This is a genomic window from Pedobacter frigidisoli, assembly GCF_004331675.1.
GTDB classification, from domain to species: domain Bacteria; phylum Bacteroidota; class Bacteroidia; order Sphingobacteriales; family Sphingobacteriaceae; genus Pedobacter; species Pedobacter frigidisoli.
Genome location: NZ_SJSN01000001.1, coordinates 288,358 through 519,043, shown reverse-complemented (window position 1 = coordinate 519,043; position 230,686 = coordinate 288,358). Strand labels below are relative to the sequence as shown.

Annotated in this window: 211 protein-coding genes, 2 pseudogenes and 1 riboswitch (2 of these 214 running past the window's edge); of the genes and pseudogenes, 85 read left to right on the top strand and 128 right to left on the bottom strand. The window is 36.7% G+C overall.

Annotated features, from left to right (window positions below; all coding sequences use genetic code 11):
• Positions 1 to 503 carry the 5' portion of a pyruvate dehydrogenase (acetyl-transferring) E1 component subunit alpha gene (gene pdhA / locus EZ449_RS02230; protein ID WP_131556317.1) on the bottom strand. 493 nt of this gene lie to the left of the window's left edge, so only the first 503 of its 996 coding nucleotides appear in the window; it begins with the start codon at positions 501 to 503; the stop codon falls past the left edge of the window.
• 1,116 nt (positions 504 to 1,619) lie between these two features.
• Here pdhA and EZ449_RS02225 point away from each other — a divergent pair.
• The 3 genes from EZ449_RS02225 to EZ449_RS02215 all read left to right on the top strand — a co-directional run bounded on the left by EZ449_RS02225 (position 1,620) and on the right by EZ449_RS02215 (position 3,604).
• Positions 1,620 to 2,177 carry a C40 family peptidase gene (locus tag EZ449_RS02225; RefSeq protein WP_131556316.1) on the top strand — a complete coding sequence of 186 codons (558 nt, stop codon included), beginning with the start codon at positions 1,620 to 1,622 and terminating at the stop codon, positions 2,175 to 2,177.
• Positions 2,178 to 2,276: 99 nt separating this feature from the next.
• The gene (locus tag EZ449_RS02220) at positions 2,277 to 3,374 is read left to right on the top strand and encodes a CapA family protein (protein WP_131556315.1); all 1,098 of its coding nucleotides are present in this window, start codon (positions 2,277 to 2,279) and stop codon (positions 3,372 to 3,374) included.
• Between the two features lie 44 nt (positions 3,375 to 3,418).
• Positions 3,419 to 3,604: a hypothetical protein gene (locus tag EZ449_RS02215; protein WP_131556314.1), complete on the top strand. Its 186-nt coding sequence runs from the start codon at positions 3,419 to 3,421 to the stop codon at positions 3,602 to 3,604.
• Positions 3,605 to 3,706: 102 nt separating this feature from the next.
• On the opposite strand, the gene EZ449_RS02210 is transcribed toward EZ449_RS02215, so the two are convergent.
• Positions 3,707 to 3,892, bottom strand: coding sequence for a hypothetical protein (locus EZ449_RS02210; protein WP_131556313.1), 186 nt, complete (start codon positions 3,890 to 3,892; stop codon positions 3,707 to 3,709).
• Between the two features lie 114 nt (positions 3,893 to 4,006).
• Here EZ449_RS02210 and EZ449_RS02205 point away from each other — a divergent pair, with 114 nt between their 5' ends.
• Positions 4,007 to 4,939: an SPFH domain-containing protein gene (locus EZ449_RS02205; protein WP_131556312.1), complete on the top strand. Its 933-nt coding sequence runs from the start codon at positions 4,007 to 4,009 to the stop codon at positions 4,937 to 4,939.
• A 204-nt stretch (positions 4,940 to 5,143) separates the two neighbouring features.
• Here EZ449_RS02205 and EZ449_RS02200 read toward each other — a convergent pair whose 3' ends face one another.
• The 4 genes from EZ449_RS02200 to EZ449_RS02185 all read right to left on the bottom strand — a co-directional run bounded on the left by EZ449_RS02200 (position 5,144) and on the right by EZ449_RS02185 (position 10,052).
• On the bottom strand, positions 5,144 to 7,309 hold the full coding sequence (locus EZ449_RS02200) for a carboxy terminal-processing peptidase (protein ID WP_225872203.1): 2,166 nt from the start codon (positions 7,307 to 7,309) through the stop codon (positions 5,144 to 5,146).
• 238 nt (positions 7,310 to 7,547) lie between these two features.
• The gene (locus EZ449_RS02195) at positions 7,548 to 8,234 is read right to left on the bottom strand and encodes a hypothetical protein (RefSeq protein WP_131556310.1); all 687 of its coding nucleotides are present in this window, start codon (positions 8,232 to 8,234) and stop codon (positions 7,548 to 7,550) included.
• Between the two features lie 29 nt (positions 8,235 to 8,263).
• Entirely contained in the window at positions 8,264 to 9,106 is an 843-nt protein-coding gene (locus EZ449_RS02190; protein ID WP_131556309.1) for an isoaspartyl peptidase/L-asparaginase, read from the bottom strand.
• 70 nt (positions 9,107 to 9,176) lie between these two features.
• Positions 9,177 to 10,052 carry a cyanophycinase gene (locus EZ449_RS02185; RefSeq protein WP_131556308.1) on the bottom strand — a complete coding sequence of 292 codons (876 nt, stop codon included), beginning with the start codon at positions 10,050 to 10,052 and terminating at the stop codon, positions 9,177 to 9,179.
• A gap of 294 nt (positions 10,053 to 10,346) precedes the next feature.
• Between EZ449_RS02185 and cphA the strand changes: the two genes are divergently transcribed.
• Entirely contained in the window at positions 10,347 to 12,962 is a 2,616-nt protein-coding gene (gene cphA, locus EZ449_RS02180) for a cyanophycin synthetase (protein WP_131556307.1), read from the top strand.
• A gap of 77 nt (positions 12,963 to 13,039) precedes the next feature.
• Here cphA and EZ449_RS02175 read toward each other — a convergent pair whose 3' ends face one another.
• Both EZ449_RS02175 and EZ449_RS02170 read right to left on the bottom strand, forming a co-directional pair.
• Positions 13,040 to 13,495 (bottom strand): PA2169 family four-helix-bundle protein, encoded by a 456-nt coding sequence (locus tag EZ449_RS02175; protein ID WP_131556306.1) that lies wholly within the window; start codon positions 13,493 to 13,495, stop codon positions 13,040 to 13,042.
• Between the two features lie 109 nt (positions 13,496 to 13,604).
• The gene (locus EZ449_RS02170) at positions 13,605 to 14,165 is read right to left on the bottom strand and encodes a DUF1543 domain-containing protein (protein ID WP_131556305.1); all 561 of its coding nucleotides are present in this window, start codon (positions 14,163 to 14,165) and stop codon (positions 13,605 to 13,607) included.
• Between the two features lie 123 nt (positions 14,166 to 14,288).
• Here EZ449_RS02170 and EZ449_RS02165 point away from each other — a divergent pair, with 123 nt between their 5' ends.
• Both EZ449_RS02165 and EZ449_RS02160 read left to right on the top strand, forming a co-directional pair.
• Positions 14,289 to 14,963 carry a hypothetical protein gene (locus EZ449_RS02165; protein ID WP_131556304.1) on the top strand — a complete coding sequence of 225 codons (675 nt, stop codon included), beginning with the start codon at positions 14,289 to 14,291 and terminating at the stop codon, positions 14,961 to 14,963.
• Between the two features lie 58 nt (positions 14,964 to 15,021).
• The gene (locus tag EZ449_RS02160; protein ID WP_131556303.1) at positions 15,022 to 15,426 is read left to right on the top strand and encodes a hypothetical protein; all 405 of its coding nucleotides are present in this window, start codon (positions 15,022 to 15,024) and stop codon (positions 15,424 to 15,426) included.
• Positions 15,427 to 15,488: 62 nt separating this feature from the next.
• Here EZ449_RS02160 and EZ449_RS02155 read toward each other — a convergent pair whose 3' ends face one another.
• The 9 genes from EZ449_RS02155 to EZ449_RS02115 form a co-directional block, all read right to left on the bottom strand.
• Positions 15,489 to 16,259 carry a ThuA domain-containing protein gene (locus EZ449_RS02155; RefSeq protein WP_131556302.1) on the bottom strand — a complete coding sequence of 257 codons (771 nt, stop codon included), beginning with the start codon at positions 16,257 to 16,259 and terminating at the stop codon, positions 15,489 to 15,491.
• Positions 16,260 to 16,316: 57 nt separating this feature from the next.
• The gene (locus EZ449_RS02150) at positions 16,317 to 16,751 is read right to left on the bottom strand and encodes a low molecular weight protein-tyrosine-phosphatase (RefSeq protein ID WP_131556301.1); all 435 of its coding nucleotides are present in this window, start codon (positions 16,749 to 16,751) and stop codon (positions 16,317 to 16,319) included.
• Positions 16,752 to 16,753: 2 nt separating this feature from the next.
• Entirely contained in the window at positions 16,754 to 17,188 is a 435-nt protein-coding gene (locus EZ449_RS02145) for a hypothetical protein (RefSeq protein WP_131556300.1), read from the bottom strand.
• A 92-nt stretch (positions 17,189 to 17,280) separates the two neighbouring features.
• On the bottom strand, positions 17,281 to 18,087 hold the full coding sequence (locus tag EZ449_RS02140) for a S1/P1 nuclease (protein WP_131556299.1): 807 nt from the start codon (positions 18,085 to 18,087) through the stop codon (positions 17,281 to 17,283).
• A gap of 1 nt (position 18,088) precedes the next feature.
• A complete protein-coding gene (locus tag EZ449_RS02135; protein ID WP_225872202.1) occupies positions 18,089 to 18,643 on the bottom strand; it encodes a fumarate hydratase in 555 nt (184 codons plus the stop codon).
• A 1-nt stretch (position 18,644) separates the two neighbouring features.
• Complete coding sequence (locus EZ449_RS02130) at positions 18,645 to 18,998, bottom strand: hypothetical protein (RefSeq protein WP_131556298.1); 354 nt, start codon at positions 18,996 to 18,998, stop codon at positions 18,645 to 18,647.
• A 327-nt stretch (positions 18,999 to 19,325) separates the two neighbouring features.
• A complete protein-coding gene (gene fumC, locus EZ449_RS02125; RefSeq protein WP_131556297.1) occupies positions 19,326 to 20,723 on the bottom strand; it encodes a class II fumarate hydratase in 1,398 nt (465 codons plus the stop codon).
• Positions 20,724 to 21,073: 350 nt separating this feature from the next.
• Positions 21,074 to 21,322: a DUF6814 family protein gene (locus EZ449_RS02120; RefSeq protein WP_131556296.1), complete on the bottom strand. Its 249-nt coding sequence runs from the start codon at positions 21,320 to 21,322 to the stop codon at positions 21,074 to 21,076.
• A gap of 11 nt (positions 21,323 to 21,333) precedes the next feature.
• Positions 21,334 to 22,857, bottom strand: coding sequence for an MFS transporter (locus EZ449_RS02115; RefSeq protein ID WP_131556295.1), 1,524 nt, complete (start codon positions 22,855 to 22,857; stop codon positions 21,334 to 21,336).
• A 135-nt stretch (positions 22,858 to 22,992) separates the two neighbouring features.
• Between EZ449_RS02115 and EZ449_RS02110 the strand changes: the two genes are divergently transcribed.
• Positions 22,993 to 23,883 (top strand): bestrophin family protein, encoded by an 891-nt coding sequence (locus tag EZ449_RS02110; protein ID WP_131556294.1) that lies wholly within the window; start codon positions 22,993 to 22,995, stop codon positions 23,881 to 23,883.
• 181 nt (positions 23,884 to 24,064) lie between these two features.
• Here the strand turns inward: EZ449_RS02110 and EZ449_RS22555 are convergent, their stop codons facing one another.
• The 5 genes from EZ449_RS22555 to EZ449_RS02090 all read right to left on the bottom strand — a co-directional run bounded on the left by EZ449_RS22555 (position 24,065) and on the right by EZ449_RS02090 (position 27,269).
• Positions 24,065 to 24,241, bottom strand: coding sequence for a hypothetical protein (locus tag EZ449_RS22555; protein WP_165499671.1), 177 nt, complete (start codon positions 24,239 to 24,241; stop codon positions 24,065 to 24,067).
• A gap of 21 nt (positions 24,242 to 24,262) precedes the next feature.
• Positions 24,263 to 24,613, bottom strand: a complete 351-nt coding sequence (locus tag EZ449_RS02105; protein ID WP_131556293.1) for a peroxiredoxin family protein — start codon at positions 24,611 to 24,613, stop codon at positions 24,263 to 24,265.
• A gap of 118 nt (positions 24,614 to 24,731) precedes the next feature.
• Positions 24,732 to 26,018, bottom strand: coding sequence for a hypothetical protein (locus tag EZ449_RS02100; protein ID WP_225872201.1), 1,287 nt, complete (start codon positions 26,016 to 26,018; stop codon positions 24,732 to 24,734).
• 155 nt (positions 26,019 to 26,173) lie between these two features.
• The gene (locus EZ449_RS02095) at positions 26,174 to 26,719 is read right to left on the bottom strand and encodes a hypothetical protein (protein ID WP_225872200.1); all 546 of its coding nucleotides are present in this window, start codon (positions 26,717 to 26,719) and stop codon (positions 26,174 to 26,176) included.
• Complete coding sequence (locus EZ449_RS02090) at positions 26,712 to 27,269, bottom strand: RNA polymerase sigma factor (protein WP_205942920.1); 558 nt, start codon at positions 27,267 to 27,269, stop codon at positions 26,712 to 26,714. The genes EZ449_RS02095 and EZ449_RS02090 overlap by 8 nt, the downstream gene beginning before the upstream one ends.
• 388 nt (positions 27,270 to 27,657) lie before the next feature.
• Here EZ449_RS02090 and EZ449_RS02085 point away from each other — a divergent pair, with 388 nt between their 5' ends.
• Positions 27,658 to 28,062, top strand: a complete 405-nt coding sequence (locus EZ449_RS02085; protein ID WP_131556291.1) for a hypothetical protein — start codon at positions 27,658 to 27,660, stop codon at positions 28,060 to 28,062.
• Between the two features lie 2 nt (positions 28,063 to 28,064).
• Here the strand turns inward: EZ449_RS02085 and EZ449_RS02080 are convergent, their stop codons facing one another.
• Together EZ449_RS02080 and EZ449_RS02075 are read right to left on the bottom strand one after the other, a co-directional pair.
• Positions 28,065 to 28,421, bottom strand: coding sequence for a helix-turn-helix domain-containing protein (locus EZ449_RS02080; protein WP_131556290.1), 357 nt, complete (start codon positions 28,419 to 28,421; stop codon positions 28,065 to 28,067).
• A 2-nt stretch (positions 28,422 to 28,423) separates the two neighbouring features.
• Positions 28,424 to 28,753: a type II toxin-antitoxin system HigB family toxin gene (locus EZ449_RS02075; protein ID WP_131556289.1), complete on the bottom strand. Its 330-nt coding sequence runs from the start codon at positions 28,751 to 28,753 to the stop codon at positions 28,424 to 28,426.
• A gap of 132 nt (positions 28,754 to 28,885) precedes the next feature.
• On the opposite strand from EZ449_RS02075, the gene aspS reads away from it, so the two are divergent.
• Positions 28,886 to 30,631 (top strand): aspartate--tRNA ligase, encoded by a 1,746-nt coding sequence (gene aspS / locus EZ449_RS02070; RefSeq protein ID WP_131556288.1) that lies wholly within the window; start codon positions 28,886 to 28,888, stop codon positions 30,629 to 30,631.
• 132 nt (positions 30,632 to 30,763) lie between these two features.
• Here aspS and EZ449_RS02065 read toward each other — a convergent pair whose 3' ends face one another.
• The 7 genes from EZ449_RS02065 to EZ449_RS02035 all read right to left on the bottom strand — a co-directional run bounded on the left by EZ449_RS02065 (position 30,764) and on the right by EZ449_RS02035 (position 35,854).
• The gene (locus EZ449_RS02065; RefSeq protein WP_131556287.1) at positions 30,764 to 31,198 is read right to left on the bottom strand and encodes a hypothetical protein; all 435 of its coding nucleotides are present in this window, start codon (positions 31,196 to 31,198) and stop codon (positions 30,764 to 30,766) included.
• A complete protein-coding gene (locus tag EZ449_RS02060; RefSeq protein ID WP_131556286.1) occupies positions 31,185 to 31,562 on the bottom strand; it encodes a phage holin family protein in 378 nt (125 codons plus the stop codon). Before EZ449_RS02060 ends, EZ449_RS02065 begins: the two co-directional genes overlap by 14 nt.
• 54 nt (positions 31,563 to 31,616) lie before the next feature.
• On the bottom strand, positions 31,617 to 31,883 hold the full coding sequence (locus EZ449_RS02055; RefSeq protein ID WP_131556285.1) for a YtxH domain-containing protein: 267 nt from the start codon (positions 31,881 to 31,883) through the stop codon (positions 31,617 to 31,619).
• A 73-nt stretch (positions 31,884 to 31,956) separates the two neighbouring features.
• A complete protein-coding gene (locus EZ449_RS02050) occupies positions 31,957 to 33,006 on the bottom strand; it encodes an AI-2E family transporter (RefSeq protein ID WP_131556466.1) in 1,050 nt (349 codons plus the stop codon).
• Between the two features lie 63 nt (positions 33,007 to 33,069).
• Positions 33,070 to 34,488 carry a sigma-54-dependent transcriptional regulator gene (locus EZ449_RS02045; RefSeq protein ID WP_131556284.1) on the bottom strand — a complete coding sequence of 473 codons (1,419 nt, stop codon included), beginning with the start codon at positions 34,486 to 34,488 and terminating at the stop codon, positions 33,070 to 33,072.
• A 164-nt stretch (positions 34,489 to 34,652) separates the two neighbouring features.
• Positions 34,653 to 35,432, bottom strand: a complete 780-nt coding sequence (locus EZ449_RS02040; protein ID WP_131556283.1) for an enoyl-CoA hydratase/isomerase family protein — start codon at positions 35,430 to 35,432, stop codon at positions 34,653 to 34,655.
• 2 nt (positions 35,433 to 35,434) lie between these two features.
• Positions 35,435 to 35,854 carry a cobalamin B12-binding domain-containing protein gene (locus EZ449_RS02035; protein WP_131556282.1) on the bottom strand — a complete coding sequence of 140 codons (420 nt, stop codon included), beginning with the start codon at positions 35,852 to 35,854 and terminating at the stop codon, positions 35,435 to 35,437.
• A 214-nt stretch (positions 35,855 to 36,068) separates the two neighbouring features.
• Between EZ449_RS02035 and EZ449_RS02030 the strand changes: the two genes are divergently transcribed.
• Both EZ449_RS02030 and EZ449_RS02025 read left to right on the top strand, forming a co-directional pair.
• Positions 36,069 to 37,724, top strand: a complete 1,656-nt coding sequence (locus EZ449_RS02030) for a glutamine--tRNA ligase/YqeY domain fusion protein (protein ID WP_131556281.1) — start codon at positions 36,069 to 36,071, stop codon at positions 37,722 to 37,724.
• Between the two features lie 177 nt (positions 37,725 to 37,901).
• On the top strand, positions 37,902 to 40,160 hold the full coding sequence (locus EZ449_RS02025) for a S41 family peptidase (protein WP_131556280.1): 2,259 nt from the start codon (positions 37,902 to 37,904) through the stop codon (positions 40,158 to 40,160).
• Positions 40,161 to 40,200: 40 nt separating this feature from the next.
• Here EZ449_RS02025 and EZ449_RS02020 read toward each other — a convergent pair whose 3' ends face one another.
• The gene (locus tag EZ449_RS02020) at positions 40,201 to 41,037 is read right to left on the bottom strand and encodes an N-acetylmuramoyl-L-alanine amidase (RefSeq protein WP_131556279.1); all 837 of its coding nucleotides are present in this window, start codon (positions 41,035 to 41,037) and stop codon (positions 40,201 to 40,203) included.
• A gap of 113 nt (positions 41,038 to 41,150) precedes the next feature.
• Here EZ449_RS02020 and EZ449_RS02015 point away from each other — a divergent pair, with 113 nt between their 5' ends.
• Positions 41,151 to 42,830 (top strand): dipeptidyl-peptidase 3 family protein, encoded by a 1,680-nt coding sequence (locus EZ449_RS02015; protein WP_131556278.1) that lies wholly within the window; start codon positions 41,151 to 41,153, stop codon positions 42,828 to 42,830.
• 435 nt (positions 42,831 to 43,265) lie between these two features.
• Positions 43,266 to 45,707, top strand: a complete 2,442-nt coding sequence (locus EZ449_RS02010) for a TonB-dependent receptor domain-containing protein (RefSeq protein WP_131556277.1) — start codon at positions 43,266 to 43,268, stop codon at positions 45,705 to 45,707.
• 211 nt (positions 45,708 to 45,918) lie between these two features.
• Here EZ449_RS02010 and EZ449_RS02005 read toward each other — a convergent pair whose 3' ends face one another.
• The 5 genes from EZ449_RS02005 to EZ449_RS01985 all read right to left on the bottom strand — a co-directional run bounded on the left by EZ449_RS02005 (position 45,919) and on the right by EZ449_RS01985 (position 51,280).
• Entirely contained in the window at positions 45,919 to 46,413 is a 495-nt protein-coding gene (locus EZ449_RS02005; RefSeq protein WP_131556276.1) for a GNAT family N-acetyltransferase, read from the bottom strand.
• Positions 46,410 to 46,973, bottom strand: a complete 564-nt coding sequence (locus EZ449_RS02000) for a thiamine pyrophosphokinase (protein ID WP_131556275.1) — start codon at positions 46,971 to 46,973, stop codon at positions 46,410 to 46,412. Before EZ449_RS02000 ends, EZ449_RS02005 begins: the two co-directional genes overlap by 4 nt.
• Positions 46,974 to 47,017: 44 nt before the next feature.
• Positions 47,018 to 47,650: a thiamine phosphate synthase gene (locus tag EZ449_RS01995; protein WP_131556274.1), complete on the bottom strand. Its 633-nt coding sequence runs from the start codon at positions 47,648 to 47,650 to the stop codon at positions 47,018 to 47,020.
• Between the two features lie 126 nt (positions 47,651 to 47,776).
• Entirely contained in the window at positions 47,777 to 50,125 is a 2,349-nt protein-coding gene (locus EZ449_RS01990; protein WP_165499678.1) for a TonB-dependent receptor, read from the bottom strand.
• A 624-nt stretch (positions 50,126 to 50,749) separates the two neighbouring features.
• Positions 50,750 to 51,280, bottom strand: coding sequence for an AAA family ATPase (locus EZ449_RS01985; RefSeq protein ID WP_131556272.1), 531 nt, complete (start codon positions 51,278 to 51,280; stop codon positions 50,750 to 50,752).
• 437 nt (positions 51,281 to 51,717) lie between these two features.
• On the opposite strand from EZ449_RS01985, the gene EZ449_RS01980 reads away from it, so the two are divergent.
• Together EZ449_RS01980 and carB are read left to right on the top strand one after the other, a co-directional pair.
• Positions 51,718 to 52,035 carry a carboxypeptidase regulatory-like domain-containing protein gene (locus EZ449_RS01980; protein ID WP_131556271.1) on the top strand — a complete coding sequence of 106 codons (318 nt, stop codon included), beginning with the start codon at positions 51,718 to 51,720 and terminating at the stop codon, positions 52,033 to 52,035.
• 211 nt (positions 52,036 to 52,246) lie between these two features.
• Entirely contained in the window at positions 52,247 to 55,084 is a 2,838-nt protein-coding gene (gene carB, locus EZ449_RS01975) for a carbamoyl-phosphate synthase large subunit (RefSeq protein WP_131556270.1), read from the top strand.
• Positions 55,085 to 55,264: 180 nt separating this feature from the next.
• On the opposite strand, the gene EZ449_RS01970 is transcribed toward carB, so the two are convergent.
• The 3 genes from EZ449_RS01970 to EZ449_RS01960 form a co-directional block, all read right to left on the bottom strand.
• On the bottom strand, positions 55,265 to 56,572 hold the full coding sequence (locus tag EZ449_RS01970; protein ID WP_131556269.1) for a M20/M25/M40 family metallo-hydrolase: 1,308 nt from the start codon (positions 56,570 to 56,572) through the stop codon (positions 55,265 to 55,267).
• A 30-nt stretch (positions 56,573 to 56,602) separates the two neighbouring features.
• The gene (locus tag EZ449_RS01965; RefSeq protein WP_131556268.1) at positions 56,603 to 58,432 is read right to left on the bottom strand and encodes a M61 family metallopeptidase; all 1,830 of its coding nucleotides are present in this window, start codon (positions 58,430 to 58,432) and stop codon (positions 56,603 to 56,605) included.
• A gap of 93 nt (positions 58,433 to 58,525) precedes the next feature.
• Positions 58,526 to 59,650, bottom strand: a complete 1,125-nt coding sequence (locus tag EZ449_RS01960; protein ID WP_131556267.1) for a DUF4407 domain-containing protein — start codon at positions 59,648 to 59,650, stop codon at positions 58,526 to 58,528.
• Between the two features lie 229 nt (positions 59,651 to 59,879).
• On the opposite strand from EZ449_RS01960, the gene EZ449_RS01955 reads away from it, so the two are divergent.
• Both EZ449_RS01955 and EZ449_RS01950 read left to right on the top strand, forming a co-directional pair.
• Complete coding sequence (locus tag EZ449_RS01955; RefSeq protein WP_131556266.1) at positions 59,880 to 60,197, top strand: rhodanese-like domain-containing protein; 318 nt, start codon at positions 59,880 to 59,882, stop codon at positions 60,195 to 60,197.
• 176 nt (positions 60,198 to 60,373) lie between these two features.
• On the top strand, positions 60,374 to 60,571 hold the full coding sequence (locus EZ449_RS01950) for a DUF6358 family protein (protein ID WP_131556265.1): 198 nt from the start codon (positions 60,374 to 60,376) through the stop codon (positions 60,569 to 60,571).
• Here EZ449_RS01950 and EZ449_RS01945 read toward each other — a convergent pair.
• Complete coding sequence (locus EZ449_RS01945; RefSeq protein ID WP_131556465.1) at positions 60,549 to 61,580, bottom strand: dipeptide epimerase; 1,032 nt, start codon at positions 61,578 to 61,580, stop codon at positions 60,549 to 60,551. The genes EZ449_RS01950 and EZ449_RS01945 overlap by 23 nt on opposite strands.
• Positions 61,581 to 61,690: 110 nt before the next feature.
• Between EZ449_RS01945 and EZ449_RS01940 the strand changes: the two genes are divergently transcribed.
• Both EZ449_RS01940 and EZ449_RS01935 read left to right on the top strand, forming a co-directional pair.
• Positions 61,691 to 62,827: a hypothetical protein gene (locus tag EZ449_RS01940; protein WP_131556264.1), complete on the top strand. Its 1,137-nt coding sequence runs from the start codon at positions 61,691 to 61,693 to the stop codon at positions 62,825 to 62,827.
• A gap of 388 nt (positions 62,828 to 63,215) precedes the next feature.
• Positions 63,216 to 64,181 (top strand): hypothetical protein, encoded by a 966-nt coding sequence (locus tag EZ449_RS01935; protein ID WP_131556263.1) that lies wholly within the window; start codon positions 63,216 to 63,218, stop codon positions 64,179 to 64,181.
• 1 nt (position 64,182) lies between these two features.
• Here EZ449_RS01935 and EZ449_RS01930 read toward each other — a convergent pair whose 3' ends face one another.
• From EZ449_RS01930 to EZ449_RS01920, 3 genes are read right to left on the bottom strand one after another with little or no spacing between them, the layout of a single operon-like run.
• On the bottom strand, positions 64,183 to 64,797 hold the full coding sequence (locus EZ449_RS01930; protein ID WP_131556262.1) for a rhomboid family intramembrane serine protease: 615 nt from the start codon (positions 64,795 to 64,797) through the stop codon (positions 64,183 to 64,185).
• Between the two features lie 4 nt (positions 64,798 to 64,801).
• Positions 64,802 to 66,541: a M14 family metallopeptidase gene (locus tag EZ449_RS01925; protein WP_165499670.1), complete on the bottom strand. Its 1,740-nt coding sequence runs from the start codon at positions 66,539 to 66,541 to the stop codon at positions 64,802 to 64,804.
• Between the two features lie 27 nt (positions 66,542 to 66,568).
• Complete coding sequence (locus tag EZ449_RS01920; RefSeq protein ID WP_131556261.1) at positions 66,569 to 67,294, bottom strand: hypothetical protein; 726 nt, start codon at positions 67,292 to 67,294, stop codon at positions 66,569 to 66,571.
• A 59-nt stretch (positions 67,295 to 67,353) separates the two neighbouring features.
• Between EZ449_RS01920 and pepT the strand changes: the two genes are divergently transcribed.
• Entirely contained in the window at positions 67,354 to 68,607 is a 1,254-nt protein-coding gene (gene pepT / locus EZ449_RS01915; protein WP_131556260.1) for a peptidase T, read from the top strand.
• A gap of 117 nt (positions 68,608 to 68,724) precedes the next feature.
• Here the strand turns inward: pepT and EZ449_RS01910 are convergent, their stop codons facing one another.
• On the bottom strand, positions 68,725 to 69,129 hold the full coding sequence (locus EZ449_RS01910) for a hypothetical protein (protein WP_225872199.1): 405 nt from the start codon (positions 69,127 to 69,129) through the stop codon (positions 68,725 to 68,727).
• Entirely contained in the window at positions 69,129 to 69,503 is a 375-nt protein-coding gene (locus EZ449_RS01905) for a hypothetical protein (protein WP_131556259.1), read from the bottom strand. Before EZ449_RS01905 ends, EZ449_RS01910 begins: the two co-directional genes overlap by 1 nt.
• Positions 69,504 to 69,605: 102 nt before the next feature.
• On the opposite strand from EZ449_RS01905, the gene EZ449_RS01900 reads away from it, so the two are divergent.
• The 3 genes from EZ449_RS01900 to EZ449_RS01890 all read left to right on the top strand — a co-directional run bounded on the left by EZ449_RS01900 (position 69,606) and on the right by EZ449_RS01890 (position 73,390).
• Positions 69,606 to 70,472, top strand: a complete 867-nt coding sequence (locus EZ449_RS01900) for an aldose 1-epimerase family protein (RefSeq protein WP_131556258.1) — start codon at positions 69,606 to 69,608, stop codon at positions 70,470 to 70,472.
• Positions 70,473 to 70,533: 61 nt separating this feature from the next.
• A complete protein-coding gene (locus tag EZ449_RS01895) occupies positions 70,534 to 70,953 on the top strand; it encodes a DoxX family protein (protein ID WP_131556257.1) in 420 nt (139 codons plus the stop codon).
• A gap of 208 nt (positions 70,954 to 71,161) precedes the next feature.
• Positions 71,162 to 73,390 (top strand): glycoside hydrolase family 2 protein, encoded by a 2,229-nt coding sequence (locus tag EZ449_RS01890; protein ID WP_131556256.1) that lies wholly within the window; start codon positions 71,162 to 71,164, stop codon positions 73,388 to 73,390.
• Positions 73,391 to 74,186: 796 nt separating this feature from the next.
• On the opposite strand, the gene EZ449_RS01885 is transcribed toward EZ449_RS01890, so the two are convergent.
• The gene (locus EZ449_RS01885; RefSeq protein WP_131556255.1) at positions 74,187 to 74,717 is read right to left on the bottom strand and encodes an OmpA family protein; all 531 of its coding nucleotides are present in this window, start codon (positions 74,715 to 74,717) and stop codon (positions 74,187 to 74,189) included.
• Positions 74,718 to 75,121: 404 nt separating this feature from the next.
• On the opposite strand from EZ449_RS01885, the gene EZ449_RS01880 reads away from it, so the two are divergent.
• Positions 75,122 to 76,123 carry a 2-hydroxyacid dehydrogenase gene (locus EZ449_RS01880; RefSeq protein ID WP_131556254.1) on the top strand — a complete coding sequence of 334 codons (1,002 nt, stop codon included), beginning with the start codon at positions 75,122 to 75,124 and terminating at the stop codon, positions 76,121 to 76,123.
• Between the two features lie 26 nt (positions 76,124 to 76,149).
• Here the strand turns inward: EZ449_RS01880 and EZ449_RS01875 are convergent, their stop codons facing one another.
• The 5 genes from EZ449_RS01875 to EZ449_RS01855 form a co-directional block, all read right to left on the bottom strand.
• Positions 76,150 to 77,136, bottom strand: a complete 987-nt coding sequence (locus EZ449_RS01875) for an alpha/beta fold hydrolase (protein ID WP_131556253.1) — start codon at positions 77,134 to 77,136, stop codon at positions 76,150 to 76,152.
• Between the two features lie 129 nt (positions 77,137 to 77,265).
• Positions 77,266 to 78,114 (bottom strand): hypothetical protein, encoded by an 849-nt coding sequence (locus EZ449_RS01870; protein WP_131556252.1) that lies wholly within the window; start codon positions 78,112 to 78,114, stop codon positions 77,266 to 77,268.
• 3 nt (positions 78,115 to 78,117) lie between these two features.
• Positions 78,118 to 78,492 carry a GntR family transcriptional regulator gene (locus tag EZ449_RS01865; protein ID WP_131556251.1) on the bottom strand — a complete coding sequence of 125 codons (375 nt, stop codon included), beginning with the start codon at positions 78,490 to 78,492 and terminating at the stop codon, positions 78,118 to 78,120.
• Positions 78,493 to 78,508: 16 nt separating this feature from the next.
• A complete protein-coding gene (locus EZ449_RS01860) occupies positions 78,509 to 79,318 on the bottom strand; it encodes a hypothetical protein (protein ID WP_131556250.1) in 810 nt (269 codons plus the stop codon).
• Between the two features lie 4 nt (positions 79,319 to 79,322).
• Positions 79,323 to 80,150 (bottom strand): ABC transporter ATP-binding protein, encoded by an 828-nt coding sequence (locus tag EZ449_RS01855; RefSeq protein ID WP_131556249.1) that lies wholly within the window; start codon positions 80,148 to 80,150, stop codon positions 79,323 to 79,325.
• A 375-nt stretch (positions 80,151 to 80,525) separates the two neighbouring features.
• Between EZ449_RS01855 and EZ449_RS01850 the strand changes: the two genes are divergently transcribed.
• The 3 genes from EZ449_RS01850 to namA all read left to right on the top strand — a co-directional run bounded on the left by EZ449_RS01850 (position 80,526) and on the right by namA (position 83,096).
• Positions 80,526 to 80,924 carry a DoxX family protein gene (locus tag EZ449_RS01850; protein WP_131556248.1) on the top strand — a complete coding sequence of 133 codons (399 nt, stop codon included), beginning with the start codon at positions 80,526 to 80,528 and terminating at the stop codon, positions 80,922 to 80,924.
• Positions 80,925 to 80,926: 2 nt separating this feature from the next.
• Positions 80,927 to 81,916, top strand: coding sequence for an aldo/keto reductase (locus EZ449_RS01845; RefSeq protein ID WP_131556247.1), 990 nt, complete (start codon positions 80,927 to 80,929; stop codon positions 81,914 to 81,916).
• Between the two features lie 100 nt (positions 81,917 to 82,016).
• Positions 82,017 to 83,096 carry an NADPH dehydrogenase NamA gene (namA, locus tag EZ449_RS01840; RefSeq protein WP_131556246.1) on the top strand — a complete coding sequence of 360 codons (1,080 nt, stop codon included), beginning with the start codon at positions 82,017 to 82,019 and terminating at the stop codon, positions 83,094 to 83,096.
• A 405-nt stretch (positions 83,097 to 83,501) separates the two neighbouring features.
• Here the strand turns inward: namA and EZ449_RS01835 are convergent, their stop codons facing one another.
• The 4 genes from EZ449_RS01835 to EZ449_RS01820 all read right to left on the bottom strand — a co-directional run bounded on the left by EZ449_RS01835 (position 83,502) and on the right by EZ449_RS01820 (position 87,361).
• Entirely contained in the window at positions 83,502 to 83,921 is a 420-nt protein-coding gene (locus EZ449_RS01835) for a zinc metalloprotease (RefSeq protein ID WP_165499669.1), read from the bottom strand.
• A gap of 84 nt (positions 83,922 to 84,005) precedes the next feature.
• Positions 84,006 to 84,218, bottom strand: a complete 213-nt coding sequence (locus tag EZ449_RS01830; protein ID WP_131556244.1) for a hypothetical protein — start codon at positions 84,216 to 84,218, stop codon at positions 84,006 to 84,008.
• Between the two features lie 364 nt (positions 84,219 to 84,582).
• Complete coding sequence (locus tag EZ449_RS01825) at positions 84,583 to 86,901, bottom strand: TonB-dependent receptor (RefSeq protein WP_131556243.1); 2,319 nt, start codon at positions 86,899 to 86,901, stop codon at positions 84,583 to 84,585.
• Positions 86,902 to 87,028: 127 nt separating this feature from the next.
• Entirely contained in the window at positions 87,029 to 87,361 is a 333-nt protein-coding gene (locus EZ449_RS01820) for a hypothetical protein (protein WP_131556242.1), read from the bottom strand.
• Positions 87,362 to 87,560: 199 nt separating this feature from the next.
• Between EZ449_RS01820 and EZ449_RS01815 the strand changes: the two genes are divergently transcribed.
• A complete protein-coding gene (locus EZ449_RS01815) occupies positions 87,561 to 88,031 on the top strand; it encodes a TlpA family protein disulfide reductase (RefSeq protein WP_225872198.1) in 471 nt (156 codons plus the stop codon).
• Here EZ449_RS01815 and EZ449_RS01810 read toward each other — a convergent pair.
• Complete coding sequence (locus EZ449_RS01810) at positions 88,021 to 88,422, bottom strand: hypothetical protein (protein ID WP_131556240.1); 402 nt, start codon at positions 88,420 to 88,422, stop codon at positions 88,021 to 88,023. The genes EZ449_RS01815 and EZ449_RS01810 overlap by 11 nt on opposite strands.
• A 221-nt stretch (positions 88,423 to 88,643) precedes the next feature.
• Here EZ449_RS01810 and EZ449_RS01805 point away from each other — a divergent pair, with 221 nt between their 5' ends.
• A complete protein-coding gene (locus EZ449_RS01805; RefSeq protein WP_131556239.1) occupies positions 88,644 to 89,702 on the top strand; it encodes a nucleoid-associated protein in 1,059 nt (352 codons plus the stop codon).
• A 72-nt stretch (positions 89,703 to 89,774) separates the two neighbouring features.
• On the opposite strand, the gene EZ449_RS01800 is transcribed toward EZ449_RS01805, so the two are convergent.
• From EZ449_RS01800 to EZ449_RS01775, 6 genes are all read right to left on the bottom strand, one after another.
• Complete coding sequence (locus tag EZ449_RS01800; protein WP_131556238.1) at positions 89,775 to 91,121, bottom strand: DUF58 domain-containing protein; 1,347 nt, start codon at positions 91,119 to 91,121, stop codon at positions 89,775 to 89,777.
• 79 nt (positions 91,122 to 91,200) lie between these two features.
• Positions 91,201 to 92,178, bottom strand: coding sequence for an AAA family ATPase (locus EZ449_RS01795; protein WP_131556237.1), 978 nt, complete (start codon positions 92,176 to 92,178; stop codon positions 91,201 to 91,203).
• Positions 92,159 to 93,349 carry a DUF4350 domain-containing protein gene (locus EZ449_RS01790; RefSeq protein ID WP_131556236.1) on the bottom strand — a complete coding sequence of 397 codons (1,191 nt, stop codon included), beginning with the start codon at positions 93,347 to 93,349 and terminating at the stop codon, positions 92,159 to 92,161. Before EZ449_RS01790 ends, EZ449_RS01795 begins: the two co-directional genes overlap by 20 nt.
• The gene (locus EZ449_RS01785) at positions 93,346 to 94,074 is read right to left on the bottom strand and encodes a DUF4129 domain-containing protein (RefSeq protein WP_131556235.1); all 729 of its coding nucleotides are present in this window, start codon (positions 94,072 to 94,074) and stop codon (positions 93,346 to 93,348) included. The genes EZ449_RS01790 and EZ449_RS01785 overlap by 4 nt, the downstream gene beginning before the upstream one ends.
• A 1-nt stretch (position 94,075) precedes the next feature.
• Entirely contained in the window at positions 94,076 to 94,960 is an 885-nt protein-coding gene (locus EZ449_RS01780) for a hypothetical protein (RefSeq protein WP_131556234.1), read from the bottom strand.
• Between the two features lies 1 nt (position 94,961).
• The gene (locus EZ449_RS01775; RefSeq protein ID WP_131556233.1) at positions 94,962 to 95,915 is read right to left on the bottom strand and encodes a stage II sporulation protein M; all 954 of its coding nucleotides are present in this window, start codon (positions 95,913 to 95,915) and stop codon (positions 94,962 to 94,964) included.
• Between the two features lie 143 nt (positions 95,916 to 96,058).
• Between EZ449_RS01775 and EZ449_RS01770 the strand changes: the two genes are divergently transcribed.
• Positions 96,059 to 96,799, top strand: coding sequence for an RDD family protein (locus EZ449_RS01770; RefSeq protein WP_131556232.1), 741 nt, complete (start codon positions 96,059 to 96,061; stop codon positions 96,797 to 96,799).
• A gap of 24 nt (positions 96,800 to 96,823) precedes the next feature.
• Here EZ449_RS01770 and EZ449_RS01765 read toward each other — a convergent pair whose 3' ends face one another.
• From EZ449_RS01765 to EZ449_RS01730, 8 genes are all read right to left on the bottom strand, one after another.
• Positions 96,824 to 97,078 (bottom strand): hypothetical protein, encoded by a 255-nt coding sequence (locus EZ449_RS01765; RefSeq protein ID WP_131556231.1) that lies wholly within the window; start codon positions 97,076 to 97,078, stop codon positions 96,824 to 96,826.
• Complete coding sequence (locus EZ449_RS23435) at positions 97,075 to 97,413, bottom strand: DUF2752 domain-containing protein (protein WP_165499668.1); 339 nt, start codon at positions 97,411 to 97,413, stop codon at positions 97,075 to 97,077. Before EZ449_RS23435 ends, EZ449_RS01765 begins: the two co-directional genes overlap by 4 nt.
• 156 nt (positions 97,414 to 97,569) lie before the next feature.
• A complete protein-coding gene (locus EZ449_RS01755) occupies positions 97,570 to 97,965 on the bottom strand; it encodes a DUF2752 domain-containing protein (protein ID WP_131556229.1) in 396 nt (131 codons plus the stop codon).
• A complete protein-coding gene (locus EZ449_RS01750; RefSeq protein ID WP_131556228.1) occupies positions 97,965 to 98,309 on the bottom strand; it encodes a CD225/dispanin family protein in 345 nt (114 codons plus the stop codon). The genes EZ449_RS01755 and EZ449_RS01750 overlap by 1 nt, the downstream gene beginning before the upstream one ends.
• Before the next feature lie 82 nt (positions 98,310 to 98,391).
• A complete protein-coding gene (locus tag EZ449_RS01745) occupies positions 98,392 to 99,117 on the bottom strand; it encodes an SGNH/GDSL hydrolase family protein (protein ID WP_131556227.1) in 726 nt (241 codons plus the stop codon).
• A 33-nt stretch (positions 99,118 to 99,150) separates the two neighbouring features.
• Entirely contained in the window at positions 99,151 to 100,209 is a 1,059-nt protein-coding gene (locus tag EZ449_RS01740) for a serine hydrolase (RefSeq protein ID WP_131556226.1), read from the bottom strand.
• A complete protein-coding gene (gene lipB, locus EZ449_RS01735) occupies positions 100,209 to 100,982 on the bottom strand; it encodes a lipoyl(octanoyl) transferase LipB (RefSeq protein ID WP_225872197.1) in 774 nt (257 codons plus the stop codon). The genes EZ449_RS01740 and lipB overlap by 1 nt, the downstream gene beginning before the upstream one ends.
• Before the next feature lie 73 nt (positions 100,983 to 101,055).
• Positions 101,056 to 101,697: a 4'-phosphopantetheinyl transferase family protein gene (locus EZ449_RS01730; RefSeq protein ID WP_131556225.1), complete on the bottom strand. Its 642-nt coding sequence runs from the start codon at positions 101,695 to 101,697 to the stop codon at positions 101,056 to 101,058.
• Between the two features lie 71 nt (positions 101,698 to 101,768).
• On the opposite strand from EZ449_RS01730, the gene dcd reads away from it, so the two are divergent.
• The 7 genes from dcd to purD all read left to right on the top strand — a co-directional run bounded on the left by dcd (position 101,769) and on the right by purD (position 111,539).
• Positions 101,769 to 102,305 (top strand): dCTP deaminase, encoded by a 537-nt coding sequence (gene dcd / locus EZ449_RS01725; RefSeq protein ID WP_131556224.1) that lies wholly within the window; start codon positions 101,769 to 101,771, stop codon positions 102,303 to 102,305.
• 42 nt (positions 102,306 to 102,347) lie between these two features.
• Complete coding sequence (locus tag EZ449_RS01720; protein ID WP_131556223.1) at positions 102,348 to 105,107, top strand: carboxypeptidase-like regulatory domain-containing protein; 2,760 nt, start codon at positions 102,348 to 102,350, stop codon at positions 105,105 to 105,107.
• Between the two features lie 112 nt (positions 105,108 to 105,219).
• The gene (locus EZ449_RS01715) at positions 105,220 to 107,910 is read left to right on the top strand and encodes a TonB-dependent receptor plug domain-containing protein (RefSeq protein ID WP_225872196.1); all 2,691 of its coding nucleotides are present in this window, start codon (positions 105,220 to 105,222) and stop codon (positions 107,908 to 107,910) included.
• Positions 107,911 to 107,985: 75 nt separating this feature from the next.
• Positions 107,986 to 108,747, top strand: coding sequence for an enoyl-CoA hydratase/isomerase family protein (locus EZ449_RS01710; protein ID WP_131556222.1), 762 nt, complete (start codon positions 107,986 to 107,988; stop codon positions 108,745 to 108,747).
• Positions 108,748 to 108,753: 6 nt separating this feature from the next.
• The gene (locus EZ449_RS01705; protein WP_131556221.1) at positions 108,754 to 108,981 is read left to right on the top strand and encodes a hypothetical protein; all 228 of its coding nucleotides are present in this window, start codon (positions 108,754 to 108,756) and stop codon (positions 108,979 to 108,981) included.
• Positions 108,982 to 109,105: 124 nt separating this feature from the next.
• Positions 109,106 to 109,981, top strand: coding sequence for an SDR family oxidoreductase (locus EZ449_RS01700; protein ID WP_131556220.1), 876 nt, complete (start codon positions 109,106 to 109,108; stop codon positions 109,979 to 109,981).
• A 286-nt stretch (positions 109,982 to 110,267) separates the two neighbouring features.
• Positions 110,268 to 111,539 carry a phosphoribosylamine--glycine ligase gene (gene purD / locus EZ449_RS01695; protein ID WP_131556219.1) on the top strand — a complete coding sequence of 424 codons (1,272 nt, stop codon included), beginning with the start codon at positions 110,268 to 110,270 and terminating at the stop codon, positions 111,537 to 111,539.
• 407 nt (positions 111,540 to 111,946) lie between these two features.
• Here purD and EZ449_RS01690 read toward each other — a convergent pair whose 3' ends face one another.
• On the bottom strand, positions 111,947 to 113,101 hold the full coding sequence (locus EZ449_RS01690; protein ID WP_131556218.1) for a TlpA disulfide reductase family protein: 1,155 nt from the start codon (positions 113,099 to 113,101) through the stop codon (positions 111,947 to 111,949).
• Between the two features lie 67 nt (positions 113,102 to 113,168).
• On the bottom strand, positions 113,169 to 114,350 hold the full coding sequence (locus EZ449_RS01685; RefSeq protein ID WP_131556217.1) for a formimidoylglutamase: 1,182 nt from the start codon (positions 114,348 to 114,350) through the stop codon (positions 113,169 to 113,171).
• 71 nt (positions 114,351 to 114,421) lie between these two features.
• Here EZ449_RS01685 and EZ449_RS01680 point away from each other — a divergent pair, with 71 nt between their 5' ends.
• Positions 114,422 to 115,384 (top strand): SDR family NAD(P)-dependent oxidoreductase, encoded by a 963-nt coding sequence (locus tag EZ449_RS01680; protein WP_131556216.1) that lies wholly within the window; start codon positions 114,422 to 114,424, stop codon positions 115,382 to 115,384.
• On the top strand, positions 115,384 to 116,685 hold the full coding sequence (locus tag EZ449_RS01675) for an HAD-IB family phosphatase (RefSeq protein ID WP_131556215.1): 1,302 nt from the start codon (positions 115,384 to 115,386) through the stop codon (positions 116,683 to 116,685). The genes EZ449_RS01680 and EZ449_RS01675 overlap by 1 nt, the downstream gene beginning before the upstream one ends.
• 125 nt (positions 116,686 to 116,810) lie before the next feature.
• On the opposite strand, the gene EZ449_RS01670 is transcribed toward EZ449_RS01675, so the two are convergent.
• Positions 116,811 to 118,100 (bottom strand): voltage-gated chloride channel family protein, encoded by a 1,290-nt coding sequence (locus tag EZ449_RS01670; protein WP_131556214.1) that lies wholly within the window; start codon positions 118,098 to 118,100, stop codon positions 116,811 to 116,813.
• Between the two features lie 17 nt (positions 118,101 to 118,117).
• Positions 118,118 to 118,179: riboswitch (Fluoride riboswitch) on the bottom strand.
• Between the two features lie 63 nt (positions 118,180 to 118,242).
• Here EZ449_RS01670 and EZ449_RS01665 point away from each other — a divergent pair.
• Both EZ449_RS01665 and EZ449_RS01660 read left to right on the top strand, forming a co-directional pair.
• Positions 118,243 to 119,208, top strand: a complete 966-nt coding sequence (locus EZ449_RS01665) for a tryptophan 2,3-dioxygenase family protein (RefSeq protein ID WP_131556213.1) — start codon at positions 118,243 to 118,245, stop codon at positions 119,206 to 119,208.
• A 145-nt stretch (positions 119,209 to 119,353) separates the two neighbouring features.
• The gene (locus EZ449_RS01660; RefSeq protein WP_131556212.1) at positions 119,354 to 120,418 is read left to right on the top strand and encodes a branched-chain amino acid aminotransferase; all 1,065 of its coding nucleotides are present in this window, start codon (positions 119,354 to 119,356) and stop codon (positions 120,416 to 120,418) included.
• Positions 120,419 to 120,558: 140 nt separating this feature from the next.
• On the opposite strand, the gene EZ449_RS01655 is transcribed toward EZ449_RS01660, so the two are convergent.
• The 5 genes from EZ449_RS01655 to EZ449_RS01635 form a co-directional block, all read right to left on the bottom strand.
• The gene (locus EZ449_RS01655; RefSeq protein WP_131556211.1) at positions 120,559 to 121,023 is read right to left on the bottom strand and encodes a DUF4920 domain-containing protein; all 465 of its coding nucleotides are present in this window, start codon (positions 121,021 to 121,023) and stop codon (positions 120,559 to 120,561) included.
• A gap of 337 nt (positions 121,024 to 121,360) precedes the next feature.
• Positions 121,361 to 122,737 carry a DNA repair protein RadA gene (radA, locus tag EZ449_RS01650; RefSeq protein ID WP_131556210.1) on the bottom strand — a complete coding sequence of 459 codons (1,377 nt, stop codon included), beginning with the start codon at positions 122,735 to 122,737 and terminating at the stop codon, positions 121,361 to 121,363.
• Positions 122,738 to 123,104: 367 nt separating this feature from the next.
• Positions 123,105 to 124,655 carry an Rne/Rng family ribonuclease gene (locus EZ449_RS01645; RefSeq protein ID WP_131556209.1) on the bottom strand — a complete coding sequence of 517 codons (1,551 nt, stop codon included), beginning with the start codon at positions 124,653 to 124,655 and terminating at the stop codon, positions 123,105 to 123,107.
• A gap of 283 nt (positions 124,656 to 124,938) precedes the next feature.
• On the bottom strand, positions 124,939 to 125,817 hold the full coding sequence (locus EZ449_RS01640; protein ID WP_131556208.1) for a tetratricopeptide repeat protein: 879 nt from the start codon (positions 125,815 to 125,817) through the stop codon (positions 124,939 to 124,941).
• 10 nt (positions 125,818 to 125,827) lie between these two features.
• Positions 125,828 to 126,130 (bottom strand): HU family DNA-binding protein, encoded by a 303-nt coding sequence (locus tag EZ449_RS01635; protein ID WP_131556207.1) that lies wholly within the window; start codon positions 126,128 to 126,130, stop codon positions 125,828 to 125,830.
• A gap of 168 nt (positions 126,131 to 126,298) precedes the next feature.
• Between EZ449_RS01635 and mutY the strand changes: the two genes are divergently transcribed.
• Together mutY and EZ449_RS01625 are read left to right on the top strand one after the other, a co-directional pair.
• Positions 126,299 to 127,360 (top strand): A/G-specific adenine glycosylase, encoded by a 1,062-nt coding sequence (gene mutY / locus EZ449_RS01630; RefSeq protein ID WP_131556206.1) that lies wholly within the window; start codon positions 126,299 to 126,301, stop codon positions 127,358 to 127,360.
• Positions 127,361 to 127,415: 55 nt separating this feature from the next.
• A complete protein-coding gene (locus EZ449_RS01625) occupies positions 127,416 to 127,859 on the top strand; it encodes a single-stranded DNA-binding protein (protein ID WP_131556205.1) in 444 nt (147 codons plus the stop codon).
• Positions 127,860 to 128,000: 141 nt separating this feature from the next.
• Here the strand turns inward: EZ449_RS01625 and glmS are convergent, their stop codons facing one another.
• From glmS to EZ449_RS01610, 3 genes are all read right to left on the bottom strand, one after another.
• Positions 128,001 to 129,839, bottom strand: coding sequence for a glutamine--fructose-6-phosphate transaminase (isomerizing) (gene glmS, locus EZ449_RS01620; protein WP_131556204.1), 1,839 nt, complete (start codon positions 129,837 to 129,839; stop codon positions 128,001 to 128,003).
• A gap of 144 nt (positions 129,840 to 129,983) precedes the next feature.
• Positions 129,984 to 131,405 carry a DUF4270 domain-containing protein gene (locus EZ449_RS01615; RefSeq protein WP_131556203.1) on the bottom strand — a complete coding sequence of 474 codons (1,422 nt, stop codon included), beginning with the start codon at positions 131,403 to 131,405 and terminating at the stop codon, positions 129,984 to 129,986.
• Between the two features lie 22 nt (positions 131,406 to 131,427).
• Positions 131,428 to 132,252: a glycogen/starch synthase gene (locus EZ449_RS01610; protein WP_225872195.1), complete on the bottom strand. Its 825-nt coding sequence runs from the start codon at positions 132,250 to 132,252 to the stop codon at positions 131,428 to 131,430.
• A gap of 149 nt (positions 132,253 to 132,401) precedes the next feature.
• Here EZ449_RS01610 and panC point away from each other — a divergent pair, with 149 nt between their 5' ends.
• The 4 genes from panC (at position 132,402) to EZ449_RS01590 (ending at position 136,016) form a co-directional block, all read left to right on the top strand.
• On the top strand, positions 132,402 to 133,247 hold the full coding sequence (panC, locus tag EZ449_RS01605) for a pantoate--beta-alanine ligase (protein ID WP_131556201.1): 846 nt from the start codon (positions 132,402 to 132,404) through the stop codon (positions 133,245 to 133,247).
• A 108-nt stretch (positions 133,248 to 133,355) separates the two neighbouring features.
• Positions 133,356 to 133,706, top strand: coding sequence for an aspartate 1-decarboxylase (gene panD / locus EZ449_RS01600; protein ID WP_131556200.1), 351 nt, complete (start codon positions 133,356 to 133,358; stop codon positions 133,704 to 133,706).
• A 4-nt stretch (positions 133,707 to 133,710) separates the two neighbouring features.
• Positions 133,711 to 134,691: a lysylphosphatidylglycerol synthase transmembrane domain-containing protein gene (locus tag EZ449_RS01595; RefSeq protein WP_131556199.1), complete on the top strand. Its 981-nt coding sequence runs from the start codon at positions 133,711 to 133,713 to the stop codon at positions 134,689 to 134,691.
• Positions 134,692 to 134,876: 185 nt separating this feature from the next.
• Positions 134,877 to 136,016, top strand: a complete 1,140-nt coding sequence (locus EZ449_RS01590; RefSeq protein ID WP_131556198.1) for an acyl-CoA dehydrogenase — start codon at positions 134,877 to 134,879, stop codon at positions 136,014 to 136,016.
• A 74-nt stretch (positions 136,017 to 136,090) separates the two neighbouring features.
• Here the strand turns inward: EZ449_RS01590 and EZ449_RS01585 are convergent, their stop codons facing one another.
• Positions 136,091 to 136,435 carry a phage holin family protein gene (locus EZ449_RS01585; RefSeq protein WP_131556197.1) on the bottom strand — a complete coding sequence of 115 codons (345 nt, stop codon included), beginning with the start codon at positions 136,433 to 136,435 and terminating at the stop codon, positions 136,091 to 136,093.
• A gap of 17 nt (positions 136,436 to 136,452) precedes the next feature.
• On the opposite strand from EZ449_RS01585, the gene EZ449_RS01580 reads away from it, so the two are divergent.
• The 5 genes from EZ449_RS01580 to EZ449_RS01560 all read left to right on the top strand — a co-directional run bounded on the left by EZ449_RS01580 (position 136,453) and on the right by EZ449_RS01560 (position 143,326).
• Positions 136,453 to 136,884, top strand: coding sequence for a hypothetical protein (locus tag EZ449_RS01580; protein WP_131556196.1), 432 nt, complete (start codon positions 136,453 to 136,455; stop codon positions 136,882 to 136,884).
• 121 nt (positions 136,885 to 137,005) lie between these two features.
• Complete coding sequence (gene rimP, locus EZ449_RS01575) at positions 137,006 to 137,470, top strand: ribosome assembly cofactor RimP (RefSeq protein WP_131556195.1); 465 nt, start codon at positions 137,006 to 137,008, stop codon at positions 137,468 to 137,470.
• Positions 137,471 to 137,534: 64 nt separating this feature from the next.
• Positions 137,535 to 138,779 (top strand): transcription termination factor NusA, encoded by a 1,245-nt coding sequence (gene nusA, locus EZ449_RS01570; RefSeq protein ID WP_131556194.1) that lies wholly within the window; start codon positions 137,535 to 137,537, stop codon positions 138,777 to 138,779.
• Positions 138,780 to 138,840: 61 nt separating this feature from the next.
• Positions 138,841 to 141,921: a translation initiation factor IF-2 gene (infB, locus tag EZ449_RS01565; protein WP_131556193.1), complete on the top strand. Its 3,081-nt coding sequence runs from the start codon at positions 138,841 to 138,843 to the stop codon at positions 141,919 to 141,921.
• Positions 141,922 to 142,093: 172 nt separating this feature from the next.
• The gene (locus EZ449_RS01560) at positions 142,094 to 143,326 is read left to right on the top strand and encodes an ATP-binding protein (RefSeq protein WP_131556192.1); all 1,233 of its coding nucleotides are present in this window, start codon (positions 142,094 to 142,096) and stop codon (positions 143,324 to 143,326) included.
• A gap of 79 nt (positions 143,327 to 143,405) precedes the next feature.
• Here the strand turns inward: EZ449_RS01560 and EZ449_RS01555 are convergent, their stop codons facing one another.
• Complete coding sequence (locus EZ449_RS01555) at positions 143,406 to 144,149, bottom strand: DUF268 domain-containing protein (RefSeq protein ID WP_131556191.1); 744 nt, start codon at positions 144,147 to 144,149, stop codon at positions 143,406 to 143,408.
• Positions 144,150 to 144,333: 184 nt separating this feature from the next.
• On the opposite strand from EZ449_RS01555, the gene EZ449_RS01550 reads away from it, so the two are divergent.
• Positions 144,334 to 145,425 (top strand): acyltransferase family protein, encoded by a 1,092-nt coding sequence (locus EZ449_RS01550; RefSeq protein WP_131556190.1) that lies wholly within the window; start codon positions 144,334 to 144,336, stop codon positions 145,423 to 145,425.
• On the opposite strand, the gene EZ449_RS01545 is transcribed toward EZ449_RS01550, so the two are convergent.
• Both EZ449_RS01545 and EZ449_RS01540 read right to left on the bottom strand, forming a co-directional pair.
• Positions 145,422 to 146,426, bottom strand: a complete 1,005-nt coding sequence (locus EZ449_RS01545) for a glycosyltransferase family 2 protein (RefSeq protein ID WP_131556189.1) — start codon at positions 146,424 to 146,426, stop codon at positions 145,422 to 145,424. The two genes, EZ449_RS01550 and EZ449_RS01545, sit on opposite strands and share 4 nt — an antisense overlap.
• Positions 146,426 to 147,283 carry an alpha-1,2-fucosyltransferase gene (locus tag EZ449_RS01540; protein WP_131556188.1) on the bottom strand — a complete coding sequence of 286 codons (858 nt, stop codon included), beginning with the start codon at positions 147,281 to 147,283 and terminating at the stop codon, positions 146,426 to 146,428. Before EZ449_RS01540 ends, EZ449_RS01545 begins: the two co-directional genes overlap by 1 nt.
• A gap of 276 nt (positions 147,284 to 147,559) precedes the next feature.
• Between EZ449_RS01540 and EZ449_RS01535 the strand changes: the two genes are divergently transcribed.
• Complete coding sequence (locus EZ449_RS01535; RefSeq protein WP_165499667.1) at positions 147,560 to 148,579, top strand: glycosyltransferase family 4 protein; 1,020 nt, start codon at positions 147,560 to 147,562, stop codon at positions 148,577 to 148,579.
• A gap of 35 nt (positions 148,580 to 148,614) precedes the next feature.
• Here the strand turns inward: EZ449_RS01535 and EZ449_RS01530 are convergent, their stop codons facing one another.
• The 5 genes from EZ449_RS01530 to EZ449_RS01510 all read right to left on the bottom strand — a co-directional run bounded on the left by EZ449_RS01530 (position 148,615) and on the right by EZ449_RS01510 (position 154,209).
• The gene (locus tag EZ449_RS01530; protein WP_131556186.1) at positions 148,615 to 149,547 is read right to left on the bottom strand and encodes a glycosyltransferase; all 933 of its coding nucleotides are present in this window, start codon (positions 149,545 to 149,547) and stop codon (positions 148,615 to 148,617) included.
• Positions 149,544 to 150,374: a hypothetical protein gene (locus tag EZ449_RS01525; RefSeq protein WP_131556185.1), complete on the bottom strand. Its 831-nt coding sequence runs from the start codon at positions 150,372 to 150,374 to the stop codon at positions 149,544 to 149,546. The genes EZ449_RS01530 and EZ449_RS01525 overlap by 4 nt, the downstream gene beginning before the upstream one ends.
• A 3-nt stretch (positions 150,375 to 150,377) precedes the next feature.
• Positions 150,378 to 152,213 carry an ABC transporter ATP-binding protein gene (locus EZ449_RS01520; RefSeq protein WP_131556184.1) on the bottom strand — a complete coding sequence of 612 codons (1,836 nt, stop codon included), beginning with the start codon at positions 152,211 to 152,213 and terminating at the stop codon, positions 150,378 to 150,380.
• A 130-nt stretch (positions 152,214 to 152,343) separates the two neighbouring features.
• Positions 152,344 to 153,330, bottom strand: coding sequence for a glycosyltransferase family 2 protein (locus EZ449_RS01515; RefSeq protein WP_131556183.1), 987 nt, complete (start codon positions 153,328 to 153,330; stop codon positions 152,344 to 152,346).
• Positions 153,331 to 154,209, bottom strand: coding sequence for a glycosyltransferase family protein (locus tag EZ449_RS01510; RefSeq protein ID WP_131556182.1), 879 nt, complete (start codon positions 154,207 to 154,209; stop codon positions 153,331 to 153,333).
• Between the two features lie 65 nt (positions 154,210 to 154,274).
• Here EZ449_RS01510 and meaB point away from each other — a divergent pair, with 65 nt between their 5' ends.
• Complete coding sequence (gene meaB, locus EZ449_RS01505; RefSeq protein WP_225872194.1) at positions 154,275 to 155,195, top strand: methylmalonyl Co-A mutase-associated GTPase MeaB; 921 nt, start codon at positions 154,275 to 154,277, stop codon at positions 155,193 to 155,195.
• Between the two features lie 58 nt (positions 155,196 to 155,253).
• On the opposite strand, the gene EZ449_RS01500 is transcribed toward meaB, so the two are convergent.
• Complete coding sequence (locus EZ449_RS01500) at positions 155,254 to 156,543, bottom strand: aminopeptidase P family protein (RefSeq protein WP_131556181.1); 1,290 nt, start codon at positions 156,541 to 156,543, stop codon at positions 155,254 to 155,256.
• 172 nt (positions 156,544 to 156,715) lie between these two features.
• On the opposite strand from EZ449_RS01500, the gene EZ449_RS01495 reads away from it, so the two are divergent.
• The 6 genes from EZ449_RS01495 to EZ449_RS01475 all read left to right on the top strand — a co-directional run bounded on the left by EZ449_RS01495 (position 156,716) and on the right by EZ449_RS01475 (position 163,084).
• The gene (locus EZ449_RS01495) at positions 156,716 to 158,062 is read left to right on the top strand and encodes an OmpA family protein (RefSeq protein ID WP_131556180.1); all 1,347 of its coding nucleotides are present in this window, start codon (positions 156,716 to 156,718) and stop codon (positions 158,060 to 158,062) included.
• Positions 158,063 to 158,160: 98 nt separating this feature from the next.
• Entirely contained in the window at positions 158,161 to 158,298 is a 138-nt protein-coding gene (locus EZ449_RS23375) for a DUF6728 family protein (RefSeq protein WP_317130421.1), read from the top strand.
• 13 nt (positions 158,299 to 158,311) lie between these two features.
• Positions 158,312 to 158,692, top strand: a complete 381-nt coding sequence (locus tag EZ449_RS01490) for a RidA family protein (RefSeq protein WP_131556179.1) — start codon at positions 158,312 to 158,314, stop codon at positions 158,690 to 158,692.
• Between the two features lie 2 nt (positions 158,693 to 158,694).
• A complete protein-coding gene (locus tag EZ449_RS01485; protein ID WP_131556178.1) occupies positions 158,695 to 159,597 on the top strand; it encodes an EamA family transporter in 903 nt (300 codons plus the stop codon).
• Between the two features lie 5 nt (positions 159,598 to 159,602).
• A complete protein-coding gene (recG, locus tag EZ449_RS01480; protein WP_131556177.1) occupies positions 159,603 to 161,708 on the top strand; it encodes an ATP-dependent DNA helicase RecG in 2,106 nt (701 codons plus the stop codon).
• 89 nt (positions 161,709 to 161,797) lie between these two features.
• Entirely contained in the window at positions 161,798 to 163,084 is a 1,287-nt protein-coding gene (locus tag EZ449_RS01475; protein ID WP_225872193.1) for an MFS transporter, read from the top strand.
• Positions 163,085 to 163,756: 672 nt separating this feature from the next.
• Here the strand turns inward: EZ449_RS01475 and EZ449_RS01470 are convergent.
• The 5 genes from EZ449_RS01470 to EZ449_RS01450 all read right to left on the bottom strand — a co-directional run bounded on the left by EZ449_RS01470 (position 163,757) and on the right by EZ449_RS01450 (position 174,363).
• A complete protein-coding gene (locus EZ449_RS01470; RefSeq protein ID WP_131556175.1) occupies positions 163,757 to 163,972 on the bottom strand; it encodes a PLDc N-terminal domain-containing protein in 216 nt (71 codons plus the stop codon).
• 15 nt (positions 163,973 to 163,987) lie between these two features.
• A complete protein-coding gene (locus tag EZ449_RS01465) occupies positions 163,988 to 165,742 on the bottom strand; it encodes an ABC transporter ATP-binding protein (protein ID WP_131556174.1) in 1,755 nt (584 codons plus the stop codon).
• Positions 165,743 to 165,846: 104 nt separating this feature from the next.
• Positions 165,847 to 169,011, bottom strand: a complete 3,165-nt coding sequence (locus EZ449_RS01460) for a TonB-dependent receptor (protein WP_131556173.1) — start codon at positions 169,009 to 169,011, stop codon at positions 165,847 to 165,849.
• A 1,022-nt stretch (positions 169,012 to 170,033) separates the two neighbouring features.
• A complete protein-coding gene (locus tag EZ449_RS01455; RefSeq protein ID WP_165499666.1) occupies positions 170,034 to 171,344 on the bottom strand; it encodes an amidohydrolase family protein in 1,311 nt (436 codons plus the stop codon).
• Between the two features lies 1 nt (position 171,345).
• Complete coding sequence (locus tag EZ449_RS01450) at positions 171,346 to 174,363, bottom strand: amidohydrolase family protein (RefSeq protein ID WP_131556172.1); 3,018 nt, start codon at positions 174,361 to 174,363, stop codon at positions 171,346 to 171,348.
• A 113-nt stretch (positions 174,364 to 174,476) separates the two neighbouring features.
• Between EZ449_RS01450 and EZ449_RS01445 the strand changes: the two genes are divergently transcribed.
• The 9 genes from EZ449_RS01445 (at position 174,477) to EZ449_RS01405 (ending at position 182,001) form a co-directional block, all read left to right on the top strand.
• The gene (locus tag EZ449_RS01445; RefSeq protein ID WP_131556171.1) at positions 174,477 to 174,923 is read left to right on the top strand and encodes a cytochrome B; all 447 of its coding nucleotides are present in this window, start codon (positions 174,477 to 174,479) and stop codon (positions 174,921 to 174,923) included.
• A 327-nt stretch (positions 174,924 to 175,250) separates the two neighbouring features.
• Positions 175,251 to 176,648, top strand: coding sequence for an anthranilate synthase component I family protein (locus EZ449_RS01440; protein ID WP_205942929.1), 1,398 nt, complete (start codon positions 175,251 to 175,253; stop codon positions 176,646 to 176,648).
• A 53-nt stretch (positions 176,649 to 176,701) separates the two neighbouring features.
• A complete protein-coding gene (locus tag EZ449_RS01435; RefSeq protein WP_131556169.1) occupies positions 176,702 to 177,286 on the top strand; it encodes an anthranilate synthase component II in 585 nt (194 codons plus the stop codon).
• 86 nt (positions 177,287 to 177,372) lie between these two features.
• Positions 177,373 to 178,194, top strand: a complete 822-nt coding sequence (gene trpC / locus EZ449_RS01430) for an indole-3-glycerol phosphate synthase TrpC (RefSeq protein ID WP_131556168.1) — start codon at positions 177,373 to 177,375, stop codon at positions 178,192 to 178,194.
• A gap of 337 nt (positions 178,195 to 178,531) precedes the next feature.
• On the top strand, positions 178,532 to 179,728 hold the full coding sequence (gene hflX, locus EZ449_RS01425) for a GTPase HflX (protein WP_131556167.1): 1,197 nt from the start codon (positions 178,532 to 178,534) through the stop codon (positions 179,726 to 179,728).
• 101 nt (positions 179,729 to 179,829) lie between these two features.
• Positions 179,830 to 180,216 carry a 30S ribosome-binding factor RbfA gene (gene rbfA / locus EZ449_RS01420; RefSeq protein WP_131556166.1) on the top strand — a complete coding sequence of 129 codons (387 nt, stop codon included), beginning with the start codon at positions 179,830 to 179,832 and terminating at the stop codon, positions 180,214 to 180,216.
• Positions 180,217 to 180,903, top strand: a complete 687-nt coding sequence (locus tag EZ449_RS01415; protein WP_131556165.1) for a peptidoglycan DD-metalloendopeptidase family protein — start codon at positions 180,217 to 180,219, stop codon at positions 180,901 to 180,903. It begins immediately after the preceding gene.
• 54 nt (positions 180,904 to 180,957) lie between these two features.
• Entirely contained in the window at positions 180,958 to 181,611 is a 654-nt protein-coding gene (locus EZ449_RS01410) for an energy transducer TonB (RefSeq protein WP_131556164.1), read from the top strand.
• Positions 181,612 to 182,001 carry a hypothetical protein gene (locus EZ449_RS01405; protein ID WP_131556163.1) on the top strand — a complete coding sequence of 130 codons (390 nt, stop codon included), beginning with the start codon at positions 181,612 to 181,614 and terminating at the stop codon, positions 181,999 to 182,001.
• Between the two features lie 209 nt (positions 182,002 to 182,210).
• Here the strand turns inward: EZ449_RS01405 and EZ449_RS01400 are convergent, their stop codons facing one another.
• The gene (locus EZ449_RS01400) at positions 182,211 to 183,065 is read right to left on the bottom strand and encodes a diacylglycerol/lipid kinase family protein (RefSeq protein ID WP_131556162.1); all 855 of its coding nucleotides are present in this window, start codon (positions 183,063 to 183,065) and stop codon (positions 182,211 to 182,213) included.
• A 57-nt stretch (positions 183,066 to 183,122) separates the two neighbouring features.
• Between EZ449_RS01400 and EZ449_RS01395 the strand changes: the two genes are divergently transcribed.
• Complete coding sequence (locus EZ449_RS01395; RefSeq protein WP_131556161.1) at positions 183,123 to 184,097, top strand: App1 family protein; 975 nt, start codon at positions 183,123 to 183,125, stop codon at positions 184,095 to 184,097.
• 174 nt (positions 184,098 to 184,271) lie between these two features.
• Here EZ449_RS01395 and EZ449_RS01390 read toward each other — a convergent pair whose 3' ends face one another.
• On the bottom strand, positions 184,272 to 184,640 hold the full coding sequence (locus EZ449_RS01390; RefSeq protein ID WP_131556160.1) for a YccF domain-containing protein: 369 nt from the start codon (positions 184,638 to 184,640) through the stop codon (positions 184,272 to 184,274).
• Between the two features lie 117 nt (positions 184,641 to 184,757).
• Between EZ449_RS01390 and EZ449_RS01385 the strand changes: the two genes are divergently transcribed.
• Entirely contained in the window at positions 184,758 to 185,111 is a 354-nt protein-coding gene (locus EZ449_RS01385) for a hypothetical protein (RefSeq protein WP_131556159.1), read from the top strand.
• Positions 185,112 to 185,236: 125 nt separating this feature from the next.
• Here the strand turns inward: EZ449_RS01385 and EZ449_RS01380 are convergent, their stop codons facing one another.
• Both EZ449_RS01380 and EZ449_RS01375 read right to left on the bottom strand, forming a co-directional pair.
• Positions 185,237 to 186,436, bottom strand: coding sequence for a DUF1501 domain-containing protein (locus tag EZ449_RS01380; protein ID WP_131556158.1), 1,200 nt, complete (start codon positions 186,434 to 186,436; stop codon positions 185,237 to 185,239).
• A 72-nt stretch (positions 186,437 to 186,508) separates the two neighbouring features.
• Entirely contained in the window at positions 186,509 to 187,951 is a 1,443-nt protein-coding gene (locus tag EZ449_RS01375; protein WP_131556157.1) for a DUF1800 domain-containing protein, read from the bottom strand.
• A 73-nt stretch (positions 187,952 to 188,024) separates the two neighbouring features.
• Between EZ449_RS01375 and aat the strand changes: the two genes are divergently transcribed.
• Positions 188,025 to 188,660 (top strand): leucyl/phenylalanyl-tRNA--protein transferase, encoded by a 636-nt coding sequence (aat, locus tag EZ449_RS01370; RefSeq protein WP_131556156.1) that lies wholly within the window; start codon positions 188,025 to 188,027, stop codon positions 188,658 to 188,660.
• Here aat and EZ449_RS01365 read toward each other — a convergent pair.
• The 4 genes from EZ449_RS01365 to EZ449_RS01350 form a co-directional block, all read right to left on the bottom strand.
• The gene (locus EZ449_RS01365; RefSeq protein WP_131556155.1) at positions 188,657 to 189,256 is read right to left on the bottom strand and encodes a TMEM175 family protein; all 600 of its coding nucleotides are present in this window, start codon (positions 189,254 to 189,256) and stop codon (positions 188,657 to 188,659) included. The genes aat and EZ449_RS01365 overlap by 4 nt on opposite strands.
• A gap of 108 nt (positions 189,257 to 189,364) precedes the next feature.
• Positions 189,365 to 190,147 (bottom strand): 3-keto-disaccharide hydrolase, encoded by a 783-nt coding sequence (locus tag EZ449_RS01360; RefSeq protein WP_131556154.1) that lies wholly within the window; start codon positions 190,145 to 190,147, stop codon positions 189,365 to 189,367.
• 68 nt (positions 190,148 to 190,215) lie between these two features.
• Complete coding sequence (locus tag EZ449_RS01355; protein WP_131556153.1) at positions 190,216 to 190,530, bottom strand: YgaP family membrane protein; 315 nt, start codon at positions 190,528 to 190,530, stop codon at positions 190,216 to 190,218.
• 519 nt (positions 190,531 to 191,049) lie between these two features.
• Entirely contained in the window at positions 191,050 to 193,941 is a 2,892-nt protein-coding gene (locus EZ449_RS01350; protein ID WP_131556152.1) for a DEAD/DEAH box helicase, read from the bottom strand.
• A gap of 288 nt (positions 193,942 to 194,229) precedes the next feature.
• On the opposite strand from EZ449_RS01350, the gene EZ449_RS01345 reads away from it, so the two are divergent.
• A complete protein-coding gene (locus EZ449_RS01345) occupies positions 194,230 to 195,240 on the top strand; it encodes a PorP/SprF family type IX secretion system membrane protein (RefSeq protein WP_131556151.1) in 1,011 nt (336 codons plus the stop codon).
• On the opposite strand, the gene EZ449_RS01340 is transcribed toward EZ449_RS01345, so the two are convergent.
• The 5 genes from EZ449_RS01340 to dapF form a co-directional block, all read right to left on the bottom strand.
• Entirely contained in the window at positions 195,237 to 198,767 is a 3,531-nt protein-coding gene (locus EZ449_RS01340) for a gliding motility-associated C-terminal domain-containing protein (protein ID WP_131556150.1), read from the bottom strand. The two genes, EZ449_RS01345 and EZ449_RS01340, sit on opposite strands and share 4 nt — an antisense overlap.
• Positions 198,768 to 199,091: 324 nt before the next feature.
• Entirely contained in the window at positions 199,092 to 200,492 is a 1,401-nt protein-coding gene (locus EZ449_RS01335) for an efflux transporter outer membrane subunit (protein ID WP_131556149.1), read from the bottom strand.
• An 11-nt stretch (positions 200,493 to 200,503) separates the two neighbouring features.
• The gene (locus EZ449_RS01330) at positions 200,504 to 203,683 is read right to left on the bottom strand and encodes an efflux RND transporter permease subunit (protein WP_131556148.1); all 3,180 of its coding nucleotides are present in this window, start codon (positions 203,681 to 203,683) and stop codon (positions 200,504 to 200,506) included.
• A gap of 48 nt (positions 203,684 to 203,731) precedes the next feature.
• Positions 203,732 to 204,901 carry an efflux RND transporter periplasmic adaptor subunit gene (locus EZ449_RS01325; protein WP_131556147.1) on the bottom strand — a complete coding sequence of 390 codons (1,170 nt, stop codon included), beginning with the start codon at positions 204,899 to 204,901 and terminating at the stop codon, positions 203,732 to 203,734.
• A 566-nt stretch (positions 204,902 to 205,467) separates the two neighbouring features.
• A complete protein-coding gene (gene dapF, locus EZ449_RS01320) occupies positions 205,468 to 206,250 on the bottom strand; it encodes a diaminopimelate epimerase (RefSeq protein WP_131556146.1) in 783 nt (260 codons plus the stop codon).
• Between the two features lie 477 nt (positions 206,251 to 206,727).
• Between dapF and EZ449_RS01315 the strand changes: the two genes are divergently transcribed.
• From EZ449_RS01315 to EZ449_RS01305, 3 genes are all read left to right on the top strand, one after another.
• Entirely contained in the window at positions 206,728 to 208,272 is a 1,545-nt protein-coding gene (locus EZ449_RS01315; protein WP_205942918.1) for a trypsin-like peptidase domain-containing protein, read from the top strand.
• A gap of 675 nt (positions 208,273 to 208,947) precedes the next feature.
• The gene (locus EZ449_RS01310) at positions 208,948 to 209,511 is read left to right on the top strand and encodes a hypothetical protein (RefSeq protein WP_131556144.1); all 564 of its coding nucleotides are present in this window, start codon (positions 208,948 to 208,950) and stop codon (positions 209,509 to 209,511) included.
• A gap of 205 nt (positions 209,512 to 209,716) precedes the next feature.
• Positions 209,717 to 209,908, top strand: a complete 192-nt coding sequence (locus EZ449_RS01305; RefSeq protein WP_010599638.1) for a cold-shock protein — start codon at positions 209,717 to 209,719, stop codon at positions 209,906 to 209,908.
• Positions 209,909 to 210,009: 101 nt separating this feature from the next.
• On the opposite strand, the gene EZ449_RS01300 is transcribed toward EZ449_RS01305, so the two are convergent.
• The 3 genes from EZ449_RS01300 to EZ449_RS01290 all read right to left on the bottom strand — a co-directional run bounded on the left by EZ449_RS01300 (position 210,010) and on the right by EZ449_RS01290 (position 211,431).
• Positions 210,010 to 210,240, bottom strand: a complete 231-nt coding sequence (locus EZ449_RS01300) for a hypothetical protein (protein ID WP_131556143.1) — start codon at positions 210,238 to 210,240, stop codon at positions 210,010 to 210,012.
• A gap of 159 nt (positions 210,241 to 210,399) precedes the next feature.
• Positions 210,400 to 211,209, bottom strand: a complete 810-nt coding sequence (locus tag EZ449_RS01295; protein ID WP_131556142.1) for a DUF695 domain-containing protein — start codon at positions 211,207 to 211,209, stop codon at positions 210,400 to 210,402.
• 27 nt (positions 211,210 to 211,236) lie between these two features.
• Positions 211,237 to 211,431 (bottom strand): hypothetical protein, encoded by a 195-nt coding sequence (locus tag EZ449_RS01290; RefSeq protein ID WP_131556141.1) that lies wholly within the window; start codon positions 211,429 to 211,431, stop codon positions 211,237 to 211,239.
• 397 nt (positions 211,432 to 211,828) lie between these two features.
• Between EZ449_RS01290 and EZ449_RS01285 the strand changes: the two genes are divergently transcribed.
• The 3 genes from EZ449_RS01285 to EZ449_RS01275 all read left to right on the top strand — a co-directional run bounded on the left by EZ449_RS01285 (position 211,829) and on the right by EZ449_RS01275 (position 215,385).
• Positions 211,829 to 212,509: a succinate dehydrogenase cytochrome b subunit gene (locus EZ449_RS01285; RefSeq protein WP_131556140.1), complete on the top strand. Its 681-nt coding sequence runs from the start codon at positions 211,829 to 211,831 to the stop codon at positions 212,507 to 212,509.
• A 17-nt stretch (positions 212,510 to 212,526) separates the two neighbouring features.
• The gene (locus EZ449_RS01280; RefSeq protein ID WP_131556139.1) at positions 212,527 to 214,506 is read left to right on the top strand and encodes a fumarate reductase/succinate dehydrogenase flavoprotein subunit; all 1,980 of its coding nucleotides are present in this window, start codon (positions 212,527 to 212,529) and stop codon (positions 214,504 to 214,506) included.
• 108 nt (positions 214,507 to 214,614) lie between these two features.
• A complete protein-coding gene (locus EZ449_RS01275) occupies positions 214,615 to 215,385 on the top strand; it encodes a succinate dehydrogenase/fumarate reductase iron-sulfur subunit (protein WP_131556138.1) in 771 nt (256 codons plus the stop codon).
• 400 nt (positions 215,386 to 215,785) lie between these two features.
• On the opposite strand, the gene EZ449_RS01270 is transcribed toward EZ449_RS01275, so the two are convergent.
• The 6 genes and pseudogenes from EZ449_RS01270 to EZ449_RS01245 all read right to left on the bottom strand — a co-directional run bounded on the left by EZ449_RS01270 (position 215,786) and on the right by EZ449_RS01245 (position 220,193).
• A complete protein-coding gene (locus EZ449_RS01270; RefSeq protein WP_131556137.1) occupies positions 215,786 to 216,211 on the bottom strand; it encodes an energy transducer TonB in 426 nt (141 codons plus the stop codon).
• 158 nt (positions 216,212 to 216,369) lie between these two features.
• Positions 216,370 to 216,558: pseudogene (locus EZ449_RS23430) on the bottom strand (TonB family protein); the annotation flags it as partial.
• A gap of 12 nt (positions 216,559 to 216,570) precedes the next feature.
• Complete coding sequence (locus EZ449_RS01260; RefSeq protein WP_131556136.1) at positions 216,571 to 217,104, bottom strand: energy transducer TonB; 534 nt, start codon at positions 217,102 to 217,104, stop codon at positions 216,571 to 216,573.
• A gap of 27 nt (positions 217,105 to 217,131) precedes the next feature.
• Complete coding sequence (locus tag EZ449_RS01255; protein WP_131556135.1) at positions 217,132 to 217,785, bottom strand: TonB-dependent receptor plug domain-containing protein; 654 nt, start codon at positions 217,783 to 217,785, stop codon at positions 217,132 to 217,134.
• A 12-nt stretch (positions 217,786 to 217,797) separates the two neighbouring features.
• The gene (locus EZ449_RS01250; protein WP_131556134.1) at positions 217,798 to 219,819 is read right to left on the bottom strand and encodes a M56 family metallopeptidase; all 2,022 of its coding nucleotides are present in this window, start codon (positions 219,817 to 219,819) and stop codon (positions 217,798 to 217,800) included.
• Positions 219,816 to 220,193, bottom strand: a complete 378-nt coding sequence (locus EZ449_RS01245) for a BlaI/MecI/CopY family transcriptional regulator (protein WP_131556133.1) — start codon at positions 220,191 to 220,193, stop codon at positions 219,816 to 219,818. The genes EZ449_RS01250 and EZ449_RS01245 overlap by 4 nt, the downstream gene beginning before the upstream one ends.
• Positions 220,194 to 220,431: 238 nt before the next feature.
• Here EZ449_RS01245 and EZ449_RS01240 point away from each other — a divergent pair, with 238 nt between their 5' ends.
• The gene (locus tag EZ449_RS01240; RefSeq protein WP_131556132.1) at positions 220,432 to 221,112 is read left to right on the top strand and encodes a helix-turn-helix transcriptional regulator; all 681 of its coding nucleotides are present in this window, start codon (positions 220,432 to 220,434) and stop codon (positions 221,110 to 221,112) included.
• A 69-nt stretch (positions 221,113 to 221,181) separates the two neighbouring features.
• Here the strand turns inward: EZ449_RS01240 and EZ449_RS01235 are convergent, their stop codons facing one another.
• From EZ449_RS01235 to EZ449_RS01220, 4 genes are all read right to left on the bottom strand, one after another.
• Positions 221,182 to 221,823 carry a response regulator transcription factor gene (locus EZ449_RS01235; RefSeq protein WP_131556131.1) on the bottom strand — a complete coding sequence of 214 codons (642 nt, stop codon included), beginning with the start codon at positions 221,821 to 221,823 and terminating at the stop codon, positions 221,182 to 221,184.
• Positions 221,824 to 221,828: 5 nt separating this feature from the next.
• A complete protein-coding gene (locus EZ449_RS01230) occupies positions 221,829 to 222,482 on the bottom strand; it encodes a sensor histidine kinase (RefSeq protein WP_165499665.1) in 654 nt (217 codons plus the stop codon).
• A gap of 104 nt (positions 222,483 to 222,586) precedes the next feature.
• Entirely contained in the window at positions 222,587 to 223,234 is a 648-nt protein-coding gene (locus tag EZ449_RS01225) for a hypothetical protein (protein ID WP_131556129.1), read from the bottom strand.
• A gap of 3 nt (positions 223,235 to 223,237) precedes the next feature.
• Positions 223,238 to 223,624, bottom strand: a complete 387-nt coding sequence (locus EZ449_RS01220; protein ID WP_131556128.1) for a hypothetical protein — start codon at positions 223,622 to 223,624, stop codon at positions 223,238 to 223,240.
• A gap of 296 nt (positions 223,625 to 223,920) precedes the next feature.
• On the opposite strand from EZ449_RS01220, the gene EZ449_RS01215 reads away from it, so the two are divergent.
• A complete protein-coding gene (locus tag EZ449_RS01215) occupies positions 223,921 to 224,151 on the top strand; it encodes a response regulator transcription factor (RefSeq protein ID WP_131556127.1) in 231 nt (76 codons plus the stop codon).
• A gap of 104 nt (positions 224,152 to 224,255) precedes the next feature.
• On the opposite strand, the gene EZ449_RS01210 is transcribed toward EZ449_RS01215, so the two are convergent.
• The 4 genes from EZ449_RS01210 to EZ449_RS01195 form a co-directional block, all read right to left on the bottom strand.
• Positions 224,256 to 225,824: a M28 family metallopeptidase gene (locus EZ449_RS01210; protein ID WP_225872192.1), complete on the bottom strand. Its 1,569-nt coding sequence runs from the start codon at positions 225,822 to 225,824 to the stop codon at positions 224,256 to 224,258.
• Between the two features lie 549 nt (positions 225,825 to 226,373).
• Positions 226,374 to 227,171 carry an ABC transporter permease gene (locus tag EZ449_RS01205; protein WP_131556126.1) on the bottom strand — a complete coding sequence of 266 codons (798 nt, stop codon included), beginning with the start codon at positions 227,169 to 227,171 and terminating at the stop codon, positions 226,374 to 226,376.
• A gap of 1 nt (position 227,172) precedes the next feature.
• Positions 227,173 to 228,081, bottom strand: coding sequence for an ABC transporter ATP-binding protein (locus EZ449_RS01200; RefSeq protein WP_131556125.1), 909 nt, complete (start codon positions 228,079 to 228,081; stop codon positions 227,173 to 227,175).
• Between the two features lie 5 nt (positions 228,082 to 228,086).
• On the bottom strand, positions 228,087 to 228,344 hold the full coding sequence (locus EZ449_RS01195) for a hypothetical protein (protein ID WP_131556124.1): 258 nt from the start codon (positions 228,342 to 228,344) through the stop codon (positions 228,087 to 228,089).
• Positions 228,345 to 228,591: 247 nt separating this feature from the next.
• Here EZ449_RS01195 and EZ449_RS01190 point away from each other — a divergent pair, with 247 nt between their 5' ends.
• On the top strand, positions 228,592 to 229,623 hold the full coding sequence (locus EZ449_RS01190; RefSeq protein ID WP_131556123.1) for a sensor histidine kinase: 1,032 nt from the start codon (positions 228,592 to 228,594) through the stop codon (positions 229,621 to 229,623).
• Between the two features lie 61 nt (positions 229,624 to 229,684).
• Positions 229,685 to 230,434 (top strand): LytR/AlgR family response regulator transcription factor, encoded by a 750-nt coding sequence (locus EZ449_RS01185; RefSeq protein ID WP_131556122.1) that lies wholly within the window; start codon positions 229,685 to 229,687, stop codon positions 230,432 to 230,434.
• A gap of 2 nt (positions 230,435 to 230,436) precedes the next feature.
• Here EZ449_RS01185 and EZ449_RS01175 read toward each other — a convergent pair.
• Positions 230,437 to 230,686: pseudogene (locus EZ449_RS01175) on the bottom strand (TraB/GumN family protein) (it continues 628 nt past the right edge of the window).

The following is a 230,686-nucleotide window of genomic DNA, read 5'->3' as shown; positions in this document are numbered from 1 at the left end:
AGTTTCCACAACATCGCCATGTTAAAAGTCTCGTTTAATGCACCTTGGCGTACAGCGCCATCGCCCATATAACAAATATTAACATTATCTGTTCCTTTGTATTTTTCTGCAAAAGCAACGCCAGCACCTAACGGAATCTGACCTCCAACAATGGCATGGCCACCATAAAAGTTATGCTCCTTGCTAAACATGTGCATCGAACCACCTTTACCTTTAGAGCAACCAGTAGCTTTACCATACATTTCTGCCATAATGCTATCGGCAGTTACACCTAAAGCTAAAGCATGAGCATGATCACGGTAAGTAGTAATCATCGAATCGCCTTTTTGCATTGCAGAAATTGCTCCTGCAACTACAGCCTCTTGTCCAATGTATAAATGACAAAAGCCACGAATTTTTTGTTGTCCGTATAACTGGCCTGTTTTCTCTTCGAATTTGCGCATCAGCAACATCGATTCGAACCATTTTAACCAAGTATCTTTATTTATTTCTACTGCACTCATTTTAGGATATTTGTTTTTTTGCGACAGCAAATCTAATTTTTTTATTGTAATTTTTGGCACTTTTAAGTGTAAAAACATCATACACTTTCGTACAATCGTAGATTTAACAGTTGTTTTACATTTAAAACGCCATCATCCTATCTATTTCACTCAAAACACAGATTTTACAGATTTAAAAATCACAGTTTATCGAAGTATTGGTTTCAATTAATGTTAGAATATAATTCTGTGAAATGGAGTTTAGCCCTAATTTATTAATTTTTTTTTGAAAGGCAATAACAGTAGCGCTTGGGTTGCGGCAGTCCCGCCATTCGCATTATCTTTTTTGTGAAATATTTTAGTCGTCGGGTGAATATCAGCAAAATGCCTGATTTATCTGATGACGCTTTTGTGGAACAAAAAAGGATAATTGCCCCTGTCGGGCTTAAAACAGATAGGCAAATGCAATAAATTTAAGCCTGTTTAAAAACAACCCCCTTACCCCTCCTTGAAAATAAGGAGGGGAGTTGGTCTGTGATAAAAATTTAATATTATTATGATTTAAAATTGGGTTTGATGCACCAACTTAATAACTACCAACAAAAATACTGATCACTCACTTACAGCTCCCCTCCTAATTTAGGAGGGGCAAGGGGTGGTTAGCTTTATAAACAAAATTTAATTGGCAATATATGGGCTGGGTTAAACTCACCAACATAGCAACCAGCAACAAAAATACTAGTTACTAACTTGCAATCCCTCGTTTAAAATATGGAAAGAAGTAGGTCTGTGTTAAAATTTAATTGGTAATATATGGGCTGGGTTACATGTATCAACTTAACAACTGGCAAGAGAATACTGATCACTCACTTACAACTCCCCTCCTAATTTAGGAGGGTCAAGGGGTGGTTAGCATTGTAATAAATAAATTTACTGGATTGTATTCTCAAAAAAGAACCATCTTACGTTTTAATCTTCGTTTCTTAACAAGTCAAAATCGTTGAAATGTTAATAACTTTACTTAATTAATGAAAACATTTGGATAACATTTGTATAATTAATACTTTTGGCAACCAACAATAAGCCCATGTGGTTTACGTTACTGTGTAAGTGAATACCCAAACATAACTGTATAACATGATTAAAAAATTTTTGTTTTCTACCCTAATCGCTATTTGCACGTTCTCAGCCGCATTTGCGCAAACAAAAACAAAAGAATCTGGTAAAGACTTAAACGATCCTGATAACTTAGCATCCCAATATTTCTCGCAAGTGATGGGTGTTGCAGTTGATGCGACTTCAAACTTAAAATTATACAAGTTTGTTTACGAATGGATCGGAACGCCCTACAGTTACGGCGGATCGAGCAAAAGAGGCATCGATTGTTCAGCTTTTACAAAAGCGATTTACGACAAAGTTTTCAACACTACCATTAGAAGAAATTCTCGCGATATTTTCAGCATGGTAGATCCATTATCTAAAGAAGATTTAAAAGAGGGTGATTTAGTTTTCTTCAAGATAAAAAGCAGAAGCATTTCTCACATTGGTATTTACTTGGGCGATAACAGGTTTGCTCATGCATCTAGCTCACGTGGCGTTGTAATCAGTAATTTAAATGAGCCTTATTACAGTCGTTATTTTTATAAGGGCGGAAGAATTTTAGAATCGTTTAAAAAAGAATTTACAGTAGAATAATTCAGTTTGCAGTTTTCAATTCTCAGTTAACTGCTCGATAAAAACATACAATCCTCCTAAAGCAATTTTGGAGGATTTTTTTATACTCAAAAATTATAGATGAAATTTATAAATAGCATAATCTTATCCTCCCTTTTTGTAATCATTTTTTTAAGTTGTACCAGTAATAGCGCTCAAGTAGCAGCCCCCGCTGAAAAACAAGACACCGCTATTAGAAAAATAAAGGACACGATTTCGATCACTGCTGTTGGCGATATTATGCTTGGATCCGCTTTTCCATCGAAAGTAAACTTACCGCCAGATGATGCAGTGAATAGTTTTCAAGCTGTAGATAGTTTATTGAAAGGTGATATTGTTTTCGGAAACTTAGAGGGTTGCTTTTTAAATTCTGGAAACTCCAATAAGTGCAATGGTATTAACCCCAATAATTGTTATGCTTTTAGAATGCCCGACCGTTATGCCGGAATTTACAAGGATGCTGGTTTTAACGTATTGAGCATCGCCAATAACCATGTCGGTGATTTTGAAGCTAAGGGCAGGAAAAATACTGCTCGCATTTTAGATTCACTACAAATACATTATGCAGGGCAGGTAAATAAACCTTTCGAGTTGTTTGAAAAAGATAGTGTAAAATATGCTTTTTGTGCTTTTGCCCCCAATGAAAATACGGTCTCTATTAATAAAATTGATAGCGCAAAAGCCCTGGTAGCTCGATTAAAAACCGTGGCAGATATTGTAATTGTATCTTTTCATGGTGGCGGAGAGGGTGGTAGATTTGAACACGTTCCACGCAAAAATGAGATTTTTTATAGAGAAAACCGTGGTAATGTTTATGCATTTGCCCATGCGGTTATAGATGCTGGTGCCGATGTAGTCTTAGGCCATGGCCCACATGTTGCCAGAGCAGTTGAAGTTTACAAAAATAAATTTATTGCCTACAGTCTGGGTAATTTTTGCACTTATGGCATGTTCAGCTTGAAAGGTAATAATGGCATCGCTCCGTTACTTCAACTAAAAATTAATTCAAAAGGCGATTTCCTTTTTGCAGATGTAGTATCCATTCAGCAAAATAAAATTAATCGTTTAACCATTGATGAAAGTAATAGGGCTTTCAAACGTTTAAAGGAATTAACGGATATTGATTTTATCGGACACCAGCTTAAGTTCAACAACAATAGGATTACGCTAAAAGATTAAACTCCTCTTACACCAATCTCAACTTATTTCTGAATCTTTGCTCAATGAAAACAGGATTAATTCTTCATTATATTATTGGTATTGCCGCTGTGATTTTAGTTTTAGCATCTGCATATTACATTAATCAAAATCCAAAAAATCTGTTGTCAGCAGGAATTATAATTTTGGCAGGATGCTTGGTAGCCTTTAGTCAATACCAAATTATAAAAAATAAGAAGAAACGAAATTGATTTTGCTCGTGCTAAAACAAACAAATCATATTTGCTAAAAACACTCTTTAGGCTATTGAACTGAAGGAGGCGTAATAAACTATAAAAACAAAAAGGATGAAATTAGCTCTCATCCTTTGTATTTCTAACCAAGCCAATTCCTGATACGAAAAATATTAATCCGATTACACCATAAACAATTAATCCACGTGTCTGCTGGCTATGTTGTACAAAACCCCATCCTGCATAAATTAATCCGATTATACCTAAAATGGTAAGTACTGTTCCAAAAGTGCGTTTTACATTCATAATTTAAATTTTTAGTATCATATAGACAAAAAATAAAAGGATTTGTTTGATTGCTTAAAATTTCTTCGCTCTTCTATTATTTATTTTTTTATAACTTCATGAAAAAATATAATTATGCAATACACGATTTACATTGTTATTTTCATCGCATTCATTATCCTGTTAAGTTCTTTTGTTACCGTAAAACAAGGAACTATCGCTGTGGTAACTGTTTTCGGGAAATATCGCAGGCAGCTCAGGCCAGGATTAAATTTTAAAATACCACTCATTGAACAGATCTATTCGCGAATCTCGATTCAGAATCGCTCGGTTGAATTATCTTTTCAAGCAGTAACACAAGATCAGGCAAATGTTTACTTCAAGGCAATGCTTTTGTATTCTGTGGTTAATCAAGATGAAGAAACCATTAAAAATGTGGCTTTCAAATTTGTTGATGCAACCAATTTAATGCAAGCGTTAATTAGAACTATCGAAGGTTCTATTCGTGCTTATGTTGCCACTCAGAAACAAGCAAATGTTTTAGCGCAACGCAACGAAATTGTGCTTCATGTAAAGGAACAAATAGATCAGGTGTTAGACGGTTGGGGTTATCACCTTCAAGATCTTCAATTAAATGACATTACTTTTGATGAAGAAATTATGCGCTCAATGAGTCGTGTGGTGGCTTCGAATAACTTAAAAGCCGCTGCAGAAAACGAAGGTCAGGCTTTATTAATTACCAAAACCAAAGGTGCAGAAGCTGATGGTAATGCGATTAAAATTGCAGCAACAGCAGAACGTGAGGCGGCTCAACTCCGCGGACAAGGTATTGCATTATTCCGTGAGGAAGTGGCAAAGGGTATGACAAATGCTGCCCACGAAATGCAACAAGCAAACCTAGATACGTCGGTAATTTTATTTACTATGTGGACTGAAGCGATTAAGCAATTTGCGGAATATGGCGAAGGAAATATTATCTTTTTAGATGGCAGTACAGAAGGAATGAATAAAACCATGAAAGAAATGATGGCGATGCAATTGAGTCAAAACCCTGTAAAAAAGGCTTAATTAAACATTATAATTATTTAAAAAGCAATTGCAGTAGTGCTTAGTTAATAGTTGTCGCGCTGTACGCTAAATCCCCCGATGAAAGAATCGGGGGGATATCGCTTCCATCCCGTTTAGATACATTGGTTAGTACACAAAAGCTATTGCATAAAAAAGCCGATCAGAATTAAAATCTGATCGGCTTTCCTGTATTAAAATTTTTTGTTAAAACTGCTGAGCAGTATTACCTAAATTCATAACATAATTGCCAGACTGTTGCATAAAATCCCCCATTACTTTTAAAGACTCATTTTCGATGAAATCATAAGAATCTTGTTTAGTAATCTTCTCACCTTTTTTAATTGCTGGCAAGCCTCTTAAAGCCCTTAACTCATTTTGTCTTGCAAGCGATTTAGCTTCCTGTGCATCACGCTCAGCCTTAAGCTTAGCTTCATTTAAAGGAACTGAAACTTCAGCATCTCGTTTTTTAAGATCAGCGATATCTTGTTTCAAATATTTAAAATCTAAGGAATTAGCAATACGCTGCTCGCTACTTTTAATTAAGCCTGCTTTAACTGCTGTTAAGTTGGCTACAGCTTTAAAGTTAGAACTTGGAATAACATCCCAAGGCAATGCAGATGGCTCTGTATCCTCGCCAATTTTATCCATTGGATAAACAGATGGGAAAACCACATCAGGAATAACGCCTTTGTGTTGCGTACTACTTCCTGCTACTCGGTAAAACTTAGCCATGGTCAGGTTAATCTGTCCTAAGTTAATGTCTGCTGCTGAAGCACTACTCGGAGAAGTGCCCAAGGTTTTATCCTTAGAAATCAGTCCTGCAATCTTTTGCAACATGCCTGGATTAACCAATTTGTTTAAATCAATTGAAGATTGAACCGTGCCTTTACCATAAGTTTGACTTCCCATGATAATACCACGACCGTAATCTTGTATTGCACCAGCAAAAATTTCTGATGCCGAAGCGCTTAAACGATCTACCATTACACCGAATGGGCCATCCCAAGCTACGCCTGTATTTTCATCTTCATCAACCTCAATTTTTCCACGTAAATCTTTTACCTGAACAACTGGGCCTTTATCAATAAATAATCCCGTTAATGAAATTGCCTCCACTAAAGATCCACCGCCATTGCCGCGTAAATCCATTACAATTGCATTTACTTTATCGATATTTTTTAATGAGTCTATTAACTTTCTAACATCACGAGTGGTGCTTTTATAATTTTTATCTCCAGCGTTTGCAGCTTTAAAATCTGCATAAAATGCTGGTAAGGAAATGATACCAATTTTATAATCTTTACCGTTTGAATTAATCGTTTTTACTTTTTTCTTGGCCGATTGATCTTCCAAAATAACTTTTTCACGAAGCATTTCGATAATTACCGGTTTAGAGGACATTTCTTTTCCAACTGGGATTACCTTCAAACGAACCTTTGTGCCTTTCGGACCTTTAATTTTAGAAACGGTGTTATCTAATCTCCAACCTATAATATCAACAAATTCTCCATCGCCTTGCGCAACAGCAATAATTCTATCGCCAGCGCTTAATTGCTTTCCTTTAAAAGCTGGTCCACCAGGTATAATCTCAGAGATTTTTACCACTTCATTTTCTAACTGTAAGCGTGCTCCAATACCCTCGAAAGACCGAGACATTTCCTCGTTAAATTCAGTAGCTTTCGATGGAACAAAATAATTAGTATGTGGATCTACAGATTCTGTAAAAGCATCCATCAAAATTTGGAAAACATCTTGATTGTTGGTTTTTGAAGTCTGAGATTGTAGATTCTGGTAACGCTTGGTTAAAGTTTCTACGTTTTTAGCTTGAGCTGTTCCCGCTAGGTTTAGGTTAACCAATTCGTATTTAACGCGTTTTTTCCAGTTATCATTTAGTGCTGTAGATGAAGTTGCCCAAGGCATTTTCTCTCTATCATAAACGTAAGTATCGGTTTCATTAAAATCGAACTTTGTTTTAATTTGAGCCAATGAATAGTTGAAATATTCGTTAAGGCGTTTTGCATAAACATTGTAGATAAAAAATGGGCCACTTAAATCACCATTCTTAAAATCATCATCTAAAGTAAACCTGTATTTCTCAAATTCCTTAATATCAGATGCAAGAAAATAATTTTTGCCCTGATCCAACGATTTGATATACTTATCTAGAATTAACGACGATATAGAATCGTTGATCTGAATTTTTTTGTAGTTATAACTTTCAATTAAATTTACAACTTCCTTAATAACGAGTTGTTGCTGCTCATCAGGTTTAACATTGGTAACACCCTCAACCATCGGTTGCGTTTTCGGTGCAGCGTGACAAGCAAGTACGGCCGCAGTAAAAATTACAAAAAATATTCTCTTTAACATCTCTCTAAATGATTTAAAATCCATTTCCAATTCTATATAGCCAATATGATACCATTTTAGCAAAAAAACAAAAAAGAGACAGCATTATTACCGTCTCTTGTTAAAACTTTATCAAATCTAACTAAAAGCTTTTTATTTAACAATCTTTAGAAGCTAACGCAGAACGTTAAATTTTGTTTTAAGATTAGCGCTTCATAACCATTCTCTTACAGAATATTTCAAGTAAATAGAAATGAGCTTAACTTTTGGCTTTGGAGGTAGTTTTGGAGGCAATTAATTCTCTAGCATCCTTAATCTGATCTTTATATTGGTTAGTTTTGATTGAGCTGGCCAACCATTCTGCCGATTTTAAATCTCGTAGTGCTAAGGTAAAATCTTTCTTTTTGATTTTCACCTGAGCGATTCCCAAAACTGATTCGATGAAAGCGTTATTACTTTTTAATTGTTTGGCCAAAATTCCTTGCTGCGTGTAAAACCACATCGATTGTGTGTATTTACTGTTGGCCAGATAAACTTTTCCAAGGAGGCTGTAGGAAGTCATTAAGCCCGACTTACTGCCCATTTTAGAATAATTTTTGAGGGCAACATTTAGGAGAATTTGTTCTGCATCGGTAAAGCGGCCAAGGTGATAATGCATATTGCTCATCTTAATTACAGCCTGACCGTATTTGTTGAAATTTTTTATGGCATTGTATTCAAAAGCAGCCTTGCCAAATAAGGTTAAAGCTTCGTTATAATCCCCTTTTTTCTCAGAATCTTCAGCTTCTTCATAAAAAGTATTTCCATCCTCTAAATCAAATTTAGAAACGGCGATATTGATGGCGCCCCCACCATTAGGTTCTTGATAATCGGATTTATCGAAGTTTTGAGCGTGTACTTGAAATGAGGCAAAAAGGCTAATAAAAGCCAATGCAATTTTGGTCATGCAACAAAAATAATACTTTAAATGTAAACTTAGCTAAATACCTGTAAATTAACATCAAAAGATGCCCAAACCATGTAGGGATGCGAATCGCAATGATAAATTTCGCCAGATGCCGTTATTCCAACTATACCTGCGAAGCCATCGAATGCTTTTAATTCCGCAAAGGATTTATCAGCAGCAGTTTTTAAAGTGAAGCCGTCGATGACTCTGGTTGCAATTTTTGCAGCCAATGCGCCACTAACAATATCCTCGCCAACGCCCGTGCAAGAGATGCCCGCATATTGATTTGCATAGTTGCCCGCAACTGTTGCGGAGTCGCTAACACGGCAAGGGATTTCGAAACCTTTACCACCTGTTGAGGTTGCGGCTGCCAAATTTCCATCGGCATCTAAAGCCACACAGCCTACTGTACCAAGATTGTTTTGCTGATTTAGCTTGGCTTCGTATTCCGATTGACGTTGTTTAGTTATCGGATTAAAATATTCAAAACCATTCTTACGGGCAAAATTTTGAGCTCCATCTCCGCTCAAAACCCGATCATCGTAGGTTAAAAGATCTTTGGCAATTTCAATCGGATTTTTAACATCCTCAATATTGATAACGCCGCTAAATTTTTCAGTTTTGCCATCCATTAAAGCGGCACTTAACCTAACCTTGCCATCACTTTGAATTTGAGATCCGATGCCGGCATTAAATAAATCATTATCCTCCAATAAAGCAGTTGTGTAAACTACCGTTTCTAGTGCGGTATGTGTTTTCAAATATTCATAACCAAGCGAAACAATAGTAGATAAGGCATCTTGCTTAGCTTTTTTCGTTTCTTGGTTGGTTGATGACTCACTGAAAAAGCCACCGTGTATAATTAGTTTCATTATGTTAGAATCGGGATTTTAGTATCAAGTATCAAGATCAGTTATTAGGACTGAAAACTTTTAACTGATTTTATCCTATCGGGATAACTTTTGGATGATGGATAACCAAGCTATGGTCTTTCAAATCGTAAACATCGCCATCGCACATTACGTGTACAACCATATTTTTAATGGAAACAGGCTGCCCCATTTCTACATCAGTTAAATTGGTATCGGCCATGTGGCGACCATCAACCAAGATTACCATTCCAGAACCGATAGCCTCCATTACATGTCCATCAGAGATGAATAAGCCAGTATCTTCCCCTAAGCCAATGCCCAAAATACCGGGATTGCTAGCTGCAGCGTAAAGTAAACGACCAATTCTACCACGTTGAACAAAGTGCGTATCAACAATCACATCATCAATAAAACCAAGTCCGCCGGTAATTTTTACCTCGCCCTTAAGCAACGCATCTTTACTGCTACCTTGATAAATCATATTTTTAGAACTTGCTGCTGCACCTGCCGAAGTTCCGGCGATAACAACAGGTTCATTTCTATATTTTTCCAAAAGGATTTGATGAATTTTTGTTCCACCGAAAATAGAAGAAAGACGAAGTTGGTCTCCACCTGTAAAAACGATTACCTCCGCAGCTTTAATGCGCTCGTAATTTTCTTCAGAATTGGCTTCTTCACGATTCGTAATGTTTAATACCCCAACATTGTGTACATCTAATTGAGCGTAAGCCTTAATATATTCTTCGCCAACTTTTTCTGGCATTAATGAGGCTGTTGTAATGATTTCAAAGCGAGATTCGATGTCTCTTACTGATTCTGTAGTAATCCTCTTTAAAATTCCACGCTCAAAAAAATTCATATTCTCAGGTAGTCCAAACTGCGTTTCTGCAAAGCTACCTGTGTTTATTGCGCCACCTATGATGATGAGTTTACCTTTCGGAACCATTCTTTGTGTATTATAATTGTTTCAAAAAACCCAAATATATCACGTTAAGATAAAAAACACGACTTTTTTTGTCAATAATATTTACTTTATTAACAAACGTTGATTTTTTTTGCTGAAAAAATAGGTCGTATCGCCTTTAAAATAAAACAAATAGTCAAAAATTTTGATTTAGCTAAATGGATCGTCTATTTTCAAAATAAATTTATAATTTACAGTCATCAATTTCATCCTATTAAATTGAATTAAAAAGGCCATCCTAACCTTGTTTATAACAAAAAACGAACAAAACATTACATGAAGATATCAAACATACAAGTATTAAGAGGGCCAAATATATGGTCGATTAGCCGTAAAAAACTTATTCAAATGCGTTTGGATCTAGAGGAGCTAGAACAAAGACCAACCAATAGCATTGAAGGATTTAGTGAAAGAATAGAGAAATTATTACCAAGCATGTTCACCCACCGTTGTTCTAAGGGTGTAGAAGGTGGCTTTTTTGCCCGTGTAAAAGAAGGAACCTGGATGGGGCATGTAATTGAGCATATTGCCTTAGAAATTCAAACCTTGGCCGGTATGGAAACTGGTTTTGGTAGAACAAGGCAAACCAAAACAGAAGGAATTTACAATGTTGTATTCAGTTACTTAGAGGAAAAGGTAGGCGTTTATGCGGCTGAGGCGGCTGTTAAAATTGCCCAGGCTTTAATTGATGATGTTGAATACGACTTGGAGCACGATGTCCATCGGATGAAAGAAATCCGTCAATTGGAGGCATTAGGCCCAAGTACCGGATCTATAGTTGAAGAAGCAGTTGCTAGAAGTATTCCTTGGATTCGCTTAAATAAAAGCTCATTGGTACAATTGGGTTATGGAAAAAACCAGGTTCGCTTTAGGGCCACCATGACTGAAAAAACCAGCAGCATAGCAGTAGATATCGCCAGTAATAAAGAAGAAACCAAGCGTTTATTAACAGAGGCGGCAATCCCTGTAGCATCTGGTGTTACCATTTCAAATCCTGATGATTTAGAAGCATCAGTAAATAAGGTTGGTTTTCCATTGGTATTTAAACCTTTAGATGGTAACCATGGTAAAGGCGCAACCATCAATATTAAAACGATGGAAGCCGCAAAAGCTGCTTTTGAATATGCAAAAACCTATTCTCGAAGAGTAATCATTGAAAAATTTATTACTGGACACGATTTTCGTGTATTGGTAATCGACCATAAGGTTGTTGCCGCTGCTTTACGCGATCCTGCTCATGTTTTAGGAAATGGTATTCATACTATTCAAGAGTTAATTGATAAGGAAAACGAAGATCCACGACGCGGGTACGGGCATGAAAATGTATTAACCGAAATCGCTGTTGATCGTGATACCTTGGATTTGCTTGCCAAAAAAGAATATACTTTAGAAACGATTCCTCAAAAGGGAGAAGTGGTTTATCTAAAATCGACAGCAAACTTGAGTACTGGTGGAACTTCTATTGATGTTACCGATATTGTTCACCCTCAGAATATTTTTATTTGCGAAAGGATTTCCCGAGTTATTGGATTAGATATCTGCGGAATCGACATTATGGCGCAAAACTTGACTCAACCCTTAACCGAAAATGGTGGTGTTGTTTTAGAGGTAAATGCTGCCCCAGGTTTTAGAATGCACTTGGCGCCAAGCGAAGGTTTGCCGAGAAATGTTGCTGCTTCGGTGATTGATATGCTTTATCCGCAAGGAAAATTATCTCAAATACCGATTATTGCCGTAACTGGAACAAATGGCAAAACCACTACAACCCGTCTAATTGCCCATATAATTCGGAGCAATGGTAAACGTGTTGGCTTTACCACAAGTGATGGCGTTTACGTACACAATACCATGTTAATGAAAGGTGATACTACGGGGCCGGTAAGTGCGGAGTTTATTTTAAAAGATCCTACTGTAGAATTTGCTGTTTTGGAAACCGCCCGTGGTGGAATTTTGAGAGCTGGTTTAGGTTTTAATGCCTGCGATATTGGTGTGGTAACCAATATTCAAGAAGATCATTTAGGTATTTCTGATATTCATAATCTTGATGATTTAACTCGAGTAAAAGCTGTTGTAATTGGCGCTGTTCGCCGTAAAGGCTGGGCTGTTTTAAATGCTGATAACGGCTACTGCGTTAAAATTGCGAGAGATGCCCGTTGTAATGTTGCTTATTTTAGTATGGATGAAAATAATCCGGTTATTAAGGAACATTGTAGAAAAGGTGGAATTGCCGCAATTTACGAAAATGGATACATTACCATTAAAACTGGAGATTGGAAATTAAGGGTTGATAAGGCTACTCACATTCCACTAACCTTTGGTGGATCGGTGAATTTCATGATCCAGAATGTTTTGGCTGCAACTCTCGCTGCATATTTATGGGGCTATAAACCAGAGGATATTCGTTTATCACTAGAAACTTTTATTCCATCGGCAGCACATACGCCAGGAAGAATGAATGTTTTCAGATTTAAGGATTTCAAGGTTTTGGTAGATTTTGCTCACAATCCTGATGGATTTAATGGCGTAAAAGCGTACTTGCAAAGTGTAGAGTCAACAGAACATGTGGGGATCATATCTGGAACTGGCGATAGACGCGACGAGGATATTAAGGAAACTGCACGTATTTCCGCTCAAATGTTTGATAAGATTTACATCTGTCAGGAAAAATATTTGAGAGGACGCGATCAGCAAGAATTGATAGATCTTTTAGTTTCCGGAATTAAGGAAGTTGATCCCAATAAGGAAATCATCATTAACAATAAGAGTACAGAATGTTTGCAAGATGCGATTGATCATGCGAAAAAGGGTTCTTATTTAACCATTCTAAGCAATACGATTGATAATACCATTCAACGTGTTACCGAACATTTGGATAAAGAATTGGAAGCTTAGTTTAGTCAAGTTCCATTAAACCAAAAAACCTTCCGATTATTCATCGGAAGGTTTTTTGGTTTATAGCTTAGGCTTAATTATGCTTGAGCATCACGTAATGCTTTAATTTCATCATGAGATCTTCTTAAAGAAGCCTTTTGGTCAGAGACTAACTCTCTAATATTTGATGGCAAATCTTCTTCCTCTAAGGCCATTTTATAAGCATTTTGAGCAGCGTCTTCGCCAAACTCGCAATTGTTTAAAACAGTTTGACGATCATGGCCTGTAAATAAGGCTTTCACATCCATCCAACCTCTGTAAATTTTACCTGAAGTAGTTGTTCCTGTTTCGATATCTTCACCTGAAGCCGCAACTTCAGTAGCTAAAGCCATTTTATATTTTTGGCTTTCTTCAATCATATTTAAGAATAAGGATTTTAAATCTGCGTCGCCGTCTTTTAATTCTTTGCGAGCTTTTTCATAACCTTCAATACGGTCATTATTAATTTGAACGAGATCATTAAGTACCTCTACTGTTGCTGTTGTAGTTTTCATGTTTTATAGATTTTGATGTTACTATTTCAACATGAACCCAAACAAAAGGTTTGTCATTTTTATAAAAAGCCTATTCCTGAAAGCTATATAGGTTTGATGTTTATTAGATTTATACTATATTTTTTATTGGTAGATATCCTAAATGAATTTCATCTTCGCTAAGCATATCTGTTGATGTAAGTTTCAGTTTGAATCTAGATTTTAAGTCTTCCGCAAGTACATCAGCAATCTCAAATATATCATCAACATCAATTCCGTATTTGTCATCAATGTGAGATACAGCACCTACAAATCCGGTGTGTTTATAAAAGGCAGTTTCTTTTGCTTCTTTTATCGCCAATGCCTTATTTTCTTTAGCCAATAACATTTTGTAATGCGGCTCATCAAATTCATTTGGGCGATATCCGCCAAGATTGATAAAGAAAAGATTTAATTTATTCTGGAAGCTTTCCGATGATGGAACAACTTCAATTTTACATCCATTTACACAGGTTACTTCCCGCCAGGCATCGATATGGATTTTCTGTTTTGCTTCAGGCCAGAAAGTGTAAATGTCGGGAATTAATGCCTTAAGGGAAGATGCAATGCCAAAGAAAATATCGTGTTGTTCTGTTTGCCTACCTTTTGGTTTACAGCCAAGCATCAGCATGTATAATTTTTGCTCGTTCATGTTAGTTTATTGTTACGCTAAAGTCGCAAATTTTTTACCGAAACTACATGCATTAAAGGCTTAAAATATCGATTTTACAAAGGCCTATTCTAAAATTGAAACCCAATTATTACTGTGAAATTTATGAGCATATTTAATCAGAATCCTCCCGATGGTGGTACAATGTACGCCGAAACAAACCTCGCTCAATTATTCCCAGAGCCCTTAAATACCATTACCAGTTGCTTTTTTTTGGCTATTGCCGTTTATTGGACTTTTAAATTATGGGGAAATACTAAGCAACATACATTTTTAACGATTGCCTTGGTATTACTCTATATTGGTGGAATCGGGGGAACTACCTATCATGGTTTAAGGCGTTGGCCAATTTTTATAATGATGGATTGGATGCCGATTATGCTGCTTTGTCTTTCTGCTGGAGTATATTTTTTGGCTAAATTAACTAAATGGTATTATGCCGTCTTGATTGTGGTTATCTATGCTTTCTTTCAATTTTACATCAGGAGACTTTTCTCGAATGGCGATTTCCAAATTTTCATCAATATCAATTATGCCCTGATGGCTGCTTTGGTTCTGTTTCCAGTATTTGGGTATTTGGTGAAAACAGAATGGGAAAATGGCAAGTGGGTGGGTTTTGCACTATTGGCATTTATATTTGCTTTAACTTTTAGAATTGCCGATAAATGGGAAGTATTATCAGTCGGCACACATTTCCTGTGGCATACATTTGGTGCTGTAGCCTCTTTCTGTATGTTGAATTATATTTATTTAACGAATTTTAAAAAAGTGAGATCTTAATAAATTGTTCATTCTTAAAAGGGGTATAAATATTATCTTCGCTTATAAAATTATTAAAATGAAGAAATTATTGATATTATCTGCCCTTATATTAGGTTTAAATTTTGCATCGAATGCACAAAGCTTTTTAAGTAAAGTTGGGTCTGCAGCAGCCAGCAGTGGCTTGGATATTGGAAGTTTAACCAATGGTATATTGGGTAAGCTTACTCCTGCATTAAGTTTAACGCCTGCTCAAAAGCCAACGGTTACTTCAATTGTGAAAGATTTCTTGGTACAAAAAGCAACTGCATTAGCTACTAAGCAAAATGATCCAACAGGTTCAAAAACTAAAGTTGCTAGCTTAATCTCTGGTTTAAAATCAAAATTGGGAACGGCCTTAACCATTGCACAGATGGCAAAGTTTACATCGCTAAAGCCTGCAACACCATCGGCAACGAATGTGTTATCGCAGTTGTTTTACTAAAGAAATTTTCATCTTGGGTTAATGAGAATAAATCTTTTCAGCGGCCCAAGATGAGATTAAAGTTAAGGTAACCTAGAATGCGCTTTGCTATAATCTAGTTTTTTCTGATGGCCAACAGCATATTCAATTCCACCCCATAAATGCTTCAAAAATTTATCTTCACGCCAGGTTTCATCTGTGTGGCCCATTGAAGTGTAAAAAGAACGGCCGCCGTCGAAGTTATGGTACCAACTAAAAGGATGGAATTTTCCATTTTTACCTCCATTATAAGAAGTTTCATCAATGGTAATTAAAACCTTAATATCAGGGTTAATATCCTTAAAATTATAGAGTTCATCCTTGTGCATCCAAACAGAATCTGTTATGAATTTTGTTGATGGGTGTTTTCTATCCTTAATGATAAATTTGGCTTCTTGAACCGCTGGATGACTTGTGAAATACGCCCCGGCCAACTTTCCATACCAAGGCCAATCGTATTCTGTATCGGTGGCTGCATGTATGCCAACATAACCTCCGCCAGCTTGAATATACCTTTCAAACGCAGCTTGTTGGGCATTGTTTAAAACATCGCCAGTGGTGCTCAAAAAGATTACCGCTGCATATTGTTTTAAATTATCCTCTGTAAAAAGTGCTGCATTTTCTGTAGTGTCAACATCGAAATGATGATCCATTCCCAGCTTTTGAATGGTTGTTTTACCTACACCAATACTCGCATGTCTATAGCCTTTGGTTTTGGAAAACACCAAAATCTTTGGGTTCTTTTTTGGCGTAATAAATCCCTGAAATAAAATGATGGTTGCAATTAATAGGCAAAAGGAAATAACCTTTTTCATGGTTCGACTTTGGTTAGGTGATGAAAATATTTTTCAGAATTGATCTGAGCCTTAAATTTAAGAAAGTTGTTTGATAATCTCTCTACATCTTTCTTCAACTTGTTGGCAAACTGGACTAAACAAGTCATTATCCCAATAAGGATCTGTAACTTCATCGTTATCTAAGAAAAGTTTAACTTTTTGGCGGTCCTCGTTATTTTTGGCGAGGCTTTGTACATCCTTTAAATTGTTTTTATCCATTACTAAAATCAGATCATATTTAGCAAACATGGCATGATTGAATTGTTGTGCCCTTTGTGTGCTAATATCGTAACCAAAAGATTTAGCAGCAGCAATACTTCTATGATCTGGCGCTTTGCCAATATGCCAATTACCTGTTCCAGCTGAGGCAATTTCCCAATTGAGATTTTGTGCCTTAGAAAGGTGACGCATAATGCCTTCCGCTAAAGGCGAGCGACAAATGTTACCCAAACAAACCATTAAAATTTTCAAACTTATTTAGATCTTGCAGTGTAAATATAAGTAACAGTGTAGTTAATATTATCTTGATTGAAACTATACTTATCTGTAATAATATTCCCACTTAGGATTACATTGTGAGGTTGACCATCGTTAAGTGTTATCTCATTTCCTTTTTTACTCCATTTGGCATTTTGATAAGATATCATATCACATAATGGCCCGTTGGATGTAAATGCGAAAGATCCATCGTTTGAAAAAGAAAGCGTATAATTATTATTTAAACAACCCGATGGGCCAGACATAATTTTGAAATTTGTTTCTGCCCTACCATTAACAACCAATGCTGGACTGATGGTTGCAGATGTAAGTGGCCAACTGTACTTTGTAATGTCATCTTCTACAGTTTCATTTTTTTTCTTACAACCGAATGCCACACAGATGGCTAAAATTAGGATTAGTTTTTTCATCGTTATTTATTTTTATCATAAACGGGATTCAAAACGGTTATGCTACAAGTTAAAAAAAATGCCCCGATTTTTGATCGAAGCATTTAATGAAGTTATTTGTAAATATCATTCAGCATTTTCGCCAAACGAACGCCACCTTTTAGCAATTGTTCATTCAAGGTGCTTGACCAATCAAAGTTGTAACGATAACTCAACTTAGAATCTGGCTTTGTGTTTTCGTAAATTTTTGCGCAAACAGTGTAAGATTCAAATATATTTTCTTTTAAACTTGTGTTTTTCCAATTGTAGAGTTGGATTGCAGATGGATGATTAATCGCTTTCGCAAATTCGGTATAGCTTAATTGTTGATATTCGATTAATTGCTCATCCCAAACCCGGTGGAGGTTAGATTTTTCGTTAAACCATAAAACAGAAACTCTGTTGCCACCTAAATCTTCCTTATGGGCAACATGCATGGGTTGGCATAAATCGCCTGCCATGTGTACAAGCATGCGTAATGCAAGTTTTTTTTCATCGGCTGTACTGCTTGCTTTCTTTAAAATAGCAGTTAAATCGATGATCTTGTTGTAAAGATTTGGTGCTTTTTCAGTTTCTAAAATGCTGAAAACACCTTGCTTATCTAAACCTCCGGGAAGATTAACAAAATGCCAATTATACATATAATTGTAGGTAGAATCTGATTTAATAAAATCGCCCCAATTTGCCGACATTGCCAAACTTTCTGAACCTAAAATTCCTTGAATGGCTTTACGGGCTTTTGCGTTTAAATAGCTGTCGGCAATTTCGCCAACCACACGGTGACCAATCATTCCCCAAGCATTTACTTGCATGGGTAAATAAGCCAACAAACCAATTGCAGCAGTTGTAATTAATTTTCTTTTGATCGTTTTGAATATCATGTTATAATTCTTTTTGTACACAGGTAACTTTTTCTTTGAGTGATAACTTAATTTGGCGTTGGTCGCTCATGCTTTCCAAAACCAGTGTATCCGTTGATTTTTTCTTAATTAGGAAGTTTTTATCGTACCTGCCAATGCGATAACAACCCGAAATTTTTTGTTTGTAATTGGCATGGGTAAATGTTGCGCCAACAAATAAGGTATCTCCACGAACGGCGTAAACCCCCTTGGCATATTCTTTCCAAACACCCTTATTGTAGCAGGAATCTTCGTAGAAATTAACTTTGCTGTGGGTAACCAAATCCAGGTAAACCGAATCGCAAGTAAATTTAAAATGGTGTTGGGTATAATTGCTCAATTTATTACTGTAAGCTACCGAATCTTCGTTCCAAATACCCTGCATAAAAGCCTCGCCTTTGCCCTGAATATTAGGGCGAGGAGAACAGGAACTTAAAAAAGGTAAAAGGTAAAAGGCAAAAGGTAAAAGGTAAAAATACCTTAAGCTAATAGATACGCCAAACATTTTCAATTGATTAAACTTAATATTAGCCAGCATACTATTTAAAATTCTGTGGAAATTGATTTGAAAGGCCTTTGTTCGTGTTTACCGTAGTGTTGATTAACATAAACAAACCAATTGCAAAACAAATTCCAGCGATGAAACTGATAATGCCCGCAATGGTGTAGTAACTCGAAGTGTCATTAACTGAAATTGCCCATGATCGCATAAAATATGGCATTAAGAAGCTATAAAAAATTGTAAGTAATAGAGAAAGACCAGAGCCAATTATTAATAATATCGAATCAGGTTTTACATTTTTTGAAATATAATAACAGCTAGCAATAAAAACAATTATTGATGGTATAATTGAAACGAAACCGAACAATGCTGACATAAATGAACTTTCCATATTTTTGAGTTTGTGTTTAAATTTGCATGTCGCAAAATGAGTTTTAATTGCTGTTTTTTGTTATATAAACCCGATTGAAGCGGAAAGCTTTTTTTTATTGCACCAACCTTGAACAATTTGTCATGCTGAGGCACGAAGCATCTGCAAACGATGAAACAGATGCTTCGTGCCTCAGCATGACAGATGTTGAAAAAACTTGAAGCAAAAAGCGGGACTTTCGTATCCGAAGTACGAATGGCCCTGCTTTTCAAAAATCCGAAACCCATACCTTTCTAACATTTTGCATGAACGATAGAAAAAAGTTCCCCCTTTAGGGGGCTAGGGGGTTTATTTCAAACTCCCCACCATATCTTCCGGGCGAACCCACTCATCGAATTGTTCGTTCGTTAATAAGCCCAATTCTACCGCCGCAGCCTTTAATGTTTTATTTTCTTTGTGCGCTTTCTTCGCAATTTTAGCGGCGTTTTCATAACCCACATGCGGATTTAAAGCCGTAACCAGCATCAATGAGTTTTGCAAATGTTTCTCAATTTCAGGTAGGTTCGCTGTAATTCCCTCCGCACATTTATCTGTAAATGAAACGCATGCATCGCCAATTAAACGAGCCGATTGCAATACATTTGCTGCAATTAAAGGTTTGAAAACGTTCAATTCGAAATGACCTGACATGCCGCCGATGGAAACCGCCACATCGTTACCCATCACCTGGGCACAAACCATGGTTAATGCTTCGGGTTGTGTCGGGTTAACTTTTCCCGGCATGATAGAAGAACCCGGTTCGTTGTCAGGAATAACAATTTCGCCAATACCACAACGCGGACCAGAGCTTAACATACGCACATCGTTCGCTACTTTCATCAAGGCTACCGCAGTACGTTTTAAAGCGCCAGAAAGTTCAACCATTGCATCGTGAGCAGCTAAAGCTTCGAATTTATTTGGCGCCGTAACGAAAGGTAAACCAGTTAAATCGGCGATTTTTTGAGCTACTAAAACATCGTAACCTTTTGGCGTATTTAAACCAGTACCAACAGCGGTACCACCTAGCGCCAATTCTGCAACCATAACCAAAGCATTTTTAATTGCCCTGATGCTATTGTCGATTTGCTGAACATAACCCGAAAACTCTTGCCCTAAGGTTAACGGAGTTGCATCCATAAAGTGTGTACGTCCAGTTTTAACAATCGAACTAAATTCCTCAACCTTTTTGGCCAAGGCATTGCGCAATTTTTCTAAACCTGGAATGGTATTTTCTACCGTTAATTTATAAGCTGCAATGTGCATTGCAGTTGGATAGGTATCGTTTGATGATTGTGATTTGTTAACATCATCATTCGGATGAAGTACTTTTTTATCATCAGCCAATGCGCCGCCATTTATAACGTGAGCACGGTTTGCAATCACCTCGTTTCCGTTCATGTTACTTTGCGTACCCGAACCGGTTTGCCAAATTACCAGTGGAAATTGGTCGTCTAATTGGCCGGCGATTATTTCATCGCAAGCTTTAGCAATTAGCTCCGCTTTTTCGGCAGAAAGTACGCCAAGCTCGGTATTTGCCAATGCCGCAGCTTTTTTCAAATAGCCAAAAGCATGAATAATTTCTTTAGGCATTGAACCCTCAGGGCCGATTTTGAAGTTATTGCGTGAGCGTTCGGTTTGTGCACCCCAGTATTTATCGGCAGGTACTTGCACCTCGCCCATGGTATCGTGTTCTATTCTGAAACTCATTATATTTTGATTTTTGTTGTGGCAAATTTAAGTTTTTTGCCTATAAAGCAAGGTATTATCTTCGATATTTCCAGAGGTAGGATTGTAACGATTTTTACTGCGGCTTGATGATAGCAATTTAAGGATGATACAGATTTTATTTTTTAAGGGGAATGCAATGGTTGTGGTTCACTTTAGCTGTCGTTTGGTCAATCTTTCGGAATGGCTTCCTCATTAAAAAAACCATTTCCGAAACGATCTGGTTAAATAGTTTTGGAAATGGTTTTTAGAACCAAGTGCAAGGTAAATCTTGAGCATGCTGGAGATCTTTATGTAACTTATTTAGGTTTTGATGCAAAATCTAACCTTATCTATAACGCTGAATTATCTGGCAATTTTTCATATTCGCCTTTCCAGGCATAAAACCCAAAAATCATCAGCCCTAAACTTATGGGTAAGAAAATAAAAAGTATAATTCCCCATTGCAAAATGGTATTTGTTCTTTCGATATCGGTATGGGTTAAGCCCACTTTTTCTACAGCCTGTATAAAAAGAAAGGTCATCGCCAATGGTCCTAAAACCATCCAAACTAATCCTAAAAATTTCTTTAACGCGTTCATCTTTAAATTATTTAATCGTTAATACTTTCGTCTCTTTTATTCGATAAATAAATCGTCCCTATAATTAAGCTCAGAGCCGCAATTCCTATTGGATACCAAAGTCCAGATAAAGGTGTGGAGCCTGCAAAACTGGCAATTAACGTTGCAATAAATGGAACCAAACCACCAAATACGCCGTTACCAATGTGATAAGGTAAAGACATGGAGGTATATCTAATTTTAGTTGGGAAAAGCTCTACCAAAAAGGCTGCAATTGGTCCGTAAACCATCGTAACCAATAAAATTTGGAAGAAAATTAATCCGACAAATTTCCAGAATATTGGTGTAGGTAAAACCTTGTCCTTTAAAATTTCTTTGGCGGGTAAAACTCCCTTTGAAACCGAAATCGTATCAGTCTGAATTTTGTTAAATGATGCTCCGTTTTTTAGTATAACCTTAGTCGAAATGGTTCTTAAGCTATCAGGAGTGTTTGGGATCAAAACTGCTGTTGCTGGCATTGCCGTTGTAGATGAAACATCATTTTGCTCAATTTTAGAGAAGTCGGTATCATCCAAAAACATTTGGTAGATTGGACGATAGAAAATAATCCCCAAGAGCATTCCAGAGAGCATAATCCACTTTCTTCCAACCTTGTCGCTCCACGCTCCGAAGATTACAAAGAACGGTGTAGCAAAAGCAATTCCCCAAAGTAAAATGTATCTGGAATCGTTAAAATCCAATTTACAGGTGTTCTCCAAAAATGATTGCGCATAAAACTGGCCTGTGTACCAAATCACACCTTGACCCATTGTTGCGCCAAATAGCGCAAGTAAAACCATTTTAAAATTTGCCTTATTATTAAAGCTTTCTTTTAATGGATTTTTAGAGATATTCCCTTCTGCTTTTAGCTTGGAAAACATAGGTGATTCGTGCATTTTCATTCGGATGTAGATAGAAACTACAACCAGAACGATAGACAATAGAAACGGAATTCTCCAGCCCCAATCTCCAAATGCATCTGCACCCAAAATGTTTTTTGTAATTACAATTACGCCCAATGAAAGAAATAGCCCTAAGGTTGCCGTAGTTTGAATCCAGCTGGTAAAAAAACCTCTTCTGTTTTTTGGGGCATGTTCGGCTACATAAGTTGCGGCTCCACCATATTCACCACCCAAAGCCAGGCCTTGAATTAACCTTAAAATGAGCACTAAAATTGGTGCGGCATATCCTATACTTTTGTATGAGGGGATTAATCCAATTAAAAAAGTAGATCCACCCATTAAAACTAGGGTTAACAGAAAGGTGTATTTCCTGCCAATTAAATCGCCTAACCTACCGAAAACCAAAGCTCCGAAAGGACGAACGATAAAACCCGCAGCAAAAATCGCTAAAGTATTAATTAGCGCAGATGCGCCTGCATCTTCTGGAAAAAGTTGATGCCCAATGATCACCGCAAGGCTACCGAAAATGTAAAAATCGTACCACTCGATTAATGTACCAAGTGATGAAGCACCGATGACTTTAAAGATATTGTTCTTGGGTAAGGTTTCGCTCATAAGAATAGGAATATTTGGTTTCCCAATATAAACATTTGAATCACAATCGGCAACCTGCGCTTCCTGCCATTAAAATTGTTACATTATAAAACATTTTGGCCTTATGTTTGTATTTTCATTTTCCATTCAAATTATATGCTTTTAATACAAAATATCAGGTTCAGTAGAATTTTAAGAAATACGTGGCAGGTTGACCTCATTATGATCGCCTCCTGCACAGTTGCTTATTTCGTTAGGGAATATTTAATAGCGCACCATTTTGTAATTCCTTCAATTATACCAACACTTCTAGGAACGGCAATTGCTTTTTTTATTGGTTTTAATAATAACCAAGCGTACGACAGGTGGTGGGAAGGACGAAAAATTTGGGGCGCATTGGTAAATGATTCTCGATCTTTCGCAAGAGCTTTGCTCAACTATGTTGATGGAGATGATGCCATAGCAAAGAGGATGATCTGTAGGCATATCGCCTTTCTATATGCATTAAAAGCAAGTCTTCGTGGAACCGTAGATGAAATTTATGTAAAATATTTGCCTGAGGAGGATTTGCATGAGATTGAAAAACATGCCAATACCCATAATGCAATCTTAAATATTCAATCAAGGGATTTACAAATCTTATCTAAAGCAAATGCCATAGATGGTTTTAGGTTTATGGAAATTAATGAAATGCTGGTTAGGTTCTCTGATTCGATGGGCATGAGCGAAAGAATTAAAAACACCATATTTCCAACAACATATACTTATTTAACCAAGGTGTTTATCTGGCTGTTTGTAGTAACCTTTACGTTAGTTATTAGTCCCGATGCCGGACCTGCAGCTATATTTTTAGGTTGGCTAATTGGTTTTGTTTTTGTTTCTACCCAAATTAATGGAATGAGTTTAGTAAATCCTTTTGAAAATAATTCTGCAGGTGTTCCACTAAATCAAATCACCAGAACAATTGAAATTAATCTTTTGCAAATGATGGAGGAAAATGAGATTCCTGAACCTATAAAGCCAATAAACGAGGAATATATACTTTAATTTTTCGCTGTTCTTTTTCCAATTATCGACAAGATTGGGAGCACACTAAATTGAGATATTCTCCAAGTTACAAAGTAATATCATCCAAATGGAACAAAAGAACAACTAAGCTAACACTTTCTTTTGTTCCTTTTGTAGTAAAAAAGGGATGAATTATACCGCCCAACCAGCAACTTTAATTCTATTTATTCTTATTGATTTCCAACTTTAATTTCTCTAAAAAGATTTCAGATTTAGCTTTGAAATTAGGGTCGATAAAGGAAATGTTTGCTGTGGCATAAATGATTTTTCCATCTTTACCGACTAGAATATTCGATGGAAAACCGTGGTTAATATTCAGCTTTCTAATTTCATCCATCGTTAGACTAACAATTTCATATCAATAACCATTGCGTTTTTGAAACCGCTTAGCCGATTGCGGTGAATCGTGAGTGATCCCGATGAAACGAATATTATTACCTGCGTATTTCCTTACCAAATCATTCAATTCTGGCATTTCAGCTATGCAAGGCGGGCATTTTTCGAACCAAAAATTAATCACTACAATTTGATTTTTAAGGTCGCTTTTAGAAAAAGGCTTTTTATTTATGGTAAGTCCTTTAAAATTCGGCAATTCCTTTCCCACTAAATCCTCGAAGAAAGTTTCTTGAGTAGCCCATTTTATTGGGGCTTCTTGGGCTTGGGCGAAACACCCAATAAACAGAAAGAAGAGCAACGAACAAGTTTTCATCAGTAAACAAAGATAGGGAACAGGAGATTATAAATTTCTCAATTTAACGATAACCTAAAACCAAAAAAAGCCTTGCCGAAAATTGGCAAGACTTTATAGTTGTTTAGCTTGGAAATTCTTATTTAAAAGTAACTGAACCGTACTCGGTTTTAATGGAAACATTTCCTGTTCCGCCGCTACCTATTTTACCACTGTATTTTTTATCCTCATCATCTTTACTTACTAAGTTAGATGTTACGTTTGCACCATATTTAAAGCCTGCGTAAGAAGTAGATACGTTGAAGTTACCATTGTAACGATCTGCAAAACCTAAACCGAGGCTCGCATATTCGCCAATAAAGCTGAAATTTCTACAGGCTGGTGTAATTTCGCTTACACTCAGTCTGTTGTAATCCATATTGATATTAGCATCGCCATTTAAGGTGCCCACTGTTACGTTTGAGTACTCTGCATTAACCGCAATTTTCCCTGCCGAAGCAATATTTAAATCGCCATAAGCTTGTTTAATTACTGTGTTGCCTTTAACAGTATTGATGTTTACTTTGGCATATTCTGCATTCAACAACAAATTTCCTCCAATTGTACCCACGGTTAAACCTTTGCCGTATTGAACTTTAATATCGGCAGATCTCCTAATCGTATTGATATTTACACCAACATATTCGGCATCTAACTCTAAAGTTCCAACTGCTCCGATAGTTACCGGACCATTATATTCGTGTTTGATTACTGCAGCATTCAAATCCTGCACATCGCATTTGCCATATTGAACATTAATATAGTTGTTGATATTGCTCAAATTGCCGGCTACCAAGTTGCCATATTGTACTTTTAATGAAGTTGGGCCAGCGAAATTGCCTAATTCCACATTACCATATTGTTGTAAAACCGTTAACGGATTAACAGCAGGCATGTACACTACGTAATTAATCTTTACTTCCCTTCTCCAAGTGGTTACGCCGTTTTTCACGCCTCTACCCCAGCGCCCGCTTCTATCGTCCATATTGGTTTTAAAAGAAACTACATCAGCGGTTTTATTGGCATCGATATTAACTGCATCAATTAGTTTTTGAGCATCGCTGTCAGAGTTGCTATAGGCTTTAATATCCACATCTACCCGAACTTCTTTCTTATCCCATGTTTTAACTACAATAGTTCCGTATTGGTTATTCAGGTTTATCTTATCGTTATTATCTACACTAAAGCTTTTGCTGAAAGATTTTGAGCGTTCTGCATCTGCACCAGATTTTGCATCATCATTAATGCTTACTGTAGTATTTTCTAATGATACCTTAACGTTATTAGAAGCATAAGTATCAGGCGAAATGACCACAACGGTTTGCTGAGCATAACTTTTTACGGCGATGAAAGCCATAATGGCTAAAAATATTTTAAGTGTTTTCATGTTGTTAATTGTTAAACATTCAATCGCTATAAACCTGCCGACCGGCTTTAGCGTAAAAATGTGGTGAGCGTATTTGTAGCATCAAGTATTTAGTATCAGGTATCGAGACAGTAGTTGATGTGTTATTTTTTGCAACTTATCTTCAGAGTATTGGCTTAAATTTGGTTTACCCTTTTGTAATCGTCAACCTGATTAATAATTAATAGTTGTTGCTTTAATAATTGCAGTTGAATTTCGCGGTTTTTAACCATGGCCTTAACCACAAAAGTTTGGTTTAGCGATGTTGGCAATTCCAACCTCAATCTTTCATATTCTTCATCCAACTTGGTTAAATCTGCAGTAAATTTTTTGTACAATTCTGGGTTTGCAGAAGCAAAAATGGCCAAGCTATCTCTTTTCTCTACAATCAAACCTGCAAAATGAACTTCCTTTTTAGCATAGGCCGCGTTTACATCAGCAATTTCTAATCCGTTGCTTTGCATTTTGCCTACGTATAGCCAACCTATAGCAAAAACGACTACTATTGCTGCCGCAGCACTCATCCATAAGTACAGCTTTACTGGCTTTTTTTTATTCTTTATTTCTAGTGCTGTCTTGTTATCTAATTCAAGTTCAATCTTTGCCCAAAGCCCAAAAGGTGGCTCCGTGATATCGAAAGCCCTACGGTTTTCCTTAACAAAGGTTTCTAGTCTATTATTCATCTCTCATCCCTTTCTGTTCTAAAATACTTTTCAGTTTTTTCTTCGCCCTCATATATTGTGTGCGACTTGTATTATCACTTATTTTTAAAATGTGTGCAATCTCTTCGTGGTCGTAACCCTCCAACAAATACAAACTTAATACCACTCTATAACCATCCGGAAGTTCCTTAATGGCTTCTCTAATTTCGTCGGCCTGCAACTTTACCTCGTATTCATCAGCACTAATCTCATCAGGTACTTCAGAAATTTCATCCGTTCCAACAAACTCAAACTTTCGCTTGCGGAGGTAATTGATGGATTTGTTAATCACAATCTGCTTTAACCAAAGTCCGAAAGTGGTTTCCTGCCGAAAATCTACAATTCTGGTAAAGGCATCTAAAAAAGCTTCCTGTAAAACATCCTCGGCCTCTTCTTCGTAATTTAAAATGCGCAGCGCCACATTATACATGGCCTTAGCATACAATTTGTACAATTCAAACTGCGCTGCCCGGCTGCCCTGCATGCATTCTTTTACTAATTCTAGGTTTTTATCGATGTAAACAGCTTCCAAAATTTCGAATATTCTGATTATAAGACATAAGGGATTTCAAAACGTTGCATCAAGGTAGAAAAAAAATTAAATAAACATTTATAGGTAACTTTGCCTTTTTATCGTTTATGTCTTGAGCAAAAAATAACTATTGGTTTTAAAGTCCCCTTTAGGGGATTTAGGGATTTTGAAAAGCAGTTGCAGTAGCAATTAGGTTATAGCAGCCCTGCTATACATTCCAAGTCCCGATAGAAAAATCGGGAGCTTTCCATTGCTATCAGGTTTAATTAACTTAGGTCCACTCCTATAAACAAAAACCTTTCCATTGCAAAAAAAAACCTTTTATGGAAAAAAGTAGTCGTGTTCATCATAAATTTGAAATCCCTGAAACAAACATTAACTTCATGCCATGGAAACCGATTTAATCACTTCAGCAATAAACGAGCTACATACAAAAGCAAACCAAGCTTTAGAAAATAAAGATGCTACAACTTATGCCTTGTTCTTTGATGATGGTTTGCAGTTTATTTCAGCAGAAAAAAAGACGCTAAACAAAAGAGATTTTATTTACGATTTAAACAAGTTTTTCAAATCGGTTAAGCGCTACGAGACTATTCAGTATAGAATTAAATCAGCTTTTGAAGAGGATGTTTTTACTGAAAAGATTGCTCGAAAATCAATTATCATCAAACCTAACTTATTGGTGCTATCAAAAAAGCAAACCATCCAAACTGAAGAAGTTTACCATTGGAAAAACATCAAGGGCGAATGGAAAATAATAGCTGTTGAGGTTGTTTTAGAGGAGAAGTATTAATGCTAAGCTGAGTGAAGAAACACATCGGCAGGGATGCTAAAATAGTTCTTTAGCTTCTGCGCCATTTTTAAAGTGATATCTCTTTTACCAGATAAAATTGCCGACACATGGCCTTTACTCCCAATGATTGGTTCTAAATCCTTTGCCTTAACACCCATTTCATTCATCTTAAACTTAATTACCTCTAAAGCATCCAATTCTGGCAATTGATAATTTTTTTCATCAAAATCCTTTATCAAAACGATCAACAATTCTAATTCATCATTTTCCGGCGTATTGGGTTCAGCATGAAAAATTTCCATTAACCTCATTGATGCTTTATTATAATCCGACTCGGTTTTTAATATTTTCCAATTCATTTTTATACTTCTTTACTTGTTAAAATCTTCGTATCGAATGCTACCGTTTCAGCATCTATCTTGTCATATTCTTTATGGGTTCCAAACCAAATAACATAACAGGCTTGTTGAATAAAATTTATGGATACAACTAACCTAAGATCATTCCCTTTGATGTTGAAAACCACTCTGTTGTTTGCTACAATACTGGCATTTCCATAAAAGCTTTTTAGCTGATTAAAGTTATAAATCTGTATTTTGCTAAACTCATTAAACCAGACTGATAATGGTATCTCTGCCAATGGATATGTTTTTACATAGTACAATATGGTTTTCCGTACCAAAATTTTCATCAATCAAATATAACAAAAGTTTTCAAAATGCAAACATTCAATGCTTTACAGTAGCGCTTTAAAAACCTTTGCGTATTTCATCAACTTTAAAACAAATTCGGTATTTTTGCCGCTTAATTTAGATTACATTATATGTTAAGAACAGTAACTTGTGGTGCACTAACCCTTAATAACTTAGGTGAAAGTGTAACCCTGTGTGGTTGGGTGCAAAAATCAAGAGATTTAGGTGGAATGACATTCATCGATATTCGCGATCGTTATGGTATTACCCAACTGGTTTTTAACATGGATGATAATAGCGAACTTTGCCAAGCGGCACGTTCATTGGGTCGTGAGTTTGTAATTAAAACTACTGGTACCGTTGTAGAGCGCAGCAACAAAAATCCTAAAATGTCAACTGGTGATGTAGAAATTAAGGTTTCCGCATTAGAGATCTTAAACGCTGCAAAATTACCTCCATTCATGATCGAAGATGAAACTGATGGTGGAGATGAGCTTCGAATGAAATACCGCTACTTGGATTTACGTCGCAACCCAGTTCGCAATAACTTGGTTCTTCGTCATAAAATGGCGCAATCGGTTCGCCGTTATTTAGATGCCTTGGATTTTATCGAAGTAGAAACCCCAGTTTTAATTAAATCTACACCAGAAGGTGCAAGAGATTTCGTGGTGCCTAGTCGCATGAATGAGGGCGAGTTTTATGCCTTGCCACAATCGCCACAAACTTTTAAGCAATTGCTTATGGTTTCTGGTTTTGATAGGTATTTCCAGATTGTTAAATGCTTTAGAGATGAAGATTTAAGAGCCGATCGTCAGCCAGAGTTTACGCAGATTGATTGTGAAATGTCTTTCATCGAACAAGAAGATATCTTAAATACTTTTGAGGGTTTAATTCGTACTTTATTTAAGGAGGTTCGCAATTACGACTTACCAGAAGTTCCTCGTATGCAATATGCAGATGCGATGCGTTTTTACGGTTCTGATAAACCAGATACGCGTTTCGAAATGCAATTCGTAGAACTTAACGATTTAGTAAAAGGCAAGGGTTTCCCTGTTTTTGATCATGCAGAACTGGTAATCGGAATCAATGCAAAAGGTGCTGCAGGTTATACACGTAAACAATTAGATGAACTAACAGATTTTATTAAACGTCCGCAAATTGGTGCTACAGGCTTAATTTATGCTCGCCATAATGACGATGGAACCCTAAAATCTTCGGTAGATAAATTCTTTAACGAAGAGGATTTAAAACAATGGAGCGAGGCTTTTGCAACTGAAAAAGGCGATTTGCTTTTAATCATGGCAGGCTCAACAGATAAGGTTCGTAAACAACTTAGCGAGCTGCGTTTAGAAATGGGTAATCGCTTAGGTTTACGGGATAAAAATAAATTTGCCGCACTTTGGGTATTGGATTTCCCTCTTTTAGAATGGGATGAAGAAACGGAGCGCTATCATGCCATGCACCATCCGTTCACCTCTCCAAAACCAGAGGATATTGCCATGTTAGATACAGATCCTAAAAACGTTCGTGCAAATGCTTACGATATGGTGGTTAATGGAACTGAAATTGGTGGTGGTTCTATCCGTATTCACGATAGGGCATTACAGGCTTTAATGTTTAAACATTTAGGTTTTACTGCAGAAGAAGCACAAAAGCAATTTGGTTTCTTAATGGATGCCTTTGAATTTGGTGCACCTCCACACGGCGGTATTGCATTTGGTTTCGATCGTTTAACCTCAATTTTCGCAGGTTTAGATTCGATTCGCGATGTAATTGCGTTCCCTAAAAATAATTCAGGTAGAGATGTAATGATTGATAGCCCGAGTACAATTGATGATAAGCAACTGAAAGAGTTGAAAATTAAAACGGATTTATAATCGTTCAATGATTCATTAGCCATTGTTTCAAATAGCAAAAAATAAAGCCACTTAGCTTAAATGCTAAGTGGCTTTATTTTAGAAAGAGTTCTAATCTAGGCTTTCAAAACTAGTCAACCATTGACCAATGTGCTAATAAGTCTCGCTATCTGGCGGAATGCCATAATCGATGAACTTTTTATCTTTTTTTTCTCTTTTCTTGCCAAACCAGCCTTTTACAGAATTGAAAATTGCTGATAGATGTTCGGCATCAAGAGATTTGCCAACCTTACCAGATACCAAACCAACAGCGGCTTTAGTTAAAAATCCCGCCCCTCTAAAAAGAGTTTTGTTCATAAATAGCGGTAACAATAATGACATTGCGGTTCCGCTAATATTCAACTTTTCATCGGCTTTAAACAAGTTACTTGGCGTTGCATAACGTTTGATTAAAGCACCAAGTGTAAATTGCTTAAAGAATGTTTTCGTATCTGTTTTAAGCATGTCTTGCTTTAAGGTATATTCTACCTTTAACTCGAGTTTAGCAGCTTGCAAATCATCGAGGTTTCTGATGTTATACTTTCTCATCTTCCTCCTTATCTGCTAATTTATCAAAATACTTTCTAATCGCCACGTTAATAATGGCTTTCTCTATGTATTTATCCTTAGTTAAATAAACAATTACGGCTATAAGAATGTAGATCAAAGAAACGCATCCAAAACCTCCAGCATAACTACCTAAAACATCAGATAAATATAGAGCAAGTGTAACAGAGCCAAACAAAAAAGCCAAAATGAAGCACACAATCACTACCGTGCTTGTAACTAAATCGGCAAATATCTTTGAGGCCTTTTCTACGATGTAAAGCCTAGTGTATTCTACCCTGGCCTCTAGGAAACCTTTGGCATCTTCGATTAGGTCTTCAACACTTTTATCTTTATTTTCCTGCATAATTCAGATGAGATTTAACCGGGCTATGGAAGCCCGGCTATGCAATAATTATTTTTATGCGTGCTCTACGTCGTCGCTGTATTCTTCTTCTACGCTTCTCAATTTGGTTTTGATTGAGCTTACTACCTTATCTTTTAAGCCAGCTAGGTGATTAATTTCATCAGCAGCCTTATCTTTAATAGAATCTCCTAAATCTTTTAAAGATTGACTTAATTTATCACGTGTTTCATCACCTTTATCTGGTGCGAACAAAATTCCTAAAGCGGCACCAGCAGCTAATCCTGCTAAGAGCGCAACTACAACTTTTGAGTTATCATTCATAATTAATGTATTTTAAGGTTTAACAATTAGGTACAATATAAAATTATTATATTATTTCACTGTTAAGTTATGTTTATAACTCACCAAGTTCACTATTTGTTTTAATTCTTTCTAATCTTTCTGATGCCATCGTGCTGGTTTCATAAATTTTAACAAGCAATATAAAATAAGATAATAGTAAAGGGCCAAAAACTAGCCCCAAAATTCCAAATAGTGGAATACCAATAATTACGCCAATTACTGTAATTATTGGGTGGATGTTGCCAACTTTTTTTGCAATAACAAATCTTAGCACATTATCGATATTGATGATCACAACAAAGCCAAAAATAAGCATGGCCCAACCAGCAAAATTATTTCCGTTTGCAATTTGCAAAATTGCTGCCGGAACAAACACCACGGGTGGGCCTAAAACCGGAACGAATGATATAAAAGTGGTTATTACGCCCCAAAAAACAGGATCTTTATAGCCTAACACATAAAATGATAGGCTTACTAATGAACCTTGTACTAAGCAGATTAATCCTTGTCCCAAAACATTCGCATAAGTTGTATTCCTCATCTCGTCTCCAAATCGTAATGCATTTTGTTCTCGGAAAGGGGCATATTTAATTAGCGAAAACTCGAATTTTTTCCGCTCGATCAACATGAAGTAGAGTAAAAAGTACATTACCAAAAGGCTAAGTATTATATTTACTGCACTCGATATTAGAGATGGAAATAGCTGCGTTGCCCAATTTCCCAATCGAGTCATCCCTTCCTGTATTAAATCTTGATTAATTTTTACCGGAACAAGATGTTGAAGTTTAACTAAGAGATTCTTAAAAAAGATCTCATTGTTCTTGAGCTCCGAAATTTTACTAATTACCATGCTGCTTAGGGCATAGAAAGGAAGAATGATTAATACAATACTAAATGTGATTAAGCCTAATGCTACAACCCTTTTATTCCAGCCTTTAATTTCGGCCAAATGTATATAAGCGGGGCGCATAATGGTGTATAAAACAAGTGTACTTAGTATGGCACTTGAAATTCCTTGAAGAGAATATGCAATTAATAGTCCAAGTGCTATGATAATAACAAGGTTTATATTATTGCGTTGCTTATAGGAGAATACGGACATAAGGAGCTGCGTGGTATCCATTAAATGTAAAAAAGGGCAGATTTGTTTTGCCCTTTTCTATATTTATTCCTCTTCTTCGAACTTAATGGCTTTTATTTTATTGTAAAGGGTTTTTCTATTAATATTTAAAATTTTGGCTGCCTTTGTCTTATTAAAATTTACATCCTTTAGAACACTCAAAATAGTATCATATTCAGCTTCTTGAGCAGCGTTTTTTAAATCTTTTGGTTTATCGCTCAACTTTAGGCGCACCTGGCTCAATATTCTTTCGCGGTCGTAATCCTTAATATAATTCGAAAGCTCTAAAGGCAAAACATCTACCTGGATTTCGGTTCCATCAGTTAATAGTGCCACTCTTCTAATTACGTTTTTTAATTCTCGAACGTTTCCTGGCCAGCCATAATTTAAAAAGCAGGCTTTAACACCATCCGAGAAACCCCTAATATTCTTATTTAATTCTTGATTGGCAACAGCTAGAAATTTTTCGGCAAAAATCAGGATATCATTTCCACGGTTTTTTAACGATGGGAGATGAATCGAAAATTCGTTGAAGCGATGATATAAATCTTCCCTAAAAGTTCCCTTTCCAATATTATCTACCAAATTTTCATTGGTTGCAACAATAATGCGAACATCAAGGTCGATTTCTTTTGTGCTTCCAATACGTTTAACCTTGCGTTCTTGAACGGTTCTTAACAAGGTAGCCTGAATTTCGTAAGATAGGTTACCAATTTCATCCAAAAATAATGTGCCACCATTTGCTTGCTCAAAGTGGCCAATCTTGGTGTAAAGCGCACCAGTAAATGAGCCTTTTTCGTGACCAAAAAATTCACTTCCTGCAAGCTCCTTGGTTAGCGATCCGCAATCCATCGCAACAAAGGGCTTATCTCTTCGTAAACTATTTAAATGAATGGTTTTCGCAACACATTCCTTACCGGTACCACTTTTACCCGTTAAAATAATACTGTAAGAAGTTGGGGCAATAAGCTGAATCTGTTTCTGAAGTGTTGAAGAAACCTCGCTCTTTCCGTCGATGTATTCAGTATAATTTACATAATCAGATTCTGATTCTGCACTATTCTTTTTGCCTGATGAACTTTTATTCTCATTAAGCGCTCTTTGCATTTCGAGGGCTTTGTTAATGGTATTTAATATTTCATCGGGATACAATGGCTTAGTGATGTAATCATAAGCGCCAAGTTTAATCAACTCTACGGCAAGCTTAATATCAGAGTAGCCAGTAATAATAATTACACCAGTTTTTGGATAAAGTTCTTTAACCTTAATGAGGATTTCTCTGCCATCCGTATCGTCCAAACGATAATCGCAAAGCACTAAATCGAAACTTTCGGTAGTCATTGTTTCCAATGCCGAACTTCCGGTAATTGAATTAGAAACCTCGAAACCGTTTCTATTTAAAAATTTTGAGAGTAAGAGCCCAATATTTACTTCATCGTCAATTATAAGTATCTTCTTTTTCATCAGATTAAATCTGTTTTTTATTCTAAGAAAATCCCGTTAACTTATGGTTAGAATAGGTGTTTAAATTAGAATTTAGATAGCACATAATTACTCAAGAATTATCAAAACGGGAAATTTTTTCTACACTTTATTTTTTGAATACCCGAATTAATAAGACACCGACACTACTTTCCGATAAAGGTTGCCCTCCTTTTCTCAACGAAAGCAGATACACCTTCTTTAAAATCTTCAGTTTCAAAGCACTTTCCAAACTCTTCAATTTCAACTACATAGCCATCGGTTTCATTGAGTGATGCTACAACCGATTTTATCGCAGCGGCTACAGCAAGTGGTGCACGTTGCTTAATAACATTTAAAATTTCTTGAGCCTTGCTAATTAAGTCCATCTGGGGAACAACATAATTCACCAGTCCAATTTTTTCGGCGTCAACAGCTGTAATCATAGAAGCCGTAGTAATCATTTCTATCGCTTTCCCTTTGCCAACCAATTGTGTTAGTCGCTGTGTTCCTCCATAACCCGGAATTAGGCCTAAAGTTACTTCTGGCAAACCCAGCTTAGCATTATCAGAAGCAATTCTCATGTGGCAGGCCATGGCTAACTCCAATCCTCCACCTAACGCAAAACCGTTAATGGCGGCAATAAATGGCTTTGGAGAATTTTCAATTGCATTAAAAACCAAGTCATGACCATGTTTGGCAAGCTCCTGTCCTTGCTGTCCGCTATAATCAGAAAATTCCTTAATATCTGCACCAGCAACGAAAGCCTTTTCACCAGCGCCTGTTAAAATTACACCTCTAACTTCATCGGTCTTAGCAGCAAAAGCAATTACATCAGCCAATTCCGCCAATGTATCCTTATTCAATGCATTTAACGCCTTTTCTCTATTTATAGTAACATAGAGTATATTTTCTTTTACTTCTGATAATAAATTCTGGTATGCCATACTTAAAAGTTTCTGTTTTCTGTAACCCAATTCTGAATGTATTCTACTATGCTCGCCATCGTTGTTCCCGGAGGAAATAATTCGCCCACACCCAATTCTGCAAGTTTGGCCCGATCACTTTCTGGAATAATCCCTCCGCCAGTTAACAATACATCATCCAACTGTTTTTCTTTCATAAAATGAATAATTTTCGGAAAAACCGTCATGTGTGCGCCTGATAGAATCGAGATTCCGATGGCATCAACATCTTCCTGTAAAGCTGTGTTTACTACCATTTCTGGCGTTTGCCGTAAGCCTGTGTAGATTACTTCCATGCCAGCATCGCGAAGAGAAGTGGCAATTACCTTGGCGCCACGATCGTGTCCATCTAGGCCAACTTTTGCTACTAAAACGCGTATTGGTCGATTTAATACTTTGCTCATAAAGAATATTAAGTTGATGTAAATGTATTCATTTTGGTTTACAGTTGATGGTTTGATGAGCAATAGTTATGGTTTTGAACTTTATGCTTCTCTAAAAAGATAGTGGATTTATAGTTTTATACTATTAACAAGTAACCATGAGCTAATAAACCCATAATCATTACCTAAATCCGCTCAATCTTTTTACCTTTGCAATCCTAATTTACAGGTTTTTATGAGTGAAGAGAAGTCATTAAACTTTATTGAAGAAATTGTTGAGAACGACTTAAATAGTGGCAAGTATGAAACCCTGGTTACGCGTTTCCCGCCAGAACCTAATGGTTATTTACACATTGGCCATGCGAAAGCAATATGCTTAAATTTCGGACTAACACAAAAATACGGCGGTTACACCAACCTGCGTTTTGATGATACCAATCCGGTAACTGAGAAAACAGAATACGTAAATAGCCAGCAAGAAGATATTAAATGGTTAGGTTTTAACTGGAAAAATGAATTATATGCATCAGATTATTTTGATGAGTTGTATTCGTTTGCGGTAAAATTAATCGAAAAAGGTTTAGCCTATGTTGATGAAAGTTCTGCTGATGAAATTGCAGCTTTAAAGGGAACGCCAACAGAACCTGGCAAAGATAGTCCTTATCGCAACCGCAGTATAGAAGAGAATTTAGACATTTTTACCAGAATGAAAAACGGTGAATTTGCGGATGGCGATTATATTTTAAGGGCTAAAATTGATATGACGAGCACGAATATGCTCATGCGTGATCCGATTATTTATCGAATTAAACATGCTGAACATCACCGTACAGGCAATAAATGGTGCATTTACCCAATGTACGATTTCGCCCACGGACAAAGCGATAGCATCGAAAACATTACGCATTCGATTTGTACTTTAGAATATGTTTCGCATCGTGAACTGTACGATTGGTTCATTGAAAAACTGGAGATTTTTCCATCAAAACAATATGAGTTTGCCCGTTTAAACCTTACTTCGACAGTAATGAGTAAACGCAAATTGCTTCAATTGGTTAACGAAAATTTAGTTAACGGATGGGATGATCCACGTATGCCTACCATTTCAGGCTTGCGTAGAAGAGGATTTACTCCTAAAAGTATTCGTGAGTTTTGTGAACGTATTGGAATAGCAAAACGCGAAAACCTAATCGAATTGAGCTTATTGGAATTTTGTATTCGTGAGGATTTGAACAAATCGGCAAATCGCGTTATGGCGGTTTTGGATCCAATTAAATTAATCATTACCAACTACGAAAAAGGAACTGAAGATTTAATAGGCGAAAATAATCCCGAAGCGGAAGATGGTGGTGGCACACGTGTTATTCCATTTAGCAAAGAACTTTGGATTGAGCGTGAAGATTTTATGGAAGTTCCGGCGAAAAAATGGTTTCGTTTGGCACCTGGAGCTAACGTTCGCTTAAAATTCGCCTACATTGTTAAGTGTGAGGATTTTGTAAAGGATGAAAACGGAAACGTAACTGAAGTTCATTGCACATATATTCCAGAATCGAAAAGTGGAAACGATACCAGCGGAATTAATGTTAAAGGAACAATTCATTGGGTAAGTGCGCCGCATGCAAAAACTGCTGAAATTCGTTTATACGATCGTTTGTTCACTTCAGAAACACCAGATGCAGAAGAAGGCGATTTTAAGGATTATTTGAATGCTGAAAGTTTAACCGTTCTTCCTAACGCATACATTGAACCTGCTTTAGCAGATGCAGATTTGGAGAGTCGTTACCAGTTTATTCGTAAGGGTTATTTCTGTTTAGATAGAGATTCTACCGCTGATAAATTGGTTTTTAATAGAACAGTAACGCTAAAGGATACGTTTAAGAAACCGAATTAAAGCCCCACCCAACCCTCCCCAAGAGGAAAGGCTTTGTAAATAATACACACACGGATAAACACAGATTTATCCGTGTTTTTTTTAATTTTATGGATGCGCATTTCTGTAAGCAGTTTAGCATTTTTTAACAAATAGTTAATCAAGAGATGATTAAATTGCGATAACTAATCATTCTCTATGAAAACAATCTCAACCGCCCTACTTCTATTTTTAGGATGTGCATGTTTTGCTCAATCGCAAAAGCAAATTGAAAACCAAATGGCATTTGCCAAATTTTACGGTTATGTAAAATATTTTTATCCGGGTGATGATGCCGATAAAATTGATTGGGATAAATTTGCATTGTACGGTAGTCAAAAAGTAGATAAGTGCAAAACCACTGGCGAACTTAAAGACAGTTTAAATGCCCTTGCCAATGTGCTAATGCCAGGTGTACAAATAATATCTACAACTGAGGAAATAACTTTTCCGTCAAATTTAAAGCCTAAAGACACTGTTGGTTATAAAGAAATAAGTTGGCAGCATTTAGGTGTAGGCTTGCTTAAGGATAAACGAAGTTTATATCAAAGTGTGAGAAGAAATAGACAAACTGTTTTTAAAAACAAATTTACTGGCTTTGGAAATTTAAGTACGTTGATAGACGCAAAAGATTTAAAAGGAAAAACGTTTGTATTATCTGGAAGAGGAAAAGTGCTTAGTGAAGAAGGACAAGGTCAATTTTGGTTTAGGGTAGATAGACAAAATGGACAGATGGGATTTTTTGAGAATATGGATAGCCGCCCTATTATTAGTAAGAGCTGGCAAAATTTCGAAATTAAAGGTACAATTAACGAGGATGCAAAACAAGTAGTATTTGGAGCATTCTTGGTTGATCGTGGTAAATTCGCCATAGACGATTTATCTTTGAAAGTTGATGGCAAGGAAATTTATAGCAGAGATTTTGAAAGTGAAACGATTGGAGATGAACCAAAAACAATTTCAGTTTCTACAGGAAGATCGAGTATTCAAAATGCTAAGTATGTTTTTGCAATTAACGGCGATGAACAGAATAAGTTTGCAGAGGTTGCCAGTCCGCTAAATATAATTGATAGCGAAACCGTAGATATTAAACCTTTTGATAGACACGCTAATTTTGGTGAATATGTAGGAAAGTCAATCAGCAGAAATTTAAAAATATTTGTTCCAATTGTACTTTACGGAACTAAAACGCAAACCTTTCCATTTACAGACAGTGTAAAAGTGAAACAAGTATTATCGACTATAAATGGTGTTCCTAAAGATCAGTTAACTGCTCAAAATCTTTACTTGAGATTGGGGAATATTATCAATACTTGGAATGTTTTCCAACACTTTTTCCCTTATTTTGATGTGGCTAAAACTGATTGGAATGCCGATTTAGAAAAAGCTTTGGTTGAATGCTATAATAGTAAGTCGAGTTTAGAATTTGCAAACACACTAAAAAAAATGACTGCAAAATTAAAGGATGGACATATAGGTGTTTGGTATACCGGAGATAAAAGCCAATACTATCCACCATTTTCTTGGGATTTGATTGAGAATAAATTAGTTATAAAATCGGTAGTGGGTTCTACACTGAAGTTACAAAAGGGCGATGTTGTAGAAAAAATAAATGGCCAGGATGCCCTGAAATATTTCCAGAATGTTTATGAATACATTTCTGCCGCTACCCCTGGATACCTTAATCATAGGGCAAAAACTGAATCATTAATTGGAGTAAAAGATACGCCAATTAATATTGTTTTATCAGGAGGGCAAAAAGTAAATACGACTAGAAAAATCCATTCATCGTCATATAACACAGAGTCTGTTAAACAAGAAGCTATTAAATCATTGGGTAACAACATCACTTACATCAGCATTAGTGATGCGAAAATGAAAATGATTGATGACTCAATCGAATTATTGAAAAATAGCAAAGCCATTATATGCGATTTACGCGGCTACCCGACCGACAATACAGGTTTAATCGAATATTTAATGGTAAAGGATGATACCTCTTCGAGGTGGATGCAAATCCCACAGATCATCTACCCAGATCAGGAAAAGCCCATCACTTATCAAAATGAACGCTGGCCTCTCAAAGCCAAAAGCCCACATTTGAACGCTAAAATATTTTTCTTAATAGATGGTCGTGCCATCAGTTATGCTGAAAGTTATATGAGTTTTATTGAACATTATAAACTGGCCACTATTATTGGGCAACCCACTGCAGGCACAAATGGTAATGTAAATTCACTAAGCCTTCCTGGTGGTTACAGTATGTGGTTTACTGGAATGAAAGTATTGAAACATAATGGCTCTCAACATCATGGTGTAGGAATTATTCCGAATATTTATGTTGAGCAAACTATAAAAGGAATAACCGAAGGCAGAGATGAAATCTTAGAGCGGGCAATTGCAGAAGCCTCTAAATAAAAACGAAAGCCCTTGAATGATCTTCAAGGGCTTTTGTTTCTTAATATTTCATATAAACATTATACAACACCAAAATATCTACAGGTGTTAATGTTTTGGTAATATCTGATTGTATAAAATGAATTTTAAATGCTTCGATGGCCGCCGGCAAGTTCGCTGTATTATAACCAATGTATTTTAACGCCATTTCCGTATTAAAGTCTAATGGCGGGTTTTTTAAAATATCATCATACCAAAAGCCAAAACCTTTATCAGCCAATTTCTTCCATGGAAAATTTTTTGGATCATTTTTACGGCCTGGCGCAATATCGGCATGACCAATAAAATTTGCTGTTGGTATATTATAGGCTTTCTTTAGCGTTGCCAACAATTTAATTAAGCTATTAATTTGGGCATCTTGCCAAACATCGCCAATACCATTATTATCCAATTCTATTCCTATAGATGAAGAATTTAAATCGGTATCTTTTCCCCATTTACTTACGCCAGCGTGGTTTGCTCGAAGATAATCGTTAACCATGTGTACAACTTTTCCATCGCGACTGATTACATAGTGTGCGCTAGTGCCTGCTTTGGTAGAGAAGAATGTCTTGATGGTTTGCGCCAAACTATCTTGGGCAGTATGATGGATAACAACAAAATTCGGTTTACGTATCCCAAAATTTACAGAACCAACCCATTCTTGGTTTGTTGCACTTAATGAATCGTAAAGTTGACCAACTGGCGGTGTGCTACTGATGATTTTAGAGAAATCCTTTGATTTTTGTTTGTAAATTTTCTCAGTAGCGGCGTATTTGCTAGATCCACAGGAAGAAAGAAAAATGATTAGCGTAACTACAAAAACAGATGAATATTTAGGGAAATTAAGAGATGACATACTGAAATTTTTATTTAATGAAGTTACAAAGTTATGCGAAAGTTCATCCAATGCATCAAACTTTATACAAAGCTTTCAATTTTTACTAATTTAGTGCCGATATCGATTTAACAATGAAGAAATTATACAAACCCACTATATTTTTATCGGCAATAGCCATTTCAACAGGATTACTCTCTGGTTGTACCAATACAGATAAACCCAATGATAATACGGCCGTTGTTGTTCAAAAAGATAGCCTTACTAATTATGTCGCACAACGATTGCCAATTTATGAAAGGGTAAAATTAACCACCAACATTAACCAATTAAGTGTTAATGATCGTAAGATTTTGCCACTACTGATTCAGGCAGCCGAGATTATGGACGAATTGTATTGGAAACAGGCCTATCCGCAACGCGATAGTTTATTGGCTACTATTAAAGATGAAAAAACCCGCGATTTTGTAAATATTAATTATGGTCCATGGGATAGATTAAACAATGAAAAACCATTTGTGGCAGGCGTTGGTGCCAAACCAGAAGGTGCGTCGTTTTATCCTTACGGAATTACAAAAGCAGAGATCGAGAAATCTGATCTGGCCGATAAATTCGGCGCCTATTCTGTTATACAAAAAGACAGCACGGGTAAACTGAGCGCCGTTCCTTACCATGTATTATTTGCTTCAGAATTACAAAAGGCGAGTTCTTTATTAAAGCAAGCTGCCCTGATTACTGAAGATGCGGGACTGAAAAAATACTTAAACCTAAGGGCTGATGCCTTGGTAACTGATAATTTTACCGCCAGCGATTATGCTTGGCTGGATATGAAAACCAATGGACTGGATATCATCATCGGTCCGATTGAAAATTATGAGGATAAACTTTTTAATGCCCGTACCAGCTATGAAGCTTATGTTTTAATTAAGGATAAGGAATGGAGCAAGCGTTTAGCAAAATATGTTAAAATGTTGCCAGAACTTCAAAAAAACTTACCTGTTGCAGCGAAATATAAAACAGAAACGCCAGGAACAGATTCGGAATTAAATGCCTACGATGTTGTTTACTATGCTGGAGATTGTAACGCAGGATCAAAAACGATTGCCGTTAACTTGCCAAACGATGAAAAAATTCAACAGGAAAAAGGAACCCGTAGATCGCAATTGAAAAATGCAATGCAGGCCAAATTCGATAAGATTCTTGTGCCTATTTCAAAAGAATTGATTGATGCCGATCAACAGAAATACATTAAGTTTGATGCCTTTTTTGCTAACGTAATGTTTCACGAGGTTGCCCACGGCTTAGGAATTAAAAAAACAATTACAGGAAAAGGTTTTGTTCGCGAAGCTTTAAAAGAACAATATAGTTGGTTAGAGGAAGGTAAGGCCGATGTTTTAGGATTATATATGGTTACGGGCTTACTCAAAAAAGGCGAGCTACAAGGCGATATTAAGGATTATTATACCACTTTTATGGCTGGCATATTACGTTCAGTACGATTTGGCGTTTCGGAGGCACATGGAAAAGCCAATATGCAATGCTTTAACTATTTTCAGGAAAAAGGCGCATTTGAGCGAACTGCTAAGGGAACCTACAAAGTAAACTTTGAAAAATTTGCTACTGCGATGAACGATTTAAGTGCTTTCATTATCACCTTGCAAGGTAATGGCGATAAGGTTGCTGTTGAAAAAGCGCAAAAGGAAAAAGCAATTGTTCCGGCAGCGTTGCAAAAAGATTTAGATAGATTAACCCGCAAGAATATTCCTGTTGATGTTGTTTTTGAACAAGGCGTTGACGTTTTGGGGGTAAAATAACAATTCATCTTAAATAAATGGGACGCAGATTCGCAGATTTTTCCACTGCAAATCTGCGGTTTTTTTATGCAATTACTTCGTTAAATAAGCCTGACAGTAGCGGAAATCCTTTTAAAATTAGTCTTGCATTCATTGATTTTCAAACCGTTGCTTTTAAAAGATTGGAGCAGATGGCAGGGCTTAATTTGCCAAGATTTACTTGCCTTCACTTTCTAAAAATAGAAAAGATTCGATCGGTCGAAATATGTCATTCTGATTTTTTTATTTCTTTCTGTAACCTTTCAGAAAAACGGTCGTCTTATTTATAACTAAACAACAGGAACCTTTCGTTCCGAGCTAAGCTTTAAAAACATAGCGCATAAAAATGCGAAAGCACTCGCAAGCGTGTTATGGAAATCTTTTTGCCCAATTTTTAAAATTTAAAAGATAAGACCCATGAAAACTTTATACAAATTATCACTAATTATTGCATCAATTTTTACAGCTTTTAATGCCTTTGCCCAAACTGCTCCGAAAGCAAACATCACTGGAATCATTTTAGATGAAAATAAACAACCGGCAGATTATGTAACTGTTGTACTTTTAAAAGCTTCGGATTCTAGTGTAGTTAAAACTGCATTTACAGATCAATCTGGAATGTTTGGTTTTGCTATTTCTACCAAGGGTGAGTATTTTTATAAAGCCAGTAATATGGGTTATAAAACCATCAAAAGTAAGGTTTTATCCATTAGCGATGCTAATCAAAAAATAGATTTTGAAACAGCTCAACTAAGTACCAACACACAAACGTTAAAAGAAGTGAGCGTTGCAGTAACCAAGCCATTAATTGAGCGTAAAATGGACAAGGTGGTGATGAATGTTTCTAATAGTTCTATCGCTGTTGGATCCACAGCATTGGAACTTTTGCAGAAAGCACCTGGTGTTTCGGTAGATCAAAATGATAAGATTTCGATGTTGGGTAAACAAGGTGTTTTAATTCAGTTAGATGGAAAGCAAACCTACATGAGCAGCGCCGATGTAGCCAATCTTCTTCGGAATATGCAAAGTTCGGAAATAGAAACCATAGAGTTAATTTCCAATCCATCATCCAAATACGATGCTTCTGGAAATTCGGGAATCATCAATATTAAAACCAAGAAAAGTAAAAATGGTGGAACAAACGGTAGTGCAAATGCAACTGCTGGCTATGGTAAGAATTTTCGTGGAAACGCAGGGTTAAACTTAAACCACCGAACACAGAAATTAAACTTTTTTGGCAATTACAATTATGGAAAAACCAAGCGTGAGAACTTAATAACCATCGATCGTATCTCGAACGGAGCTCCAGATACTTATTTTATGCAAGCTGGTGTAAGCGTTAGAAAACAAAACAATAATAATTTTAAGGCGGGATTGGATTATTTTATCGATAAGAAAAATACTATCGGCGTGCTTGTAAATGGTTATTTTAATCGTGGAACTGAGGCTGCAGCAACAAATACCTTGATTGGCCCATCATTTCAAAAAGTAGATTCTTCTTTAATATCTAACAGTTTACAAACTACAAAATACAATAACATTGCTTACAATGTGAATTACAAATCGGTATTAGATACCGCTGGTTCAGAGCTTTCTGCCGATTTAGATTATTCTAAATATAACGGTAATGATGGTTCAGATTACGAAAATGATTATCTATTCGCCAACGGAAATAGGATTCGCCCAATTAACTACATTAGAAATAATACACCATCGAAAATCGATATAAAGGCTTTTAAGGTAGATTATAATGTTTCGTTAAGCAAAACCGTTAAGTTAGAAGCTGGGGTAAAGAGCAGTTGGGTAAAAACTGATAACGATTTGCAGGCTGAGGAATTTATAAACAATAATTGGCAAAATGATTTACGCCGCAGCAATCAATTCGTTTATGATGAAAACGTAAATGCAATTTATTCTAACCTTAATAAACAGTTTAAAAACACCAGCATTCAGCTTGGTTTAAGGATAGAACAAACCAACTCGAAAGGAAATTTAATTACCACCAATACCGTGGTTGAAAGAAGTTATTGGGATTTTTTCCCCACCCTATTTGTTCAACAAAACTTGTCTAAAAACAATCAGTTAGGTTTCTCGTACAGTAGAAGAATCGATCGCCCAAGTTACGATGCATTGAATCCATTTGTGTACTATCTGGATCAGTACACTTATAACAAAGGTAACCCGTTTTTGAATCCACAATACACGCATAATTTTGAGGTTAGCTATACTTTTATGCAAAAATATATGCTTTCATTAGGTTACAGTAGGGTTAATGATGTAATTACTGAAGTGCTTTTACCCGATGAAGCTCAAAAGGCATTGTACCAAACCAACGCAAATATCGCCAAAAACATCAGTTACAACGCCAATTTAAACATACCCGTTCAGATTACTAAATGGTGGCAAACCAATAATAATTTAAACGTTTTTTACTTAAGTTTTGAAGCACCTGACTTAGCGGGAAGCCCTTTGAAAACTGGAAAAACATCTTTCCAGTTTAAATCTCAACAAACCTTTACCATTGTAAGTGGCTTTACTGGAGAATTAAGCGGAAGCTACGAATCGCCTTTAGATTATGGAACCTTAAGTTTGAAGGCTCGTTATTATATTGATGCGGGTTTAAGCAAATCGTTATTCAATAAAAAAGCAAGTTTAAAGCTTGCATTATCAGATGTTTTTAACATGTCTGAAAATAATTTATCGAGTGCTTACCCAGGTTTGAGCTATTACGTTCACCAAAAAAACGAAAGCCAGATTGGTAGAATAAGTTTTACTTATCGCTTTGGTAAGAATGAAATTAAGCCTGCCCGTCGCCGTGCAACTGGTACAGAATCTGAGCAAGGTAGAATGAAGAATTAAAGCTGCATTATAAAACAAAAGCATTTTCCGCTTTAATTCTAAAATTAACTGCATTTATATTTTAAAAATTTGGGCGTTACCACAAGGGTCGGGCTTTCCGTTGCAATCTTTTTTGAGGCAGAAAAAGCCTCAAAAAAGGATTTCCACTGCAATCCCTAACGCAAAATGCTGTAATAAATATACTTCAGCGGTATTTTCTTATAATCGATAATTAAAATTGGTATTCCATTACATAATCATCCATAAAATAACCTCCGCCAATATCTAACTTTACCGATTCTTTTAATGTAAAGCCTGCTTTTGAGTAAAAATCTTTGGCCTTATTACTTTTATTTACATTGAGTTGTAAAGCAGAACCACCGGCGGCTTTAACTTGATTGAAAACTTCATTGATTAAGAGCTTCCCAACACCTTTTCCATGGGCGGTGGGCAAAACGTACAGCTTATGGAGTTTATAAATACGTGCTTCGTGATCTATAATGGAATAACCAGCAAAGCCATATTCCTGCGTTCCTTCTTCAGCAATTAAGAAGATGTGCCCTTCCATAAATTGTTTAAGCAACTCACCTTTATTGTACATTTTATCGAGCATGTAATCAATCTGATTTTGCCCGATAATATCGAGATAAGCACTTGGCCAAGTTGCCGCAGCTATTTCTCTAATCATTTCTATGTCTTGCTCTTTGGCTTTCTTAAGTGTAATCATAATAATGGCTCGGCGATAAAAATTGGTTGTCCAGCAAAAGTAAATTCTACAAAACCATCGTTTACAACCCTGTAAATCTCATCATCATCCTGCATTAAATTCGTTACTTCCAAATAAGAATTCCCCATAATATTAAACTCACTTCCTGCGGGTTTCCATACAGAAAAGCCAGATTTTATGGTGTAATATTTTGCCTTCGAAGTAAACACAACCAAATTAATTTTATCGCTAAAACCTGCGAATCTTTCTAAATCGAATTTATTGGTAATTACGTTTACAGCAGGATACTTTTCCTCATATAAATAATTTATCGCAACCATTAAGGCATCAACCGGGCCTTGAATAACTTTGGTGTCTTCTTGGGTTTCCTGATTATTTCCATTGACCAAAACATCAACCTTTAAGCCAAGAGAAAATATTTTGTCATAGTTTTCCGCATTAACCAAAAGCGTTGGGCTCCACTCTAAAAGCTGACCTAAAAGTTCTTCGTTAAAATTACCAAGCTCGTCGATATATAAAGCAGGCTCTTGTTTTTCTTTTACAATGTGATGTGATGACATATTGCGAAGATAGAAATTAAAGTATCGAGAATCAATTAGCAAGATTAAAGTTTAACCGCCTCATAAAAATCTTGATAAGCCTCAATAAAATCATCAGCAAAATTAATGGCGCCAGAAACGGCGATACCAAAAATTCGTGTTTGCATTATTGCCTCAACATCGTAGATTTTTATTCCACCAACCGCAAGAACGGGCAATGTTATTTTCAGCTGATCAAGTTTATTCGCGGCATCTATATATGCTTGCAAACTTAATAGAGAATAGCTATTTGGTTTTGTTTCGGTAATGGCAAAAGGCCCAAAGCCAGCGTAGTCTACGCCCTCATTTGCCAATCTAATTAAATCTTCAACTGTGTTTGCAGATCCACCTAAGGTAATATCATCACCAACAAATTTCCTTAAGGCAATAAAATCAGCGTTCATATCCTCAATATGAAATCCTTGAATATCTGCCTTTCCGTTTAAATGAATATGATCGGTAACGATTAATGTGGTTCCCCAGTCGTCGCAAATTTCGGCAATGGCATTTATATCTTTCAAAAGTTCATCATCAGCTTTGCTTAAACAGCGGTATTGAATCCACTTTGCGCCAGCTTCGCAGGCAAGTTGTGCTTGCTCAATATGAGTTAAGTGCGGGATATCGTGTGTGATGTATTGAAGTTTTTCGATGTATTTCATGATTATATAAAAATCGTCATTGCGAGGCACGAAGCAATCTTACTACTATGGGTTTTATTTCAACCGCATTAAGATTGCTTCGTGCCTCGCAATGACGAAAGTACTAAACTTTATTCTTTGCTCTTTTTAAAATTTCACATTTAAACTTAACAAAAAGTTTCTGGTAGCTTGTGGGTAATAGTAATTAAATCGATCTAAATTTCCACCATATAGATAAGGATAAGTACCGCCGTTGCTTTCGTAAAGTTTGCTGAAAACATTATTGATAAGTAAGCTCAAACCAACATTTTTTATTCCTGCTAAAGGTGTGTTGTAAGCCAAACGAATATCGTTAACAAAGAAGCTAGAAAGTGTACGGCTATCGGCTGAAGTATTGTCCAAATACTGTTTACCCACATATTTACTGAGTAAGGCAATACTTGCATTGGGTAGAACATTGTAATTAATTTCGCTCGATGCAATGATTGATGGTGAAAATGCAATCGTTGTGTTTTTGTAGTTATTCACCACCGTAGCGGTAAAAGCTGCAGGATCTTCATCGTAAATATATTCCTCGAAATTCTTGATTTTATTTCTACTCAAAGTTGCTGTTGCAGCCCATGAAAGTTGTTTCAAAATTTGCCATTTTCCATCAAACTCAATGCCTGCTCGGTAACTATCGGGAACGTTTTGTCGCGTTTGTCCACCTACATCATTCAGCTTTCCGGTATTAATAAGCTGATCTCTATAAAATATGGCAAAACCATTTACACCAAAAGATAAGTTAGAAAATTGAGTGCGGTATCCAGCCTCAATATCTTTTAAGTTTTCTGGTTTTGGTCTGCTGTTAATATCCGAATCAGTAAAGTCATTTCTGTTTGGTTCCTTATTTCCTACGGCAATTGATGCGTAAACATTACTTTTTTCATTGATATTATAAGTTATGCCCGCTTTCGGATTAAAGAAATTTAAGGTCGCATTTTGCTGCGCAGGTGTTCCGTTCGGGTCGATACCGAAATAAGAATAATAAACTCTTCTGTATTGTAAATCGGCAAAAAAGTTAAATTGATCTACCTGATAATTTGCCCTACCGAAAATATTGAAGTCCGTTTTAAAAGCATCGTTATCATCATATCTATGACGGATAGATCCACTTCCATCGTAATTGGCAAACTGTGCCCAAACCACTTCGTCGAAATGTTTGCCCTTGTATTCATTGTAAGCTCCGCCTAAAACAAAGTTTAGTTTATTGCTGGGTGTGTAGTTTAAGGAATAAGTAACGCCATAAAAATCATTATCCAACCAAAGTCTGCGGACAAGATCTGAAGTATTTTGAGTTACGCCACCAATCACAACCGCGGGAATACCATATTTCGCCAAGCTTTGATCGTCTTTAAATTCTTCGTAATAGCCTCTGCCATAAGTATAATGCAAAGCGGCATTTGCTACTAACTGATTGGTAATGTTTCGAGTATAAAATAACTGATAGTGATCTTGCTGATAATTATCTGTCTGATTATCATAAGTAAAATCGTTGTGGGTACGATCTGTTTTTAAAGTTTCCTCATCAATTCCATTCCAAGCCTGATAGGTTTTTTCCGTTCCGCTGAAAACGTTGGCACGAAGAATATCTTTTTTCCCATAATACGCACCCGAAACAAAGAACGATTTTAAATTTGACGAGGCACGATCTACGTAGCCATCAGATTTAATCCTCGATAAACGACCATCGAAAGTAAACTTATTGGTAATTAAGCCAGAACCTACACTAACCGTATTTTTCCAAGTATTGTAAGAACCGTAAGTATTCTTGAGTTCGGCATAAGCAGAATCTCGACGGGTGGTGGTTTGAATGTTTAGACTTCCGCCGAAAGCACCAGCGCCATTTGTAGAAGTACCCACACCACGTTGGATTTGAATATTATCAACCGAAGAAGCTAAGTCTGGCAAATTGATAAAGAAACTTCCTTGGCTTTCTGCGTCATTTAGCGGAATGCCATTTAAGGTTACATTAATACGCGTTGCATCACTACCACGAATGCGCATGCCTGTATAACCAACGCCTGCACCCGCATCAGAACTTACCACGATTGATGGCGTTTGATTTAATAAGTAGGGCAAATCTTGTCCGAGGTTGTTCTTGGCCAGTTCCGCTTTATCGAGGTTGCGAAAAGTTGTAGCCGAATTTTTAGAAGCACGAGTTGCGCTAACCACCACTTCATCTGCCAAGAAATTTTGTTGAGTCAGGGCAAAATTTAAGGTTGCATTTCCGGTAAGCACCAAAGATTTGTCTTGGGTTTTGTAACCTACGTAACTTACCGAAACGTAATAATTACCATTGGCTAAATTACCTAAGGTGTAATCTCCATTAGCATCGCTAACCACAGCAGTTCTTTGTCCCTTAATTTTGATGGTTGCGCCAGGCAACGCATTCAGGTTGTTATCCGTTACTTTTCCCGTAACCGAATTTTGTGCCAATGCAAGGAAAGGCAACATTGCAACAAGCGCTGCAAAAAGTAAATTTTTCAATGTTTTTGTTTTTAGTTAAACCCATCGGAAATAGGGGTACTCCCGATTTCAGTTAAACTTCCATAACTCCAATCCCTACGCCGGCATTACCCGGATCAGGTGTATGACCTTAAAATTCCAATAATCAAAATTCAATTTTCAAACGTTTGGAAATTGTTTATTTTGATTTGGTTATCAAAAAGTCAATGGGTATGATCTCAGCCCGTTTTTGTGTTTATAACAAACAAGGCACCCCTAATGATGGGGCAAATGTAGAAAATAATTTATCAATACAATACAAAAGTTTAATGATTGATCTTTTAAATGAAATGCTTTGAAAATTAACGGAGGTTTTTCATTGGAAACAGCAGTCCCACTTTCCGCTGTAGCGCCGAAGAAATCTGTGCAACATGCAAGCATACCTAGAAAAACAAATACAGATGCTTAAATCGGCGGCTGCCGCTCCAATTGGGTTTATAAACGCAAAATAGTGCTACTACATAAGCCACCTAAACCCGACCAAAGCGAGATGCTCCCCGATTTTTTTTCGGGAGCAGAAGCGGGGGCGGGAACAAATTTTTCCTATCAACTACTGCTATTGCTTTCCAAATATTATAAATCCAAAAACTGATCAATCACCTCAATAGCATTTTGAATCCTAAGCTCACCCAAGCCACCAATTACTTTGTAGTTTGCATCTAGGGCTTTCAATTCCTTATGCCAAACTTCCATAAAATATTCTCTATGATTAGGGAAATCGCGGAGTGGATCATCTTGCCAAGGCAAATCAATATCCATTAAGAGATAAAGATCGTACGGCCTTTTTGGCAAGGCATCTAAAACAAGCTGAGGCGTTTCTCCCAGCATTTCATCGCTCCAGATTTTAACGGTAACAAATGTGGTATCGCAAATAATAAAATCGCTTTCGGTGGTAACCAAAATCGCATCTTCCAGAGCAACTTGACCATAATACATGTTTACCTCATCTTGTAAAGTATATGGAGAGGTGAGGTTTTCGCAATAATAGCGGGCGTATTCTGGCACCCAAGAAACCTTATAATATTTTGCAAGAAACTGCGACATGGTTGATTTGCCTGTACTTTCTGGTCCGACGATGGCAATTTTTTTAATTGTTTTGTTCACGATATTTTTCTACGATGGAGCCAAATGTAAAAGAAAAACCCCTTAAAAGAAAAAATCCGGTCGAGGAGGGCTCCTCTGACCGGATAATAAACCAAACAAACTATTTATGAAGAAATCCTCATGGCGGGTAACTAATCCGCGGAGGAAGCTTTAGATCTTTTTCTAAAGTATATACAAAACGCATATATGTTCTGCTTATTACAACATTATTGCCAATATATGCATCATCACAACTTCGTGACTTAAACCTGACCTCCTAAGGCAGATTATACAAATAATTTTAACAGAAATTAACATTTCTAATCAAATTTTAATGCAATTGTGTAAATCCATGTACATATTACTGTACGATTTGTTTTTTCAGTGTTCGTTTTTTAAAACTAATCGACCTAAATGGTGTTATTTGTAGATCATTTAGAAAATCTAATATCACTGATATGAAAAGGATATGTGTTATATTATCGCTACTAATCGTTTTTGGATTAGGATCGATAGCCTTTACAAATGCAAAGTTGGGTGGCATTATGGGCAGAATTACACCTGCTGATGCATCGTCATCCGTGTCACTTGTTGCTGGAACAGATACTTTAAAGGCAGAGATCGTTCAGGGAGCTTTTACATTCACCAACCTAAAAGAGGGTGTTTATACCGTTTTCATAAAAGCCAACGCACCCTATAAAGATGCTGTAATAGAAAAAGTTGCAGTAAAAGATAGTGCAACTACAGATTTAGGAGAAGTTAAACTGGCGCAATAAAAATAATTACATATCTAGCAGATAAAAGAGGGCTCAAAAGGCCCTCTTTTTTATTTTAAAAAATTAATCTTAAAACCGTACGAAAACTCTATCTTTGCATCCCGACAGAACAGTTGGGATTTTTCTTCTTACAAGCACAAAATCTCGTTGCTTTCAGGGTTTATAAAACGACCTAAACTTTAGAATTTTAATTATTGTATTAAGCTTTATCATGCCTAAAGACACTTCCATACGCTCAGTACTAATTATCGGATCAGGCCCAATTATTATTGGCCAAGCCTGCGAATTTGATTATTCTGGTTCACAAGCGGCCCTATCTTTAAAAGAAGAGGGAATTACCGTTTCAATTATCAACTCTAATCCGGCTACAATTATGACGGATAAAGTAATCGGCGACCATGTTTATCTTCGTCCGCTATCTGTTGATTCAATCGAGGTTATTTTACAGGAGCACATCGACTCTCCAGACTTACCTAAAATTGATGCTGTATTGCCAACAATGGGTGGCCAAACCGCATTAAATCTGTGTGTAGAAGCTTCAGAACGAGGTGTTTGGGAAAAATATGGTGTTAAAGTTATTGGTGTTGATGTAGCGGCTATCGAAAAAACCGAAAACCGTGAAGCTTTCCGCCAATTAATGGTTGATATAGGTGTAGGTGTAGCGCCATCTAAAATAGCCAATTCATTTTTAGAAGGTAAGGAAGCTGCGCAAGAAATCGGCTATCCATTGGTAATTCGTCCATCTTACACCTTAGGTGGTTCTGGTGGTGGCTTCGTACACAAAAAAGAAGAATTCGATGCCGCACTTAAACGCGGTTTAGAGGCTTCTCCAACTCACGAAGTTTTGGTAGAACAAGCCGTTTTAGGTTGGAAAGAATATGAATTGGAGTTGTTAAGAGATAGTAACGATAATGTAATTATCATTTGCTCTATCGAAAACTTCGATCCAATGGGTATCCATACTGGAGACTCCATTACAGTTGCTCCGGCAATGACTTTATCTGATCGCTGTTATCAAGACATGCGTAACCAGGCGATTAAAATGATGCGTGCCATCGGAACTTTTGCTGGTGGTTGTAACGTTCAGTTCTCGGTTAATCCTGCCAATGACGACATTATCGCCATCGAAATCAATCCACGTGTTTCGCGTTCATCAGCGTTAGCAAGTAAGGCAACCGGTTATCCGATTGCTAAAATCGCAGCTAAATTAGCTATCGGTTACAATTTAGATGAAATCGAGAATCAAATCACTAAAACAACATCAGCATATTTCGAGCCTACTTTAGATTACGTTATTGTTAAAATCCCTCGTTGGAATTTCGATAAGTTTAAAGGTGCTAACAAAGAACTAGGTTTACAAATGAAATCTGTTGGGGAGGTAATGGCGATTGGTCGTACCTTCATCGAGGCTTTGCAAAAAGCTTGTCAGAGTTTAGAAATTGGGCGTGCAGGTTTAGGTGCCGATGGCCGTCAAAACCGCAACATCAACGAAATTATGGATGGTCTGGAGCATGCTTCATGGAACCGTCTGTTCTTAATAAAAGATGCCATGACAATGGGGGTGCCTTTGGAATCTATCCGTAAGGTTACTAAAATTGATAAATGGTTCTTAAATCAAATTCAAGAGCTTGTTGCTTTAGAAATTGAATTAAAAAGATATTCATTAAATAATATTCCTCAGGATTTCTTTTTTACCTTGAAACAAAAAGGTTTCTCTGATATTCAGATTGCTTGGTTGCTAGGAAACGTTACTGAAGATGAAGTTTACGACCGTCGTAAAGCTTTAGGAATTAACAGAGTTTATAAAATGGTAGATACTTGCGCTGCGGAGTTCCCTGCGCAAACTCCATATTACTATTCTTCTTTCGATGAAGAAAACGAATCTGTTTCTTCAGACCGTAAAAAAGTTATCGTTTTAGGTTCAGGTCCAAACCGTATTGGTCAGGGTATTGAGTTCGATTATTCTTGCGTACACGGTTTGTTGGCTGCTAAAGAATCGGGTTTTGAAGCCATTATGGTTAACTGTAACCCTGAAACGGTTTCTACCGATTTTAACATGGCTGATAAGTTATACTTCGAGCCGGTTTTCTGGGAACATGTTCGCGAAATCATTGAATTGGAAAAACCTGTTGGCGTTATCGTTCAGTTAGGGGGACAAACAGCTTTGAAAATGGCTGAGAAACTAACTGAAATCGGTGTTAAAATTATCGGAACATCTTTCGAGAATATGGATATCGCCGAAGATCGCGGTCGTTTCTCTGATTTGTTAAAAGAATTAGAAATCCCTTATCCAAAATACGGTGTTGCAGAAAATGCAGAAGAAGCAATTGTTGTAGCAAACGAAGTGGGTTACCCAGTTTTGGTTCGTCCGAGTTACGTGTTAGGCGGACAAGGAATGAGCATCGTAATTAACGATGAAGATTTAGAAAAAGCAGTAGTAAAATTATTGGGCGATTTGCCAGGCAACCGTGTATTGATCGATCACTTTTTAGATAGAGCGGAAGAAGCAGAATCAGATTCGATTTCTGACGGTGACGATGTTCACATTGTCGGTATGATGGAGCACATTGAACCTGCAGGAATTCACTCAGGAGATTCATTCGCAGTTTTACCAACGTTCAGTTTGCCAGAATCGGTAACGAAATCGATGGAAGAATATTCGATCAAAATTGCAAAAGCTTTAAATGTTATTGGTTTATTGAATATTCAGTTTGCCATTAAAGACGAGAAAGTTTATGTAATCGAAGCAAATCCAAGAGCTTCACGTACGGTTCCATTCATCGCAAAAGCTTATGATGTTCCTTACATTAACATTGCAGCGAAGATTATGTTAGGTGTAGCGAAATTGAAAGATTTCACTATAGAACGTAAGCTGCAAGGTTATGCCATTAAAGAACCAGTTTTCTCTTACGAGAAATTCCCTGAGGTGACGAAAGAATTAGGTCCGGAAATGAAATCTACAGGTGAAGCGATCCGTTTCATTAAAGATTTGGAGGATCCATACTTCCGCAAACTTTACAAAGATAAATCGATGTATTTGAGTAAGTAAATTTAACTTACAAAGTTTTTATAATAGCAATGGCCAGTGATTTCACTGGCCATTTTTTTTGTTGTAGTTTCATTAGTGTTTTCGTCACCCTGAATTTATTTCAGGGTCTTAAAAATAGCAGGAAAGGTGCTGAAATGAATTCAGCATGACGATTGCGTTAAAACCTGCTAGGTTTATTTACTACTTCTTCAACTTCGGAATCCTTGTTGGTGTATCTGTTCCTTTAACAATAGTCGTTGCACTTTTAGCAATCGCCTTAATGGTTGATAAAATGTTTTCTACATCCAATGAACTATATTCATCTTTCACGGTGTGGTATAATTTATCAATATCGATTTTATCGGTACTAATGGTGTGTGCTGGAACGCCTAAAGCAGCTAAAGTTGCATTATCACTTCTGTAAAATAGGTTTTGATCTGGATAAGGATCTGGGTGGAAAGTAAATTCTGTTCCTGCTAGGTTTTTCTGTAGAATCTTTCCAAAATCAGATCTTTCATAACCGGTAATAAAGGCTGTGTTTTTACCAAATTTAGAATCCTTGCCAATCATTTCAATGTTGAACATGGCAACCACATCATCAGGATTTAATTTCTCGGAGAAATATTTAGCACCGAAACCACCAATTTCTTCAGCAGTAAAGGCAACGAAAATTAAGGTGCGTTCGTTATTCTTTTGAGCTTTGTAATATTTGGCTAAGGCAATCATAGCCGTTGTTCCCGATGCATCATCGTCAGCACCATTTGCAATGCTGTCGCCATCTACGCTTTTTAGAACGCCTAAATGATCATAGTGACCTGAGAAAACCACTAACTCTTTAGCTTTAGATTTCCCAGGAATCATCCCAGCAACATTAAATAAAGGCATTTTATCAACCTTACTTTTAAATGTAGCCGAAAAATCTGTTGCTGCATCTTTACCTAAAACAAAAACCTGAACAGCGCTTACTCCTGCTTTAAGATCTTTTTCATCAACCGTTGTAGGTTTGCTAAAATAACCTCTGTAACGGTTAAATAAATCAGCAAATTTAGCATCAACCAAAACGATTTGATTTTTATCGGCACCCATCATGGCCCTAAGTTGCGGCACAAAAGCTTTGTCAGGATCTAGCTTTACTACGGTTGTATTGGCCTTATCTAAAGTGATATTTTCGGTTTTAAGACCAGCGATAATCAAGTTTTCTGGTGCAATATCCTGCCCATCAATCTTTACGGACGAAGTTTGGTTGGTTACTTGGTATTTATTAAATGTTTGGCGAAAGGTTTTTTCACCAGTTAAAGGTTTCAAACCAATTTTCTTAAACTCAGATTCGATGAACGTTGCCGCCTTATCAATGCCGGGCGTAAAAGTTGCACGGCCTTGCATATCATCGGCACTTAAAGTTTTAATTAAGTGGTCGGTGTATTCTCTGGTGATAATTTTATCGATATTTTGTGCATTCAGCTGCAAACTTGCCATACCGACAAGTGTAAATAGAAGTGTCTTCTTCATGGTATTAGGTTATGCTATGTTTAATTTTAATTATTTTTTTACTTGCGAGTTTAACCAATTATCTCTAAAAGTTTGCATTGCTGGCGTTAAAGTTTCACCAGTTTTTTCGATTGAAACGAGTTCTAAATTAGGATTCTCGGCTAGTGTTAATTTTGTGTTTTTTTGTTCTCCACGATAAAGATAGGTGATCGAAATTACCTCGCCAGGTTTATGCGCATCGATGACATTATTTATCGAAGCCAAATCTTTTACTTCCTTACCATCAACCGTTAAAATTACATCGTCAATATCTAAACCTGCTTGGTATGCCGGTGAACCAGTTAAAGTTTGCGGTAAAGTCACTTTACCATCGATAGCAGTAAGGCGTCCGAAGCCAGAGTATGCTTTTCCAGGATTTGCTTTACGCAGCACCAAACCAGCATTTAAAAGCAATTTAGCATAATCGTTTTTCTCTGTTCCGTAGATATATCGCTTAAAAAAATCTTTAGCAAAAGCTGGATTCTTAGTGAGTTCGCCCAAGGTTTTCTCTAAATCGGGAACGGTGTAAGCAATTTCTGGTTTTCCGTAGGCTTTCCATAATGCCCGCATGTAATCATCTAGCGTAAGTTTAAACTCCGAACGTAAACGAAGATCCAAAGCCAAAGCCGTTGCTGCGCCATACGTGTAATAGGAAAGGAAAATATTGCTTTTATTCGTTTGATCGATTGCTACTCCAGCATCAGCAAAAACAGCATATCTACTGGCAGAAATTGGAGAAAAGTTTTTGGCTCCTGGGGAATTTAATACCGCATTTGCAATTCCATTAAATGTCTCTATTGCGTTGTCAACCGTTTTTAAACCAGATCTTGTCAGTAAAAGTGAGCCATAATATTGTGTAAAACCCTCGGCTAACCAAAGTTCATCACTGATGTTTGAATGCTCGAAATTGAAGGGCTCCAATGTTTTTGGTCTTAAGCGTTCTACATTCCAGCTGTGGAAATACTCGTGAGAAAATGTGCCTAACAAATTGGCTTCATAACCCTCAATTTTTGGGGTACGCTGAACAATCGAGGTAGAGTTTCTATGTTCCATTCCGTCACCAGCATTATCTGGATAAACATCTTCCAGAAAATAGTAATTGCCGTAATCGTATGTTGGAAATTCACCCCAAACAGCCAAATGTTCATCAACCATTTTTTTAAGCATTTCTGCATAATTATCTATGGCAAGCTGCGTATCGTTCGAATGTGAAATTAAATGAATAGTTTGCATTTTACCATCGGTATTTTTAACCTGCCAGCTAGCCGTTTTATAATCTGCAATTTCTGTAGGACTATCCATAAAATATTGAAGATTGGCCGCATAGTAAGTGTCTTTGCCCATTGGCTTTAACTGTGTTGCCACTTTCCAATTCTGTTTATCAGCATATTTGAACTGCACTAAACGTGGGCGAGCATCCATCCCAACAGGGAAAGCAAAAGTTGCTGGGATATTCATGTGGGCATGCGTTTCATCGAAGCCTGCATAAGTTCCATCTATCCAACTTCCGAATAAGGTGTACGTAATTTTAACCGCATTTCCATGTGATGGAATTTCATAAACATCACCTGCAGGCTGCTTGATGAGCAATGATTTTCCGTTCGAATCAAAGGCTTTTAAGTTGTAAACGTTCTTGCCGAATTCGTGTGTGGCATATCTCCCAGGGGAAGAACGACTCATGCGAACCATAAGCGAGCCCGCTGGAACATTTGGGATTTCCATCGTAATTTCTGCCTCATGATGCACTGCATTTGGGAAAGAAACGGTATAACTAATTTCGTTTTGAGCAAAAGCGTAAAGCGATAGCACACTAAATAAAGCGGTGCCTAAAAATTTCTTCATAATTTGGATTTGATGGTTGTAAAATACGAAAAAATGGAAGATGTATGATGTAATATGGTTGATGGATTGTCGCTAGATTGTCCCCATATCCATCTATTCTTGATCCCAATTGTATTTTTCCAAATCGCGATAAGCTTTTCCCTTTATAATTTCTTTCTGCTTCGAAGATTCTGAATCCACTCGGGTTTCATGAATATTATCTGCTACCTCCATGTGAAAATCCTTATCTTTCTTCGATTGATAAACGGAAACTTCATCACCATCAGCGATAGCGAAATCATAAGGACCACGGGCGCTCATGAGTTTAACAAAAACAGGCAAACATTCGAAGAAGATGAACAGTAAACCAATAAATGTAACTGCTGTGGCGGTATTGCTATCTTTAGTTCCATCTACATTAAATTTAAGCTGCCCTAAAGCCCAATTCCGATCTGCGAAACCAGCAATATCAGCTAAACTATCAAGCTGCTTTTTGGTATAGAGTTTCTCTGTAAATAAGCCATCGAAAGCTTTGCGTTTATCTACAAAAGCTTCAGATTTATTGATTTTGGCCTTTAAAGAATCAAGCTCGGTTTCGCGTTGCTTTATTTCTGCTTCTTTACGTTTTGCATACGGCCCATAGCCCATTACACCAGATGTTTCTGTGGTTTTATTACCAAAGATCTCAAAGTTCAGTTTTTGTCTATCAGCTTTAATTCCTTTCTCTAAGGAATCTCGAGTGGCTTTCTGTAAATTCAACCTTCCAAATTCTACCTGATATTTATTCTCGAAAGCTTTATTTAAGGTGTCAATTTTCGATCGTTGTCCGTTCAGGTAACTTACTTTCAATCGCTCCTTAATTTCCTTGTCGAATATTTTTAATTCAATTGGTCTGGAGATCACCATACCAATCATAATAGCCAACAGAATACGAGGCGTTGCCTGTAAAAGTTGTTTATTTGTACTTGCGCTTTTATTAATACTGGATACGATGTACCTATCCATATTGAAAATGGCAGCACCCCATAAAAAGCCAAAAACAACGGCAAAAATAGCCGCTAAATCATCCCCTTTAAAAACGAAGTACATGGCATAACCGCCAGAAAGTGCGGCAAATAAACCGGTAAAGAAGATGGTGGCGCCAATGCCTGTATATTTATTTTGCTCTGAGGGATACTTTTCCAGTGTCGGGATGTGTGCACCAGAACAAAACCAAAAAAAACGGTTCAGTTTGTCCATTTGTAATATTTATATTTAAACGCCTAAGGCTATGATATGTTACAGAATTAGCTAAAATAAATAGGACATTCTTTTGATGCTTAAAGTAAAATCGATTTGCTTATATTTCCGCTATAAAAGTTGTCTCTAAACGGCAGAGGAGAGATCGATAATTTGCTTTTTTATTTCAGGCAATTATAATTGCTTAACTAAGCAACTTTATCTAAGTTTGTACAAATACACTAATAAGATGAAAGAAATATCGGTACAAGAACTAAAAGCGAAAATCGATAACAAAGAAGATTTTCAGTTAATTGATGTTCGCGAAACATTCGAATATGAGGTTTCTAACCTTGAAGGAGAAAACATCCCTTTGGGTGGGATTTTAATTGAGGCTGATAAAGTTGCTCAAGATAAGCCTGTAATTATTCAATGCCGCAGCGGAAAAAGAAGTGCTGCTGCCGTAATGCAGTTAGAGGCGCAATATGGTTACGAAAACCTATACAATTTAAAAGGTGGGATTTTAGCTTGGCAAGAAGCATTTGATCCGAATATGCCGGTATATTAAAATAACCAATTATCAAATTCCAATTATCAAACTTTGCAGAAGCAAATCTTTGAATATTTTCTCTCTTACAAGGTTTGATAATTGGTTTGTTGATTTATCATTCATCCGTTTGATAATTGAGTATTATTGATTGATCATTTATCAAAAGTTTAATTTACACGACAAATCTTTTAATTTTGGGCAAAAAATTCGCACTAAATATTTTCTATAATTTAGCCATTATCCTTTCCGTTTGTGGAATTGTTTGGTGTTACAACAACAGTAAATATCTTCCTGCTGGCTTTCTTGTTGGTACTGCTGCTTGCTTATTTTATTTCAAGTATCAGCTCACCAAAGACATCAGAAAATCTTTTAAGGAAAAAGATCCGAAGTAATGCCTTTCAAACCTAAGCCAGGTAAATCTTTCAAAATATACTTCCCATTTTCAAAAGCTGGATCTTTAAAAGGGTTATTCTTGGTTAGCCACGGTCCGTCTAAATCGGCCCAATTGCAAAGTGGCGCTAAAGCAGCAGCAGCTAAGGTTGCACAACTTGTTTCGCTCATGCAACCGATCAAAACTTTCATTCCAAATGAATGGGCTTTCAAAATCATCTGATGACTTTCGTACATTCCGCAGCTTTTCATCAACTTCACATTGATGCCGTGATAAGCACCTTTCAATTGATCCATATCCGCTAAACGTTGTACCGCTTCGTCAGCCAACAAAGGAATCGGACTTCTTTCCGTAAGCCAAGCATTTCCATCTAAATTGTGCTTATCCATAGGCTGCTCGATTAAAACCACGCCTTGATTATGCAGCCAATAAATTAAATCGATGGCTTTGATTTTATCCGTCCAACCTTGGTTTGCATCAACATAAAGCGGTACATCAGTCATGCTGCGGATGGTTTCAATAATTTCCTGATCGTTATCTCTACCAAGCTTAACCTTTATGACTTTAAAATTCTCCGCGTCTTTTAGTTTTTCTCTAATTACTTCAGGCGTATCTATCCCAATAGTATAAGAAGTAACAGGCATTTTCGCAAGATCGGCACCATAGATTTCGTAACACGGCTTGCCTAAAACCTTACCTTGAATATCGTTCAGAGCAATATCAATAGCTGCTTTTATGGCTGGCTGACCTGGAGCTAGGCTATCCAAATAGGCGATAATCTCTTCAAAATTAAATGGATACCGAATTTTATCCCAATCAATAAGTTTTAAAAAAGCATTTGCACTTTCGTAGCTTTCGCCCATATAGGGCACCATCGAAGCCTCTCCATAGCCAATAAAATCTTCATACTGGATTCTTAAAAGCACTAATGGCGTACTGGTTCGGGTAAATTTCGAGATAGAAAAAGGGTGTTTTAATTCTAATTCAAATGGCTTGCAACTTATTTTCATCATCAATCGTCTTCTTAATAAATAGGGTAATTATCGCCTTACAAATCTAGTGATCGGATGAATAAAAACATTTGCTATATTCATCCAATGACTACTAAATGCGCTGCTTTATGAAAAATATTTCAAGATTACGGTATTTTATTTATTTATCCTTAATAATTATTGGAGGATGTACCACAGGAAAAAAAGCCTTGCAAAAAGGAGATTACGATGCATCGGTTGCTAAAGCTGTAAGTCGGTTGCAAAACTCGCCAAAAAACAGTGAGGCGATGCAGGTTTTAAAAACTGCTTATGATTTAGCCCTGCAAGATCATTTAAGAAAAATTAATGAGGCAAAACTTTCTAACGATTTATACAGATGGGAATCGATTATGTACGATTACCAAAAAATTAATCAACTCGCCGACGATATAAATAGTTGCCCTGCTTGTTTGGTTTTAGTGCCAACGCCATCGAAATATATACAAGAAGTAGCAGACAGTAAATTAAATGCTGCTGCCGCGAGGTATAATTCTGGACTAGGTTATCTGCAAACAAATGATCGCCAATCGGCTAAAAAAGCATACTACGAATTTGAGAAAGCGCAAAATTTGCAGCCGAATTATAAAGATGTAAAAGCCAAAATGGATGATGCTTATTGGGCTGCAGTGACCCGAGTTGTGGTGCAGCCGATTATTTTAAACGGTGGTCCGTATAAATTAAGTGCAGATTATTTTCAACAACAAATCGATCAATTTATTAGCAGCTACTCGAGAAATAAGTTTGTTATTTTCTATGGTGAAGAGCAAGCTACTAATCAAAAAATTATTCCAGATCAAGTCTTAAGTTTAAATTTTGATGATTTTATGGTTGGCCAAACTTACGTTAAGGAACGCATTGAAAAGTTAAAACGCGATAGTGTAGTAATTGGCGAAACCAGAGAAAGAAAACCAGTTTATGGAACCGTTAAAGCAACATTAAGTGTTTTTGAAAAAACCATTTCATCATCAGGCTTATTGGATATGAGTATTATGGATTGGCAAAGCAAGAAAGTTGTGCGCCAGCAAAAATTTCCGGGCACTTATGTTTGGAGAGATAGTTGGGCAAGTTATAAAGGCGATGATCGGGCATTAAGCAATAATCAATTGGCCATGACAAGAAGAAAAGAAGTATTACCGCCTCCACCAAGTGCCTTGTTTTTGGAGTTTACAAAACCTATTTATAATCAACTTGTAGATGATATTGGTTACTATTACAATAGTTTTTAGGGCATGCATAATTTTCCCGCAGATTGTCTTTAACTGTTCGGTGTTTCACCAAACAGCGAAGCATAAACATTGGTCTGTGTCCTCACAGACCAAAATAAAAATCAATCACCTTGGTTGGTGGCTCACCAACCAACTTTAACATCACTAATTGTACTTCACAAACCAAACTATATTGCTCTTGTGATGCAGTAGCCCAGTATTACCTTAACTAGTCGGTGTGTCACCGACCATGGAGCAGAAATGCAGATCGATGCAGATATTAAAAATCCCCTTAAATCTGCGAGCCTTTTCGGCGAAATCTGCAGAAAAAACCTACCTGTTGTAATCCCAACGTTAAAATAAACTTAACCAGCAAGGGCATCAAAATATATTAGCTAATATTGCAGCAATGAATACCGGCTTATACAACCCTTTCCAAAAATTCGATTTTTTATATAAAACTTGCTTTTTAAGTGGGAATACTTTTAACTCTCCGTTATTGCAGGTTCCGTTAATTCCGAAATGGTTAATGGAACAAGTAGGTTTAACTGGCGAAGAGCAGATTCAATTTCTGGATGAAAGTATCCGCTCTTACAATACATTAGTTATACCCGTTAACAGCGAGGTAAATGAACAATTTATAAATCCTTTGGAAGAAAAAATTGAAGCCGCTTTCGCTAAAGGTTACGATGCTGTTTCTGCTTTACCAGAATTGGATATTTTCAATTGGGTAGGGAAGTTTTTATATGGGTTCGTTTATGCAGAAATGCATTCTGCTTTGCGACAAGAAATGACCGCTGATGGTTTAAATATGTCTCAATCGTTAATGATGAAGTTTGGAAACCTAAATTTCATGATGCAGAACTTGTACACCAGTTTAGCGTTTGAGGATTTCACCCCTTGGTCGATCACCGTTGTTAAGCTCGAAAATGAGGAAACACCTTTTAGTTTTCGCGATGAAATTAACACCTTAACCTTCTCTTTGAAGATGAAAGATTTTGGAATTATTGCTTGCCTGCAAGACAGTGGAACCAATAAACGTTATCATCAAGATATTATTAATGAGGTAAAAGGAAAAGCATTAACTGCCGTACAATTTGAAGAATTGACAGCCCGTTTTTATTATTCTGCTTATCTTTTTAATCGCTTGCCAGAATATACTTTTATGCCAGTTGAGGGCACAATTTATATCGAGGCAATGCCTTTACGTGGAAATATGACCAAGCCTTTGTTCGATGTTTGGCAACATAAAATTTATGCTCAGGTGCTAGAAAACTTCTGGAAGCCTTGGGGCTATGTTAAATTTGAGATCATTAAAGATCCCGAAAACCCAATGAGTTTCTTTGAAAATCCTTGCTTACCGAATGCGGGATAAATTATTTTCCACCTGTTAAGGCGGTAATAAAGTTCTGTATAATTCCAGGAACGAAAATGATGGTGAAAATAAGGCCAGTTAAAGCGCCAAAAAAGTGTGCATCATGATTAATTCCATCTCTCGAGTTTCTGGAGGCATAGGCGCAATATATCAAATATAGGAAGCCAAAAACCACTGCTGGTATTCCAATTGGAATGAACATAATATACAGTTTCGACATCGGATTAAAAAGTATATAGCTAAATAGCACTGCACTTATAGCCCCCGAAGCACCTAAACTGTTGTAGTTAAAATTGTCTTTGTGTTTAAATATGGTTGGCAAATCGCTTAAAATTAAAGCTAAGAAATATAAAAGTCCAAACTGCCAACTTCCTATTAATTGCTCTAGCGTAAATGCAAAAGCGACGAATGTAAACATGTTAAAAAACAAATGCATCCAATCTTTATGAATTAAGCCGCTTGTAATTACCGTCCAAACTTTATGACCTTTCGAAACCGTGTATGGATGCAGCATAAACTTTCCATACAGTGTATTATCATAAAAAGCATACAAGCTTGTAATGATGGTAAAAACAAAAATAAGTGACGCAATGGGTGCGATATTGAAGTATTCCATTTGGTTATTTTAAATCAAGCTTTACATCTGTTACCAAACGTGCCACTGGATATCTATTGTGTGTTTTTTCGTAATAATCAGAATTTTTATAGACAAAATCAAGTTGTGCCGCTCCATTCTTTGCGAATTCCGCATCAGCAGACTTTCTAGCTTCCAATTTAGCTTTCAGTTCTGGATTATTCTTCAGCAATTCTGTTGCGGTATCCTCAAAAATATAAGCGGAGTAATGTTCCTTTTGATCTAAGATCGAATCAAAAAAGTTCCAATTGAAATATGAATCTGTTGCTTGCGGCTCTAGGGTTTCTATGATATAACGATTTGTTTTTTGGTTGGCGTAAACCACATAATCGCCAGCATAATATTGTAGGGTTTGTGCAACAGGATTAACCTTAACGCCCGAATGCAAATAATGTCCTTCGTAAGGTCTTGTCGCCGTTTTTAAATCGCTGATGTTATAACTTTCTACTGCAATTTTTACATCATTTTTAAGTGATTCGATTTTAACGTTATTCAATTTAAGTAAGGCAATTACTTTATCCCAAGCCTTTGGAATAATGTAAGCTATTGGCTTTTGAATGCTAATCGCTGGCTCAAATTTATTCCATTCTTTAATGGTTTTGGTGAAAGGTTTTGTTCGATCGTAATATAAACGATCGGTACCACTTACTTCACTCGGTTTTTGTCCGGCTTCAAATCCCTTAAAGGTTAAATCATTTACTTCCGATTTATTCAATTTCCAATCTAAAGGGAAATCTTTTTGTGCGGCTACAAATTCATCCGCTTTGCGTTTATTTTCACCAATAATTTTTGCATCACGTTCTACAATATCAATGTAGGTTTTTAGCAATTTATAGGTAGCATCTACACGTAAATCGTAAGATTTTAACATGTGCGTTTCTGGCATAAAACCAATTGTATTGTGCAATGTGGTGTAACCTGTAGAGTATCGTGGCGATTCGATAAAACCCGTAATTCCAGTTTCTGGTGTTTCTCCGATAGAATTTACATAAGGAATCATTAGATAACCTTTTTTATCCATTGCAGCATATAAGTCTGGCACCAATGTTTTGGTTAAATATCCTGATAAGATTGTATTCAGCTTATCTTTTTGAGTCGGAATGAGTGTCATCACATATTGATAATCCGCTCCATTACTGGTGTGTGTATCTACAAAAATCTCGGGCTGCCAAGTATTAAAAATCAATTGAAAGGCAGCAGAATTTTTCGAATCGGTTTTGATGAAATCACGATTAAGATCTAAATTCTTGCTGTTTCCTCGAAAGCCATAAGCAGTTGGCCCGTTTTGATTTGCCCTCGAAGTTGAACTACGGTTAAAACTGCCATCAATATTGTAAACCGGAATAATACAAATCACCACATCTTTAGGTAGTTTGTCGGTTTTAAGAAGGTCGCGAGCGAGCATCATCGAAGCATCAATCCCCTCTGGTTCGCCAGGGTGAATGCCGTTGTTAAACAATAAGATTCTTTTATTTGATTTCCGTATCGCAATGGGATCAAAAATTTTATCGTTTGATAAAACCAATAGGTGTAAGGGCTTTCCAAAATCGGTAGAGCCATAAGTTAACAGTTTAGATTTTGGGTAACTTTTTGCTAATGATTCATAATAAGAGATTGCCGCAGTATAGGTTGTGGTTTCGGTTTTACCACTAATTTCGTATAGTGTTTCTTGGGCCACAGCATTTATAGAGGCGTACATAAAGCAAAACATGAAAAATTTTCTCATGCTGTAAATATAATAAATGTACTAGGTTTAAAGCGTTTTACGGTAAGCTTTAATTGTACCAAACATATACCTAAAACCTATGGTGTAAGCATTGAAAATATCTGGAGAAAAATTTTCAAATTTGTTGCTAGGATCATCATAACCATCTAAACCCTCCCCAAAAGTGTAGTTTGCCGCTGCGTTGATATTTATAACATATCGTTGATAACCGTATCCATCGGTAATGAAATAATTAAAGCCTACGTTAATTGGAACATGAAGATTTACACTTTTATCTTTCCCAGGAAAAGTATAGCCAGGATCGTTAGACCAGCTAGGTCTTTGTCTTACAATATCTGTAACATTATTATTGATTGCACCCAAACCAACACCCAAATACAAACCTCTAATATTGTATAGAAACTCGCTTCTATCGTAGTTTACAAATTCGCCGAGCATTAACTTAGCATTTAAGGTAAAGCTGGTATATTTTGTTACGAATTGTCTATTATAACGATCAGTAACGATATCTCCACCTTGAACCATACCATATTGCCCCTCTACACCAAGAGTTACAAACGGGGTAAGGTTATAATCCAAAACGCCATAAGCCGTATAACCAACGCCGCCTTCGTAAACATCGGTATAGGATTTATTTATACCCCCACCAAAACCATAAGAATATTTAAAATAGTTAGATTGCGCAAAAGAAAAACTGGTTACGAAAATGAAGAGAACGGTGAGGAAATGAGTTTTCGGACGGTTTAAAATCATATCGTTTTTTTACAAAAATAATATGTTTATTCAATATCTGTAACATTTACCTATGAAATATGAGCAATTACACCAATTTTAACAAAACATTGGCACAAAGATTTATCAAATATGCCATGATTGATACCCAATCAGACCCCAGTTCGCTGACTTGTCCATCAACTTTAAAGCAAAAAAATCTAGGTAGTGTATTGGTACAGGAATTAATAGAAATTGGCATTTCTGATGCTGAAATGGATGAAAATGGATATGTATATGGAACAGTTCCCTCTAATTCAGATAAAAAATTGCCTATAATTTTCTTTTGCTCGCACATGGATACCTCGCCAGATTGTAGCGGCGAAAATGTGAAGCCGATTATTCATGACAATTATCAAGGATTGGATATTATTCTGCCAGATGATAACAAAATCGTGCTAAAATTGTCTGATCACGAAGACTTAAAGCATCAAATTGGCAACGATATTATCACCGCTAGCGGCGCTACTTTATTGGGTGCAGATAACAAGGCTGGACTTGCAGAAATTATGGAAGCCGTTAGTTTTTTAATGGAAAATCCGGAGGTAAAACATGGCACAATAAAAGTGTTATTTACGCCTGATGAAGAAATTGGTAGAGGTGTAGATAAAGCTGATTTAAAAAAGCTTGGTGCCGATTTTGGATACACGGTAGATGGTGAAACATTAGGATCTATCGAGGATGAAACGTTTTCTGCCGATGGCGCCATTTTGATTATTCATGGTGTAAGCACACACCCAGGCTTTGCAAAGGGGAAAATGGAAAGTGCTATAAAAATTATTTCAGAGGTGATTGATACACTACCAAAAGATAATCTCACACCAGAAACTACGCATCAAAAGGAAGGGTTTATTCATCCTGTGAGTATTGCCGGTCAGGTTGAGCAAGCAGAGGCACAGTTCATTATTCGGGATTTTACCGATGAAAAGTTAGCTGAACACGGCTTGCTTTTAACGAAAACCGTTGAGGAAGTGATGTTGAAATATCCAAAATCTGCATACGAACTGAAGATAACACCACAATATAGAAATATGAAACAGGTTTTGGATCAGCACCCAAAAATTGTTCAGTACGGAATCGAGGCAATTGAAAGGACTGGAGTCGTGGCAAAACAACAAAGTATCCGCGGTGGAACTGATGGTTCTAGATTATCGTTTATGGGCTTGCCTTGTCCGAATATATATGCCGGCGAACATGCTTTCCACAGCAAACAAGAATGGGTAAGTGTGCAGGATATGGAAAAAGCCGTGCAAACGATTATCAATATTGCCTGTATTTGGGAGGAAAGAGGGTAGAGTAGTTGGGGGTTTGGGGTTAAGAGTTTAGAGTTTTCCTTACCAAGTTCTAAAAAAAGGAAACTTAGGAATAAGAATGTTCCCAAAACTCCTTACTCAAAACTTTTAACTTCCAACTTAATAAGAGGCCGGTCCAATATCCAACCTAATAATCTTCCCTTCTTTTCCAATCTGAAATTTAAAGAAAGTTGTAAAATCTCCCCATTGGTCGGAGTGGAAATTGCCATAAACATCCAATCCGTTATTTTCTACTTTGTCGATACTGGTAAAACGTTCATGACCGAGTGCCTTTTTAAAGAAATTATTAAACTGCATTTGGTTTCCGTCATCATAAAGTTTAACATCCGCCGAAAATAAAGGAAACCAAGCCTTTTCATCCCCTTTTTGTAAAGCGGCAATTGCAGCTTTTACCTTTGCATTCGATAGTTTGGTAAGATCAAGAGGCATAGATTTTTTAATTTGATTTTGAGCAAAAGTAACATGTGTTACACATAAAAGGAAACCAATTAGAAAATGTTTCATTAGCCTACATTTTTTGCCAGTGGATGTTGTAAATAAATAATCACAAGTGATAGTAATAGGAAAGGCAACTCAATTGCAACGCCTTTCAAGCGCTCAGCAGATGATACCGAAGTTTCATTTAAGTGAAAACAAATGATTAACAAAATACCTGCTGCGGTAATAAAATTGCCCCACATAAATGTTTGCGGTATTAAAACCAGAATGGCACCAATAATGGTAAAAGCACCAATAATCATTAATCCATTTTTGCCAACATTCCATTTAGCAAACATTTCAACCATTAAGGGTTTGCCGGAAACCATTGCCCATCCCTGTTTTAGCCCCATGTAAAGTGCTACAAGAATTAATACCGAACTCAAAATTTTTACTACCATAAATCTAGTTTTTTATTTTAACGAAGTTTGATAGGGAGGATCAATCAAATTTAATAAAAAAGATGTTTCTTAAGCACATCTAATTTGTTAATTTAGCTGGTAATGATAACTCTCGAAAACGACTATATAAAAGTGAGCCTGGCGGCTAAAGGAGCAGAGCTACAAGGCTTATTTAGTAAAGAAACCGGCATAGAATATTTATGGGATGCCAATCCCAAATTTTGGGCAAAACACAGTCCCGTTTTATTTCCAATTGTGGGCTCACTAAAAAATGATAGCTTTAACTATAAGGGAAAAAACTACGCCTTGCCTCGCCATGGATTCGCCCGCGACCATGTTTTTAATTTTGACAAAATTAGTGGAACTGAAGCTGTTTTCACTTTAACACAAAGTGATGATACCTTAAAGTTGTATCCATTTTATTTTGAGTTGAGACTGAAATATCAACTGATTGATCGGAAGCTCAATTTAACTTACGAAGTAGTTAATACTGGAACAGAAGAAATGTATTTTTCTATTGGCGCTCATCCTGCTTTTGCTGTTCCAAATACGCCAAATACAAAATACGAGGATTATTACCTTGCCTTTAATGCCGATGAGAAATTAACTTACTGGAAGTTAGAAGATGGGTTGGTAGCAGACGATACAGCAAACATTGAGCTTGGCGGACATAAGCTAAACTTAACACACGATCTCTTTTACAACGATGCCTTAGTCTTTAAAACTATCCAAAGTAACTGCATAAGCTTATTGAATACAAAAAATGATTACGGTTTACATTTTCATTTTGAGGATTTTCCATTCTTCGGAATCTGGGCTGCAACCAATGCGCCATTTGTTTGCCTAGAACCTTGGTGTGGCGTTGCCGATGGCGTTAACCACGACCAGGATTTAGAACATAAAGAGGGAATTATCAAGATTGCTGCTGGCGAAAATTGGGAACGCTATTTGGAAGTAGAGTGTTTTTAATTCTTATTTAAACTTAACTTATTAAACTTCAACATAGTGTACTAAGCCCTATAAATAGTCCATGAAACATATTCCTCAGTTATTTCTTCGCTTGGCGCTGGGCATTGGTTTTATATTACCAGTGTTGGATCGATTTGGTTGGCTTGGTGCACCAGGATCAGAAAATGTGGGTTGGGGAAGTTGGCCGATATTTGTTGATTATACCAACAGCTTAATGCCTTATCTTAACAGAAGTACAACAAATATTATGGCAATTTTAGCCACCGCTGGCGAAGTCATTTTTGCAATTCTCTTATTAATTGGTTACAAAATAAGATTGGCTGCCATTGGAAGTTTTTTTCTTACACTCATCTTTGCCCTAAGCATGTTATTCTTTGCAGGTTACAGAGCACCATTTAATTACTCAGTTTTTGTAGTCAGTGCATCAAGCTTATTGTTGGCAACCATATCTGAATATAAATGGTCAATCGATAAGGATTAATCTTAATGGCTTTCTGTATCAATTTATTTACAATAGGTACGGCCATCGTAAAATTGCTTTTTAATTGTCATTACGACAATTAAAAGCGATCTCTTAAAAAACTTCTCCATCAAATTACAATCAAAATCTTCGTTTCCTGTTTACTAAATCGATTTTTTATTCTTATAATCGCATTAACAAACACATGAGTAACCAAATAAAATAAGTTATGAAACTCAGAAATCTTCTCTTTCTGGCTTTTGCTGTAAGTCCGGTATTTTTATCTGCACAGCAATGGCAACCCAAAAAAGCAATTTTAATGAGCAAGTTCGCTAAGGATGTAAAACCCGAAAGCGTATTGCCCGAATATCCAAGACCACAACTGGTTAGGGAGAAATGGTTAAACCTAAATGGAGTTTGGCAATTCCAGCCCGCTACAAGTAAAATTGAATCGCTACCGACTGGAAATTTAGCGAGGACTATCCTTGTTCCTTTCGCTGTAGAATCTGCACTATCTGGCGTAATGGAGCATCATGAGAGCATTTGGTATCGTCGTAAATTTAATGTTCCAACAAACTGGAAAGGACAAGATATCTTATTGCATTTTGGTGCTGTAGATTACGAAGCTGAGGTTTTTGTAAACGGCAAAAGCTTGGGTATTCATACTGGCGGATACGATCCTTTCAGCTATAACATTTCCACAGCTATAAAGGGTGCTGGAGAACAGGATATTGCAGTTCGTGTATACGATCCAACAGATAAAGGTGGTTTTCCACGTGGAAAACAAACCCTAAATCCACAAGGAATTATGTACACTTCAGTTACTGGCATTTGGCAAACTGTTTGGTTAGAGCCAGTTCCTAAAACGAACATTAGCAACATTAAGATCGTTCCTGATATCGATAAATCTGTAGTCAAGTTAATTGTGAGCACTGCTGGTAATTCTGCTGCAGATGTTGAGATTAAGGTAAAAGATGGAACTAAGCTGGTGCAAACCAAAATCGGCAAATCGAATACAGAGATTATTGTTCCTGTAAGCAATGCAAAACTTTGGTCGCCAGACAGTCCATTTCTTTACGACCTAACCATTACATTAAAAAAGGGAGCGCAAAACCTCGATGCCGTTTCTAGTTATTTTGGAATGAGGAAAATTTCCATTGCCGAGGAAGGTGGCTTTAAAAAAATGTTCCTGAATAATAAATTTCTCTTCCAAATCGGCCCGTTGGATCAAGGCTTTTGGCCAGATGGTGGCTATACTGCACCAACAGATGAGGCTTTGAAATACGATTTAGAAATGACGAAGAAATTTGGCTTCAACATGGTTAGAAAACACATTAAGGTAGAGCCTTATAGGTGGTATTATTGGGCAGACAAGCTAGGTTTAATGGTTTGGCAGGATATGCCATCGCCAAATTCGTACACCGAGCATGTACCTCCAATAAATAAGCCCGCATTTAAATCAGAGTTAACCAGAGTGATCGAAACACATTGGAATTCTCCAAGCATTATCAGTTGGGTAATTTTTAACGAAGGGCAGGCACAACACAACACTGCAGAATACGTAGACCAGGTTCGCAATTTAGATCCAACTCGATTAATTAACCAAGGAAGTGGTTGGGAACATTTTGGTGTTGGAGATGTGCTGGATATCCACAGCTACCCACCACCTGCAGTTCCAACAAGTAAGGTACAAACTTTAGCTTGTGGAGAATATGGCGGTATTGGTTATATTATACCCGGCCACACCTGGAAAACGGGACCAACTTACATCATGATTGATAATGAAAAAGATTACACTAAGTTATATGATGATTTTGCAACTGATCTCGCTATTTTTAAAACTAACAAAGGTTTAAGTGCTGCGGTTTACACCGAAATAACCGATGTTGAGGTTGAACTTAACGGATTAATCACTTACGATAGAGAAGTGATTAAAGGTGCGGTTGAGAAAATCAGGGCATCAAACGAAAAATCTATTAAAACCAATATTTTCATTAAAGACGTTTTGCCATCATCGCAAACAGAGGCTAAAACCTGGAAGTATACCTTTGATCAGCCAGCAACAGAATGGATGAACAGCAAATTTAATGATGCGGCTTGGAAATCTGGTCAGGCTGGATTTGGTACTAAGGCAACACCAGGTGCCAATGTAAAAACGGTGTGGAACACTGATAATATTTGGATGCGCCGAGAATTTAGCCTAGGCGATTTGAAAGGTATTAATCGAGAGGATTTGGTGCTTTACATTCATCATGATGAAGATGCCGAAGTTTACATCAACGGGATTAAGGCAGCTACAATACCAAATTATACCTCCAATTATTCTATGGTAAAAATGAGTAAGGAAGCACAAAATGCGCTAATCGCAAACGGTAAAAATGTTATTGCTATCCACTGTACTCAAAAACAGGGTGGCCAATATATCGATGCTGGTATTGCCGTTGTAGAGAAAAAATAAGTTTATCAAAGAATGCAAACGGGAAACCTTTAAAAGGTTGTCCGTTTGTATCTTGCATCTAAAAATGAATACTCATTAGATACAATTGCATAAGTAAAGTAGATACACAAGCAGGGTATTTTTACCTTTTACTTTGAATATGAGCGACTTAACGTTACATTTATCTCGTTAAAATTAAATCTACGGGACGATTTAGATTAAAACTCTAAAGCCTTTCATTTATGAAAGGCTTTTTTTATAAGAAAACACGTCCAAAATGAACGTGTTCCTTAAATTAAATCTAAATATCGGGACGATGTTGAGATGTCAATTAAATGTTTGCTTAAACCCTAGTACAAATATCAGAAAGATTTTCATTTAGTATCTGTTCAGTTTATTCATCAACCGTAAGCCATTTTCCTTGAACCAAATTCACTCTCAAACATGCCGCTCTTAACCACGATTATTAATACGGTTGCATTTATCTGCAAATTGACATGGGTTCGTGAGATTTCTAACAGTAAATACTTCAGCAAAAAAATTAATGATATCGATTTTCGAATATTCCCAATTTGTTTAAAATAAATACAAACAATAATTTAACCACTGCGTTTATGATATAGTTTGTTTGGTTTAGTTTTATCGGTGGATACTTATAAGACATTCAATATAGCCTCATAGAGATATGGGGCTTTCTCGTTTTTAACACTTTTTGGCTTGATTGAAATTGATAACAGCTTCTACGATACATATACTAAAACAACAAAAGCCAGCAATATTGCTGGCTTTTGTTGTAATATATTAAGAAACTAGCTTTCTAATTCTGCACTTTAATCTCCGTTCTTCTATTCATTACACGCCCTTCTTCGCTATCATTACTGGTTATTGGTTCTTTTTCACCATGCCCAACAATAGTAAAGTTTGCCGCATTAATGCCAGCATTAACAAAATAAGATTTAACGGCGTTGGCACGATCGACAGATAAAGATAAGTTATGCTCTGGAGTTCCTTCTGCAGAAGAATGGCCATTGAGTATAAACTTCGTATTTGGTGCTTTCTTCATTTCTGCTACAGCTTGATCCAAGATAGCGAATGAGGATGTTTTTAATACAAAAGAATTAAACTCAAACTGAATATTATCAAGATTAAAATTAGGCTTTTCTGCTGGGGCCGGTTTTTCTGGCTCCTTTTCTGGTACAGGCTCAGGCTTTTTCTCTTCCACAGGTTTAGGTTTAGAAACTGGTGCAGGGTCTGGCTTAGTAACCAACTTCTTTGCTTTGCAAGAATACATGGCTAAAGTTGATGCCGCAATTAGCCCCGTAAGGAAGAAGTTTTTAGTAATGTTCATTTTAAATGGTTTTAGGTTTAACTGTGTGTTTTATCCAAACATACAATTTTATGATTATAGCTATAACGAAAATTTTCAAAAGAACTTATGTAAGTTGCCCTTTCAGATTCAGAACTTTATACATAAACGCTATGAAAGTCCATTCAAATGGCATTTCAGAAAGCAACATGATTGTAGAAGATTTGGAAATGAAAGCAAGTAATCTTTCGCTTGCAGCAGTCCTGCTAACGTTTCAAATCCTCGCCGCAATGAAAAATTGCAGCTGTGGGTTTTACACTTATATCAGGTTTAAGAACATAGGTATTGTGCAATGTAGCAAAAGGCAGATACTTAAAAATCAAGTCCAAAGGGTATAAAAAACAAGATCAAAAGCTATCTAATTTTTATTGCGTATTTTTAGCACAATGAAGATCTTGTTTTTCTCTGCAAAACCCTACGACCGCGAATTTTTCGAAAACTGTAATTTAGATTATAGCCACGAGCTAGAATTTTGGGAAACACATTTGGGCCCTCACATCGTTGATGCGATTAAGCCCAATACCGATGCAGTTTGTGTTTTTGTAAACGATAAGCTCAATGCTGCCGTTATCGAAACCCTAGCCAATAAAGGTGTTCGGGTAATTGCGTTGAGGTGCGCTGGTTTTAACAATGTAGATTTAGAGGCGGCAAAGAAATTTGGAATCAGGGTTTGCCGTGTTCCAGCTTATTCACCGCAAGCTGTTGCAGAACATGCCGTGGCGATGTTGCTTACCTTAAATCGCAAAACACATAAGGCCTACAACCGTGTAAGGGAACAAAATTTTTCGCTTAACGGGTTGATGGGCTTCAACCTTTTTGGTAAAACCGTTGGTGTAATTGGAACTGGAAAAATTGGCGCTGCCTTTTGCAAGATTATGCTAGGCTTCGGCTGCACAATCGTCGCCTTTGATCCTTTTGAAAATGATACATTAAAGTCGATAGGCGTAAATTTCATGCCATTTCACGAAGTAATAAAACATGCAGACATCGTATCTATTCACTGTCCGCTTACCGCAGAAAACCACCACCTAATTAATACCAACAGCCTTTCTGCAATGAAAAAAGGTGTAACGCTAATCAACACCAGTCGCGGCGGACTTGTGAATACGCAAGACATTATAGTGGCCCTAAAAAATGGGCAGGTTGCAGCACTTGGCATTGATGTTTACGAGCAGGAGGAAAAGTTATTTTTCAAGGATTTGTCTGGCAGTATAATGGGCGATGATGATATCCAACTCTTAATCAGTTTTCCTAATGTATTGGTTACTGGTCACCAAGCCTTTTTTACCAAGGAGGCATTAACCGAAATTGCAGAAAAAACACTCGAAAACGTTTCCTTGCTCTTAAAGAATGAAAGTATTGATGATGTTTCTAGAATACTTGTTTAATCAACCATTAATTAAAACTTTTTTTCCTATAGACTCCCAGTTAGTGCTACTAAAAACTCAGTGGCGATTTCAACATGAGGAATATGTCCGCAAGCCTCAAATTCTATAATTTTTGCTCCAGGAATTTTTGAAGCAGTTTGTTTACCTAAAAACCGATATTGTCCATGTAAAGCTTGTTGATCTGGAGTTAAAAGACCTTTACCTACAATGGTTTTATCTTCCTTACCAATAAATAATACCGTTGGAACCTTTAAGTTTTGGAACTCGTAAACCACAGGTTGTTCGTAAATCATAGTGAAAGTCATTGCCGCTACCTTTGCCCATCGTGGATAATCGGCACTAAAAGTTACTCCACCAGCAACATTTACCAAATACTCATATTCTGGTTTCCAATAAGTAAAATATGAAGTTTGGTAGTATTTTCGAACACTTTCTGCGGTTGTTTTCAACTCCGTTTGATATTGTTGTTCAGTTGTAATATAAGGGACAAAAGTTTTATAATCTTCCAATCCAATCGGGTTTTCGAGCAATAGTTTTTCTGTTTTATCTGGATACATTAAAGCAAATCTAGTCGCCAACATGCCGCCCATACTATGCCCTAAAACGATTGTTTTTTGGATGCCAAGCGTATCAAGCAACTTCTTATTCCAAGCCGCCATTTGATGGAAGCTGTAATGAATAAATGGTTTCGATGATTTGCCAAAACCAATTTGATCTGGTACAATTACACGGTAACCAATATCAGTAAGTGCCTTAATTACATTTCCCCAATAATAGCCGCCAAAGTTTTTTCCATGAAACAAAATGGCAGTTTTGCCATTAGCAAATTTGGTTGGTGCAACATCCATATAAGCCATTTTAATATCTTGGCCCTCAGTTGTTATTGGTAAATATTTTACAGGATAAGGATATTTTACATTCTCTAGAGTGATGGAAAGCGTATCGATTTTTTGAGCTTTAGCATTGCTTAAAAAAGCAAAAGTAACGGCAAGTACGACGAAAATTTTCTTCATGATTAATATTTTAACAAGCTAATGGAGCCAACTAGTATATCAGCTCAATTAACTTGCTAAAAATCATGCCTGTTTATGCCAAATCTATATTTATCAAAAACAATCTTTTGTATTTAAACTAATAAGGATTTATGATCCTTTGAGCAATTGCCTTAATATTGATGTTGGAATTTGCAATTGTGTATCATCAGAAAAATCACCGCGTAAAGTATTTGCCTTTATATTCTCTATCTTAACTGTAGATGTATCTCTTGCAATAATCGAAAGATTATTGTAGACTGAAATTTTAGCCTTGTCATCCGAACCTACATTAACTCGTGATTTAGAAGCGGTAATATTTAGGTTTTTTACAACAGGATAGTAGCTATTAAACTCCGTGTTTTTAAGTGATAATTTAAGCATATTAATTTCTGTATGATTTGTTGTTTTGGTAATACTACTCGCATCATCTTTAGAAGAAAAGGGGCCAGTAAAGAATAAGGACTCCGAATTTTCTATGTTCACATTTAGCGTATCTGCTACTGCTGCTAACTCGGTAATGAAAGCGTTCTTAACTTCAATACTTTTTATTGTTGGACAATAAACTACTATGATTATTTTATCTCCTCCTGTAAAATTTATTTCTTTATTAAGAGAAATAATTAACTCCCCATTCTTGTTTACAGTAGTAGTGAGCTGATCTTTAAATGACTCTTGAATTTTCACGCCGTATCTTTTGTCTTTTTTAACATAAATCTGAACAGAAGAACCCATCGCATCATCAAATTTGATACTTGTAAAAGGCTGGGCGATTGGAACCGCTAATCTTCCGAGGGATTTGTGTTCAAACGCTTCATTATTTATCATAATTGAACCAAAATACGAATCTCTGGAGTCAGACTTTCTATAATTAAGTTTCACATTCACAGCGATAACCAAAATTGGTATTATAATCAATGTGGCCGCTAGTGCTATCAATAATTTATTACTTGTTTTCATGTTTTAAGCGTTGAAGTTTACTTTTACAAATGTTTCATATTTACTCTTTAGCTCATCAAATCCAATATTGAGCAAGTAAATGTTTCTAAATAGTACAGGCAGCTCATCATCCATAAACTGTACCTTACGAAAACTTTTAACATTTTCAATTGCATTTTCATCAATAAAAAACCCTATGCCTCTTTTGTTATTGATGATATTTTTATTTTGTAGCAATTCGTAGGTTCTCATAACGGTATTAGGATTTACCTCCAACTCAACGGCCATTTCCCTAACAGAGGGCACTTTTTCTTCGGCTTTCCATTTCCCTAGCAAAATATGTTCACATACATATTCAGCTATTTGCAGGTATATCGCCTTATTATCTCTAAATTCCATATTTGTTAAAGCTGATTTATACCTCTTTTTCTTTAAGGCGTATGAACGTAATTAACCACATAATAATTGTTATTATCAATGTCACTATAAATGTGCTTTGCAAAACGCTATCCTCTTTGCTTACGATACTGATACTAACCATATCTTGCGTCAATAAGTACCCAATTTTATAAATAATGTATCCAGCAATTCCTGTAAAAATCATTACAGCCATAGCAGTTTTAATGTAATGAAACCTGTTAAAGTACACCGATCCTAAAAGGAATATGCTTGTAAATAGAAACGGAAACACAAAGAAATATCTGGAGTAACGTAGGTAGTTTGCATCATTTATTACTTCGTAAAAAATCCCATCTACATCTTTTATTGATGTTTTTTTGTTCAATGTTGAGCTGAAAGCTGGGAGATTAGAATTTAAATATTTCACAAATCCAGCATCAACAATATAAAAAACCAATAAATAGCTAAAAACCGATACGATAGCCGTGTAGAAGATACCTGCAAGGAATTTTTCAAAAGTTGAGGCAGGTGTCATTAGCTCAAGTATAGCTCTCGATTTTTGACCAAGATTATTGTAGTAGCCACTAGCAATAATGCTAATGAAGAAGAAACCAAGGAGCATAAATAATCCATATCTAAAACGCATATCAAGATTGCCATCATAGTCAAAGAAATGACCGCTTTTGGGTGTAGGAATAAAATAACTATAAATAGCGATAATAATTCCAACTAGTACGATCAAAACCCCAAAATATATCTTTCCAAAATCTAGCCACTGTCTTTTTAGCAGCAATAGAAACCTGTTTATGTTAAATGTATTGTTCATGTTGCTAATTAAAATAAGGTTTGAATTTGTTTTTTTCTGCAAGGATGGCATTAAACAGTAGCTCCATATCCAGCTTGCTATCTTCCTGGTGGAAGTTTGGCATTACCGCATTAAAGCCAGAAAGCGATGGTTCAGCATAAATTATACTTGCATCTATTTCCTTAACTTTTTTAAAGGTGAGTTTCTCTGTAATTTCTTCTACTGATGCTTTTAAGGCGATATCATTTTCATCGAGCATAATAACGGTATCGATTAAGTTATCTAAATCTCTAACTTGATGTGTAGAAATGATGATGCAGCGATCTTCTGTTAATGCCGAAGCCATAATTTTTCTGAATTGTGCTTTCGATGGAATATCAAGGCCATTGGTTGGCTCATCCATAATAACAAGCTTGGCCTGAGTAGCCAAACCAAAAGCGATAATAACTTTCTTCTTCTGGCCATAACTCATGTTTATGAGCTTTTGCCCTACTGGGATATCAAACTCTTTTATCAAATCGTTAAAATAATCATGGTCGAAGTTTTTGTAAAATGGAGCATTAGCCTTGATATAGCTATCGATTTTAACCGCTGGCAAATAAAATTCTTCGGGGATAAAACAAATCTGTTCCAACAAAGCAGGTTGCCTCTTTTTAGGATCGAAACCTAAAACATTTAAAGTTCCGCTTTGTGCATAAACTAAACCTGCTAGGTTTTTTAATAAACTGGATTTTCCAGCTCCATTTTTTCCAAGCAAACCATAAATGTGACCAGCGCTTAATTGCATGCTCATATTTTTGAAGAGTGGTGAGTGCTTGTTGTAACCAAAATTTAGATTGTTAATTTGAATCATATCTACTGTATTAGTTAAATAATACACTAATGTATAAGCTATTTTGATCACCTCCAAATTTTTTGTGAAATTTATTTTTCAGTAGCTGTAAAAAATATTTTTGGGTTTATCGATTATATGCCTTTATGATAAGTGAAGAGGTTTTCTGTCCGATCATTATAAACCAGATTGAAACGGCATCCCCAAATTCTTCATTTGGGATATAGCGTAAAGCTGGATGAATTTCCCGATAGGCACTACAGTACCTTTCCACATTTGATTTTAAAATATAGAAAATTAATCTCTTTATAAGTTCTTTGTAAAATCTAGGTTTAATATTTGTTTCAATCAAACATCCATAACATTCGGATTGTATGTTTGTAAGAAAACAGGAATATGACGGATAAAAATTGGGCTTATTTAATAAGTAGGTTGGCAATCGGGTTAAGTTTTTTCGGACATGGTTTGGTTCGTTTGCCTAAACTAACTGGCTTTAGCAATTGGATGGTTGTGCAATTTTCCAAATCATTTTTGCCAGAAGCGTTAGTTGTACCTTTCAGTTACGTTTTGCCTTTTGCTGAGTTTATTGCTGGGATATTAATCATTCTGGGCTTATTCACCAAGCAAGGTTTATTGTTAGCGGGTTTGGTTTCATTGGCCTTAATTTTTGGCTCAACCATGATCGAAAATTGGGAAGCTTTACCGTCTCAACTCATTCACGTAGCATTTTTATCTGTGTTATTAGCTTTCTTGCCGCACAATAGTTTTGCGATAGATAAAATCATTAAAAAATAATTATGGAGTATAGAAAAATTGGCAATTCAGATTTAGAACTTTCTGTAATCACTTTCGGTGCTTGGGCTGCTGGCGGTTGGATGTGGGGAAGTACCGATAGAAATGATGCGATTAAAGCTATTAAAGCAGGATATGATTTAGGCGTAACTTCGATTGATACGGCACCAATCTACGGTCAGGGAGATAGTGAGGAAATTGTTGGAGATGCAATAAAGGGAATTTCCAGAGACAAATTGCAAATCGTAACTAAGTTTGGTATGCGCTGGGATTTAGCCAAAGGTAATTTGGCCATGAAATCTAAGAACAATGCTGGCGAAGATATCGATGTTTATAAATATGCAGGAAAAGAAAGCGTAATTTACGAATGCGAACAATCCTTAAAACGTTTAGGAACTGATTATATCGATTTATATCAAATTCATTGGCCAGATTTAACCACGCCTATTAGTGAAACTTTCGAAGCTGTGAGTAGGTTAATTGAACAGGGGAAAGTTCGTTATGCTGGTGTTTGTAATTACGATGGAGCACAGTTGAAAGAAGCAGATCAAACATTAGAAATCGTTTCTAACCAAATTCCGTTTAGTATGGTTAATCGCGGCGTAGAAAAAGAAACTGTTCCTTATTGTATTGAAAATAATAAATCGGTTCTGGCTTATAGTCCGATGGAACGTGGTTTACTCACGGGAAAAATAACGGCCGATTATAAATTTGAGGAAGGCGATCATCGTCAGGGAAACCCTTACTTTAAGCCTGAAAGTATTGCAAAAACCAATGCCTTTTTAGCTAAGATTAAGCCTTTGGCTGATGAAAAGCAAGCGACTTTATCTCAATTGGTTCTAGGTTGGACCATTGAGCGACCTGGAATTACCATTGCTTTAGTGGGTGCAAGAAATGCAAAACAGTCCATACAAAATGCTGAAGCGATCAATGTAAAGTTAACAACTGATGAAATTCAGTTTATCAATACGGAACTAAAAAGCGCAGGTTTTTAAATTAAATAACAGAAGCAAAGTACAGATGAGTTTAGAGAAAAAAACTTAATTTTTCTTTGCGAAAACTCCGCGTTCTTTGCGGTAAAATAACAAGTAAATCATGTCGAAATTATTTTCTCCTTTTACAATAAAGGATGTAACATTAAAAAATAGAATTGTAATCTCTCCAATGTGCCAATATTCGGCTGTGGATGGCTTTGCTAACGATTGGCACCTGGTTCATTTGGGTAGCCGAGCAGTTGGCGGCGCTGGCTTAATTATTCAAGAAGCTTCGGCTGTTACCGAAAACGGAAGAATTACTTATGCCGATTTGGGTATTTGGAAAGATGAGCATGTAGAAAAGTTGAAACAAATTGTTTCTTTTATTCATGATAATGGAGCAATTGCTGGTATTCAGTTGGCACATGCCGGCAGAAAGGCAAGTTGTGAATTACCATGGAATGGAGGCGAACAAATCGCCAGTGGTGAAAATAGCTGGAAACCTGTTGGGCCATCGGCAATACCTTTTAAAGCCGGACAAGTGGAGCCTCATGAATTATCAATTTCCGAGATTCAGGATCTAGTTTTCGCTTTTAGAGCTGCGGCAAAAAGAGCGTTAGATGCTGGTTATAAAGTTGTAGAAATCCATGCGGCACATGGCTATTTATTGCATGAGTTTTTTAGTCCGCTGAGTAATAAACGTACCGATGTTTATGGCGGAAGTTTTGAAAACCGTATTCGTTTGGTTATCGATGTGGTTGAAGCCGTTCAATCGGTTTGGCCAGAAAACCTGCCTTTATTTGTACGTATTTCGGCAACAGACTGGACAGAAAATGGCTGGAATGAAGAAGATTCGGTTAAATTAGCTGCGGTGTTAAAGGATAGAGGTGTCGATTTAATTGATGCCTCTTCGGGTGGAAATGTGCCAGATGCCGTTATTCCTGCTGGACCGAATTATCAGGTTCCATTTGCTGATAAAATTAGAAATGAGATTGGAATTGCTACCGGTGCAGTTGGTGTAATTGTAGAAGCCAAACAAGCTGAGGCTATTTTGCAAGAGGGGAAAGCAGATTTGATTTTTATTGCTAGAGAATCGCTTCGTGATGCATATTTCCCAACGCATGCTGCACAGATTTTGGGTGATGAGACGGAGTGGCCCAACCAATATGTTAGGGCAAAACGAGAGACTTTTAAAAAGTAAGGTTTAGCTAAGCTTTTGTTTGGTGGGCCACCAAACAAGGAAAAAGAATAAGCCTCAGATTCGCAGATTATAAAATTATTAATCTGCGAATCTGCGGCTACTTTTTAACACCCGTAGTCGGTGGCACACCTACTATTTAAGTTGAAAATTGGTTGGTGCGCCACCAACTAAGGAATAGAATAATTTAATCTGCGAATCTGCATCTATCTTTTAACACCCATGGTCGGTGACACACCGACTATTAAGTTGAAAATTGGTTGGTGCGCCACCAACTAAGGAATAGGAATAGAATAATTTAATCTGCGAATCTGCATCTATCTTTTAACACCCATGGTCGGTGACACACCGACTATTTAAGTTGAAAATTGGTTGGTAGGTCACAAACCAAGGAATCGCGGCTATGGTTTAATAAAAAAACTTACTAGCGTTCAATATTGCTTTATCGTTATCTTGTAAAATGCAGCTCGGATAAATGGTATAACCTGTCCACATTAAAGCTTGAGGGTTTTCATTTGTTGGATGTGGCAACCCAAAAGCATGTCCAAGTTCGTGTCCGGCGCCACCAACCCAACGAGGAATAGGTTCAGTCATTTGACTGGTTAAGCCTTTCAAATCATTTTCTGGCATAGCTGTTAATCCAGCAGCTCCAGCTCCTGTAGTTCCTGCTGCATCTACATACACCAGATAAATATATTTCGAATCATCAAAACTGCTGCCCAATAAAGCCTTTGTATCGTTTTTAGCATTACTGTAAAAATAGAATTGGGCATCGCCAGTATTTCCGTTTTGGACATTAAACCAAGCAGCGGCGTGACTGCTTTGCATGGTTTCCACTAGCATATTTCCGTTTAAATGAAATGTTTTATTATTTCCTAATGTGGTTTTATACCAATTACTGAGTTGAGTAATCTAATTTCCAGCTGCATCGGTATAGGCTTTATTCAAAGTTTTATCTGATGGAACGATGTAAATTACCCTAACACTTAAATTCGTAGGACTTGGATTTGGGCCAGTAAATGTTGGTGCATCAGGAACCATATCATCATCACTGTTTTTAGAGCAAGACATCATAGCAGAAACTACAAATGTGCCTAACAAGAATGTTCTAATAATTTTTCTCATAGCAAAGTATTTAGTTAACGGTCTATAGGTTAACGTCTCAGCGATAAGAATGTTTCATTTGGCTGAGGGGAACTGCCTGAGTCCATGGGACGTGACACACCAACCAATTAAGTTCATTTTGTTGATGAATCATCAACAAAGGAATTTAATAATTTAACCTGCGAATCTGTGGCTATTTTTTAACAAACCCTTGATCGGTGGCATGAGAGTCCATGGACGGTGACACACCGACCATTTAAGTCAAATTTTATTGGTAGTTGCCAACCAAAGAATAAGCCGCAGATTCGCAGATTTTTAAAAATTATTAATCAGCTAATCTGCGGCTATTTGTTTCCAAAAAAAATCATGAAAATTTGTATAAGTATTATTTCGCTAAAGTAAAAGGTACATACAAACCAAAAGTGATATTTCGTCCTGCGTTGTAAACCCCTAAATTAGGGTTTTCAGAATCGAAACGACCTGGTTTAAACCTGCTCAAAGCATCATAATATTTTTGATCTAATAAATTGTTTGCAGAAACTGAAAGCTTAACTGGTTGTTTGCCTAAATTAAATGTGGCACCAATACCTGCATTTAACAAAGTATAGCCACTTGTTGGTGTTTCAAAAACCTGATCTACACGAGTTTGTTTGAATGCAGAATTGATACCAACTGAAAGATAAGCATCATTTGTCCCTTTAATTTTTGGTTCAAAACGCAATTCATTTCGCAGTGTTCCAGCAGGAATAAATGCCAATGGACGATTTAAGCTCGTGTTTTGCGCATGCACATATCCAAAAGTATTTTCGAAATGTATAAATGGAACCGGATGGATGGTTAAGGTTGCTTCAGCACCGTAAAGATTGGCATTTACTTGTCCGTAGCGGTAAACAGGATACTCATCACCTTCTGCCGTAATGGTTTCTCCATTGTTAGATGCATAGATGAAGTTGTGGATATAATTATTGTAAATACTTGCACTGGCACTCACAATTTTGCCCTCGTATTCTAATGCCGCATCAATTTGGTAACTGCGCTCTGGACTTAAATTGGTATTGCCAATTTCATAACGGAAAGTTCCTTCATGAACGCCATTGGATGCTAACTCTGCTGGGTTTGGCGCCCGGAAAGCCGAACCTGCATTGGCTTTAAAATTCCATTCCTCGTTAAACTGATGCGTAAAACCCAAAGCACCACTTACATTAGAAAACTTATTTTGGAAAGGGGCAAATACCTCCTCATCATCTACAAATAGCTGTTTTCCATTGTTTTTACGGAAGTCGTAACGGGCACCAATGCTGAAGGTATTTTTCTCCCAGTTTTTCTTGGCAAATGCAAATACGCCAATGCCATAAGTATTGTAATTAGGAATTAAAAACTCATCATTCGCTTTATTTTCACTACGACCAGCATCGGCACTTAAGCCAATAACTGGCTGCCATCCGTTGGTTTCGTGTAGGTAATATTTTAAATCGGCGGTGTAAGTTTTAAAATCGAAAAATAAGGCTGGCTCTGGGCCATCTTCCAATTCGCGACGTTGGTTTTGTTGATAACCAAAATCTGCTTTCAAGTTGCCATTTCCAAGAATGAAATTATTATTTAAGGCAATTTTAAAGTGACGAATATCTTGACGCGGATAATCTAAATCGCGATTTTTATAATCAGAAGTGATAAAAGCTTCGCCATCTTCCTTTACAAAGTTGTCGTTAGCATCAAGCGTTGGTTCGTAGAAACCAATATTATTGCGGAAACTAGAAACATTTAAGTGAGAATATCCCCAGCTTTTATTTAAGCCAACCATACCGCTTAAATCCGTTTCGTTGAAACCAGAATTGGGAAAATAACCTGTTGGTGTTTTAAAAGAGTAAGCATTTTTGTAAGTGCCTCGAGCTCTCCAAACGAACCCATTTTCGTTGCCATTCAGCATTAATGAGTTTGCAGTAAGTCCGTTGTTGGTAGAGTAGTTGGTAATGAATTCGCCTTTCACCTGTCCCTCTGGTGCAGTGCTTGGCTCTAAGATATTAATTACGCCACCCAAAGCATCAGAACCGTACATTAAAGATGCAGCGCCCCGTAAAACCTCTATTCGATCTGATTTAAACTGATCGATCTCAATGCCATGTTCATCGCCCCATTGTTGGCCCTGTTGCTTAATACCGTCATCTAAGGTTACAATTCTGTTGTAACCTAAGCCACGAATTACAGGTTTCGAAATTGACGGGCCGGTTGTGATTTGCGAAACACCTGGAATTTTTGTTAGGGCATCGATCAAGTTGGTTGATGGTGCCAAAAGCTGATCTTTACCTAAGACTGCCGATGAAGCACTATTCCTTTTGCTGGTACTACTAATAATGCTGCCCGTAATTACAATCTCCTTGGTTTCGATTGCGGTGGGCTGCAACGAAAATTCTAAAGTATTGGCACTAGCAAAATTTACGATTTGCGTTGCTGTTTTGTAGCCTACGTAGTGTACTTCGACCAAGTAACTACCTTTTGATGGCAAGTTGTTCAAGCTAAATTCACCATCGTTATTGGTTACGGCAGAAACCTTTAAATCGGGAATAAAAATGGTGGCACCAGGTAAGGTTTGTTTGTTGCTGGCATCGATTACCTTGCCTTTAATATCTTTTAAAGCAATAGCGAAAGCAGTATTGCTCAATAATGTATATAGAATTACTAAGCCAATAAGCTGTAATTTTTTCATGATGTGGTAAAAATTAGGATGATAGAAAAAACCAAAGCCATAACCGCTTAATTAGTGGTTAGCTATCGTTTCTCATAAATAAAAATTTGGATAAACACTTTACAGTGTTTTAAATAAAACTTAAGAATTAAGCTATTGGCGGACCGCGTAAACTGGTTCTTAGCAGGGTTGCATAAGAGCTTTTTAATACGATTTCTTTTTTGGTTAAGATTTTTGCCGATAGAAAAACCCTGTAAATTTGATGTGTTTGCACGTAGTTTTTTTCAAAACTGGCGTGACAAATTAAACAAGTATCGCCATGTGCCTGTACGTGGCTAACATGTTTGCAATTCGCTTCCTTTTTTAAGATTGGCACTGGGTTATGGTGGTGTAAAACACTCCACGGAGTTAAAGCAATAGCAAAAACAACCAGCATAAATGCCGAGAAGTATTTCCTGATGTTTTGTTTATGCTTATTCAATGCCGCAAAAGTAACAATTCCTGTTCAATTATCTACCTTTGGAAAGTAACATTGCTTTTATAGTATAAATATTTAAGATTGTAAATCAATTTCCGTCATGAAATTCTTGAAGAAAAATATATTCAACGCACTAATTATTATAATTTTTTTGATTCTGGTATTGGTGCCAGATGCAAAAGCTTTTTTTATAAGAGGTTTAATGGAAATTGGACTGTATTCTCCTAAGGTGGAACAACCAATCGCCACTGCTATGAATTTCAACGGTATTCAATTTAAAGATATTAAAGGAAATGTAATTGATTTAGGGGAACTAAAAGGGAAAGTGATATTTCTAAATTTTTGGGCAACCTGGTGTCCACCATGTAGGGCCGAAATGCCATCGATTAATAAGCTGTACAATCAATTTAAGGACGATAAAAATTTCGTGTTCATTTTTGCAGATGCTGATGGCGATCTAGAAAAATCTGGTAAGTTTATGAGTACCCGAAAATATGGTATGCCTATTTTTAAGGTAAATAGTACTGTGCCTGAACAGATTTTTGCTGGTTCGCTGCCCACTACCGTAATCTTTGATAAACAAGGAAGATTATCTTTTAGGCATGAAGGGATTGCCAATTATGCCGATAAGAAATTTGTAGAATTTCTGAATAGGCTAAAAGTTAGTGAGTAGTTTTCTGCTTGTAGAGCGTGAACTTGAAAGTGCCAAGATCAATTCCGTAAACTCCACGAATTTTATCTGGTAAAACCTGATAATCATCTTTCATGTTATAAAGAATAATGTTATCCCTCTTTCTTCGTCTAACTGTGCGATCTGTACTATCTGGCAAAAACATTAAGCTCTGTGATTTTCTATCAGGGTTATCATTTGGAATATATTTTATTTTTCTGCTGGTTTTTAAATCAGTTTTAATGATTTCACTTCCTAATATGTAGCCATTCGCTAGCGATAATTTGATTTCGAAATTTTTAGTTTTGCCATAATAATATTCAAACTCAAATGCCTTTTGAGCAAATGAATAGCTACTTATTGTGAACAATAAAATCGTAATTGCGCCTTTCATATCTTCTAAAATCTAAAGGTTAAGTTATACATTTTGCTTGATTTTTAATAGACGCACTTCTTTGAATTTTTTAAACCTGATGGACGCGGTAGCCTCCGATTTTTTCTATCGGAGCTATAGCAAACAGCAGGAAAACAGAAACAAAAAAGCACTGCAATTGCTTTTCAAAAGATATTTGTATTTGATTAAACATCGCTTATTATTTCATTACTTTTGCCGCCATGATTTCATTTTTCGAGGCAAACCTAAAGCAGCTTTCCATTCACCATATCGGTAATAAATTAGTAGAGGAGTATTATAAATTATCTGATGCGCCCTTAAATATTGAGGATGAAGTTTTGGGTAATCTGTTGATGCAATATTTCTTAAAACCTTTCGAAAAGGTGAATGAGGTTTATCGCTTTTACCACCCGAATGATAACTTAAACTTAAATGAGGTTTATCATTTTGCCCATGAAATTTTCGAAAACAATGAACTCTTTCACGAAGATTCTCAACAATTGGCCAAATACCTTTATGATGTGGCGAACCATCCGAAAATTAAGTCGGGAGAACTGTATGTGGCATACTTTGAAAAGGTGCAAATTGAGGGTGAGCAATTGGATGTGATTGGTATTTTTAAATCTGAGACTAAGGATACTTACCTAAAGGTTTTTCCGAAGGATGATGGTTTTAACATGAGCTATGAACAGGATGCGATAAGCATTAATAAGCTGGATAAAGGCTGTTTGATTTTTAATGTTGATAAGGAAGAGGGTTACAAAGTGGTGGTTCTCGATCAATCGAAAAGTAGCAACGAATCTGCCGTGTATTGGAAGGATGAATTTTTAAAACTGAAGATTAGAAATGATAGCTACAACCAAACCAATAACGTTTTAGGGGTTTACAAAAATTTCGTTACTCAGAAAATGGATGATGAATATGAAATTAGCAAGGCTGATAAAATTGATCTTTTGAATCGTTCCATGAAATACTTCAAGGAAAAGGAATCCTTTGATATTGAGGAATTCGGCAATGAGGTTATAGGAAATGCTGAGGGGATTGAATCGTTTAAGAACTATAAAAAGAATTACGAAGAAGAATTTGAAAGTCCAATTGCTGATCAATTTGAAATTGCAGAATCTGCTGTTAAAAAGCAAGCTAGGGCTTATAAAAGTGTTTTAAAATTAGATAAGAACTTCCACATTTATATACATGGAAACAAGGATATGATAGAAAAGGGTTACGATGATGATAAATCGATGAACTTTTATAAGGTCTATTTTAGGGAAGAGGAATAAGGGAGTTGGGAGTTTTTAGTGTGTAGTCATGAGTCACGAGTCGACTCTCAACTCCTGTCTCAAAACTCCCAACTAGATTCTCTGTTGCGCTTTGAGCGCCAGATATTCGTTCACCACGTTTACCGTTAATTTTTGTGGAGGAGTAAGGATGGATAAAATGCCGTGTTTACTCAGTTCTTTAACCATCAATTTTTTCTCGTAGATGAATTTTTCTGCAATAGTTTTGTGATAAATTCCCTCTACATCTTTGGCAGGCTCCATGCTTAGCGACTTTAATTCTGTATTCTCGAAAAATACAACGAGCAACAAATGGTATTTTGATATCCTTTTTAAATAGGGTAATTGCCTTTGCAAGGCCGATAAACTTTCGAAGTTGGTGAAGAAAACCAATAAGCCACGTTGCTTTACGATGGTTCTAACGCTGCTGTACAATACTTCGAGATTACTTTCCAAATACCTGGTTTTCTCTTTGTAGAGCACATTCATAATGTTGCCGAGCTGGGCTGATTTACGATCTGCGGGAACAATTGAACCAATGGTTTCGGAAATTGTAATTAAACCAGCCTTGTCTTCCTTTAACATGGCTACTTTCGAAAGTGCAACAGATGCGTTAATTGCATAATCAAGTAAACTTAAACCCTCGAACGGCATTCTCATTACCCTGGATTTATCGATAATGCAGTAAATGTTTTGGGAGCGCTCATCAGTATAAGTATTTACCATTAAGCCACCTTTTCTCGCTGTTGCTTTCCAATTTATGGTTCGAATATCATCTCCGCCAACATAGTTTTTGATCTGATCGAATTCTCTACTTTGTCCGATTTTTCTGATTTTCTTTATACCTAGCGCCGTTAAATGATGGGAAATGGCCATTAACTCATACTGACCCAGATTAATAAAGGATGGATAAACCGGAAGAACTTTATTACCCTCGAAATTATATCGTCGGCTAATTAAGCCAAGCGGAGAATTAATGTAAGCACGAATAGCACCAAAATCATACTCCCCACGTTTAGTTGGGCGTAAATTATAATGGATAGATTTAAGCTCTGTAGATTTTAAACTTAACTTAAAATCCTTATCTCGAAGTTGAAACTGAAAAGGAACTTCATCAATTACTCGGGCATTGGCCCTAAAGCCATAGTTGTTTTTGATTTCTATTTGAATCGGATTTTCATCACCATTACTGAGGCGTTTTGGCGTTAATCTTTTTGCGACTATACCTTGATTAACTCGATATAAAATGAAAATATCGATAAAAAATAAAACCAACACAACGCCTGTTGCAATTTCGGGTATATCGCCCAGCCAGGCAAAAAAGAACTTCAGCAAGAAAAGTACAATGCAAAATCCTAAGGCCGCAAACAAGCGATCGGTTAGGAATAGATTGGTATAATATTGCTGAAAGAATTTTTTCAATTTTTGTTATTTTGTTGCAGTGGTTAATTACTTGGTTTCTAAACTATAGACTTCGAACTCCGGACTAAAAACTCTAAACTTACCTCGGTACTTCGATTTTCTTTATGATTTGATGAACAATATCACTGGTGGTTAAGCCTTCCATTTCTTTCTCTGGAGAGAGTAAAATTCTATGCGCCAATACTGGAACTGCTACAGTTATAATATCCTCAGGCGTAACGAAATCACGGTTTTGAATCGCCGCTAAAGCTTTTGCACTGTGTACAATTGCTAGTGAAGCCCTCGGAGATGCACCCAAATAAAGTGATGAATTGTTACGGGTTTCATTTACGATTTTGGCAATGAATTCTAAAAGTTTAGGTTCTATAAACAATCCACGAATAATTGCTCGTGCAGCTTGTATTTGTTGTACCGAAAGTACTGCTTTAACTTCCTTTAACAAGTCTTTATTTACTAGAGTATGTTGCGCCAATAAGATCTCTGTTTCTTCTTCTAAGGTTGGATATTTAACCTCAATCTTAAACAAAAACCTGTCTAGTTGTGCTTCAGGCAAACGATACGTTCCTTCTTGCTCAATTGGGTTTTGAGTGGCTAAAACCATGAAAGGTTCATCCATGATATAAGTTTCACCATCAATAGTCACTTGGCGCTCTTCCATTACCTCGAACAAGGCCGACTGCGTTTTTGCTGGCGCACGATTAATCTCATCGACCAAAATGATATTACCGAAAATAGGCCCTTCTCTAAATTCGAAATCACCAGTTTTGGTATTGAAGATTGGCGTTCCCAAAACATCCGAAGGCATTAAATCGGGTGTAAACTGAACCCTCGAAAACTGTGCATCGATAGATTTTGCAAGTAACTTTGCGCTCAATGTTTTGGCTACCCCGGGCACACCTTCAATTAGGATATGTCCATCGGCAAGGAGGCCAACGATTAAGAATTCTATAACCTGTTTTTGACCAATAATGATGTTGCCAAGTACGTTTCTGATTTGAGTTACAGCCTCGTTTAAAGCGGTTAAATCTGTACGTTGGTTAAATTGTTCTTGCTCCATTACTTTGCGTATTTTTATAAAATTGTTCTATACTTTGGTTTAAACTAATCAGTTCATGATCGCTCAATTCGTTCATTTTTGGTATCTGCATAAAATATCTTGTAAGTGTTTTTGCCGATGCCTCATTAATGCCTGTCTTCTCTCTTAAAAGTTGAGCGAAGTTACTATCGATCTCATTTGTTTTGATGTAATACCTACTGCGTAGATACTCCATAAAATAATTGATTTTTTTGATTGCAATATCCAGATTATCTCGCTCATGGTAGTAAACACTTCCCACTACATTGGCAAAAGCCACAGAAGAATTTGTAAACGGATCGGCGATTGGAATAATTCTCTGCCTGCGTTTTATATCATATAGCACGAAAATAATCAAGCTGAAAATGGCGAGATAATAAGCGTATTTCAATTCGGGGTGTTTAAAGAAAACCCTTAAAATATCGGTGGTTTCATTCTTTTGAGTAGCAAAATATTCATCAAAAATCAAGCGATCACTTTGTTGTAAATAGCTCAAAGTTTTGGCGGCATATTCTGCACCATATTTATCCAATAAAACAAAGTTGGTGTAAAATCCAGGTTCGGCGATTAAATAAAGTGCGCCTTTTCCATAGCTGTATTTAACGAAATTAGGTTTTTGGTTTGCATTTATCCCCAAAACTGTGGCTTTGCTATTATCCATCTCCTTAAAATACTGACTTCCAATTCCCCTCTCGAATCCGTAACTGGCATCTGTCTTCAATTCTGGGTTGGTAAAGTTTAGTGCGCTACCATCAGCAGACATTGATGTAGAAGTTTGGATTTTAAGTTCTTTTTCGAGCTTGCCAAAATCGTAACTGGCAATAAAAACCGAGTTGCCCGCCTGCATAAACTGCTTCATTTGGTCGAAATCTGTTTTGCTAATTTCTACCTTTTGCGCAACGATTAAATAAGCGGTTTTGGCAAAGCTTTTATTTTTTAGCGTATTATAAACAGCAAGTTTCGATTCTTGAACACTTGCCTTTGGTAAAACATCCTTAATTCTATTGTATAAAATGAATGTTCCATAAGGGATTTTATCAGTAGAAAGATAAGTTGGTGCCCAATTGGTTGGTGTTGGCTTGTTGTATTGCGCCACCAAATAAACCAGAATAAGAATAACGCCTATGCCGAAATATACTTTGTACCCTTTCATTTAATCTGGTTATTAAACTGGTTAAATGATTGGTTTATTGGGTCGAACTTCTGTTCATCGATGGGAAAATCGCCATACCAGATATAATCAAACTGAAGTGTTAGCCTGCTAAAATCGCTTTTAATTTCGGGCTTAGTAATCTCCATTAGATAATTATAATTGGTTTTATCGGGCTGCCATTCAATAATTTCCGCATCGTTCAGCTTTTTCAAGGCCCGTAAATAAAGTAACCTTACTGCTAATCGGTATTTCCCCTCACTTATTAAGCGCTGAAGTTCTTTATCATAATCTATTTCATGGATATTTTCAGTTAAAACATCATAAGGCAGAATGGTTTCTCTAGATTTTCTGCTGAAGATGTTTTGCACACCAACAGCTTTAATCACAATGTATAAAACCAAGACAACGCCCAGGCCAATAAAAAAATATTTAGATATAGCATTGGAGGCAGCGCCCATAAATAGCCTGCTTAAGGTGTTCCAAAACCACATCCAAAACCTATCCCAAAGAGAAAGTTGGCGAGCTTGAACCTCATCATATTGAAACTCCTTTTGATCTTTGAAATCGCTTATTGCCCGCTTATCAAACTTAGCAGCCGTAATTTTGCTGCTATCTGTTTTCATCGCCTCAATTTTCTTTTTGGACGCCACAGCTTGCGCATTACCGCTTATTGGAATAAGGTAAAGCAAGGAAACTAGAAAACAACGGACAAAAAATCGCAGCATATTAATATTCCTCTGGCCTGGTATCAATTGGTTTTTCGGTATTACCAAAGTGCGATATTCTTTCCATTAAACCTGTGCTTTCTTTTTGCTCAACCAAACTAAAGTAGGCCAGTGAAATGGTGATAATTGGAATGATGGTAAAAACCTGGCAGATGGATTGCAAAACTGTTGTAATCATGGTTAATGTTAATGACATGTGCGGGTTTTTAGAAGTAAACATCCCAATCATGCTGAATATCGTTGTGGGTAAAACAACCAAGCTCATGCAAGCGTAAACAATAATCCATACTATAATTAAGGTTCCAAAAGTAATCCAGAAGTTATCCTTTATGATCTTGAAACTCCTCCCAAACGAATAACTTAGAGATCCATTTTCGATAACCATAATTGGAAACATCATTGCAACGAAAGGAAACAGCCAAAAGCCCGGAACAAGACAGAATAAAAATGCCACAAAAACCATCAACATGAGTAATAATGAACTTCCGAAAACCCTAAAAAAGTAATATTTGAAATAGCCCCAAACCTCATCTGATGTTGGTACTTGATTACCTTTTTGAACATATAGGGCTATGTATGATAAAATGGCAACGCTCATGCTTGCATACGTAGCCATAGAGAAGAGAATAGACAAGAAATATTCTATTCCATACATGGCCCCAAAGCCCAAACCAGTGCTGTTTTTGCCATTTCCAATGGTATTAATAATGTTCACCATTTTGTATTGCTGCATTAACATGGTCGACATGCTGGCTAACACAAATAGGCCACAGAATGTGAAATAAGTTTTTATTAATGGTTTGAAATTCTGACGCATAAAAGTGAAGGTATCGTTGATTACCTGTCCAAAATCTCTACGTTTTTTAAATTCTATTGTAGCTGCCATGTTAATTTAGTCGAGTGCTTTTATTATAAATTTTTACTGGATAAATAAATACGTACCAAATGATAAAAGCTGCCGAAGCTATTAAAATCGTTAAGCTGATGTACATCGGCATTTCTGTATGTCGGGTTACAAAGCTTTCGAAAAAAGCAGCAACTATAAATATTGGTACTAAGCCGAGTACGATTTTGAGGCCATCTTTAGCGCCTTTTAAAACCGAAGCCATTCGGGTATAAGTTTTGGGGAATAAAAAACTATTGCCTAAAACCAAGCCAGCAGCTCCGGCCAAAACTATTGCTGAAATTTCGAGCGTTCCGTGAATCCAAATCACCAATACAGATTGTAGCCCCAGTCCTTTGCTAAAAAAGAAATACTGAAATGAACCCAGCATTACACCATTTCTAAATAAGGAAACAATAGAGCCAAAGGCAAAGATAATCCCCAGCACAAAAGTGTAAAGTGCTACATATATATTGTTGGCCCCGATTTGTAGAAACATTATTAACTCATTTTGTTGCTTGTAAACGCCAAATGGATCGCCCTTGGCAATGTTTTCATTCGTCATGTTTACATATTCATCGCCCATAATTAAGCGAACAAAAGTATCATCGTATTTTGCAGATAATGCGCCAATAGCACACGATACCAAAAAAAAGGCAAGCGCATAATATATTTGTTTCCGATGTGCTAGAAATAAAAGTGGAAGTTCGGTTTTCCAAAAGAGAATAAATCGATTGGATTTTTCCTTTTTGTTCTTGTAAACAGATTGGTGCAGTTTTGAGGCCAGGCCGTTTAAATAAGCCGTGGTTTTAGAATTTGGATAAAATGTTTTCGCATAAGCCAGATCATTCGTTATTTCTATAAACTGGTTGGCAACCTCATCAGGGTTTGCTTGGCCCATGGCATCATAATGTCGCCATTTTTCTGTATTCTGTTTAACAAATAATGCTTCTCTCATTTAAGGCGTTACCAAATCTTTGGTTAAAATAGTTAATTTTTTAAGGATATGAAAAATGTATCGATAAAACATAAGAAATCTTTAGTTGAAAAAATTAAAGCACTGATACAGCGATTATCCTTAAAAAAAATTATGTTTGAAATATGGATAGCATCAAGATTAACACATCTCAAAATATTGATATTGAATATGAAATTGCTGGGTTGGGAGAACGCATCGCCGCAAGGTGTATTGATTTAGCTGGCTTTGTAGTTTTAGGAGGCATTACAATGGTTCTAATGGGCGTTGCGCAAATAGGGATGTCTGGTAATGCTGCTTTGGTTGTCCTCTTCATATTCTTTGCCATTTTTGCTTTTTATGATTTAGTTTGCGAATTGACCATGAACGGACAAACTTTCGGCAAAAAAGTGCTTAAAATAAAGGTGGTTAGTCTCGATGGCACGCAACCCACTTTCGGCCAATACCTCCTAAGGTGGATATTTAGAATAATTGATTTTGGGTTTCCTTTAGGTTGGGGAGTTATCGCCTTGGCTTCGGTTGCGATAACAGAAAGCCATCAACGGTTGGGGGATTTGCTCGCTAAAACAACCCTAATTAAAACCACCCCACGCACACAGTTAGAAAATGTGGCTTTCAGTTTTACCTTGCCCGAAGAATATCAACCACAGTTTAAGGAAGTATTACACCTTAACGATCGCGATGTCGAATTAATACACGAAGTGCTTACAGGTTATTATCAAACAGGTAATCCTGATCTTATTTATGCCATGGCCGCTAAAACCAAAGCACATATTTTCGTTACAATCCCTGCCGGGATGAATGAATTGCAGTTTTTGGAAGCCGTGCTGAAAGATTATAATCACATTACTTCGAGTGCGGTTTAGTTATTAATTTTGAGAGCATAATTGTTAAATTATACCACCACCTAAAATTAATCTTATTAACCCAAAGAAAATAGCAATTGCGCACATTATGATTCCGGCAATCGAGGTTCCTTTTGGTAATCCTGTTCTTTGATCTTGATTGAGTCCTAGGATACTAAATATTAGTCCCAATACTGCAAATGGAATATTTATCCAATTTAGTGCGCCTATACATGGGATAAATGCTAATATCATTCCTAGGATTGCAAGAATCCCGATAATCAATCCGGCTATTTTCATATTTGTTTTGTTTTTATTTTATTCGAGTATGATATTTTAATTATATAAATTATAGCGTATAATGCATTTAAAAGTATCAATGAAAACAAAAGAACGCTACCCTTATTAAGTGTATAGGCAGCCTTTAAATTCATCTCTCCAATGTTAATAAATGCCCTAGTCATTCCACATAGAATACACTCACTATTAACAGCCTTTGAGGGGCAAAGTGGAATGTATCTTAAATGAATTGGACTTATTAAAACACTTTTTATAATAATAAATAAGCATAACAATCCGGTAATTATCCAAACGATCCTAAAAGCCTTTAAGAAATCTTGATTAATTAACCTCATTAAATTATTTATTGGGAATGTGAAATAGATAGCCAATCTACTCATCAACAGGGATAGGATTTGGATCAATGATAAGCAAATATTGTCATTTGGCAAACTGTGTTTTAAAATTTTAAGGAAAAATCATCTTGACCCTTAGATGCGAATATTTTAGCACTATGCTGCCAAATATATAAAAGGCTCTTTTGGTATATTTCTTGATATCCAAAATATCACAACCACTACAAAGATAATTTTTGGCGTTATGGGTTTATGCCAAATTTTCAGATTGTAATCTTCTGAGCATAAATAAGAGAAAATTTTTAAAAGCAAGTGAAGAAGCAAAAAAGGTAAACTTATAACAAGTAGCAGATTATAATTTAATGCTTGAATTATGTTTCCATGTAATAGAGAGTGGATAGCTCTTTGCGAACCACAGCCTGGGCAATCTAAATGAAGAAATTTATGAAAGGGACATTCAGGAAAAAAATTGTACATCTCAGGATTAAATTCATAATAAACTACCGAAAGCATTACTACAAATGCAAATCCTAAGATGTACTTAAATTTCATTATCTATAGTTGCTCATCATCGCACCACCCATACCCAACACAACGAAGAATAGGATGTAAAGAACATAAACGCCTATACCAACAAAAAAACCAATTTTGGTCCATTTTCCTGCAGCAGCAGAAGCAGCTTGCGCACCAGCGTAATCGCCCATTGCATATTTGCTGTTAACATTTGCAGCATTCACGATTCCCGCGATTCCAAAAGGTAAGCAACAAAATAATGTTACAAGAATTGATTCTACTAACCAGTTTTTAGGAGCAGGCCCAGGATTATTGCCGAAAGGTGTTTGTCCGAAAGGTTGTTGTCCAAAAGGTGTCTGTTCATTAGGTTTTTGATCTTCCATGATAAATCTTTAAGTTCTTTAATTTAAATAGTTAAACTAAAGTAAAATTTTTAATTTAAAAACAGAATAAATAAGCTAGAATTTATTTAAGAATAGCAGAAACTTTTGGCAGCAAAGCACTTGCCCACTCGCTATACATTTTCCCACTTGGATGCAGTCCATCGTTGGCAACTAGTGATGGATCTGTAGTCGCATTTCTCGATGCAGGCGTAATATTTGTATAGCTCACGCCTGCTGCAAGGGCTATTTCTTGATTTGCAGCATTAAAAGCGTCAATTTCTGAGGCTATGGCTTGTGGGTTTTTTCCAGAGTTTTTTCCAAAAGGAGTTGCGCCCCAATCGGGTATGGATACTACAAATACTCGGGTTATATCTCCATTGGCAAAGGCTATTGCTTTTTGTAACAATTCTGAAAACTCTTTCTTGTAGGTCGATATTGGATAGCCCCTATATTGGTTATTAACTCCGATGAGTAAGGTTACAAAACTGAAAGTTTGATTTAGATTTTCGGTCTTAATTGCTCTTTGTAACTCGTCAGTTGTCCACCCAGTTGTTGCAATAATTTTCGGAGCAGCAACATCAATGTTTTTATCCTTTAATAGGCTTTGAAGTTGGTATGGAAATGATTCCGCTTGTTTTACCGATTCGCCAATGGTGTAAGAATCGCCAAGGGCTAAATAAGTGATTTTATTGCCAGAACTAGGTATATTATGTATTGTTTCGGGTTTTGGTATAGTTGGCATTTCCTCCGTTTTTGTACAGCTCGAAGATAGTAAAGAAAATAAAACGATGTTGAAAAAAACCTTCATGTTTTAATTTACGAAGTTATTCTGCGATTAGTTTTATTTTAGTGCCTCAATAAGTTTCAATCTAAAGGTTGGATTGGTAATGATCTCTGCCTCAAACGCTCCAAAATTAAGTGTAATCATCGCATTTTCTTTTTCTGTTAGGCTATTAAAGAAAAACGTACAGGATAATCCTAAATCTTTTTTGTCCGTTACGTAGAAAGCATCTGTCCTAACATAAGCGGTTGACCCGCCTTTCTGCCCCAAATGTTTAAAAGCAGCCTGGTTGCCCGGGTATGCCATAGGCCATTCCATAATTTGATCAAGAAAAAATTGAACTTCTGAGGAAAAATAACTTCTACTATTTATCTTTTCCATAATATTTGTGTAATCGGAAGCAGTTGATGCAACTAATCTATCAGACCATATTTTCTGTATCTCCAGCGATAAGTTTTTGAAATTAAAATGCTTAATAAATGTTGAGTCTGTTTTTAATTTTATATGATTGATTTCACACAGTTTACGATATTTTTCCATAGACAGTGTATTGAGCTGAGCAGACCAAGTTGCGTTGTCTACTTTATCAGGCTTTAGGCAAGTCATTAAAGCTCCTGCGGTAAAATAGTATAGTGGAGTATGGTTTGCCAATTTTAATGCTTTGAGGTTGCGATTTATGTTAGCTAATCCTAATAAATCTTCAAGGTATTCTGTGTTTGCATTAGAGCTAAACTTAATCATGCCTTGAGCAACCTGTAATAAAGAAACGCTATCTCCTTTTTTCTTTTTTAACGATTTCAGCCATTCTGTATGAGCCCCACCATCGGTAAAGGGGATGTAATACTTACTTAATTCGCTTATAGCAATTTGTTCTTTCGGATTTATCTTTTTTTCAACTACCTGATTGGAAAATTCGATGGCTATGATAGTTTTTGCAGCGCTAGCCAATGGCATCAACTGATTGCCGTTAAAGTTTAGTACTTCTTTATGATTTTCTAAAATTACAATGGACGCTTTTTTTGGGTTATCCTTTATAAACTGAATAACCTGATCTAGGTTTTGTGCGGCGACAATTTTCGCGGCTAATAACAAGAATAGTGTGCAGAAAAGCTTAGCCATTAAATCAACTCCATTTTAAAAAGTTCAGCGATATGGTTTTTCAACTTTCCTTTCACTTCTTCCAGATCTAGCTTGTAACCCAACTCTTTTTCTAAAGAAGTAACTGCTTTATCATCAATTCCACATGGAACAATGTTCTTGAAATAATCTAAATCTACATTTACGTTGAATGCAAAGCCATGCATGGTTACCCACCTACTGCAACGAACGCCCATAGCACAGATTTTCCTTGCTTTGTCATTATCTGGATCGATCCATACACCAGTATAACCAGGATAGCGCCCAGCTAAAATACCATAATCCTCTAATGTTAAAATAACGGCTTCCTCTAAAGTGCGCAAGTATAAATGGATATCGGTAAAAAAATTATCTAAATCTAAAATCGGGTAGCCTACAATTTGCCCCGGACCATGATAAGTAATATCTCCACCGCGATTAATTTTGTAATAGGTTGCCTGCTTATCTTTCAAGCCTTGTTCATCAAGCAATAAATTTTCTGGATGTCCACTTTTACCTAGGGTATAAACATGTGGATGTTCATTGAAAATGAGGTGATTTGGCGTTGGCGAATTCGTTCCGTTCACCCTGTTTTGAGTTTTTATGGCAACAGTTGCATTCAGTAATTCTTCCTGTTTATTCCAGGCTTCTTGATAATCAGTTAAGCCCCAATCGGTAAATTGAGTTGGAATTAATTTCTCCGCCACTAAAGGCGAGCCTATTCCCCAAACCCCCAAAGGGTGCTTTTCAGTTCCATCGTTCATATTATCTTGCATAGATGAATCTTATCATAATTTTAATTCCCTTTTTGTTTTCTCTACCTTGTCTGTAATTCCCCTTTCGGGGGATTTAGGGGCTTACATAACCAACCATATAACCATCTTTTGTTTTAAAATAGTTAATGCTCAATTCTCTTGTGCCAGTTGGCAATTCGACCAAAGCGTTTAAGCTACCCTCGTTTTTTAGTTTGAAAGGTTTAATATGGATGTGTTGCTTAAACTCTAAACCTTTTTTGCCATGCCATTTATAGATCGCTTCCTTTGCACACCAAGCAACATAAAGGCCATCGGTATTGTCGCCTATTTGCTTTTGAGCAAGTTCTACATCACTCAAAAACTTATGCTTAATACTTTTTATTTTGTGTTTAATCAGCTCAATATCAACGCCAACGGCATAATCTTTACTAATCATCACCGCTGCGTAATCGTAAGAATGACTGAGTGAAATATGGTAATCAAAATTCACCAGATAAGGTTTGCCATGTTCATCAAATTGGCAATCGATATATTCGGTTGTATGTAACATTGTTCTGAGCAGAAGCCTTGTGCTTAACCAATGCAAAAGCCTTTTGCCACTGTTTAACGACGAAATGATGTCATGTTCGTGTTGCTTAAGCTGTAGCCCAGCCAACAATTCTTCCTCGGTTTCCTCAATTTTCCAAATTGCTAAAACCGAATGCTGATCAATATTTTTGTTATAAACGATTGGCATTTATTTAATTGGAGATTACATGCAAAATTATCTTAAATAAATGATAATTTAGGCCAAAAATACGCATAAAAATGATATTATCTGATAGCAGGATATTAGCCGAAATAGAAAAGGGCACAATCATCATAGAACCCTTTAAACGGGAATGTTTAGGAACAAATTCCTACGATGTTCATTTGGGAAAATATTTAGCTACCTATAAAAGCCGTGTGTTGGATGCAAAGGCACACAACGAAATTGAGCATTTTGAAATTCCAAAGGATGGATTTATTCTCCATCCTGGTACACTTTATTTAGGTGTAACGCTAGAATATACCGAAACACACAGCCACGTTCCGTTTTTAGAAGGTAAAAGCAGCACTGGCCGGTTAGGAATTGATATCCACGCAACAGCAGGCAAGGGAGATGTTGGTTTCTGCAACACCTGGACATTAGAAATTTCTGTAGCGCAACCCGTTAAAATCTATGCTGGAATGCCAATTGGTCAACTAATTTATTTCGTTGTAGAAGGAGATATTGAAACCATGTACAATACTAAGAGCAATGCAAAATACAGTAATAAAACCACTCGTCCGGTAGAAAGCATGATGTGGAAGAACAAGTTTTAACGGTTTCTTTAAAAAACCAAAACGTTGCCTAACCAAAATTTTATGATCTTAAAGCGCCTACTACTCATCGTAGTTTTACTCTCATGCTGCTTTTGCTCTTTCTCGCAAGCCCCAAGCAGTTCTTTTACACCAATGGTGAATGCCCTAGAAAAGTGGTCTGGCGCAAACCAGCAAGAAAAAATTTACCTCCACACCGATAAGCCCTACTATTTGGTTGGCGATACCATTTGGCTTAAGGCTTACATTACAATGGGAAGTAATCACCAACCTTCTACCATTAGTGGCGCAGTTTATATCGATTTAATGAGTGAAGGAGATTCTGTTGCAAAAAGCCTTAAGTTACCTGTAATGGGCGGCATGGCCAAAGGGGATTTTGTGCTCAACGATAGTTTAACCCGAGATGGGAACTATAGAATAAGGGCATATACAGAATGGATGCGAAATGCTGGAACGGAGTTTTTTTACGATCGTACTTTTAGTGTAGGCAATTCGGTTGCCAATGATGTTTTTGGCAAAATAGATTATGTTTTTGAGCAGGCAGATAGCAAGGCTAAAGTAAAGGCGATAGTAAAATTTACTAATGCCAGCGGTAAGCCATATGGCGAAAATGGAGTAAGCTATAGTGTAAAGGAAGGTTATAGAAGTATTGCTTCGGGCCGTGGCAAAACTAATGCTGCCGGCGAGATAAGCATTAACCTGCCAAGTTCAAAAGCTGGTGAAGAAAATAGCACTTACTTGGTTACAAGTTTTACCCTAGATGAAGACACAAAGGTTTCGAAAACATTTCCCTTAAAAACAGCAATGCTTCAAACCGATTTTCAGTTTTTTCCTGAAGGTGGATTGTTGCTTAATGATGTATGGAACAGAGTCGCATTTAAAGCCACAGGAATAAGTGGGCTTGGTGTACCCGTAACCGGAACAATTGTAGATAACGAGCAAAAAGAAGTAGCCACAATAGAAACCCAGCATTTGGGCATGGGTTATATTAATTTAATGCCCGAAACTGGGAAAACATACACTGCAAAAATTAAGGTCGAGAATGGATCTGAAATGGTGATTAAACTTCCTGAAGCCAAAGCCGATGGTTATTCGCTTTCGGTTTATGGTAGGGAAAAAGATAACGGCCAACAAGCAGACACGGTTTTACTAAGAATTAATGCGAATCCCGAAACCTTGAAAAAAGGACCACAACAACTTAATCTCATTGCACAATCTGGGGGAACGGTATATGCTGCAATGCCAGTTAACATTACCAAACCAATTACCTCTCTCTACATGCCCATCGCCGATGTGCCATCGGGTGTATTGCAATTCACACTTTTTTCTTCTGCAGGAATTCCAACAAATGAACGTGTTTTCTTCGTTCAAAAAAACGATCAAATGGACTTAAAAGTTACTGAAATTGATAAGCATGATTATAAAAAAAGAGATAAGGTTTCGTTAGGCATTTCTTCTGTAAATCCTGCTGGAGAATCTATTAGTGGCAATTTATCTATAGCAGTTATTAATGAAGATGCTGTACCTGCTGATGAAACTAAAATTACTACCATATTTTCTCAGTTATTGTTGAAAGCCGATATAAAGGGATATGTTGAGCAACCTAATTATTACTTTTTTAATCCCTCTAAAAAAACTAGGGACAATCTCGATTTATTAATGCTTACACAAGGTTACAGGAGATTTAATTGGAAAAATATTTTAGATTCGAAAAGTATCAATCCCGCATTTAAACCTGAAAAAATTGTAAATTCAGTAACTGGTCAACTAAAAACCTTAGGTAGTAAACCACTTGCAAATGGTAGCATTACATTATTGAATAATAAGTACGGTATCTTGCTAGATACTGTATCTAACCAGCAGGGAAAGTTTAGTTTCAATAACTTGATTATTTTAGATGGAACCGAGTTTACCATTCGTGGTAGAAATCCTAAAGGTGGTAAGTTGGTGGAAGTTTTGGTTGATAAAGTAGGTACACAGCCAGTCACCCCAAATCCGAATGTTGGAGATCTAAATGCAGATATTCTCTCTCTTGTAAAAACATCCTTAGAAAATAGTAAGGAATTAGATGAGCAATTGGAAAAACATGGCATGCTTAGCAGGGTACAAACATTAAGAGAGGTTAATATTCGAGCAAGAGGTAAAATGGCTTATGGCAACACAATTAAGGAAAACCAAGCGGATGAGATTTATCGCCCTGATAGCCGCAGGCCTTGCAAAACGCTAATGGATTGCTTAATGCGCATGGATGGAAGTCGCGTTAATTTCGTTTACAGGCAACAAACTGATAATTACGATGATTGCGGGCCTGTATATGTCCCTATGTTTCAACGACAACAATATACCGTTATTATCGACGGGATGACTATTGCTCCATGCGATTATCAAACATTTTTCACAGGAGACCATCCCGCTGATATAGACAAAGTATATTTTTCACACGAGAGTAAAGGTGTAAGTGCAAAACTTACCGGTACCGGTACCTTTGGTCCAGTAATGGCTGTATTTACACGTACTGGTAATTTTAGAAGAGGCTATGATCCATCAGTGGTTAGCTATTTTCCTAAAGGATATAATAATGCAAAAGAGTTCTATAACCCTAAGTATAATGTAGAGAATAATGCCAATATTCCAGATTTAAGGACTACCGTATATTGGAATCCATCTGTCATCACAGGAAAAGAAGGGAAAGCTGAAGTAAGCTTCTTTAATTCAGACCAAACGGGCAATTATTTAGTGGTGGTTGAAGGAATAAATGGACAAGGATTAATTGGTAGATCTACCTACAGGTTTAAGGTAAATTAAAAACCAAATGCGCCCAATGTAAAGCTTTGGTTATAAGTCAAATTTCATGTTATCTTCATAATTATATGCCTCAGGTTTTGTACCTTGAGGCATATTTATTTTACCACAACACATGAAACTCAAAATTACTCTTGCTCTCAGTTTTCTCTTCGTTTTAGTAGGTTTTACTGCATTTAAAATGGATGATGATCCCTTTGCTCAGCTGCTTCAAAAATTTGATGAATACACATCTAAGTACCCCCAAGAAAAAGTTCATCTCCATTTAGATAAGCCTTATTATGCAATTGGAGATGACATTTGGTTCAAAGCCTATGTATTGAATAGCAAAACATCGGCGCCATCTACCATAAGCAAAATCTTATATGTAGAGTTAATTAATGAGAAAGATTCACTTAAAAAACTGATAAAATTACCTTTAATGAGTGGCATTACCTGGGGCGATATTAAGCTAACGGATTCACTTAGCGAGGGTAACTATCGCATAAGGGCTTATACCAATTACATGCGTAATTTCGGCACCGATTTCTTTTTTGATAAGACGATTAAGATCGGAAATAGCTGGGCTAACAAAGTTTTTACAAAGACAACTTACAATTTCACCAAAGAAAACACAACGGATAAGGTAACGGCCACCATCCATTTTGAAGATAAAAATGGCATTGCTTACAGCGAAAATGATGTGAGTTATGATGTACAACTAGATTATCGTTCGGCAGCAAAGGGTAGGGTCAAAACTGATTTGAAAGGCGATGCGGTGATTATCTTTACCAACAATCAATCTTTTCAAAATAAAACTGGTAAAATCGTTGCGACACTTACTTTACCGAATAAAGAAAAAGTTGTTAAATCGATACCAATAACCTCCACTTCTAACGATGTAGATGTTCAATTTATGCCTGAGGGAGGATCTTTAATTGAGGAACTTCCACAAAAGGTCGCAGTTAAGGCTGTAAGTTCTAACGGGCATGGTGAGAATGTAGAAGGTACGGTTATAGATAGTGAGGGAAACCCAGTAACTTCTTTTTCTACAGCCTATCTAGGTATGGGCACTTTCGTATTTAATAGCCAAAGTGGAAAGTCATATTCAGCAAAAGTAAAGTTTAAAGATGGCTCTGAAAAAACTTTTAAGTTGCCGTTGGCTGCGAAAAGTGGTTATGCCATTTCATTAAATAATAGCGATACGAGTAAGGTTGTATTGAAAATTATGGCTAGTGCAGATCTTGTAAACAGTTCTGAATTAAAAGTTGTAGCCCAACACGGAGGAAATGTTTATTATGTTTCAAAAGCAAAAATGGATAAGCAGGTACTGTTGGCTACTATTCCCAGAAAGAATCTCCCATCGGGTGTAGTTCAGTTTACATTATTTTCTGGCACTAACCAGCCAATTGCCGAGCGATTAATTTTTAATAACAACAAAGCCGACTTAATCGATGTCAACATAAATGGATCTGGAGTTTCTACCGCTAAAAAGGGAAAGGCTGCGTTTACGTTTGATGCAACCAATGAAACAAAGCCAGTTTTGGGCAGTTTCTCTGTTTCGGTAACCAATGCCACCAAAGTAGCTCCCGATGATGATAATGAAACCAACATTTTAACATCACTTCTACTTACTTCGGATTTAACAGGTTATGTAGAAAAACCCAATCATTATTTTTTAAAGGATGATGCTCAAACCCAAAAGGAATTGGATAACCTCATGCTCACCCAAGGCTGGAGAAGATTTATATGGAAAAATATCATTAACAATGTTGGTCCGAATATTACCTACAAACCCGAAGAATCGATTACCATAAGTGGAACAATTACCAAGGGCAATAAACCTGTTACAAATGGAAAAGTGATGTTAATGGCTACAAAAGGAACAATGTACATTTTAGATACAGTTACCAATGCCGAAGGGAAATTTGTTTTTGATAACCTGAGTTTTAGCGACAGTACAAAATTTGTTGTTCAGGCGAGAACCAAAACAGACCGTAAGTTTGTAGAAATAAGCTTGGATGTTGTGCCAAAGCAAATCGTAACTAAAAATAAAAACGGTGCAGATATAGATGTGAATGTAAATAATACATTGATGAAGTACATTAAGGAAAGCGATAATTATTTTAACGAAATGACGCGTTTAGGCTTGCTCGAAAGAACCATCAAATTGGATGAGGTTACCATTACCGAGAAGAAAAATCCTGCTAAAAACTCCTCGAATTTAAATGGAGCTGGTAGAGCAGATTTTGTAATGACTTCCGCAGATCTATCTACCTGTGTTACCTTATCTCAGTGTTTGCAAGGTCGTTTACCAGGCGTAATTTTTAGAGGAAACGTACCGTATTTAATGCGTAGCCAGAATACGCCAATTCAATTAATTGTTGATGGAATGCAAATGGAGGCCGATTTCTTAGATAATGTTTCTCCAGTTGATGTAGAATCCATTGAGCTTTTGAAAAGTATTGGGAATACAGCTATCTATGGTTCGCAAGGTGGCGGTGGCGTAATCATCATCACCACTAAACGTGGCGATGGCGCCAGAAGTTACGATCGTTATGCGCCAGGTATTGTAACCTTTAATCCTAAAGGATTTTCTTTATCAAGAGAGTTTTACTCGCCAAAATATGATGCTGAAAGTACTAGCAGTAAGGCTGATTTCAGGACAACAATTTATTGGAATCCACAGGTTGTAGCCGACAAGGATGGCAAGGCAAAATTCCAATTTTATAATGCCGATGAACCATCAACCTACCGTGTGGTTATTGAAGGAATTGATGCATTTGGGCATTTAGCTAGAAAAGTATATACTTATGATGTTAAATAGGGAAAAATAGATAAATTTGAATATTATGCAAGCATAGTTTATTTTGGCTTGAAATTAAATCTAATACCGATTAACATGAATACAATTAAAGTAAGCGTAAAAGATCGTTTAGCAACCATCACTTTAGATAGAGGGAAATCGAATGCACTCAACCGTGAGTTGATTACTGAGCTAGATGATATGTTGAAAAATATCGCTGCTGATGATAATATTGGTGGAGTAATCTTAACTGGTACTGCACCATTCTTTTCTGCTGGCTTAGATTTGGTAGAACTTTACAACTACAACGAAGAAGAAGCAAAATCATTTTTTGAATTGTTTTTTGGTTTTACCACAAATATCGTTGCTTTTAAAAAGCCAATGGTTGCGGCCATAAGTGGGCATAGTCCGGCGGGTGGTTGTGTAATTGCGTTGGCATGCGATGCTCGTGTAATGGCAGAAGGATCATATATTATAGGCTTAAACGAAGTGCCAGTTGGTATCATCGTTCCAAATAGTATTTTTCAATTGTATGCTTTCTGGATTGGAAAAGCCGAAGCATCTCGTAGCCTACTTACGGGTAAACTTTATAATCCTGAAGAAGCATTACAAGTTGGCTTGGTAGATGAATTGGTTAAAGGAGAAAGTTTGCTTACCGCGGCACAGCGAAAAATCAAAAAATACATGGAGTTAGAAAGTAATACTTGGTCGCAAAGTAAGTTGAACATTCGTGAAGATTTAATTGCTGCAATGTCGGCAGATCAATCATCAACTTTGGAGAAAATGTTGGCCCAATGGTGGTCGCCTACTACACGCCACATTTTGAAAACCATTATTGCCAGTTTACAACGCAGATAATTTATTATGAAAGATATTAAAATTGGAAATACCATCATAACTAAGAAAGCCGTGCTAAAAATTGCTTTTCTCCTTTTTATTGTAGGGATATTTATTGGTGGACAAATTGCAGTAAAAGAAAAGGGTAAATCGAATTCTTTTCTTTTGTTGAGTTCAATCATTCTAATTCCTATCTTTTACATGATTGTTCCAAGCATAAAACGTGAAATTTTTAGGGTTAGAAGCAGTAACTAAAGTAACTAATATTTATTTAGACTTTAAAAACACCCTATTGTAAATATCTATCTCTCTTTCATATCACACCAACTCTTCCAGAATTAAACAGTTTAAATCACTAACCGATTAACCCAAAAACATTATGCCTAATTATAATTCTCCAATGCTTCGCGAAGACGCCTTAAAAGGCAAAACCATTGTAATTACTGGTGGTGGCACTGGGTTAGGGAAAGCAATGGGTATCTATTTTTTAAAACTTGGAGCCAATTTGGTTATTACCAGTCGTAAGCAAGATGTTTTGCAAAAAACTGCCGATGAAATGGAAGAGAAAACAGGCGGTAAGGTTTTGGCTGTAGCCTGCGATGTCCGTGAAATTGAGCAGGTAGAAAATGTATTGGCAAAAACCATTGAGCGCTTTGGTTCGGTTGATGTTTTATTGAATAATGCTGCGGGCAATTTCATTTCGCCTACCGAAAGATTATCGGCAAATGCCTTTTCTTCTATCATCGACATTGTTTTAAAGGGAACGGTAAATTGTACGCTAACCTTTGGAAAACATTGGATTAAGGAAAAACAATCTGCAACGGTTTTAAATATTATTACCACTTATGCCTTTACGGGTTCTGCTTATGTAGTGCCTTCCGCCTGCGCAAAGGGTGGCGTTTTGGCGTTAACAAGATCATTAGCAGTAGAATGGGGCAAATATGGTATTCGTACTAATGCAATTGCCCCAGGACCGTTCCCGACAAAGGGCGCTTGGGAAAGATTATTACCAGGAGATTTGGCTAAAAAATTCGATTTTAAAAACCGCGTTCCACTAAAAAGAGTGGGCGAACACCAAGAACTGGCCAATTTGGCGGCATTTTTAGTCAGTGATTTTTCAGGGTACATTAATGGCGAAGTCATTACAATTGATGGTGGCGAATGGCTACAAGGCGCCGGACAAATGAACGGCCTCGAAGCAATTCCTAACGAAATGTGGGATATGCTGGAGCAAATGACAAGAAGCGCAAAATGATGTAAAATGTTTGAGATGTAAGGATGGATGATGTGCTGAACTTTCTAATCTGTATTCGAAAAATAGAGGTTATAAGGCATTCTTAATAGTTTTTTTTAAAATTTGCTAGCGTTAACGATGGAAGCGGCATCCCCGATTCTTCATCGGGATACAGCGGACAGGGTGTTAAAACGCCCAAAATATTATCTTACACAAATTTATAAGTTGAGCTAGGTTTTTCATATTCGCTATATTACATCAACCATTTTCCCTGTTACATCATCCATTTTTATTTATCTTTGCCGATATGAATATCTTACTTTTAGGTTCGGGCGGCAGAGAAAGCGCATTCGCTTGGAAAATGAGCCAATCTTCGCACTGCGATAAATTAATTATTGCGCCAGGAAACGGTGGAACAGGTGTTTATGGCACCAATATTAATATCAACGTAAACGACTTCGATTCAATAAAAAAGGTTGTCCTCACCGAAAATATAGATTTGGTAGTTGTTGGTCCAGAAGAACCTTTAGTAAATGGTATTCACGATTTTTTCTTAGCCGATCAAGCTATTGCTCATATTCCTGTTATCGGACCAAAAAAAGAGGGTGCCATTCTAGAAGGAAGTAAGGATTTTTCGAAGCAGTTTATGGAGCGCCACGGCATTCCTACTGCTGCATCTAAATCTTTCACACCAGAAACCTTAGAAGATGGATTGGTTTATTTGCAAGATCATGCTTTGCCAGTAGTTTTAAAAGCCGATGGTTTGGCCGCGGGTAAAGGTGTTTTAATTTGTACCGAAACTATCGAAGCACAGGAAGAATTAAAATTAATGCTTGGTGGCAAATTTGGTGCTGCTGGAGCAACTGTGGTTATCGAAGAGTTTTTAAGTGGAATAGAATTGTCTGTTTTCATTTTAACTGATGGAGAAAACTATGTTACGCTTCCATCGGCAAAAGATTATAAAAGAATAGGTCAAAATGATACAGGCTTAAATACGGGCGGAATGGGTTCTGTTTCTCCAGTTCCATTTGCAACGCCAGAGTTTCTAGCAAAAGTTGAAGAAAGAATTATTAAACCTACGGTTGATGGTTTAAAAAAGGATAATATCGATTATACAGGTTTTATATTTTTCGGCTTAATTAAAGTTGGCGAAGAACCATTTGTGATAGAATACAATGCTCGCATGGGCGATCCGGAAACGGAAAGTGTAATTCCACGAATTGAAAATGATTTGGTTGAGTTGTTTATGGCAACAGCAAACAAGCAGCTCAATCAAGTTAATTTGGTCATTTCCGAAGAAACGGCCGCTACCGTGATGATTGTTGCGGGTGGTTATCCGGGAGAATATTTAAAAGGAAAAGCCATTACAGGCATAGAAAATTTGCGCCACTCTAATGCTTTCCATGCAGGAACACTTTTAGATAATGATGTAGTTAAAACCAACGGTGGACGAGTAATTGCCATTACAAGTTTGCAAAAAGATTTGTTTACCGCATTACAATGCGCAACCGCCGATGCAGGAAGAATTTACTTTGATGGCAAATATTTCAGGGAAGATATTGGGTTCGATTTAATTTAATCCAATAATATAGGCCCAGATTCGCAGATTTCTATTCAATTAAATTTATTAATCTGTAGTTCGATTAATATTTAAAAGTGAAAATATTTTTAGGATGAATTGGCTCGTCATTTCGTCATGCTGACCTGAAGCGAAGCGAAAAGCTAAGAAGTAAATTTATCAGCATCTTTCATGCTAAGCCGCCCTGCAATTAAGACCCTGAAATGAATTCAGGGTGACGACCGTTCAAACAAACTGTCAAATAATTTATAAGAAAGCATCTTATTAATCTAACCCAAGTTATTAATCTCTAGCTCGGATCCAGTTCAAAGTTTTTCTATAGTCCATAAAATGTAAGAAAACAAAAAAGCCGCAATTTGCAGATTATCATATCTGCGAATTGCGGCTTCTCTTTTTCCGAAGAATTCTTACTTCGACTTACCTCCCAATAACTCTTGTAGTTTATCTTGTAAAGCCTGTTCTCTTAATCCTTTTGCAATAATCTTTCCTGTTGGATCAACCAAGAAATTTGCAGGAATAGATCTGATGCCGTACATTTTAGCTACTTCATTGCTCCATCCATTTAAGTCAGAAACATGTGTCCAGGTTAATTTATCAGCATCAATGGCTTTCAACCATCCTGCTTTAGTTGTTTTTGTAGTTCCGCCATCTAATGAAACGCCTAATACAGTAAAACCTTTATCCTTAAATTTGTTGTAAGCTACAACCACATTTGGATTTTCTTGACGGCATGGTCCACACCATGATGCCCAGAAATCAACCAATACATATTTTCCTTTAAAATCTGATAATTTAACTGGTTTTCCTAAAGTATCTGTCTGTGTAAAATCCATTGCCATTACGCCAATAGCTGTCTTTCTACCTGCATCGAACATTTGTGTAAGTTGCTTACCTGTTGTTGTTGCTTTCAATTCTGGAGATAAAGCAGTAAATGCCTTTTCTGCAGCAACAGCTTGATCAGGATCGCCAGCCAATTGTCCGATGGCACTTAAGCTGATATATGATTTTGGATTTTCGTTAGCAAATTGTAATAAAAGAGGCGTCATTCCTTCTGATGCTTTTTCATAGCGAGCTCTCAAGGCGCTCATTGTTTCTTGATTCTGCTTTTGCTCTGCAGTAAAGGCGCTGTACTCTGTGTTAATCGCCATAAGCTGATCATTAACTGATTTAGTTAATGCCTTTAATTTTTTTGCATCATCATTAACAACAGAACCTGATATTGTAGCATTTTTTAAAGAATCTGCGGCAGCTAATTTTAAACTTCCTGGCTCAACATAAAGAGATAAACCATCTAACTTTTCGCCTTGCGCTGGACGATTAACAAAAGGATTTTTATTCAAATAAATACTTCCCTGAGCAGGATTAACCAATGTACCTTTAAAATTAAAGACGCCATTTGTTACTGTTGTAGAGTCTGTAATGTTTTGTCCTTCACCTTGATAAATGAGGTAAACCTTATCGCCAGTTTTTAGGCCTTTTACATCACCACTTAAGGTAAATGGCTTTTGTGCCAATGCTGCCAGTGGCAAAAGTGCCAGGGCAGATAATAATATTTTTTTCATAGGGTTAATTTAATCGTTGATCAAAGATAAATATATGTACGCCTAAAACGTAAATAGCTGTGTAAAATTATGATAGCTTTTGATAGGTACGCCACCAGAGATCGGGCATTTCGCCATTAACTGCAGTTTGGTAATCATCGTAACGGCATGGAACCAAGTGGTAGCGTTCGTTTTTCGATTGACCAGATGGATAAGGAACCTGCATCCACCATCGATCTGATTTTTTGCTTTTCACAAACATCATTTCTCCAGAACCATCTTTTAAGCTCGTTCTGTAAATCATAAACTGCGATTTCGGTGTAAGTGGGAAATCTTTCTTGCGGGCATAAAATCCCTCAACAAAATACCAAACCATTTGAGCAAGTAAAAAGGCGGTTTGTCCGTTGTTATCGTATGCTGGATTAAATTCGTAAAAGCCAATCGAAGTTAATTTATCGTTCATGCCTGCGTAACGGGCAATTCTGCAAGCTTCTTCGCCATCGAAACCATTTGGTGTAGTATTCGCATTTGCTGCGGCATCAGCCGAACGGATGGCGCCTAAGTCGAAGCTAATCATGTTCGCATTGCGGATAATTGGCTCGGTTAAGGTGATATCTTGAGCAAACTCACCTAACCGGTGGATATCAAAATAGAGTTTATCCATCACACTTAAACTCTCTTGATTTACAAAGTAAGTTTGATAACCAATATTGCTAAAGTTGAAAAGGTAATTGGGTTGATGCAAAAAGATTTTGTTTAAGTAACAGTCGGATCTTGTGGCAATTCCCCCATCATCGTCATCGCCAATATCAAACTGATTATCGATTACAACCAAATCTACCTTTTGCTCTAAATCTTCGTAACCTAAATATTGGGCGTAGGTTAAATCTTGTCCGCCGCCAATAATAATTGGAATAATATTTTTTTTAATGAGCGCCGAAACAACCATTTTAATTGCGATGTAGGTATCAGCAACGGTTGCGCCATGTTTAATGTTCCCTAAATCTACAATTCTACTGGTAAAAGATCCCTCATTAAGTTTGTAGAATTTCTCCCTAAAATAATCGGGAGCTAAAGCACAGCCTTCATTGTTAACGGCGCCTCTTCCATCGAGCACACCGATAATGGCCAAATCGTAGGTAGTATCTTCAAAATCGGGAAAAGATTCAGTGTAAATTTGTGCTTTCAATCCCAGCTGACTTGTAAAAAATCCTTGCTTAGGTGTAAAACTATCAGGGTTGATTGGGGAAAAGAAATCCGTTAATGACATATATTTAAAACTCTCGGCTCAAATATCTATTTTTGAATGCGTATTTCCACATATAGCTCGAAAAAAATAAAATGATACTGGTAACCGGAGGAACGGGATTTTTAGGGTCTGAATTAATAAAACAGTTAACTGATAAGGGTTTATCTGTTCGGGCGTTGAGGCGAGAGCAATCTAAAATACCAGCCTTAATAGAAAATAATAACTTAATTAACTGGTTTGAGGCTGATATTAATGATCCATCAACATTAGAAGATGCTTTCGACGGAATAACAAAAGTTTATCATTGCGCTGCATTTGTATCTTTAAATTCAAAGCACAAAAAGCAACTTTTTCATGTTAATATCAATGGTACTTCAAACCTTGTAAATCTCTGTTTAGAAAATAACTGCAGGCTTTTACACGTAAGTTCCGTTGCTGCATTAGGCCTTGCAAAAGTGGGAAATAAAATTACCGAGAAAAACTTTTGGGAATACGATTCGAAAGCACATGCTTATGGCTTATCTAAATACGAAGGAGAGATGGAAGTATGGCGAGGAATTACCGAAGGCATGGATGCTGTGATCGTAAATCCATCAGTAATTATTGGTAAAAATGCAGGTTTTGAGGGAAGCGGAGCAATCTTTAAATTAATAAAAGACGGTTTTCCATTTTATACTGATGGTGCATCGGGATTTGTTGACGTGGAAGATGTTGCCAAAGCCATGACTTTGTTAATGGATGCCGAAGTTTCTGGAGAAAGGTATATCATATCTTCTGATGATTACCACTATAAGGATTTGTTCAGTGAAATTGCCAATGGTTTTCAGGTTAAGGCACCCACGAAAGAGGCCAAACCATGGATGCTTGGAATAGCTTGGAGGGCTTTAAAGTTCGCCTCTCTACTTACCGGAAATCAACCCTCTATTACGAAAGATACGGCCAAAAGTAGCGTGACATTAAGTTTTTACGATAATAGTAAAGTAATAAGTGCTACTGGAATTAAGTTTAAACCAGTTGCAAAAAGTATAGAAGAAATTACCCAACATTTAAAATAATGCCCAAACAAAAAGCGTATTACATCATTGATTTTGATAGCACATTTACTCAAGTAGAAGCGCTTGATGAACTTGCTCGAATCTCTCTAAAAAATCATCCTGATAAAGAATCTATCTTTCAAAAAATTGAGGATTATACCAATTTTGCGATGGAAGGAAAATTATCCTTTTCCGAAAGCCTTGCGCAACGGGTTAAATTACTCGAAGCAAACGAAGATCACTTGAAACTTTTGATTAAACATTTAAAGAAAAAAGTGTCTACTTCATTTTCTCGTAATGCAGAATTTTTTAAAAAACATGCAGATGAGGTGCTTATCGTTTCCGGTGGATTTAAAGAATTTATCACACCAGTTGTAAGTCAATACCACATAAAAAAAGAAAATATTTACGCCAATACTTTTGTAACTACAGGTGATGGAAAAATAATAGATTACGATCATGCTAATCCATTAAGTGAGGAAGGTGGAAAAGTAAAATTGCTTCAACACTTAAAATTAGAAGGAGAATTATTTGGCATAGGCGATGGTTATTCTGATTTTCAGCTGCGTGAAAGCGGAATGATCAACAAATTTTTTGCCTTTACCGAAAATATTGCCCGTGAAAGTATTGTGTCGAGAGCCGACCATGTTACACCAAGCTTTGATGAGTTTTTATATGTGAATGATCTTCCTCGAGCAATATCATATCCGAAAAATAGAATTCTTTGTTTGGTAATTGGTGAGGTTGACCCACTAAGTATTGCAATCCTAAAAAATGATGGATTATCTATCAGGCATAAAACATCTTTTGAGGAAAAATATGTTAAAGATGTAGGTATGATTCTTTTTGCCGATGGCGAAAAAATGGATAAGGAGCAGTTGAAAAATGCGGCCAAACTAAAAACTATTGGTTATTTGGGTAACGCAAAAAACAAAATCGACTTAGATCTTTGTACAAAACAAGGGATTGTGGTTTTCGATGATCCAAAAAATAATCCACGAAACATAGATTTTATTCCAAAGCGTGTGGCAGAATTTATGAATAGTGGCGCAACTTATTTAAGCAGTAACTTTCCGAATTTGCAGTTGCCCAAAATCGATAAATCACATCGTTTGATTCATATTCACAAAAATGTTCCAGGAATTATGGCGAAAATTAATACCGTTTTTGCAAAGCACGATATCAATATTGTGAGTCAGTTTTTAATGACTAACCAAGAGATTGGTTATGCCATTACAGATATTAATACACAATATGATAAGCAACTTTTTAAATCATTAAAAAAGATAGAACACACCATAAAGTTTAGGGTTTTGTATTAAGGGTTGCAAAACATTTATTTATCGTCATTTCGGCCAAAGTGGAGAAATCATTGAACATACATCGATAGTTTTCAAGGATTTCTCATTCTGTTTTGCTTATGTAGAAAACACAATTTGTAATCGACTTAGCTCAAAAACTGGTGTCGTTTTAGCAACAAGTGTTTCGGATTACCAATGGCTTGCGAACGATAAATTCCGGTATGTCCGGAAAATAGATAGGCCGCAATGCAAGCAAGTGCAATGTACATTCCAGATGCTATACCAAACAATTCTACACCCATAAAAATACAAGCCAATGGTGTATTCGCTGCACCAGAGAAAACGGCTACAAAACCCATTCCAGCCAATAATCCGATAGGTAATGGGATAAAAATACTTAAAAAACTACCCAGGGTTGCACCAATAAAAAATAAAGGCGTTACTTCTCCACCCTTAAAACCTGCGCTTAAAGTTAGCGTAGTTAAAAGCAGCTTAATGATAAATGTATAATACGGTTCCTGTTGTGTAAACGATTCAGAAATTACCGGAATTCCCAACCCTATATATCTTGTGGTATCCAGGAAATAAATAATCGCAATTAAAATTATTCCTCCAATTACTGGTCTTAATGGCGGGTATTTAATTTTGCCAAACACGTTAGAAAGGCCATGGTTTAAGGCGGAGAAAGATCTGGCCACTAACCCAAAAATAATTCCAACACCCAACGATAGTAGTAGATTAATGGCATCCATTTGTGGCACAATACCAATTGAATAATGAGTGTGGCCCACTCCCCAAGCTCTGCAGGCATAATCGGCGATGATAGCTGTTAAAAACGAGGGCAAAATTGCAGTGTACATTAAACTACCAACCACGAAAACCTCAAGACCAAAAATTGCGCCTGCTAATGGCGTTCCGAAAACAGATGCAAAACCGGCACTGATGCCGCAGATGAGAATGATTTTTCTATCGCGTGGCTTTAACTTAAATAGCTTGGTAAACTGATCGGCAAAAGCACCTCCAATTTGTACTGCTGTTCCTTCTCTTCCTGCCGAACCTCCAAATAAATGGGTAATAATCGTTCCGGCAAAAATTAATGGTGCCATAATTAATGGGATCACCTTTTTAGGTGATTGTAATTCCTCAATTAAAAGATTGTTTCCTTTAACCACATCCTTACCCCAATAATGATAAGCTAGACCAATTAATAATCCTGCAATCGGTAAAAGTGAAATGATCCAAATGTGGCTTTCCCTGAAATTTGTTGCCCAATTTAAGGTTACTAGAAATAAGGCGGATGCAGAACCAACTATTGCACCGATTAGCATTGCTATTAAAAGCCACTTTAAAGTGCTTAATAGTACTATTCCGAAATCTAAATTAATAAAGCGATTGATAGACAGAAGAAATCCTTCTGTTAGTTTTTTAACAGGCATTCGAATTCAATTTAAATAAAATTGTAGGAGTCATCAGCCTGTTTGGCGGTTTTGGCGGTACCCCATCGCCATTGTTCAAATGTATAAATTTTAGCAATTTGTTCCAAAATCTTTAACACCTTTGTAAAGCTAACTTCAAATAATGGATTTTACACCAGAGATAAAAGACAAACTAAACCAATTACAAGAAAAATATACAGCAATGGGTCAAGATATGGCTTCATATCTTGATGGATTATTATATGCAGATTTTCTTACCTATTGGGATTATATTCATTTAGACACTTTATTGAGTTTACAAAGCCCTAAAACGCCTATTCCCGATGAGGAAATCTTCATCATGTATCATCAAATTACAGAGCTTTATTTTAAACTCGCCTTACATGAGTGTAGACAAATTGCCGAGCATGAGAATTTAACTGTCGATTTTTTTACAGCTCGAGTAAAAAGAATCAATGCTTATTTCAATGCCCTAACAACGTCTTTTGAGGTCATGGTTGATGGTATGGAGAAAGAACAGTTTTTGAAATTCCGTATGTCGCTTTTGCCGGCAAGTGGTTTTCAATCTGGGCAATATAGAATGATCGAAATTTGCGCAACAGACTTTATTCGGTTGATCGATAAATCAAAACGTGAAGAATTAAGTAATGCATCAATTGAGGAACAATTTGAACATATTTATTGGAAATTTGGCGCAACAGAATTATCATCTGGAAAGCAAACACTAACCTTAAAACAATTCATTAAGAAATACGCGGCTCAATTTTTACACCTCGCAAAAGATCGATCATTAACGAATTTTTCGGCACTTTACCATCAACTGCAAGCCACAGGTGCAGATGTAACTGCGCTTTCAGAAGAACTACGTAAGCTGGATTTGTATGTGAATGTAGAATGGCCATTGTCGCATTACAAATCGGCAGTTCGTTATTTAGAAAAAGACCCAATTGATGTTGCTGCAACCGGTGGTACCAATTGGCAGAAATATTTGCCTCCACGTTTTCAGAAAAGAATCTTTTATCCATTCCTATGGACAGAAGAACAGATAGATGAATGGGGAAGAGGTTGGGTGCTTAGTGTACTCAAAACACTCAAAAACAAAGATTAATATCAGAAAAAGCTATTAAAAAAGCACGTTTTTTCTTAATTTGCGAAAAATAAATAATGACAGAATGAGTGATTTATTGAATTAGAGAATACTTATCATTCACATTCAATTATTCTATCAATCACTCATTCAAAATTCCTAAATAATGACCGAGACATTAGATATAAAGATCACCAAAGCTGAGCAAACACGTTTATCAGTTACTGATTTTTCAGAGTTACCTTTCGGTAAGGTTTTTACCGATCACATGTTTACTGCCGATTTTGAAGATGGCGAATGGAAAAATTTACAAATTATTCCGTATGGCCCAATTCCAATGAGTCCAGCAATTTCTGCGCTTCATTACGGACAGGCAATTTTCGAGGGTTTAAAAGCTTATCGCCAACCAAGTGGAAAAATCAGTGTTTTCCGTGCTGATAAGAACTTCGAGCGCTTCAATAAATCGGCAGCTAGAATGTCGATGCCAACCATTCCTGAAGAGATTTTTATGCAAGGTTTAGCGGCATTAATTAGTGTTGATGAAAAATGGGTTCCAAACCAAGAGGATTACGCCTTATATATTCGTCCGGTAATGTTTGCAATGGATCCTTACTTAGGTGTTAAAGCATCAGATACTTATAAGTTTGCCTTGTTAACAACGCCAACGGGTCCTTATTATAGTAAAGCGCTAAAAGTTAAAATCGAAACCGAATTTACACGTGCTGATGAAGGTGGTGTGGGCTTTGCAAAAACTGCTGGTAACTACGCTCGTTCTTTATATCCTTTTGAGCAAGCTAAAAAAGAGGGTTTCGACCAATTAATATGGACGGATTCTGTAACTCACGAATTTATTGAGGAAGCAGGAACTGCAAATCTGATTTTTGTAATCAACGGTAAATTGGTTACGCCATCGGTACGCAGTACGGTATTGGATGGTGTTACTCGCGATACAATTATAAAATTGGCTAAAGAAGCAGGAATTGAGGTTGAAGAACGCAGGGTTTCTGTAAAAGAAGTAATTGATGGCATTAAAGATGGTAGCTTAACTGAGGCATTTGCTGCCGGTACTGCTGCAACTGTAACGCATGTAGGTGAAATTGGCTATCTAGGCGAGCTTTATCAATTGTCTGATCCATCAACTAGAAATATTTCTAACAGTATCGCTAAAAAACTAAATGATATTCGTTACGGTTTAGCTGCGGATGAATTTGGTTGGAACTGGGTTTTGTAGTTCAAGATATCATATCATAAAAATGCCCGCTACAAGTATATGTACCGGGCATTTTTTTATTACATTATCGTCATGCTGATTTTATTTCAGCATCTTTATAATTAATACCCAGAAATAAATTCAGGGTAACGTCAATTCAATTATTTATCTAAAATCACAACACCTTTAGCTTCGAAAGCCAATTCTCTTTTTGGATCAGTAATTTTTGCTACCTCTTCTGGCGTTTTTTTAGCATCTTCTGCATAGTGGCGCAAGGTTTCTACAGAGATAGTTTGTTTTTTCGCAATACCATCTAAAACAACCTTTTTGCCTACAATATCCATTGGCATAAAGAAAGCGTAATCTTTAAAAGTTACACGCATCGGATCGCCGTTTGGCATTTCCAAAGTCATCCAGCAGCCTTTTTTCTTGCAAACATCTACCACTTTACCTTCAATTTTCATGTCGGTAGTTTTTTTATCGCCCATTGCAGCTTCCATTTTAGCAGCTGGCTTAATATCACCAGGCTTAACTTCTTCTCCAAATTTTTGACCAGTATATGCTGATTGTGCAAAAGCAAATGCTGCAACTAAGCAAAAGCCTAAACTTAAAATGATCTTTTTCATTGTTGTTAATTTAAAATTGTTCCGATTATTTATCTAGAACAAAGTTATTTAAATTTATCTAGAATAGTTAAGACAAAAAAAATCCTCGCTAGCTCTCAGTAACGAGGAAAATCATCCCTATTGTTATAGATCACATCCCATGATGTACAACATATTACCTTAGGCAAATGTTAATCCAAAAACTAATTGGCACACATAATTCCTTTTATTTTGTTGATTATTAGTGTTTTACGGGTTTTTGTAATGCTGTGCCAAAAATTCCTTAACTGTGGATGTGGGGAATTAATTAATCGAATTGTGGAATTTTGTTGATTATTTTCCCAATGCCCCATTCAAATTATCCGAAAATAAGGCTAAAAACCTCTTCAATTTTACTTACCGCTTTAATTTCTATATTATATTTAGAGATATCTATTCCCTTTAAATTGTATTTAGAAATATAGATGGTCTCAAAGCCTAATTTGTCAGCTTCTGCTATTCTTTGTTCAATTCTATTTACGGCCCTTATTTCTCCTGATAAGCCAACTTCTGCAGCAAAGCAGTTCTTGGATGATATCGAAATATCTTGATGAGAAGAAATAATGGCAATAAGCACAGCCAAATCTATCGCTGGATCTTCTACACGGATTCCGCCAGCAATATTTAAAAAAACGTCTTGCGTACTCAATCTAAAACCACAACGTTTTTCAAGAACAGCTAATAACATGTTCATTCTTCTGGTATCGAAACCTGTAGCAGATCTTTGTGGCGTGCCATAAGCCGCCGGACTAACTAAAGCCTGTGTCTCAATGAGCATTGGTCTGGCGCCCTCGAGCATTGCTGCAATAGCGATACCGCTTAGTTCCTCATCCCTTTGCGATAAAAGAATTTCTGATGGATTGGAAACTTCCCTCAACCCACTTCCTTGCATTTCGTAAATTCCAAGTTCGGCAGCAGCACCAAAGCGATTTTTGATTGATCGTAGAATGCGATAGACGTGATGCCTGTCGCCCTCGAACTGCAAAACCGTGTCAACCATGTGCTCCAGTATTTTTGGACCAGCAATTGCACCATCTTTGGTTATATGACCGATTAAGAAAACGGGCACGCCTGTTTCTTTTGCAAAACGTAAAAGTTCGGCGGTACATTCCCGTACTTGCGATACACTTCCTGGAGTAGAATCGATGTGTGATGAATGTAGGGTTTGAATAGAATCGACAACCAAAATCTCAGGCTGTAAAATTTCTATTTGCTTAAAAATATTTTGGGTTGATGTTTCTGTTAAAATGTAGCAATCTGATGATGGACTTTCCTGAATTCTTTCTGCTCGCATTTTAATTTGCTGCTCGCTTTCCTCGCCAGAAATGTAAAGTAATTTTTTGCCCTTGATATTTAAGGCCAACTGCAGCATCAAAGTTGATTTTCCTATGCCAGGTTCCCCGCCAATAAGCACTAGCGATCCTTCTACCAAACCACCTCCTAAAACACGATCTAATTCTTTATCGCCAGTTAAAATTCTTCTTTCCGTTGATGATTGTATTTCATCAACCTTACTCGGTTTGCTTAACTTTCTCGAACTTGTATCGCTTTTCCAAGTAGGAATAGATGCTGAAGTTTTTTCTACAACTTCTTCCACAAATGTATTCCATTGACCACACGATGGACATTTACCCAGCCACTTTGCCGATTCTTGTCCACAGCTTTGACAGAAATATGCAGTTTTTGTTTTTGCCAATTGATTTAGTTTTTAGATTACGAATTTAACCTTTAACGCTCGAAAGTGGATTTATTTTTTTAAACATAATTATAGCTTGTGAAAGGCAATTAGGATTGTCATAGCCGCCATATTTTTTAGCTGCAATTAACTTGTGGTTTTAAACCTGACAGCAACGAAAATACTTTTTTGCCTTCCAAAAACTCCTCCTCGGAATAGCTGCAATTGCTTATTTTCTATCAGTAACGAAGCTAATTCATGGCAAAAAAGATTGTAGTGAATGGCAGGACTGATTTTGCCAAGAACTACGGAGCGAAGTTTTCCAAGTTCCTTTAAAAGCAAAAAGCCTGAATTTTAAAAATCCAGGCTTTTGCAAATGTGTTTTGAGTTATAATTTTATCTCTTCATCTTTTGAGGAAATGAAGTGAAACTCATTTAAGTAATACGATGATTGTGCCTTTACTTTTACCCATTGGCCATACTTAAAATACCAACGGCGTTGGAGGTTGAAAATTCCTTTAGTAATGTAAGCCTCTATGTAAGGGTGAACGCAAAGCGTTACGCCTTTTTCATTTTGCTCACGTAAAATATAATTAAGGTTATTCTCAATATCATCCATTAAAACAATACTCGCTTTAATTTCTCCAGTACCACCGCATGCAGGGCACTTTTCTACCGTAACAATATTCATCTCCGGACGAACACGTTGTCTGGTGATTTGTACCAAACCAAATTTGCTTGGAGGCAAAATTGTATGTTTGGCTCTATCCAATAACATCAGCTCACGCAAATAATCGAATAGCATTTTACGGTTTGTCGGTTTGTGCATATCGATAAAATCGATTACCACAATACCACCCATATCACGCAAGCGCAATTGACGGGCAATTTCTTTAGCCGCTTCTTTATTTACCTGTAAAGCGTTCTCTTCTTGATTTTCTTTACTGGCAGTACGGTTTCCACTATTCACATCTATAACGTGAAGTGCTTCGGTATGCTCTACAACTAAGTAAGAACCACCGGGTAAGTTTACTGTTTTTCCAAAAGCATTTTTAATCTGCTTTTCTATTCCAAAATGTTCGAAGATGGGTTCTTTCTGTTTGTACAGTTTAACAATCTTTTCCATTTCTGGAGAAATATCGTGTACATAAGAACGGATATCATCGTACAGCTCAGGCGTACTCACATAAACGTTTGTAAAATCAGGATTCAGAATATCACGAATCAACGTAGACGATCTGTCCATTTCTCCCCAAACTCTTTTTGCAGGTTCGGTAGAAGGCATTTTTTTAATGAAGTTTTCCCATTTAGCAATTAAATCTAATAGATCTTTTTGCATTTCGGCAACCCCTCGCCCCTCAGAAACAGTTCTGATAATTACCCCAAAATTTTGAGGCTTAATACTTTCAATAATCTTTTTTAAGCGATTACGTTCGGTATTACTTTTAATTTTTTTTGATACAGATATGGTATTGGAGAATGGCACCAGTACCACATACCTACCGGCAATCGAAATGTCGGAGCTTAAACGCGGTCCTTTAGTAGAAATTGGCTCTTTGGCAATTTGTACGGGTAGGAGCATGTTTTTAGCCAGCACATCAGAAATTTTGCCTGCCTTGTTTATATCGGCTTCTAGCTTTAAATTATCTAATAATGTGCCTGTAACCGAGCCATTACGCTTGATCTTCGTTAGCTTAATTAAAGATTGTACCTGTGGGCCTAAATCAAAATAATGCAAAAAAGCATCCTTTTCATAACCAACATCCACGAAAGCAGCATTCAGGCCTGGCATAATTTTTTTAATGCGGCCTAAATAAATATCGCCTACGGCGTAGTTATTATTGATTTGTTCTTTGTGAAGCTCAACAAGTTGTTTGTCTTCAATCAACGCTATGGTAACTCCGGTAGGAGTCGAATTGATAATTAATTCTTTTACCAACAGCTACAGATTTAAGGCTTTCGCCTATTAACAAATGGATAGTAAATAAGAAAACATTGATGAAGCCAAAATAAATACAATAAAAAAATCATATAAATACTTTAAACCTCACAGTGGTTACTATGAGGTTTAAAGGGCTTTTATCAAGATAAGAAAACTATTTTTTCTTATGTCTGTTTTTTCTTAAACGTTTTTTACGTTTGTGGGTAGCCATTTTATGTCTCTTTCTTTTTTTACCGCTTGGCATAGTTTTAAGTTTTAAATGTTTTTATTAATCTGTTAATTAATTTTTATTCTTTAGTTCGGCCACTTTCTTATCAATGAATGAAGATAAGGTTGGGTTAGCCGCTAATTTTTTGCTTGCTAAATAAGCAACAACTGCTTCTTTACTTCTACCTAAATTTTCTAAAGCTGTTCCTAAATAAAAATAGGCTTCAGGGGTTGGAGCAGCGGCAATTACTGTATTGAAACGAGGAATTGCTTTGTCAAACTGACCTGATTTTATCGAGAAAATCCCTAAGTTCATATTCGCCTTAACATTTTTAGGTTCTTTAGCAACTACCTCTAACAACATTGCAATACCTTGCATTGGTGCACCCAGGCCATTTACTATTGTAACACCTAAGCCAGTTTTAGCTTCAATGTTTGTAGAGTCTTTCTCCAATACATTTTTGTAAGAAGTATTCGCTTTCTGCAATAAAGCAGGTTGTGCTAAACTATCTTGGGTACTTTCAAAAGCCTTTATAAATTGATTACCTGCAGCTAACCATGTTTTTGATGATGGTTCGCCTTGTGCAACAACCTCTAAATAAAGAGCCGATGGCGTAATTTGCTCCACATCATCCCATTTCTGGGCCAATTGTTTAGCTAATTCAATTTTTTCTGCACCGTTAGCACCTTTGTAACTAATTTCTAATGCTGTAATGTCTGTAGCTAAATTCTTATTCAGTACATTTTTTGCGGCAGTAGAGGAAGTTTCGATGCTTAGTGCTGTCGAAGATGAGGTAGATTCTGCTCCTGCCATTTGGCCACTTGCAGGCATTTTGCCATTTTCTTCTGTTGGTTTAACTAAACCTTTAATGTCTCTTGTGAATAGAAATGCAACTAGCAATAAAACCGCTCCTGTAATGATGATTTGTTTTGACCTGATGCTACTATTCATAATTTAAGACTTAAGCTTCTACGCTAATTTTTTTTGTGTTGCTTTTAACTTTGTCAACAAAAACTTTTGCTGGTTTAAAGCTAGGTACAAAGTGTTCTGGGATAATTATTGCAGTGTTTTTTGAGATATTTCTAGCAGTTTTCTGCGCTCTCTTTTTAACAACAAAGCTACCGAAGCCTCTTACGTATACATTTTCACCGCCAATCATGCTTGTTTTGATAACCTTGAAAAATGCCTCAACTGTTTCCTGTACATCAACCTTCTCAATTCCGGTTTTTGTTGATATTTCTGAAATAATATCTGCCTTAGTCATATTTACTTATTTATATATATTGTGTTTTAATATTACTACTGTTTTGGGGTTGCAAAAGTATTGCTTTTTAATGAGATAGGGAAATAAAAGATGATTTTTTTCTGAGCAATGTGATCACTGGATTGCAAGTTTTTTTTAAAACCAATAAATACACCGTAATTTGCAGCAATGACATTCCAAAATGAACTGATAAATTGGTATCTGGTAAATAAACGAGATCTGCCTTGGCGACATACTAACGATGCTTATACCATCTGGTTATCAGAGATTATACTACAACAAACTAGGGTGGAACAGGGGCTGCCTTACTTTAATAAATTTCTGGAGAACTTCCCTACTGTTTTAGACTTTGCGGCAGCGACAGAAGCGAGGGTTTTAAAGCTCTGGCAGGGTTTGGGTTATTACTCAAGGGGTAGAAATATGCACGCAACCGCACAAATTGTGGTTAGAGATTTTAACGGAATCTTCCCATATCTGCATGATGAGCTAATAAAGTTGAAAGGAATTGGTGAATATACGGCAGCAGCAATTTCCTCATTTTCATCAGGAGAGGCCCGTGCAGTTGTAGATGGAAATGTGTTTAGGGTATTGGCCAGATTTTATGGAATTGATACACCAATAAATTCGCCGAGTGGTAAAAAGGAGTTTTTTGCACTAGCAAATGAGCTACTTTATAAGGCAGATCCGGCTTTGTACAATCAATCCATTATGGAGTTTGGGGCAATACAATGCAAGCCAAAATCTCCTAACTGTGGTATTTGTCCGCTAAGCCAGCAGTGTTTTGCATTTAATAATAATATGGTGAATGTTTTACCAGTTAAATTAAAAAAGGCAAGTCAAAAACATAGATTCATTAATTATTTTATTTGCGAAAGCGATGATCAGGTTCTGGTAATAGAAAGGCAAGCAGGTGATATTTGGCAGCATCTGTACGATTTCCCAAGTATTGAAACGCATACTCAAATAGATATATATAGTCCTGAGTTTGCTCTGGAAGTTAAAGAGACTTTCGGTAATGATGCTAGTTTTATACTTCAAAGCGCTAAAAGGCATATATTAACTCACCAAATAATCCACTTGCAATTTTTTGCATTAAAAAATTATATATTTAACTTTAATAAACAAAAGGAACTTAATTGGGTTTCTTTAGTTAAATTAGATGAGTTACCGCAACCTAAAGTTATTCATGATTTTGTTCAAGAATATTTTTATAAACATAAAATGGAGTAACTAACCATCTTGGCGGGATTTATATAAAGAAAGAAAAAACTAACCAAAAATATTTATGTCTGGCATTAACAAAGTTATTTTAGTAGGCCATTTGGGCAAAGACCCTGAGGTGCGCCATTTAGATGGTGGCGTAACAGTAGCGAGTTTTCCATTAGCTACTTCGGAAACATACAACAAAGACGGTAAACGAGTAGAACAAACAGAATGGCATAACATTGTACTGTGGCGTGGACTTGCTGAAGTAGCCTCAAAATACCTTCAAAAAGGGAAATTGGTTTATATAGAGGGTAAATTAAGAACGCGATCTTTCGAAGATAAAGAGAAAGTAAAGAAATACGTTACTGAAATTGTAGCCGAAAACTTTACCATGTTAGGCAGGAAAAGCGATTTTGAGCAAAGTCCTACAACTACTACTTCAATTCCACAAAATGCAGAAACGAAAATTCATGATGAGTTTACAATCGGGCCATCAGATGAAAATGGAGACTTACCTTTTTAATATTGGTCGGAAGTAGAGATAAATTGCTGCATTCCTTTTACTTTGGTTAAGCAAATCTAATCAGAAAAGGGATGACAAAGAATGGTAGAATATGAAAAATTACAATTAGCCCCGCTATGTTACTAAGCTGGGCTAATTATTTTATTCTACCGTAACAGATTTGGCTAAATTTCTAGGCTGATCTACATTACAACCTCTCATTACAGCAATGTGATATGCTAATAACTGTAGCGGAATCGTTGCCAATAGCGGTAAGAAAGCTTCGTTAGCATCAGGAATCTCGATGCAGTAATCAGCCATTTTCTTAACCTCGGTATCGCCCTGCGTAACAATGGCAATTACCTTTCCTTTTCTAGCTTTTACTTCTTGAATATTGCTAATTACTTTTTCATAAGATGAATTTTGCGTAGCGATAAAAACAACAGGCATTTCCTCATCAATTAAAGCGATTGGGCCATGTTTCATTTCTGCTGCAGGATAACCTTCTGCATGGATGTACGAGATCTCCTTTAGCTTTAATGCGCCTTCGAGTGCAACAGGAAAACCGCTGCCTCTGCCAAGAAATAAGCAATTCGTAGCATCCTTAATTTTTTCAGCTACTTCCTTAATTATATCATTCGATTCTAAAGCAATTTGGATTTTTTCAGGAATATTATCCAATTCGGTTAAAAGCTCGATTAATTTTGAGGTTGTAATCGTTCCTTTTTGCTGCGCCATGTAAAAGGCCATTAAGGTTAAAACCGTAACCTGGGCAGTAAATGCCTTGGTAGATGCTACACCAATTTCTGGCCCTGCATGGGTATAAACACCAGCATGTGTTAAACGAGGGATTGACGCCCCAGCAACGTTACAGATTCCAAAAATGGTTGCTCCACGTTCTTTTGCCATTTCAATCGCCGCCATGGTATCGGCTGTTTCTCCAGATTGAGAAATCGCAATCACAACATCTTTTTCGGTAATGATTGGGTTTCGGTACCTAAACTCTGAAGCGTATTCTACCTCAACAGGAATGCGGGCATATTCCTCAATGAGGTACTCGCCAACTAATCCTGCATGCCACGATGTTCCGCAGGCAACAATGATAATTCTATCGATATTTTTTAGTTTCTCTGCAAATTCCTTAATGCCACCAAGCTGAACTTTACCTTCCGCTGGATAAATACGACCACGCATACAATCTTTAATCGACCTCGGTTGTTCGTAAATTTCCTTAAGCATAAAGTGATCGAAACCTCCTTTTTCGAGCATTTCTAGTTTCAGTTGTAACTCTTGAATTAAAGGAGTTTGTACCACATTATCAAGGCGCTTTACCAAAAGATCATCCTTAGTAACTAAAGCAATTTCGTTATCGTTTAAATAGATAACGTTTTTGGTGTATTCGATAATTGGGGTTGCATCAGAAGCAATAAAATATTCTCCTTTACCCACGCCAATAACCATCGGACTACCTTTTCTGGCAGCAATTAAACGATCTGGATGATCTTTATCCATGATCACAATTGCATAAGCTCCAATAACCTCCTTTAAAGCCAATCGTACAGCCTCAAGCAAATCAATTTGCTCAATTTTTTGTATTTCTTCAATTAAATGGATGAGAACTTCTGTATCTGTATCACTTTTAAAAGTATGCCCACGATGGGTTAACTCTTCTTTTAAGGTTGAATAGTTTTCGATAATTCCGTTGTGGATAATCGATAACTTCTCATTATTAGAAGTATGTGGGTGGGAGTTTCTGTCAGAAGGAACGCCGTGTGTGGCCCATCTGGTGTGGCCCATTCCAACTGTGCCCGATTTATCTTCGTTCTCTGCAAATTCCTCTAAAACAGCAACCTTTCCAGCCTTTTTGTAAATATGCTGACCGCTGTCGTTCATCAATGCTATTCCGGCACTATCATAACCACGGTATTCTAGTCTTTTTAGGCCTTTCAATACAATGGGCCAAGCTTCTCTGTAGCCAATATAGCCTACGATTCCACACATATATGTTCAGTATTTTTAATTCTGTAAACATACTAAACAAACGTTTGACTTGAATGAATTTTGAATGAATATTTAATTCGAAATACTAAAAAAGCCGCTACAATAAAAAATTGTAGCGGCTCTCTGAAAGAATTTTATTATTTACTAGTTAATCTTCGTGTAGTAAATGTTTAGCTTTATTTTATTTGCTGTAGCTGTACCAGCACCAATAATAGCTCGTTCTGCCGTAGTAGCAGACGGTGTTTTTTGATAGAGGTTATATGCCGTTGGTGCAATAAAAGTTCCGTAATCGGTTATTTTTTTATCAACTAAGGTTTGAACATAATTTGTTACAATGAATACATATCTATTCTTGATAGAATCGAAATATCCTCCAAATGCAGCATCAGTTACCGTTCCTCCTGAGAATATGGTATAATCTGATATATCTGCAGGTTGTTCGGCTATATCCCATCGATACAGTGAAAGTCTTTGAGATGAAAGGAATGGATATGTAGAAATAGGAGTTCCTGCATCAACCACCAATTCGGCCCTGTTGATTACAGATTTGCCATAAGTGCTTACGAAATTAACCAACTGCGGGAAGCTGATCTTAGTTTTTACACCAGCTAAACCTTGTAAATAGGTAACTTGATAGCTTGCTGATGGAGTTGCAATTTGAGTTGCAACTGGTGTGCCTGTGTAATCGTGTTTAATATTTGCTGCAATTCCAGAGATAGCACTGCTCGTTGTACTCGAAGCCAAGGCACCTAGAGGAAATTTTACAGAAACCGTATCAACTCCACTTGTTGTAGTGCTGGTTTTCTTATAAACCAATTGTAGGTAAGAATCTGTTCCAGTAAACTTTATAAATGCAACACCACCAACACCTGTTGATGAAGTTTTATTTACCTCGGCGTAAAGGCCCTTAAAAATATCGCTAAACTTAGCGTTTGTAGTAAAATTGGTTGCAGGAAGATTAACAATTGAGTTTTGAATAATAGTCCTATTAAGGGGAATTCTAATCTGTGCTGGATTTGTTAATAATGTATCTGCCTTTCCAACCACAATATCATAAACCTTGTTCTTTGTGTTTGGTGCAATTTTTCCATTAAAGTTGCCCAACAAAGCTGTGTTGTGCGGTTGAACGGTAGAACTTGTGTAGTCCGAAATTTTGTTGGTTAATTGGTAAACATCAATACTGTATTTAGAATTAGTGGTATCGCCATAAAATTTTGTTTGTATTGCCGCATCGTCTAATTGTAAAACCAAAATTGCAGAATCCAATACTGGAGAAGTTCCAAAATCTTGGGTAAAGGATGATGGTGGAAATAAGGTCATTGCCAAATTAGATTCGGTTTTACCAAATACAGGATCTATCATGTAACCTAGTGGGTAGCGAACAAGGCCAGCAGTACCAACAGCTGGTTCTTTCACAATTTGGGTAGTAACATCAGAAACAACCAATGTTCCTGTAATGGCCGTACTTGGATCAACATCTAACCCAACACCATCTGGGTTTTTACACGATGCAAAAAGAAAAAGACTTATCAACAGGGTTAATAAGTCTTGTTTTGTAAATTTCATATTTAAAAATAATAATACCTAATTAAGCAAGAGAAACCAATTCGTCATTTGAAATTTCTTCATAAAAATTATAGAAGTTTTCAAAATTCTCGGTTAAGTTAAAAGCTAATGTTGGCTTATTGGAATCTTTAACAAATTTTAACACATCTTTGTTCAGGTTTTCATCTGCTAAAACAACTGCATCAGAGTGAGTTACAGCGCCAATGTGCATGCTGTTGCAATCTGATGCTAAGAAAGCTTTAGTGTCATCTTCCGTCATATTTGCCATCACTGCTTTTTTAGAGAAATTAGCATTTAATTTTTCCTCAAAGCAATCCTCATAAATAGAATACACTACTTTAGAATTCTTAAAAGTAGGGTCATTTTTATAGGTTGTTTTAATGTAAGCAGGAACTAAAGCGCTCATCCAACCATGACAGTGAACGATATCTGGAGCCCAGCCTAATTTTTTTACGGTTTCTAATGCGCCCTTGCAAAAGAAAATTGTACGTTCATCGTTATCATCAAAGAATTTTCCGCTAGCATCTGTAAATACTTGTTTGCGTTGGAAATACTCTTCGTTGTCTAAGAAATAAACCTGCATGCGTGCAGCTGGGATGGATGCTACTTTAATAATTAAGGGGTTATCGTTGTCATCAATAATGATGTTCATTCCCGATAAGCGTATTACTTCGTGTAAACGATTTCTTCTTTCGTTGATATTACCGAACTTTGGCATCAAGATGCGGATTTCGAATCCTTTTTCTTGCATCGCCTGTGGTAATTGACGTGTGATTTCAGAAATTTTAGTAAGCTCGAGGAAAGGCGACATCTCGTGTGTAACAATCAGCAGCTTCGTTTTTGCCATCTCCATATTCTAAGAAAATATTAAGTTAAATAAAAGATAATGAGCTGCAAAGGTAAGCATAATAATACTATTTATCAATATAGCAAGCATTTGTTTGGTTTCGTTTAGATTATTTTACACCTTTACCGCCCTAATTTAGATTGTCCACTTTGGAAATATTTAAAACCAAATCAGCGCTTAAGGCTTTCTTAAAACCTTTAAAAGCATCGGGTAAAAAAATTGCTCTTGTACCTACAATGGGTGCTTTGCACAACGGCCATATTTCGCTTATCGATCTTGCCAAAGAAAATGCCGATCTTATTATATGTAGCATTTTTGTAAACCCGACCCAATTTACCGATCCTAAAGATTTAGAGAAATATCCACGCCCAATAGCACACGATTTAGCCATGCTCGAAGCTGCCGGTTGCAATGGTGTTTTTATGCCAGATGTAATTGAAATGTATCCTAAAGGCGCTGATGAAAGTTGGCACATCGATTTGGGTAATGCTGAATTCTTATTGGAGGGCGCTTTTAGAAAAGGTCATTATCAGGGTGTAACCCAAATTGTAAAAAAACTTTTCGATGCCGTTGAGCCTGATGTTGCCATGTTTGGACAAAAGGATTTTCAGCAGGTGCTGATGATCAAAAATATGTTGACTCATTTTAATCTGCCTATTACGATTATTACCTGTCCAATTATCCGAGAAGATGATGGCCTTGCCATGAGTAGTCGCAACATTCATTTATCTGCCGATGATCGTAAACACTCTTTGGTCTTAAGTCAATCACTTCAGTTTGTTATAGATCATTTTGAAGAACTTTCGCTTATAGAACTCGAAGATAAAGCCAAATCATTTTATAAAAATATTGATGGTGTAGAGCTTGATTATTTCACCATTGCCAATGGGGATACATTGGAGCCCGCAAAATCAAAAGAAGAAAATAATTTGGTTGCGCTAGTTGCCGCCAAGGTTGGCTCAACTCGTTTGATAGATAATATGATTATTAAATGATGGAAGATGTGTAATGTGAGATGGCCGATGTGTCAACTTAACATCATACATCTTCCATCGTCCATTTTACATTTTTTTCATCCAATCCTTTATTACTAACTTTGCAGAATGGTTATCACAATATTAAAATCGAAAATACACCGTGTTAAGGTAACACAAGCCGAACTTAACTATGTTGGTAGTATTACGATAGATGAAGATTTGATGGATGCAGCTAACATTATCGCGAATGAAAAGGTGCAAATTGTAAATAATAATAACGGTGCCCGCTTCGAAACTTATGTAATTAAAGGCGAACGCGGTACAGGAACCATCTGCTTAAATGGTGCAACAGCTCGTTTGGCGCAGTTAGGCGATATCTTAATTATCATGTCTTATGGTGCACTTCCAATTGAAGATGCCAAAAAATACAATCCAATTCTTGTTTTCCCTGATGATAATAACCACTTGCTAAAATAACTTTGTGACATTCGACCTCAAAACAGCGTTAAAGTACATCATCCTGTTTTTAATAGGAATAGGCGTTTTATACCTAGCGTTTCGAGGTCAGGATTTAGAAAAAATTTGGTTGGAGATTAAATCTGCCAACTATTTTTGGGTTTTTATATCGGCGCTTGCCGTTTGGATTGCCCATGTCTTACGAGCATTAAGGTGGCAAATGCTCTATAAGTCCATACATTACAAAGTAAGTTTTTGGAATGCTTATCATGCTGTAATGATCGGCTATTTAGCCAATTTAGCCTTACCTCGTTTTGGGGAAATTGGCCGGTGCTCAGTTATCCACAAAGCCGAAAAAGTGCCAATGTTTGCTGCAATTGGAACCGTAATCACCGAACGCTTATTTGATGTGCTTGTGCTTTTCCTCACGGCATTGGCCATGTTAATCTTCCAGTATGAAATCGTATCCGATTTTCTTCATGGAACAATTTATCTCAGTATTACTAAAAAGTTAAGTACAATAAATTACTTCTGGCTAATTGGAATTGTCATTATAACAATCATACTTGTTGTCGCAGCAATCTATTTCCTCCGTCAAAAATTCAGCAAAAAATTCCTTAGAATCTTTGTCAGTTTACGCCAGGGTTTTGGTTCTTACAGCAAGTTGAAGCAAAAAGGTTTGTTTCTCACTTACACACTTGGAATTTGGATATTTTATTCGCTATCAATGTATTTTGCATTTTCATCTATCCAGGCAACTTCTGGCCTACATTTCAATGCCGCATTTACTGCAATTGTATTTTCGGGCTTTGCCATGGCCGCTCCGGTTCAAGGTGGTATTGGCGTTTTCCATTGGATGGTTGCACAGTCTCTGGTACTGTATTCCATTGCCTTTAAAGATGGATTGGCTTATGCAACCATCATTCATTCATCACAGGTTTTGCTGATTTTGATTCTTGGAAGTTTGAGTTTGTTCATCATCTTAACAAAGAAAAATATTAAATAATTTTTTTGGGCGTTTTTACACGCTATCCGCTGTATCTTTTTGGCAGAAAAAGCCAAAATGGATGCCGCTTCTATCGTTAACGCAAAAACCCATAGCAGGAAAAAGCAAAATAAATTACTATGCAGCCATAGTAATTCTGATTTGAAATGCTACATTTGATTAACTAACCTTTTATACCTAATGTTATGCATTTTGAATTAAGTGAAGAACAATTAATGATTCAGCAGGCGGCTCGCGATTTTGCCAATCAAGAATTAAAGCCTGGCGTAATCGAAAGAGATGAACATCAAAAATTTCCTGCCGAACAAGTTAAAAAACTTGGCGAACTTGGTTTCTTAGGGATGATGGTCAGCGAAAAATATAACGGAAGCGGACTGGATGCAATTTCTTACGTCTTGGTAATGGAAGAGCTTTCTAAAATCGACGCTTCTGCATCAGTTGTGGTTTCTGTAAACAATTCTTTGGTTTGTTATGGCTTAGAAGCTTATGCTAGCGAAGAACAAAAGGAAAAATATTTAAAGCCGCTTGCCGCAGGAGAAAAAATTGGTGCATTCTGTCTATCAGAGCCAGAAGCTGGATCTGATGCTACTTCACAAAGAACAACTGCAGAAGATAAAGGCGATTACTATTTATTAAATGGAACCAAAAATTGGATTACCAACGGAAGTTCTGCATCCACCTATTTAGTAATTGCGCAAACACATCCAGAATTAAGGCATAAGGGAATTAACGCTTTTATCGTAGAAAGAGGGATGGAAGGTTTTACCATCGGTCCTAAAGAAAATAAAATGGGGATTCGTGGTTCTGATACGCATTCTTTAATGTTTAATGATGTTAAAGTGCCTAAAGAAAATCGGATTGGTGAAGATGGTTTTGGGTTTAAGTTCGCCATGAAAACCCTTGAAGGTGGCAGAATCGGTATTGCAGCGCAGGCTCTAGGAATCGCCCAAGGTGCGTTTGAATTGGCTACCAGTTATGCCAAAGAGCGTAAATCTTTCGGAAAGCCAATTGCAGAACATCAGGCAATTGCATTCAAACTAGCAGATATGGCTACACAGATTGAAGCCGCAAGGTTATTGGTTTATAAGGCTGCATGGTTAAAAGATCAAGGCTTGCCATATACTCAGGCGGGCTCAATGGCAAAATTATTTGCCTCAAAAGTGGCAATGGATGTTACGATCGAAGCGGTTCAAGTTCATGGTGGCTACGGCTTTGTAAAAGAATATCATGTAGAACGCCTCATGCGTGATGCGAAAATTACACAGATATATGAAGGTACTTCCGAGATACAGAAAATGGTGATATCGAGAGAAGTTATAAGATAAATTAAATGATGGAAGATGTAAAATGGATAATGGAATTTGATTACCCATATTCCATCTGACATCTTCCATCTTAACTATTCTTTCTCTCCCGCAACTGCGCCGAAAATCGCTTTTATCAAAGCTACAATAATGGCCAAGAAAGCAGCAGCTAAGAAACCTGAGGTATTGAAAGAGGTCATCATACTATCTACCAAAAGGATCATCAAAACTGTGATAATAAAGGATACCAAACCCAAGGTTAGGAAGTTAATTGGGAAAGTAAGTAATCTTAAGATAAATCCAATTGTCGCATTTGCCAGTGCAATTAAAATGGCTGCAATAAGTGCACTTGTGTAACCGGTTACCTCAACGCCAGGTACTAGTTTCGCCCCTATAAAAAAGGCCAATCCCATCAAAAGGATCTCAATAATTAATCTCATAATGTTTAATTTTGTGAATGTTTAAAAGCTTATTTAAATTTTCGGCAATTGTTGCTGTGGCAACTTTTGTCATTTCTTGCTCAGGTACAAACAAAAAACCGATCATTAAGTTTTCTAGGGATAGTACAACAATAATAATTAAAAATATAGATAAGGCAAGTTTACTTCAGCTAAAAAATGCTTATGCTATAAATGCCGATTCAATTGATCTCATATCCGTTTTAGTTAAGCCAGGCGAGTTAGATCGTTTGCAAGATGAAATTGAAGTTATTGGAAAGGTTAACTTACTTGGCGATTCACTTGTTTTTAAGCCAGATTTACCCTTTAAAAAAAATAAAAATTATCTGGTAGAAAGTTTTATCGGCGTTCAATTTGCAAACGCTGGAAAATTACTCTCAGGTAGCATTAAACAGAACTTACAACCACAAAAACAAATACTTACGCGGTAGTAATCAGCATAATAATTAAGATAAGTATTTGATTTTTTAGAAAAATTTAGTACATTTGCATCGTAATCGAAGAAAAGAGAAGGGGGCAATGTCCCCTTTTTCTATGAAATCAGGTTAAAATATGCAGGTAGAAAAGAGAGTTGCAGACCTCGTAGAGGAAAAAATTGCAGATCGACCAGAACTGTTTTTGGTTGAAGTGAAAATGTTGCCAAACAATAAATTAATTATTCATGTTGATGGCGATGAAGGTATTAGCATACAGGATTGTGTGGCAATTAGCAGGCATGTAGGTTTTCATCTAGAAGAAGAAAATACAATTGAGCAAGCTTATAACTTAGAAGTTTCCTCGCCAGGTGTTGGTGAGCCTTTAAAACTTCTTCGCCAATACAATAAAAATATTGGGCGTACAATAAGCATAAAGCTTGTTGGCGGACAAAAGAAAGAAGGTAAGCTTTTAGAGGTTACCGAAAACAAATTGCTGATTGAGGAATCGGTTAAGGAAAAAGGAAAAAAAGCGACTACTGTGCAAACAGAAGTAGCATTTAATGATATATTAGAAACAAGTGTATTAATAAGTTTTAAGTAATACGATTGATGAGCAAAACGAGATTATCTTGTAATCCTATTAATCTATTTAATCATGGTAAAAAATGAGTACTACAACAATTAATTTGATCGACTCTTTTCAGGAGTTCAAGGATTTTAAAAATATAGATCGCCCAACGGTGATCAGTGTGTTGGAAGAAGTTTTTCGTAGCATGTTGCGTAAAAAATACGGAACAGACGAAAACTGTGATGTGATTGTGAATCCTGACAACGGGGATTTGGAGATCTGGAGAACTAGAAAAGTAATGGAAGATGGGTTTTCTGAAGATGATGATTTAGAAATCGAACTTGCAGAAGTGTCTAAATTAGATAGCACCTTAGAAGTTGGTGATGATTACATCGAACAAATTACCTTAGAAAGTTTCGGTCGTAGAGCAATCTTAGCTGCTCGCCAAACCTTGGTTTCTAAAGTATTGGAATTAGAGAAGGACGAAATCTTCAAAAAATATAAAGATAGAGTAGGTGAAGTGGTAACAGGCGAGGTTTACCAAGTTTGGAAAAAAGAAACCTTAGTTTTAGATGATGAAGGTAACGAACTTTTGATGCCTAAAACTGAACAAATTCCTGCAGATTATTTCAAAAAGGGCGATTCTGTGAGAGCAGTAATCTCTAAGGTTGAAATGATCAACGCAAATCCAAAAATTATTATTTCAAGAACGGCACCAGATTTCTTACAACGTTTGTTTGAACAAGAGGTTCCAGAAATTTTTGATGGATTAATAACCATTAAAAATATCGTTCGCGAACCTGGAGAACGTGCTAAAGTTGCCGTAGAATCTTATGATGACCGTATTGATCCAGTAGGAGCATGTGTGGGTATGAAAGGTTCTCGTATTCATGGTATCGTTCGCGAATTGAAGAACGAAAATATTGATGTGATTAACTTCACAAATAATACTTCATTATACATTACTCGTGCTTTAAGCCCGGCAAAAATTACTTCTATTAAATTAGATGATGAAACAAAACATGCATCGGTTTACTTAAAGCCAGATCAAGTTTCATTGGCGATTGGCCGTGGCGGACATAACATTAAATTGGCTGGTAAATTAACTGGTTACGAAATTGATGTGTACCGCGAAGCAGGTGAAGAAACAGATGAAGATGTGGATCTAGAAGAATTCTCAGATGAGATTGATAGCTGGATTATCGACGAATTAAAGGCTATCGGTTGCGATACTGCTAAGAGTGTATTAGCACTTACAGTAGAAGATTTGGTAAAACGCACCGACCTTGAAGAAGAAACCATTAAAGAAGTGGTTCAAATTTTGAAGTCAGAATTTGAATAAGTGGTGTAATTGCCAAATAAACACTACTTTTGTATTAAATAAAAACAATAACAGGAGCTAAATGTCAGACGACAAACCAATCATTTTAATTAAAGCTATTAAAGAACTTAATATAGGCATGGGTACGGCCGTTGAGTTTTTAAACAAAAAGGGATTCTCTGCCGAGAAGAGCCCTATGTTTAAACTTACGGGAGACATGTATAATGCCTTGTTAAAAGAGTATCAGGGAGATAAGATCGTAAGAGAAGAAGCCAAACAAATAGTGATTGGTAAAATACGTCGTGACGAGCCTGAAACTGATAAGCCAGTAGAAGCGCCAAAGAAGAATACCGATTTTGAGAAAAGCGATGAGATTCTGATCAAGAATGCTCAATCTTTTGCTCCACCGGCAGAGAAACCAAAGGTTGTTGAAACACCTAAGGTAGAAACTCCAGCTCCAGCGGCAGCAGAGCCAGTTGCGGTAACTAAGGCAGAAGATAAAGCTGAAGACAGCGGACGCCCAGGTGTTAAAATTGTAGGAAAGATTGATTTAAACGATCTCAACTCAAAAACTCGTCCCGTTAAAAAGGAAGATGCACCTGCTGCGCCACAAGCAACAGCTCCAGTTGTAAAAACTGAAGAGCCAGCGAAACCGGTTGAACAGCCAAAAGCTGAAGTAAAACCTGTTGAAGTTAAAAAAGAAGAAACTCCGGCAACTACAGCTCCAGTGGCGAAAGTCCCAGAGCCTGTTAAACCCGTTGAGCAACCAAAGGCAGAAGAAAAACCAGCTGATGTTAAACCTGCAGAGGTGAAACCGGTTAGTAATGAGCCTGAAGTTATGAAAGCACGTACCGTTAAATTAACTGGGCCAAACATTATTGGTAAAATTGTTTTACCAATAACGCCAGATAGAAGAAACGGTCCTGTGGCATCATCTAGTGATAGTGAGGCTGCTAAACGTAAGCGTAAACGTAAAAAAACTCCAGGAGCACCAGGTCAACCTGGCCAACATGGTGGCCAAGGTCAACAAGGACAAAATCCTGCAACACCTGGTCAACCAGGTGCATCGGGAACTCCTCGTACACCTTATCAAGGTAACAGACCAGCCGGTGGTACACCATACCAAGGCAATAGGCCTGCTGGTGGCGGTGGAACTCCTTATCAAGGAAATAGAAATAACAATACAAACCGCCCTGGCGGTGGTTTCCAAAATAGAAATGCTACACCAAGCGGACCTAAAGAAGAACCTACAGAGAAAGAAATTCAAGATCAAATTAAGGCAACACTTGCTCGTTTAAGTGGAGCTGGTAAATCTGGTAAATTTGCTCAACGTGCTAAATTACGTCGTCAAAAACGTGATGATGTTGCGTACAATGCAGAAGAGGCAGCTAATGAGCTTGAATCTCAATCTAAAATATTAAAGGTAACAGAATTTGTTACGGCTAACGAGTTGGCGAGCATGATGGATGTACCAGTTACCAAAATTATTGGTACTTGTATGAGTCTTGGTATGTTCGTTTCAATCAATCAGCGTTTAGATGCTGAAACGTTGACAATCGTTGCTGATGAATTCGGTTACGAAATTCAATTCGTTAAACCTGATGAAGATGAGGAAAACGTAATTGAGGAAGAAGATGCAGTTGAAAACTTAATCGAAAGAGCTCCGGTTGTTACGATTATGGGTCACGTCGATCACGGTAAAACCTCATTGCTGGATTATATCCGTAAAGCGAATGTGGTAGCTGGCGAGGCGGGTGGTATTACCCAGCACATTGGTGCTTACATGGTAACTACGCCAACAGGGAAAAAAGTAACATTCTTAGACACTCCTGGTCACGAAGCGTTTACAGCGATGCGTGCTCGTGGTGCTAAGGCTGCAGATATTGCAATTATTGTAATTGCTGCTGATGATGCGGTGATGCCTCAAACAAAAGAGGCCATTAACCACGCACAAGCGGCAGGCGTACCATTGGTATTTGCCTTTACAAAAATTGATAAGCCAGGTGCAAATTCAGATAAGGTGCGTGAGCAATTATCAGTAATGAATATCTTGGTAGAGGATTGGGGTGGTAAATTCCAATCACAAGAAATATCAAGTAAAAGCGGTTTAAATGTAGATTTACTTTTAGATAAAGTATTATTAGAGGCAGAATTATTAGAACTTAAGGCAAATCCGAATAAGAGAGCTACAGGAACTGTAATTGAGTCGGCATTAGATAAAGGTCGTGGTATTGTAACTACAGTATTGGTTCAAGCTGGTACGCTAAGAGTTGGAGATCCAATTTTAGCAGGTAGTTATAGCGGTCGTGTTAAAGCGTTAACCAATGAACGTGGTGCTAAGGTAGAGTTTGCAGGTCCATCACAACCGGTACAGGTTTTGGGTATGCAAGGCGCACCTACAGCAGGTGATCGTTTCAATGCATTAGAAAGTGAAACTGAAGCTCGTGATATTGCAAACAAACGGATGCAGTTACAACGTGAGCAAGGTTTACGTACACAGAAACACATTACCCTGGATGAGATTGGCCGTCGTTTAGCGATTGGTAACTTTAAGGAGCTTAACATCATTGTTAAAGGTGATGTGGATGGTTCGATTGAAGCATTGGCCGATTCGTTATTGAAACTATCGACTGAGCAAATTCAAATCAACATCATTAGTAAAGGTGTGGGTCAGATTTCAGAGTCTGATGTATTGTTAGCTTCGGCTTCTGATGCGATTATTATTGGTTTCCAAGTTCGTCCATCAACTGGTGCACGTAAATTGGCAGAGCAAGAGCAAATCGACATCCGTTTATATTCTATCATTTACGATGCGATCAACGAGATCAAATCAGCAATGGAAGGTATGTTGGATCCAGAATTTGAAGAGAAAATTGTGGCTAACGTAGAGATTCGTGAGACTTTCAAAATTACTAAAGTGGGTACCATTGCAGGTTGTATGGTATTAGATGGTAAAATCACACGTAAGAGCCAGATCCGTATCGTTAGAGATGGTGTTGTTGTTTATACAGGTGAATTAGCATCATTAAAACGCTTTAAAGATGATGTTAAAGAGGTGCTAAAAGGTTATGAGTGTGGTTTAAACATTCAAAACTTTAACAACATCGAAGTTGGCGATATTGTAGAAGCTTACGAACAAGTAGAAGTAGCTAGAAAATTATAAGTTTCTAACTTCATTATAGAAATAAAAGTGGTCCCAAAAGGCCACTTTTTTTGTTCAATCAATTTTTGAATCTTAAAATTATCGGATAATAATGAGTTTATATCTTAAAATTATCGGATAATAATGAGTTAGTATCTTAAAATTATCGATATTTGTACATAGTAATTTATATATGGAAAGATCAGCAGCATTACAATCTTTAAAAGATCACTTGAATAAGCCTCAGCATACAATTGTTATAGGGCCAAGGCAGATTGGGAAAACTACAGTTGTTAAACAATTAGCAGAATATTTAAAGCAAAATAATGAATACGTTTATTTTCTAACTTTTGAGGATCCGGTTATTTTAGATGCCATAAATAATCATGCTGAAAATATATTTAATTATACGCTTTTACCAAACGATGTTCCAGAAAATAAGAGGCTATATCTCATTATTGATGAAGTTCAATACGCTAAAGATCCTAGTAATTTTTTAAAGTTATTATACGATAAGTATTCTCCGAAATTAAAAATTATCGCAACAGGAAGCAGTGCTTTCTATATTGATAAAAGTTTTAAGGATAGCTTAGCGGGTAGGAAAAAAGTATTCGAGTTTTTTCCATTGGCGTTTGATGAATTTCTACACTTCAAGGGGAAAGACAATTTAATACCAGAGTTGGAAGAAATGATCAAAAGAGCTGCTTATCAAGGATTACAAAATATTCAAATAAATGGCTTATTTGATGAATATTTAGTCTATGGCGGTTATCCTGCCGTTGTTTTAGCAGATACTGAAGAAGAAAAGCAAGACATGCTTAAGGAGCTCGTGAATAGTTATATGAAAAAGGATGCACTAGAAGCTGGAATTAAGGAGGAACTGAAATTTTTTCAATTGGTAAGGTTACTAGCAGACCAAACAGGCAATTTGGTCAACCACCATGAACTTGGTAACACGCTTAAAATGGCAAGTTCCACTGTAGAAAATTATATTTACTTAATGCAGAAAAGCTTTATCATAAAACTGATCTCACCATTTTATGGAAACATTAGAAAAGAATTGACTAAAATGCCGAAAGTCTTTTTCTTGGATAATGGTTTACGCAACTGTTTACTGAATAATTTTAGTAAGATTAATGAACGAGCAGATAAAGGAGAATTGCTAGAAAATTACATTTACAATCGCTTGCAGAATTTGCATGGTGGAGATAAATTGCATTTTTGGCGTACAGCCGATGGTAATGAAGTAGATTTTATTGTAGAGGAAAGATTGAATATTGGGAAAGCTTATGAAGTTAAATACAACGATGTTCAGTATAAGCCAAGTAAATACAAAAAGTTCTTAGAGGCTTATCCCACATTTACATTAAGCTGTATCAGTAAGGAAATTAGTAAAAGTGATAACATAGAGGCTATCAGGTTCTAAACTCGCTATAATTCCAAATTAGTTTTGACAACTTTAATATGCATCTAGCCTAAAAGTTGTCAAAGCTTTTTAAGTGACCTTATTTCTTTGTAAACCAAAAACACCCGCATCCGTAAAATTGCTTAGATAATAACTCATCACTCGGATCAATTATCAATCCGCCATCCATCTCGTTTTCAGGGATGAGCGAAAATTCTTTTAACACCAAATCAGAAAATAGTGATAACACTTGTTTTTTGGAATATATCCGATGTGCATTAAAGCATATTGTGTCGATTGCGCCGAGTGGCACAACAAACAGTAAGGTTCCGTCTGGTGCAAGAACCCTTTTCAATTCGTTGATTGCTTTTAAATCACCGTCATAATCTAAAGGATCTCCATATCTTCCTAATCCTACATGTTCAATAGTATGCATGCAAGATAAAGAGGTTACAGAATTTGATTCGAAAGGTAATTGCATCAAATCTCCGGCTAAGGATTTTAAATTACTTAACTCAATTTTGGCTGGCCGATAATCATAAAAATCAACAGGTAAAAAAGCTGATAGTGCAGCACAAAAATGCAAAGTAGATGAAATATCTACATGTTTTTTTGGCTTATTCTGAAGTAAAATTCTTATTGCCCAAGCCGGATGATAAACATAATGTCTGTCAAAACCAGTTTCTTCAGTATTATCATTTAAACATGGATAGAGATTTTTTTCATCGAGTGTAAAGCGTTTATGTGTAAGCTTTTCAAGGTTATTTAATTGCTCAAAATCAGCGTTAAATTTAATTAGATTTCCATCTTTCCTGGGAAATAATTTTTTTAATTTGTTAAGCATATTGACTTTTGATTTGTGCGAATATAATTGATTTCAATTTTATTTATGATAATGATTATTTGTTAAACAGCATTAGCAAGGGTAATATGTAACATTTATGGCTATTTTAATGTTAAATAAGATTATTCTATTTACTGGCTTTACTTTTTTACAGATATTCGCAATCTTATTTACCTAAATTTTAATGGACATAGATTCGAAAGAAACAAAATCGGCTCAAAAAAAAAACTTTGATTTTGTTGATGCCATTCGATGTATTTCAATGATTGGAATTGTGATTGAACACTGTGGAATAGTTCCAACTAATCGGTATTCAACTCAATTAGAATTAACTGTCGAAACCTGTATTATTCAATTGTTTAAGTTTAGTACAATAGCATTTTTCCTTATAGGTGGCTTTTTAATTAACCATAAATTTCAGGAATATACACCATTAGAGTATTTAAAAAATAGATTTAAGAAAACCATTAAACCTTGGCTATTTTGGATTATTGTTTTAATGCTCTTAATGACTTTAGATAGATATGTTGCTTTTATGAAAGGCAGTGATGGTGGATTAATGACATCGAATTTTCCTTTGTATCTCTATACAATTGCTAAGCAAATACTACTCTTAAGTCCATATTGGTTTATACTCAACTTCCTAATTTGTATTACTATTTTATTGATTTTTAAGAAGCAATTGTACAACCTATGGTTTGGATTGATACTAGCTTTGCTTTCATTATTCTATAGTGTAAACTTATATAATGGATGGCTTGAAACCACACACACTACAGCTCTATTTGGCTTTGTATTTTACTTGTGGTTGGGTGTTTATTTTAATCGTTTTTACGATCAGGTTATGCACATTATAAAATCAACTAAATGGGCTATTTTAATAATTTTGGTGTTAGCATCATTTGTGTTTGCTGTTGCAGAATCAAACCATTTAAATAAGATTGGGATTAGCGACGCATATAATACATTACGTTTTAGCAATATTATTTATTCGCTTGTCGTATTCGCTTTATTATTAAAGATTGGGAATTTAAGTTGGATTCGCAGAAATCTACATCCTAGGGAAACTACATTTGGAATCTATTTAATTCATGTAATTCTAATCGAAAGGTTTCTTCCATTAATTTTTCAACCACTAAAATTAAAAGTGCTCGAATTTAATGTATGGGAGAACACGGGTATATTACTCTTTAGGTTTTTAGTCGTCTATATTATTAGTTTCTATTTAACAAGGTTGCTTAGCAAAACCAAAGCAAAGTGGATGGTAGGTAACTAACTAAAAATTCCACGAAGACTTATTTTGGAAATTTTTCTAAACTGCTTAAAGTTAAAGTATGTCCACCTAAATAAATTTGAATCGAAGTACCAACTTAATGCTTTTTTGTTTGCCTTTTGAAGTTTGATTAATTCAATACATTTTTGAAATATGAATTTATGGAATTGTTCAACGTTAAATCGATGTGATTCATCGTTAGCTAACTTAATGGTTTTTAGAAGCTTGAAGTAATCAAAGTGATGTTTTAATTTTATGTTCGAGGTAAATAGCTCTAAATGAATATTTAGCAAATTTGCATCAGCTGACATTCCTAATGCTTTTTGCATGTTCCCCAAAATTTTCAGCTCACATTCAATCTGGCTATCCGATTTTTTTAAAGTGATATTATTCCCATGAATCCTATATTTTACCAAAAACTCATCAATATTGGCTACTTCATATTTCTCTGAAAACCTTATGAATAGGTCGAAATCTTCAGAAATTACATAATCGTGATAGCCATTAAGCTCGATAAAAACTTCAGTTCTAAACATCGAACTTGAGTTAATAAAAGGATTACAAAATAACATATACATATTTACATGTTGATTTGTGGGTACAATTATCTTTCTTTGCTGAATAACTCCATGCTCATCAATAATCTCGGCATGGCCTCCACATAATGCAATTTGTGGTTGCGTTGATAGAAAATTATATTGTTTTTCTAACCTTTCGGGAAGAGCAACATCATCAGCATCTAAGATTGCAATATACATTCCTCTTGCTAGGTTTAAAAGTCTGTTTCTTGTAAACTGTAAGCCTTTGTTTGTTTCATTTTTTACAAGTAGGATTCGGCTATCATTAAAGCCCTCAATAATAGATGCTGTCTCATCAGTAGAGCCATCATCTACAATTATGAATTCAAAATCTCTAAATGTTTGATTTAGAATACTCGTTATCGATTCTTCAATAAATGGAGCTGCATTATAAGCAGCCATAAAAACTGTTATTTTAGGCTCCATTATATTTTAATCCAATTTTTAGGGCATACCTCACGATCATCATAATTTGAGTCGTTAGTCCATGACTTTGGTGCAATAACGATTTTATTAGGATTCTTATTAAGCCAAGCTCCCCACCAACTAAAGCTACTATTGGCTATAATATTGTGCTTGCAAATACTCATGAGTTGCATATCTATATAACTTTCTTCATTTTTATTCCAAGAGATGTAATGCGCATTATTAATTTTCAAATGGCTTTTACACCATTCAATATCATTAGAAAAAACGAAAAATGTAGGGTTTGCTGTGGTTTCTTCTACCAAATTTACCGCTTTCTTATAATAGTCTAAGTCGCATATTCCACCCAATAAACTATGCCCTACATAGTCTCCTCTCCGCACATGTAAACTTACACTATTTGTGTTTTTTATAACCTCGCTTATACTTAAATTTTCATCCTTTAAGGGCTTTTTAAATGTAAATGCAGTCTTTATTTTATCACTAATGCCAATAAAATAATTTTCATTTTGCCAATAGCCACGGTACATGAAGTTTTTACTGTTATTGAGGATTTCTTGATCAAAAACAAATTCATTTTGTTCATCCAACATAGCATTTTTAGCACCAAAAATGCGTCTCAATTTCCTGTATTTCCATTTATTGTAAGATGGATCGAAAATTTTAACTAACAACATCGATGCTTTATTTACTTTTAAATCGAAGATCTTCTCAAGCTCAAAACCATTATGTAGGCCATAATTTTCAAAACTATTTACATCTACTTTTACATTTTTAAATTTATTAGACATGGATAAATAAAATGCATATTGAAACATTTGATTACCTAGTCCACCAAGTATTTTTACAATTTTCATTCAGAAAAATATTCAATAAAGTTAAATATACTTTTAAGCCTTAAATTAACAGAAAGCCAAAGATATCAACAACAGTACTAATAGCCACTTAATTTATTTAGAATAAAGGTTTAATTATTTCTTTAATTTGCGGAAACGTTGTATTCATACATCACGTTAAATAATATTATGACAAGGATAATTTTCGTTACCCAAAATTTAGGTAGAACAGGAGCTGAAATGCTATTATGGTATTCGCTTTCGAATTTAGATAAAAGCAAATTTGAATCTTACCTATTGTATAATGAAAAGGGTGCTTTAATTGATAGTTTACCCAGCCATGTAAAACATACAACCATATATAAAAAGAGGAAAGATAAGAAGACTAAAATATTTAGAGCGATGCTGAAAATCGCTAATATTAATCCACTCGAATATCAATTACAAAGATTACAGCAGAAAACAAATGCAGATTTTTGGTACTTCAATACAATTGTTAATCCTATATATTTCAAGATGGCGGCGAAGTTAGGCGTTAAAATCGTAACGCACTTTCATGAACTTCCAATGGCTTATAATTTGATTACCTACGATAACTTAGAACAAATAATGCTTCATTCTGATAGTTTTATTGGGTGTTCGGAAATTGTATGTCAGAAAATTAAAGATATGGGTGGTGCGAATGTTAAATTGCTATATGGGTTTGTAGATGGCGAAAAAATATTCTTTACAAAAACGGCCGAAGAAGTTAAAGCAGGTTTGGGGTTTAAAAAGAGTGACTTTGTTTGGGCTATTTCCGGATCGACAACTTTGATTAAGGGAATAGATTTTTTAATACCATTACTCGAACTGCTTGATGATGATGTGAAAATTCTTTGGGTAGGGGGAGCAGAGGAAAGAGGAACTTATTATTATGTTAAAAAAACAGTCGAAACTCAATTTCCAGGAAGAGTGATATTTACTGGAGCATTAGAGACAGAATATTATAATTACTTAAATAGTGGAGATGCATTTCTTTCATTGTCCAGAGAGGATTCTTTCCCGCTTGTTATGCTCGAAGCAGCTTCGCTCGGAAAGCCTATTGTTGGTTTTAATTCTGGTGGGATTAAAGAATTTGTTAAGAACGATACGGGTATTATTGTAGAACCTGGAAATTTTAATGGCTTGGCTAGTGCGATGAATGTTGTCAAGAATCAGCCCGAAAAATTTAATGTAGCTCGTATTAAGGAAGAGGCTGCTAAATATCAAGTTGAAAGACAGATTCCTGTTTTGGAATCCATTTTAGAAGAGATTAAGATAAATACAAAAGCGGAATAAAATAGACACCTTGATGTTTAGGTCCGCTTCTTATTTTAGAAGGGTGGTTTTTTCGAAAATGCTATCTTACGGGCGTAATTTATCTTGCTGGTAAAGCTTTTTTTGTTACTGATGATGTAGAAAATAAGATCATAATATTTGACTAAGAATAAAAAGAGCTGTGTTCTGCTATTTCCACTTTGAATGTTGTTAAATAGGTAATAAGCTTTTTTAATGAGGTTTGGTTCTCTGTTTGCAATAAAAGTGCTGCATTTTTCTACCCAATTTATATCAATAGCAATCCTGTTGGCAGGCTCATTTTCGGTTTTTTTAACTTTAATGTTGAGATTATCGGTTATACTATTTTCATGCTGCCTGTAGTGAACCAAAATTTGATGGAGAAATTTAACTTCACCAATATTAAAGGCAATATAAGCGAGCCACCAATCGTGGTAGAACCGTTTATCAAGCGGCAGTAAATAAGGAATTAGCGCTTTAGAGAACATCGCCGCATGGCCAGAAATACAATTTGATAAAATAAAAGGCAAAGCGCTTTTTCCTTCGTACATGTTGTATCGCGTCGACATGCTTTCAGCTCCGATCTTTTGTCCAACCTCATTGATAAAATTAGAATCGTGGTAGATTAAAACGCAGTTGCCGATTTCATTTACCAAGATTTCAATTTTGTTCATCTCCCAAATATCATCTTGATCACAAAGACAAATATAATCGCCATTGCATAACGTGATCGCTTTTTCGAAATTTTTGGTGTAGCCTAAATTGGTTTCATTTATATAAAATTGAATATTATCTGTTTGGTAAGACTTACATAATTCTGCGGTTAAATCAGATGATTGGTCATCAACGATAATGATTTCGATATTCTGATAGGTTTGATTTACCAGACTATCTAGCTGCTGCTTTAAATAAGTTTGACCGTTGTATGTACAAAGGGCAATAGAAACCAATGGATGATTTGTATTTTTCATTGATCCTTATCCTTTAAAACATACCTCTTTTTATGAAGAAAGATTTTGTAATACTGCCTCACAAAAAATTTGATGGGTTGCAGGTTGTAAAACCAAGCCGTAAACCAGTTGCCAGATAAATAATAACGGGTAATGGTTGTAGTCATAAACCGACTTCTTAATGCACGTTCGTATTTATGTATATATTCTTTTCTGAGTTTTTTGAAAGACGCATCAGGATTACCATCACTTTTATGGATGATATTGAAATCGATGATGTATGAATTGTAACCTAGAATATCAGCAATTAAACATAAATCAGGACCGTATAGGTGAAATCCAGATAGATCGTGAGATAAAGCAAGATTAGCGCCGTTTTTCACAATCATTAAATTTTCATCAACAGTTTTAGTTCTCAGCGGCAAACGCTTCTCTTTAATCCTATTGCCCGATCCTTGCGTTAAATTTGTAGCAATCCACTTAAAGTTAATGCCACCAGCATTGGCTAAAATAGCCCAGTTTGGATCGTTCCGCTCAATCTCTGCAATTTTAGCATCTAAGTGCTCTCTATCATGATCATGAATAATAATATCCTGATGGCAAAGAATAATGTATTTCCCTTTTGCTTGTTGAAGAAACTGGTTTAAACCAGCAAAAGCTTCGAAAGTGCATTTTTCTGAATTATCGATAAATAAATATTCGCAACTTTTATCATCAAAACCTTTAGCAAGAAATGAGTTCAGCATTTCCTCGTATTCTGCTTTACGTGTAACGAGCGTACAAATTGAATATTCAAATTCGTAAACTGGTAAGGTGATTGGTTTTGCCAAGTTTAAAGCGTCAATCATAACTTAATCTGTAAATGCTTGCATATCAATTAAACGCTTATACAAACCATTTTGGCCCATTAATTCGCTATGACTACCCGTTTCAACCACATTTCCTTTATCAATTACAATAATTTTATCTGCATGCTGAATGGTGCTTAAACGGTGAGCGATAACAATTGATGTTCGATTTTTCATCAAGTTATTCAAGGCATCCTGCACCAATTTTTCTGATTCTGTATCTAAAGCTGATGTTGCTTCATCTAAAAGCATGATAGGTGGATTGGCCAATACAGCCCTGGCAATGCATACACGTTGTTTTTGTCCGCCAGAAAGTTTATTTCCCCTATCGCCAACAAAAGATTGATAGCCATTTTCAGTGTTTCCAATAAAATCGTGAGCGTTTGCAATTTTGGCGGCGGCAACAACTTCTTCCATTGTTGCCTCTGGTTTGGCAAAGGCAATGTTATTAAATATGGTATCGTTAAATAGAAAAGATTCTTGGTTAACGGTTCCCATTTGCGACCGAATACTTTCAACAGTTAAGTTTTTGTAATCATTTCCATCAATTCGGATTGTTCCAGATTTCGGGTCATGGAAACGCGGAATTAGATCCATCAATGTACTTTTTCCACCACCAGATGGACCTACAAGTGCTACCGTTTTCCCTTTTTCTATATCAAAACTGATCGAATTTAAGATCTGCTTTTCTCCATAACTGAAAGAAACATTTTCAAATTTAATAGCGCTTTCAAAGCCGTTCAACACTTTAGAATCGGGCGCATTAACCAATAGCGGTTTGGTATCAATTAGATCTAAAACACGTTCACCCGCCGCAATTCCAGAATGAATGCCACTGAAAGAATCTGTTAAGGCTTTTGCTGGGCGCATTACCTGTGAGAAAATTGCAATGTAAGCGATAAAATCGGCAGCAGCCAAGGCATTACTTTCTTTATTAATGATTAAAGAGCCACCGTACCAAACAATAGCGGCAACCATCATTACGCCTAAAAATTCAGAAACTGGGGACCCAAGTTGTTGCCGCCTGGTAATTTTACGCGTTAAATTTGAATAATAAATATTCTCTTGATCAAATTTATTTTTAACCCGCTCTGAAGCATTAAAAGCCTTAATAATTTTTATTCCACTTAAAGATTCGTCTAAAAATCCAATCATTTTCGCAAACGATTCATGAGATTCTTTAGCTTGTTGCTTTAACCGTTTCACGATTTTACTGATGATAAAAGCCGAAATCGGAATAACCATCAATGAGAAAAAAGTTAGTTTCGCAGATATGTTGAATAATAATATGATATAAACAATAAGCGTTACCGGCTCTTTAAAAACAACTTGCAAAGTGTTGGTTACGGTAAATTGTACCACTTGTACATCAGATGCTACTTTCGATATGATATCGCCCTTTCTTTCATTATTAAAAAAGCCGACATGTAAGTTCATTACATTGTTAAAAACCGTTTTACGCAAGTTTAATAAGGTATGAACACGCAAATCTTCCATATATCTTTGTGAAAAATACTTGAAAAGGTTTGATAGCAATACGGAGATGATGATCACAATACAAACGTAACCCAGGGTTTTTTCAGGGCCAATGGATGCAATTGATTCATTAACATATTGGCGAAACTGACCTAGAATGTTAAAAGATGAAACTGCTTTATCTGTTAGTGATTCTACTTTAGGGCCTTTGTTACTGCTGTTAAGTAAGGTTTCGAATAGTGGAGATAACAGCGCAAGATTCAATGTTCCAAACAGAATAGATAGCAAAGTTGCGATAACATAAGGTATAGCAAACTTTTCTATCGGTTTGGCAAAGGATAATAAACGAAAATAAGTCTTCATTTTACGGAAAATGGAATATGTGTGATGGACGAATGCCTTAAGGCAGCTCCAAAAAAATCTAATTAAAACTTGGCAAATGTACGGTTTTCAAACAAACCTCTTCAGTTTTCGAAAGTTGAGTGATTTAAAATTACAATCGTTTAATTTTCTTTGTGGTGATAGATTGATTGATCAGCTCCATTACATCGGAAATATTTAGTGTTGAATTGTATTTCTGCTTTAACTCGTTAAGTCTCTCAATGCTAGCATTAATACGATCTTGATGTTCCAAATAATCGTGATAGCTTTGCCACACCCAGGTTTTACCTGTAAGCATTTTAGGGATAAGTTCGGTAAAAATCTGCTGTAAAGGATAAAGTATTTTTCTCCATCCTTGGAGATGAATGCCTTGCAAAATGTAACGGTTGCGGTAATATATTTTTTTGATAAAGTTAGATTTGATTTGCGTTTTTGTACTTCCACTAACGTGATGAAAGCAAAAAGATTGATGTTCGTAATAACATTTCCAGCCCAATTGCCAAGCCCTTAAGCTCAAATCAAAATCTTCAGAAGAAAATGGAGAATAAATTTCATCGAAGCCTCCAAGTTCTTTTAGCTTCTTTGTATCTACCAATGCATTGGCGCCAGAAAGATAGGCGGTGTAAACATTTTCATCTGTTGGGTTTTCACTGAAATAAAATTTATTAGCCTTTATTCTGCATCCGCCATAATATAATAGGCGAGCCGCATCTTCAATTCTTTCTTCATCAAAACTCATAATACGAGCCATTACGCCAAATGTATCCGCTTTATCAAAGTACTTCCATTGATGCTCGAAATAGTCGGGTGTTAACTTAACATCAGAGTTTAACAAAAGTATGAGCTCATATTTCGCTTTGCGGATGCCATGATTACAGGTATAAGAAAAGCCTCTGTTTTTATCGTTAATAAGAAGTTTAATGTTTGGATAGCCCGATCTTATGAAATCAATGCTATCATCTTTCGAGCCATCATCAATCACAATGATTTCAAATTCTATTTTTGCATTTTCTGCAGCAGTAAAAACCGAGGGCAAATATTTTTCTAGCAGATGCTTGCCATTATAATTGGGTATAATGATGGAAACGCTTTTCTGCATCTACTTTACAATTTTATAATTTCTATACTCAAATAATCGCAGGCCAGTCAAATCCTCAATTTTTTGTAATAACTTTCTTCTGAAATTCATTTTGGATGTTTCCTTAGTGAGGTCTCTTTCGAATTTCCAGTTTGCTGCAGCAATTCTCTCCTGCATCACCTTTGGATGAGTTCCTTTAAAGTGTACCAAACGATCTGCGTTGTGCATATCGAAACTTTCCTGAACGGGATATTTTTCCTCAATCCATTCTTCAGTTTGATAAAATTGATTGAAGTTTCTAACCTTTCCCTGCAAACCTTTTGGTGGTTTTACCCAACCGTAGTGGTAAATGTAAGCATCAATTAATTTTACTTTCAGCTTTCGATCATTAATCCTAAATCCTTGGGCATCGCGATAAGAACGAACACCAGGAAGATTTTTAATGATGCGAACCTCTCTTCGATACCAACGGCGAGATTCTGCCAGGTAATCGTAAGAAGCATAAAAGTGTTTGTATTTTAAAAGCAAAGCTTCCACGTTTTTATTGTTCAGCTCCAATTCCATTTCCTTTTTAATCAATGGAAGAAAATCTTCGTGAATGGCTTCATCGCCTTGAATGTAAATCATCCAATCGGTGTCTGCAGCTATTTCTGCCAAGGCTTTATTGGTTTCGTCGGCAAAAACACGACCGCCTTCTCTTATGCTTTCATCCCAAACGGTATCAATGGTTCTGATTTTTTGAGAATCGATACTTTTAACCATTTCCGAAGTTTCATCGCTAGAGTTACCCAAAGCAACTATAAAATCATCGCACAAGGGCAAAACAGAAAGTATGGCTTCCTTGGCAGGATAATCATTTGCAATTGCATTTCTTAAAAAGGTAAAACCGGTAACTTTCATTTTGGCGTGATAGATTGCTTTGGCTCGCTACATTCCATGCCTCGCAATAACGATTAAAAATAAATATGTTTATTTGCACAAAGATAGTTTTATTGATGAATACGCATCCATCCATTTTAAACGAAGTAAAGCTGGGGAATTATAAGGTTTTAGCAAGGACATTAACCCTTGTGGAGAACGATATTGCACCAGCAAATCTGATTTTGAGGGATCTAGATAGCAAGAATAATATTCCCGTTGTGGGAATTACTGGTCCACCGGGAGCAGGGAAAAGCACCTTGGTAAATGCCATTACCAATCATTTTGTTTCAACAGAAAAGCGTATTGCGGTTTTAGCTATCGACCCCACTTCGCCATTTAATTTCGGCTCTTTGCTGGGCGATCGTATTAGAATGTCAAACCAATTTAACAACCCAAATGTATTTATTAGATCATTAGCCACTCGAGGTGCCCTAGGCGGAATTTCGGCCAAAACCATTGAAATGGTGGATGTGTTAAAAGCCTCAAACTTCGATCTTATTTTGGTAGAAACGGTTGGTGTTGGACAATCGGAAGTGGAAATTGCTGGCTTGGCAGATAAAACTATTGTGGTGTTGGTGCCAGAATCTGGCGATGAAATTCAAAACATTAAATCAGGTTTGATGGAAATTGCCGATTGCTTTGTTGTTAATAAAGCAGATCGAGATGGTGCCGATACCTTTGCCAACAACCTAAAAAAGATCATTCATCAAGGGGTAAAAACAATTCCCATTTTAAAAACTGTTGCAGATAAAGGAACAGGTATTGATGAATTGTGTAAATGGATTGTTAAGCCTAGTGATGCCAACCATGAAAAGAAAGCATTTTTGTTTGCCGAAAAAGCCTGGCGAATTATCCAGCAACAAAAAATGCAACATATTGATAAAAAAAGGCTGCGAGAAGAAATTCAGGCAGCCTTAGAAGAAGATCATTTTAATATTTATCGCTTTGCGGATGAGTTTATTTAGTAGGTTAATTGTCGAAATTGGTTAACTGAAAACTGCCAATTAAAAACTATTAACTGAACTAGCCATTCATTATATCTTCAATCTCCTCGGCATCTAAAGGAATATCAGCCATTAAATCAACATTCCCTTTTTCAGTAATTAAGATGTTGTTTTCCAAACGTATGCCCAGTTTTTCTTCAGGAATATAAATTCCGGGTTCAACTGTTAGGATGTTTCCGGCTGCAAATGGTGTATATCGCCCTGCAAAATCATGTACATCTATACCTAAGTGGTGAGAATTGCCATGCATAAAGTATTTTTTATAGGCTGGCCAGGCTGGATTTTGATTTTTAACGTCGTCTGTTGAAATTAATCCGAGCTTAATGAGTTGTTCAGTCATCAGTTCTCCCACTTGTTCGTGGTAGGTATTCCACACTGTTCCCACCCCAATTAATTTTATCGATTCTTTCATTACATGATGAACCGCATTATAAACCTCCTTTTGCCTTGGCGTAAATTTTCCATTTACAGGAATAGAACGGCTCATATCGGCATTGTAATTTGCGTATTCAGCACCAAAATCGAAAAGGATTACATCACCATCCTTACATTCTTGGTTATTATCGTTATAATGAAGAATATTAGCATTGTGACCAGAAGCAATGATAGGGGTATATGCATGTCCTGTTGCCCCTTTGCGAATAAATTCGTGAATAATTTCTGCCTCAATTTCGTATTCCATCACCCCAGGCTTGGTAAATTTCAATACTCTAATAAAAGCATCACGGGTAATGGCGCAGGCATTTTTCGTTAGTTCGATTTCTACCTCAGATTTTACGGCCCTTAAGCCCCTCATAATTGGTGCAGAGCGCTCGAAATGATGTAAGGGATATTTAGATTTCATTTTTTCTATGAAACGAATATCATTATAAGGTACAGAATGTGCATATCTATCATTCTCATTTGTATTTAAATAAATACGATCAGCGTAGTGAATGATGCTATGCAGGATATTATCGAAATCTTCGATCCAATATATGGCCTGTATGCCAGATGCAACCCTTGCCTGTTCTTTTGTGTATTTATATCCTTCCCAAACCTTAATGTAATCATTTGTCTGTCTTAAAAACAGGACTTCTCTGTACAAAGGATTAGGACAATCGGGATAAATCAGCAATATTGTCTGTTCTTGATCAATTCCTGATAAATAAAATAAATCTGGATTTTGCTTAAAGATAAAGTTTTGATCGCCACTTCTAGGGAATTCATCACTAGCGTTGAATATGGCTAATGAGTTGTTTTTTAGTTGATTAACGAAATTTTTTCTATTTAATATGAATAATGATTGATCAATAGTAGTATATTTCATGATTATTGTAAATTTAAAAAGGTATTGGCCAAATGTATGAAAATGATTATTTATTGAGAAGTTTGGAACGGAGTTTGTATAAAAGTTTGAAAATTTAAAATTTTGTTTAATTTTGCAATTACAAAAAATTAATCAATTAAATTGTTTAACCCTTAAAAAAGAAAAAAAGATTATGAATTATTCTACTTTAAAGAAAAGTGTTGCGCTTTCTTTAGTGGCATTAACAGGAGCAGTGTCTCTTGCTGTCGCTCAAGATGCACCTGCAACTACTTCTTCAGCCAAGGTATTTGGTGGAAGAGGACAGTACAGAACTTGGTCAATCGGTGTTCACGGTGGTGTTTTAATGCCAGTTGCTGCTATCGGTGGTACTAACGACTTTAACAAATGGGATGCTAACTTAGGTTATGGCTTAAACATCCGTAAACAATTAGGTCACTCATTCGGTTTAGAATTAAACGGAACTCGTGGTAAACTTTCAGGTACTAACGAAGGAATTACTTCTACAGTTAGAGAATTTGAAACAGAATTACAATATGCTGTAGATTTACGTGGTGTTGTAAACTTAGGTTCAATCGATTTCTTACGTCGTGAGAACTCTGTAGGTTTCTTCTTAACTGCTGGTGCTGGTTACATGGCTTATGCTCCAAAAGTAACAATGACTAACGGAACTGTTATTGATTGGAAAGGTAAAGCTTTAGGCCCTGCTGATGACAGAAATGATGAGCCTGCTGATTACGTAAAAGGTTTTTACATTCCAGTTGGTGCTGGTGTTAAATTCAAAGTTTCTGAGCGTGTTAACTTTAACTTAGGTTACACTGTAAACTTTGTTGATGCTGATAACTTAGACGGAGTTTATGCTAAAGGTCAATCAAAAGATAAATTCTCTTACGGTTATGCTGGATTAGAATTCTCTTTAGGTTCTTCTGCTAAACCAAGTTTAGAATGGACTAACCCATTAGCTACTATGTACGATGAGTTAAAAGATCCAACTTTACGTCAAGAAGTTGAAGCTTTAAAAGTTCGCGTTGGTGCTGTTGAAAAATCTGTTGAAGATTTGAAAAAAGATACTGATGGTGACGGTGTTGCTGATCAATTCGATAAATGCCCAGGAACTCCTGCAGGTACTGCTGTTGATGGTTCAGGTTGCCCACTTCCAGTAGCTACTACAACTACTACAACTACTGATGGTGTAACTGGTTTCGAAAAAATCGCTTTTGATTTCAACTCTTCAGTTTTAAAAACTGAGTCTTATCCAACTTTAGATAAATTATCTTCAGTGTTACGTGAAAACGGTGGTAAAGTAACTGTAAACGGTTACGCTTCAAGCGAAGGTACTGCTGCATATAACTTGAAATTATCTAAAGACAGAGCAAACTCTGTTAAAACTTACTTAGTAAACTCTGGTGTTAACGCTAGTCAAGTTGCTACTAAAGGTAATGGTGAAGCTAATCCAATCGCTTCTAACGATACTGAAGAAGGTCGTATCCAAAACCGTCGTGTTGAAACTGCTAGAAACTAGTATTTCAATATAAAGTTTAAAAGAAAGTCCCGATGCAAATCGGGACTTTTTTTATGCCTTTTAATTTCTGGTGTTATGCTTTTTAGCTAAGTTTGTATATGTACTTCTTCAGAAAAAAAGATCCGAATCGGCCAACTAACATCAATATTAAGATTATGCATTTCGTTAATGCATTGGCCATAATCATTTTTCTTGCAGGCATCATCTATAAGCTAGTTCAATGGCTTGCTAAATAAATCCTTAAATTTTATGAAACAAATTATTACAACAACCAATGCCCCAGCGCCAATTGGGCCATATAGCCAAGCTGTTAAAGCAGGAAACTTTTTATTTGTATCTGGCCAAGTGGCTATCAATCCTGAAAATGGAGAATTGAACATCGGCAATATAGAAGAGGAAACGCATCAGGTAATGCGCAACTTAAAAGCAGTTTTGCTAGAGGCAGGTTTAACTTTCGATAATGTAGTAAAATCGACCATCTTCTTAAGCGATATGGGAACTTTTGCCCAAGTAAATGAAATTTATGGTCAGTATTTTACTGCTGATTTTCCTGCTCGTGAAACTGTTCAAGTATCGGTATTACCCAAAAATGTTAATGTAGAGATTTCTGTAATTGCCATTGTAGAATAATTTTGGCAACCAGTAAAAGCAAGTATTTTATAGCGGGCATTATTCCCTATATCATTTGGGGTACCATGTCTATTCCTTTGCGCAACCTAAAAGGTTTTCCTCCGCAAGAAATTTTATACTATAGAATATTTGTTTCTATTTTAATGGTATGGGCAACTATTCTCCTTTTTAGAAGAGAAGCGCTTAAAAACGATATCAAAGTTTTCAAATTATTATCAGCTGCCAAGAAAAGGAAGTTAGTTTTACTTACCATTCTATCGGCGTTTCTAATTACGGGCAACTGGTTCACTTATATTTATGCCGTAAACAGCGTTAGTTTAAAAGCAGCAGCATTTGCTTATATGGTTTGCCCATTACTTACTGCACTTTGTGGTTTTGTTATCTTAAAAGAGCAGTTAACAAAAGCAAAAATTGTTGCTTTAATTTTGGCATTTGTTAGTATTATTTTATTGGCTACAGGTTCCTTGCATGAAGTGCTATGGGCGATTTTAATTGCATCGTTTTATGCTATTTATGTTATTGTACTAAAGGTGATAAAGGATGTAGATAAATTTAACTTCTTGGGTGTGCAGCTAATTTTATCTGGCCTGATGATGTTACCCACCTACTTTCTTAATTCAAATCCTTTCCCAACTGAAACCTTTTTTTGGTCTCACATTTTTTTGATAGCGGTAGTGTTTACCATTATTCCATTGTTCTTAAATTCTTATGCCTTGCTGGGAATGCCATCTTCAGCTTTAGGAATATTAATCTACCTGAACCCAATAGTTGCTTTTACGGTTGCATTTTTCTATTTTAAAGAGAAAATTGATTTGCATCAACTCTTTGCCTACTTGCTTTTGCTGGTATCGATTTTTATTTTTAACCTGCAATTGCTAAGAAGTGTTGTTAATAAGAAAGCATAAATATTTTGTTTAATTCGGTATTAGATACACCTGTTGAGTTTTTGAAAGGCGTTGGTCCTAGTCGTGCCGATGTTTTGAAGAAAGATCTTGGTCTTTTCACTTATCAAGATCTTTTGGCGCATTACCCTTTCCGTTATATCGACAGGACAAAATATTTTAAGATCAATCAGCTTAATGTCGATTCACAGTACATTCAAATTATTGGACGTGTAATTAGTAAAAAAGTAATTGGTGATAAAAGAGCGAAACGAATTATTGCTGTTTTTAAGGATGAAACTGGAATTATGGAACTGGTTTGGTTCCAAAGTTTAAAATGGGTTGATGATAATATTGTAGTGGGTACGGCTTATGTAGCTTTCGGTAAGCCCACTATTTTTAACGGAACTTTCAGTATTTCTCACCCAGAGATGGAATTGTACCAGAATAAACCCGAAGGTCGGGGAAACCTGACTCTACAACCTGTTTATAACTCGACGGAAAAACTAAAGAAATTTAATCTCGATTCTAAAGGATTGCAACGTTTAATTGCAGGTTTGCTTGATCAGGTTATTCCACAAGTTCCAGAAAATTTACCGCAATATATTATTGATAAATATCAGCTGCCTGATAAAAGAATGGCTTTGCTGAATATTCATTTCCCTAAAAATCAAAAGGATTTAAATGCTGCTGAAAGGCGGCTTAAGTTTGAGGAGCTTTTTTTTATTCAACTTCAGTTGTTGCATAATAAGCAACTAAGGCAACTAAAATTTAAAGGCGTAACCTTTGATAAAGTCGGGGAAAAGGTAAATCGGTTTTATAAGGAGTTCTTACCTTTTGAATTAACCAATGCTCAAAAGCGAGTAGTAAAGGAAATTCGTATCGATACACAACGCGGTGTCCAAATGAATCGGCTTGTTCAAGGCGATGTAGGTAGTGGTAAAACAGCGGTTGCTTTAATGAGTATGCTTTTGGCAAATGATAACGGCTACCAAGCCTGTATGATGGCTCCGACAGAAATTCTAGCTCGCCAGCATTATGCTTCCATTACAGAACTGGTTACCGACGACTTGGTTAAGGTTGCCATTTTAACTGGAAGTACGAAAAAGAAGGAACGAACTATTTTGCATGAGCAACTTGAAAATGGGGAGATTGATATCTTAATTGGCACACATGCATTAATTGAAGATAAGGTTCAATTTAAAAATTTAGGTCTAGTCGTAATTGATGAGCAGCATCGTTTTGGCGTGGAGCAACGGGCAAAGCTTTGGCGTAAGAATATTATTCCACCGCATATATTGGTAATGACAGCTACACCAATTCCCCGTACTTTGGCCATGACTTTATATGGTGACCTCGATGTTTCCATTATTGATGAATTACCTGCCGGAAGAAAACCAATTGAAACGCGACATCTTTTTGAGGGGCAACGCATGAGGATGTTTGGTTTTATGAAGCAAGAAATTGCCAAAGGCCGACAAGTTTATGTCGTTTACCCATTGATAAAGGAAAGTGAGAAATTAGATCTCTTGCATTTGGAAGCAGGTGTAGAACAAATGAGTTATCAATTTCCTCGTCCAGATTACCAGATTAGCATTGTACATGGACAAATGCCTAATGCCGATAAACAATTCGAGATGAAGCAATTTATCGATGGCAAAAGTCAGATAATGGTAGCTACAACCGTTATCGAAGTTGGTGTAAATGTTCCAAATGCATCGGTAATGGTGATTGAGAATTCAGAGCGCTTTGGTCTTTCGCAGTTACACCAATTACGCGGTCGTGTTGGCCGTGGTGCTGAACAATCTTTTTGCATTCTAATGAGCGGACAAAAATTAAGCAAAGAAGGAAAAGTTCGCCTAGAAACGATGGTGAGAACCAATAATGGATTTGAAATTTCTGAAATCGATTTGCAATTGCGTGGCCCTGGTGATATCACTGGAACGCAGCAAAGCGGTGTATTGGATTTGAAACTAGCAGATTTGGCGAAAGATCAGATTATTTTATCAGAGGCACGAAATACCGTCATCGAACTTTTTTCAGAAGATCCTGAATTAGTTAAGCCAGAAAATGCGTTGCTTAAAGCCTTTCTAAAAAAATTAGAACGAGGTATCTCTTTCGATAAAATCTCTTAATATCATTTCTTGGTAACGTTTCTAATCGTATTTTAATTCTGTTGTAATTTTAGTTTTCCAAACCTTAGTTTTGCAAAAATATTTTTCCTGTGGCAGATTCAGACCCCAATTCAGCAGTAACAAAACCTGATCCATTCGCAGCCTTGCGATACAAAGAATTTCGTTCTTTTTTAGGGATGCGCTTCTTTTTCACCTTTGCATACCAAATGCAGGCCGTAGTAATTGGCTATCATATTTACGATTTAACGCATGATCCATTAAAGTTAGGTTTAGTGGGGCTTTGCGAAGCCATTCCAGCAATAGGAATCGCTTTATATGGAGGTTATATTGCCGATAAAAGTGAGAAACGTGGGTTGCTGATCAAGATTTTTTCTGGTGTTTGGTTAGCCTCTGTACTCATGTTGATTATTACCAGCAAATACCTGCATTTAAAAGAAGATCTGATCGTTTTGATTATGTACGGACTGGTTTTTTGCATCGGCTTGGCAAGGGGCTTCTTCGGACCGGCAACATTCTCGTTAATGGCACAAATTATTCCCAAAGAACTGTACCCAAATTCGAGTACTTGGAGCAGCAGTAGTTGGCAGTTGGCAACCATTATTGGCCCTTTACTAGGTGGTTTAATTAATTGGTTATGGGGAATTACGGCAGCTTACAGCGTTATTGTATTGTTAGTTTCTATTTCGCTTATCTGTATTTTTACTTTCAAAAAGCACCCATCAAATTATGTTCCTAAAGAAAATATATTCCATAGTTTAAAGGAGGGAATTCAGTTTGTGTTTAAAACCAAAATGATGGTTTGGGCAATGAGTTTAGATTTATTTTCTGTTTTTTTTGGTGGTGCAGTTGCCTTACTTCCGATTTTTGCGAAAGATGTTTTCCACCTTGGCTCCTTTGGTTTGGGCATGATGCGTGGTGCAGCATCATCAGGTGCTGTTATAACCATGCTTTTAATGACGCGTTTTTCTCCAATGGGAAAACCTTGGCGAAATTTGCTTATTGCGGTAACGGGTTTTGGTTTAAGTATCATCTGCTACGGTTTATCTAAAAACTTCTACCTAACCCTATTCTTTTTATTTCTCGAGGGATCGTTTGATAGTGTGAGCGTAATCATCCGTCAAACGATTATGCAATTGCTTACGCCTGATGATATGCGTGGGCGGGTTTCTGCAGTGAATAGCATGTTTATTGGTTCTTCTAACGAGATTGGTGAGTTCGAATCTGGCTTATCTGCAAAACTATTAACGCTTGTTCCTGCTGTGGTTTTTGGTGGCAGCATGACGATTGCAATTGCCGGAATTACTTGGTTAAAAACGAAATCGCTAACGAAATTAAGCTTGCAAGATATTAATGAGCAAACGACTAAAGCAGCTTAGTTAAATTTTTTAATCATTTTTAAAGCAACTACAGGAGGTAGATTAACGTTAGTCCTGCCTTTCCTACAATCTTTTTGTGTAAGGATTAATGAAACCAAAAGACAGTATATCAAAAAGTATTTTCGTACAGTCAGGTTTAGATAACAAAAGTCAATGCTACTATTTACGTTTGCCCGGCAAGATTTACAAAAAGTCGAAATGACTTGCAAACTAAACCCGATGGCACGGATGCCGATTTTTCATCGGCAGGAGACACAGCGGGACCGAAACTAAACTAAGAACCACTGTCCTTGCTTTCCAAATCCTTAGTTTCAACAAGAGTACAGCTTCATGGGAGAAAAAACAGCATGAAAGATCTTGAAATGAATTCAGGATGACGACCGAATTAAGGCATGACCAATTAACCGTAGAATTCCTGTTACTTTTGCTAAGCCAGCTTTCAAAAAAGCGAAATACCCTGCAAACTAAACCGATGGCACGAATGCCGATTTTCCATCGGCAGAAGAAACAGCGGGGCAGAGCCAACCCTAAGAACTACAGGAATTGCTTTCCAAATTATTCTTTTTCATCAAGAACACAGCTCGACAAAAGAAAAAAACAGCATGAAAGATCCTGAAATAAATTCAGGATGACGAATGCTTAATGACCTGGCCAAGTCACTTGAAAAAAGCTTTAAAACTTCTTGTTCTTCCCCCAAATCAGATAGACAATTGATCCTAAAAACGGAGCGAAAAGGATGATGATAAACCACAGCACTTTTACCGAGAAACCCATTGATGAATTTCTCGATATATGAAATAATGCGGCTAAAATGAGTGCTAGCCAAAGGATAGCTGCAATGATAATGATGATCGCGATTTGATTACTTTCTACTTGTGCTATTAACATGTTGATGCCTTTTATTTAAGCTTCAACAATTCTTTCGCCGATTTGTTGGCGCCACATGGCTTGATATAAACCGTTTTGTGCAATTAATCCCTCATGTGTACCATGCTCGATAATATGCCCTTTTTCTAAAACGTAGATCACATCTGCATGTTTGATGGTTGATAAACGATGGGCAATTAAGATTGTAATGTGATCGGTTAGATTAGAAACCGAGCGAATAGTTTTAGTAATCTCCTCTTCGGTAATCGAATCCAAAGAAGATGTTGCCTCATCAAAAACTAAAATATCTGGCTGACGAAGTAATGCTCTGGCGATGGATAAGCGTTGCTTTTCTCCACCTGAAACTTTTACGCCACCCTCACCAATTAAAGAATCTAAGCCTTTATCGGCTCTGGCTAACAAAGTCTGACAAGCAGCTTGATTTAAAACTTTATAACATTCTTCATCAGTGGCACTAGGATTTACAAAAAGTAAATTCTCTCTAATTGTACCTGAAAATAACTGCGTATCTTGGGTTACAAAACCGATCTTCTCACGTAAGGCATCAAGATCAATATCGTTACTTGGCGTTCCGTTGTATAAAATTTCGCCATCTTTTGCAGGGTATAATCCAACCAAAAGTTTAACCAAGGTAGATTTTCCTGAACCTGATGGGCCAACGAAAGCTATGGTTTGTCCGTTGTGTGTATCAAAAGAAATATTCTCTAAGGCATTTCTGTTTGCCGTTAAGTGTTTAAAGCTTACCGATTTAAAAGTAAGTTCCTTGATTTTTCTAATCGAGATCGGATTGGCTGGTTTTTTATCAACTGGAGTGCTTAAAATCTTCTTGAAGTTACCTAAGGAAACTTCAGCTTCACGCCAAGCCAGGATTACATTTCCAAGCTCTTGTAACGGTCCAAATAAGAAAAATGAATAAAATAAAAATGAAAAGTATTGTCCTGGCGAGATGGTGTTATCAAAAATCAGCATCAAGAGCACGACGATCATGGAGCTTCTAACCAAGTTTACAGTTGTTCCCTGTACAAAGCTCATGCTGCGAACGTACTTCACTTTCTTAAGCTCCAGACCTAAAATTTTGTAGGTGGTTTTGTTTAATCTTTCAATTTCCTGATCGGCCAAACCTAAACTTTTTACCAGCTCAATATTTCTTAATGATTCTGTAGTGGAACCTGCCAAAGCAGTAGTTTCGCCAACAATGGAACGTTGAATGGTTTTGATTTTTCTGCTTAAAAACCAGCTTACAAAACTAATAATTGGAATAGCGGCAAAGTATACCAATGTTACTTTATAGCTGATGGAAACCGAATAAACGATTACGAAAATCATCCCGATTAAACTTACAAAAAGAACACTAATAAATGAAGTTATGAACTTTTCTGAATCTAACCTTACCTTTTGTAAGATACCCAAAGTTTCGCCACTGCGTTGATCTTCAAAAACCTGATAAGGCAGTTTTAGGGAGTGCTGTAAACCATCGGCATACATTTTGGCGCCAACTTTTTGTACGATAACGCTGGTGAAATAATCTTGAAAGTTTTTAGCAATACGCGACACCATTGCCGCACCAATTGCTAAGCCAATGAAGCCCATTGCTCCCCAAAGGTAAGTGCTCTTGTCAGAAAAAGATGCTCGTTTATTGATGTATAAATCTAAAATCCTACCGGTAAAGTAAGGATCCATTAAAGAAAAGCCAATATTTACACCTGCAAGCAATAGTGCCAGGGCCACTATCCATTTGTGGCTTTTCAGGTAGTTTAGTAATAATCCCATTAAAGTTTTGTTGTTTGTACTGCAAAAATAGAAAAAGGGAACGGATAAAAATCCATTCCCTTTTTTTATGACTTTTTAGAAAGATACAATGTATCTTCCTGTGACTAAAATCCGTATCTCAAACCGATTTGCATTTGCCATGGATTACCCGATGGCGTAACTACACCCGTATTATTTACGCGGTAAGTATAAGCTCTGTTTGTGGCATCAAAAGCTGAAACTGCATATAAAGCTTGATTACCCATGGTTTCGTTAACTCCCCATTTCTTGTTTAACAAGTTACCCAAGTTGAAGATATCTCCAGAAAGCTCTATGTTATGTGATTTATAGATTTTGAATTTCTTGCTGATTCTTAAATCTACAATTCCAAAGAAATCATTTATACCTCCATTACGTTCTGCAATTTGACCAGAATACTTATTAACGTAATCTTTTAAGCTTTGGCTAGCATCTGGATTATCCAATAAGGTTTGTAAACCAGTACGAATGTTCGCAGGCACACTTGTGCTATTTCTATCGAAAACATAAGCTAAATCATTCGTGGCAACAAAATCGCCATTGATATTTCCACCAGCCAATAGGCTATAACGCGTACCACCAATTCCAGAATAGCGAACTCCTACTGTTATGCCATAAAATGTTGGTAGCGTTCCGTAAATAACCACCTTGCTGCGGAATTGATTATCTGAATAAGACATTTTGCTTAAATCTCTTGGATCATCCTTAACCGGTAAAGATAAAGTTGCAGAGTTGGCTACGTTTCCATTGTAAGAAGTGTTGTCTTTTGTATCGTTGTAAGTGAAACTGGCAGAAATTTCTCCGTCTCTAAAATAGTTCCAAGTAGCATCTACCACAACAGCAAACTGATTAACCTTACCTTGACTATTTAACTCTAACACACGACCAAATTTGTTCGTTAATCGACCGCCTTTCCAATCGGCTACACCGCTACCCGCTGCAATGCTCGTAGTTGGCACAAAGACACCACGATTACCCTCATTAGGTAAAGTAAAGAATGGATTTGCGACCATGTTTCTATCTACATACATGTAGTTATTGCGGCCTAAAGTAGCATAACCTGTAATTCCAACCTTAAGTTTATCAGTTATTAATTTGCTATATGATAAATTGGCTTTGTAAACTACCGGAATCTTGGCGTCTTCTGCATAAGTATTAATGGTTGGAACTTGTAATAAAGGCAAGCTTGGTGCTTGAGCAGTACCATTTCTATAACCAATAAAGTTAGGCGTTGGAACATCAGCCCCAAAAACATCTACGGTTGCTAAGTGCTTACCATCAAAAGTTAAATTGTTAATGGTCACGTAATTGTTTACATCCGATCCGAAAATACCAGCACCCAAACGCACGAAGTCTGTTCTATTTTCGTTAATATCCCAATCAAATTGAATTCTCGGCTGCACTAAGAATTGTTTCAATTTATGATCTGTTCTGATGCCAATTGCATTAAATAAATCTTGGTTAAGTGGCGATTTTGGGTAAGCACTATAATCCACACGAACACCACCAATAAAATCTAAACCTGTAGCCAATTTAGTTTGCATTTGACCATAAATTGCCGTGTTCCAAATCGCAGCTTTTACTGTTGGATCTGGCAATAAAGGAACCTCACGATAATACCTATTTGGTGCTAAATTTTCGAAATTCTGTATTGCTGATGTTGCTCCAGCGTTACTGCTGCTGTATTCGAAACGACCGTTTACCTCACTTCCATAAAGTGATGTTGCACGTGTGTATTGTAAATCAATACCAAAAGTATATTTCACTTTATCGGTATTGTAGTAAAAATTATCTACCAACTGAATTACGTTATTGGTGAAGCCCTCTTGTCCAAAACGGTGACCACCAATTTGAATGGCAGTAGCAATGCTTGATCCATCGGAAAGTTTTGAAACAATGTTACCAACTTGCGCTCTTGGAATAGCACCTGTTAATTCATCATTTTGTGTACTCGCCTGGTAAGTGTATAAGTGTTGTACTTTTAATTCGTTGGTAATTTTACTGCTGATGGTTGAACGCAAGGTTGCCAATAAATTGTTATCAACGTTTTTATCGTTACCATAACTTTCGAAGAAATTGATTGCCGTATTATCAGCTAAACCCAATGGATTTCTGTCGTTGGTATAGTTATCACGGATGGTTAATAAGTTTTTATCATCAATCTGCCAATCTAAACGGGCAAATGCTGCATCCGTTCCACGTTTCTTATCGAATGTACCATACTGTTTTGTGTTGGCCACACCGTATTTTGTACGTGCTATTCCTAAAAATTGTTCTAAAGTGCTATTGGTAATTCTGAATCTTGCCTCATCAGCAGCGCCATTAACATCAGCAATAATTAAAGGGCGAGCATCTCTTTGATGATCCCATCCCACAAAATAGTGCAATTTATCCTTGATGATTGGTCCGCCTAAAGTAAAACCATATTGATAAGTAGAGAAGTCATTATCACGTTTTATGCCTCTAATATCATAAGGAGAAGATAACCAATCAGCTCTTCCATAGGTAAAGGCACTTCCGCTTAAGGTGTTTGTACCAGATTTTGTAACCGCACTCACAGTACCACCACCGGCTCTGCCATAAGTTACATCGTATTGGTTGGTAATTACCTTAAACTCACGAACAGCCTCCATAGAAATGGAATATGGGGCACCGCTACGACTGGTTGTAGAACCAGAAGATGTTGGGTTTTTGGCGCCCATACCATCAATAGTGTAGTTTGTAGATGAACCCAGCTGACCAGAAATACCACCTCCGCGGCTTAAAGGGGATAAATCCATTAAGTTAGAGAAGTTACGCCCGTTTACGGGAAGTTGAGTCATGGTTTTTGCAGAAATTTCTGTAGATGCACCAAAGTTTTTCACTTTGTTTTTTAAACCAGATGCCACAACCTGAACAGCCTCTAGGTTTTGAGAGGCCTCTTGCATGTTAATTGCAATTTTCACTGCATCACCTTGATTTAACATATAGCCACTTCTGTTTTGTTCGCCGAAACCAACGTAAATAGCTTTAACAGTGTAAGGACCACCCAATGGAAGTTCTTTAAAAGTGTATTCCCCTTGGGCATTGGTTGATGTTCTGGTGGTAAAACCAGTCGAGTTATTTTTAATTTGGATAGAAACACCTGGAATGGGCTTCTTCTGGTCATCGGTTACAATACCCGATATGGATGCTTGCGTAGTTTGTGCCATTGCCGAATTGGTAGCAAAACACAATAGTAGCATTACTGCAACTAGTAAATTTTTCATCATAGTTTGATTTTTTAATAGGTTTTGAAGCTTGCACGAGCGTAAATTATATCGAGTTTTTGCTCGTGCAGGTTTCATTATGATTAGTTCTGATTTTTATGATGCAAAATTGTTATTGTAGTGTTAAGCTGATTTCGATTTTATGTTATCAAATGGTTTATAAATTGTTCGATTTATGGGTATATGTTAAGATAAAATCATCAATTGTTAGTGATGACCCGTAGAGATAATTGATTTTGGTAGCCTAAAGCGTTGTTTTTACTACTGCAATGCTGAACCTAGCAACGGCCAAGTTGGTAATAGCTACTGCTAAGTTGAACCTAGCTACTGCCGACTTACAACTGCTCATCGCCAACTTGTAACTGTTTTAATAGTGCCGCCATGGTTTCCATCCTGCGTCCTTGCGAGAATATTCTCCGATTTTTCATCTGTAATATTAGTGGCAATCTCCACCTTGCTTTTTCAGAGTACAAGCAGCAATGAGGTTGCCACGAAACAATGAAAAATTGTTTCTCGCAATGACGAGTGTACTAGCTGGGTACGTGAGCTGGAGTGTTAGTTTTAACGTAAAAAAAATGACGATTCTCTGCTCCTTATCCGTCCTTGCGAGAATATTCTCCGATTTTTCATCGGTAATATTAGTGGCAATCTCCACCTTGCTAGCAGCAATGAGGTTGCCACGTCCCGATGAAAAATTGTTTCTCGCAATGACGAGTGTACTAGGTGGGTACGTGAGCTGGAGTGTTAGTTTTAACGTAAAAAAAATGACGATTCTCTGCTCCTAATCCGTCCTTGCGAGAATATTCTCCGATTCTTCATCGGTAATATTAGTGGCAATCTCCACCTTGCCTTTCCAGTCTACAAGCAGCAATGAGGTTGCCACAAAACAATGAAAAATTGTTTCTCAATGACGAGTGTGTAAAAACAACTGGTATAAAATACAGTGCCTTCTGCATTAGAAAACTCGTTAAACAAAAAAGTCGCAGCGAAATGCCACGACTTAATTTAAGCTATAAGAAATTTAACTACTTCTTCTCCCCAGCGTATTTATCACTAAACTTTTTATCTAATTGCTTGTGCAAATTATCCAGATTAATATCTCTTCCTTGGATAAAAGCTTGCTCCACTTTGTTAGTCCTCATATCCAACGCATCGCCAGCAGAGATAAAGAAAGTAGCATCTTTACCAGTTTCGATACTGCCGGTAGTTTTATCAACACCCATTACTTTTGCAGCATTTAATGTGATGGTTGATAATGCTTTTTCCTTATCCAATCCCCAAGCCGTAACTGTACCAGCCATAAAAGGCAAGTTGCGTTGTTGCCAATAACCATCTATACTTAATACCACATTTAAACCCGCATTGGCTAAAACTGCAGCGTTTTTATAAGGCATGTTCACGTCATCGTCGTTATTGTTTGGCAAAGCATGAGGCTGCTTAACCACTAAGCTGATATTATTTTCTTTCAAGAAATCGATTACCAAGTATGCCTCATCAGCGCCAGTAATGACAGGCGTAATTCCGAATTTCTTGGCGAAGTTTACAGCCGCAACAATATCCTTTTGACTATCGGCTGCGATGAATAATTTTTCATCACCAGAGAAAACCCTTTTCATTGCTGCGAAACGCGTATTAATTACCTCTGGTTTTTCCATCTCCGAATAAGCTTTAGCTTCAGCAAAGAAAGAAGTGAGCTGCGCAATTGCCGCTTGTGTTCTTTCTGCTAAAAGTTCTGGCGACATTTGTGGTCGGACGAAACCGCCAAAACCACCTCTAAAACGTGGTGTAACTGGCCAAGTCATGTGCATGGCATCATCTTTTCTAATTGCTGCATCTTCCCAATTCCAAGCATCTAGTTGAACAACCGAAGAACTTCCAGAAACTGTTCCGCCTTGTGGAGTGGGTTGCGCCATTAAAATACCATTGCTCCGTAGCGTTGCAGGAACTTTCGAATCGGTGTTGTAAGCTACAATAGAACGAATGTGCGAATTGAAATCGCCAATTTCCTCGAAATCCAATGTTGCTTTTATCGATTCAGTTTCAGCCAAACCTAAGTTGGTTGTGGCTGCAATAAAACCTGGGTAAATATGTTTTCCTGTAGCCACAATTCTAGTTACATCATCTTGTGGCACTTGTCCGTTTGCTGTAACCGAAATAATTTTTCCATTACCAAAAAGAATGGTTCCATTTTCGATAACCGTTCCGTTGCCTACATGAACAGTTGCTCCTGTTATGGCGATGGTTTTGCTTTGTTTTTTAGCTGGCGAAATGTTTGCTTGTGCGAAACACATCAGGCTTGTAGCCGAAAAAGCCAGACTCATTAAATAGGATTTCATGTTAGTGTGCATGTTCATTTTCGGTTAATTCAGCTGAATAATTTTCTAAGGTTTCGCAATTGTATAAGCGTGGCGCATCTCCCATTGGGCGTTGCGTTCTGCCACCTTTACTTTTGCTGTCTAACATTTTTTGAATCAAGCGAGCCTTTTCAATTTGTTGTGCTTTGATTACTTGCGCATCTTTTTCAAGATCCCAATAAGCAATTCCATCCACAAAAGTTTTTTCCGCTCTGGCATAAATTGAAAGTGGATTAGCTGTCCAGATCACCACATCGGCATCTTTACCTGCTTTTAAACTTCCAACTTTATCATCTATGTGCAGCATTTTAGCGGGATTTAAAGTCACGAATTTTAATGCTTCCTCCTCTGGAACATTACCATATAAAACTGATTTACCAGCTTCCTGATTTAAGTGGCGAGCCATTTCAGCATCATCAGAATTGAAAGCGGTAGTTACGCCAACGTTGTGCATAATTTTTCCGTTGTAAGGAATTGCCTCTGCAACTTCATTTTTGTAAGCCCACCAATCTGAGAAAGTTGAGCCCGCAATGCCATGTGCTTTCATTTTATCAGCCACTTTATAACCCTCTAAAATGTGGGTAAAGGTGTTGATCTTAAAACCTAAACTATCAGCAACATGGATTAACATATTGATTTCGCTCTGCACATAAGAGTGACAAGTAATGAAACGTTTGTTATTCAAAATCTCTACAATAGCATCCAATTCTAAATCCCTACGAACGCTGTTGCCTTTAACCGACATTGCTTTTGCGTATTCTTTTGCACGGGTAAATTCATCAACAAAAGTTTGCTCTACACCCATACGCGTAACCGGGAAACGAGCACCAGTACCGAAATTACTTTGCTTCACGTTTTCGCCTAAGGCAAATTTGATAAAACCATCTGCGCCAGCGAATTTTAATTCTTCAGCAGATTTTCCCCAACGTAATTTAATCAATTGCGACTGCCCACCAATTGGATTTGCCGAACCATGTAAAATTTGAGAAGTGGTAACTCCACCAGCCAATTGGCGATAAATATTTACATCTTCTGCAGTAATTACATCTCCCATACGAACTTCGGCGGAAACAGATTGTGCGCCCTCATTAATTCCTGTCGCAGCAATGTGCGAGTGTTCATCGATTATGCCAGCTGTTACATGTTTACCAGTTGCATCGATAACTTTTGCGCCAGCTGCTGAAAGGTTTTTGCCAATAGCCTTAATTTTGCCATTTTCTAAAAGTACATCGGTATTTTGCAATATACCGTCCATTTCATTCGTCCAAACGGTTCCATTTTTTATTAAAACCGTTTCTTGCTTTGGTAATTCTGCAGAACCAAAGGCCGTGAAAGGATAAATGATTGGTCCGACTGCTAAGCTTGGCTTAGGCTCATCTTTCTTCGGTGTTTCCTTAGCCGCCTCTTTGTAGGTTGCCGTGAATTTTCCATTGGTTCCATCTGCTAATGCAGATTCGCCTTTAATGGTTAACGGGTTTGCAGAAGTAATGTAGCCACTTAAACGAACATCGCCCTTAGGGTTTTTCTTTAGATTGAAGTTGATGCTCACCCAATCGCCATTTCTGGTGAAAGTTGCTGTAGTTTTTACACTATCTACACCAGTTCTTTCAATCGCTGCTGAAGAACCACCACCAGTTCCGGTTATTTTTAAGGTTAGGGCACCAACACCATCAACGTTTAAGTTATAAGTTCCACGCACATCGCTCACATCCATTTTATTCACAATGAAACGCTTGCCTTGAACCCAGTTCTCAAAAATGATATTTCCATTTTTGAATAAGTTATCTGATGAGATTAGGAAGTTGGCTACTTTACCTTTCTCCAATGAACCTACTTTGTCGCTGATGCCCAAAAGCTCTGCTGGAGTTGTTGTTACCGATAATAAGGCTTGTTTTTCTGTTAATCCGTTCTCAATTGCGGTGCGAATGTTAGCCCAAAAATCGCGACTGTTTTCTAAACCAAAAGCAGTTAAGGCAAACTTGATTCCTGCTTTCTCTAAAGCGGCAGGGTTAGTTGGAGCCAATTCCCAACCTTTCATTTGTGCCAAGGTTACATTTCTGGCTTCAGCAGGATCTTCTACATCATAAGCTTTCGGAAAAGACAAAGGAATAATCAAACTTGCTCCAGTTGCTTTCACCTCATTAATACGTTGGTATTCATCGCCGCCAGATTTGATGATGAATTTCTTGCCAAATTCCTTGCCGATTTTATCAGCACGAAGCACATTCGCCCAACCATCAACCTCAAAAATTTGTGGCATGGTTTGTTGCTTCCCAAATTCATCTAAAGAGATATTGTACTCCTCTTTTTGCTTGCCATACCATTGCGAATCGTAATAGGTTTGGCGTAGCAAAGCGATAGAACCCATTAAAGAAGTTGGATAATCGTTTGAAGAAGTGCCTTTATTAAACGAATAATTTGCTGCAGTTTGATCTTTCAAAATCACATTGTTGTCGGTACCCTCGTTTAACGTAACAGCGGCAGATACTCCACGAGCAATACCATCACGAGAAATTACGTTTACACTTCCGAAACCTACTTTACGTAGTTCATCCGCTTTTTTGCTATCCGTAGAAAAAATATTCTTAACGTAGGTTTCTGGTCTAATCGCTTCATTCCATCCATAAGCACCTTTTTTCGTCGAAACAAAAATAGATTGGCGTTGACCACCAAAGCCACGTGTTGGGCCAGCCGCTTCGGTAATTCCATAGCTTGTAAAAGCATCAACTAGCGATGGATAAATAAATTTTCCTTTAAGATCGACAACAACATACCCTTTTGGGACCGCCAAGCCAGCGCCAACCGCTTGAATCGTTTGTCCTTTAATTAAAAGTGTAGCATTTGTTAAGGTTTGGTTGGCATTAACTACAATAGTTGCATTGGTAAATGCGAACATTCCAGGACGGGTGTCGAAAGAGCCGTTAACTGGGAAAGTGGTTTGCTGTGCAAATAGCATTGTAGTAGAAAATACCAGCGCAATGGCGAGTAAAATTTTCTTCATAATAAGTTTAGGGGTTTATTTTGCTTAAAACTAATATAAATTAATGTTGATTGTACTCAATATCCTATTTTTTACAATTATTGATTACTTTTGAAGCACAAAATATCATCATTATGTATCAAATTTTAAAAAGTGCACATTCAGGTTGGCGCTATATCGTTTTTGTCCTGTTGGTTATTGCAGTAATTAAAGCGCTTTCTGGCTGGTTTGGAAACAAATCATACACCGAGGGCGATAGAAAACTAAATGTTTTTACGCTAATTAGTGCGCACATCCAATTGTTGATCGGTTTGGTAATGTATTTTGTTGGGGATTGGTACAAGGTAGATAGTAGCAATGCTGTAGGCCGTTACTGGAAAATGGAACACATTAGTATGATGATTATTGCCATTATTTTAATTACGGTGGGTAACTCAAAATCGAAAAAGCTAACAGAAGCAGTTGCAAAGCATCGTACCATCTCAGTTTTCTTTGGTTTGGCTTTGATTTTAATTATTGTAACCATTCTATTGATGGTAAAAGATGTGCCAGGAAGATCCTTTTTTGGTATGACTAAATAAAATTTAACAAAACTATTTTTATAAATATTTCCATTTTTCAAAATTCTTTATATTTTTGTCGCTCATGATCAACAATATACATACATGGCTTTGGCAAGGTAATTCAAAACAGAATTGCGCCGGCTGCGTATGAGGAAAATATTTTTATCAACCTAAACCTAATTGAACCATTAAAGCCCGGCGTAGAACCACACGCCGGGCTTTTTTATTATAAAAAATTTAACTCGTCATTGCGAGGCACGAAGCAATCCTACAAAGATAGCAGGTGTTTGATGCCAAAAGCATTAAGATTGCTTCGTGCCTCGCAATGACGGCCACCGTAAAATGATGTACAAAATAAATACCACTTACAAAAAGATGCTTGCCGATACCACAACGCCAGTGAGCATTTATCTACGCTTACGCGATGTTTATCCAAATAGCATCCTGTTAGAGAGTTCCGATTATCACAGCCGCGAGAATTCGATGAGTTTTGTTTGTGCCGATCCCGTAGCTGGAATTATTTTAAAAGGAACTAGACTGGAAACTTATTTTCCTGATGGTTCTGTAGAAATAAAAGAAAGCGAAAACCTAACCGATGAGATTACCGCTTTTAAGGATAAATTTAAGGAAACCGAGTTGCCTGAGATTAAATTTATTTCCAGCGGTTTATTCGGATATTTTACCTGGAACGCTGTTCAACATTTTGAGGATATCAAGTTCACTTCTGAAACACCAGAGGGAGAGGAAATTCCTGAAATGCAATATCATTTATACCGTTATATCATTGCGATCGACCATTTTAAAAATGAGATTACCTTATTCAAAAATACATTCGAGGGCGAAGAAGAGAGTGGCTTGGAGAAAATGGAATACTTGATTCAGAATAAAAACTATCCTGAATATAAGTTTCAGCTTCGTGGAGAGGAATCTTCAAACCTAACAGATCAAGGTTTTATGGACTTGGTGGCGAAACTTCAAAAGCATATTTTCCGTGGAGATGTTTTTCAAATTGTTCCATCGAGGGCATTTAAACAAGCCTTTTCTGGAGATGAATTTAATGTTTACCGCTGCTTGCGTTCTATAAATCCATCGCCATATTTATTCTATTTTGATTATGGAAATTTTAAGCTTTTTGGCTCATCGCCAGAAGCGCAAATCACCATCAAAAATAATACGGCAAATATTTTCCCTATCGCAGGAACATTTAAACGCAGTGGAAATGATATTGAAGATGCGGAACAAGCTAAGAAATTAGAGCAAGACCCGAAAGAAAGTGCAGAACACGTGATGTTGGTAGATTTGGCCAGAAATGATTTAAGCAGGCATTGCAATCGTGTTGAGGTAAAATCATTTAAGGAAGTTCAATATTATTCGCATTTAATTCATTTGGTAAGTAAGGTTAGCGGACAGTTACAGGAAGATGTAACTGCATTTAAAGTGGTTGCAGATACTTATCCGGCTGGAACATTAAGTGGTGCGCCAAAGTATAAAGCAATGCAATTGATTGATGAAAATGAGAAATTGGGCAGAAACTTTTATGCTGGAGCCATTGGTTTTATGGGCTTTAACGAAGATTTCAATCATGCGATTATGATTAGAACTTTTATGAGCAAAAACAACGAATTGCATTATCGTGCCGGTGCTGGAATTGTTGCAGATTCAGTTCCGGAAACCGAAATGCAGGAAGTAAATAATAAAATTGCAGCATTGCGCAAGGCACTTGAAATGGCAGAAAGTATTTGATGTAAAATGGAAAATGTGCAATGGATGATGTGTTTATAAAAGAAAAAATTACAATGGAAAATATAGAGAGGAAAACCGTTTTGGTAATTGATAATTACGACAGTTTCACTTACAATCTGGTTCATTTAATAAATGAGGTCGGTTACGAAGCGGTAGTTTGGAGAAACGATAAATTCGATTTGGCTGATGTAGAACAATTTGATAAGATTTTGCTTTCTCCTGGCCCAGGGATTCCTGAAGAGGCTGGATTACTGTTGGATGTAATTAAAACTTACGCACCAACTAAAAGTATTTTTGGGGTATGTTTAGGTCAGCAGGCCATTGCCGAAGCGTTTGGTGGAACTTTGTTAAACCTAGGGCGACCGATGCATGGCATTGCAACACCAGTTACGGTTGTAGATGGTGATGAACCATTGTTTTGGGAATGCCCGCAAACGATAAATGTTGGCAGGTATCACAGTTGGGTGGTGAGTAAAGAAAATTTTCCATCGTGTTTAAAAATTACGGCCAGAGATCATAAAAGTGAGATTATGGCGCTTAGACATGAAAGCTTAGATGTTCGTGGTGTTCAGTTTCATCCAGAGAGTGTGTTAACTGAATACGGAAAACAGATGATGGAGAATTGGTTGACTGCCTAACCCCCCAGCCCCCTAAGGGGGAGCTGAAAGGCAAGTTGGAAATAGCAATTGGAAAAAATTAGACGAAATTATCAATGCAAAATAATATGAACGATGGAAATTCAAGTTCCCCTTTAGGGGCGGAGGGGTCTATACTAGATAAAATCGTACTACGTAAAAAAGAAGAAGTTGCTGATGCAAAGCGACTCGTTTCTATACAGAATTTAGAAAAGGCTGAGCATTTTAAAAGGACGCCTTATTCTTTTAAGGAGTTTTTGCTGGCAGAAGATCGCACAGGAATTATTGCGGAGTTCAAGCGTCGTTCACCATCTAAGGGTTTAATCAATGGTACCGTAGATGTTGCGGAGGTAACGCAGGCCTACAATAAAGCAGGTGCTTCGGCACTATCTGTTTTAACTGATGTTGATTTCTTTGGTGGTAAAACGGATGATATTTTAGCGGCCAGAGCAGCTAATAATATCCCGATTTTAAGAAAGGATTTCATGATTGATGAATACCAGATTCTGGAAGCTAAAGCTTGGGGTGCTGATATTATTTTATTAATTGCCTCTATCTTAACCCCAAAGCAGATTCATGATTTTGGGAAATTCGCAAAGGATTTAGGTTTGAATGTGCTTTTAGAAGTCCACAATCTGGAAGAACTCGAAAGAAGTATTTCGCCAAATTTGGATGCCATTGGTGTAAATAACAGGAATCTTGGGGATTTTACGGTTAATATTCAAACCTCTTTCGATTTGGTGAATAAAATTCCGAATGAGTTTTTGAAGATTTCGGAAAGCGCAATTAGCGATCCGGGCATTATTAAAGACTTAAAAACCGCAGGGTTTAATGGGTTTTTGATCGGAGAAAACTTTATGAAAACGGAGAATCCAGGCGTAGCGATTAGGGAGTTTGTCGCACAGATTTAGTTTCTTGGTTTTCACTACGGAAATTCAGAAGCAAGGATAGTTTTTCCCTTATCGGTCGGGGTCTCAGCGACGGAAAACAAATTTAAAATGCAGGTTTGTAATTGCAGTTTCCAAAGTTCAATAAGCCCGATTGTAGTGAAAAGCGCCCGATTTTTCATCGGGCCTTGTAACGGAAAGCGGGGCGGTATTGGCCAAAAGCTACTGGCTTTCACTTTCAAAATATTAGAAACAACTTTAAGAAGAATTAATTGTTGTTTAAAGGTTAAGGAAAGAACGATAAAATTGCTTATTTGCTACTGTAATTGTAGGCAATTTTATCTAAGTTTGCTACAATTACATGGGAAAACAAAAATCATATGATACTGCTGTTCAGCAGGAGCGAGCCATTTTGGTGGGTGTAATTACCCCTGGCGAAAAGGAAGAGCAAACAAAAGAATATTTAGACGAGTTGGCCTTTTTGGTTGAAACTGCAGGTGGTGTGGTAGAAAGAATCTTCACGCAGAAGATGTTGAAGCCTGAACGTGCAACTTTTGTGGGTACGGGAAAGCTAGAAGAAATTAGGGCTTTTGTAAAATCGGAAGAGATTGATGTTGTTATTTTTGATGATGAACTATCTCCATCGCAACTTCGAAATATTGAACGTGAAATTGGCGTAAAAATCTTAGATAGAAGTAATTTAATCCTCGATATTTTTGCCAACAGAGCACAAACTGCACAAGCTAAAACGCAGGTAGAATTGGCTCAATTGCAATATTTATTGCCGCGATTAACGGGTATGTGGACTCACTTAGAACGCCAGAAAGGTGGTATTGGGATGCGTGGTCCTGGGGAAACACAGATTGAAAGTGATAGACGGATTATTTTAACCAAGATTTCATTATTAAAAGAGCGTTTGCGTTTAATTGATAAACAGAATGAAACGCAAAGAAAAAATCGCGGTCAGCTGATTCGTGTTGCCTTAGTTGGTTATACGAATGTTGGTAAATCGACGATTATGAACATGCTTTCTAAATCAGAAGTATTTGCAGAGAACAAGTTATTTGCAACTTTGGATACGACGGTTCGTAAGGTGGTGATTGAGAATTTACCATTTTTATTATCAGATACGGTTGGGTTTATCCGCAAGCTTCCTCACCATTTGGTAGAGTGTTTTAAATCGACTTTAGATGAAGTTCGAGAGGCTGATATTTTAATTCACGTTGTTGATGTTTCGCATCCAAACTTTGAGGATCAGATTCATATTGTTAATGAGACACTGAAAGATATTGGGGCGATTGATAAGGATATGATATTGGTTTTTAATAAAATTGATGCTTATGTGGCGCCAGAAGAAGATGATTTAGTTGCATTTGAAAAAGGCAAAATGAGTTTAGCAGATTTTAAGAAAAGCTGGATGAGCCACGGAAAAATGCCTGTTTTGTTTATTTCAGCAACAGAAAAGGAAAATATAGAAGAGTTTAAAACATTGTTATACGATAAGGTTAAAGAGATCCATACGGCGAGATATCCTTACGATAATAATTTGTTATATTAGTTAAACCGTCATTGCGAGGCACGAAGCAATCTAAAAGTGCTAAATATCAGCGATTGTTGTAAGATTGCTTCGTGCCTCGCAGTGACGCAGATAAAAAAAATATGGAAAGTAAACGTCAGCAAAAATTTGCAGGAGTAATACAAGAAGAATTAGCACAAATTTTTCAACGTGAGGGTGGTGCATTTTTGCCAAATACATTGGTAACGATTACACGTGTTCGGGTATCGCCAGATTTATCTGTGGCAAAAGTTTATTTAAGCTTTTTTAATACCACCAATACCACACTTTCGATTAATACGGTTAATGCGCATAATGGCGAAATCAGATATAAATTAGGCGCTCGAATTCGCCATCAAGCTAGAGTGGTGCCTGAGTTGAATTTCTTTGTTGATGATACCAATGAGTATGTAGAAAAGATGGATCATCTTTTTGAGAAAATTGCTAAAGAGCCAAGACAAAAAGAAGAAGATGGCGAAGATCTTTCTTAAATGAAAACCTTTGAGCAAGTTATAAAATCGAATGCTTCGGCAATTCAAAAAGTCGTTGATTTTGATGCAACTGCTGATCAACTTTTACCCTTAGATTTTACAGCAACAAATACCGAGCTTACTGATGAGATCTTGGATCATACCGATTTGTTTTCTGATTGGGTAAATAAAAAACTTTCGGATAAAGATGCCCGATATGGAATTGGAGGTTATGATGAGCACAGAACGATTTACTCGAGAAGTGCACACTTTGATACTGCTGAAGAACCTCGTCGGCTGCATTTGGGGGTAGATGTTTGGGCTCCGGCTGGAACACCAATTTATAATTTCTATGATGCTACAGTACAAAGTTTTGCCCATAACAATAACTTCGGCGACTATGGCGCTACCATCATTTTGGCTTACGAAATCGATGGCTTTAGGTTCAATGCCTTATATGGTCATTTAAGTTTAGCTTCTTTAAGTAACTTAGAAGAAGGTAAGTTTATCCCTGCCGGAATTAAGATTGCCGAACTCGGCGTTAAGGAAGAAAATGGATATTGGCCACCACATCTACATTTCCAAATTATTCAAGATATGCAAGGTTTGAAAGGCGATTATCCAGGCGTTTGTAAATTCAGCGAACGTGAGCAGTATTTAGCTAATTGTCCAGATCCAAATCTTATTTTAGAATATAATTTTAAGTAGTGTAGGTTTTAAAACCTTAAATATCATTTCAGCTTTTTTAAGTAAATTAGTATCATGAAAAAGCTATTAACCATTTGCTTAATCTTTTGCTGTTCTGCAGCCATGGCTCAATTGCAGTTTAAATCTGGCAAGTCGGGCTTCACAGCTTTTTTGCGAGAGAAAACAATCTATCCTCAATTTTCAAAAGATAATTGTATTCAAGGAACTGTAAATGTTAGCTTTAAGCTTGATGAGCAAGGCAACGTTTATTCTTCGAAAGTAAGTAAGGGAATTTTAAGCGATTTAGATGATGAAGCCCTGCGTTTAGTTCGTTTGAGTAGTGGGAAATGGCAGGTTCCTGCTGGTTACGATACCACAATTTCGGTAATTGTGCCTGTTAACTTTAAACTTTCGGGATATAACTGTGAGGGAAAATCCAATTCAGATATCCAAGAGGCTATTCGAAGTTATCAGGCTGAAGAAGCATTAACCAACTCGGTGCTTAATTTTTATAAAAACATAGATAAGGCTAAACCAGGGCAAGAAGTTCAGATTATAGCCATTAAAAATCAACTGGGAATAGATGATGAGTATTTACAAACGAAAATTGATAGTGGAATGAAAAAAATAAAGCAGGGCGATAAGCAAGGAGCTTGTGAGGATTTTTCTTTTGTTAAAAATATGGGTAGTAAATTAGCTGACGAATACTTAGCGAAATACTGTAGATAAATGAGGAATACCACTCGATTTTTTGCCCTTTTGGATATCATCAGCATTGCCTTATTGGCAAAACAATTTTGGGGAATCGTTACACATTTAAACCAAATTCCAGATCAGGTTTTATCTCAAGTTAGGGTGATTTTAACCTTGCCACTATTCTTATCATTATTTATTTCGGCTGTTGGACTGATCTTATTTAAGAAATTTGGTTTCATTACCTACTATATCCAATTTCCATTCAGACTAATTGTATGGATTTTTTCCTTTGGATTTATTACTTTTTTGCCTGAGGTTTTAAACCTAAGCCAAGTTTGGTTCGATATTCTTTTTAAAGTCTGTTTTATAGCAGAGTTTTTTAGGCTTTATTTTTCCATCCAAATTCACAGAAAAGCTTTTTAACCTGAGTTTGATTTAGTTTTTTGACGTTTTGGATGAGCGGTCGTCACCCTGAACTTGTTTCAGGGTCTTTATAGCCAGGCGGCTTTGCATGTAAGATGCTGAATCAAGTTCAGCATGACGAACGCCTAGCTGACTCTTACAATGAAGAGTATTTCATTTAATTTTAATCGGGCTCAGGTTTTTAATTAAATTTTTGAAATTCAGAAAAACTAAACAATCACCGTAATCGCAGCAGGTAAAATTTTTGCTTCAACTGTATTTACTTTTCCAATATATTCCCCATCAACTTGGAAATGGGCTTTGTGTTTCGAAGAAATTTTCACCTCCGAAGTTTGAAAAACCTCAATCTTCTTTGGATTAAATGGCAATTTTGTGAGCCAGATTTTCAATATTTCTAAGTAAGAATAATCCTTAACAACAACAATTTCGAACAGTTCATCATCAAGCTTTCCATCGGGGTTTATTTTTAGGCCAGTGCCATACATGGTAGCATTTGCTATTGCAACCATCGCTGCGGGAGATTTAATCGTTTTCCCGTCGATGTTTAACTCAACCTCCATTCTATTATGATTCCACAATGCATGCCAAGTTGCCTTTGCGTAACCCCACATTCCACGTTCGGGCAGGGTATCAAATTTTTTAACCAAGTAGGCGTTAAATCCTAAATCTGAAAGGTGAATACAAACTTCATTATTCAGCTTTACCACATGGATTTTTTGCAGCTTACCAGCTTCTAACAAGTCTAATGCTAATTCAATATCAGTTGGAATTCCCAACTCTTTCGCCATTCCATTAGCAGAGCCTGCCGGGATAATTCCAATGGGTGTTTCGGTATTTAGCAAACATTCGGCAACCAACTTCAAGGTTCCATCGCCACCAACGGCCACAACCCTATCGGCTTTTGATTTAGAAATTTCAGCTTTTATTTTATCTAAAGAACAATCATCAGGTAATTCGTATAGTTCAATTTCTATTTCCTTACTTTCAAAATGTGTAGAAATTACTTCCTTTAAATTAATATCGTGACTGCCAGAGCCTGGATTTATGATGAATAATAGTTTCATATTTACCTTAATGATTTACAACACAAACAAGTTTTAACAAACTCTGTTTTAACTACAATGAATAAATCTGTAAGTATAAAAATTTATCATGGCTATGGTCACAAGCATAATCTTGTTGTATACGGTCATGTTTTTAAGCGCAGGGCAAAAACCAAGCAAGTTTATAGCAATAATATCTTCGTTAATATTATTCATCTCTTTAAACTTTTTATTTTAAATCCTTATCCATTCGTTACCGTTAGACTACATTTTTTTGACCAAACCATTTATAACAAATCCGAGCAAGATGGGTTTTTTAAATTCGAATGGGAAGCCAATACCGATGTTTCTGCAGGTTGGCATAACGTGAAAGTGGAGGCACTCGATGATACAAACGAGGTGTTAAGCTCAAGCGAGGGGAAAGTTTATGTGCCGCATATCACTCAATATGCATTTATTTCCGATGTTGATGATACCGTGATGATTTCGCATTCGGCAACCATCGGTAGGAGGTTGAGGGAGCTTTTTATTAAAAACCCACACACACGAAAAACATTCCCCAACGCCGCAGATCACTACCAACTTTTGGCCTTATCGCATACCGAAAAAAATCAGCCCAATCCTTTTTTCTACGTAAGCAGTAGCGAATGGAATCTCTACGATTACCTTATCGAAACCTTTAAGTTTAATAATCTGCCTGATGGCGCATTTCTGTTGAATACCTTAAAACGCTGGAAAGATTTGATCAAAACAGGCAAAACTGGCCATGAGGGGAAATTGCTTCGAGTTATGCGGATTTTGGATGCATTTCCCAATCAGAAGTTTGTGTTTTTTGGAGATAATTCTCAGCAGGATCCACAGATTTATACTTCAATTGTAGAGCGCTATCCTAAAAATATAGAGGCCGTGTATATCCGAAACATTCGTCCAGAACGCCAGCAAGAAACACAGCAATTATTAAGTATAATTGAAGAACAAAACGTTCATGCCTGCCTTTTTAACAATAGCCATGAGGCCATTTTGCATTCAAAATCCATCGGATTGATCAAATAGTTTTTTTGAAGAGCAGTTGCGGTGCTCATCGGTTCCGACAATCCCGCTTTCATTTCAAGTCCTCGCTCCCGAAGAAGTCACGACAGGTTCGCTGCGGGCTTTTCATTTCAATCAGGTCTATTTCAATGCGGTTAATCGTTCTTTTTAAAGGTTTCTAGGCAGAAGCTTAATCAGTTATGAAATCGATTTTCCGAAAGGCGTAAAGGCTAAATTCATTAATTTGAAATGCTGGCGACCAAATGGAATACCGACAATGGTAAGGCAAAGTAAAATACCGAAAAACAAATGGGTTAAGGCAATCCAGAAGCCACCACAACAAATCCAAATGATATTCATAACGGTCGAAAGGCAACCTGTATTGGAAGATGTATCTGTAATTTTTACACCAAATGGTGCCAAGCCAACTATCGCAAATTTAAAGCATTGAATTCCAAATGGAATGCCAATAATGGTTAAGCATAGGATCAAGCCGCCTATAATGTATTCGAAAAATATAAAGATGCCGCCGAAAATAATCCAGATAATGTTGCCTAAGAAATTCATTTAAATTTTTAGGTTAAGATTAGGTTTAGCTATAAATGTTACATTCAAGCTTTTGATTTCTATTTTTTCAATGCTTGATTCTTCCTAATTTAACACCACACACAAAAGAAACACAATATGAAAAAATTACTAATGGCTGTAGCACTAGCTACATGCTTTGCCTTGGATAATACCCAAGCGCAAACCGTAAATGGAGTACGATTAAGCGAAATCAAATCTGATTACATTCAGGTTCGGGGGATCAAGCGAACTTTTTCTGATAAGGTTTTCATATCCCTAGAATATGGACAAAACGTTCCTTACATTGATGATGCCTACATCAAAGACGATAATGGGAAGAAAATGGAGTTTGATTCTGCGCTCGAGTTTGTAAATAAATCAAAATCGTACGGTTATGAGCTTTTTCAGGTCTTCTCTGAACAAGCTGGGAGTGGAAGTAGTTTGGCCGTATATGTTTTAAAACGGAAATAGTTTTACTGCTATTTCTTAACTAAACCCGATAGGAGCAGAAAGCCAGCAATTTTTTCTATTGCTGGCTTTTCGTGTATAGCGGGACAGGAACTTCGCGATTAATTACAGGTTTTGCTTTCCAAATCTTAAATAAAATCTAATGTGTTAAATTTTTTATTTAGGATATCAGCATTATTAACATCGAGCCATTTATCTAAGATTGTTCCATAAACCTGCCTAAAATCCAATTGGTATTTTAAATCTCCCGTATCTAAATCGCTTAGGTTTGGGGCAGCATTGAAAATACCTTGTTTCTTTAGTTTTCCGCCGAAAACGAACATATTATTCGCCGTTCCATGATCGGTTCCATTACTTGCGTTTTGCTCTACACGGCGACCAAATTCAGAGAATGTAATTACCAAAGTATCTTCTAATTTGTTATTGCTTTTTAAATCCTTTAAGAAAGCAGCCATGCCTTCGCTGTACTGTTTAAGCAGATTTCCTTGTTGGTTTATCTGATTAACATGGGTATCGAAACCGCTCATAGAAACATAATAAACCCTCGTTTTTAAGCCCGATGAAATGAATTTCGAAACCGTTTTTAATTGGTTTGCAAAACCCGAAGTAGGGTAGATAGACTTAGATTGATAAATTTTGGATGTGTTTTGGATATAACTTGCAGATGATTGGGTCTCGATCATCGTTTTGTACAAATAACCCAAATTATCTTCATCTAAGTGCTCTTTATCGCTTTGTAACATCGCCTTGAAAAAAGGATCGTTGGTATTGCGGAACAACGCAGCCGGATCTTTTAGCGCAATTCCTTTTTTGGTTTGCCCTTTCATGGCCAGCGAAAGTGAATCATCAACCTCGATTGCGGTGTAAGGAAACTTGCAGGTTTGGCAATTGCTATCCAAGTAACGGCCAATCCAACCGGTCGATAAAAATTGATTGCTGTCGCTACCAGTTTGCCAAATATCCATCGAACGGAAATGAGATCGATCAGGGTTTGGATAACCAACATCGTTAATAATCGTCATCCAGCCTTGATCGTAAATTTCTTTTAGAGCTATCATGTTCGGATTCAGTCCTTGCATGTCATTTAGCTTAATTACCTCTTCCGGCTTAATGGCAATGCTTCTTCTTTTTTGGTAATAAATATCGTTCCCATGCGGAATAACGGTATTCAATCCATCATTTCCACCAGAAAGCTGCACCACCACTAAATTTTTATATAGACTAAGCTCATCAAGCGCCATGGCCTCGAGCGGCTTCATAAACGCAGGAACAAAAAGCGATCCTGCTGCAACGAAACCTGTATTTCTTAAAAAATTTCTTCTGTTCATTTTCTAAATTTTTTAGTTAATGGCTGATGGTCAATAGTTTTAACTATCCAGTAAACATCAACTATTATTCTGCTAACAAAGTTGATATTCTGGCATGCTGGTAATTTCCACGGCGGTACTTCTTAAGCCTTTATTATCACTCACCATCTTGGTGATTTTATCATTCAATTTAGGTTGAAGCAAAAATTCCGTCAGCTCTAATGGAGTAGTGCCGTTAGGGAATGTATCTAAAAACTTAGGCCAGTTTGCGTTTGCATTAACATACGATTTTGGTTTTGCATTGGCATTTGCATTGTTTGTTCCTGCTCTACTTAGGGCAATTACAGCTTCATCTTCAGGATCGGCCTTGCCACTAAAATCTATTTCTCCATCGTTTAAAACTAAGGATGGAATGCGCATTCTCAGCATTAAAGAAGAGCTATCTATCCAGCTTTGCCCGCCGGGCCAGCCTGCTACATTTGGTGGGTTAAATAAATATTGGCCCAAGCTACTTTGCAATTGAATGAGTACTAAAGGTTTGTTATAGGTAACATAAAACTCGCGACTTAAACCCACCAAAAATTCTGCTGGTGACTTAATTTTTGTTCCAACATTTTCAGGCGCATAAAACCAATCTGAGGTAAACATTTTTCGCATCAACTCGCCAATATCATATTTAGAATTGTAGAAATGATTGGCCAATTCCTTAACGTGGGCTTCATTAGGCGTATCGTTCACAAAAAACTTGTAAACTTTTCTGGAGATAAACTCCGCTGTTTCAGGTTTTTCTAAAATGATATCGATAATATTTTCACCTTGAAAATTCCCTATTTTGCCGAAGAAAGTTTTGGTTCTATCATCATGCTGATTTTGTCTGAAGTTAAATGAACCATCTTTATCGTAGGTCCAACCAGTAAATGATCGGGCTGATTCCTTAATGTCTTTTTCACTGTAATTTCCTCTACCCAATGTAAAGAGTTCCATCAATTCTCGAGCGAAATTTTCGTTAGGTTTGCCTTTTTTATTTTGTTGGTTGTTGAGGTAGTTTAACATTGCAGGCGATTTTGAAACTTCTACTAGCAAAGTTTTAAAGCTGCCTAAACCGTTTTTTCTTTGGATATTATTAAGCTGTTGCGCATACATCGGGTTGTTGCTGCGGCAAGCGAAATGCCCATGCCAAAAGAGCGTCATTTTCTCTCGTAATGGTGATTGAGTGTTAATCATTTTGCTTACGAAAGCAATATTTAAATCGCGACTAATCTCATTTTGCATTCGGATAATTTCCTGACGCATTTTCTTCTCTTCGTCGTTTAAATCCTTTTTTGCGTATAAACCAGCCTGAACTAAAAGCTGTCTTTTTTCTTCCGATGGATCGACAAGTTTTAAGGCATCATCATCTTTTGGTTCTTTGAGGAGCCCATCTACAACCTTTTCAATATTTTTTTTACTCAACTTATGTAAATCTGGGTAGGATATACCGAAGCCCGCTCGATTATAAAGATGCTTTACTTTGAGGAAGTTATCTTTTGCTTTCATGATGGACGATTTAACAGTATGACATTATTAAAACGTTAAGGTTTAATGTTTGTTTTCTTTCTTATTTTCGCCTATGTTTTTTCAACTGCTTGATGATGATGTAAGTTTTCCTGACCCTGCCCTTGCAGAGGCTGATGGCTTACTTGCTATCGGTGGCGATTTAAGTTTAGAAAGATTGCTCAATGCTTATTCAAATGGCATTTTTCCTTGGTTTAGTGAAGAAGATCCAATCCTTTGGTATGCTCCACATGAGCGGTGTGTAATTTTTCCAGAGCGGATTAAGGTAAGTAAAAGCATGAAAAAGATCTTTTCATCAGAAACTTTTACCATCACAGTAAACAAAGCCTTTGAAGAGGTGATATTAAATTGTGCCAATACCCCACGAAAAGGGCAGGATGGAACCTGGATAACCAATGAAATGCAGAAAGCGTACATCAATCTCCATCAAAAGGGATACGCACAAAGCGTTGAGGTTTGGCTGGGAGATCAACTTGTTGGGGGTTTGTATGGTTTAAAAATTAATCGGGTTTTCTGTGGCGAAAGTATGTTCAGCCACGTTAGCAATGCCTCAAAGGCAGCGCTTATTTACTTGAGCAAAATGAATATTGATTTAATTGATTGTCAATTGTCAAACGATCATTTAATGAGTTTAGGAGCAGAAATGATTGATCGTAAAATATATATGAATATTCTGCAGGCCAATAACTAATGCTTTTCGTCGATTGTATTTTGCTGTCTCATTGCCTGCTCAATTCTTCTATCGGGAATAAACCAAATGCATGCTACTATAAAGTAAAATGTTACTCCAAACCAAGGATTAATAAAACTTAGTGCAACACCAGCAACATAAAAAAGCAAAGATATTTTTCCTTTAGAATCATTTCCTATAGCGTTTACAACCAAAGAATTTTCTCCCTCAGTCTTTTCAATAACCATCACTAAAATTGTATAGCTAACAGCGGCCAGAAATAATACGACGCCATAAACAACTACAGGCCATAGGGCGAAATGATTTTCACCCATCCAACCTGCGGCAACCGGAAATAGCGAGAGCCAAAACAAAAAGTTTAAGTTTGCCCAAAGCATTTGTCCACTTACCTTTTTTACAGCATGCATTAAATGGTGATGGTTGTTCCAATATATCCCAACATATACAAAACTTAAAATATAACTTACAAACTTCGGAATTAATGGTTTCAATGTCGTTAAGGTTTCGCCTCCGGGAACTTTTATTTCCAAAACCATTATGGTAATAATAATGGCAATTACACCATCACTAAATGCTTCTAGTCTTCCTTTGTTCATAAAATTACGTTCGTCTTAGTCGGGTACAATTATCAATCAAATTATCTTAAAAAGCAAAAAACCTGTGAGAAGTTATCTCACAGGTTCCTTTATTTAAATTGAAATGGATTAAAGTTCCCTTACCCACATATTTCTAAAACTGATCGCTGGACTAGGATCGCCATGATCTTGTAGTTTGATAGATGCAGCTCCGTGTTTTTTATATTCTGGAGCACCAATATACCTGGTTTCACCTTTTAATACATAGTTATTTTGTAACAGCACTCCATTTAAAAACAGCGTAACGCTTGCTGGTTTGCTCACAGTTCCGTCCTCATTAAAGCGAGGTGCATTCCAAATGATGTCGTAATATTGCCATTCGCCCGGTTTTTTATTTGCATTTGCCAATGGAATAGCTTGTTTATAAACACTACCTGTTTGTCCGTTAACATAGGTTTTATTGTTGTAGGCATCCATAATCTGGATTTCGTAACCATCATCGCCCCCACCTGTAGAAGCTAAAAACACACCGCTGTTTCCACGAGCTTGTCCTTCACCAGAAATGTTTGTAGGAATTTTCCATTCCATGTGCAATTGGTAATCGGTAAATTTTTTATTGGTCTCTATGTTTCCTGTACCTTTTTTTACAGTAAAAAATCCATCATCTATAGTCCATAATGCAGGTTTAGAAGGATCTTTTACAGAGTGCCAAGCATCTAGGTTTCTGCCATCGAATAAAATAATTGCGTCAGATGGAGCTTCTTGTGGCAGCTTTCCTGGAATTACTGTTTTAGGAACGGGCTCCCAAAGCTCTGTAGTTTTTGGATCTTTGGCCGGATCTACCTTTTTATCTTGTGCCATTGCCTCTACTGCGAAAAATGCCGGAATAAATAATAGTGCGTATTTGTTCATAATTATGTGTTAACAGTTTAAAGTTAACCAGTTTCTTAAGAAAAGGAAATTTCGTATTTAAAATTTTACTACAAGTTGTCAACAACGTATGTTTCCGTCACTAAAATTTCATCTGGACCAAGTGCCTCTCGTCTTTGTTCGGCTAAATCCTTTAACGGACAGTAACCTGTTATTCCTCTGTAAAGTAAGCCAGCGCCAATTGCAGCGCCTGTTAAACCGATAACTGGATGAGAAAAAATGCCCGTAATACCTTTAAAAAGTAAATATGTTCCAGCTGCACCAGATAGCCAACGCTCCGAACTTGTTACATTTCCAAATAATTCAGGATATTTCCAAGCTTCTTTTACATTACTAATCGTTTTATTTAAATCTTCATTTGTCATGATAGTAGAATTTATGTTCTAATTTATAACAAGCGAAAGGGAAATGAGTTTTGTTTTAATTGACATTGAATTGGGGTTTTATTTGTTTTTAGAAAATTAACAAGCAGCTGCTTTTGGCGGCTTTCACTCCCGCTCCCGCTTCTGCCAACAATGAAGAATTGTTGGGCATCCCGCTTCGATCGGGTTTAGGCACAAAGGGTTGTCTACAGAATGCGTAAATATCAGCATAATTGCAAGGCAAGGTTGTAGCATACAAGTCCTGTTTTGCAATGAAAAAATTCCTTAAATAATTAAACCTGGTAGTAGCGGTAGCCCCCGATTTTTTCAATCGGGGCTAAAGCGAATAACGGGGCTAAAGAGGCCATGAGATTCTGATATTCATTTTCAAGAAAAAAGATTCTCCAAATGGCAAGAATTTTAAAATGTCAAAAAATGTTTGATTATGGATGATAAAAATGATTGAGATGATATTTGGTTCCGTGTTTTCTGCGTTTCCGTGGCTACAAAATGTATTTATTTTTAATTCAATATATCTCGAATATCTTCTTTGCTCAACGATTTAAAGAAACTTTCTTCCGTTGTAATCAACGAATTTGCAAGCGATTTTTTACGGTTTTGTAAGGCAAGAATTTTTTCCTCAACGGTATCTTTGGCGATGAACTTATAAATGAAAACCTTTTTGTCTTGTCCGATGCGATGCGTTCTATCGATAGCTTGTTGTTCAACAGCGGGATTCCACCATGGATCCAAAATAAAAACATAATCGGCCTGGGTTAAGTTCAAACCTACGCCACCGGCTTTTATGGATATTAGAAATACCTTTAAATCAGCATTCTGCTGAAATTCCGATACGATTTCTCCGCGATTACGTGTAGAGCCATCTAAATAGGCGAATGGAATATTTTCAGCTTCAAAATGTTTTTTGAAAATATCGAGGTGTTTTACAAACTGCGAAAATACCAAAACCTTATGGCCGCCTTTTAGAACGTTATCCAAGGTATGAATCACATTTTCAAACTTTCCCGAATCAGAAATGTAGGTGCCATCAATCATAATCGGGTGGTTGGCCAACTGACGTAAAGCCGTTAATCCCTGCAAAAGCTGAACTTGTTTTTGGGCGAAAGTGCCATCATCCATACTTTGCAAAAGATCGTTGCGATAAGCTGATTTAGTTTTTTCGTAATAAGCGGCTTGGTCTTCACTCATGTCGCAATAAATAATCTGCTCAGTTTTTGGAGGTAATTCTGATGCAACCTGTTCTTTTGTTCGGCGAAGAACAAAAGGTTTTATAATCGATTGAAGTTTTCGGGCTTTCTCCTCATCTTTTTTCTTTTCAATTGCCTGAACGTATTCCTCATAAAAGAATGCTTGGGTGCCCAGTAAACCAGGATTTAAAAAAGTAAGCTGCGACCATAAATCGCCAACCGAATTCTCCACAGGTGTACCACTTAAAATTAACCGATGTCTGGATTTTAAGCTGCGAACAGATTTAAATGATTTCGAAGATGGGTTTTTAATATTCTGACTCTCATCGAGAATAACGTAGTTGAAGTAGAAGTTTTTCAGCTCATCTACATCCACTCGGGTTACACCATAAGTAGTAATTACAATATCATAATTCGCAAAATTGGCAACATCCTTATTTCTGTTCGTGCCTGTATGTGCAAGAATTTTAAGTTTTGGCGTGAACTTTTTAGCCTCCGTTAGCCAATTATAAATTAATGAGGTTGGCATAATAATTAGAGAGGTGGTTTGCGTTTCAGCCAACTGATCATCTTCCTTAACTTTTTGCAACATTGCCAAAGTCTGGATGGTTTTACCCAAACCCATATCATCAGCTAAGCAGCCGCCAAAATTATATTCACGTAAGAAACTAAACCAATTGTACCCCGCTTTTTGGTAATCGCGTAAACTGCCTTTAAAGTGAACGGGCATTTGTGTATCGGCAATATTCTCAAAATCAGATAAACGTTGAAGTTTACGCTCCAAGGTTACATTTGCCAAGCTGTCTTCAGCCAAATCGTTAATTAAGCCAATGTGGTGTTTCTTAAGTTTGAGGGTTTTGCCTGCCTCAGCCAAGCTGAATAAACTTCCATATTGTGTAAACCACTTATCAGGAATAATGGCCACTTCGCCATCGGGTAATAAAAATTCTCTACGTTTATGTAGAATATGTTGTTTAAGGGAAAGGAATGGAATTTGATATTTCCCGAACCAAACCACAGCATTAATATCAAACCAATCGTTGCCTTCTTTTACTTCTAAATCAATTTTATTGGCGCCAAAAACAAAACGTTTTTGCCCGGTTGCTTGTTCAATTTCGAAACCAGAAGCTTCTAAAACCTCAATGTGCTCGTTTACCCAATTTATGGCTGCGTAACTTGGGTTTTCATCTTGCGAAGCAACCTCTAAATTGTGCAATAATGTACCCGTCTTTTTTAGTCCGAGCGATAGTAGTAAATTAAACTGCTTTTTCTCCCAATCTGCAGATCGTTTTATGCGGTGGAAGATATAATTATCGGCAGTTTTCTCTAAACGAACCGTAACTTTATGTGCATTTTCTACTGAAAAAACATACTCTCCATATTTAAAATACAGTTGTATTTGAGACAAGCCACCATCAACATAAAAAACTTTTACAATGGGTGTTGCATCAAATTGCTCAGTTCTAATTTCGAATCCTTCTGCATATACATGGTGCTTCTCTATCAAAGGAGCAACAAACTTTTCAAAGTACGTAGCTTCTGTAGATTTTGGAATAGAGATATATCTTTTTGCCAAAAACGGTTGCAGTTTTTTACCTTCAATATCCTGATCAAAGAAATATAAAACATCGTTTAATAATAACCAAGCAGGTTTGTTGCTGATAATTTGCGCTTCCTTGAACATAAATTCGATGCGCAAATTTTGGTATTTTATAGTTGGAAAATAACGGGTTTCCGTTTCGTTCCTGCGGAAATGAAAGAGGATAGAGGCAGGTTCATCTGCAAGTTCGATCTTACGTTCTACAGGCCAGCCGTCTTTATCCATCACATAAAGCTCATTCTTAATCTTTAAGATTTCTAATGCTTCGGCAAGTTTCTTTTCAATTTTAGGACGAACATTTTCATAAAATTTTGCGTCGAATATTTTGGTGAAAAACTCGGTTGGTCTGATGAGTTTTTTATAATACTTTTTTATGAGCGAATCTTGCTCAATATCATCTAAAATCTTGATGAGTTTATAGTCAATTTCGCCTAAGCAAGCGTTAAATTCTGCTGCGGTATGGGTAAAAATTCTTTGATAAGTAAAAGAGAAATCGCCTTGTGGATTCAACTGAACAATGTGAGGCTCAATTAAATAGCCTAAATACTCATGCTTACACAAAGAGTACACAACTTTACAGGCTTTAGCGCTATCTACACGTAACATTGAAGAGGATAAAAATTTTTATAAGCTAACCGCTTAAAAAACTTTAAACTTACAATATTTTGAGGTGAGATCAAAAAATGTGATGCGTTTTGCAGCTGAAATGTTTTTTTTTATAAAGTATTTGAAAACTTTTAATTAATCATTGTTTGGATTCCTGCTAATCCAATTATTCAAATTAAAATTCTGTGCTTTACACCTTAATTGGCTACAACTTATTATCTTAGCAGATATATTTTGCGGATATCTTATCAGCAAATATTAACCAGACAACGTATCCTTAAGAACTAAATGAAATTTTTTTTCGCTCTCTCGCTCTGTTTATCCATGAGTCTTTTTTGCATTGCGCAAGAAGTACCCAGAAGCACGCAATATATTTTCAACAATATTTTATTAAACCCAGCATTATCTGGCATAGATAATTATACTGATCTAAAATTAGGTTTGCGCAAACAGTGGACTGGTTTAGAGGGATCGCCAAATACACAATATCTGTCGTTAAGTACCGCAATAGGAGAGGATTTTGTTCGAAGTAATATCAATTCTTTTGCGGGTTCTGGCGATAATCCTATGAGCAGAAGTTATGTAAATAATTTCACCGCTGCCGAACCGCATCATGGAATTGGCTTGGTTGCAATGACAGATAAGGCTGGTTTGGTAAGACAAACAAGTGTGAATGTTACTTATGCTTATCACCTTGGGCTTACCAATGAGATTAATCTTTCGCTTGGTTTATCGGGCGGCTTTAATTCAATAAGCGTTGATGTACCTGGAATTGTTGCTGATGAATCTGCCGATCCGCTATTTTCTGCTGATTATAATAATAAAATACGGCCAGATGTTGGCGCTGGAATCTGGCTTTATAGTCCGAGGTTTTTTGGCGGCATTTCGATGAAGCAGATTTTAGGTTTTAGAGATAAAACAAGAAATAATCAGGTAGTAACACAGGCTTATCAATTGCCTAATTTTTATGGCACTTTTGGTTATAAAATCTTTTTAGATGAAGACATAGCAGCAATTCCATCTGCATTAATCAGCTATTGGATAAACTCTCCCGCAACTTTTGATGCCAACATTAAGTTAGCTTATCAAGATAAATTTTGGGTGGGTAGCAGTTTTAGAAATAACGACTCCTTCTCACTTTTAGCTGGATTAAATATCGCTTCATTGGTTAACTTAAGTTATTCTTATGATGTAAATACTTCCGGCTTACGATCGGTTAATAACGGTACTCATGAAATTGTATTGGGTATTCTGCTTAATAACCGTTACCAAGTGAGGTGTCCAAGCCGTCAGTTTTAACGCAGAAGTGTTATGCTTCCACCGAGAGGTTTACATTCTGCCCTTAAATCGATTACATAATAATAAACACCAGCAGGTAATTCCTTATCCCTAAATCTTCCGTCGAATGGTTTGGTGTAATTTCCAATAGATTCGTAAACCAACTGACCGCCTCGAGTATAAATCTTGATATTTGTTCCCTTAAAATCTGGAAGACCTCTTACTTGCCATATATCATTCATTCCGTCGCCGTTTGGTGTCATGGTATTGGTCACTTCCAAGTTATCATGCGTTACTTCTACATGTACTTTGGTGAATTCGCTCATGCACGAGCCCAAAGTTCTTCGAACGTAATAATCTGCAGTTTTGGCTACTTTGAAATTGAAGACGCCATTCTTGCTTTCTAGAAATGGCTTGCTATCTTCCATATCTTCAAAAAGTTGATAAATGCCTTCTTCTGGAGCAGTAACGGGCAAAGTGATATCAGAAACGTAACAAACACGAAGATCGTTGATGATTGGCGCTACAATTTTAAAGGGCTCATCAATAATGGTAAAAGGCTCGCTAATGGCATAACCACAAGCCGTTTTATCCCTTACTTCTAGGCGGTAAGTTCCAGCGCCAACATTAATTAAGTCTTGAGTGTATTGTATAGCTTCGCCTGTGGCATTTATCCATTTAAAATCGTAAGCTGGAATGCCGCCAATAACCTGAACTCCAGTTACGGATCCTCTTTGTAAACTACAGCCATCTTTACTAGCCTTGCCAGTACTTGATACGATATTAAGTTTCGGGGTAATATTAAGGGCAAACGGGCCTAAAACTTGTGGACAATCGTAAATATCGCGAGCAAGCATTCTGTAATTTCCACCAGGTAAACTTTTAAGGCTAATCACATTTCCAGATCTCGTACTTGGAATGGTGTTACCCGATTCATCAACCCAAGAATAAACTGTTGGTAATACAGAACTGAAATTTAATGTGATGCTTCCATTAATTAACTCGCAGGTTGTTGGCTGTACTTCTTGAGTATATGCAAATACGGTTGGTGTTGATGCATCTACGCGAAAAGTTCTGTCTAGCGAACAAATGTATAATGAGTTGCTTGCCCTTAGCGTATAGGTTCCAGGAGCTAAATCCATTATTTTAATCGACATGCCTGGCGAGTAGGTTCCTTTTTTAATGCTTTGTCCGGTAGGGCCAAGCCATTCGTAAGTATCGGCATTGGTAATGTTTACCAAATCTATTGCGCCATTGTTCAAGCCACATCTGGCCAAGGTTACTGTTCCGCCAGTGATAGAAACATCGCTGTAAGTGCTAATATTATATGATTGTGTAACGGGTGAGCATTGCCCTAGATCGTAAACATATAACGTATAGCCGCCGCCACCTACGTTCTCTAAATCCAAAGTTGTAGATACCACATCTGTTCCTAAAATCCCTGTAGTTGCATCACGTTTGAACCATTTATAGCTTAAGGTTCCCGTTGCATCGGAAATTACCATTCCAGAAATGCCGCCGTTATCTTTTCCGCAAGCTGCTGGAGTAGTTTTTGTTGGGCTTCTAATTTTAGGTTGTGGCTTTCTTTTAATATCGATCGGATCAGAATCTAATGAACAATTAGCCTCGTCGGTTACGGTAACGAAATAATTGCCTTCTGGTAATACAGCAGGATTTGAATTACTTACCGTCGCACTTGTGGCTGAGTTAATCCACTTAAATTTTAAAACTCCTTTTCCCCTTAAAACCTCAGCGGTAAAAGTAAAAGATGTTTGTCCGCAGGTTGGAACAGGCGCAATAATAGTGGGTTTGGTTAATTTTTGATCTTTAATTACAAATACAGAAGGAAACGCCTTACAGCCATCATCAATGGTAACTTCGTAAGTTCCCACATCCAACCCTGAAATACTTTGTGTATTACCCTTTGGAACTCTACTTCCGTCGGTTTCTATTTTTACCCAAGAGAATGTAAACCCTTCACGTACTTCGGGAATGGTGATGGATCCATTTGCACTACAAGTTACAGGTTCTACAATGGCCTCGTTAGGTAAAAGCTCCGCAGTAGAAAAAGGAGAAGTGGTCGCATTTAGCAAACTTGCTGTAGCGGTAACCATTCCTGTAACCGGAGTAGGATAAGACCATCTGCCGTCGCTTCCCGCCTGTACGGTTGCAATATAGGTTTTACCCTCGCAGATGCCGCTACAATTTACCGTGTAAAAAAGTTCTACTTCCGAATTTGGAGTTGCCTTACCATAAACACCAGTTGCATTCTTTTTGAGAATTTGGATGATGGGTTGAAAAATGCTCAATGTTTTTCCAATACCGAAAGTCTTATTGCAAAACATGCTATTTCGGGTAATTTTAACAGGCCTTGCAGATACGGTTTCTATACCGAAATTGTTATTGGCAATGATGTTTGCCTCTGCTGCTGTGGCGCCACCTATATTTCCTGTAGCATTCGCTTCAACTTTAACGCCAATACCATTTCCCATTACTATTGTTCCTGTGGCATCAGTTCCAATTGCATTTCCCGTAAGGATAAAATCGGAAGTTGTTATGGATACACCAGTAGTTCTATTGCCGCCAATGATATTATTTCTAACATAGAGTGCTGTGTTGATGGAGTTGACTTTTAAGCCGGAAATTTCTAGTGATGATGAGGATAGGAATATGGGTAATTCGTGGAAATCCTTTCTGCCGGTATAATCAACCCCTATTTTATTGTTGATGATGTTTACATCAAATCTTGCTGGAGTTGAGTAACTTGCTCTTGTTACGTCGATATTGATTTTATTTGCGGCGACTACGTTTCCCTCACCAGCATTATCTCCACCAACATCTAAAGCACAATCATAAAGGTTGGCCGATATACCGATAACGTTTGTGTTCGGCGTAATTCCATCATAAATAACCCCAATTAAATTCGATTGAATTTTTATTTTGATTGGTGCAATTGTGTTGGTGTAGAAATAACTATTCTGAATCACAATTCCGTTAATATTACCACCAATTACATTTCCCTTTCCTGCCGCACCAATGATAATATTGGTTGAACGGTAATCGATAACTATACCCGATCCTTGCCCCATGTTAACATTTTGCAGATTGGTAATCGTAGCAAAATTCCGAATGTTTAAGCCATAAATTTCTACGCCAGTAGTTTGGGTTTGGGTAGTTGCAGATTGACCAATAACAAGGCCTGAAAAGGTAGTTGTGGTGTATTCTGGTTCTAAAATAACTTTTGCTCCAGAAACGCCCAAAGCTGGCCAAGCAGTTTGCGATGTGCCATCAATAACTACGTTCGAGGAAACAATAGGTAAAGCAGTTCTTAGTCTAATGGTTCTGTTTGCGTTATCGCTTGGCGTACCAGGTAAATTGAAATTGATAATGTAGGGAGTCGTTCTATTTGGGTCTATAGCACGTGTTAAGCCCTCCCGAAGTGTTCCAGGGCCACTATCGGCATTGCTGGTTACAATATAAAGTTGGGCATAAGTATTGTTGAAGAAAAGTATGCCTATTATGATGGCTAAGTATTTCGAGAGACGCATAAAATTGTTTGGTTCGCCAAAATACGAATAAACTGTTTAGTGACTAGCGTTTTAGAAAAAAAACGATTAATTATTTTTGAAAAAGTTGATGTAGCCCAGTGAGCTATATGTTTTAAGATTTAGCAAGGGTTTTATCTTTCAGTTTAAGCTAGTGAATTTGCCACCTAAACCCGATTGTAGTGCAAAGTTCCCGATATTTCATCGGGACTTGGAACAAAAAGCGGGACCGAACCAAACCGATGAATACAGGATTTGCTTTCCAAAAAAAAAAGCATCCTGAACAAAAATCAGAATGCCTTTTATTGCTTGTTAAATACAGTATTTTTATTTCCAACCGCCACCTAAGGCACGATATAGTTCCACTACTGATTGTAATTTTTGTAGTCTATCGTTAATGCCGCTTAATTGAGCAGTTAACAAACTTTGCTCTGAAGTTAAAACATCAGTATAATTTGTTGCCGAACTGTAACGTAATAATTCTTTAGTAAAATCTACTGCCTTGGTTAAAGATGCGATTTGCTTTGCTCTGGTTTCTTCTTTTTCTGCTGCGGTTTGATAAGCATATAAAGCGTTAGATACTTCTTGTCCGCCAGTTAAAAGCGTTTGTTGAAACGTGTAAAATGCAATTTGCTGATTTGCTTCTGCGGTTTTTAAGCGAGCTTTATTTGCACCTCTTGCAAAAATTGGCTGCGTTAAACCACCAACTAAATTGTAGAAAATAGATTTGCTAAAAAAATCTTGTAGTTGCAAACTCGAAAGGCCACCAGTAGCAGTTAAAGTTAATGCAGGATAGAAATAAGCCTTGGCAACATTGGTATTCTCAAAAGAGGACCTAAAACCAAATTCTGCAGCAATAACATCTGGGCGGTTTTGTAGAAGCTGTGCTGAAATACCAGTTTGTAAATTATTGTATGGCGTTTGCTGGTCTAAAGTAGTGCGATTGATGCTTCCTGGTGCTTTTGCCAAAATAATGCTTAATGCATTCTCAGCTTCTTTAATGCTTCTCTTTAAATCGGGCAAAGTAACCTGTGCTGCATATAAATTCGCCTCACTTTGAACTACAGCGGCACCGTTTACCACTGCACCCTCTTTTAGGGCTTTCATGGTTTCCACATCCTGTAGTCTAATTTTAATTGTTTGCTCGGTAATGGCCAATTGCTTATCAAGTGCTAACAAAGTATAATAGTTATTGGCAATAGTTGCAATAAGCTGGGTTTGTACAGCACGTTTTGCGGCATCACTTTGTAATAAAGTTGCATAAGCACCTCGTTTTGCGCTACTTAACTTACCCCAAATATCGGCTTCCCAACTGGTGCTAAGCTGTGCTTTGTAAGTTTGCGTTTCGAGGTTAATGTTTATCCCGGCAGGAAAGTTTTGTGCTGCCGCCGATGCTTTATTATCGGTTACATTTACATCTGCCTGCAGAGTTGGCAATAGAGCCCCGCGACTTTGTATTAAAGTAGCTTCGGCAATTTTAATTCGTTCAATCGCTTGTTTTAAATCTAAATTTTGATTTATCCCTTGTTGAATTAGCGATTGCAAAGTGGTATCAGAAAACAAGCTTTTCCACTGCAAATCTGCCATGGTTGTTGTATCTGTTGTGTTTTTATCGCGGTATAAACCTACACTTGTAACTTCAGGGCGAGTGTATTTTTTAGTTACGCAGGCACTTAAGGTTAGTATGGTAAAACCGATTAAAATAGAATACTTATATCTGAATTTCATTTTCTGTTAAATTAGTGTTTACTGTTAGCTGTGGCTAATTCGTATTCTTCAGGTGTTTGTTCTTTTTCAATGTCCTCATCAAAAGGCGATTTGTTGCTTATTCTTTCCTGCAGTGATTGGAAAACAATAAACAGGGCTGGGATAACGAATACACCGAATAATGTACCGATTAACATCCCTCCAACGGCACCTGTACCAATCGATTTATTTCCCGAAGCCCCAACACCAGATGATAACATCAACGGTAATAATCCTAAAATAAAGGCGAAAGAGGTCATTAAAATTGGTCGTAAACGGGCTGTTGCCCCATCTATGGCAGCGTTTACAATGCTCATGCCTTTTCTTCGTCTATCAACCGCATATTCTACAATCAAAATGGCATTTTTGGCTAATAAACCAACGAGCATAATGAGAGTAATCTGTGTATAAATGTTATTATCTACTCCGAAAATTTTATCGAAAACAAATACTCCAGCTAAACCGATGGGTAAAGAAATTAGAACGGCCAATGGCAGGATATAACTTTCATATTGTGCTGCCAATAGGAAGTAAACGAAAATTATACACAGTAAAAAGATGAATACGGTTTGGCTGCCACCGCTAATTTCCTCGCGAGATAAACCTGAGAATTCATAGCCATAACCAGCAGGCAAACTTTGTGCTGCAACTTCCTGTACTGCTTTCAAGGCATCACCAGAACTGTATCCTGCATTCGGATTTCCTGTTACGGCAATCGACGTAAATAAATTGAAACGAGAAATTGCCTGCGGACCGTAAACCTTGGTTAAAGTAATAAACTCAGAAACGGGAGCCATTTGGCCTGCACTATTTCTAACGAAAATTCGGGTTAAGGTTTGTTCATTAGCACGATACTGTGCATCTGCCTGATACATTACCCTAAACTGCTTGCCGAATTTATTAAAGTTTGATGCATAAACACCACCGTAATAACCTTGCATAACACCTAAAACATCAGCAACGGTTAAACCGGCTTGTTTAACTTTCGCCACATTTACATCAATTTGATATTGAGGAAAGTTAGGGTTAAACGATGTTGATGCATACTGAATTTCAGGACGTTTACTTAATGCGGCCAAAAATCCATTTCCAACATCATTGAATTTTTTAATATCGCCACCGGTTTTATCCTGTAACTGGAATTCGAAACCACCACTGGTACCAAAACCCTGAATGGTTGGCGGAGCGAAAAAGATAATTTTGGCACCTTTAATGCCAGAAGTTTTTGCGAAAAGTTCACCTATAATAGCTTTAACATCACGTTTACGTTCATCCCATGGAGATAATCGTGAAATTACCATACCATAAGAACTACCCGAGCCGCTAATCATACTTCGGCCAACAACTGTTAAAGTATTTTTAATTTCAGGAATGGCATGTGCAACACTGTCGATTTTTGCAATAACAATTTTGGTTTCTTCTTGTGAAGTTCCTGCAGGTAAGGAAATATCAGACATGATGGTTCCTAAATCCTCATTTGGTACGAAACCTTTTGGAGTAGTGTTCATAGTCCAAACCAAAACAATGGTGAAGAATGCAATGCCCAAACCAACAAGCCATTTTGCATGGGATAAGAAACCTACAGATTTTTTATATTTCCGTGTTACGGCATCAAAAGAAGTATTGAAAGCATCGTAGAAACGATTTAAGAAATTCTTCTTCTTTTCATGTTCTTCACCATGCGGTTTCAAGAATAAAGCACACAACGCCGGACTTAAAGTCAACGCATTAATGGCTGATAAAATAATAGAGATGGCGAGTGTTAAACCGAATTGCTTGTAAAATACACCTGATGAACCTTGAATAAAACTCACCGGAATAAATACAGCGGCCATTACCAAAGTGATGGAAATAATCGCACCGCTAATGTCGTCCATTGCATCAATTGTTGCTTTCTTGGCATCAGTATAACCCTCATCCAACTTCGCGTGGACGGCCTCCACCACCACAATCGCATCATCTACCACAATACCAATGGCGAGTACTAGTGCAAATAAGGTTAATAAGTTGATGGTAAAACCAAACAAACTTAAGAAGAAGAATGTACCGATAATTGCAACTGGAACACTTATCGCCGGAATTAATGTAGAACGGAAATCTTGTAAGAAGATAAACACCACTAAGAATACTAAAATAAATGCCTCAATTAAAGTGTGAATTACCTTTTCGATTGATGCATCCAAGAAATCGTTTACGTTAACCAAGGTTGAATAATGCACGCCTTTCGGGAAAGATTTCTGTGCTTCATCTAAAGTTTTAATCGAGTTTTCGATTACTTCTTTTGCATTTGAACCCGCCGTTTGGTTAATCGCAATACCTAAAGCAGGCTTGCCATTAAATCTTACCTGACTGGCGTAACTTTGAGCACCAAGCTCTATTCTTGCAATATCTTTTAAACGCAGAATCTGTCCGTTAGCATCAGATTTGATAATGATGTTTCCGAATTGGGCTTCATCTTTTAATCGGCCTGTATATTTCAACGTATATTGAAACGCTTGGTTACCTGACTCTCCAAACTGACCAGGAGCGGCTTCAACGTTTTGGTCTGCCAAAGCACTATTAACATCACTCGGTACCAAACCATACGTGGCCATAACATCTGGTTTTAGCCATAAACGCATGGTATAATCTAAAGTTCCGAATGCACTTGCATCACCCACACCGTTAATACGTTTAATTTGTGGGATAATGTTAATGTTCGCATAATTCTGCAAAAACTTCTGGTCGTAAGATGGGTCATCACTGAATAAACCAAAGATTAACACATTACTCGCTTGTCTTTTTGCCGTAATTACACCTGATTTTGTAACCTCTGCAGGTAATAAACTAGTGGCTCTGGCAACTCGATTCTGAACATTCACGGCAGCTAAATCGGCATTTGTACCCAATTTAAAGTTTACCGTAATGGTTGCAGTACCATCATTGCTGGCGGTAGAAGTCATGTAAGTCATGTCTTCCACACCATTTATTTGTTCTTCGAGCGGAACAACAACGCTACTCATTACCACATCGGCATTTGCACCCTGGTATGAAGTAGAAACCTGCACCGTGGGGGGCGCAATTTCTGGATATTGTGAAACCGGCAACGTAACCAAACCTAAAACACCGAGGATTACGATGATGATGGATATAACCGTTGATAATACCGGCCTCTCTATAAATTTCTTAAACATATTTAATATTGATTACACTGATTAGTGTGATTGCACTGATTATATTGTTTATTTTTTTATATCAGCATAAACTGAATCGGCACTTTTTTCTTCGGGTTTAATTTTAACACCATCTTTTAAAGATTGAAAACCCTCTAAAACTACCTTATCACCTGCTTTCAAGCCCTTGGTTACCACGTAGAATTTATCCTTTGCCAAATCCATAATCTGAATTTCTGTGCTGATAATCTTTGCTGAATCGCCTAAAACGTAAACAAATTTCTTACCCTGTAAATCGATGGTAGATTTTTGGGGAACTAAGATTGCATTCTCAACTTTCTGAGGAATTCTAACCGATGCACTTCCGCCAGATTTTAATAAAGAAATTGGATTTGGGAATGTTGCCCTTAAACTTGCTGAACCTGTAGCCGTATTAATTTGACCATTAATCGATTCTATTCTTCCATTTTGAGCATATACATTTCCATCAGCCAATACTAAACTAACCGCTGGAATATTCTTCATTTGCTGCGCCAATGTATTTCCCTTGTAAGTTTTAGAAAAATCTAAAAGCTGTTTCTCGTTAAGTGAGAAGTAAGCATAAACCTTAGAAGTATTTGAAACAGTAGTTAAAGGTTCGGTACTTGAACTGCTTACCAAACTCCCTGTTCTAAAAGGGATGCTTCCAACCACACCATCAACCGGACTGGTGATTGAAGTATAGCTTAAGTTCACTTGTGCATTTGCTAAAGATGCTCTCGCTTGTGCTAAAGCTGCTTTTCTGCTTTGCAAAGTCAATTGCGCAGCATCTAAATCATATTTGCTGATGATGTCTTTCTCTACCAAAGGTTTAGTTTTGTTTACCTGCAATTGTGCTGCGTTAACGTCTGCCTCAGCGCTGCTGATGGCTGCTCTTGCAGTTCTAACTTCTTGCTCGTATTGAGGAGCCATGATGGTGAAAAGCAATTGACCTTTTTTAACAACGGCACCCTCATCTACCAAGATTCTTTGGATGAAGCCATCTACCTTTGGGCGGATATCGATGTTTTGTATACCCTCGATAGTTGCAGGGTAATCTGAATTTAATTCTGTTGTTTGCGCATTAACGGTGAAAACCGGGTAGGCTTGTGGGCCAGCTGCTGCTGCGGCTGCCGCTTTTTTAGCATCGTCGTTACCTCCACATGATGCTAAAATCATAGCAATGCTGATACTGAAAAAGAGAGTTGTTACTTTTCTCATGGACTATTCTTGTGTGTGTTTAAATTTAATTTCCGGGGTTGAAAGCATATTCCAATTATTGGATTTGGATTCTGCGATTTCTGCCCAAAAATAGCGCCTAAAAAAAATTAAAGCTGTCCAATTTCTGTCATTTAATCAATCGATTGATTTACTTTATGTTGATGAATGGTCATTAAGGCCTTTAAATGATTGTTTTAAAGTGTTTTAAGCAAGATTAGTGATGATAATTTTGGTGTGTAAATTAATTGCGACAGATGTTAAATGCTGTTAAATAATAAATTAATTGTAGTGTTAACAGCCTAATATGTTCGCAAAATCAGCCAATTTATAGGGGAGTTAGTGTAGAAATTACACTTTTGATAAAATGAATGATTTATATAAACCCATTATGAGAAATCATGAGGGAAACAGACCTTTGTACCTAAACTCGACAGCAGCGGCAGCTCCCGATTTTTTATCGGGACTACAGCGAATGGTGAGACTGTGATTTCCGATAAAAAGCTGAGCGTTGATTTCCAAAAAATATATAATGTCCTTTTGTTAAAATAATTAAACCTTACGGATGATTACGCTACATCGCCCTCAAAAACCAATTTTGCCGGACCGCATAAAAATACGTTGGTAAATTTATGACCATTGTAATCGAATTCTATTTTAATATCGCCACCTAAAACTTTAATATCTGTATTAATATGGCCGATTTGATTTTTGTATTTCGCCATCGCCATTGCAACCGCCGTAACGCCTGTTCCGCAAGCATAAGTTTCATCCTCAACGCCACGTTCGTAGGTGCGGACAAATAAATGGTCGCCATTATCTTCTACAAAATTTACGTTGATGCCTTTTTCGGTGTAAGTAGAATTGTAACGGATGTTTTTTCCGTTAGTGAAAACATCGAAATCTTTTAAATCGCTTTGAAAAGCCACATAGTGAGGCGAACCGGTGTTTAAAACAAACGCATCGCCATCATTGGTTATGGTATCAACATCAATCATTTGCAAATCTACCCAATCGCCATTTTCTGAAATTCTGGCATAATGCGGTCCATCAACTGCCAAAAAGTTAGTTTCCTTATCGATGATTCCCAAGTGTTTGGCAAAAGCAACGATGCATCTTCCACCGTTTCCACACATGCTGCCTAATTTGCCATCTGCATTAAAATAGTGCATCTCAAAATCGTAATCCTCATGCTTGGTAACGAACATCAAACCATCAGCTCCAATGCCAAATCTGCGGTGGCAAAGTTGCTCTATGAGGTTATTATCAAAGTTTTTTAATGGACTCATGGTATGGTCTATCAAAATAAAATCGTTGCCTGCGCCTTGGTATTTAAAAAAATTGATTTTCATTTAATCTTCATTATTTAATGCAATATTTGAGTTGCAAATGCGACTTCGTAATTAATGTTTTTTAATTTAACATTTTTTAACACAGGTTGAAGTGCTTTGGAGATACAAATATCGTTTATATGGTATTAAATTTGAATAAACTTACGAAAGAAAATTTGAGCAGATAAAAACTGCCTGAGCAATCTGCTTAAATCAAAGTGCAAAATTGCTCTAGCGACCTTTACAAATTAACGAACGAATATTACAAACAAACAAATAGCTAGCAATAATGCTTGTAATAGTCAGGGGATTTTAAAAAATAATCAATAATCACATGAAACCATAAAAAGCTGACAGAATCAATAAACATCGCTTTTAATAGCTTCATGACCATTAAAAAACAATATACAAACACATGAAACCATCAAAAGCTGACCCAAATAATTAAAACAAAGCTTTTGATAGCTTCATGGCAATTAAAAAACAATATACAAACACATGAAAAAAATATTAGGAATTACCTTGTTAGCTGCTTTTATAGGTGGAGCAGCAGCAATTGGAGGTTACAAACTATTTGAGGGTAACCAAATAGGCAGTACAATTTCTGAAAAACAGAATTTATATTTCGCCAATAACCCGTTAAAAGTATCATCTGCAGGCACTGCCGATTTTACGCAGGCTGCAGCTGCGGTTGCACCAGGTGTGGTCCACATTAAAACAACTTATGCTGCAGCAGGAAAAAGCGAAAGGTCATCTCCGATGGATATGATGGAAGATTTCTTCGGTGGTGGCGGACGCCAAATGCAACGTCAACCAAGAGCAGCTTCGGGTTCAGGTGTAATTATTAGCCAGGATGGTTATATCGTTACAAACAACCATGTGGTAGAAAATGCAGAGAAAGTAGAAGTTATTTTAACTGATAGACGTAAAGTTGAAGCGAAAGTTATCGGTCGTGACCCGAATACGGATTTGGCTTTAATTAAAGTAAATGCCACAAATTTACCAGTTGTAAAATTCGGTAACTCTGATAATGTTCAAGTTGGTGAATGGGTTTTAGCAGTAGGTTTCCCGTTAGATTTAAATACAACTGTAACCGCTGGGATTGTGAGTGCGAAAAACAGAAGTATTGGTATTATTGGTCGTGAGCAAGAAGGTGCAGAAATTACTGAAGAGGAATACCGTGAGTACCAACGTACAGGTAAGAGACCAGATCGACCTGCAAATACAAGTATAGAATCGTTTATTCAAACTGATGCTGCGATTAACCCAGGTAATAGTGGTGGTGCTTTGGTAAATGCTAACGGAGAATTGGTTGGTATTAACTCTGCAATTGCTTCGCAAAGTGGTTACAATCAGGGTTATGGATTTGCAATTCCTGTAAATTTAGCTCGTAAAGTTGTAGATGATTTTATGAAATACGGTTCGGTAAAACGTGGTTATATCGGCGTTAGTTTCGTTCCCTTAAGTGCAGATAATCCTGCTGAAATAAAATCGAATGAGGTTAGCGGTTTATACGTTAATGATGTTGTAGCCGGCGGCGGCGGTGCTGCTGCAGGTATAAAAGCCGGAGACGTAATTAAGAAAGTTGATGGTGTTGTAATTAACGATTCGCCAGATTTACAAGAAAGAATTGGTCGTTTAAATCCTGGCGATAAAGTGAAATTGAGTGTGTTGAGAGCTGGTGAATTAAAAGATTTCACAGTAACCTTAAAGGGTGAATCTAGCGTTGGGATTTCATCAAATACCGCAGCAACCAAAAGTGTTGAAGTTTCTAAATTAGGAGCAACATTTGTACCTGCAACGCAAGCTCAAAAATCTAAATTTGGTATTAATAGCGGTGTTGTGGTAAGTTCTGTAACCACAGGAAAAGCTTTCGATAACATTGGTGTTGAGAAAGGTTTAATTATTACTAAAGTGAATGGTCAGCCTGTAAATTCTGTTGGTGATGTTCAAAAAGCGTTGCCTCAAACCAGAAATAATATGGTTTATATGTCTGGAGTGAGCGAACAAGGAACATTTAATTTCAGTTTCCCTGCACAGTAATTAATTTGAAAAATAGTTTGGAAAAGGGTCCCGATGCAAATCGGAACCCTTTTTTATTTTCCGTCATTGCGAGGTACGAAGCAATCCTAAAAAGATAGCAATTCAATAACCCATCGCATTAATTGCTTCGTGACTCGCAATGACGACCGCTTTATAAAAGTTCAGCAACTCGTTTGTTAGTTCTGAGCACAATTTAAAGTTTCCTAAACCTGACAAAAGCGAACACGAAAGCCGAATTAAGCATTTGTTTCTATTTTGTTATAGGAATGCTTGCTTGTTGCACAGGTTTCTTTCGGCTAAGTAAAGCGGTTGGCAGGACTTTCGGGGCCGAAATGCACAGAAACCTGCTTTTCAAATCCTTTTATTTCTGTAGGCTGAAAAGCGGTTAAATTAAAGCCTGACCGCAATGAGACTGATTGTCCATTCGTCATTTCGAGCAAAGCCGAGAAATCTTTTAAAGTCGGAAATGCCTTTTAAAAGGTTCAAAGATTTCTCCATTTCAGTCGAAACGACGATTGAATTGATGTTCCAAATCATTTTTATTTCCCTAACATGAAGCGATTTACGCAATTGACTCGTTTTGTTAAAGAAACATGTTCATACTAAATTCATAAACACGTTTTAGTTTCGCATTTACCGATTGATCATCAGTGTTTACAGACACTTAACTAGTTAATGAATTTTATTATTTCATATTTGAACCAGCAATTAGAACCGAATATTATGGCTTTAGCTTACATCAACCTCAGCTCGAAACAATATTTCAATTTCATGTGCATAACAGATTTTGAGCGCAGAATTTTTCACGATACTTATAAGGAATTTCAAAGGAAATCGAAAATATACAGTTTAGGGCAAAGCTTGCACACGTTTTCGCAAATGTGTTTGGCGAATGAAAAAGCAAATTCTTTGCATCAAAAGCTTCATTATTCGGTGATGAGTACTATAGAAGCTTTAGAAAATAAAATGCCTTTGCTTAGTGATATGAATGGTAATTCGGTTTTATTTGACTGGGCAGAGCTTCATATTTATGCTTCAGATTTAATGAATAAAGCCGGCCATGTGGTTTCGATTAACTATACAAGCCCGAAATTGGTTTTGCATGAAATTGTAGGCGATTTATTGATTTTAAGTTATGATGTTAGAGGTAATTTCAATGAAACATTTATGGTAAAAATGACGGATGATTTAGTTGTAAATTATGATAAAGTGCAGGAACGGGAGGCAAGTATTTGCTAATTTCTTGCTATTTTTAAGTAGCAATAGTTCGTTTTTGCAAAAAATTCAATCGATTTATAACGTTTGCGAGAATTTAATTATTGAGGAAAATGCCCCTCAATTGCAAGCAAATCAATATTATTAATCAATTATTTAGAATTTAAAAATAAAAAAGTGATTAATAGGTATTTAAGTCTATCTTTGGAGCAAATTAAAATACAATATAATGCAACAAGGAACAGTAAAATTTTTTAATGAAACTAAAGGTTTCGGATTCATCACTCCATCTAATGGCGATGCCGAAATTTTTGTTCATGCTTCAGGCTTAATCGACAACATTCGCGAGAATGATACCGTAAACTACGATGTAGAAGAAGGTAGAAAAGGCCTAAACGCGGTAAATGTTAAAGTAGCTTAAGAAAACTCGAACACATAAATCGTAAAAAGTCCCGATGCAAATCGGGACTTTTTTTGTGGGATGAATTTTAAAATTTTAATCAGGAATGATTTTTTTGGGGATTACTTTCTAGTACACTCAACTGTAGCACCAGGGTTTTGATTACGAAAGTTTGCCTCAGCATTAGCTACATCTCCTGAACTTCCGCATTCTTCCATGTTGCTAGTAGTTATTGTACCAGCATTACCTACTGTAACAGCAGTACGTGCCGTACAAGTAGTACAAACGTTCTGATCTTTTTTACCACAAGAACTGATAAATACAATCGATAAAAGGCATGCTGTAATTCCCATTGCAACATTACGAAAGGTGATTTTTTTTAAATTCATGATGATTTAAGTCTTTGTTTTCCGATTAATAATTTGTTGCAAAGATAAACTTTTTGGTAATTTATTAACTTAAATATTTGTTTTTTAATGCCTTGAGTTGTTTGAAAGGGACTTTTATGTCAATTATTTTTGAATCGGGCAACCCCAGCCGTCGTAATAACCATTGAATTGTTTTGCCTTTTTTGAAAGTTCTATGGTACAATCATCAATACTATTTTGATCAACAGGATCAACTCTGGTAAGGTGCAAAGTGTAACTGAAATCGCTATCATCCCTTTTATCTTGGTTTTCGATTGAAAACTTGGCATCTTCAACTGCCTTTATAAAACCTAAGCGGTCGGTTTCTGTAGTAAAATACAGATAGTGATCTACCTTTCGAGGAAGCTCGTTTTTATCCTGATGTTCTGCCAAATTATCTAAAACCCGTCGATTCAACATGCTTTGGTATTGGCTAGGTAAAGGATATAAGAAATTAAGATAGCCGCCCCATTCAGTATCTTCCTTTACACCGAAATCGTATTCATAATTCGGATAAGCAACCATAACTTCTGAAATGGTTTTATCAAACAAAAGGCTATCACTGAAATAGAAATATAAATCACGATGACCATTTGATGTTAAGCGCCCAGGATATACGCAATCAAATTTTTGTGTTAATCCGTTAACCAAGTTGTCTTCAATTTCATAAAGCTTTTCGCTTTCTTCTGATGATGACAAACCGTCTTCCCGCGAATTGTTCATTTGAATCGAGATCCATACCAAGCTCCCCATGTCGTTTATTGGTGCGATGGACTTAAGGCCAAGGTCGACCAGGATAGGGCCTAATTTATCATCAACATTAGTAAAATAAGTATCCCACTCTTCCTTATGTAGAGGGTGTTTTGGTATTTCAGTTTGTTGTTTGTTGCCAAATAAATTTTTAAATAATCCCATAATTAAAAAGGTTAGATTATTAATTAGCTATGCTTGAGTTCGTTTCTCATTCCATTTAATGATATAACCAACAATTCCAAAAAACATAAGGGCAAGTGGAACAAGCCAACGTGTAAAGCCTGTATTAACTTGGGCAGGTGCGAAATGTAAAATGTCGTTGGCAATTAGAATAGCAGCCAGAATTAAAAAAAGAAACGGGTAACGTGTAAATAATCTCTTCATTTTGTTATTTTGAAATTAAAAATCTAAGTCGAGGTTTTTCCTCAATAAGTTTTGGGATCAAAAAATGAATAGGGATTTGCAAACAATGGTTTGCTTCAGCTAAAATATAAATTTTATGGTGGAAATAAAATGATTTAAAAAATTGTTCCTTATCACCATTGGATTGCAAAGATTAGGTTACGCTGTTTGATGAAATGATCATGGTAAAAATAATTTCTACACCAAGTGCTACGGTGATAAAAGAAAGCATAAATAATCTAAACACTTTCAGTTGTTAGCAATATAGCTTTAGAATGTTTCTAAATAAATGTTTTATCGTCGTTTTGTCATAATCGTTTATAAATTAAACTCATAATTAGATACTTTTGCAAGAAATTTAGATATAAATCCTAATCAAATGAGTGGTTTCGGAAATGCTTTTTCCTCTTCTATCGGAAAAAAATTTATAATGGGTGCAACGGGAATATTCCTGATACTCTTTTTAATTGTACACTGTGGTATTAATGCGTTGATTTTCTTAGATGACAACGGTTTAACATTTAACATTGGTGCTCATTTTATGGCTACCAATTGGATTATCAGAGCTGGCGAGGTTGTTTTAATGCTTGGTTTGCTTGTTCACATTTTTCAGGCTTTACGGTTGACTATTGAAAATAGAAAGGCTAGGCCTGTAAAGTATGCGGTGAACGATGGTAAGGCTAACAGTAAATGGTACAGCCGTTCAATGGGCTTGTTGGGTACTTTATTATTAATTTTCTTAGTGGTTCACCTAAAAGATTTTTGGGTAGTTTCTCGTTTCACAGGAATTCCAACTGTTGATGCAAACGGTCATGAAGATTTGTATGCGGTAATGAAAGATAAATTCCAGGATCCTGTTAGGGTTGGTGTTTACATTTTAGCGATGATCTCTTTATGCTACCACTTACTACACGGTTTTGCATCTGCGTTCCAAACCATGGGCTGGAATCATTCAAAATACAACGGTATAATTAAGGGTGCAGGCGTTTGGTATTCGATTATTATTTCGATTGTATTCGCAGCGATGCCGATCGCAATTCACTTCGGTTTTATTAAATAATTTTAAGCACGAAAGATATGTCAGATATTAATTCAAATATACCGGAAGGCGAATTAACCAATAAATGGACAAAATTCAAGTCATCCGTGGCTTTGGTTAATCCATCGAATAAAAGAAGTATTGAGGTAATCATTGTAGGTTCAGGTTTGGCGGGTGCTTCGGCGGCAGCTACTTTAGCCGAGATGGGTTACAAAGTAAAGTGTTTTTGTTTTCAGGATTCACCTCGTAGAGCGCACTCAATTGCTGCTCAGGGTGGTATTAATGCAGCAAAAAACTATCAAAATGATGGCGATAGTACTTATCGCTTATTTTACGATACCATTAAAGGTGGCGATTATCGTGCCCGCGAAGCCAATGTGCATCGTTTGGCTGAGGTAAGCGCTAACATTATAGATCAATGTGTGGCTCAAGGTGTTCCTTTAGCCCGCGAATACGGTGGTTTGTTAGATAACCGTTCATTCGGTGGTACACAAGTTCAACGTACTTTTTACGCTGCGGGTCAAACTGGTCAGCAGTTATTATTAGGTGCATATTCTGCTTTAGAACGCCAAATTGGTATGGGTAAGGTAGAAATGTACACTCGCCATGAAATGCTTGAGGTTGTAAAAATCGATGGTAAAGCTCGTGGTATTATTGCCCGTAACTTAATTACAGGTGAAATTGAGCGTCATTTCGGCCATGCTGTGGTTTTAGGAACAGGTGGTTACGGAAACGTATTCTATCTTTCTACCAATGCAATGGGTAGTAATGTTACAGCGGCTTGGAAAGCGCACAAACAAGGTGCTTACTTTGCAAACCCATGTTATACGCAAATTCACCCAACTTGTATTCCGGTTTCCGGAGATCATCAATCTAAATTAACCCTGATGTCTGAGTCGTTACGTAACGACGGACGTATTTGGGTGCCTAAAAAGAAGGATGATAACCGAAAAGCTTCCGAGATTCCTGAAGATGAAAGAGATTATTATTTAGAGCGTCGTTACCCTGCTTTCGGTAACTTGGTTCCTCGTGATGTTGCATCTCGTGCTGCTAAAGAACGTTGCGATGCAGGTTACGGTGTTGGTACTTCGAAACTTGCCGTTTACTTAGATTTTAAGGCAAATACAGAACGTTACGGAAAAATCGAAGCTTCTAAAGCTGGTATTCATAATCCTGATAAAGAAACTTGCATGCGCTTAGGTACTGCGGTTGTTAAGGAGAAATATGGTAACCTGTTCGATATGTACGCACAGATTACTGGCGAAAATCCTTACGAAACACCAATGCGTATTTATCCTGCTGTTCACTATACAATGGGTGGTTTGTGGGTTGATTATAACTTAATGACATCTGTTCCTGGTTTATACTGTACAGGTGAGGCTAACTTCTCCGATCATGGTGCCAACCGCTTAGGTGCATCTGCTTTAATGCAAGGTTTGGCTGATGGTTATTTCGTTCTTCCATATACAATTGGTGCTTATTTATCGAAAGAAATTTCGGTAAAGGCAATTCCAACTGATCACCCTGCGTTTGTAGAGGCTGAAGAAAGGGCAGTTGGTATTTTGAATACTTTAATCAATATTAAGGGAACTAAATCAGTAGATCATTTCCACAAGCGTTTAGGCCATATCATGTGGGAAAAATGTGGAATGGCTCGTAATGCAGAAGGTTTAAATCAGGCTATTGCAGAAATCAGGGCTTTACGTGCAGAATTCTGGAGCGATGTTCGTGTTCCCGGAACGGCAGATGAGTTAAACACAGAGTTAGAGAAAGCAGGTCGTGTGGCCGACTTTATCGAGTTAGGAGAATTAATGTGTATTGATGCATTAGATCGTAACGAAAGCTGTGGCGGTCACTTCCGTGAAGAGTATCAAACTGAAGAAGGGGAAGCATTACGTGATGATGTTAATTATGCATACGTTGCCGCATGGGAATTTAAAGAAGGTGTAAACTTCGAGCTTCATAAAGAAGAGTTGAAGTTTGAAAATATTAAAGTAGCACAAAGAAGTTATAAATAGTAGCAACTTAAATATCAAGTAGCTAGTATCAAGTATCAAGACGGTTTGCAATCTTGATATTTGATACTCAAATCTTGATACCATTTTTGATACTTAAATCTCAATATCATGAGTACAGGAAATATGAACTTAACGCTAAAAGTTTGGCGTCAGAAAAATAACAAAACTGCAGGTGCTTTGGTTGATTATAAATTAGCCGAAATTTCACCGGATATGTCTTTTTTGGAGATGTTCGATGTGTTAAACGAGCAGTTAATAAACAAAGGCGAAGAACCTGTTGTGTTTGACCACGATTGTCGTGAAGGTATTTGCGGTATGTGTTCAATGTTTATCAATGGTCGCCCGCACGGACCAAAAGATTTAGTTACCACATGCCAGTTGCACATGCGTTCTTTCAAAGATGGCGATACCATCGTTGTTGAGCCTTGGAGAGCTGCTGCATTTCCGGTAGTGAAAGATTTAACTGTAGATCGTTCTGCCTTTGATAGAGTTATTGCCGCCGGTGGTTTTATTTCGGTAAACACAGGTAATGCTCAGGATGCAAATAACCTGCCTATCCCTAAAATGCAAGCTGATGCTGCTTTCGAAGCTGCTGCTTGTATTGGCTGCGGTGCTTGCGTTGCAACTTGCAAAAATGCATCTGCAATGCTATTTGTTTCTGCTAAAATATCTCAGTTAGCTTTATTGCCCCAAGGTCAGCCAGAGCGTTACCGCCGTGTACAAAGCATGGTGGCGCAAATGGATGCAGAAGGTTTTGGTAACTGTACAAATACAGGTGCTTGTGAAGCAGAATGTCCTAAGGGAATTTCTTTAGAAAATATTGCCCGTATGAACCGCGATTTCGCTTCTGCTAAATTTATTTCGGAAGAAACGGTTTAAAAGTATACTGTGCGTTCAGTTTAACTACTGGATTCTTGAGCCTCAAACCTAGTTTGGGGCTTTTTTTATGGATGATAATCTGCTTAAGGTTTTACCGATTTAATGACTAGTATTTTGCATTATTTTAATAATATTAATTGTTATGAAAACATACGAAAGTAATTTTTTAGAAATCGAAACCTAGCACAATAAACAAGCTTCAAAATAAAAGTTTGCGAAACTTGCAATAATCTTATGTTAGCATATCAATTAATTATCTTTTTAGAAATTTTATTCTGTAAAATTTGTATATGCATTAAAAATTTTATAAATTTAGTGTTCCGAGACAGGAGAGAAAACATAAAACCCCGACTAATTTTAGCTGGGGTTTTGTGGTTTTATTTTTTATAGTTTATCGCTGTTATAGAGCGAAGTTAACGTTGAAGCGATACATCACTCTAACAGGTTTACCGTTTTGAATACCTGGGCTCCATTTTATTGAATTCGAAACTACTCTAATTGCTTCTGCATCTATATCTTCCCTTACGCTATTAATCACCTTAACATCTTTTAGTTGACCATCTTTTTCAACTACAAAGCTTAAAACTACATTTCCAGAAACACCGTCTTTTTTTGCTTGTTTGGGGTATCTAACATTTCTGCTGATGTATTGATAGAAATTTTTCAAACCACCAGGATATTCTGGTTGCTTTTCTATAGACAAAAAAGCAAATTTTTCCTTAGCCAATGAATCAACGTGAAACTCGGTTTTAGTTGTTGAATCTTTTTGTGCTGATGCAGTAAATGCAATGCAAAATAAAATTGATGCTAAGAGGTAATTTTTCATTTTCAAATATATTGCGATTAAAATAAATACGCAAAGTATAGCTAGGAATTATCTTAGCGGCCTGCTGAAACATAAAAACCCCAGCTATTTTTGCTGAGGTATTATGCATGTATTAACTAATATTAACTTTGTGCTATAATGTCAACCTATCAAGTAATTTAAACAATAGTAAAACTGATTGGCAGCACATATTTAGCTCTTTGAGGGCTTCCGTTATCACCAATTGCTGGATTCCATCTCGGTGATAATTTAATTACCCTTAGCGCTTCTGCATCCAATTCTTTGCTTACACCTTTGGTAACTTCAATATTCGAAAGTCTTCCATCTTTTTCAACATAGAAAGATACGAATACCTTCCCTTACATTTTATCCTTTTTAGCTTGTTCAGGATATTTTACATTTTTCGCTAAATAAGAATATAATTTGGCTTGACCTCCAGGATATTCTGGAAATTTTTGATTTGCCTTTTTTACATTTGCTTTTTTCTCTGTGCCTTTTGGAGAAAGGCTAAAATTAACAGCGATGTTATATTTTACTCTAACTGCTTTTCCTTTTTGTATCCCGGGATTCCATTTTGGGGAGTTCTTTATAACCCTAATCGCTTCATTATTGGTTTCTTCGGTAAGGCCTCTAATTACTTCGATACCGCTTAAAGTTCCCTCTTTTTCTACTACAAATGTTAAGAAAACCTTTCCTTGAGTTTTAGCAACTTTTGCTTTGTCGGGATATTTGATTTCTTTCCCAAGGTACTCATAGAATTTCTGCATCCCACCTGGAAAGTTGGGCTGCTTTTCAATTGAAACAAAATCATAAATTTTCTCCTGATCCTGTGCCTTTGCTGGATTTAATAACATGGCAAAGCCCATTAGGGCTAAAAAAATTAGCTTTCTCATTTTTATATAATAAAATTTTTAAATTAATTAATCTTCCTTTGGAAGTGGTTTGGGTTTTTTAGTGGTAATGATGATCACTCCGTTTTCGGCTTTTCCACCATATATATTATCTTTATCAGCTTTGTCCTTTATAACATTTACCGATTCGATGGTGTTCGGGTCTACATTCTTTACGTCTGCTACCTGCTTGCCGTCCAGTACATAAATTGGCTTTGCCTTGGGGTCTGTGTCCTTATACAACAGAAAATTTTTTATTGCTGGTTTATTATTGAGAGGGGTTGTATTTTTAGGGCGAGCATTTGGGTATATTTTTAAATTGGAAATGCTTCCTCCAGGTTTTAATGTAGAGTTGCCCTTAATTTTTGGCGTAATGCTTGAATTGAGTAGACCATTCTTTGTTTTTATCTCTACAACGCCACCAAAACCATCTACGCCATATTTCGCAATTGCTGTGCTATCTTTCCAAATAGTAATTGATTCAATATTATTTGGATCTATAGCATTTAAGGATGAAGTACCCTTAATATATTGTTTATTCCCATCAACAACTATAAGTGGCTCAGAGGTTGCCATTGAAGCGCTTTTTAGTCGTAAAGATGGCGTCTTTATACTATCAGCTTTTTGAGCAAAGCCATTTAGTGTAAACCCTATGGCTAGCATAAATATGATTATGTTTTTCATCGTACTATTTTTTTAAAACTTTTGTCTCAATTGAAGAGTTGGTAAGCTTTTGTCCATTTTAAGTTCAGTGTCTTCCATTTTTCTGAAGATGTTGTTTTTTGTGGTGATGATTAATACGCCATTTTTTCCCTTATCGCCATATAGACTGGTGGCTGAAACATCTTTTAACACACTAATCGATTGAATATCTCTATTATCAATCTTTGTGAAATCGAACCCATTTGCACTTTCTTTACCATTATAAACAACCAAACCCTCAAATTTTCCACCTTTGAATACGGTTGCTGTTTGTGTTGTTGAATAGGCTTTATTCTGTGAATTTTGCTGTTTAATAGAAATTCCGGTCAACTTTTCAGTTGAAGGTGGATCGTTATTTAAAGTGAAATTCACATTGATATTGTATTTTACACGAACGGCATTGCCATTAGAAATTCCAGGATTCCACTTTGGGCTTTCTTTAATTACTCTCACAGCTTCTTCATCTGTACCACTTCCGAGTCCTCGGGTTATAAGAACATCACTTAAAGAACCATCCTTTTCCACAATGAAACTCAGAAATACTTTTCCTTGAACATTATTTTCCTGAGCCATTTCAGGGTATTTAATGCTTCTGCCCAAATACTCATAAAACTTCTTTAGTCCCCCCGGAAACTCTGGTTGTTTGTCAATTGCTACAAAATCAAAAACATCATCATCTTTGTCGTTATTGCCAATTCCCGAACTTGTTTTTGAATAGGCAACTATGTTTATATCTGATAATTTAGTATACGATGGAACTGTAACTTTCTTTTGGTTTTTTATTTCTGATTTGTTGTTACTTAACCTAAAATTAACTTGAATACAATAATTTCCATTATTTGCATTTTTAAAGTTCTTAAAAGATAGGATTGTTTTCATTACTTCCTCATCACATCCATCACCGAGCGATAAAATGCTACTTAAATTTGTTACCTTATTATTCTTTAGGGTAAATTTAATCAAGGTGTTTCCTTGTAGGTTGTTATTTTGAGCTTCTGTTGGATATTTGATTGACCTACCAATAAATTTATAAAAAGTAGACCAGTTGCTATCTGTCTTAACTTGTGGTAAGCTTACGTTTTCCTTTGTGATAGTTTGGGCTACAAATTCTTCTTCGGGGTTAACTACTTCTTTTACCATTTCAATAGGCTTATCCAATGGAATTTGATCAGAAATTGAAATTAACCTTTCATTTTTACGCACCGTTGCAGAAGAGAATACAATCAGAATAGCAAATAGAGGGATGGAAATACCATACTTCATAATTGCTATTCTTTTTGAGCGTTCTTTTTGAAGCATAAAAATACGCTTCTTGATTAGTGATTTATCAAAAAAGCCATTGGTTAGTGTATTTGGGGAAATCCCAAAAGATTGGCTTAAAATCAACATGGCATATTCTGCTTTATCGCCCTGAAATTCGGCAGCTTGCTCATCGGCTAAAAACTCATGAATGTTCTTAATCGATTTTTTGTAGAAATAAATTATTGGATTTAACCAGGTAATTACGCCTAAAATCTCGAAGAATAACACATCTAAGGTATGCCATTGTTTAATGTGGGCTTCCTCATGTATATTAATTACATCCCTTTGAGGAAGATCTTTATCTACAATTTTGCTACTTAAAAAAGAAAAAGCCGAACCTGTTTTTGCATTGGAAATTAAGCTTCTTACAGCCATTAAGTTAAACACTAGCCTACACAAGAAAAACAAAATACCACCACAATAAATATAAACAAAAGCATTTGCCCAGTTAAAACCATTGCTGGTTTCGGTTACTATTGTGGCTTGTTGCAATACGGCATCCCAATTTACTGAGGTGTAAACTTGTTGTGCTGCGCTTTGCTGTGTTAGCCATTCTAAACGAATAAAAGGTATAGAAAGCGACAATGCTCCAGCTCCAACTAAGTAAAAGCGGTTTAGGGTAAAGTAGGTCTCCTTATCTAACAGTAATTTATAAAAGCCGTAAAAAACAATTAAGTATAAGTTTACCTGAAGTAGGTAGTGGGCAAAACTCATCTTGGTTTATGTTTAATTTTATTAATCATTTTTAAAATCTCATCCACATCACTCAAATCCAATTTCTCTTCCTTAACAAAGAAAGAAAACATACTTTCTACTGAATTTTCGAAGTAGTTGCCGAGAAGTTTTTCTGTAGCGTGGCGCTTATATTCTTCCTTGCTAATTAGAGGGTGGTATTGGTGGGCTTTTCCAAAAGCCTCGTGGCCAATAAAGCCCTTTGTTTCTAAAATCCTGATGATTGTTGAGACAGTGTTGTAAGCGGGTTTTGGAAAAGGTAATTCATCAATTACATCTTTAACAAATGCTTTTTCCAACTGCCACATCACCTGCATAATCTGCTCTTCGGCCTTGGTTAAATCTTTAATTTCCATAATAATTTGTAATAAGGATAGGGGCAAAATTTGTTGCCTTAATTAAAGTTAAAACTAATTATTTAGTTATGCAAGTTTTTGAGTTGTTTTTTTTTAAAATATTGAGTACAATCGAGATACTAACTGTCGGTGTATTTCAATCACTATAGTTTGTGGATTTTTAATTGTTTAAATAGAATATGTTTTACGGTATATTTTTTTAATATTTAAATAAATCATCCAGTTTATTAACTAAATTATGTACGCTCCAAACATTAAGCAAAAAATAAACGATGGCATATCCCAACTCGAAGCTATCGCAGATAAAATTCCAGCAGTAGTGCTATTGCACAATATAAAAGATGGTGCAGTGGTTTGGATTTCAAATACAGGTTTAAAGCAACTAAATATTTCCTTAGCTGAGATTACTAAATTAAGCGCAGAAGAATATTATGAAAGGTTTTTTAATGCCGAGGATGCAAAGGACTACGTGCCTAAAATATTAACCTTAATTGAAAACAACAATGACGAAGAAATTTGCACTTTTTTTCAGCAGGTTCGCTTTTCTGCAAATGGTGATTATAATTGGCATATGGCCAGTACAAAAATATTTTTGAGGGATGATGACGGCACCCCATTATTAACGATAACCACTGCTGTTCCTATAGATGCCATGCACCACATGGCTACGAAAGCATCTCGGCTACTGGATGAAAATAATTTTCTTCGTAAAAACTTTAAAACTTTCTCCACTTTAAGTGCTCGAGAACAAGAGGTACTTGGTTTAATGGCATTGGGGAAAAGTTCTATTGATACTGCTCAACAATTATTTATTGCCCAAAGTACGGTAGAAACGCACCGAAAAAACATTAAGCAGAAATTAAACACGAACTCATACTACGAACTTTGTGAGTATGCAAGGGCGTTCGACTTGATTTAACATAATGATTTAGTGGGCAAGATGTTATTTAAAGGTTAGCTGTAATTCGTTGAGAGAATGATAAGCAGATTAAATAAGAATTATTTCATTTTTGATTCCATACACCACCAAACCAGTACGAGATTTAATGTTAAGTTTAGCGAATAAGGATTCGCGATAGTTATCTACCGTTCGTGGACTCACATTCATTAAATCGGCAATTTCCTTATAGGTAAACTCTGTACTGCAATGTTGAAGAAAAGTTAATTCTCTTGCCGAAAAAATTGGTTTGGTATCGGCATCTTTCAAGGCCACTAAAAGCCTACCAGATACGACTTCATTTACATAAAAACCTTTTTCAACAATTACCTTAATAGCGGTTAACAATTCGGTAGGTGTAGATTCTTTTAGCATGTATCCTCCAGCACCAGCTTTAAGCATTCCAATAATTGCTTTCTCGTCTTCAAGCATGCTTAAGGCCAATACATGGATATGCGGGTAGTTCGCTTTAACCCACTTGGTAGCTGCAAAGCCATCCATTACGGGCATATTAATATCCATTAGAATTAGCTGAATTTGGGGTTTACTTCCTATTTTTGATTGAAGATCCAGGCCATTAATTGCCTCGAAACTGATGTCGATTTCTTCAAATTCCTCTAATAAGCTTGCTAATCCAGATCGGAAAAGCGTGTGGTCATCAACAATTGCAATAGAAATAGTAGGATGCTGCATATATATTAAGGATATGGGATTTCAATGGCGATAGACGTGCCTTTATTCAGTTTCGAATTTAGCACTAATTTTCCATTGATCATCTCTATTCGTTTGTAAATAGAGTTAAGTCCCATTCCAGTTTTTTTCTGCTTTTTCTCATCGTAGCTAAAGCCAATGCCATTTTCCTTTACCTTAAGATAAAGCGTTTCATGTGCATAGTAGCAATCGATTTCAATGTAACTGGCTTTTGCATGCTTAATAATGTTATTAATTATTTCTTGCAATAGCCGGAGTATAATTAAATCCTTATTTGGCGAGGCAACCTGCAAATCGAATAATTGATTACTCACCTTTAATTCGTAGGCACCACTTTTACTTAGCCAATTTATTTCCTGTTCTATGGCATGGCCAATGCCATTTTCTACAAGTTGTTCGCCATGTAATAACTTGGCAAGTTCTCTTAATTCTTTTATAGATTTGTTTACCAACGATAATGAGCTCTCTATTTTTTTGCCTGCTTTTTCGCTGTCGCCCAAATTTATGGAGTTTAAGGTTAAGGTGGTAAGGCTAAGCAATTGTCCAACATTATCATGCAATTCTGTGGCAATGGTTTGCATGGTTTGATCTTGAACCTCCACAAGAGTTTGCAGCATTTCTGCTTCGAATTTCTGCTTCATGGTTTCTTTTTCTAACACATGATTTTTTTTATGCCTCACGTAAGACCTAATATACATCACCAGAAAAAAAGGGACTAATAAGAAGATTAATGTTCCTACAGCTACTAAGATTGCAATTTGCGTTGTTTGGCTCTGCATATATAAGTGTATATCCAAATGCTACAAAGGATAATGTTAGTGATGTAAAAAATAATTAGGCGAAGAGGGAAATTTTTTAAGATTTCAAATTTAAGTATCCAATAAAATAGATTGCTTGTTGTTCCACCAAAGTAATAAAATAATACAGCTGTAATCCACCAAAATTCTGGGTGATATTTTAGTTCTACTACCCGCTCATCTTTCAGTAACAGGTAATAATAATATAAACAATAAGCTACAAATATTACCGACATTACGGTTACTGTAGTATTGGCGTAAGTAGTATAGCCATCTAAAATAGCATATGTAATAAAAATAGCATAACTAATCCCAAGGCCACCGAAAATCAGTGGCTTGGGATTAATGTATTCTTTTAAACAATGGTAGAGCCCATAAAAAATAAAGGCAACCTCAAGTAAAATAAAGCTATTGTACCACCAAATATTGTGAATGCTTTTAGATGATAGGTAAGATCCGTAAGATTCTGTTATTAGGGCAATGCATAAATAAGCAATATTTACCTTCCAAAACTTAATCTTATCTTTTGATAAGAGGAAAATTGCTGCTATCAAACAAAACAATTCAGCGATAATAATTGGTGATATTATTCGCATAGTTTAAAGTACTGCTCCGGCGCACATTGATGGACAAAGTTCGCCTCTATTGCCAATGTCATCGATATCATCTTCATGCTCCTCTGTTGGGTCGCCTAATGAATTCTTAAATCCTGCGGCATAAGTAGGCACCAATAATGCCGTGTTTCTTCCTTCAAACTCTTTAGGTAATCCATCAAGGGATTCTGCTGTGTACTGACCGAAATAAATTCTTAAGCCATCGTGCTTTCCATCACTTAGTGTTTTTGCAATTTCTAAAATTTGATCTGCTGGAAACCATACAGCTTTGGTATAAGATTTTGGGTATTTGCTAGCTTCACTTGCATAGGCACTTACCATATCTTTTGCAATTTCTACAGGGACATTTGTGTCGCCTTTTATTGGATTCATACTAATAGGGTTTGGTTTTTCTAAAAGTCGATATTAATATGTGTTCCTACAAATAGAAATCTGAAAATTATATACCGTAAAAACACCCTTTTATTTAGGGCGTTTTATGCTTGTCTTGTATTAGTCTCAGTACTTAATTTTGGTATTACAATAACAGATGTAAATGCTGTTGCTGCGAAATTAAGTTGTCTTATCTCGAAATTGATGAAGTGATTTGAGTGAAAACTCAAGAAGGGAGATCGTACAACTTGCCCTTAAACAATAGTACGTTTCTTTATTTTTTAATTCATCCTAAAATGATAAATAACATTTTACTTCATGAAAATCATGCATCGATAAGTGAAAGGGAAATAGAGATAGTCCAGCTTCTATCGATGGGCTATAATAGTAAAGAAATTGGTGAAGCCCTGTTTATTAGTGAGCACACCGTAAATACCCACAGAAGAAATATGGTAAGAAAACTTGATTTAAAAAATTCTTATCAACTCATTGTCTGGGCATTTAAAGAAAGAATATTATCCTTTTAGGGATTTAAAGATCCATATAATTACGTTTCTCTCTCAAACAATAAAGCCTGCCTTTTGAAGTCAAATTCAAAAAAGCAGGCTTTTGTTATTTTAATGATTTCTTATTATGGTCTTGCTGGTTGTGGCGCTGGTAATTCTTTTCTAGGGATTTGAGCTTCACGTTGCGAGGTATTGTAAACAAAGGATGCAATAATGGTTGCCGATTGTTTCAAATCATCCTCAACTAATCTATCGTAAGTATCCATGTTGCTGTGGTGCGTACGCGTGTTGTAATCAGCAGGATCTTGAATAAACTGAAAACCTGGAATACCAACCGCATCAAAAGCTTGGTGATCGGTACCGCCAGTATTATTTATAGTTATTGTAGTTGCACCAAGATCGTTAAAAGGGGTTAACCAGCTTTGAAAAATCGGTCCTGCAGCTTCATTGCCTTGCAAATAAACGCCACGGATTTTACCTGTTCCATTATCTAAATTGTAATAAGCAGAAATTTTCTTCTGATCTGGCGTTAAAACCATTGTTTTCGGGTCGCCGAAATGTTTGGCAACATAACCTCTCGAACCAAATAGGCCTTGCTCTTCCGAACTCCAAAGTGCTATGCGAATGGTACGTTTTGGTTTAAAATCGATGGATTTCAAAATGCGCATGGCTTCCATCATTACTGCAGAACCAGCAGCATTATCTGTTGCGCCCGTTGCGGCATGCCACGAGTCGAAGTGACCACCAATCATCACCAATTCATCTTTTAGTTTTTTGTCCGTTCCTGGGATTTCTGCAATAACGTTGTAACCCTGTGGATCTTGATCGTAAAATGAAGTTTTAATATCAGCCTCAACTTCTACGACCTTTCCAGCACGTAAAAGGCGTAGTATGTGAAGATAATCTTCAGCTGCAACTTCTAGCTCCGGAGAAACTGGTTTAGCATCTAAAGCGTAAGATGCGCCATTACTGGTGAAAAAGGTTCCTTGTCCACCACGAGCATAAGTTAAAATTAATCCCACTTTTTCTTCTACTAACATGGCGCTCATTGCAGCACGAACCTCACGCATTTTCATCATTTGTGCCATACGGTCTGCCATTGGGCCACCTGTTGGGCGTTGTCTTGCTCCACCAGCTGTTGGTTTTGCTGCTGCCATTTGTGCCAAGGTTGTATCGGCATAGCGAGAAAAATCTGCTTTAATACCGCTAGTAAGTGGGGTACCTTGATCCATCATTACAATTTTGCCAGCCAATTTGCCATTATATTTTGCCAAGTCGGCAACGCTATCGGCTTTAATTAGCACTACGGTAGATTTAATTGGGCCATTTGTGCCAGGTGTCCAAGCTTTGGGTGAAGCAATAATGGCATGGTAATAAGGTATTGTAGTTGCAGCATAATATTTATCTATCTGCCAACCTTTTCCAAAAGTTCCCCAAGCTTCGAGGTGCGCATTTTTTAAGCCCCAATCTGTAAGCTGTTTAACCGCCCATTCTTGCGCTCTTTTTAAGCCTGGAGAATTAGATAAGCGTGGGCCTGAAACATCAGTTAAGTTGAAAGCAATATCCATTGCCTTTGAATTTTCTAGTCCTTCTTTTCTAATTTTTTGAACCACAGCTGCATCTGGGGTGTCTTGAGCAAATGCAGAAAGGCATAGGGCGAAAGCCAATGCCGTAATTGTAAATCTTTTGATCATATTCTGAAATGTTGGTTGGTTGATTTTGATTAAAAGTACACTTTAGCCCGATGGGAATTGCTTTACAATGATATTTTTACATTGAAAGTGAGTTCTCCAATGTTAATTTGCGCTGTTCCTGAGGAGAAACAGTTTAAATAGCTTGATTTTAATCTATAAAAGTTGAACTTCATAATAACTTGGGCGTTTATTGATAAGTTTCTATTTTTTTGGTATCAATGAGCTCAGCAAAGCTTCGGTTTAACACGCTGTTCGCTCTATCTTTTTGGCAGAAAAAGCCAAAAAGGATGTCGCTTCCATCGTTAACGCTAGTAAATATCAAAAAAAGATAGCATAATTATGTTACCTGTACTCATCACTCAGGTAAGGTAAACGAAGTAATCTAAACCTTATTGAAACGAAAAGCCCGCATTCCAATTTAATCACTGTTTTAATGCTTGATTAACTTGCTTGCCTGTTGCACAGGTTTTTGGAAGCGGACTTGCAGTATAAAGAAGGACTAACCTTAAAATGAAATGCTGAAACTGCTTTTCAAAAAGATATGATAAATTATTTGATGCTCTTTTTGGTTACAATAAAATAACCGATAAGGAAAAATACAGCAGCATAAATTAAGCTTGTATAAATTTCTTGTGTAAATATTGGGAAATCTAGTGGATCGCCACCTTTTTTAACCTTGGTAATTCTTAAAGCTAACGTAGGCAAACTGTAGGGAATAAGGTAGGCGTATTTCCAGCCTACACTTGCGGTAATAATACCCATTATGGTACCTACAAAACCGATGCCCATTGGTTTAAGAAAATCACCCCAAACTAAACTGAGGATAAATTGCAGGGATAAAATACCTAATGATGAAAGGAATAATTTGCTGTAGGAATTAATTAGGATGGATGATGGATTGTATTGATTAAAGTTATATTCGGGAACTAAAACCTGTAACAAATAACCAAATGCGTAAGTTAACGTAGCAAATAAGAACAGGCAGATAAATATCAAAAATACGGCATAAAGATACTTGGCCGCATAAATGGAGAACTTGTTTAAAGGTTGTGCAAAAAGGGTTTTCCATGTGTCGTTTTTATGCTCGATGTTATTAACCGAAAAGGCCATGAATATAACATAGAAAGGCATAATAAGCATGCCCATTACGCCTAGTGCCGCACCGCTGTACTGTGCCCAAAGTACCATTGGTGGATAATGAAGATTTAGTACCTTTTCTGAGGTAGAGTAAAAACCGAAAGTGATTAATCCGCAAATGATAACCGGTAACAAAATGGCAGCCCAAAAGGCTAAGGTTTTTCTCGACTTGTAGAATTCTGAAACTAGAGATATGTATAAGGAGCGCATGTTAGTTGTTTTTTGTAATATCTAGGAATAGGTTTTCGAGATCTTTTCTTTTCTGGTAAAGGCTACTCACCGTAAATCCATTTTGAATAAGCAGCGTATTTATTTCGCCACTTTCTTTTGAGGATATGAAAGGGATTATAATTTTTTTATCGCTTTGCGAAGCAATTTCAAAGCCCGATTTGATTAGTAAGTTGCTTGCATTTTCAACTTGATCTACCTCGATTTCTAACATTGGCTTGCTTAACAAATGAAGTTCATCAATAGTGCCTTGAAATAATAACTGGCCTTTGTTAATGATGCCAACATGAGTAGCTGTTCTTTCTATTTCGGCCAATAAATGGCTAGATACCAATATTGTTTTTTGGTGTTTGGTTGCCAGCTCGACCATTAAGTTTCGAACTTCGATAATGCCGTTTGGATCTAGTCCGTTTGTAGGTTCATCTAAAAGCAACAATTCGGGATCTGAAACCAGTGCAAGGGCAATGCCTAAGCGTTGTTTCATTCCCAAGGAATATTTACTCGATTTTTTATTTGCTGCTTCTGTTAAGCCAACAAGTGCCAACATTTCATCGGCCTTGCTTTTTTTAATTCCTAAGAGTATGCAGCGATTTATAAGGTTTTCTCTGCCTGTTAGGTGCCCATAAATAGCGGGTTGCTCTACCAATGCACCAACACGTTTAAGCGTTGCAATGCGATTACTATTAATCTCCTTGCCAAAAACAAAAACCTGATCTGCCGGCGATTTTAATAAATTCAGCAGAATTTTTATGGTTGTTGTTTTTCCAGCTCCATTCGGACCTAAAAAGCCATAAATGCTTCCAATGGGTACTTGTAATGATAAATCTTTTACAATGTGCTGGTTGCCAAAGTTGAAATTTAAGCCTACAGTTTCGATCGCGTAATTGCTCATTCTTCTTATTTGAAAATGGCTGTTGCCTGTTTTACAATAGAAGTAGAAGCTTTAGCAGGTTTAACTACAATTTCAGCATCGTTTTGATTGGTGTTAACGGTAAGCGTTAAAATAATCATCATAAATACTGGTAATAATAAAAGTAAAAATGGCGAAGTGTTGGCTAACTTTTTCATGATCTGGTTATTTATGGTTGAGGCGATATTATTTTCATCAGCAATTAAAGCTGTGTTTTTTAAGTTAATGACTGCTGATGATTTCATAATTGTTTCGTTTTGATGATTCAAAGGAACAGAATGAAAACCTGCTGCTAAAATCTATTATACCAAGTGTTAAAGATTCTAGATCAACAGGCATTTTAGGCGTTTGTCGATAAATTATGCCATTTGGACGGTTGGTAGAAAAAAAATGCCCGTTGGTAGATTGTATACTTTTAAAATGTAAAGTTTATTTATTTTGGATGCATGAAAGCAAATGCCATTTATTTGTTCTCCAATTAACAAAGCATACATGAAAAAAAGTAAAGGACCTATAATATTACATGGGATATATTGGGCAGTAATATTGATTATAATCGCTTTGGATGTTTTTTTTGATACCGAGGCAAAGAGTGTAAAACATATCTTGTTATCGTTCATTTTATTTGGGATAATAAATGTTTCACTGTTCTATATTAATTATTTAATCCTTATACCCAACCTTATTAAGCAAAGGAAAAAGTACTTTTTATATATTCTGGCTTTTGTTCTGTTGCTAGGCGCTGCATCTTTAATTAAAACTGTTGTCGCGGTTTTGAATCCAAAGGATATGTTGGAATACGTGATGGATGGCAAGAAAAAAACCCTATTAGCAGATCAATACTTTTTCGCTCAATTGTTTCTTTGTGGCTTCTTTCTGGTTTCCAGCTGCCTCATAAAATTTGCAGCAGATTGGTTTGCAAATGAACGTATTCAACGCAACTTGGAAAGCGAGCGCCGTGAAATGGAGCTTCAGTTTCTAAAATCTCAGCTTAACCCACATTTCTTATTTAATTCACTTAATAATATTTATTCTCTTGCTTATCAAAAATCGGATAAAACAGCCGATGCGATTATGAAGCTCTCAGAGATTATGCGCTACATGATTTATGAAAGCAATACACCAACTGTTGCCCTAAGTAAGGAAGTTGATTATTTAACCAATTACATAGAACTCCAAAAAATAAGGTTTAAGGATGGCGCTTTCATCGAACTTACGCTAAATGGCGAAATAGATGATCAAAAGATTGTTCCGTTAATGTTGATTTCTTTTGTAGAAAACGCTTTTAAACATGGCGTGGTAAATGATCCTGAAAATCCGGTAAAGATTAACATCATTGCAAACCAAAAAATTCTTCATTTCAGTGTGATCAATAAAAAGAATAATCAGAATAAAGATGCGCAGGGTGGTGTGGGGTTAACCAATGTGGAGCGAAGGTTACAGCTTACTTATCCTGATAGATATAAATTAAATGTTGTAAATTCGGCTACTCATTACACCTGTGAACTGATGATTGATATTTAATTTCGTAAGCCAGACTAGCGGAGCCCAATTGAAAATCATTAATTAAAATAATAAACCTAAAATGAACTTAAACTGTATTGTTGTTGATGACGAGCCTTTAGCGCTTGATATTTTGCAAGACTATATTTCGAAAGTGCCTTTTTTAACCATGGTTAAAAGGTGCGAAAACCCTATTGAGGCTTTACAAATTGTTCAGGCTGGTGGAATCGATTTAGTATTTCTGGATATCCAAATGCCAGAACTAACAGGCATTCAATTCTTGAAGATTGCAGGCAATAAATGCCATTATATTTTAACAACTGCTTACCCACAATATGCTTTAGAAAGCTACGATCTTAATGTTTCTGATTACCTTTTGAAACCAATTGCGTTCGATCGTTTTTATAAGGCTGTGGAGAAAGTTCATAATCAGTTTAAGCCAGTAGAAGTGCCTGCAGCTGTTGCACAGCCCATTATTACGCCAGCTCCATTTTCGGGTTCAGCTAACCCTATTCAAGATTATATTTTCGTAAAAACGGAACATAAGATTCAGAAAATTTACTTACACGATATTTTATTCATTGAGGGATTGAAAGATTACATTTCCATCTTTACAAAGGATGAGCGTGTAATTACACTTCAAAGCATGAAAAAGATGGAGGAAGCTTTACCTCAAAGTCAGTTCATCAGGGTGCACAAATCTTACATTGTTGCAGTTGATAAAATTGAAAGTATTGAACGAAGTCGAATTACAATTAATACCAAGATTATCCCAGTAGGAGATACCTACAGAGACGAATTTTTTAGGGTAATTGGCAATAAGAATATTTAAATTTAGTTCGTATTTATAGGCTTAACGGTATAACCGCTTTTTCTTAAAAGATTAATTAATCCCCATTGATCGATTAAATGACCTGCACCTACTGCAATAAATGCAGTTTGCTTGTTCATTATTTCAGGCAATATTTTCATCCAGGCTAGGTTTCTATTCTTAAGTAAATCTTCAAATTCTTCGTCTGTGTAGCCACTTTTTTCAGCATACAATGCCTCAATCTTCTTCAAGTCTTGTTGAATGTAATATTGA

What these genes read in the sequence shown, in the direction of transcription:
- EZ449_RS01835 (WP_165499669.1), bottom strand. Translation starts at nt 83,921, where the DNA reads ATGCAAAGCAGTCACGCCGCTGCTTGGTTTAATGTCCAAAACGGAAAT.
- EZ449_RS23435 (WP_165499668.1), bottom strand. Translation starts at nt 97,413, where the DNA reads ATGAGGTTAATTAATCAAGATTTCTTAAAGGCTTTTAGGATCGTTTGG.
- EZ449_RS01230 (WP_165499665.1), bottom strand. Translation starts at nt 222,482, where the DNA reads ATGAAGCAGAAATTCGAAGCAGAAATGCTGCAAACTCTTGTGGAGGTT.
- EZ449_RS01795 (WP_131556237.1), bottom strand. Translation starts at nt 92,178, where the DNA reads ATGGAGCAAGAACAATTTAACCAACGTACAGATTTAACCGCTTTAAAC.
- dcd (WP_131556224.1), top strand. Translation starts at nt 101,769, where the DNA reads ATGATATTATCTGATAGCAGGATATTAGCCGAAATAGAAAAGGGCACA.
- EZ449_RS01295 (WP_131556142.1), bottom strand. Translation starts at nt 211,209, where the DNA reads ATGGGATTATTTAAAAATTTATTTGGCAACAAACAACAAACTGAAATA.
- EZ449_RS01810 (WP_131556240.1), bottom strand. Translation starts at nt 88,422, where the DNA reads ATGAAAGGCGCAATTACGATTTTATTGTTCACAATAAGTAGCTATTCA.
- EZ449_RS02210 (WP_131556313.1), bottom strand. Translation starts at nt 3,892, where the DNA reads ATGAATGTAAAACGCACTTTTGGAACAGTACTTACCATTTTAGGTATA.
- EZ449_RS01910 (WP_225872199.1), bottom strand. Translation starts at nt 69,129, where the DNA reads ATGAAACATTTTCTAATTGGTTTCCTTTTATGTGTAACACATGTTACT.
- EZ449_RS01830 (WP_131556244.1), bottom strand. Translation starts at nt 84,218, where the DNA reads ATGAGAAAAATTATTAGAACATTCTTGTTAGGCACATTTGTAGTTTCT.
- EZ449_RS01780 (WP_131556234.1), bottom strand. Translation starts at nt 94,960, where the DNA reads ATGGCAGCTACAATAGAATTTAAAAAACGTAGAGATTTTGGACAGGTA.
- EZ449_RS01440 (WP_205942929.1), top strand. Translation starts at nt 175,251, where the DNA reads ATGTACAAAATAAATACCACTTACAAAAAGATGCTTGCCGATACCACA.
- EZ449_RS02095 (WP_225872200.1), bottom strand. Translation starts at nt 26,719, where the DNA reads ATGAATAATAGACTAGAAACCTTTGTTAAGGAAAACCGTAGGGCTTTC.
- EZ449_RS01875 (WP_131556253.1), bottom strand. Translation starts at nt 77,136, where the DNA reads ATGAAGAAAATTTTCGTCGTACTTGCCGTTACTTTTGCTTTTTTAAGC.
- rbfA (WP_131556166.1), top strand. Translation starts at nt 179,830, where the DNA reads ATGGAAAGTAAACGTCAGCAAAAATTTGCAGGAGTAATACAAGAAGAA.
- EZ449_RS01305 (WP_010599638.1), top strand. Translation starts at nt 209,717, where the DNA reads ATGCAACAAGGAACAGTAAAATTTTTTAATGAAACTAAAGGTTTCGGA.
- EZ449_RS02115 (WP_131556295.1), bottom strand. Translation starts at nt 22,857, where the DNA reads ATGAGCGAAACCTTACCCAAGAACAATATCTTTAAAGTCATCGGTGCT.
- EZ449_RS02020 (WP_131556279.1), bottom strand. Translation starts at nt 41,037, where the DNA reads ATGTCATCTCTTAATTTCCCTAAATATTCATCTGTTTTTGTAGTTACG.
- EZ449_RS02145 (WP_131556300.1), bottom strand. Translation starts at nt 17,188, where the DNA reads ATGAAAAAACTAATCCTAATTTTAGCCATCTGTGTGGCATTCGGTTGT.
- EZ449_RS01905 (WP_131556259.1), bottom strand. Translation starts at nt 69,503, where the DNA reads ATGGTAGTAAAAATTTTGAGTTCGGTATTAATTCTTGTAGCACTTTAC.
- EZ449_RS01530 (WP_131556186.1), bottom strand. Translation starts at nt 149,547, where the DNA reads ATGAAAAATACAAATCATCCATTGGTTTCTATTGCCCTTTGTACATAC.
- EZ449_RS01945 (WP_131556465.1), bottom strand. Translation starts at nt 61,580, where the DNA reads ATGAAAATAAGTTGCAAGCCATTTGAATTAGAATTAAAACACCCTTTT.
- fumC (WP_131556297.1), bottom strand. Translation starts at nt 20,723, where the DNA reads ATGAGTTTCAGAATAGAACACGATACCATGGGCGAGGTGCAAGTACCT.
- EZ449_RS02110 (WP_131556294.1), top strand. Translation starts at nt 22,993, where the DNA reads ATGCTTTTAATACAAAATATCAGGTTCAGTAGAATTTTAAGAAATACG.
- namA (WP_131556246.1), top strand. Translation starts at nt 82,017, where the DNA reads ATGTCGAAATTATTTTCTCCTTTTACAATAAAGGATGTAACATTAAAA.
- EZ449_RS01200 (WP_131556125.1), bottom strand. Translation starts at nt 228,081, where the DNA reads ATGAGCAATTACGCGATCGAAACTGTAGGCTTAAATTTCAACTTTGGC.
- EZ449_RS23375 (WP_317130421.1), top strand. Translation starts at nt 158,161, where the DNA reads ATGTACTTCTTCAGAAAAAAAGATCCGAATCGGCCAACTAACATCAAT.
- EZ449_RS01460 (WP_131556173.1), bottom strand. Translation starts at nt 169,011, where the DNA reads ATGATGAAAAATTTACTAGTTGCAGTAATGCTACTATTGTGTTTTGCT.
- EZ449_RS22555 (WP_165499671.1), bottom strand. Translation starts at nt 24,241, where the DNA reads ATGGATGAAATTAGAAAGCTGAATATTAACCACGGTTTTCCATCGAAT.
- purD (WP_131556219.1), top strand. Translation starts at nt 110,268, where the DNA reads ATGAATATCTTACTTTTAGGTTCGGGCGGCAGAGAAAGCGCATTCGCT.
- cphA (WP_131556307.1), top strand. Translation starts at nt 10,347, where the DNA reads ATGAAGATATCAAACATACAAGTATTAAGAGGGCCAAATATATGGTCG.
- panD (WP_131556200.1), top strand. Translation starts at nt 133,356, where the DNA reads ATGGTTATCACAATATTAAAATCGAAAATACACCGTGTTAAGGTAACA.
- EZ449_RS01740 (WP_131556226.1), bottom strand. Translation starts at nt 100,209, where the DNA reads ATGGCTAAGCTTTTCTGCACACTATTCTTGTTATTAGCCGCGAAAATT.
- EZ449_RS01715 (WP_225872196.1), top strand. Translation starts at nt 105,220, where the DNA reads ATGAAACTCAAAATTACTCTTGCTCTCAGTTTTCTCTTCGTTTTAGTA.
- EZ449_RS01270 (WP_131556137.1), bottom strand. Translation starts at nt 216,211, where the DNA reads ATGAAAAATTACCTCTTAGCATCAATTTTATTTTGCATTGCATTTACT.
- EZ449_RS01540 (WP_131556188.1), bottom strand. Translation starts at nt 147,283, where the DNA reads ATGAAAATTGTAAAAATACTTGGTGGACTAGGTAATCAAATGTTTCAA.
- EZ449_RS01385 (WP_131556159.1), top strand. Translation starts at nt 184,758, where the DNA reads ATGAAAAAATTACTAATGGCTGTAGCACTAGCTACATGCTTTGCCTTG.
- EZ449_RS02190 (WP_131556309.1), bottom strand. Translation starts at nt 9,106, where the DNA reads ATGAAACTAATTATACACGGTGGCTTTTTCAGTGAGTCATCAACCAAC.
- EZ449_RS01330 (WP_131556148.1), bottom strand. Translation starts at nt 203,683, where the DNA reads ATGTTTAAGAAATTTATAGAGAGGCCGGTATTATCAACGGTTATATCC.
- EZ449_RS01450 (WP_131556172.1), bottom strand. Translation starts at nt 174,363, where the DNA reads ATGAAGAAAATTTTACTCGCCATTGCGCTGGTATTTTCTACTACAATG.
- EZ449_RS01220 (WP_131556128.1), bottom strand. Translation starts at nt 223,624, where the DNA reads ATGAATCCAATAAAAGGCGACACAAATGTCCCTGTAGAAATTGCAAAA.
- EZ449_RS01865 (WP_131556251.1), bottom strand. Translation starts at nt 78,492, where the DNA reads ATGGAATTTAGAGATAATAAGGCGATATACCTGCAAATAGCTGAATAT.
- EZ449_RS01930 (WP_131556262.1), bottom strand. Translation starts at nt 64,797, where the DNA reads ATGGAATACTTCAATATCGCACCCATTGCGTCACTTATTTTTGTTTTT.
- EZ449_RS01685 (WP_131556217.1), bottom strand. Translation starts at nt 114,350, where the DNA reads ATGTCATTAACGGATTTCTTTTCCCCAATCAACCCTGATAGTTTTACA.
- EZ449_RS01215 (WP_131556127.1), top strand. Translation starts at nt 223,921, where the DNA reads ATGATAAATAACATTTTACTTCATGAAAATCATGCATCGATAAGTGAA.
- EZ449_RS02030 (WP_131556281.1), top strand. Translation starts at nt 36,069, where the DNA reads ATGAGTGAAGAGAAGTCATTAAACTTTATTGAAGAAATTGTTGAGAAC.
- EZ449_RS01415 (WP_131556165.1), top strand. Translation starts at nt 180,217, where the DNA reads ATGAAAACCTTTGAGCAAGTTATAAAATCGAATGCTTCGGCAATTCAA.
- EZ449_RS01395 (WP_131556161.1), top strand. Translation starts at nt 183,123, where the DNA reads ATGAATAAATCTGTAAGTATAAAAATTTATCATGGCTATGGTCACAAG.
- EZ449_RS01750 (WP_131556228.1), bottom strand. Translation starts at nt 98,309, where the DNA reads ATGGAAGATCAAAAACCTAATGAACAGACACCTTTTGGACAACAACCT.
- EZ449_RS01210 (WP_225872192.1), bottom strand. Translation starts at nt 225,824, where the DNA reads ATGATCAAAAGATTTACAATTACGGCATTGGCTTTCGCCCTATGCCTT.
- EZ449_RS01990 (WP_165499678.1), bottom strand. Translation starts at nt 50,125, where the DNA reads ATGTTGCCTTTCCTTGCATTGGCACAAAATTCGGTTACGGGAAAAGTA.
- EZ449_RS01375 (WP_131556157.1), bottom strand. Translation starts at nt 187,951, where the DNA reads ATGAAAGCAAAAGATAACTTCCTCAAAGTAAAGCATCTTTATAATCGA.
- EZ449_RS01675 (WP_131556215.1), top strand. Translation starts at nt 115,384, where the DNA reads ATGCCCAAACAAAAAGCGTATTACATCATTGATTTTGATAGCACATTT.
- EZ449_RS01805 (WP_131556239.1), top strand. Translation starts at nt 88,644, where the DNA reads ATGATTTCATTTTTCGAGGCAAACCTAAAGCAGCTTTCCATTCACCAT.
- EZ449_RS01405 (WP_131556163.1), top strand. Translation starts at nt 181,612, where the DNA reads ATGAGGAATACCACTCGATTTTTTGCCCTTTTGGATATCATCAGCATT.
- EZ449_RS02155 (WP_131556302.1), bottom strand. Translation starts at nt 16,259, where the DNA reads ATGAAAAAGGTTATTTCCTTTTGCCTATTAATTGCAACCATCATTTTA.
- EZ449_RS01670 (WP_131556214.1), bottom strand. Translation starts at nt 118,100, where the DNA reads ATGCCTGTTAAAAAACTAACAGAAGGATTTCTTCTGTCTATCAATCGC.
- EZ449_RS01655 (WP_131556211.1), bottom strand. Translation starts at nt 121,023, where the DNA reads ATGAAAAAGATCATTTTAAGTTTAGGCTTTTGCTTAGTTGCAGCATTT.
- EZ449_RS01300 (WP_131556143.1), bottom strand. Translation starts at nt 210,240, where the DNA reads ATGGGAATTACAGCATGCCTTTTATCGATTGTATTTATCAGTTCTTGT.
- EZ449_RS02015 (WP_131556278.1), top strand. Translation starts at nt 41,151, where the DNA reads ATGAAGAAATTATACAAACCCACTATATTTTTATCGGCAATAGCCATT.
- EZ449_RS01340 (WP_131556150.1), bottom strand. Translation starts at nt 198,767, where the DNA reads ATGCGTCTCTCGAAATACTTAGCCATCATAATAGGCATACTTTTCTTC.
- EZ449_RS01925 (WP_165499670.1), bottom strand. Translation starts at nt 66,541, where the DNA reads ATGAGAAAATTTTTCATGTTTTGCTTTATGTACGCCTCTATAAATGCT.
- EZ449_RS01525 (WP_131556185.1), bottom strand. Translation starts at nt 150,374, where the DNA reads ATGATTGACGCTTTAAACTTGGCAAAACCAATCACCTTACCAGTTTAC.
- EZ449_RS01520 (WP_131556184.1), bottom strand. Translation starts at nt 152,213, where the DNA reads ATGAAGACTTATTTTCGTTTATTATCCTTTGCCAAACCGATAGAAAAG.
- EZ449_RS01345 (WP_131556151.1), top strand. Translation starts at nt 194,230, where the DNA reads ATGAAATTTTTTTTCGCTCTCTCGCTCTGTTTATCCATGAGTCTTTTT.
- EZ449_RS02130 (WP_131556298.1), bottom strand. Translation starts at nt 18,998, where the DNA reads ATGGAAAGTTCATTTATGTCAGCATTGTTCGGTTTCGTTTCAATTATA.
- rimP (WP_131556195.1), top strand. Translation starts at nt 137,006, where the DNA reads ATGCAGGTAGAAAAGAGAGTTGCAGACCTCGTAGAGGAAAAAATTGCA.
- EZ449_RS01185 (WP_131556122.1), top strand. Translation starts at nt 229,685, where the DNA reads ATGAACTTAAACTGTATTGTTGTTGATGACGAGCCTTTAGCGCTTGAT.
- EZ449_RS02205 (WP_131556312.1), top strand. Translation starts at nt 4,007, where the DNA reads ATGCAATACACGATTTACATTGTTATTTTCATCGCATTCATTATCCTG.
- EZ449_RS01205 (WP_131556126.1), bottom strand. Translation starts at nt 227,171, where the DNA reads ATGCGCTCCTTATACATATCTCTAGTTTCAGAATTCTACAAGTCGAGA.
- EZ449_RS01690 (WP_131556218.1), bottom strand. Translation starts at nt 113,101, where the DNA reads ATGAAAAAAATATTATTATCTGCCCTGGCACTTTTGCCACTGGCAGCA.
- aat (WP_131556156.1), top strand. Translation starts at nt 188,025, where the DNA reads ATGTTTTTTCAACTGCTTGATGATGATGTAAGTTTTCCTGACCCTGCC.
- EZ449_RS01435 (WP_131556169.1), top strand. Translation starts at nt 176,702, where the DNA reads ATGGAAAATATAGAGAGGAAAACCGTTTTGGTAATTGATAATTACGAC.
- EZ449_RS01825 (WP_131556243.1), bottom strand. Translation starts at nt 86,901, where the DNA reads ATGAAAAAATTACAGCTTATTGGCTTAGTAATTCTATATACATTATTG.
- EZ449_RS01280 (WP_131556139.1), top strand. Translation starts at nt 212,527, where the DNA reads ATGTCAGATATTAATTCAAATATACCGGAAGGCGAATTAACCAATAAA.
- EZ449_RS01815 (WP_225872198.1), top strand. Translation starts at nt 87,561, where the DNA reads ATGGAAATTGGACTGTATTCTCCTAAGGTGGAACAACCAATCGCCACT.
- EZ449_RS01410 (WP_131556164.1), top strand. Translation starts at nt 180,958, where the DNA reads ATGAAAAAGCTATTAACCATTTGCTTAATCTTTTGCTGTTCTGCAGCC.
- EZ449_RS02185 (WP_131556308.1), bottom strand. Translation starts at nt 10,052, where the DNA reads ATGGTTCCGAAAGGTAAACTCATCATCATAGGTGGCGCAATAAACACA.
- EZ449_RS01955 (WP_131556266.1), top strand. Translation starts at nt 59,880, where the DNA reads ATGAAAGAAATATCGGTACAAGAACTAAAAGCGAAAATCGATAACAAA.
- EZ449_RS01660 (WP_131556212.1), top strand. Translation starts at nt 119,354, where the DNA reads ATGACCGAGACATTAGATATAAAGATCACCAAAGCTGAGCAAACACGT.
- EZ449_RS02025 (WP_131556280.1), top strand. Translation starts at nt 37,902, where the DNA reads ATGAAAACAATCTCAACCGCCCTACTTCTATTTTTAGGATGTGCATGT.
- EZ449_RS01590 (WP_131556198.1), top strand. Translation starts at nt 134,877, where the DNA reads ATGCATTTTGAATTAAGTGAAGAACAATTAATGATTCAGCAGGCGGCT.
- EZ449_RS01845 (WP_131556247.1), top strand. Translation starts at nt 80,927, where the DNA reads ATGGAGTATAGAAAAATTGGCAATTCAGATTTAGAACTTTCTGTAATC.
- lipB (WP_225872197.1), bottom strand. Translation starts at nt 100,982, where the DNA reads ATGCAAGATAATATGAACGATGGAACTGAAAAGCACCCTTTGGGGGTT.
- EZ449_RS02045 (WP_131556284.1), bottom strand. Translation starts at nt 34,488, where the DNA reads ATGAAAAAGAAGATACTTATAATTGACGATGAAGTAAATATTGGGCTC.
- EZ449_RS01235 (WP_131556131.1), bottom strand. Translation starts at nt 221,823, where the DNA reads ATGCAGCATCCTACTATTTCTATTGCAATTGTTGATGACCACACGCTT.
- EZ449_RS02160 (WP_131556303.1), top strand. Translation starts at nt 15,022, where the DNA reads ATGAAGAAATTATTGATATTATCTGCCCTTATATTAGGTTTAAATTTT.
- EZ449_RS01335 (WP_131556149.1), bottom strand. Translation starts at nt 200,492, where the DNA reads ATGAAATTCAGATATAAGTATTCTATTTTAATCGGTTTTACCATACTA.
- EZ449_RS01730 (WP_131556225.1), bottom strand. Translation starts at nt 101,697, where the DNA reads ATGCCAATCGTTTATAACAAAAATATTGATCAGCATTCGGTTTTAGCA.
- EZ449_RS01470 (WP_131556175.1), bottom strand. Translation starts at nt 163,972, where the DNA reads ATGTTAATAGCACAAGTAGAAAGTAATCAAATCGCGATCATCATTATC.
- EZ449_RS01860 (WP_131556250.1), bottom strand. Translation starts at nt 79,318, where the DNA reads ATGAACAATACATTTAACATAAACAGGTTTCTATTGCTGCTAAAAAGA.
- EZ449_RS01555 (WP_131556191.1), bottom strand. Translation starts at nt 144,149, where the DNA reads ATGCTTAACAAATTAAAAAAATTATTTCCCAGGAAAGATGGAAATCTA.
- EZ449_RS01895 (WP_131556257.1), top strand. Translation starts at nt 70,534, where the DNA reads ATGAAACATATTCCTCAGTTATTTCTTCGCTTGGCGCTGGGCATTGGT.
- EZ449_RS01515 (WP_131556183.1), bottom strand. Translation starts at nt 153,330, where the DNA reads ATGCAGAAAAGCGTTTCCATCATTATACCCAATTATAATGGCAAGCAT.
- pepT (WP_131556260.1), top strand. Translation starts at nt 67,354, where the DNA reads ATGAGCAATTACACCAATTTTAACAAAACATTGGCACAAAGATTTATC.
- EZ449_RS01870 (WP_131556252.1), bottom strand. Translation starts at nt 78,114, where the DNA reads ATGAAAACAAGTAATAAATTATTGATAGCACTAGCGGCCACATTGATT.
- EZ449_RS01365 (WP_131556155.1), bottom strand. Translation starts at nt 189,256, where the DNA reads ATGAACAAAGGAAGACTAGAAGCATTTAGTGATGGTGTAATTGCCATT.
- EZ449_RS01960 (WP_131556267.1), bottom strand. Translation starts at nt 59,650, where the DNA reads ATGGACAAACTGAACCGTTTTTTTTGGTTTTGTTCTGGTGCACACATC.
- EZ449_RS02040 (WP_131556283.1), bottom strand. Translation starts at nt 35,432, where the DNA reads ATGGCATACCAGAATTTATTATCAGAAGTAAAAGAAAATATACTCTAT.
- EZ449_RS01700 (WP_131556220.1), top strand. Translation starts at nt 109,106, where the DNA reads ATGCCTAATTATAATTCTCCAATGCTTCGCGAAGACGCCTTAAAAGGC.
- glmS (WP_131556204.1), bottom strand. Translation starts at nt 129,839, where the DNA reads ATGTGTGGAATCGTAGGCTATATTGGCTACAGAGAAGCTTGGCCCATT.
- EZ449_RS01285 (WP_131556140.1), top strand. Translation starts at nt 211,829, where the DNA reads ATGAGTGGTTTCGGAAATGCTTTTTCCTCTTCTATCGGAAAAAAATTT.
- EZ449_RS02120 (WP_131556296.1), bottom strand. Translation starts at nt 21,322, where the DNA reads ATGAACGCGTTAAAGAAATTTTTAGGATTAGTTTGGATGGTTTTAGGA.
- EZ449_RS01850 (WP_131556248.1), top strand. Translation starts at nt 80,526, where the DNA reads ATGACGGATAAAAATTGGGCTTATTTAATAAGTAGGTTGGCAATCGGG.
- EZ449_RS01770 (WP_131556232.1), top strand. Translation starts at nt 96,059, where the DNA reads ATGGATAGCATCAAGATTAACACATCTCAAAATATTGATATTGAATAT.
- EZ449_RS01720 (WP_131556223.1), top strand. Translation starts at nt 102,348, where the DNA reads ATGATCTTAAAGCGCCTACTACTCATCGTAGTTTTACTCTCATGCTGC.
- EZ449_RS01890 (WP_131556256.1), top strand. Translation starts at nt 71,162, where the DNA reads ATGAAACTCAGAAATCTTCTCTTTCTGGCTTTTGCTGTAAGTCCGGTA.
- EZ449_RS01445 (WP_131556171.1), top strand. Translation starts at nt 174,477, where the DNA reads ATGTATCAAATTTTAAAAAGTGCACATTCAGGTTGGCGCTATATCGTT.
- EZ449_RS01350 (WP_131556152.1), bottom strand. Translation starts at nt 193,941, where the DNA reads ATGTTACGTGTAGATAGCGCTAAAGCCTGTAAAGTTGTGTACTCTTTG.
- EZ449_RS01710 (WP_131556222.1), top strand. Translation starts at nt 107,986, where the DNA reads ATGAATACAATTAAAGTAAGCGTAAAAGATCGTTTAGCAACCATCACT.
- EZ449_RS01790 (WP_131556236.1), bottom strand. Translation starts at nt 93,349, where the DNA reads ATGAAAGGGTACAAAGTATATTTCGGCATAGGCGTTATTCTTATTCTG.
- EZ449_RS01255 (WP_131556135.1), bottom strand. Translation starts at nt 217,785, where the DNA reads ATGAAAAACATAATCATATTTATGCTAGCCATAGGGTTTACACTAAAT.
- EZ449_RS01240 (WP_131556132.1), top strand. Translation starts at nt 220,432, where the DNA reads ATGTACGCTCCAAACATTAAGCAAAAAATAAACGATGGCATATCCCAA.
- EZ449_RS01610 (WP_225872195.1), bottom strand. Translation starts at nt 132,252, where the DNA reads ATGGCAAAAACGAAGCTGCTGATTGTTACACACGAGATGTCGCCTTTC.
- EZ449_RS01880 (WP_131556254.1), top strand. Translation starts at nt 75,122, where the DNA reads ATGAAGATCTTGTTTTTCTCTGCAAAACCCTACGACCGCGAATTTTTC.
- EZ449_RS01580 (WP_131556196.1), top strand. Translation starts at nt 136,453, where the DNA reads ATGTTTAAAAGCTTATTTAAATTTTCGGCAATTGTTGCTGTGGCAACT.
- EZ449_RS02010 (WP_131556277.1), top strand. Translation starts at nt 43,266, where the DNA reads ATGAAAACTTTATACAAATTATCACTAATTATTGCATCAATTTTTACA.
- EZ449_RS02165 (WP_131556304.1), top strand. Translation starts at nt 14,289, where the DNA reads ATGAGCATATTTAATCAGAATCCTCCCGATGGTGGTACAATGTACGCC.
- EZ449_RS02075 (WP_131556289.1), bottom strand. Translation starts at nt 28,753, where the DNA reads ATGAAAATTTTGGTACGGAAAACCATATTGTACTATGTAAAAACATAT.
- EZ449_RS01940 (WP_131556264.1), top strand. Translation starts at nt 61,691, where the DNA reads ATGAAAAATATTTCAAGATTACGGTATTTTATTTATTTATCCTTAATA.
- EZ449_RS01745 (WP_131556227.1), bottom strand. Translation starts at nt 99,117, where the DNA reads ATGAAGGTTTTTTTCAACATCGTTTTATTTTCTTTACTATCTTCGAGC.
- EZ449_RS01225 (WP_131556129.1), bottom strand. Translation starts at nt 223,234, where the DNA reads ATGCGAATAATATCACCAATTATTATCGCTGAATTGTTTTGTTTGATA.
- EZ449_RS01315 (WP_205942918.1), top strand. Translation starts at nt 206,728, where the DNA reads ATGAAAAAAATATTAGGAATTACCTTGTTAGCTGCTTTTATAGGTGGA.
- EZ449_RS01310 (WP_131556144.1), top strand. Translation starts at nt 208,948, where the DNA reads ATGAATTTTATTATTTCATATTTGAACCAGCAATTAGAACCGAATATT.
- EZ449_RS01290 (WP_131556141.1), bottom strand. Translation starts at nt 211,431, where the DNA reads ATGAAGAGATTATTTACACGTTACCCGTTTCTTTTTTTAATTCTGGCT.
- EZ449_RS02035 (WP_131556282.1), bottom strand. Translation starts at nt 35,854, where the DNA reads ATGAGCAAAGTATTAAATCGACCAATACGCGTTTTAGTAGCAAAAGTT.
- EZ449_RS01510 (WP_131556182.1), bottom strand. Translation starts at nt 154,209, where the DNA reads ATGAAAGTTACCGGTTTTACCTTTTTAAGAAATGCAATTGCAAATGAT.
- EZ449_RS01965 (WP_131556268.1), bottom strand. Translation starts at nt 58,432, where the DNA reads ATGAAGAAATTTTTAGGCACCGCTTTATTTAGTGTGCTATCGCTTTAC.
- EZ449_RS02005 (WP_131556276.1), bottom strand. Translation starts at nt 46,413, where the DNA reads ATGATTACACTTAAGAAAGCCAAAGAGCAAGACATAGAAATGATTAGA.
- EZ449_RS01380 (WP_131556158.1), bottom strand. Translation starts at nt 186,436, where the DNA reads ATGAACAGAAGAAATTTTTTAAGAAATACAGGTTTCGTTGCAGCAGGA.
- EZ449_RS01275 (WP_131556138.1), top strand. Translation starts at nt 214,615, where the DNA reads ATGAGTACAGGAAATATGAACTTAACGCTAAAAGTTTGGCGTCAGAAA.
- EZ449_RS02195 (WP_131556310.1), bottom strand. Translation starts at nt 8,234, where the DNA reads ATGACCAAAATTGCATTGGCTTTTATTAGCCTTTTTGCCTCATTTCAA.
- EZ449_RS01855 (WP_131556249.1), bottom strand. Translation starts at nt 80,150, where the DNA reads ATGATTCAAATTAACAATCTAAATTTTGGTTACAACAAGCACTCACCA.
- EZ449_RS01665 (WP_131556213.1), top strand. Translation starts at nt 118,243, where the DNA reads ATGGATTTTACACCAGAGATAAAAGACAAACTAAACCAATTACAAGAA.
- EZ449_RS01250 (WP_131556134.1), bottom strand. Translation starts at nt 219,819, where the DNA reads ATGAGTTTTGCCCACTACCTACTTCAGGTAAACTTATACTTAATTGTT.
- EZ449_RS01640 (WP_131556208.1), bottom strand. Translation starts at nt 125,817, where the DNA reads ATGAATAGTAGCATCAGGTCAAAACAAATCATCATTACAGGAGCGGTT.
- aspS (WP_131556288.1), top strand. Translation starts at nt 28,886, where the DNA reads ATGTTAAGAACAGTAACTTGTGGTGCACTAACCCTTAATAACTTAGGT.
- EZ449_RS02085 (WP_131556291.1), top strand. Translation starts at nt 27,658, where the DNA reads ATGGAAACCGATTTAATCACTTCAGCAATAAACGAGCTACATACAAAA.
- EZ449_RS01325 (WP_131556147.1), bottom strand. Translation starts at nt 204,901, where the DNA reads ATGAGAAAAGTAACAACTCTCTTTTTCAGTATCAGCATTGCTATGATT.
- EZ449_RS02050 (WP_131556466.1), bottom strand. Translation starts at nt 33,006, where the DNA reads ATGTCCGTATTCTCCTATAAGCAACGCAATAATATAAACCTTGTTATT.
- EZ449_RS01400 (WP_131556162.1), bottom strand. Translation starts at nt 183,065, where the DNA reads ATGAAACTATTATTCATCATAAATCCAGGCTCTGGCAGTCACGATATT.
- EZ449_RS01560 (WP_131556192.1), top strand. Translation starts at nt 142,094, where the DNA reads ATGGAAAGATCAGCAGCATTACAATCTTTAAAAGATCACTTGAATAAG.
- EZ449_RS01355 (WP_131556153.1), bottom strand. Translation starts at nt 190,530, where the DNA reads ATGACAAATGAAGATTTAAATAAAACGATTAGTAATGTAAAAGAAGCT.
- meaB (WP_225872194.1), top strand. Translation starts at nt 154,275, where the DNA reads ATGTTTATTTGCACAAAGATAGTTTTATTGATGAATACGCATCCATCC.
- EZ449_RS01900 (WP_131556258.1), top strand. Translation starts at nt 69,606, where the DNA reads ATGATAACTCTCGAAAACGACTATATAAAAGTGAGCCTGGCGGCTAAA.
- EZ449_RS02060 (WP_131556286.1), bottom strand. Translation starts at nt 31,562, where the DNA reads ATGCAGGAAAATAAAGATAAAAGTGTTGAAGACCTAATCGAAGATGCC.
- hflX (WP_131556167.1), top strand. Translation starts at nt 178,532, where the DNA reads ATGGGAAAACAAAAATCATATGATACTGCTGTTCAGCAGGAGCGAGCC.
- EZ449_RS01705 (WP_131556221.1), top strand. Translation starts at nt 108,754, where the DNA reads ATGAAAGATATTAAAATTGGAAATACCATCATAACTAAGAAAGCCGTG.
- EZ449_RS01465 (WP_131556174.1), bottom strand. Translation starts at nt 165,742, where the DNA reads ATGGGATTATTACTAAACTACCTGAAAAGCCACAAATGGATAGTGGCC.
- EZ449_RS01785 (WP_131556235.1), bottom strand. Translation starts at nt 94,074, where the DNA reads ATGCTGCGATTTTTTGTCCGTTGTTTTCTAGTTTCCTTGCTTTACCTT.
- EZ449_RS02065 (WP_131556287.1), bottom strand. Translation starts at nt 31,198, where the DNA reads ATGAGAAAGTATAACATCAGAAACCTCGATGATTTGCAAGCTGCTAAA.
- EZ449_RS01775 (WP_131556233.1), bottom strand. Translation starts at nt 95,915, where the DNA reads ATGAGAGAAGCATTATTTGTTAAACAGAATACAGAAAAATGGCGACAT.
- EZ449_RS02055 (WP_131556285.1), bottom strand. Translation starts at nt 31,883, where the DNA reads ATGAATGATAACTCAAAAGTTGTAGTTGCGCTCTTAGCAGGATTAGCT.
- EZ449_RS01935 (WP_131556263.1), top strand. Translation starts at nt 63,216, where the DNA reads ATGAATACCGGCTTATACAACCCTTTCCAAAAATTCGATTTTTTATAT.
- mutY (WP_131556206.1), top strand. Translation starts at nt 126,299, where the DNA reads ATGACATTCCAAAATGAACTGATAAATTGGTATCTGGTAAATAAACGA.
- EZ449_RS01615 (WP_131556203.1), bottom strand. Translation starts at nt 131,405, where the DNA reads ATGAAATTTACAAAACAAGACTTATTAACCCTGTTGATAAGTCTTTTT.
- EZ449_RS01970 (WP_131556269.1), bottom strand. Translation starts at nt 56,572, where the DNA reads ATGAAGAAGACACTTCTATTTACACTTGTCGGTATGGCAAGTTTGCAG.
- EZ449_RS02220 (WP_131556315.1), top strand. Translation starts at nt 2,277, where the DNA reads ATGAAATTTATAAATAGCATAATCTTATCCTCCCTTTTTGTAATCATT.
- EZ449_RS01550 (WP_131556190.1), top strand. Translation starts at nt 144,334, where the DNA reads ATGGACATAGATTCGAAAGAAACAAAATCGGCTCAAAAAAAAAACTTT.
- carB (WP_131556270.1), top strand. Translation starts at nt 52,247, where the DNA reads ATGCCTAAAGACACTTCCATACGCTCAGTACTAATTATCGGATCAGGC.
- EZ449_RS01390 (WP_131556160.1), bottom strand. Translation starts at nt 184,640, where the DNA reads ATGAATTTCTTAGGCAACATTATCTGGATTATTTTCGGCGGCATCTTT.
- EZ449_RS01755 (WP_131556229.1), bottom strand. Translation starts at nt 97,965, where the DNA reads ATGAAATTTAAGTACATCTTAGGATTTGCATTTGTAGTAATGCTTTCG.
- EZ449_RS01360 (WP_131556154.1), bottom strand. Translation starts at nt 190,147, where the DNA reads ATGAACAAATACGCACTATTATTTATTCCGGCATTTTTCGCAGTAGAG.
- EZ449_RS02215 (WP_131556314.1), top strand. Translation starts at nt 3,419, where the DNA reads ATGAAAACAGGATTAATTCTTCATTATATTATTGGTATTGCCGCTGTG.
- EZ449_RS01885 (WP_131556255.1), bottom strand. Translation starts at nt 74,717, where the DNA reads ATGAACATTACTAAAAACTTCTTCCTTACGGGGCTAATTGCGGCATCA.
- EZ449_RS02080 (WP_131556290.1), bottom strand. Translation starts at nt 28,421, where the DNA reads ATGAATTGGAAAATATTAAAAACCGAGTCGGATTATAATAAAGCATCA.
- EZ449_RS01195 (WP_131556124.1), bottom strand. Translation starts at nt 228,344, where the DNA reads ATGAAATCATCAGCAGTCATTAACTTAAAAAACACAGCTTTAATTGCT.
- EZ449_RS01490 (WP_131556179.1), top strand. Translation starts at nt 158,312, where the DNA reads ATGAAACAAATTATTACAACAACCAATGCCCCAGCGCCAATTGGGCCA.
- EZ449_RS02135 (WP_225872202.1), bottom strand. Translation starts at nt 18,643, where the DNA reads ATGCTGGCTAATATTAAGTTTAATCAATTGAAAATGTTTGGCGTATCT.
- EZ449_RS01455 (WP_165499666.1), bottom strand. Translation starts at nt 171,344, where the DNA reads ATGAAATCCTATTTAATGAGTCTGGCTTTTTCGGCTACAAGCCTGATG.
- EZ449_RS01245 (WP_131556133.1), bottom strand. Translation starts at nt 220,193, where the DNA reads ATGGAAATTAAAGATTTAACCAAGGCCGAAGAGCAGATTATGCAGGTG.
- EZ449_RS01190 (WP_131556123.1), top strand. Translation starts at nt 228,592, where the DNA reads ATGAAAAAAAGTAAAGGACCTATAATATTACATGGGATATATTGGGCA.
- EZ449_RS01495 (WP_131556180.1), top strand. Translation starts at nt 156,716, where the DNA reads ATGAATTATTCTACTTTAAAGAAAAGTGTTGCGCTTTCTTTAGTGGCA.
- EZ449_RS01765 (WP_131556231.1), bottom strand. Translation starts at nt 97,078, where the DNA reads ATGAAAATAGCCGGATTGATTATCGGGATTCTTGCAATCCTAGGAATG.
- dapF (WP_131556146.1), bottom strand. Translation starts at nt 206,250, where the DNA reads ATGAAAATCAATTTTTTTAAATACCAAGGCGCAGGCAACGATTTTATT.
- EZ449_RS02140 (WP_131556299.1), bottom strand. Translation starts at nt 18,087, where the DNA reads ATGATATTCAAAACGATCAAAAGAAAATTAATTACAACTGCTGCAATT.
- EZ449_RS02170 (WP_131556305.1), bottom strand. Translation starts at nt 14,165, where the DNA reads ATGAACGAGCAAAAATTATACATGCTGATGCTTGGCTGTAAACCAAAA.
- trpC (WP_131556168.1), top strand. Translation starts at nt 177,373, where the DNA reads ATGAACGATGGAAATTCAAGTTCCCCTTTAGGGGCGGAGGGGTCTATA.
- EZ449_RS02105 (WP_131556293.1), bottom strand. Translation starts at nt 24,613, where the DNA reads ATGAAAACTTGTTCGTTGCTCTTCTTTCTGTTTATTGGGTGTTTCGCC.
- EZ449_RS01920 (WP_131556261.1), bottom strand. Translation starts at nt 67,294, where the DNA reads ATGATTTTAAACCGTCCGAAAACTCATTTCCTCACCGTTCTCTTCATT.
- EZ449_RS01545 (WP_131556189.1), bottom strand. Translation starts at nt 146,426, where the DNA reads ATGGAGCCTAAAATAACAGTTTTTATGGCTGCTTATAATGCAGCTCCA.
- EZ449_RS01585 (WP_131556197.1), bottom strand. Translation starts at nt 136,435, where the DNA reads ATGAGATTAATTATTGAGATCCTTTTGATGGGATTGGCCTTTTTTATA.
- EZ449_RS01625 (WP_131556205.1), top strand. Translation starts at nt 127,416, where the DNA reads ATGTCTGGCATTAACAAAGTTATTTTAGTAGGCCATTTGGGCAAAGAC.
- EZ449_RS01500 (WP_131556181.1), bottom strand. Translation starts at nt 156,543, where the DNA reads ATGAAATATACTACTATTGATCAATCATTATTCATATTAAATAGAAAA.
- EZ449_RS02175 (WP_131556306.1), bottom strand. Translation starts at nt 13,495, where the DNA reads ATGAAAACTACAACAGCAACAGTAGAGGTACTTAATGATCTCGTTCAA.
- EZ449_RS02200 (WP_225872203.1), bottom strand. Translation starts at nt 7,309, where the DNA reads ATGTTAAAGAGAATATTTTTTGTAATTTTTACTGCGGCCGTACTTGCT.
- infB (WP_131556193.1), top strand. Translation starts at nt 138,841, where the DNA reads ATGTCAGACGACAAACCAATCATTTTAATTAAAGCTATTAAAGAACTT.
- EZ449_RS02000 (WP_131556275.1), bottom strand. Translation starts at nt 46,973, where the DNA reads ATGTCATCACATCACATTGTAAAAGAAAAACAAGAGCCTGCTTTATAT.
- EZ449_RS01995 (WP_131556274.1), bottom strand. Translation starts at nt 47,650, where the DNA reads ATGAAATACATCGAAAAACTTCAATACATCACACACGATATCCCGCAC.
- EZ449_RS01260 (WP_131556136.1), bottom strand. Translation starts at nt 217,104, where the DNA reads ATGAGAAAGCTAATTTTTTTAGCCCTAATGGGCTTTGCCATGTTATTA.
- EZ449_RS02225 (WP_131556316.1), top strand. Translation starts at nt 1,620, where the DNA reads ATGATTAAAAAATTTTTGTTTTCTACCCTAATCGCTATTTGCACGTTC.
- EZ449_RS01980 (WP_131556271.1), top strand. Translation starts at nt 51,718, where the DNA reads ATGAAAAGGATATGTGTTATATTATCGCTACTAATCGTTTTTGGATTA.
- EZ449_RS01680 (WP_131556216.1), top strand. Translation starts at nt 114,422, where the DNA reads ATGATACTGGTAACCGGAGGAACGGGATTTTTAGGGTCTGAATTAATA.
- EZ449_RS02100 (WP_225872201.1), bottom strand. Translation starts at nt 26,018, where the DNA reads ATGAAAACACTTAAAATATTTTTAGCCATTATGGCTTTCATCGCCGTA.
- nusA (WP_131556194.1), top strand. Translation starts at nt 137,535, where the DNA reads ATGAGTACTACAACAATTAATTTGATCGACTCTTTTCAGGAGTTCAAG.
- EZ449_RS01635 (WP_131556207.1), bottom strand. Translation starts at nt 126,130, where the DNA reads ATGACTAAGGCAGATATTATTTCAGAAATATCAACAAAAACCGGAATT.